206 protein-coding genes and 7 pseudogenes (2 of these 213 running past the window's edge) are annotated in these 230,686 nt (G+C 66.0%); 112 read left to right on the top strand and 101 right to left on the bottom strand.

The window, feature by feature from the left end:
* From hcaB to ACFYO1_RS01885, 5 genes are all read left to right on the top strand, one after another.
* Positions 1-599 carry the 3' portion of a 3-(cis-5,6-dihydroxycyclohexa-1,3-dien-1-yl)propanoate dehydrogenase gene (gene hcaB, locus ACFYO1_RS01905; RefSeq protein WP_387226190.1) on the top strand. Its footprint begins 205 nt before the window's first position, so 599 of the gene's 804 nt are visible here — the last part of the coding sequence; its start codon lies off the left edge, out of view; its stop codon occupies positions 597-599.
* A 1,260-nt stretch (positions 600-1,859) separates the two neighbouring features.
* Positions 1,860-2,585, top strand: coding sequence for a hypothetical protein (locus ACFYO1_RS01900; RefSeq protein ID WP_387226188.1), 726 nt, complete (start codon positions 1,860-1,862; stop codon positions 2,583-2,585).
* 1,458 nt (positions 2,586-4,043) lie between these two features.
* Positions 4,044-5,117, top strand: coding sequence for an ADP-ribosyltransferase (locus ACFYO1_RS01895; RefSeq protein ID WP_387226186.1), 1,074 nt, complete (start codon positions 4,044-4,046; stop codon positions 5,115-5,117).
* A gap of 1,275 nt (positions 5,118-6,392) precedes the next feature.
* On the top strand, positions 6,393-6,881 hold the full coding sequence (locus ACFYO1_RS01890; protein WP_387226184.1) for a PAS and ANTAR domain-containing protein: 489 nt from the start codon (positions 6,393-6,395) through the stop codon (positions 6,879-6,881).
* Positions 6,882-7,802: 921 nt separating this feature from the next.
* Positions 7,803-8,024, top strand: a complete 222-nt coding sequence (locus tag ACFYO1_RS01885; RefSeq protein ID WP_387226182.1) for a hypothetical protein — start codon at positions 7,803-7,805, stop codon at positions 8,022-8,024.
* Positions 8,025-8,538: 514 nt separating this feature from the next.
* Here ACFYO1_RS01885 and ACFYO1_RS01880 read toward each other — a convergent pair.
* The gene (locus ACFYO1_RS01880; protein ID WP_387226180.1) at positions 8,539-8,808 is read right to left on the bottom strand and encodes a hypothetical protein; all 270 of its coding nucleotides are present in this window, start codon (positions 8,806-8,808) and stop codon (positions 8,539-8,541) included.
* A 524-nt stretch (positions 8,809-9,332) separates the two neighbouring features.
* On the opposite strand from ACFYO1_RS01880, the gene ACFYO1_RS01875 reads away from it, so the two are divergent.
* Positions 9,333-14,543, top strand: a complete 5,211-nt coding sequence (locus ACFYO1_RS01875; RefSeq protein WP_387226179.1) for an NACHT domain-containing protein — start codon at positions 9,333-9,335, stop codon at positions 14,541-14,543.
* Between the two features lie 279 nt (positions 14,544-14,822).
* Here the strand turns inward: ACFYO1_RS01875 and ACFYO1_RS01870 are convergent, their stop codons facing one another.
* The 4 genes and pseudogenes from ACFYO1_RS01870 to ACFYO1_RS01855 all read right to left on the bottom strand — a co-directional run bounded on the left by ACFYO1_RS01870 (position 14,823) and on the right by ACFYO1_RS01855 (position 17,516).
* On the bottom strand, positions 14,823-15,014 hold the full coding sequence (locus ACFYO1_RS01870; protein ID WP_387226177.1) for a hypothetical protein: 192 nt from the start codon (positions 15,012-15,014) through the stop codon (positions 14,823-14,825).
* Between the two features lie 331 nt (positions 15,015-15,345).
* Positions 15,346-15,852: a hypothetical protein gene (locus ACFYO1_RS01865; protein WP_387226175.1), complete on the bottom strand. Its 507-nt coding sequence runs from the start codon at positions 15,850-15,852 to the stop codon at positions 15,346-15,348.
* 58 nt (positions 15,853-15,910) lie between these two features.
* Positions 15,911-16,534 carry an ATP-binding protein gene (locus ACFYO1_RS01860; RefSeq protein ID WP_387226174.1) on the bottom strand — a complete coding sequence of 208 codons (624 nt, stop codon included), beginning with the start codon at positions 16,532-16,534 and terminating at the stop codon, positions 15,911-15,913.
* Positions 16,531-17,516, bottom strand: a pseudogene (locus tag ACFYO1_RS01855) (hypothetical protein). Before ACFYO1_RS01855 ends, ACFYO1_RS01860 begins: the two are co-directional and overlap by 4 nt.
* Positions 17,517-17,648: 132 nt before the next feature.
* Between ACFYO1_RS01855 and ACFYO1_RS01850 the strand changes: the two are divergent.
* A complete protein-coding gene (locus tag ACFYO1_RS01850) occupies positions 17,649-18,008 on the top strand; it encodes a hypothetical protein (protein WP_387226172.1) in 360 nt (119 codons plus the stop codon).
* A gap of 1,541 nt (positions 18,009-19,549) precedes the next feature.
* Here ACFYO1_RS01850 and ACFYO1_RS01845 read toward each other — a convergent pair.
* The 4 genes from ACFYO1_RS01845 to ACFYO1_RS01830 all read right to left on the bottom strand — a co-directional run bounded on the left by ACFYO1_RS01845 (position 19,550) and on the right by ACFYO1_RS01830 (position 24,173).
* Positions 19,550-20,953 (bottom strand): hypothetical protein, encoded by a 1,404-nt coding sequence (locus tag ACFYO1_RS01845; RefSeq protein WP_387226170.1) that lies wholly within the window; start codon positions 20,951-20,953, stop codon positions 19,550-19,552.
* 134 nt (positions 20,954-21,087) lie between these two features.
* Positions 21,088-21,426 carry a helix-turn-helix domain-containing protein gene (locus ACFYO1_RS01840; protein ID WP_387226168.1) on the bottom strand — a complete coding sequence of 113 codons (339 nt, stop codon included), beginning with the start codon at positions 21,424-21,426 and terminating at the stop codon, positions 21,088-21,090.
* Positions 21,423-22,550 carry a tyrosine-type recombinase/integrase gene (locus tag ACFYO1_RS01835; protein ID WP_387226167.1) on the bottom strand — a complete coding sequence of 376 codons (1,128 nt, stop codon included), beginning with the start codon at positions 22,548-22,550 and terminating at the stop codon, positions 21,423-21,425. Before ACFYO1_RS01835 ends, ACFYO1_RS01840 begins: the two co-directional genes overlap by 4 nt.
* Positions 22,551-23,732: 1,182 nt before the next feature.
* Positions 23,733-24,173, bottom strand: coding sequence for a hypothetical protein (locus ACFYO1_RS01830; protein WP_387231642.1), 441 nt, complete (start codon positions 24,171-24,173; stop codon positions 23,733-23,735).
* On the opposite strand from ACFYO1_RS01830, the gene ACFYO1_RS01825 reads away from it, so the two are divergent.
* Positions 24,163-24,378, top strand: a complete 216-nt coding sequence (locus ACFYO1_RS01825; RefSeq protein ID WP_387231923.1) for a hypothetical protein — start codon at positions 24,163-24,165, stop codon at positions 24,376-24,378. The two genes, ACFYO1_RS01830 and ACFYO1_RS01825, sit on opposite strands and share 11 nt — an antisense overlap.
* On the opposite strand, the pseudogene ACFYO1_RS01820 reads toward ACFYO1_RS01825, so the two are convergent.
* Positions 24,297-24,551 (bottom strand): annotated as a pseudogene (locus ACFYO1_RS01820) (FAD-binding oxidoreductase); the annotation flags it as partial. The gene ACFYO1_RS01825 and the pseudogene ACFYO1_RS01820 sit on opposite strands and share 82 nt — an antisense overlap.
* Positions 24,552-24,901: 350 nt before the next feature.
* Between ACFYO1_RS01820 and ACFYO1_RS01815 the strand changes: the two are divergent.
* Positions 24,902-25,366, top strand: coding sequence for a hypothetical protein (locus tag ACFYO1_RS01815; protein ID WP_387226165.1), 465 nt, complete (start codon positions 24,902-24,904; stop codon positions 25,364-25,366).
* A 228-nt stretch (positions 25,367-25,594) separates the two neighbouring features.
* On the opposite strand, the gene ACFYO1_RS01810 is transcribed toward ACFYO1_RS01815, so the two are convergent.
* From ACFYO1_RS01810 to ACFYO1_RS01790, 5 genes are all read right to left on the bottom strand, one after another.
* Positions 25,595-25,834, bottom strand: a complete 240-nt coding sequence (locus ACFYO1_RS01810; protein ID WP_387226163.1) for a hypothetical protein — start codon at positions 25,832-25,834, stop codon at positions 25,595-25,597.
* A 60-nt stretch (positions 25,835-25,894) separates the two neighbouring features.
* Complete coding sequence (locus tag ACFYO1_RS01805; protein WP_387226161.1) at positions 25,895-26,377, bottom strand: hypothetical protein; 483 nt, start codon at positions 26,375-26,377, stop codon at positions 25,895-25,897.
* A complete protein-coding gene (locus ACFYO1_RS01800; protein ID WP_387226159.1) occupies positions 26,374-28,149 on the bottom strand; it encodes an SHOCT domain-containing protein in 1,776 nt (591 codons plus the stop codon). Before ACFYO1_RS01800 ends, ACFYO1_RS01805 begins: the two co-directional genes overlap by 4 nt.
* A 464-nt stretch (positions 28,150-28,613) precedes the next feature.
* A complete protein-coding gene (locus ACFYO1_RS01795) occupies positions 28,614-28,898 on the bottom strand; it encodes a hypothetical protein (RefSeq protein ID WP_387226158.1) in 285 nt (94 codons plus the stop codon).
* A 157-nt stretch (positions 28,899-29,055) separates the two neighbouring features.
* On the bottom strand, positions 29,056-29,619 hold the full coding sequence (locus tag ACFYO1_RS01790; RefSeq protein ID WP_387226156.1) for an MspA family porin: 564 nt from the start codon (positions 29,617-29,619) through the stop codon (positions 29,056-29,058).
* Between the two features lie 2,154 nt (positions 29,620-31,773).
* Between ACFYO1_RS01790 and ACFYO1_RS01785 the strand changes: the two genes are divergently transcribed.
* The 3 genes and pseudogenes from ACFYO1_RS01785 to ACFYO1_RS01775 all read left to right on the top strand — a co-directional run bounded on the left by ACFYO1_RS01785 (position 31,774) and on the right by ACFYO1_RS01775 (position 32,360).
* Positions 31,774-32,094 carry a hypothetical protein gene (locus tag ACFYO1_RS01785; protein WP_387226154.1) on the top strand — a complete coding sequence of 107 codons (321 nt, stop codon included), beginning with the start codon at positions 31,774-31,776 and terminating at the stop codon, positions 32,092-32,094.
* A 23-nt stretch (positions 32,095-32,117) separates the two neighbouring features.
* Positions 32,118-32,177: pseudogene (locus tag ACFYO1_RS01780) on the top strand (hypothetical protein); the annotation flags it as partial.
* A 45-nt stretch (positions 32,178-32,222) separates the two neighbouring features.
* The gene (locus ACFYO1_RS01775) at positions 32,223-32,360 is read left to right on the top strand and encodes a hypothetical protein (RefSeq protein WP_387231921.1); all 138 of its coding nucleotides are present in this window, start codon (positions 32,223-32,225) and stop codon (positions 32,358-32,360) included.
* Between the two features lie 13 nt (positions 32,361-32,373).
* Here ACFYO1_RS01775 and ACFYO1_RS01770 read toward each other — a convergent pair whose 3' ends face one another.
* Positions 32,374-33,597, bottom strand: a complete 1,224-nt coding sequence (locus ACFYO1_RS01770; RefSeq protein WP_387226152.1) for a globin domain-containing protein — start codon at positions 33,595-33,597, stop codon at positions 32,374-32,376.
* A 1,267-nt stretch (positions 33,598-34,864) separates the two neighbouring features.
* On the opposite strand from ACFYO1_RS01770, the gene ACFYO1_RS01765 reads away from it, so the two are divergent.
* Together ACFYO1_RS01765 and ACFYO1_RS01760 are read left to right on the top strand one after the other, a co-directional pair.
* Positions 34,865-35,287, top strand: a complete 423-nt coding sequence (locus ACFYO1_RS01765; RefSeq protein WP_387226150.1) for a hypothetical protein — start codon at positions 34,865-34,867, stop codon at positions 35,285-35,287.
* Entirely contained in the window at positions 35,284-35,556 is a 273-nt protein-coding gene (locus tag ACFYO1_RS01760) for a WhiB family transcriptional regulator (RefSeq protein WP_387226149.1), read from the top strand. The genes ACFYO1_RS01765 and ACFYO1_RS01760 overlap by 4 nt, the downstream gene beginning before the upstream one ends.
* 34 nt (positions 35,557-35,590) lie before the next feature.
* On the opposite strand, the pseudogene ACFYO1_RS01755 reads toward ACFYO1_RS01760, so the two are convergent.
* The 3 genes and pseudogenes from ACFYO1_RS01755 to ACFYO1_RS01745 all read right to left on the bottom strand — a co-directional run.
* Positions 35,591-35,999: pseudogene (locus tag ACFYO1_RS01755) on the bottom strand (VIT1/CCC1 transporter family protein); the annotation flags it as partial.
* 93 nt (positions 36,000-36,092) lie between these two features.
* Complete coding sequence (locus ACFYO1_RS01750) at positions 36,093-36,737, bottom strand: S1 family peptidase (protein WP_387226147.1); 645 nt, start codon at positions 36,735-36,737, stop codon at positions 36,093-36,095.
* Between the two features lie 1,688 nt (positions 36,738-38,425).
* Positions 38,426-39,466 (bottom strand): alpha/beta hydrolase, encoded by a 1,041-nt coding sequence (locus ACFYO1_RS01745; RefSeq protein WP_387226145.1) that lies wholly within the window; start codon positions 39,464-39,466, stop codon positions 38,426-38,428.
* Between the two features lie 465 nt (positions 39,467-39,931).
* On the opposite strand from ACFYO1_RS01745, the gene ACFYO1_RS01740 reads away from it, so the two are divergent.
* Positions 39,932-40,927: a hypothetical protein gene (locus ACFYO1_RS01740; RefSeq protein ID WP_387226144.1), complete on the top strand. Its 996-nt coding sequence runs from the start codon at positions 39,932-39,934 to the stop codon at positions 40,925-40,927.
* 10 nt (positions 40,928-40,937) lie between these two features.
* Positions 40,938-41,297: a nuclear transport factor 2 family protein gene (locus ACFYO1_RS01735; protein WP_387226143.1), complete on the top strand. Its 360-nt coding sequence runs from the start codon at positions 40,938-40,940 to the stop codon at positions 41,295-41,297.
* 63 nt (positions 41,298-41,360) lie between these two features.
* Here the strand turns inward: ACFYO1_RS01735 and ACFYO1_RS01730 are convergent, their stop codons facing one another.
* Positions 41,361-41,723: a hypothetical protein gene (locus tag ACFYO1_RS01730; RefSeq protein WP_387226141.1), complete on the bottom strand. Its 363-nt coding sequence runs from the start codon at positions 41,721-41,723 to the stop codon at positions 41,361-41,363.
* A gap of 301 nt (positions 41,724-42,024) precedes the next feature.
* Here ACFYO1_RS01730 and ACFYO1_RS01725 point away from each other — a divergent pair, with 301 nt between their 5' ends.
* Entirely contained in the window at positions 42,025-42,738 is a 714-nt protein-coding gene (locus ACFYO1_RS01725; RefSeq protein ID WP_387226139.1) for an ADP-ribosyltransferase, read from the top strand.
* A 51-nt stretch (positions 42,739-42,789) separates the two neighbouring features.
* Here the strand turns inward: ACFYO1_RS01725 and ACFYO1_RS01720 are convergent, their stop codons facing one another.
* Entirely contained in the window at positions 42,790-43,509 is a 720-nt protein-coding gene (locus tag ACFYO1_RS01720) for a response regulator transcription factor (RefSeq protein ID WP_387226137.1), read from the bottom strand.
* Positions 43,510-43,518: 9 nt separating this feature from the next.
* Positions 43,519-43,656, bottom strand: a complete 138-nt coding sequence (locus ACFYO1_RS01715) for a hypothetical protein (protein WP_387226134.1) — start codon at positions 43,654-43,656, stop codon at positions 43,519-43,521.
* A gap of 270 nt (positions 43,657-43,926) precedes the next feature.
* Between ACFYO1_RS01715 and ACFYO1_RS01710 the strand changes: the two genes are divergently transcribed.
* The 15 genes from ACFYO1_RS01710 to ACFYO1_RS01640 are packed head-to-tail and all read left to right on the top strand — an operon-like array spanning position 43,927 to position 55,182.
* A complete protein-coding gene (locus ACFYO1_RS01710; protein WP_387226132.1) occupies positions 43,927-44,667 on the top strand; it encodes an SAF domain-containing protein in 741 nt (246 codons plus the stop codon).
* Positions 44,668-44,671: 4 nt separating this feature from the next.
* The gene (locus tag ACFYO1_RS01705) at positions 44,672-45,442 is read left to right on the top strand and encodes a hypothetical protein (RefSeq protein ID WP_387226130.1); all 771 of its coding nucleotides are present in this window, start codon (positions 44,672-44,674) and stop codon (positions 45,440-45,442) included.
* The gene (locus ACFYO1_RS01700) at positions 45,439-47,034 is read left to right on the top strand and encodes a CpaF family protein (protein WP_387226128.1); all 1,596 of its coding nucleotides are present in this window, start codon (positions 45,439-45,441) and stop codon (positions 47,032-47,034) included. Before ACFYO1_RS01705 ends, ACFYO1_RS01700 begins: the two co-directional genes overlap by 4 nt.
* Positions 47,031-47,891 carry a type II secretion system F family protein gene (locus ACFYO1_RS01695; protein WP_387226126.1) on the top strand — a complete coding sequence of 287 codons (861 nt, stop codon included), beginning with the start codon at positions 47,031-47,033 and terminating at the stop codon, positions 47,889-47,891. Before ACFYO1_RS01700 ends, ACFYO1_RS01695 begins: the two co-directional genes overlap by 4 nt.
* The gene (locus ACFYO1_RS01690; RefSeq protein WP_387226124.1) at positions 47,888-48,787 is read left to right on the top strand and encodes a type II secretion system F family protein; all 900 of its coding nucleotides are present in this window, start codon (positions 47,888-47,890) and stop codon (positions 48,785-48,787) included. Before ACFYO1_RS01695 ends, ACFYO1_RS01690 begins: the two co-directional genes overlap by 4 nt.
* Positions 48,788-48,832: 45 nt before the next feature.
* Complete coding sequence (locus ACFYO1_RS01685) at positions 48,833-49,075, top strand: hypothetical protein (protein WP_387226122.1); 243 nt, start codon at positions 48,833-48,835, stop codon at positions 49,073-49,075.
* A 41-nt stretch (positions 49,076-49,116) separates the two neighbouring features.
* On the top strand, positions 49,117-49,476 hold the full coding sequence (locus ACFYO1_RS01680; protein WP_387226121.1) for a TadE family protein: 360 nt from the start codon (positions 49,117-49,119) through the stop codon (positions 49,474-49,476).
* Complete coding sequence (locus tag ACFYO1_RS01675; protein ID WP_387226120.1) at positions 49,473-49,919, top strand: TadE/TadG family type IV pilus assembly protein; 447 nt, start codon at positions 49,473-49,475, stop codon at positions 49,917-49,919. Before ACFYO1_RS01680 ends, ACFYO1_RS01675 begins: the two co-directional genes overlap by 4 nt.
* The gene (locus ACFYO1_RS01670) at positions 49,916-50,344 is read left to right on the top strand and encodes a Tad domain-containing protein (RefSeq protein ID WP_387226118.1); all 429 of its coding nucleotides are present in this window, start codon (positions 49,916-49,918) and stop codon (positions 50,342-50,344) included. Before ACFYO1_RS01675 ends, ACFYO1_RS01670 begins: the two co-directional genes overlap by 4 nt.
* Positions 50,345-50,350: 6 nt before the next feature.
* The gene (locus ACFYO1_RS01665; RefSeq protein WP_387226116.1) at positions 50,351-50,923 is read left to right on the top strand and encodes a hypothetical protein; all 573 of its coding nucleotides are present in this window, start codon (positions 50,351-50,353) and stop codon (positions 50,921-50,923) included.
* Entirely contained in the window at positions 50,907-51,503 is a 597-nt protein-coding gene (locus ACFYO1_RS01660; RefSeq protein WP_387226115.1) for a hypothetical protein, read from the top strand. Before ACFYO1_RS01665 ends, ACFYO1_RS01660 begins: the two co-directional genes overlap by 17 nt.
* On the top strand, positions 51,500-52,477 hold the full coding sequence (locus tag ACFYO1_RS01655) for a hypothetical protein (protein ID WP_387226113.1): 978 nt from the start codon (positions 51,500-51,502) through the stop codon (positions 52,475-52,477). The genes ACFYO1_RS01660 and ACFYO1_RS01655 overlap by 4 nt, the downstream gene beginning before the upstream one ends.
* Positions 52,474-53,280 (top strand): hypothetical protein, encoded by an 807-nt coding sequence (locus tag ACFYO1_RS01650; protein ID WP_387226111.1) that lies wholly within the window; start codon positions 52,474-52,476, stop codon positions 53,278-53,280. The genes ACFYO1_RS01655 and ACFYO1_RS01650 overlap by 4 nt, the downstream gene beginning before the upstream one ends.
* Positions 53,277-54,197: a prepilin peptidase gene (locus tag ACFYO1_RS01645; RefSeq protein ID WP_387226109.1), complete on the top strand. Its 921-nt coding sequence runs from the start codon at positions 53,277-53,279 to the stop codon at positions 54,195-54,197. Before ACFYO1_RS01650 ends, ACFYO1_RS01645 begins: the two co-directional genes overlap by 4 nt.
* A gap of 25 nt (positions 54,198-54,222) precedes the next feature.
* A complete protein-coding gene (locus ACFYO1_RS01640; RefSeq protein ID WP_387226108.1) occupies positions 54,223-55,182 on the top strand; it encodes an esterase/lipase family protein in 960 nt (319 codons plus the stop codon).
* 45 nt (positions 55,183-55,227) lie between these two features.
* Here the strand turns inward: ACFYO1_RS01640 and ACFYO1_RS01635 are convergent, their stop codons facing one another.
* From ACFYO1_RS01635 to ACFYO1_RS01620, 4 genes are all read right to left on the bottom strand, one after another.
* Positions 55,228-55,971, bottom strand: coding sequence for a hypothetical protein (locus tag ACFYO1_RS01635; RefSeq protein WP_387226106.1), 744 nt, complete (start codon positions 55,969-55,971; stop codon positions 55,228-55,230).
* Positions 55,968-56,378 (bottom strand): hypothetical protein, encoded by a 411-nt coding sequence (locus ACFYO1_RS01630; RefSeq protein ID WP_387226105.1) that lies wholly within the window; start codon positions 56,376-56,378, stop codon positions 55,968-55,970. Before ACFYO1_RS01630 ends, ACFYO1_RS01635 begins: the two co-directional genes overlap by 4 nt.
* An 89-nt stretch (positions 56,379-56,467) precedes the next feature.
* A complete protein-coding gene (locus tag ACFYO1_RS01625; protein ID WP_387226103.1) occupies positions 56,468-57,673 on the bottom strand; it encodes a lipase family protein in 1,206 nt (401 codons plus the stop codon).
* Positions 57,674-57,872: 199 nt separating this feature from the next.
* The gene (locus tag ACFYO1_RS01620) at positions 57,873-58,553 is read right to left on the bottom strand and encodes a hypothetical protein (protein ID WP_387226102.1); all 681 of its coding nucleotides are present in this window, start codon (positions 58,551-58,553) and stop codon (positions 57,873-57,875) included.
* Between the two features lie 545 nt (positions 58,554-59,098).
* On the opposite strand from ACFYO1_RS01620, the gene ACFYO1_RS01615 reads away from it, so the two are divergent.
* The 9 genes from ACFYO1_RS01615 to ACFYO1_RS01575 all read left to right on the top strand — a co-directional run bounded on the left by ACFYO1_RS01615 (position 59,099) and on the right by ACFYO1_RS01575 (position 70,411).
* A complete protein-coding gene (locus tag ACFYO1_RS01615; protein WP_387226101.1) occupies positions 59,099-60,628 on the top strand; it encodes an LCP family protein in 1,530 nt (509 codons plus the stop codon).
* A 495-nt stretch (positions 60,629-61,123) separates the two neighbouring features.
* Complete coding sequence (locus ACFYO1_RS01610; protein ID WP_387226099.1) at positions 61,124-61,744, top strand: PAS and ANTAR domain-containing protein; 621 nt, start codon at positions 61,124-61,126, stop codon at positions 61,742-61,744.
* Positions 61,745-62,114: 370 nt separating this feature from the next.
* Complete coding sequence (locus ACFYO1_RS01605) at positions 62,115-63,164, top strand: 3-oxoacyl-ACP synthase III family protein (RefSeq protein WP_387226097.1); 1,050 nt, start codon at positions 62,115-62,117, stop codon at positions 63,162-63,164.
* A 10-nt stretch (positions 63,165-63,174) separates the two neighbouring features.
* Positions 63,175-64,083, top strand: a complete 909-nt coding sequence (locus ACFYO1_RS01600) for a hypothetical protein (protein ID WP_387226096.1) — start codon at positions 63,175-63,177, stop codon at positions 64,081-64,083.
* A complete protein-coding gene (locus ACFYO1_RS01595) occupies positions 64,080-65,759 on the top strand; it encodes a fatty acid CoA ligase family protein (RefSeq protein WP_387226094.1) in 1,680 nt (559 codons plus the stop codon). The genes ACFYO1_RS01600 and ACFYO1_RS01595 overlap by 4 nt, the downstream gene beginning before the upstream one ends.
* Entirely contained in the window at positions 65,756-66,025 is a 270-nt protein-coding gene (locus tag ACFYO1_RS01590; protein WP_387226092.1) for a hypothetical protein, read from the top strand. Before ACFYO1_RS01595 ends, ACFYO1_RS01590 begins: the two co-directional genes overlap by 4 nt.
* The gene (locus tag ACFYO1_RS01585) at positions 66,022-67,089 is read left to right on the top strand and encodes an NAD-dependent epimerase/dehydratase family protein (protein WP_387226090.1); all 1,068 of its coding nucleotides are present in this window, start codon (positions 66,022-66,024) and stop codon (positions 67,087-67,089) included. The genes ACFYO1_RS01590 and ACFYO1_RS01585 overlap by 4 nt, the downstream gene beginning before the upstream one ends.
* On the top strand, positions 67,086-68,279 hold the full coding sequence (locus ACFYO1_RS01580) for a peptide synthetase (RefSeq protein WP_387226088.1): 1,194 nt from the start codon (positions 67,086-67,088) through the stop codon (positions 68,277-68,279). The genes ACFYO1_RS01585 and ACFYO1_RS01580 overlap by 4 nt, the downstream gene beginning before the upstream one ends.
* Positions 68,276-70,411, top strand: coding sequence for an MMPL family transporter (locus ACFYO1_RS01575; RefSeq protein ID WP_387226086.1), 2,136 nt, complete (start codon positions 68,276-68,278; stop codon positions 70,409-70,411). Before ACFYO1_RS01580 ends, ACFYO1_RS01575 begins: the two co-directional genes overlap by 4 nt.
* Here the strand turns inward: ACFYO1_RS01575 and ACFYO1_RS01570 are convergent, their stop codons facing one another.
* On the bottom strand, positions 70,412-70,858 hold the full coding sequence (locus ACFYO1_RS01570) for a hypothetical protein (protein ID WP_387226084.1): 447 nt from the start codon (positions 70,856-70,858) through the stop codon (positions 70,412-70,414). It abuts the gene before it with no gap.
* Positions 70,859-71,235: 377 nt separating this feature from the next.
* Here ACFYO1_RS01570 and ACFYO1_RS01565 point away from each other — a divergent pair, with 377 nt between their 5' ends.
* A complete protein-coding gene (locus ACFYO1_RS01565) occupies positions 71,236-71,700 on the top strand; it encodes a DoxX family protein (protein ID WP_387231641.1) in 465 nt (154 codons plus the stop codon).
* Entirely contained in the window at positions 71,700-71,972 is a 273-nt protein-coding gene (locus ACFYO1_RS01560; RefSeq protein ID WP_387226081.1) for a WhiB family transcriptional regulator, read from the top strand. Before ACFYO1_RS01565 ends, ACFYO1_RS01560 begins: the two co-directional genes overlap by 1 nt.
* An 868-nt stretch (positions 71,973-72,840) precedes the next feature.
* On the opposite strand, the gene ACFYO1_RS01555 is transcribed toward ACFYO1_RS01560, so the two are convergent.
* Positions 72,841-74,898 carry a CocE/NonD family hydrolase gene (locus ACFYO1_RS01555; protein WP_387226078.1) on the bottom strand — a complete coding sequence of 686 codons (2,058 nt, stop codon included), beginning with the start codon at positions 74,896-74,898 and terminating at the stop codon, positions 72,841-72,843.
* Positions 74,899-75,190: 292 nt separating this feature from the next.
* On the opposite strand from ACFYO1_RS01555, the pseudogene ACFYO1_RS01550 reads away from it, so the two are divergent.
* Positions 75,191-75,750 (top strand): annotated as a pseudogene (locus ACFYO1_RS01550) (AraC family transcriptional regulator ligand-binding domain-containing protein); the annotation flags it as partial.
* Positions 75,751-75,759: 9 nt separating this feature from the next.
* On the top strand, positions 75,760-76,272 hold the full coding sequence (locus ACFYO1_RS01545) for a helix-turn-helix transcriptional regulator (protein ID WP_387231639.1): 513 nt from the start codon (positions 75,760-75,762) through the stop codon (positions 76,270-76,272).
* A 263-nt stretch (positions 76,273-76,535) separates the two neighbouring features.
* Here the strand turns inward: ACFYO1_RS01545 and ACFYO1_RS01540 are convergent, their stop codons facing one another.
* Positions 76,536-76,694, bottom strand: a complete 159-nt coding sequence (locus ACFYO1_RS01540) for a hypothetical protein (protein WP_387226075.1) — start codon at positions 76,692-76,694, stop codon at positions 76,536-76,538.
* Positions 76,695-77,384: 690 nt separating this feature from the next.
* The gene (locus ACFYO1_RS01535) at positions 77,385-77,807 is read right to left on the bottom strand and encodes an Hsp20/alpha crystallin family protein (RefSeq protein WP_387226073.1); all 423 of its coding nucleotides are present in this window, start codon (positions 77,805-77,807) and stop codon (positions 77,385-77,387) included.
* Positions 77,808-78,043: 236 nt separating this feature from the next.
* On the opposite strand from ACFYO1_RS01535, the gene ACFYO1_RS01530 reads away from it, so the two are divergent.
* The gene (locus ACFYO1_RS01530; RefSeq protein ID WP_387226072.1) at positions 78,044-78,706 is read left to right on the top strand and encodes a class I SAM-dependent methyltransferase; all 663 of its coding nucleotides are present in this window, start codon (positions 78,044-78,046) and stop codon (positions 78,704-78,706) included.
* On the opposite strand, the gene ACFYO1_RS01525 is transcribed toward ACFYO1_RS01530, so the two are convergent.
* The 4 genes and pseudogenes from ACFYO1_RS01525 to ACFYO1_RS01510 all read right to left on the bottom strand — a co-directional run bounded on the left by ACFYO1_RS01525 (position 78,697) and on the right by ACFYO1_RS01510 (position 81,742).
* The gene (locus ACFYO1_RS01525) at positions 78,697-79,308 is read right to left on the bottom strand and encodes a flavodoxin family protein (RefSeq protein WP_387226070.1); all 612 of its coding nucleotides are present in this window, start codon (positions 79,306-79,308) and stop codon (positions 78,697-78,699) included. The genes ACFYO1_RS01530 and ACFYO1_RS01525 overlap by 10 nt on opposite strands.
* A 43-nt stretch (positions 79,309-79,351) precedes the next feature.
* Positions 79,352-80,192, bottom strand: a pseudogene (locus ACFYO1_RS01520) (glucose 1-dehydrogenase).
* 174 nt (positions 80,193-80,366) lie between these two features.
* Positions 80,367-81,098 (bottom strand): DJ-1/PfpI family protein, encoded by a 732-nt coding sequence (locus tag ACFYO1_RS01515; RefSeq protein ID WP_387226068.1) that lies wholly within the window; start codon positions 81,096-81,098, stop codon positions 80,367-80,369.
* 188 nt (positions 81,099-81,286) lie between these two features.
* On the bottom strand, positions 81,287-81,742 hold the full coding sequence (locus ACFYO1_RS01510) for a hypothetical protein (RefSeq protein ID WP_387226066.1): 456 nt from the start codon (positions 81,740-81,742) through the stop codon (positions 81,287-81,289).
* A 246-nt stretch (positions 81,743-81,988) separates the two neighbouring features.
* On the opposite strand from ACFYO1_RS01510, the gene ACFYO1_RS01505 reads away from it, so the two are divergent.
* Positions 81,989-82,963 carry a GlxA family transcriptional regulator gene (locus ACFYO1_RS01505; RefSeq protein ID WP_387226064.1) on the top strand — a complete coding sequence of 325 codons (975 nt, stop codon included), beginning with the start codon at positions 81,989-81,991 and terminating at the stop codon, positions 82,961-82,963.
* Positions 82,964-82,968: 5 nt separating this feature from the next.
* Here ACFYO1_RS01505 and ACFYO1_RS01500 read toward each other — a convergent pair whose 3' ends face one another.
* The 4 genes from ACFYO1_RS01500 to pcaB all read right to left on the bottom strand — a co-directional run bounded on the left by ACFYO1_RS01500 (position 82,969) and on the right by pcaB (position 87,175).
* The gene (locus ACFYO1_RS01500; RefSeq protein WP_387226062.1) at positions 82,969-83,697 is read right to left on the bottom strand and encodes a TetR/AcrR family transcriptional regulator; all 729 of its coding nucleotides are present in this window, start codon (positions 83,695-83,697) and stop codon (positions 82,969-82,971) included.
* A gap of 395 nt (positions 83,698-84,092) precedes the next feature.
* Entirely contained in the window at positions 84,093-84,737 is a 645-nt protein-coding gene (locus tag ACFYO1_RS01495) for a DJ-1/PfpI family protein (protein WP_387226060.1), read from the bottom strand.
* Positions 84,734-85,723, bottom strand: coding sequence for a GlxA family transcriptional regulator (locus ACFYO1_RS01490; RefSeq protein ID WP_387226059.1), 990 nt, complete (start codon positions 85,721-85,723; stop codon positions 84,734-84,736). Before ACFYO1_RS01490 ends, ACFYO1_RS01495 begins: the two co-directional genes overlap by 4 nt.
* 105 nt (positions 85,724-85,828) lie before the next feature.
* The gene (pcaB, locus tag ACFYO1_RS01485; RefSeq protein ID WP_387226057.1) at positions 85,829-87,175 is read right to left on the bottom strand and encodes a 3-carboxy-cis,cis-muconate cycloisomerase; all 1,347 of its coding nucleotides are present in this window, start codon (positions 87,173-87,175) and stop codon (positions 85,829-85,831) included.
* A gap of 131 nt (positions 87,176-87,306) precedes the next feature.
* On the opposite strand from pcaB, the gene ACFYO1_RS01480 reads away from it, so the two are divergent.
* Positions 87,307-88,209 (top strand): LysR family transcriptional regulator, encoded by a 903-nt coding sequence (locus ACFYO1_RS01480; RefSeq protein WP_387226055.1) that lies wholly within the window; start codon positions 87,307-87,309, stop codon positions 88,207-88,209.
* 56 nt (positions 88,210-88,265) lie between these two features.
* On the top strand, positions 88,266-88,733 hold the full coding sequence (locus tag ACFYO1_RS01475; protein ID WP_387226053.1) for a winged helix-turn-helix transcriptional regulator: 468 nt from the start codon (positions 88,266-88,268) through the stop codon (positions 88,731-88,733).
* Here ACFYO1_RS01475 and ACFYO1_RS01470 read toward each other — a convergent pair.
* Positions 88,719-99,500 (bottom strand): annotated as a pseudogene (locus ACFYO1_RS01470) (amino acid adenylation domain-containing protein); the annotation flags it as partial. The gene ACFYO1_RS01475 and the pseudogene ACFYO1_RS01470 sit on opposite strands and share 15 nt — an antisense overlap.
* Before the next feature lie 261 nt (positions 99,501-99,761).
* Between ACFYO1_RS01470 and ACFYO1_RS01465 the strand changes: the two are divergent.
* The 3 genes from ACFYO1_RS01465 to ACFYO1_RS01455 all read left to right on the top strand — a co-directional run bounded on the left by ACFYO1_RS01465 (position 99,762) and on the right by ACFYO1_RS01455 (position 102,360).
* On the top strand, positions 99,762-100,430 hold the full coding sequence (locus tag ACFYO1_RS01465) for a lysophospholipid acyltransferase family protein (RefSeq protein WP_387226051.1): 669 nt from the start codon (positions 99,762-99,764) through the stop codon (positions 100,428-100,430).
* Positions 100,431-100,801: 371 nt separating this feature from the next.
* Complete coding sequence (locus ACFYO1_RS01460; RefSeq protein ID WP_387226050.1) at positions 100,802-101,824, top strand: alpha/beta hydrolase; 1,023 nt, start codon at positions 100,802-100,804, stop codon at positions 101,822-101,824.
* Positions 101,825-102,015: 191 nt separating this feature from the next.
* Positions 102,016-102,360, top strand: coding sequence for a hypothetical protein (locus ACFYO1_RS01455; protein ID WP_387226049.1), 345 nt, complete (start codon positions 102,016-102,018; stop codon positions 102,358-102,360).
* A 3-nt stretch (positions 102,361-102,363) separates the two neighbouring features.
* Here the strand turns inward: ACFYO1_RS01455 and ACFYO1_RS01450 are convergent, their stop codons facing one another.
* The 4 genes from ACFYO1_RS01450 to ACFYO1_RS01435 form a co-directional block, all read right to left on the bottom strand.
* Positions 102,364-102,867, bottom strand: a complete 504-nt coding sequence (locus ACFYO1_RS01450; protein ID WP_387226047.1) for a metallophosphoesterase family protein — start codon at positions 102,865-102,867, stop codon at positions 102,364-102,366.
* Between the two features lie 13 nt (positions 102,868-102,880).
* Positions 102,881-105,742 (bottom strand): RND family transporter, encoded by a 2,862-nt coding sequence (locus ACFYO1_RS01445; RefSeq protein WP_387231637.1) that lies wholly within the window; start codon positions 105,740-105,742, stop codon positions 102,881-102,883.
* A 50-nt stretch (positions 105,743-105,792) separates the two neighbouring features.
* Entirely contained in the window at positions 105,793-106,206 is a 414-nt protein-coding gene (locus ACFYO1_RS01440) for an MmpS family transport accessory protein (RefSeq protein WP_387226045.1), read from the bottom strand.
* Positions 106,207-106,347: 141 nt separating this feature from the next.
* Complete coding sequence (locus ACFYO1_RS01435) at positions 106,348-108,261, bottom strand: nitrate- and nitrite sensing domain-containing protein (protein WP_387226042.1); 1,914 nt, start codon at positions 108,259-108,261, stop codon at positions 106,348-106,350.
* 527 nt (positions 108,262-108,788) lie between these two features.
* Between ACFYO1_RS01435 and ACFYO1_RS01430 the strand changes: the two genes are divergently transcribed.
* The gene (locus ACFYO1_RS01430) at positions 108,789-110,819 is read left to right on the top strand and encodes a M3 family metallopeptidase (protein ID WP_387226040.1); all 2,031 of its coding nucleotides are present in this window, start codon (positions 108,789-108,791) and stop codon (positions 110,817-110,819) included.
* 147 nt (positions 110,820-110,966) lie between these two features.
* Positions 110,967-111,623, top strand: a complete 657-nt coding sequence (locus ACFYO1_RS01425) for a serine protease (RefSeq protein ID WP_387226037.1) — start codon at positions 110,967-110,969, stop codon at positions 111,621-111,623.
* Positions 111,624-111,626: 3 nt separating this feature from the next.
* Here the strand turns inward: ACFYO1_RS01425 and ACFYO1_RS01420 are convergent, their stop codons facing one another.
* Both ACFYO1_RS01420 and ACFYO1_RS01415 read right to left on the bottom strand, forming a co-directional pair.
* The gene (locus ACFYO1_RS01420; protein WP_387231635.1) at positions 111,627-112,208 is read right to left on the bottom strand and encodes a TerD family protein; all 582 of its coding nucleotides are present in this window, start codon (positions 112,206-112,208) and stop codon (positions 111,627-111,629) included.
* A gap of 148 nt (positions 112,209-112,356) precedes the next feature.
* Positions 112,357-112,848: a C40 family peptidase gene (locus tag ACFYO1_RS01415; RefSeq protein WP_387226036.1), complete on the bottom strand. Its 492-nt coding sequence runs from the start codon at positions 112,846-112,848 to the stop codon at positions 112,357-112,359.
* A 306-nt stretch (positions 112,849-113,154) separates the two neighbouring features.
* Here ACFYO1_RS01415 and ACFYO1_RS01410 point away from each other — a divergent pair, with 306 nt between their 5' ends.
* Positions 113,155-113,628, top strand: coding sequence for an NUDIX domain-containing protein (locus ACFYO1_RS01410; protein ID WP_387226034.1), 474 nt, complete (start codon positions 113,155-113,157; stop codon positions 113,626-113,628).
* Positions 113,629-113,647: 19 nt separating this feature from the next.
* On the opposite strand, the gene ACFYO1_RS01405 is transcribed toward ACFYO1_RS01410, so the two are convergent.
* Together ACFYO1_RS01405 and ACFYO1_RS01400 are read right to left on the bottom strand one after the other, a co-directional pair.
* Entirely contained in the window at positions 113,648-114,907 is a 1,260-nt protein-coding gene (locus ACFYO1_RS01405) for a calcium-binding protein (protein WP_387226032.1), read from the bottom strand.
* Between the two features lie 271 nt (positions 114,908-115,178).
* Positions 115,179-115,358: an RNA polymerase sigma factor region1.1 domain-containing protein gene (locus ACFYO1_RS01400; protein ID WP_387226030.1), complete on the bottom strand. Its 180-nt coding sequence runs from the start codon at positions 115,356-115,358 to the stop codon at positions 115,179-115,181.
* Positions 115,359-115,714: 356 nt separating this feature from the next.
* On the opposite strand from ACFYO1_RS01400, the gene ACFYO1_RS01395 reads away from it, so the two are divergent.
* Positions 115,715-116,929: an exo-alpha-sialidase gene (locus tag ACFYO1_RS01395; RefSeq protein ID WP_387226027.1), complete on the top strand. Its 1,215-nt coding sequence runs from the start codon at positions 115,715-115,717 to the stop codon at positions 116,927-116,929.
* A gap of 4 nt (positions 116,930-116,933) precedes the next feature.
* On the opposite strand, the gene ACFYO1_RS01390 is transcribed toward ACFYO1_RS01395, so the two are convergent.
* Positions 116,934-117,842, bottom strand: coding sequence for a G1 family glutamic endopeptidase (locus ACFYO1_RS01390; protein ID WP_387226025.1), 909 nt, complete (start codon positions 117,840-117,842; stop codon positions 116,934-116,936).
* 485 nt (positions 117,843-118,327) lie between these two features.
* Between ACFYO1_RS01390 and ACFYO1_RS01385 the strand changes: the two genes are divergently transcribed.
* Positions 118,328-118,786, top strand: a complete 459-nt coding sequence (locus ACFYO1_RS01385; RefSeq protein ID WP_387226023.1) for a lytic transglycosylase domain-containing protein — start codon at positions 118,328-118,330, stop codon at positions 118,784-118,786.
* A gap of 5 nt (positions 118,787-118,791) precedes the next feature.
* Here the strand turns inward: ACFYO1_RS01385 and ACFYO1_RS01380 are convergent, their stop codons facing one another.
* The 3 genes from ACFYO1_RS01380 to ACFYO1_RS01370 all read right to left on the bottom strand — a co-directional run bounded on the left by ACFYO1_RS01380 (position 118,792) and on the right by ACFYO1_RS01370 (position 121,995).
* Positions 118,792-119,601: a SigB/SigF/SigG family RNA polymerase sigma factor gene (locus tag ACFYO1_RS01380; protein ID WP_387226022.1), complete on the bottom strand. Its 810-nt coding sequence runs from the start codon at positions 119,599-119,601 to the stop codon at positions 118,792-118,794.
* A 190-nt stretch (positions 119,602-119,791) separates the two neighbouring features.
* Positions 119,792-120,565, bottom strand: coding sequence for an SDR family NAD(P)-dependent oxidoreductase (locus tag ACFYO1_RS01375; RefSeq protein ID WP_387226021.1), 774 nt, complete (start codon positions 120,563-120,565; stop codon positions 119,792-119,794).
* Positions 120,562-121,995, bottom strand: a complete 1,434-nt coding sequence (locus ACFYO1_RS01370; protein WP_387226019.1) for a cytochrome P450 — start codon at positions 121,993-121,995, stop codon at positions 120,562-120,564. Before ACFYO1_RS01370 ends, ACFYO1_RS01375 begins: the two co-directional genes overlap by 4 nt.
* A gap of 164 nt (positions 121,996-122,159) precedes the next feature.
* Here ACFYO1_RS01370 and ACFYO1_RS01365 point away from each other — a divergent pair, with 164 nt between their 5' ends.
* A complete protein-coding gene (locus ACFYO1_RS01365) occupies positions 122,160-122,627 on the top strand; it encodes a hypothetical protein (RefSeq protein WP_387226018.1) in 468 nt (155 codons plus the stop codon).
* Positions 122,628-122,668: 41 nt separating this feature from the next.
* Here the strand turns inward: ACFYO1_RS01365 and ACFYO1_RS01360 are convergent, their stop codons facing one another.
* Genes ACFYO1_RS01360 through ACFYO1_RS01340 form a run of 5 tightly spaced genes read right to left on the bottom strand, consistent with a single transcriptional unit; the run spans position 122,669 to position 128,690 of the window.
* The gene (locus ACFYO1_RS01360) at positions 122,669-124,264 is read right to left on the bottom strand and encodes a carboxylesterase/lipase family protein (RefSeq protein ID WP_387226016.1); all 1,596 of its coding nucleotides are present in this window, start codon (positions 124,262-124,264) and stop codon (positions 122,669-122,671) included.
* Positions 124,265-124,293: 29 nt separating this feature from the next.
* The gene (locus tag ACFYO1_RS01355) at positions 124,294-125,073 is read right to left on the bottom strand and encodes a GntR family transcriptional regulator (protein ID WP_387226015.1); all 780 of its coding nucleotides are present in this window, start codon (positions 125,071-125,073) and stop codon (positions 124,294-124,296) included.
* On the bottom strand, positions 125,070-126,659 hold the full coding sequence (locus ACFYO1_RS01350) for a flavin-containing monooxygenase (RefSeq protein ID WP_387226012.1): 1,590 nt from the start codon (positions 126,657-126,659) through the stop codon (positions 125,070-125,072). Before ACFYO1_RS01350 ends, ACFYO1_RS01355 begins: the two co-directional genes overlap by 4 nt.
* Complete coding sequence (locus tag ACFYO1_RS01345) at positions 126,656-127,591, bottom strand: SDR family NAD(P)-dependent oxidoreductase (protein ID WP_387226011.1); 936 nt, start codon at positions 127,589-127,591, stop codon at positions 126,656-126,658. Before ACFYO1_RS01345 ends, ACFYO1_RS01350 begins: the two co-directional genes overlap by 4 nt.
* 25 nt (positions 127,592-127,616) lie before the next feature.
* Positions 127,617-128,690: an alpha/beta hydrolase gene (locus tag ACFYO1_RS01340; RefSeq protein WP_387231634.1), complete on the bottom strand. Its 1,074-nt coding sequence runs from the start codon at positions 128,688-128,690 to the stop codon at positions 127,617-127,619.
* Between the two features lie 109 nt (positions 128,691-128,799).
* Between ACFYO1_RS01340 and ACFYO1_RS01335 the strand changes: the two genes are divergently transcribed.
* Positions 128,800-129,702: an SDR family NAD(P)-dependent oxidoreductase gene (locus ACFYO1_RS01335; protein ID WP_387226009.1), complete on the top strand. Its 903-nt coding sequence runs from the start codon at positions 128,800-128,802 to the stop codon at positions 129,700-129,702.
* Here the strand turns inward: ACFYO1_RS01335 and ACFYO1_RS01330 are convergent.
* Entirely contained in the window at positions 129,699-130,133 is a 435-nt protein-coding gene (locus ACFYO1_RS01330) for a hypothetical protein (RefSeq protein WP_387226008.1), read from the bottom strand. The two genes, ACFYO1_RS01335 and ACFYO1_RS01330, sit on opposite strands and share 4 nt — an antisense overlap.
* A 305-nt stretch (positions 130,134-130,438) precedes the next feature.
* Here ACFYO1_RS01330 and ACFYO1_RS01325 point away from each other — a divergent pair, with 305 nt between their 5' ends.
* The 4 genes from ACFYO1_RS01325 (at position 130,439) to ACFYO1_RS01310 (ending at position 133,259) form a co-directional block, all read left to right on the top strand.
* Entirely contained in the window at positions 130,439-131,083 is a 645-nt protein-coding gene (locus tag ACFYO1_RS01325; protein WP_387226006.1) for a TetR/AcrR family transcriptional regulator, read from the top strand.
* 234 nt (positions 131,084-131,317) lie between these two features.
* The gene (locus tag ACFYO1_RS01320) at positions 131,318-131,572 is read left to right on the top strand and encodes an STAS domain-containing protein (RefSeq protein WP_387226004.1); all 255 of its coding nucleotides are present in this window, start codon (positions 131,318-131,320) and stop codon (positions 131,570-131,572) included.
* Entirely contained in the window at positions 131,569-132,516 is a 948-nt protein-coding gene (locus tag ACFYO1_RS01315; RefSeq protein ID WP_387226002.1) for an anti-sigma factor RsbA family regulatory protein, read from the top strand. Before ACFYO1_RS01320 ends, ACFYO1_RS01315 begins: the two co-directional genes overlap by 4 nt.
* A gap of 80 nt (positions 132,517-132,596) precedes the next feature.
* Positions 132,597-133,259 (top strand): cyclase family protein, encoded by a 663-nt coding sequence (locus tag ACFYO1_RS01310; RefSeq protein WP_387231632.1) that lies wholly within the window; start codon positions 132,597-132,599, stop codon positions 133,257-133,259.
* On the opposite strand, the gene ACFYO1_RS01305 is transcribed toward ACFYO1_RS01310, so the two are convergent.
* Positions 133,246-133,908 (bottom strand): TetR/AcrR family transcriptional regulator, encoded by a 663-nt coding sequence (locus tag ACFYO1_RS01305; RefSeq protein WP_387226001.1) that lies wholly within the window; start codon positions 133,906-133,908, stop codon positions 133,246-133,248. The two genes, ACFYO1_RS01310 and ACFYO1_RS01305, sit on opposite strands and share 14 nt — an antisense overlap.
* Entirely contained in the window at positions 133,905-135,650 is a 1,746-nt protein-coding gene (locus ACFYO1_RS01300) for an amidohydrolase family protein (RefSeq protein ID WP_387225999.1), read from the bottom strand. The genes ACFYO1_RS01305 and ACFYO1_RS01300 overlap by 4 nt, the downstream gene beginning before the upstream one ends.
* 183 nt (positions 135,651-135,833) lie before the next feature.
* Here ACFYO1_RS01300 and ACFYO1_RS01295 point away from each other — a divergent pair, with 183 nt between their 5' ends.
* The 4 genes from ACFYO1_RS01295 to ACFYO1_RS01280 all read left to right on the top strand — a co-directional run bounded on the left by ACFYO1_RS01295 (position 135,834) and on the right by ACFYO1_RS01280 (position 146,359).
* Positions 135,834-137,240, top strand: a complete 1,407-nt coding sequence (locus ACFYO1_RS01295; RefSeq protein ID WP_387225997.1) for an AIM24 family protein — start codon at positions 135,834-135,836, stop codon at positions 137,238-137,240.
* A 171-nt stretch (positions 137,241-137,411) separates the two neighbouring features.
* On the top strand, positions 137,412-137,933 hold the full coding sequence (locus ACFYO1_RS01290) for a L,D-transpeptidase (protein WP_387225995.1): 522 nt from the start codon (positions 137,412-137,414) through the stop codon (positions 137,931-137,933).
* A gap of 184 nt (positions 137,934-138,117) precedes the next feature.
* A complete protein-coding gene (locus ACFYO1_RS01285; RefSeq protein ID WP_387225993.1) occupies positions 138,118-145,893 on the top strand; it encodes a SpvB/TcaC N-terminal domain-containing protein in 7,776 nt (2,591 codons plus the stop codon).
* Between the two features lie 97 nt (positions 145,894-145,990).
* Positions 145,991-146,359 carry a DUF1304 domain-containing protein gene (locus tag ACFYO1_RS01280; RefSeq protein WP_387225992.1) on the top strand — a complete coding sequence of 123 codons (369 nt, stop codon included), beginning with the start codon at positions 145,991-145,993 and terminating at the stop codon, positions 146,357-146,359.
* Between the two features lie 5 nt (positions 146,360-146,364).
* On the opposite strand, the gene ACFYO1_RS01275 is transcribed toward ACFYO1_RS01280, so the two are convergent.
* The 3 genes from ACFYO1_RS01275 to ACFYO1_RS01265 form a co-directional block, all read right to left on the bottom strand.
* The gene (locus ACFYO1_RS01275) at positions 146,365-147,819 is read right to left on the bottom strand and encodes a family 1 glycosylhydrolase (RefSeq protein WP_387225990.1); all 1,455 of its coding nucleotides are present in this window, start codon (positions 147,817-147,819) and stop codon (positions 146,365-146,367) included.
* A 94-nt stretch (positions 147,820-147,913) separates the two neighbouring features.
* Positions 147,914-148,414 carry a hypothetical protein gene (locus ACFYO1_RS01270; RefSeq protein WP_387225988.1) on the bottom strand — a complete coding sequence of 167 codons (501 nt, stop codon included), beginning with the start codon at positions 148,412-148,414 and terminating at the stop codon, positions 147,914-147,916.
* Entirely contained in the window at positions 148,408-148,590 is a 183-nt protein-coding gene (locus tag ACFYO1_RS01265) for a hypothetical protein (RefSeq protein WP_387225986.1), read from the bottom strand. The genes ACFYO1_RS01270 and ACFYO1_RS01265 overlap by 7 nt, the downstream gene beginning before the upstream one ends.
* 893 nt (positions 148,591-149,483) lie before the next feature.
* On the opposite strand from ACFYO1_RS01265, the gene ACFYO1_RS01260 reads away from it, so the two are divergent.
* On the top strand, positions 149,484-151,148 hold the full coding sequence (locus ACFYO1_RS01260; RefSeq protein WP_387225985.1) for a cutinase family protein: 1,665 nt from the start codon (positions 149,484-149,486) through the stop codon (positions 151,146-151,148).
* A gap of 77 nt (positions 151,149-151,225) precedes the next feature.
* Here the strand turns inward: ACFYO1_RS01260 and ACFYO1_RS01255 are convergent, their stop codons facing one another.
* Positions 151,226-151,645, bottom strand: coding sequence for a hypothetical protein (locus tag ACFYO1_RS01255; protein WP_387225983.1), 420 nt, complete (start codon positions 151,643-151,645; stop codon positions 151,226-151,228).
* A 518-nt stretch (positions 151,646-152,163) separates the two neighbouring features.
* Here ACFYO1_RS01255 and ACFYO1_RS01250 point away from each other — a divergent pair.
* The gene (locus ACFYO1_RS01250) at positions 152,164-153,162 is read left to right on the top strand and encodes an alpha/beta hydrolase (protein WP_387225982.1); all 999 of its coding nucleotides are present in this window, start codon (positions 152,164-152,166) and stop codon (positions 153,160-153,162) included.
* Between the two features lie 6 nt (positions 153,163-153,168).
* Here the strand turns inward: ACFYO1_RS01250 and ACFYO1_RS01245 are convergent, their stop codons facing one another.
* Positions 153,169-153,627: a hypothetical protein gene (locus ACFYO1_RS01245; RefSeq protein WP_387225980.1), complete on the bottom strand. Its 459-nt coding sequence runs from the start codon at positions 153,625-153,627 to the stop codon at positions 153,169-153,171.
* A gap of 292 nt (positions 153,628-153,919) precedes the next feature.
* Here ACFYO1_RS01245 and ACFYO1_RS01240 point away from each other — a divergent pair, with 292 nt between their 5' ends.
* Complete coding sequence (locus tag ACFYO1_RS01240; protein ID WP_387225978.1) at positions 153,920-154,873, top strand: glycoside hydrolase; 954 nt, start codon at positions 153,920-153,922, stop codon at positions 154,871-154,873.
* Here ACFYO1_RS01240 and ACFYO1_RS01235 read toward each other — a convergent pair.
* Entirely contained in the window at positions 154,866-155,723 is an 858-nt protein-coding gene (locus ACFYO1_RS01235) for an SGNH/GDSL hydrolase family protein (RefSeq protein WP_387225977.1), read from the bottom strand. The genes ACFYO1_RS01240 and ACFYO1_RS01235 overlap by 8 nt on opposite strands.
* Positions 155,724-155,957: 234 nt before the next feature.
* Positions 155,958-156,761, bottom strand: coding sequence for a HEAT repeat domain-containing protein (locus ACFYO1_RS01230; protein WP_387225975.1), 804 nt, complete (start codon positions 156,759-156,761; stop codon positions 155,958-155,960).
* A gap of 161 nt (positions 156,762-156,922) precedes the next feature.
* Between ACFYO1_RS01230 and ACFYO1_RS01225 the strand changes: the two genes are divergently transcribed.
* The 3 genes from ACFYO1_RS01225 (at position 156,923) to ACFYO1_RS01215 (ending at position 160,071) form a co-directional block, all read left to right on the top strand.
* Positions 156,923-157,333 carry a nuclear transport factor 2 family protein gene (locus tag ACFYO1_RS01225; RefSeq protein WP_387225973.1) on the top strand — a complete coding sequence of 137 codons (411 nt, stop codon included), beginning with the start codon at positions 156,923-156,925 and terminating at the stop codon, positions 157,331-157,333.
* A 108-nt stretch (positions 157,334-157,441) separates the two neighbouring features.
* Positions 157,442-158,881 (top strand): carboxylesterase/lipase family protein, encoded by a 1,440-nt coding sequence (locus tag ACFYO1_RS01220; RefSeq protein ID WP_387225971.1) that lies wholly within the window; start codon positions 157,442-157,444, stop codon positions 158,879-158,881.
* Between the two features lie 128 nt (positions 158,882-159,009).
* On the top strand, positions 159,010-160,071 hold the full coding sequence (locus tag ACFYO1_RS01215; RefSeq protein ID WP_387225969.1) for an alpha/beta fold hydrolase: 1,062 nt from the start codon (positions 159,010-159,012) through the stop codon (positions 160,069-160,071).
* Positions 160,072-160,081: 10 nt separating this feature from the next.
* Here ACFYO1_RS01215 and ACFYO1_RS01210 read toward each other — a convergent pair whose 3' ends face one another.
* Entirely contained in the window at positions 160,082-160,891 is an 810-nt protein-coding gene (locus ACFYO1_RS01210; protein WP_387225967.1) for a hypothetical protein, read from the bottom strand.
* Positions 160,892-161,018: 127 nt separating this feature from the next.
* On the opposite strand from ACFYO1_RS01210, the gene ACFYO1_RS01205 reads away from it, so the two are divergent.
* The 4 genes from ACFYO1_RS01205 (at position 161,019) to ACFYO1_RS01190 (ending at position 166,977) form a co-directional block, all read left to right on the top strand.
* Positions 161,019-161,432 carry a nuclear transport factor 2 family protein gene (locus ACFYO1_RS01205; RefSeq protein WP_387225965.1) on the top strand — a complete coding sequence of 138 codons (414 nt, stop codon included), beginning with the start codon at positions 161,019-161,021 and terminating at the stop codon, positions 161,430-161,432.
* A 132-nt stretch (positions 161,433-161,564) separates the two neighbouring features.
* A complete protein-coding gene (gene arfB / locus ACFYO1_RS01200; RefSeq protein WP_387225964.1) occupies positions 161,565-161,993 on the top strand; it encodes an alternative ribosome rescue aminoacyl-tRNA hydrolase ArfB in 429 nt (142 codons plus the stop codon).
* A gap of 187 nt (positions 161,994-162,180) precedes the next feature.
* Complete coding sequence (locus ACFYO1_RS01195; RefSeq protein ID WP_387225962.1) at positions 162,181-166,119, top strand: hypothetical protein; 3,939 nt, start codon at positions 162,181-162,183, stop codon at positions 166,117-166,119.
* A 225-nt stretch (positions 166,120-166,344) separates the two neighbouring features.
* Positions 166,345-166,977: a hypothetical protein gene (locus ACFYO1_RS01190; protein ID WP_387225960.1), complete on the top strand. Its 633-nt coding sequence runs from the start codon at positions 166,345-166,347 to the stop codon at positions 166,975-166,977.
* A 179-nt stretch (positions 166,978-167,156) separates the two neighbouring features.
* Here the strand turns inward: ACFYO1_RS01190 and ACFYO1_RS01185 are convergent, their stop codons facing one another.
* Positions 167,157-168,293: an LLM class flavin-dependent oxidoreductase gene (locus tag ACFYO1_RS01185; RefSeq protein ID WP_387225958.1), complete on the bottom strand. Its 1,137-nt coding sequence runs from the start codon at positions 168,291-168,293 to the stop codon at positions 167,157-167,159.
* Between the two features lie 436 nt (positions 168,294-168,729).
* Here ACFYO1_RS01185 and ACFYO1_RS01180 point away from each other — a divergent pair, with 436 nt between their 5' ends.
* Complete coding sequence (locus tag ACFYO1_RS01180; protein WP_387225956.1) at positions 168,730-170,493, top strand: flavin monoamine oxidase family protein; 1,764 nt, start codon at positions 168,730-168,732, stop codon at positions 170,491-170,493.
* Between the two features lie 91 nt (positions 170,494-170,584).
* On the opposite strand, the gene ACFYO1_RS01175 is transcribed toward ACFYO1_RS01180, so the two are convergent.
* The 6 genes from ACFYO1_RS01175 to ACFYO1_RS01150 form a co-directional block, all read right to left on the bottom strand.
* Positions 170,585-170,980: a hypothetical protein gene (locus tag ACFYO1_RS01175; protein WP_387225954.1), complete on the bottom strand. Its 396-nt coding sequence runs from the start codon at positions 170,978-170,980 to the stop codon at positions 170,585-170,587.
* Between the two features lie 152 nt (positions 170,981-171,132).
* Positions 171,133-171,501 carry a hypothetical protein gene (locus tag ACFYO1_RS01170; protein ID WP_387225952.1) on the bottom strand — a complete coding sequence of 123 codons (369 nt, stop codon included), beginning with the start codon at positions 171,499-171,501 and terminating at the stop codon, positions 171,133-171,135.
* Positions 171,498-173,246 carry an alpha/beta hydrolase gene (locus ACFYO1_RS01165; RefSeq protein ID WP_387225951.1) on the bottom strand — a complete coding sequence of 583 codons (1,749 nt, stop codon included), beginning with the start codon at positions 173,244-173,246 and terminating at the stop codon, positions 171,498-171,500. The genes ACFYO1_RS01170 and ACFYO1_RS01165 overlap by 4 nt, the downstream gene beginning before the upstream one ends.
* Entirely contained in the window at positions 173,243-173,524 is a 282-nt protein-coding gene (locus tag ACFYO1_RS01160; protein ID WP_387225949.1) for a hypothetical protein, read from the bottom strand. The genes ACFYO1_RS01165 and ACFYO1_RS01160 overlap by 4 nt, the downstream gene beginning before the upstream one ends.
* A gap of 231 nt (positions 173,525-173,755) precedes the next feature.
* The gene (locus tag ACFYO1_RS01155) at positions 173,756-174,439 is read right to left on the bottom strand and encodes a cutinase family protein (protein ID WP_387225947.1); all 684 of its coding nucleotides are present in this window, start codon (positions 174,437-174,439) and stop codon (positions 173,756-173,758) included.
* 90 nt (positions 174,440-174,529) lie between these two features.
* Positions 174,530-175,399 (bottom strand): helix-turn-helix domain-containing protein, encoded by an 870-nt coding sequence (locus ACFYO1_RS01150; RefSeq protein WP_387225945.1) that lies wholly within the window; start codon positions 175,397-175,399, stop codon positions 174,530-174,532.
* A 146-nt stretch (positions 175,400-175,545) separates the two neighbouring features.
* Between ACFYO1_RS01150 and ACFYO1_RS01145 the strand changes: the two genes are divergently transcribed.
* From ACFYO1_RS01145 to ACFYO1_RS01115, 7 genes are all read left to right on the top strand, one after another.
* Entirely contained in the window at positions 175,546-175,947 is a 402-nt protein-coding gene (locus ACFYO1_RS01145) for an SRPBCC family protein (RefSeq protein WP_387225944.1), read from the top strand.
* Between the two features lie 206 nt (positions 175,948-176,153).
* Positions 176,154-177,368, top strand: coding sequence for a serine hydrolase domain-containing protein (locus ACFYO1_RS01140; protein ID WP_387225943.1), 1,215 nt, complete (start codon positions 176,154-176,156; stop codon positions 177,366-177,368).
* 166 nt (positions 177,369-177,534) lie between these two features.
* Entirely contained in the window at positions 177,535-177,858 is a 324-nt protein-coding gene (locus tag ACFYO1_RS01135) for a DUF3618 domain-containing protein (RefSeq protein ID WP_387225942.1), read from the top strand.
* Positions 177,859-177,936: 78 nt separating this feature from the next.
* On the top strand, positions 177,937-178,662 hold the full coding sequence (locus ACFYO1_RS01130; RefSeq protein WP_387225940.1) for a hypothetical protein: 726 nt from the start codon (positions 177,937-177,939) through the stop codon (positions 178,660-178,662).
* A 424-nt stretch (positions 178,663-179,086) separates the two neighbouring features.
* Positions 179,087-179,980 (top strand): LysR family transcriptional regulator, encoded by an 894-nt coding sequence (locus tag ACFYO1_RS01125; RefSeq protein WP_387225938.1) that lies wholly within the window; start codon positions 179,087-179,089, stop codon positions 179,978-179,980.
* A gap of 162 nt (positions 179,981-180,142) precedes the next feature.
* Complete coding sequence (locus tag ACFYO1_RS01120; RefSeq protein WP_387231630.1) at positions 180,143-180,718, top strand: dihydrofolate reductase family protein; 576 nt, start codon at positions 180,143-180,145, stop codon at positions 180,716-180,718.
* 326 nt (positions 180,719-181,044) lie between these two features.
* A complete protein-coding gene (locus tag ACFYO1_RS01115; RefSeq protein ID WP_387225935.1) occupies positions 181,045-181,413 on the top strand; it encodes a peptidase inhibitor family I36 protein in 369 nt (122 codons plus the stop codon).
* Positions 181,414-181,592: 179 nt separating this feature from the next.
* Here the strand turns inward: ACFYO1_RS01115 and ACFYO1_RS01110 are convergent, their stop codons facing one another.
* The 5 genes from ACFYO1_RS01110 to ACFYO1_RS01090 all read right to left on the bottom strand — a co-directional run bounded on the left by ACFYO1_RS01110 (position 181,593) and on the right by ACFYO1_RS01090 (position 186,451).
* Positions 181,593-182,081 (bottom strand): MarR family winged helix-turn-helix transcriptional regulator, encoded by a 489-nt coding sequence (locus ACFYO1_RS01110; RefSeq protein ID WP_387225932.1) that lies wholly within the window; start codon positions 182,079-182,081, stop codon positions 181,593-181,595.
* A gap of 443 nt (positions 182,082-182,524) precedes the next feature.
* Positions 182,525-182,953 (bottom strand): DoxX family protein, encoded by a 429-nt coding sequence (locus tag ACFYO1_RS01105; protein WP_387225930.1) that lies wholly within the window; start codon positions 182,951-182,953, stop codon positions 182,525-182,527.
* A 99-nt stretch (positions 182,954-183,052) separates the two neighbouring features.
* Positions 183,053-184,048 (bottom strand): aldo/keto reductase, encoded by a 996-nt coding sequence (locus ACFYO1_RS01100; protein ID WP_387225928.1) that lies wholly within the window; start codon positions 184,046-184,048, stop codon positions 183,053-183,055.
* 583 nt (positions 184,049-184,631) lie between these two features.
* Positions 184,632-185,090: an SRPBCC family protein gene (locus tag ACFYO1_RS01095; RefSeq protein ID WP_387225926.1), complete on the bottom strand. Its 459-nt coding sequence runs from the start codon at positions 185,088-185,090 to the stop codon at positions 184,632-184,634.
* A 194-nt stretch (positions 185,091-185,284) separates the two neighbouring features.
* Positions 185,285-186,451: a serine hydrolase domain-containing protein gene (locus tag ACFYO1_RS01090; protein WP_387225925.1), complete on the bottom strand. Its 1,167-nt coding sequence runs from the start codon at positions 186,449-186,451 to the stop codon at positions 185,285-185,287.
* Between the two features lie 146 nt (positions 186,452-186,597).
* Here ACFYO1_RS01090 and ACFYO1_RS01085 point away from each other — a divergent pair, with 146 nt between their 5' ends.
* Positions 186,598-187,179, top strand: coding sequence for a TetR/AcrR family transcriptional regulator (locus ACFYO1_RS01085; RefSeq protein ID WP_387225923.1), 582 nt, complete (start codon positions 186,598-186,600; stop codon positions 187,177-187,179).
* Between the two features lie 190 nt (positions 187,180-187,369).
* Here ACFYO1_RS01085 and ACFYO1_RS01080 read toward each other — a convergent pair whose 3' ends face one another.
* On the bottom strand, positions 187,370-187,732 hold the full coding sequence (locus tag ACFYO1_RS01080) for a winged helix-turn-helix transcriptional regulator (RefSeq protein ID WP_387225922.1): 363 nt from the start codon (positions 187,730-187,732) through the stop codon (positions 187,370-187,372).
* Positions 187,733-188,008: 276 nt separating this feature from the next.
* Between ACFYO1_RS01080 and ACFYO1_RS01075 the strand changes: the two genes are divergently transcribed.
* Positions 188,009-188,548 (top strand): hypothetical protein, encoded by a 540-nt coding sequence (locus ACFYO1_RS01075; protein WP_387225920.1) that lies wholly within the window; start codon positions 188,009-188,011, stop codon positions 188,546-188,548.
* A 686-nt stretch (positions 188,549-189,234) separates the two neighbouring features.
* Entirely contained in the window at positions 189,235-189,933 is a 699-nt protein-coding gene (locus ACFYO1_RS01070; RefSeq protein ID WP_387225918.1) for a hypothetical protein, read from the top strand.
* Positions 189,934-190,313: 380 nt separating this feature from the next.
* Here ACFYO1_RS01070 and ACFYO1_RS01065 read toward each other — a convergent pair whose 3' ends face one another.
* Positions 190,314-190,664, bottom strand: coding sequence for a hypothetical protein (locus ACFYO1_RS01065; protein ID WP_387225917.1), 351 nt, complete (start codon positions 190,662-190,664; stop codon positions 190,314-190,316).
* Between the two features lie 426 nt (positions 190,665-191,090).
* Between ACFYO1_RS01065 and ACFYO1_RS01060 the strand changes: the two genes are divergently transcribed.
* A complete protein-coding gene (locus tag ACFYO1_RS01060) occupies positions 191,091-191,906 on the top strand; it encodes a MerR family transcriptional regulator (protein WP_387225914.1) in 816 nt (271 codons plus the stop codon).
* 53 nt (positions 191,907-191,959) lie between these two features.
* Here ACFYO1_RS01060 and ACFYO1_RS01055 read toward each other — a convergent pair whose 3' ends face one another.
* Positions 191,960-192,607: a TetR/AcrR family transcriptional regulator gene (locus ACFYO1_RS01055; RefSeq protein WP_387225913.1), complete on the bottom strand. Its 648-nt coding sequence runs from the start codon at positions 192,605-192,607 to the stop codon at positions 191,960-191,962.
* A gap of 223 nt (positions 192,608-192,830) precedes the next feature.
* Between ACFYO1_RS01055 and ACFYO1_RS01050 the strand changes: the two genes are divergently transcribed.
* The gene (locus tag ACFYO1_RS01050) at positions 192,831-193,334 is read left to right on the top strand and encodes a DUF3291 domain-containing protein (protein WP_387225911.1); all 504 of its coding nucleotides are present in this window, start codon (positions 192,831-192,833) and stop codon (positions 193,332-193,334) included.
* 349 nt (positions 193,335-193,683) lie between these two features.
* The gene (locus ACFYO1_RS01045; protein ID WP_387225909.1) at positions 193,684-194,361 is read left to right on the top strand and encodes a VOC family protein; all 678 of its coding nucleotides are present in this window, start codon (positions 193,684-193,686) and stop codon (positions 194,359-194,361) included.
* A gap of 186 nt (positions 194,362-194,547) precedes the next feature.
* Here ACFYO1_RS01045 and ACFYO1_RS01040 read toward each other — a convergent pair whose 3' ends face one another.
* The 6 genes from ACFYO1_RS01040 to ACFYO1_RS01015 form a co-directional block, all read right to left on the bottom strand.
* Positions 194,548-194,826, bottom strand: coding sequence for a hypothetical protein (locus tag ACFYO1_RS01040; RefSeq protein WP_387225907.1), 279 nt, complete (start codon positions 194,824-194,826; stop codon positions 194,548-194,550).
* A gap of 20 nt (positions 194,827-194,846) precedes the next feature.
* Positions 194,847-195,044, bottom strand: a complete 198-nt coding sequence (locus tag ACFYO1_RS01035; protein ID WP_387225904.1) for a hypothetical protein — start codon at positions 195,042-195,044, stop codon at positions 194,847-194,849.
* 278 nt (positions 195,045-195,322) lie between these two features.
* Positions 195,323-195,721 carry a DUF4870 domain-containing protein gene (locus tag ACFYO1_RS01030; RefSeq protein ID WP_387225902.1) on the bottom strand — a complete coding sequence of 133 codons (399 nt, stop codon included), beginning with the start codon at positions 195,719-195,721 and terminating at the stop codon, positions 195,323-195,325.
* A 64-nt stretch (positions 195,722-195,785) separates the two neighbouring features.
* Positions 195,786-196,427 (bottom strand): hypothetical protein, encoded by a 642-nt coding sequence (locus tag ACFYO1_RS01025; protein WP_387225899.1) that lies wholly within the window; start codon positions 196,425-196,427, stop codon positions 195,786-195,788.
* A 54-nt stretch (positions 196,428-196,481) separates the two neighbouring features.
* Entirely contained in the window at positions 196,482-198,452 is a 1,971-nt protein-coding gene (locus tag ACFYO1_RS01020; protein ID WP_387225897.1) for a S9 family peptidase, read from the bottom strand.
* A 28-nt stretch (positions 198,453-198,480) separates the two neighbouring features.
* Complete coding sequence (locus ACFYO1_RS01015) at positions 198,481-199,692, bottom strand: FAD-dependent monooxygenase (protein ID WP_387225895.1); 1,212 nt, start codon at positions 199,690-199,692, stop codon at positions 198,481-198,483.
* A gap of 428 nt (positions 199,693-200,120) precedes the next feature.
* On the opposite strand from ACFYO1_RS01015, the gene ACFYO1_RS01010 reads away from it, so the two are divergent.
* From ACFYO1_RS01010 to ACFYO1_RS00970, 9 genes are all read left to right on the top strand, one after another.
* Complete coding sequence (locus ACFYO1_RS01010) at positions 200,121-201,617, top strand: amidase (RefSeq protein WP_387225894.1); 1,497 nt, start codon at positions 200,121-200,123, stop codon at positions 201,615-201,617.
* Positions 201,614-202,573, top strand: a complete 960-nt coding sequence (locus ACFYO1_RS01005) for a sigma-70 family RNA polymerase sigma factor (RefSeq protein ID WP_387225892.1) — start codon at positions 201,614-201,616, stop codon at positions 202,571-202,573. Before ACFYO1_RS01010 ends, ACFYO1_RS01005 begins: the two co-directional genes overlap by 4 nt.
* Before the next feature lie 108 nt (positions 202,574-202,681).
* Positions 202,682-203,092: an SgcJ/EcaC family oxidoreductase gene (locus ACFYO1_RS01000; RefSeq protein ID WP_387225890.1), complete on the top strand. Its 411-nt coding sequence runs from the start codon at positions 202,682-202,684 to the stop codon at positions 203,090-203,092.
* A 232-nt stretch (positions 203,093-203,324) separates the two neighbouring features.
* Positions 203,325-203,801: a DUF1772 domain-containing protein gene (locus tag ACFYO1_RS00995; RefSeq protein WP_387225888.1), complete on the top strand. Its 477-nt coding sequence runs from the start codon at positions 203,325-203,327 to the stop codon at positions 203,799-203,801.
* 100 nt (positions 203,802-203,901) lie between these two features.
* Positions 203,902-204,300: a PPOX class F420-dependent oxidoreductase gene (locus ACFYO1_RS00990; protein ID WP_387225887.1), complete on the top strand. Its 399-nt coding sequence runs from the start codon at positions 203,902-203,904 to the stop codon at positions 204,298-204,300.
* Positions 204,301-204,559: 259 nt separating this feature from the next.
* A complete protein-coding gene (locus ACFYO1_RS00985; RefSeq protein ID WP_387225886.1) occupies positions 204,560-205,198 on the top strand; it encodes a hypothetical protein in 639 nt (212 codons plus the stop codon).
* A gap of 47 nt (positions 205,199-205,245) precedes the next feature.
* Positions 205,246-206,343 (top strand): serine hydrolase domain-containing protein, encoded by a 1,098-nt coding sequence (locus ACFYO1_RS00980; protein ID WP_387225884.1) that lies wholly within the window; start codon positions 205,246-205,248, stop codon positions 206,341-206,343.
* On the top strand, positions 206,340-207,278 hold the full coding sequence (locus tag ACFYO1_RS00975; protein ID WP_387225882.1) for an ATP-binding cassette domain-containing protein: 939 nt from the start codon (positions 206,340-206,342) through the stop codon (positions 207,276-207,278). Before ACFYO1_RS00980 ends, ACFYO1_RS00975 begins: the two co-directional genes overlap by 4 nt.
* Complete coding sequence (locus ACFYO1_RS00970) at positions 207,275-208,027, top strand: ABC transporter permease (RefSeq protein ID WP_387225881.1); 753 nt, start codon at positions 207,275-207,277, stop codon at positions 208,025-208,027. Before ACFYO1_RS00975 ends, ACFYO1_RS00970 begins: the two co-directional genes overlap by 4 nt.
* Here the strand turns inward: ACFYO1_RS00970 and ACFYO1_RS00965 are convergent.
* Positions 208,011-211,139 carry a BTAD domain-containing putative transcriptional regulator gene (locus ACFYO1_RS00965; protein ID WP_387225880.1) on the bottom strand — a complete coding sequence of 1,043 codons (3,129 nt, stop codon included), beginning with the start codon at positions 211,137-211,139 and terminating at the stop codon, positions 208,011-208,013. The genes ACFYO1_RS00970 and ACFYO1_RS00965 overlap by 17 nt on opposite strands.
* 278 nt (positions 211,140-211,417) lie before the next feature.
* On the opposite strand from ACFYO1_RS00965, the gene ACFYO1_RS00960 reads away from it, so the two are divergent.
* Together ACFYO1_RS00960 and ACFYO1_RS00955 are read left to right on the top strand one after the other, a co-directional pair.
* Positions 211,418-212,314, top strand: coding sequence for an alpha/beta fold hydrolase (locus ACFYO1_RS00960; protein ID WP_387225878.1), 897 nt, complete (start codon positions 211,418-211,420; stop codon positions 212,312-212,314).
* A gap of 35 nt (positions 212,315-212,349) precedes the next feature.
* Complete coding sequence (locus tag ACFYO1_RS00955) at positions 212,350-213,084, top strand: MerR family transcriptional regulator (protein ID WP_387225876.1); 735 nt, start codon at positions 212,350-212,352, stop codon at positions 213,082-213,084.
* Between the two features lie 4 nt (positions 213,085-213,088).
* On the opposite strand, the gene ACFYO1_RS00950 is transcribed toward ACFYO1_RS00955, so the two are convergent.
* Complete coding sequence (locus ACFYO1_RS00950; RefSeq protein ID WP_387225874.1) at positions 213,089-213,694, bottom strand: TetR/AcrR family transcriptional regulator; 606 nt, start codon at positions 213,692-213,694, stop codon at positions 213,089-213,091.
* Between the two features lie 114 nt (positions 213,695-213,808).
* Between ACFYO1_RS00950 and ACFYO1_RS00945 the strand changes: the two genes are divergently transcribed.
* Positions 213,809-214,246 (top strand): hypothetical protein, encoded by a 438-nt coding sequence (locus ACFYO1_RS00945; protein ID WP_387225873.1) that lies wholly within the window; start codon positions 213,809-213,811, stop codon positions 214,244-214,246.
* A gap of 4 nt (positions 214,247-214,250) precedes the next feature.
* Here the strand turns inward: ACFYO1_RS00945 and ACFYO1_RS00940 are convergent, their stop codons facing one another.
* The 3 genes from ACFYO1_RS00940 to ACFYO1_RS00930 form a co-directional block, all read right to left on the bottom strand.
* Positions 214,251-214,763, bottom strand: a complete 513-nt coding sequence (locus ACFYO1_RS00940; RefSeq protein WP_387225870.1) for a DinB family protein — start codon at positions 214,761-214,763, stop codon at positions 214,251-214,253.
* Positions 214,764-214,770: 7 nt separating this feature from the next.
* Positions 214,771-214,923, bottom strand: coding sequence for a hypothetical protein (locus ACFYO1_RS00935; protein ID WP_387225869.1), 153 nt, complete (start codon positions 214,921-214,923; stop codon positions 214,771-214,773).
* 99 nt (positions 214,924-215,022) lie between these two features.
* Positions 215,023-215,340, bottom strand: coding sequence for a hypothetical protein (locus ACFYO1_RS00930; protein WP_387225867.1), 318 nt, complete (start codon positions 215,338-215,340; stop codon positions 215,023-215,025).
* 249 nt (positions 215,341-215,589) lie between these two features.
* On the opposite strand from ACFYO1_RS00930, the gene ACFYO1_RS00925 reads away from it, so the two are divergent.
* A complete protein-coding gene (locus ACFYO1_RS00925) occupies positions 215,590-216,678 on the top strand; it encodes a fatty acid desaturase family protein (protein ID WP_387225866.1) in 1,089 nt (362 codons plus the stop codon).
* A gap of 5 nt (positions 216,679-216,683) precedes the next feature.
* Here ACFYO1_RS00925 and ACFYO1_RS00920 read toward each other — a convergent pair whose 3' ends face one another.
* Positions 216,684-217,262 carry a TetR/AcrR family transcriptional regulator gene (locus tag ACFYO1_RS00920; RefSeq protein WP_387225864.1) on the bottom strand — a complete coding sequence of 193 codons (579 nt, stop codon included), beginning with the start codon at positions 217,260-217,262 and terminating at the stop codon, positions 216,684-216,686.
* A gap of 49 nt (positions 217,263-217,311) precedes the next feature.
* Between ACFYO1_RS00920 and ACFYO1_RS00915 the strand changes: the two genes are divergently transcribed.
* Positions 217,312-218,166, top strand: coding sequence for a phytanoyl-CoA dioxygenase family protein (locus ACFYO1_RS00915; RefSeq protein ID WP_387225862.1), 855 nt, complete (start codon positions 217,312-217,314; stop codon positions 218,164-218,166).
* 13 nt (positions 218,167-218,179) lie between these two features.
* Here the strand turns inward: ACFYO1_RS00915 and ACFYO1_RS00910 are convergent, their stop codons facing one another.
* From ACFYO1_RS00910 to ACFYO1_RS00900, 3 genes are all read right to left on the bottom strand, one after another.
* Complete coding sequence (locus tag ACFYO1_RS00910; protein ID WP_387225860.1) at positions 218,180-219,028, bottom strand: alpha/beta fold hydrolase; 849 nt, start codon at positions 219,026-219,028, stop codon at positions 218,180-218,182.
* A 52-nt stretch (positions 219,029-219,080) separates the two neighbouring features.
* Positions 219,081-219,770, bottom strand: coding sequence for a MerR family transcriptional regulator (locus ACFYO1_RS00905; protein WP_387225858.1), 690 nt, complete (start codon positions 219,768-219,770; stop codon positions 219,081-219,083).
* 118 nt (positions 219,771-219,888) lie between these two features.
* Positions 219,889-220,149 carry a hypothetical protein gene (locus ACFYO1_RS00900; protein WP_387225857.1) on the bottom strand — a complete coding sequence of 87 codons (261 nt, stop codon included), beginning with the start codon at positions 220,147-220,149 and terminating at the stop codon, positions 219,889-219,891.
* A gap of 407 nt (positions 220,150-220,556) precedes the next feature.
* Between ACFYO1_RS00900 and ACFYO1_RS00895 the strand changes: the two genes are divergently transcribed.
* Entirely contained in the window at positions 220,557-221,054 is a 498-nt protein-coding gene (locus ACFYO1_RS00895; RefSeq protein WP_387225855.1) for a DUF4254 domain-containing protein, read from the top strand.
* A 521-nt stretch (positions 221,055-221,575) separates the two neighbouring features.
* Positions 221,576-222,838: a PucR family transcriptional regulator gene (locus ACFYO1_RS00890; protein WP_387225854.1), complete on the top strand. Its 1,263-nt coding sequence runs from the start codon at positions 221,576-221,578 to the stop codon at positions 222,836-222,838.
* Between the two features lie 10 nt (positions 222,839-222,848).
* On the opposite strand, the gene ACFYO1_RS00885 is transcribed toward ACFYO1_RS00890, so the two are convergent.
* Positions 222,849-223,712 (bottom strand): alpha/beta fold hydrolase, encoded by an 864-nt coding sequence (locus ACFYO1_RS00885; protein ID WP_387225853.1) that lies wholly within the window; start codon positions 223,710-223,712, stop codon positions 222,849-222,851.
* Positions 223,713-224,151: 439 nt separating this feature from the next.
* Here ACFYO1_RS00885 and ACFYO1_RS00880 point away from each other — a divergent pair, with 439 nt between their 5' ends.
* Positions 224,152-225,588 carry a lipase family protein gene (locus ACFYO1_RS00880; RefSeq protein ID WP_387225850.1) on the top strand — a complete coding sequence of 479 codons (1,437 nt, stop codon included), beginning with the start codon at positions 224,152-224,154 and terminating at the stop codon, positions 225,586-225,588.
* Between the two features lie 52 nt (positions 225,589-225,640).
* Positions 225,641-226,561, top strand: coding sequence for a DMT family transporter (locus ACFYO1_RS00875; RefSeq protein WP_387225849.1), 921 nt, complete (start codon positions 225,641-225,643; stop codon positions 226,559-226,561).
* Here the strand turns inward: ACFYO1_RS00875 and ACFYO1_RS00870 are convergent.
* On the bottom strand, positions 226,536-227,375 hold the full coding sequence (locus ACFYO1_RS00870; protein ID WP_387225847.1) for a DUF72 domain-containing protein: 840 nt from the start codon (positions 227,373-227,375) through the stop codon (positions 226,536-226,538). The genes ACFYO1_RS00875 and ACFYO1_RS00870 overlap by 26 nt on opposite strands.
* A 107-nt stretch (positions 227,376-227,482) precedes the next feature.
* On the opposite strand from ACFYO1_RS00870, the gene ACFYO1_RS00865 reads away from it, so the two are divergent.
* The 3 genes from ACFYO1_RS00865 to ACFYO1_RS00855 all read left to right on the top strand — a co-directional run bounded on the left by ACFYO1_RS00865 (position 227,483) and on the right by ACFYO1_RS00855 (position 228,474).
* Positions 227,483-227,905: a PPOX class F420-dependent oxidoreductase gene (locus ACFYO1_RS00865; protein ID WP_387225845.1), complete on the top strand. Its 423-nt coding sequence runs from the start codon at positions 227,483-227,485 to the stop codon at positions 227,903-227,905.
* A gap of 156 nt (positions 227,906-228,061) precedes the next feature.
* Positions 228,062-228,232: a hypothetical protein gene (locus ACFYO1_RS00860; RefSeq protein ID WP_387225844.1), complete on the top strand. Its 171-nt coding sequence runs from the start codon at positions 228,062-228,064 to the stop codon at positions 228,230-228,232.
* A complete protein-coding gene (locus tag ACFYO1_RS00855; protein ID WP_387225842.1) occupies positions 228,229-228,474 on the top strand; it encodes a cold shock domain-containing protein in 246 nt (81 codons plus the stop codon). The genes ACFYO1_RS00860 and ACFYO1_RS00855 overlap by 4 nt, the downstream gene beginning before the upstream one ends.
* On the opposite strand, the gene ACFYO1_RS00850 is transcribed toward ACFYO1_RS00855, so the two are convergent.
* Together ACFYO1_RS00850 and ACFYO1_RS00845 are read right to left on the bottom strand one after the other, a co-directional pair.
* Positions 228,454-229,659, bottom strand: a complete 1,206-nt coding sequence (locus tag ACFYO1_RS00850) for a TetR/AcrR family transcriptional regulator (protein WP_387225840.1) — start codon at positions 229,657-229,659, stop codon at positions 228,454-228,456. The two genes, ACFYO1_RS00855 and ACFYO1_RS00850, sit on opposite strands and share 21 nt — an antisense overlap.
* Positions 229,660-229,672: 13 nt before the next feature.
* On the bottom strand, positions 229,673-230,686 hold the 3' portion of the coding sequence (locus tag ACFYO1_RS00845) for a long-chain fatty acid--CoA ligase (RefSeq protein WP_387225838.1). Its footprint extends 534 nt past the window's final position; 1,014 of the gene's 1,548 nt are visible here — the last part of the coding sequence; its start codon lies off the right edge, out of view; its stop codon occupies positions 229,673-229,675.

Raw genomic sequence — 230,686 nt, 5'->3', positions numbered from 1 at the left:
CGGCAGTCGATATGGCCGTGAAGACCTTCGGCGGATTGGACACATTGGTCACTTGTGTCGGGGTTTTCGACTTCTATCGAAGCATCGCGGACATCGACGGCACAATCTTGGACGAAGCCTTCGACGAGATGTTCCATACCAATGTCAAAAGCATCCTGCACTCGGTTCGCGCGGCTTTGCCCGAATTACTGGCTGCCGACAGCGGAGTCATTCTGCTCACCGAGTCCACCTCGTCCTACTACCCTGGACGGGGCGGAGTACTCTATCTCGCCTCGAAGTATGCCGTTCGCGGGCTGGTCACCGCGCTGGCCCATGATCTCGCGCCAGACATCCGGGTGAACGGCGTCGCACCAGGCGGCACACTCGGGACCGATCTCCGTGGTCTGGCAAGTCTGGCGATGGCGCAGCGAAGCCTTGGTGACATACCAGGACGTGCCGAAGAGCTTGCTGCTCGTACACCACTACGAGTCGCACTCGACGGCGCTGATCACGCGTGGAGCTACGTCTTCCTTGCCTCGGACCGTGCCCGCGGCATCACCGGTGACACCGTGCATTCCGATGGCGGAGTAGCCGTCTCGGCTCCGAGGAAACGCTCCTGACAATGACTGAGTATATCCGCGACTTGTTTGAGGCTTGCCCTCTGCCGAGACCGGTACGATTGCACCTAATAATGCCCAGGATGGGATAGCGTATTGCTCGACGATCTGGCTCAGCTTTTGCAGCAGACGACCCCCGGAACATCAGTGAACGGATTCGGCATATTAACGGTTTCATGGCCAGCCGTTTTCAAGTTTGTGGCAGAGAGATCTACGCTGGGGTTGACGAAACTCGCACGGTAGAGTCCTTCAATGCAACGCGATTCAGGATGTCTGAGAAACCTGTCATTACCGACCCAATGCGAATGTCACGTACGAACATTAACTATGACTATTCTTGCAGGTGCGGAAAAGTAGAGATAAATGCAATTGCATTCACGATGAAATCATCAGCACTACCAGGTCTGGCACTTGTCCAGCGTGCGGTCGCCTTGAAAGTGCTTGTCTTGTCAGGCCGTGCAGCACATCCCGAGACGTCGATGTTGACCCATAGCAAGCTGGGTTGAAGACTCAGACACCCGACGGGAGAGCGAAGCTGCAGCAGATGGCGGGTATTAGGCACTACCAGACCTTTCGTCCCGGACCCGCAATGGTGAACCCTGCTTACAACCGAAATAATTTACGCTGGATCAATAGTTGCGCTGTTACAGCCACCGCATTCGAGCTATCAGGCGAGGGGAAGATGTCATTACCGAGCCCACATCACCAGCGGTGAGATCTAGATCCACACCTGATCACTGAGAAGAGTGAGGACGTGATTCACGACGGTGATCCGCAGAGGACGCGTGCAGATCGACAAGTTCGGGATTCCGCCGCGCTGTGTGGTTCACACCCGATTCCCGGTCGACGACGAAGCGACTGCGTAAACGACCACATCGGACGCACAGCACCATCCCCAATTTTGGAAAGCCAAGGCGCATTCGGTGGTGATTACCCTGATCTTCGACCACGTATACAGAAGGAGTGGTCGCATGACTACAGTAATGCTGGCCGCTGTCCCAGGCGGTGTCATCATCTTCGCGCTTGTAGCAGTGCTGATCGCCCGGCGCCGAGACCTCCGTCGCCGCCCTCTTGGTTCGGATCCGTTGACCCGCGCGCCACAGGCGGATGCCAACCCCAGCGCGCACTACATACGACAGCGAGATCGCCGCCGCCCCGAAGAGGACTTCGCGAGCCGCACAATGGGCCGCAGCGGTCCTAGTGACACCAGCTTCGGTGGAATCGACGGCTATTGGCACCAGCTGCCACGCTAGGGTCGGTACGGTGGGTAACCATTTCAGCGCCGATGCTGTGGGCCTGGACATATACATGACCAACGGCAGCACCGATGTGTTCTGCGACGTGATCGCTTTGGCTGGTTCAGCCGCGGCGGGCACCGGGTGGCAGCAAAATCTGGTGCTCCACTTCTGCGATCTAGCGCGAAACGCCCGCGGCTTCGGCGGGTTTGACATGGCAGAGCTGCCATGGACGCGGAACTACAATCACGAGCAGAAATTCTTCATCGACCTTCTCGATCGTGCGAACCGCCGAACTGGATGGGACCAGTTGCACTACAACCCCTCGATCGATCACCATCTCGCGGCTTTCACGCGGATGCTCACCGAGTTCCGCCCCAGCCAGACAATCGATTCCCGTTTCGGCGACTGGACCGTCGCCCCTAACCGATATCACCTCGAACGATGCTCCCGGCACGGGGTCTACCAGGGCGAATTCGAATGCCGCCTGTGCGACCCGGAATTGCAGCCCTCGGACGCTCCCACCGTCTGGCAACTGACCAGTACCCTAACCGAGAATGGAGTGATCGCAGATCGCGAAATACGACAAATTCCCGACGAATTGGTCACCCGCGTCCATGCAATAGTCGGCACGCAAGGACAAGGATCAACAGGGATACTCATCGAACGGCACCATCTCGAACAGATCTCCTCTCTTGTGGAACATCCACTAGATCTGCGAGCACGGCACCGGCTGGGCAAGGCCATCGCCTGACCACTCCGCTAGCACCTCCGATGGCGGCTTAAGGATATTCGAGAATTCGGTAGTTTGTCGGCGTGTGATTCCTAATACGTAGGAATGGGCAGTCCTAAGCTGTAGGCTCCGAGCTCGAATGTGATCTGCTTCATCGGTGTCTCGCGCAGCGGAAGCAGTGCGACCATCCCGGGTGGTGAACCGGTCGACCAGATGAGGTTGTCTGGCCCGCCGACGACCCATCGGGCGTCGGCGGCACGGCCGGCCCTGTCGGCCCACTTGCGTCACACAGATTATGGGCAGCCATCGAACGAATTGCTCAGTGCCGCGAAGGTGATCAGAGGCCCCGGCGCGGCCGGACAGGTTTGGCGCGAACCGGTGACGTCGTGCAAGGGCAGATCAAGATCCACTCGGTCCCCGACCGGGAAACCGTAGTGGAGTTGACCGGACTGTTCGTCGTGCCCGAGTACCGTGAGACAGGAGCGGAGTCTTCTTGTGACGAATGGGTACGCAAGCATGACTTATCAGCGAGCCGAGAGGCGTTAAAGCGAGGACAGTATTCACGCCGAAGGCCTCTACACTAGGCACGGTTTCATCCGTGTCGGTTACGAGCCCAGCCACTACCCGGACGGAAAGGGGGCTGGCTCGTATGACCAAAAACTGCATTGACTCCATGTGTCAAGGTGCCAGGTATCTAGGCCGCGGTCGGCAAAATCCTTTTAACGCTTGCCGTCCGGCTCACTTTCGCAATCGGATCTGAAGCCGTGCCATGGCAAGTACCGTGACGCATTCCGTGACTTGTAAAACCGTATTTTTGGGCTTCGCCATCAGTCCTGCAGACGAAGGCCCAGGATTGAATGGCCGTGATCACGAGCCTCGACGCAGTGAACGGCGCAGAAACGGACTACGCACTCGCCTTGAAGGGTGAGTGAATCGACACCAGGCCCAGGCATGTCTTCCCGTCGGTGAACGGAACCATGCTACTCCGGTGCTCTAGCATTGGTCCGGTGCCTCCGCGCTTCGACATGCACATCCATGTCCAACCCGCCATCCGCCGCATAGCTCTTCGCGGCATTACCGACCGGTGTCTCAATGCTAAAGACCAGCGGGATTATCGATTCGATATCCTTGTCCGAATGTTCATTTCATGAGACTCGGCTTGGGGTGACCTGACAACGGCGAACGCCGCCGAGGCAGAGAGGGACGGCGTTCGGATGCGGAAGGAACTCTCCACCTGGCCGTCCATGATAACCCTGGATACTCGGCGACATATATAGTGCGGCGTTCAAACAATATCGGATCCCTAAATGGTGATCATCTAAAGCTCACATTGCAAACTGCTCGCAGTGGACACGGGTGCCAGGCCGATGCGTAGCCCACCTTCTAGGCGGTTTCGATGATGTTACAAGACCGAAGTCGGCTTTTTTGAATTCAATGGAATGTGAGTAGTGGATGGACGCACCGGGACGGGAGTGGCTCGTGGAGTTCAGAAAGCTCGCACGGAGCATCGAGTACATCATCGATGGCTACATCCGGCGGAGCCGGAATTTCACAACAGGATACGCGCGTCACATCCGCGCGTCGGCAACCAAGGTCGAACAGATCGATAGTTACTCTCCGGTCCAATTCTTGGATCGATCGATGTTCAGCGACTTTGCTTCGTCACCCAGGGGCTCAATCGGCAGAATCCATCGTCGCTTCGATTCGAAACCGGGCTGGAAAAAGAATGGCATCCGCCATTTCGATTCAAACAGGGAAGGCGAGGAATACGGTGATAGGTATTTGAGCGAGACATTCCGTAGACTCCCGCCTGAGTGCAGGCGTGAAGTTCTCCGATATACAGATTTTGCTAATCCATACAATCTCATTCTTCGCCCGCGCGGGTTGATGGACTCAACGGTGATGGAAAACAGTCTGCGAGCGCTATATTTCAATGTAGACAACGGACTGGAGCTATTCCACCTGGTGGACGGGACGACTCCCGGGCTGTCGGACTTATTTAAGGCCCTGAATCGGACTGATATCAACCGGACGCAGCGCGATTTGATCAGGCGCATCGATAGTTCGCCTACCCCCCGTTGGGAACTACAGAAAATACTTCGTCTAAATTCAGGCATGCGCGGTTGTTTCATGGCAGCTTTTGACGGTTGGCCAAGATGGAGCGATGTCGAGCAACGTATCCTCCTTCTCGATAGGGCGCTCGATCATCCCCTACCGGAGGGGTTGCGGATTCACCGCAATCTCGTCGATCCGATATTCATGATGGACGGAAACAGCCCATTCGAACTAGTTGGTACCGAATGGCACGAACCGTCATATATTTCGGGATCATTGGGAAAGACCCCTATACAACAGCCAGGTTTGAAGCACGGAATCTGCTCAACCCAGCTGCATCTAGACGCGCCCGAGGGCACTCCCGGTTTATATATCGGCCGAGAAAGTACTCATTCCGATCAGCGTGAAATACTGCTACAACGCGGATTGAGCTACACGTTTACTAGCGTTCGACGCGAAGGACGTATCTGGCACCTTTATGCCACGATTGAATCGTGAAATCTCATTTCGAATGTCCTTACGGCGATGAGTGCTGGAATCACAGAGGACAACAGGCGAGTCGGCCGAAATTACCTCCACAGCAAACCACTCGACAACCTGATCAACCCCGACCGCAAGATTTGAAACCGGTGCTCTAACCCAGAAACCAAGGATACCCATGCGAAACGCCTTACGCAACATGATAGAGTAAACACGCCATGCTTCAGCATGCCCGCGCTACACGTCTAGCGACGTATAATAACAGTTCTCGAATACACGGCGACGATATCCCTGACGCAGCGACGAGCCCGAGTCCCCTCTCACGCATAAACGTGCGACATATGAGTTGCGTTCAGGGGTTCAAGAGGCCTCCGAGCGCGACACATGTGCCCCATCAGGGCTCTTGCGCCCCGATTTTCGGCATCGGTGCCAGCTACGGTGCTCAAGAGACCCCGAATACGCGCCGCGACTCCATCGACAACCACGCGAGAAGTCTGCCCGAATCGGTCAGGAACCCAGTCACATACCCGACCGGCTGTCCTCTTCTGGATAACTAGGTGATCGCTGACCCATCTCGCACGAGGCATTCACGTATCGGCGTGTCTCCTCGAGCACGTTTTCCCGAACCCGTGCAAGGCCAGCAGCCAAGGTGTAATAGCCCTACGATCACCCTCCACTCAAAAGCCCAGCCAAACTGGCAGTCCCTGCAATCGGACACCGCTATGCAGCAGTTAGCCCTAGTGCGACGCGGGCAGCGAAGGCTCGTCACCAGAGTTAGCTGGTCCGGAGGTGAGTGCTTCAAGTTCAAACCGATCCGCGGACCGGCCCCGACTGCGAGCTCGGCGCCCAAAGGTGCTGCTCTGTACCGTGGGCCAATTCGGTGCGCTCCTCAAACCGGGTCGACCGAATCGGAGGAACAGGAACACCAGGTCATTGCACTACAGGACGTAACACTGGCGAGGAGAGCTGTGGGCTTCCCTATTCGAGGGAATGATTTCGGGCTCGATCGGATGGGATGATCGAGTGCTGCGATCCATCGATGTCGGCACGGTGCTCAGCAATTGTGTGGTGCGAGCGAGTCATCCCAGGAGACTGGTCGACCGGACCTCGGATTCACGGTTGCGTGACTCGTGGGTTAGTTCTGCCTCGCAATCTGTTGTGTACCGCGCTCTGAGCACTGACTACCGGATCCCGGGCGCCGGGCCGACCGGTCCGCGTCCAGGCCCGCCGACGGGCAGCTTCCGATTCTGGTTCGCGACCCAGAGCTGGGAGTGGTCGCCGGAGGTGTACCGGATGCACGGCTACAGACCCGGTGAGATCGAGCCGACGACGGAATTGCTTCTGGCGCACAAACATCCCGCCGACCGGGAACACGTTGCCGCAGCGTTCGCGCGGTCGATCGAGCGCGGTGAGCCGTTCTCGAGCCAGCATCGGTTCATCGACACCTCCGGCGACGAGCACAAGGTGATGGTGGTCGCGGACCGCATCGACGACGACACCGGCGTCGCGGTGGGCACCGCCGGGTTCTACATCGATCTCTCGGGCACCCTGGCCCAGAACCGGCGCGACACCATCGCCGAGGAGCTGCCGGAGATGATCGAGGCCCGCGCAGTGATCGAGCAGGCCAAAGGCGTACTCATGCGCATGTACCGGCTCAACGCCAGCCAGGCCTTCGACGTGCTCGTATGGCAGTCACAGCAGACCAACGTCAAACTCCGCGACCTCGCCGAGCAACTCATCGCCGAGATCCCCGCCCTGCCCCCGCTCCGCCCAGTGTGGTGACCGCGTTCGACCACATGCTGCTGACCTTGCACCAGCGCATCCCACACCGGTGACCGCCGGTCGAAGAAGAGGGGCCAGCCCTCCTCCCTGGCCACCGTCCTGCGTCTGCTGCGCGGACAAGAGGGTCGACGCCGATAGCGTCCCGGGATGGGAATTTTATCGGCGGTCAGGGGTTCCGGATGGGGTCACACCCTTTGCACCGTTACCGATCTCGTGCCGGGCGCGGCCCGCGCCGACACGGATCCGGCCGCTCATCTCCGTCTCCGGAAACCTCAGTACACCGCGTCATCGATGAGCGCTAAGTCGAAGGGGTATGTGCCATCGGAGTGGTATCCGCCATCGGAGTGGTATCCCCCATCCGGGGTGGTATCCGCGCTCGTAGGGGTATGCGCCATCGGAGTGCTGGTCTCCGGGCGCCCGACCGTCTCCGGATGTCACAGCCGGCCGGCTGGACGCCTCCCACGGCTCGGCCTGTGCCACAACCGATCCCGCGGCCAGCATCGCGAGGGCCGCACACACCCCCGCGGCGAATCGAGTTGCTACCTGCATGACATTCCCACCCTCCATTCGTGTGCCCCTCGGCACCCGGATTGCTACGGTGCAATCACCGTATGAGGATCGGCCGGCCTTCACCTGAGTGACCGTCTACTCGAATCCCCGAGTGCGACAAGGGTTCTCCACCTGCAACCTCGACGGCTTGCACGCAACAGCTCGGCGCGCCGCCGGCCAGCCGCGGCAGCCGAAAACAATGACCTACCAGCGGATTACGCCATACGCGTTGTTTTTCGCGCCGTTGCTACCGGAACCCCAGTACCCGATGCTCGGCAAGACCGTCGGCGGCCGAGCTTCAGGCAAGGCCTTGCCTAGAACCAGAGGTTCCAAGTCGCAGGACGTGTCGGAGGTAACGGCTACCGTCAGGCCGTGATCATCACGAATAAGGAGAGCCTCGGCGGGATGGCGCGGCAGTGGGCCGCAGCCGCAGCGAACATGCTCAACGAGGCAGTCGAAGATCCGCGCGCAGCTGGCGAAGGGCAGGCCGCGACGATGGACCGCGTGCGAGTCTTCCAGGCGCAAGCGCAGATCTACGCCACGCTTGAGGTGGCCGAACGTATCCGTGATGTCCAAGCGTCCATGCCGGATTGACTCTTAATCGATTGCGAGGCGACCTCACACGGATTGGCCCTTGCTGGATTCCGCAGACACCCTGCGGCGCACAGGAATCCCGGTGCGCCGCATCATCGGCCCTTTCAGTTCGGTGTCCGCTTCCTATCGCGGTACTCCTGCTGTTTGCAAGCGGGAGAACAGTATCGAGGCCGGCGTCCTCTGCGCCGACGCACTAGCCGCATTCGGCATACGCGGCAGTGACGCCCCGTCGGGGAAGGAGGTGCCTGGTCGCCGTAATACACCGCAAGCCCAGCGAGGTACTCGGAGTTGGACTGCAATTTCGACAGCCGGTCGCCTAGGTAGACGGCGATGGTTAAGTCAGGGTTCTGGTCTTTTCCTTTTATCGTGGAGAGGTTGAGGCTGAGCATGTGGCGAAGGACGAAGGCGTCTTCGCGTGACATTGTTCCGTCGATTGCGCGGTCAAGTTCCTCGCCGAGGAACCCAGCGGCGACTCGGTCAGCCAGAGCGTCCAGCTTGCGGGACGACCGACGGCTCATTCGCTTTCCTTCCGGTTTCCTCGGGTCCGGCGCCAGGCAGAGATGCTTCGCTTCCGCGAGATCCCCGGGCGACGTCCGAATGCTGCGGCGAAGGCTTCGAACACCCGCGGGACATCCTCGGGGCGAGCACGCCACAACGCGGTGGTCGCAACGATGATGACCGTCACCGCAAGGATCAGTAACGGCAACTGCACCCAGAACACTGCCCACCCACTATTCAGCACCGCAGCATTCAGCACCGCAGCCGTGACGGCATGGACTGACATGACTCCCTCTCTGAAAACGACAAAGGCCCCCGGCGAACGCCGAGGGCCTGACTGACGAAACAAAAAAAGCCCCAACCTTCCGGCTGGAGCTCAAGACGGACACAGGGGTGCCCGATGAACGAGAAGGCTAGCTTCGCAACAGGATTCCGTCAATCCCCTGATAGGGGATCCGGATCAGTAAGAGCACGCCGTGGCGCCACTCGAATTTCGTAACGTTTTACATCCGGGCGCGGCCGCGAACAACGCAGGCCAGTGAGACACGCTGTCTCGTAGAGAGGTAAGGCCGAAGACGGCGCGGATATCGCCGGGGTGAGATGTCGGATACACACTCCGTAGACTAGGTCCGGCTTGAGGCCGCTCGCGAGTCGTCGACTTTGTGGCCTTGCGAGTCGCTCCTTCTTCGGCAGCGGGCGGCCGAGAACACCTCGATGGCAGGTCACTCTGACATGGTGCGAAACCCGCAACTCCCAGCGGTCGCAATGACTATGGTCATCTGGCGGAGACGAGGCGGGAGGCAGCGGAGGATGACGACGATCGCGTTCGCGGACGAAGCAGGAGCCCGAGACCGAACTGAAGCGCTCCTGTGGTCTGCCCCTGCGGAGGCTCTCCCGAAGCCACCGATCGACACCAGGGCTCAGGTCCTGCCTATAGGTGAACTGGAATGGCCCGACGCTGAGCGACTGTTTCTGAGGCTGCTGCACACCGTCCGACCTGTCCAGTTCGCCAAACTCTTCGGTGTTCCAGGCCAAGCCCAAGCTGGGATCGACGCCTATGCTCGACTCCCGCTGGACCTGGAGTACGGCGAGTCCGGCGGTAGGGACTATGTCACCCTGCAGTCTCGGCGGGTCAAAAAGCTGACCGCAGCAAGGATCACAGAGGCTGTCGACGACCTGCTGAAGGGTGAATGGGCGGACAAGACGTCGGCGTTCCACTTCGCTACCTCGTTCGACCTGCAGGACACCAAACTGGACGATGCGATCCGCAAGCAGACCGAGCGTCTGGCCAAACTCAAGATCACCTTCGTTCCGTGGGGCGTTCAGGAGGTCTCCACCCTGCTGAAGGATCAGCCCCGCATCGTCGATGACTTCTTTGGCCGCCCCTGGGTAGAACGCTTCTGTGGCTCAGACGCAGCCAACGCCCTAGCGAATAACCTGTCGCACCAGGAAAGCAGAGACCTCCGAGCAGGGCTCCGCGTCCTCTACCAGGCCGTCTTCTCTGCCCAGGGTGGAGTCCACCTGACTGAAGAACCAGAATCCGCTGGCGAGTTCGTCATCCTGGATGTCGACCCCAACCGCCAACAGTCCGACGTTATCGACGCCGAACGGTCAGAGCCGCCCGTCGAAAACACGCACACGGCGGAAAGCTCGGGCGATGGGCACACTTTCATCGCCTCGCGACTTGGCGCCCGTCGGCAGTCCTTCAGATCTGCCCGCCGCCTAATGAAACGCAGAAGCCAGGCAGCAACAGCGACGGCAGGCGCCGTTGCGGCTGACGAGTGGCTGGCTGGCGGGAAGTACCAACTGCTGATCGGTCGTCCAGGAGCTGGGAAGTCCAGCCTGCTACGGTTCGTGGCAACGGACCTGCTGTCGTGCCAACCACAGTCCATCGCCCTGCAACGGGAACATGCGACTGACCTGCCGATCTGGCTGCCGTTCGGGTTCTTGTGCCGCCACCTTGAAGCCTCCACCGAAAACTCGCTCGTTTCGGCTGCGGAGGCTTGGCTGAAGTCGCAGAGCGCTACCCATCTTTGGCCGCTGGTCCAGCGAGCCTTGCGGGACGACCGCTTGCTTCTAATCGTGGACGGCGTCGATGAATGGACTGACGTCGGCGCAGCCGAACGCGCCCTCGGGATTCTTGAAGCGTTTCTAGGTCGCACCAGCGCGTCAGCAATTCTTTCCACACGCCCTTATGCGGTTGACCGTCTCAACTGGAGGCGTCCTTGGGCCCACGCTGAGATTACGCCGCTAACCGACTGGCAGCGCGAAACGATCGTGGCCCGAATCCTTCAGCCTGTCGCGCAATCGGAAGCCTCTCTGGCCAGCCCGTTGATGTGGACGGTCGGCGTCGAACCGTTCCTTGACCAACTGGACGGCATCCCGGAACTGGCTGAGCTTTCCAGGTCACCGCTTTTTTTGACCTTGCTGGCCGCGACGTGGCAAGGCGAACCCCTACCCCGTCAACGGTTCAAGATCTACGCTCGTCTTGTCGAGTTGCTCGTCGAAAAGCATCCCCAGATGCGGCAGCGTGCCTCGCACGCCAGCGGGACGTTGCTACCGCCCACCGAGGTGACCGAGTTGTTCGGCGCCGTGGCCTACCGTCTTCGTGTCAAGGATCCATCCGGCACCGTCACCAAGCCTGAGATGCGCACGCTCATCGTCGAGTCGATGACCGACGACACCGTCCTCGGCTATCAGCACGCCGAGGCCCGCAGGATTGCCGACGCTGTGCTCGCTATGGCGGAAGATGAGTTCGGGTTGATCGTGTCGCACGGCGCGGGTTCCGTCGGCTTCCTGCATCGAGTGGTGCTCGACCACCTGGCTGGCCAGTATCTGGCTACGCTCGCTACCGAAGCGCAGGTTGAGGCCGTGCAGAGGTTGGTGCACGATCCGGCCTGGCGAGATGTACTCCTCGCGCTGCTGACTGCGCAGGTCAGCTCTCACGCCACTGAGTCGCTGCTTCTCGCGGCCCTTGACACGGGCAGCCAACGATGGGCGGACATTGACGGATGCGAGTTGCTCGCCGAGGCGCTCGCCGCCGGTGTCAAGCTCACCCCGAAATCTCAGACTGGTTATGTCGACCGGCTCGTAGGACGGGTGGAGACCCATCCATCACTGCGTCATCGGGCGAAACTCATCGCAGCGCTTGCCGGCACGCTGGTGAGCCACACCACACGAACTCACCTGCTGCCGATCATGAAGGGCTGGCTGACCGCGCTCCGTCCGGACCCCTCACCGACTGTGTGGGCCCTGCGCGATCTCGCCATCGCCGACGACGTTGCTGCCGAGTACCTGCTCTGGGGTATTCGGCATCCAGAAGACAATGTGAAGGTCAACGCGGCGTTGGCCATCGCACGTCGATTCGGTGGCCAGCAGCCCCTGCTGGAGCGGCTGGTGGCGTTCACAGAGACCGGACCTACCTCAGCGACCCAGGCAGCTGCCATCCTTGCTGTCGGTTCTGGCTGGGCTGACGCACCCGAGACGCTGCGGCTGATTGATTGGGCACGTATTCAGCCATCTATGTCACTCCGCCTGGTTGGCCTGCACCTGCTGCAACGCGGCAGCGCGCATGGCGATGCCGCGCTGTTCCGGCCAGAAGAACGCGACTGGCTGCTGTCATTGCTTCGTCAGGAGGGCCAATTCTCCGCACCGTGGCCCGGGACGGACCTCGTCAACATCGCCGCCACCGGGGATGCGAATGCCGCAGACTTCGCGTTGGAAACCTTGACGACGAACGGCCAAAATGGCGGAGACCGTGGCCTGGCATGGCATCTGGCCTGCAACGCCTTCAGCGACGATCGCCGCTTCAAGGACTGGGTGGCCGCCGAGCTCGCAGATCCGGAGGAACATGGCCTGATCTTGTACAACGTCGGCATGATCCCCGAGCAGTGGAGCCACGATCCGGGATTCGCGCGGGTTGTCCGTTCCTACGTGGACGGCAAAGAACAAGATTTTACGGCAGATGGCGTCACTGGTCTCGCCACCATATTGCCACCCGCCGACGCGCGGACGGTGCTGTTGCAAGGCCTGGACGGCTGGAGGCCATACGCCGCGGCGCGGACGCTAGTCGCGCAGTACGCCAACGACGAGCACGTCCAGACTGTCCTCGCCGACCGGCTCCGCGGCGACTTTGCTCAGGCCGCGCCTATGGCCTACGTAGCCGTCGACGTGCTCGGTCCGACGGAGGGCTTCGCCGTCCTGGTGTCCCTGCTGCGCCAGCCCAACACACACGATTCGAGCGAGAATCGCGTCGTCGTTGCCGAAGCCGTAGCCGATGCCTGGAAGAGGTTCGAGAACACCGCTCGCGAGCCGGACGCAGAAGCTGACGCCATGCGAGAAGTGCTTGCCAGCTACGACCCAGCCGAACTGGCAGCGCTTTGCACGGACATTAGCGCTCACATCTTAATGTGGCACGTCCCCGCGGTCATCGCTGCCTGGCCTGGGCAGCCATCTGTCCAGGAGTTCGCCGACAGGCTTATCCATGACCCTAGGCCCATCATTTCGGGGATTCCGGACACCATTCCGGCAGCAATCCTCAGGGCGTACTGCGGCAGAACCGACGAACCCTCCCTACGGATCCTCGACAAATCGCTCGACCTGCTCAAGCACATCGAGCCAGAGCTGCGTGAGGTCCTGGCGTTCGAACTCGCACGCAGTCCGCTCGCCGCGGCCGACCTCGTCGACGTCATGGCGGAATGGAAAGACGAGCCGGACGCCGAGGTACGTCGGAACGCTTTCATCGGGCTCATTCAAGCAATCACCCGCGACCAACAGGCCCGCAGCGCTCTGGCGGGGTCCGACACGCGCACGGCAGAGATGGAATGGTTGCGCGAGGAGATCAAGCGGGATCTGTGCGCCTATGGCCCTGAGCTCGAAGAGCGCCGGCAACTGGCGTGGATAGGCATGCTCACGCTCCGTGACCTCACGTTGATTGACGGCATCGAGGAAACGCTTGGTTCCTCAAGTGCGCCCGGCGTCAAGCTCAGTACCCTATCCGATGACGTGGATCGGATCCTCGTAGACCTCGTTGCCGAGAACTGGGAACAGTTGTGTGATCACTTCGGCGATGACATCTTCGAGCGGCTGAACGGGAAGTCCGACAGTCGGCACCGGGCCGCCAGTGAGCAACGGCGCCGCGTCATGTCTTCGCTTGCGACAGTCGCTTCCCGGTATCCATCCATTGCCGAGATGCTCCGTCACGAGGCTGACAGTGATGCAGTGCTCCGCGAAGATCGCAACTTCCTCTTGTGGGCCAAAGAAGAGAACAGGGGTGACGAAGGAGTCCTTCGTGCACTTGTGCCAAAACTCGGCCACACCGCGCGCCTCCGACTCCAGGACCAGGTCTTGGAGTCGGTGCTGGACCGAGAAAGCTGGAATGTGCCCGACGCGGTGTTCAAGGCCATCCTTGCCGAGGACGCCCTTGGCACCCAGTCTGGCCACATCTACCAGAGTGCAAAGCTAGCTGCCTACACCCAGCTGTTTCCGACGGATAGCTTGGCTACCGCGGCGCTCCGGGACCTCGAAACGTGGTTCGACACTGACCCCTCAACTCGTGGGTACCGAAGCTGGAACGACACACTGGGAATCGCCTTCAGTGCAGCCGAACCGCAAGATCTGCCAGCTATAGCGATCCGCGCTCATACCCGGATTCGGGTGAGCATGCCGGACTGGTACCTGCCCATGTTCACCAAGCCGCTGATGCGGCGACTGCGAGTGGACACAGGCGCCGTCGAAGCGTTCCAAGCCGCCTTACGAGAACCAATGGGGATTCGTGAGAACAGTCCCATAATGGCGGCTCCTTGGGATCCGATTGCCCACGCTCACCTGGAACTGCAACCGTCGCAGCGTATGTACCTCTTCGCCGTGGTACTACGCCAAGCGGGTGCCTTGGCGGAGCTGGACGCTGCAGCGGCTATCCGCGTCCTCGAATCCGCGTCCCTGGAGACCGTCGTGCACAACCCCTTCACCAACCACGAGGGTCCACTCTGCCTCGCTGTACTCGACCTCGCCGCGCACTGACTGCGATCCGTCCTCAATGTTCGAGAGCCGCGTCCACAGACATCGGTAAACTTCAAGCTGCCGTGATCGCCTCACGGTGGGTGCTGAAGCACCGCCCGATGATGGCGGGTTGAGCACGCCGCAGCTCGCGGTGCGGGCGGTTTCGAAGGCGTCCCGCGAGTTGTTCGCAGTTCCGACCGAAGGGAGTGTGGAGGCGGCCCAACTCGTTAGAGTCACCGTCGACTACTACGTGCGCTCTGGGCCTCTACCGAGTCGGCGCCGGAGCCGTGGTCGGTTCGGTCATGCTGGATGGAGTGCCCGTGGGGCCGACATGGATAGTGATTTCCGTGCGGGCGCGTCGGGCGGGAACGGGGTCTGGAGGGTGTCCACTACGGGGGCTACCGCCTCGTAGACGGCGGCAGCCATGGTCGGATCGATGGCACCGCTGCCGTTGTGCGCGTTGTAGTCCAGGATCTGCTCGATGTCCGTCATGCACGGCACCGGCTCCTGCTCGACGCTCGCGGCCATGGGTGTGTGCAACCGGTCGCGCCGCTGCCGTCTCGCCGCGGCAATCCGGAATCGGAGATTCGCTCCAGGCCTCGGGTCTCGAGACCCGAGGCCTGCTCAGCGTCCGGTTTGCTGCGGCACGGTCTCGACCGTGGCAGCGGCCTAAGGATTCGAACCGTGGGTGGCTTCGGTCGCGAAATCGGGAGTCAGTTGATCGCGAATTTGGGCATCGGTTTGGGCGCGGATGGCGGGTTTCTGGTCGCCAATTTTGACACCGCTTGACCGGCGTGTCGGCTGTGCAGTCTGAGCTGCGCTGTCAGCGCAGGCTTCCTCGTTCGTCGATGTAGCGCGTTGGGGTGCCCAGGAAGATGTCGGGCTCGGGCAAACCGTAGGCGAGGTTCAGTGTGTGAAGGTGATATGACCAGTCGCCCATGCCAGTGAGGCTGCTGAATCGATAGTTGAGTTGCCAGCGGAGCCATTGTCCGGGCTCGAGCCGGGCCGCGGGTGGACGTCGGTGTAGCGGTGGAAGACTCCAATGTGGCGGGATGACGGGAAGGACGTGCAATACGCCGCTGACCTGGGTCAGAGACACGCCCTCCATCGTCATCCGTGGCTGAATGGGCGGAAGATCGCGCATCGTCGAAGATGCGTGGAAGTGGCTGGATTCCTTCATGGTGACTTCGTGAACGATCGCCCGTCCAACGTCCGGCAGCTCGAACGCGACGGGAGCGGCGTTTCTGACTGTTGCCGCAGGGGCGCCGCGCGAGTTCTTGGTCCATGAGGTTCGGACCCACTGCATCACGATCGCCATGGTGTCGATCATGGCATCGCCCCTGGTCAAATGCCGTCTGAGTGTTCACCAGCGGTGGGGAACGAGGTGCTCATCCTTTGTTTGCTCGTGTGTGGGCGAGGCGGTAGGAGTCGGTGCCGGTTTCGATGATGTGGCCGCCGAAGGTGAGTCGGTCGACGATGGCGGCGCAGAGGCGTGGGTCGGTGAAGGTTTTGGTCCAGCCGGAGTAGCTGTCGTTGGAGGCGATTGTGACGGAGTTCTTCTCTTCGCGTTCGGTGAGGACTTGGAAGAGGAGTTCGGTGCCGCGGCGGTCGAGTTCCATGTAGCCGAGTTCGTCGATGCAGAGCAGGTCGGCGCGGCCGTAGCGGGCGATGGTTTTGGCCAGGACGTTGTCGTCGGCGGCTTCGACGAGTTCGTTGACCAACTTGGGGTTGGCGTCGAAGTCGAAGGCGCGCAGTGATTTGTCGCGGGGGAATCCGGCGGCGCGGATGCGGCGTTCGGAGCGGCGGCGGGCTCGGTCGTCGCATTCGGTCATCAGTAGCTCGGCGAGGAAGGCTTGGTAGGACATTTGTTCGCGGGTGGCGGTATCGGCGATCGCGCTGAATTGGGTGCGGATGCTGGGCAGGCGCAGCAGGCGGCAGGCTTGATCGACTGCGGCGTCGGCGGCCTGTTCGGTGATTCCGTGTCGTCGTCCAGTCGAGGGGGTAGTGGTCATGAGGTGGTGCCTTCCTGGGGGCGGTTGCGGCGGAGCAGTTGGTCGTATTGCGCGACCGAGGGCAACGGCCGGGTGTCGGGTGGCAGGTGGGTGAGCCGGCGAGCGGTCAACGAAGGAATGGGGTCGACTGGTAGGTCGAGGTCGACCGGTGCCGGTGTGGCGGGTTGGGATTCGCCGATCTTGCGGGCTTCCAACGCGACCGCGTCGGCGGTCAAGGCCCCGGACTGCAGGGCCGCGGCCAGCCCGGCGACGAGCTGATCGTGAGGGAGGTGGCGATGTAGCAGCAGAACCTCGACCAGAGCCCGGGTGCCGTGCTGGTCACCGTGTGTTTTGCGGGCCGCGGCCCACCAGGCGTCGTGGATCGGGGTGAATTTGCCTGCGGCGCGGGCTTGTTCGAGCGCGGTCGCTCCCGGCAGAGCACCAGGTTTGCGCAATAGAACGCTTCCTGACCCGCCGACAAGGAAGCACGGTGGATTGCTTTGCCGGAGAACGACATCCGGAAACAAAACAAATAACAGATCACCAGCTCACCACGCAGCCGGATCGTGACGTCACCGAAGTCGACCTCGGCTTCCTCACCAGGGCGGTGGGTTTGTGGGATGAACACCTTCGACGGTGCGCGCCCGGTCTCGGCCAGGATCTGTGGACGGCGTTGCCGGACATAGCGTCCCACCACCGGATACGACACTTCCGACATGCCGTGCTCATCGACCAGGCGCTGGTAGAGGCGGGTCAGGTGTGGCGTTGCTTGCGCGGTGCGTCCAGATCCGCCAAAAGGATCGCGTCGATGACCGGCTTGAACTGCTCGAGCTTTGACGGGCGCGGGGTATTCCTTGCGTTCGGCCGGCCATGCCGAGGCGATCGCGTCACGGACGGTGCGGTAGCTGACATCGTGCTTGCGCTGGATCTGCCTGCCCGACAACCCATCCCGGGCATCACGACGTATCGCGGCGAACAACTCCGCCCGCGTCGAGGACGCCATCGGGTTCCCTATTCGAAAGTGGTGCCGAAATTCACGATCAAGCAAACCCCGGCAGGCTAATCGAATGCCCGCCAGCAGATGTTTCCACCACCGGCAAGGCGCTGGCTCGCAGACCTGATCAACGATGAGCTGATGAGTTTCGATCTTCTAGTTCTTGCGATGGGTGATTCGGCTGACGAGGATGCCGCACGGACGTTGGCCGAACGATGCAGCTCCCGCCAGGATCACCTGCATGGCCGCCCGGATCAGCGGATAGAGCGGTTCTACGAAGCGTTGCAGAGCCGGTTCCCCGACTTTCCCCCCTATCCCGAGGACTGCCCATGGATGTCGATGCCGCTCGACGTCGGCCTCGACTATGTGAGCATGTGCTTGAGTTGGTCACCACGAAGCAGGCCAGCGATCGAAGCGATACTCGAACTCGCCGCCGAGCACCGGTTGGTCGTCTGGGACCCACAGTCCGAGGAAGCTACCTTGCCAGCTGCCGGGATCTGACACAGCACCGCCGAGGAACTCCGGCCTCTACGACGATCGAGACCGTCCACGCGCTAAGCGACACAGATGATCCCCGTCCTCGCGGACCACCGCAACCCTGTGGTGACGTCAAATTTCGCGACCACGAATACCCACCAACGCCGGGTGGTGTCGAAATTCGCGATCAAACGCTGCCCAGGTTCCTGATCAGAACCACGCGGGCAGAGTCGTTCCAGCCGTGTTCTCACTCCGTTGCCTGACGCCGCGCTCTTCGAGGGCGGTGTCGGCGGCGGGCGGGCCGGCCGGCGTAGCCCGTCTGGTTCGTCGGCGCGGCGGCGGCCCCAAGGTGTCGTGGATGACCTTGCGTGCGTCGGAGCGACGAACCGGATCCTTGTGCGCGACCGCGAAAATGCCCGCCCACAACCGTAGGACCCCGTTGTAGTGCACGTCCGCCGTGTGTCCTGCCCGGTGGGCGGATCGAGCCCGAAACCATGCAGCCGCCCCACCCATTGCGAGCACGCCGGCACCTGCGAACAGTTCCATCATCAGTAGGTCTCCCGTGTTAACGATTGATGCGATGGGACGAACGCTAAGAAGCGGGTTCACCGAATGTTTCAGTCCGCGTTTGCACTGTTCAGCGCGTTTCATCGGCCAGTTCCCGGCACCGGCGGGGTGGCAATGATCGGCGCAGCTGCCGACTTTGGCTACAGTCATTCGGTTCCTGTTTGTTTCTTTGGGTGAGACATTCGGACATTGGCTGGCCGACCTGTTGGCGCAGGTCGGCACAGCAACCTCCAGCTTTCCCTGTAAGGGTGGACGCCGTTGAGCTCACCAAGTGGACCACAAGAGCTCGACATTCTTCATCCTCGACACCGTGGACAAGCTGCACCCGGCACAACGCCCTGTCGATCCTGCGGTTCTCTAACGAACAAATCGATCTGGTACTGCGCCGTACTTTTGTTCCCTACTTGAGACGCCTGAAAGTCCATGCCTGTCAGCGTGTTTCCGTCCTCTCCAGGCAATAGCAACTAACTTGCGGTGGAAATGTCCGATGTGGGCACCGACGAACTAGCAGCACGAAGTCATCCTTGGCGAAGATTTCCTGCCAGTTGGCCGGCAGATACAACATTGCTGAAGAAGTAGACCCTGTCGCGAGACGGCGAGGGCGCACAAACTGTGCGCCTGCCTCTACCTCCGTCCGGGCGGTCTGGCGCTCACCGCGAGCCCTGCCGCCAACCCGCCAGCAGGATGTCCTCGTCGCCGCGACTCTTCTCCTTGACGACCTTTCCCTCTGCGGCCTGCTCGTTACGCGGATCACCCAACGGACGGCGGCCGATGCGGCGCGTCCTGGATTTGTCCCGCTTCGCCCTCCCACTGTGTCAGCGTGCCATTGCCGAGACGACGATTCGAGGTCCACTTCGGATCACTTTCGTCCATACGGAGTCCCGCCGCCGGAGCAGCCTGTGCACCGAGATCTAGTCGGCCACGTCAGCAAAACGCCGAAGTACAACAAGTTCGAGATCGCGGCCAGCTGGGGGTTTCGGACTGGTGAGGTCGCGTAATCAACTGTCGCGGGATCTGTGTGGTTTCCAACCCTTCGGTGAACGAGGGCTGGGGCCGGTGGCGTAGCGGGTCCAGACGCCTCCAGTCTGGGCGGCGAGCCTGGTTGTGGTGGAGTAGTGGTAGTTGAGGGCGTCGGCGACGACCGGGGCGGGCATCTCGAGGACGAGCTGACGCAGCGCGGCCATGCGGGCGGCGACGTTGGGGATGCCGAGGTGGCGGACCGTGGCGGACAAGGTTTCTGGGTGCAGCGGTTGGGCGGCGCGGCGGCCGGGGAACAGCCAGCGGGACTCGCGGTTGGGCGCAGTGTTCATGTTCGTGCGGCAGGCGACCCATTCCAGTAGCAGCTCGGCGACTGGTTCGGGGACCGGCGAGGGTGGATCGCCCAGCCGCAGTAGCACCTGGTCGCCCTCGGTGATCACGTCATCGATCGTGAGCCGGACGATGCGGGTGAACGGTTGGGCGTAGAGCAGCACAATCGCCGCCGCGGTGCGGGCGCGTAAGGGTTTGTCCTGCTCGACCAGCAGGCGCCCGAGTAGGTCGATGCGCTGTTGCTGCGGTAGTGGAGTTCCGTCGTGTTTCACCGCGATCGGGGGCCGGAGTCGCTTGGTGAGCTTGCGGGCCAAGCACCAGGAGATGAAGGGGCGCACGCAGTTTCGGGCGTGGATACTGTGCTCGATGAACCAGATATCGAGGTCGGCCTGTCCGCAGGTCGCCAAGGTGAGGTCACGATCGGCGAGCCAGTTCAGGAAGGCGGTGGCCTGTTTGATCTGGTCGCCTCCGTGACGGCGGATCCCAGGGGCCAGCGGTTTGGTCTCAGCGCGCCGCCGCAGGCGCGGGAGCACTCCCCAGGTGGCGAACTGGCGCACGAGCTGGGCGTGCTCGGGATCGTCGATGCCGGCGAGGTGCTCGGCGAGCCATCGTTCGAGCGAGCACAGCTGTTTATCGGTGCGGGGCAGGACACCGCAGGCCATCAGAAGTTCTTCCACGTGAGCAGCGGCCCGCCAGGGTCGGAGGACGTGAAATGCCTCGTGGGTCAGCTCGATCTCGCCGCGCCCGAGCTCCCGTAGCAGATCCACGGCCATTCTGGCGCGGCCGGTCCGTGGATAGAGCCAGGTCAGTCCGGTCAGGGGGTTGTTCATCGCGAGCAAATGCTCGGCGAGCGGCGCGAGTTCAGGCCGGATTCGTCCGGTGCCGTCGTCGAGCAGTTCGGCGAGCTTGTCGGAGAAGGTGCAGCGGGTGCAGAGGTGGCCAGCGTGCAGCTTGCCCTCATTCCCGCAGCGTGAGCACCGATAGTCGGAGGTGATGTTGGCGCAGTCGGTGCAGATCGGTTCGTGCGAGTCCGGCGCCAGGCCGGGCAGTATTCGATCTTCGCCGCAACCGGGACACCGGCCACGAGTTCGCAAGCCCCGATCGCAGCATGTTCGGCGTATCGTGCCGTCGGGCCACCACGCGGCGACGTGGGCCGGGCGGCCGCAGCGCGCGCAATCACGGCTCTGCCAGCGTTTGAGCTGTTCGCGGGTAGGCCGAGTTCTCGTCGTCATGCCTCGGGCAGGATGCGAGCTGCCCGAGGCCGCAGCTTCGCGACGTTCGCCGGAGCGGGGCCGGGCAGGTCGTCGGTGGCGGTGCGGCTGATACCGGCGTTCTCGGCGGTAGTGTCGACCAGGTCGGCCGGGGTGCAGCCGAGAATATCGCAGAGCGCTGAAAGCACTTGCAGGGAAAGCCTTTCCGGCGTTCCGGAGACCAGGCGGTGGACTTGGGAGGCGGACAGGTTGATGTCGCGTTCACGCAGTAGCGGGACCAGTTCGGTGGCGGTGAACTTGCCGCGGGTGGCCATGAGTTCGCGCAGGCGCCAGGTGTAGCCGACAGTGCGTTTCACGCGTTGATCTCCTTCCGAGAGTCCAGAGCGGCGGCAACGGTCGCGTCGAGCTGCCGGCGCAGGGTTCGGGTGCGGAAATCCGAGGACACGCAGGTGTAAATCGAAGTCGTGGAGGCATGCTCATGCCCGACCTGTTCCTGCACGAACCGAGGATCCCAGCCGTCCTCGATCAAATGCGTCACATACGAGCGCCGCAACCCATGCAAATCGAGCCCTGCATCCAGGCCCAGTGCGTCGCGATAGGCGACGAAACGGGAGTTCAGGCGCTGGCAGCCGATCCGCAGCCCGCGCTCCGAAGGCCAGGCCGCCGGGTTGCCGTCGACGCCGAACAACGGCCGGATCTCGGTGAACCACTCCTCGAGCACCTCGGGAGTCCAGTCCCAAACTGTCAGTACCCCGCGCCGCTTCGGAGGCGAACCCTTCTTCGCCTTCCCGTAGCGAACCTGGCAGCGACCGAACTGCCCGAACTCGCGCGCATGCGGGTTCACGCCGAAGTCGGCGGCATCCAGCATCCGAGTTTCATTGCGCCGCAAGCCAAATGAGTATGCAGTCTTGAAAATGGTCGCGTCCCGGAACGCGGGCAACCAGTCTTTGCGGCCGAACGCACGAATCCGCGCGACTTGACTGTCGGCATGCTCGAAGAACGCGTGCAGCTCAGCCTTGGTGAACGCCCGCTTCCTCGGGTCGGACTCGTTGTCTTGCACGTGGACCGCGGTGTTCCACTCGTGCACCACCTGGATCGGGTGGGTGCCGAACCGGTCCTCACACGTGCCCGGCCACTCGTAGAGCGGATCGGTGACGAAGTGGCAGAACGACCGGATCGCCTCGGAGTACGAACGAATCGTGGACCGCTTCAAATCCCGCAGCGAACGCAGGTCACCGAGCCATTCATCGACCATCGCCGCCGTCCACTGCCACGGGAAGGCGTTGACATAGGCGACGAACGCTTTCACCGCGTTTTCCCGGCCCTCCACCGTCGTGCGGGCCAGGTTCCGTGCGAGCTGCTGGTTCGCGAAGCCGGCCAACATCGCCTCGAACACTTGCTCCTCCGGGCGCAGCAGCGACACCCCGTCGACCAGATGCATCCGCGCTGCCCCGGGCGCTCCGCCACCGGTCAAGCCCATCAAACGCCACCCTCCGCTAGTCGCACCAGGTGGGAGATAGTCGCATCGTATGCGAGTTGTGGACGGAATCGCAGGTCAGCGCGCCACATCGGCATGTCGCGAACCTCCGCCGCGGCGGCTCCGGCTACGATCATGGTCGTCTGACAAGTCGAATTGCCTTGACCCGCAGCATCATTGCCGAGATTCGGCACCAAAGTCGCAAACTGTAGCGAATTCGCATTTGATGCAATTGGCGGCGCTTGTAGTAATCGCGCAAAAAACAACACATAGGGCTGGACCAGCGGCGATGGTGCGGTGATCGGTTATGGCTGCGGGGAGATGGACGTCAGATCCGAGGGTCTCTACACCCCGATCCCCCATCGCAGCAAACCTTTCGACAACACACCCCACACCCGACCAACTCACACCGAGTTCCACAAACCGGCCCAAACTGCCCAGCAACAGACTCGGGCATCACGAAAAGTGTTACACCACAACAAGGTATAGCAGACAACTCATGCGTCACGACGCTCGTGCTACGCTCTAGCGACGTATAACAACAGCTCTCGAATACGCGGCGACGTCATCCATGACGCAGCGACGAGCTCGAGTCCCCTCTCGCGCACCGCCCTCACGCGGCATTTGTGTCACAAATGTCGCGTTCGGGAGTCTCCACTCCCAGTCCTGACGCAGATGCGCCATACCCCCACCTCCCAGCACACTTCCAGCGCTCGACACGTGCGCATGTGGGCATAAGCGCCTCGCCGGCCGCACCCGCGACCCAGTTGAGACACGCGAGAGATTTGCTGAAACCAACCAGAACCACTCCCCATACCCGACCGAGTGGCCTCTTCTGAATAACGGGACGATCGCTGGTCCATCTCGGACGAAGGATCGACGCGTCGGCGTGTCTCATCGAGCACGTTTCCCGGAACTCATGCGAAGCCAGCAACCAAGGTGTAATGGCCCCACAAACGCCCCTACCCCGGGGCACAGTCGACCACACCTTCTCCGGCTCGGACACCGCTACGAAGTAGTTAGCCCCGGCGGGGGAAGCGAAAGCTCGTCAAGAGAAAGTCGGAGTCGGGCCGACCCCACGGGACGCTCACGACAATTCGCTGCCGACGATGGGGAGGCGTGGACAGAACGACAGGGCATGCTTGAGCGCCTATGGCTGCGGCACGTCGACGAGGCTCTCGCCAGTTATCGTTCGCCCGCCATCCACGTGCGCATGCCCGCCGTGATCGGTGGGTTCGCCGTCATTACCTGACGACCGGCCGCAGGACCGGCGGCCTTTCGATCTGTCGCCGATGGCGTGGGCCCGACCTCTGCATACGACGAGTTCGGGCGACTGCATCGCTGCGGGTCGAAGGCGATGAATATTTCGTCGGTTTCCGGCAGGGACTGGCAGGCAAGGGTCAGGCCCTGCGCGATGTCTTCGTCGGGGAGAATCGTGGGCAAGGTGGATGCGTCGGGCACTCCCCGATCGGTTACGAACCAGTGATGGATCCGCAGGCGCTCAGGATGCTCACGGGTGAGCTGTTCGAGCTGACCGGCGAAGATCGTGGATCCTGGGTCTCGGTTGGCGTAGAGCCGAGCGATGTCGCCCGTGCCGCTCGCCAGCACTGTCTTGATGATCGACATGATCGGTGTGATCCCGCTGCCGACGGCCAGCAAGCAGGTCCTCGTTCGCCCCGTCGCGTCCGAACTTCCCGAAGGCTCATGCATGGTGCGGATCGATCCAGGAACGACGTTGTCACACAGCCAATTCGACGCATATCCGCCTGCGACCCGTTTGACGGTCACGGTCAGCGCCTCGTCACGATCCGGGTTACCGGACAACGAGTAGCACCGCGCCACCGACCCGGTTTGCGCACTCGGAACACGAACGGTGAGGAACTGCCCACACGTGTATACGAATCGTTCCCGCAGCTCCGGCGTGAGTCCCAGCACGATCGATACCGCCTCGGGGGTCTCCTGGACAACGTCGAAAACGCGGACCTCGTGTGCGTGCCGGTTCATCCCAAGCTCAACTGTCCCGACCGAACCGAAAGTCGCCATCCCAGATCGAAATCCGTCATCCATGACTCGCTGCCGAGATGTGTTGAACGACAGTGACTTCGAGGACATTCTGCGCGCCCTCGGGCTCACCCACCCGGTGTGCCGGTGCCGGCGCCGGGACAACAGCCGGGCAAACCGCAGCCGGACAAGCCTCAGGCTCCCGGGCAAGGCAAGCCCGTTCCGAACAAACCGGGCCTGGGTGGACACGGTCCCGGATCCGGCGGCGGCTGAACACCTGCCCGCTGGTAGGACCTACGCTCGGAGTCACCGGAACGTGCGACCTGAACTGAAGTTTCTCGAAAAGGAGTCCCGTGCCGTTCTATCGCATCAATCCCGAAGTACCCGCGGATTTCGGTGATGTCGAGCTCGATGAAAGCTTCGACCCGCCCCGGGTCGTCACAGCGAATTTCGAGTTCTCTGCCCCGATCCGCGAGGGCAGCGAAATGATCAAGTCCTACGGCGGGGCATACGCGGTCACCGAGTCCTTGGCCGAAGCGCTACAGAGCGCAGATCTGACAGGGTATCGGTTCGGGCCGATCACGACCTCTGTCAGTGCGACTCCTTATGTCGAGGACACCACCACTATCCAGATCCCCCCATTGCGTGGTTTTGTCGTGACCGGAGAAGCGTTCGTCGACGACTTCGGCATAGCGAGCAAGGGCGGATTGATCGGGTCAGAGAAGGCCGCCCGGTTTCTCTTCGCTCGCGACCCGGAACTGGAGAAGGTCTCGTTCGAACTCGATGAACGCGGAAAGGTCATCTTCCGACTGTCGTAATCCGCCAGCCGCGCCAGGCCCACCCGGGTACTCCCGCTGGAATCCGCACCTGGCCTATGGCCACGAAATACACCACCCTCACCTGGGCCGAACGCACCTACGGCTACGCCACCGCCCGCGCCTACGCCGGCCACCACACCCGACCCCACGGCACCACCTACGTCAAAGCTGACCTCCACGAAATCACCACCGCTCTAGCAACACTCACCAATGAACCCCACCCACTACTCACCGACCAAACCCACAGCATCGCCGTGACGAGTTCGACGTCAAGGTCTCGATGACCGCCGCCTCCTCCGCCCAGGTCTGAAGCGTGTCGTCGGCGCGGATCTTCTTGCGCCCCACCGCCAGGATGACTTGCCTTTCCGGCGAATCGATCTGATCTTCTGGCCGCCGCCGTCCGACCGGCATTTCGGTGTGTTCTCGAGCGTATGGAGTGATGTCATTGTCGCCGCTCGGCGCGGTCATCAGGCGTGCGGTCACTGGAGCCGGGCGGGTTTGCCGTCACCCGAACCACATACCGATCGGCTAATCGACAAATTTCGGTTTGATCCAGACCGACTTCAGATTGTTGCCGCTCAGGGCGATCGCCGTATCTGTTCCGATCAGGAATAGATTCTCCTGAGTGCCTGATCCCGCACGGATCGCGCGAAACCATCCGCTACGCTCGTCGAACTCGACAGGCCAGTCATCCAAACCCCCGGCATCGATAGACACTCCCGGCACAAGATCTGGCGAAATCACTGTGACGACTGCGGTTTCGGCGCCAGGATATCCCAGCTCGGCGGGCTTCCACCGCTGCCGCGGGCACAACCCCCACAAGTGCAGTATGCGGCGGGTGGCGATGTCAACCTCCAACTGCAAAGTCCCCAGAGCGATAGAGGTGAATCCTAGCCTGCCGAAACCACTTTGAACCGCGGTCGGCGTGACATTGAAGGAATATTCGGACTCTAGATACAGCGGCGTTGCCTGTATCGAATCGCCTGGTTCGGCGGTCAGGGTGAAACTCATCCTTTGTTGCTCCTGAACATGTAGTGGAGAATCCTCCCGTTGGGAACATCGATAACCAGCTCGTACGTGCCAGGCGAGCCACGCAGGGTCCCCGGCACGTCCCATCTCATCCCGCCAGGTACTCCTCCAGGGTCTGGCACTGGCGGCACCGAATCTATAATCATTTGCGTAAAATTCGGTGAGCGGAGATATGGCCGGGAGGGGTACATGTCACTGCCGTATTCAAACATGTGGTCGCCAGCGGTGTTCGACCAGCCGAGCTCCTCGGCATTCAACCCCAGATTGTTGGCCTCGGCGTTTGGTACACCTCCGGTGGTTCCGGGAGTGCGGACGGACGCACCGGCCGATGCGTCGCCACCGAGAGACCCCGCTCCTTTTCCCGCGCCTGCGAGCGTGCTGGTGCCGGATGTGGCGAGTTGACTTGTGATGAGGTCGATTTCGGCGCGGGAGAGGCCTTGTGCGGCTAGTTCTCGGACGATCAGTTCGGTGCCGAGGATCCGGCCCGCTGTGTAGGCCTCGCCGATACCGGTAGCGGCCATGGCCGCATCGAAAATGATCTGAGAGTCATCGATGACATTGCCGGCGTCGAGTTTGGTGGTCCCGGTTGGGCGGGTACGGCCGTCGACAGTTTCGAACTGGGTGACCGTCACGCCGGTGTAGTCCGAAGACTGCAGAGAGGTCAGATTGCCATCGCGATCGAAGTACGCCGTCGCGGAGCGTTGATTTCCGTCGCCGTCGCGATAGAACCACTCCTGCGCGGACGTCCCGTCGGGGCTGATCGTGATGGGTCCCCTGTGCTCGACAGGGTCGGTACGCCAGGTGCCTGTTTCCGGGTCGTATTGATTCCAGTAGTTGGGTCCGTCGATGACGTCGCCGTAGCGGTCGACCGGGACCATGGTGCCGTCGGATTGGATCACTACCCGGCTGCCGTCGGGATTGGTGACGATCGTGCCGGGCTTGCCGCCCGATCGTCCTGCGCTGGTGAGGCTTTGGGAGTGGCTCCCGTCAGGGTTGGTGGTCTGAGTGGAGATCACCCCGTCATCGCCGAGTTGGGAGTGGGCGGTGCTGGTGGATCCGTCCGCGTTGCGGATCGTGGTGTCAACCGTCTTGGAGTCGGGGCTGACGTGCGCGACGGACGCGGCCGGGGCATCCGGGTCGCTCCCTGCGGGCACCGTGTATACGGTGCCGTCGGGATAACGCACCGAGTTCGAACCGTCGGGATTGGCGGTCCAGGTGGTGACTCCACCCTGCCCATCAGGTGCCGACCGCATCTGGGTCGTCGTACCGTCGGCGTTGCGGATGGTGGTGTCGATGGTGCCGCCGCTATCAGGGACGGGTACTGATTCCGAGTTCACGATGTTGCCGCGGCCGTCGTTGTACGTAGTCGACACGCTGCCGTCGGGATGGGGGGTCGAGGTGGTGTTGGGCGCCTTGCCTCCGCCGCTACCGCCGTCGGTAGCAGAAGCGCTGGGCTTGCTGTTCACTTGGCGGACCAGGCTTCCCAGAGCCTCTCGCCCCGAGCGTCCACGCGGTGCGGCGGCCACGAAACCGGCTATGCCGCTGAGTAGCAACAGCGCGATCTGCCAATCGGGCGTAGCGCGGCCGGTCTGGGATTCGTTGGATGGTTCACCGGTAGGAGCCGGCGGCACTCGCTCGCGCTGGGGCACAGGGATTGAATCGCCGTGCAGGATGCGTTGTTTGAGGTCGGCGAATTCGGCGTCGTTCAAGATGCCCTGCTCATGGAGCCGAGCGGCTCGCTCGAGCTGCGACACAATATCCTCCCCCGGAGGGGCCACCGGGGCGTCCGGAGTGGGCTCGAGAGCCGGTCCCGGCGCTGGTTGCGGAACACTGGGTAAACGGTTGCCCGGCAGCGCCGGTGGGGTATAGCCCGGCACCGGCACGATCGGAGTGCCGTTGCCTGGTCCGGGGTTGGGTGGGATGACACCGCCGATGTTCGGCCCGTATCCACCGCCTTGAGGCTGGTTGGGTTGCCCGGGCAGTACCGGTGGCGCGGTGGTCGGTTGTTGACCGGGCTCCGGCATACCCGGTGGCGGTGGCGGCGGTGGTTTGGGGACCGGAATGCATGGCCATCCCGGATGGAGCTGCTGCCATTGCTCGCAGGGAATATCTGGTTGTGCGGCAACCGGATTCGACCACAGCGCGCCGCTGGCGCCAGCGAGGGCCAGCAGTGCGGCCGCGGTCGCTGCCCGACGGATCAGCCGATCACGGTACAAGCTCATCGACCGGTGCCGCGCGGGGCGCGTAACCGGTCGATGAGTTGATCGAACCCCCACCAGAACAGTCGACCGGCGATCGACATGTACACGAAGAACCCGAGATAGACCCAAATCGCGCCGTAGCTGTCGGCCCAACCAGGCATCCGGTTCAAGCACGCGAACGCGGCGACGAGCATTACCACCCCGATCACCACCGCTGCCACGCTGCGCAGCGGCACGCTCGCACTGTCGCCGAGGTGTTCGTCGCTTGTCGGATGGTTTCGCGCGGGAGAAGTGGTGGTCATCGTCGAGTCCCCTTCGTCGAACCGGTACCGGAGCTGATCAAAGAAAAAGCAGAACTGGCACAGCGACGAACTGTTATATGCGGAAGCTATCACATGGAACCAGTTGACCTGCGGCGATACCCCGAGATGCCCCGCCGACCGGTCCCTGAGAGCAGGCTTACACGTAGACGGGGTCACCGTAGACCGAGAACGAATCAGTGCTCGTCGGTGTCGCCAGCGACACCGTCACCACAGACCGGATCGACACCGGTCCACCGCAGGCGTCGACCTTCATCTCGGCCTCGCGTGTGGCGATCGATCCGTACGCGCCGCTGAGTGGTTTCGCGCCCAGCACCATCTGGGTGATGCCGCCGGGCTTGAGGGTCCCGGACACGCTGGGGCTGAGGCCGGCGTTGCCACCGACCAGACCGGAGGGATACTGCGAAACCGTCACCACGCCGTTGACGCCGACGTTGAGTCCGAGCCCGGCAGTGAGCCCGGTGCTTACGTCGATCTGGCAGCCGAGTTGCAGCCCGATCTGCACGGCCGCCGCGTTCACCGGTGCGCGGCCTTCGCCCTCGATGGATACCGCGCCTTTGAGGCTGTAGAAGCCTTCGCGCGTGTAGGCCGTGGCGGCCAAATTGGGCCAACGGTCCAACTTTTCATCGGTTTTGAACACATTGACGACCCACCCGTCATCGGTGGTGAACGAACCGAACTTGTCCGGCGTCGGATCGGCCACGGCAATCCCGGTGCCCGACAACATAACTAGCGCGACGGAAACGATGGAAACGCATGTGAACAACACTGAACCACGGCCGAACAATGATCCGCCTCCTCGGCAACCGGGTGACATCAGCGAACACGCAAACCCGAACGACCATAGGCGCAAACAAACACAGACAGTAACCGACACGCTCAATCACGCTGAACCGCGTGCTGCGATCAACTCGGCGGCACCATCGCCAAGTACCGCAATGCCAGGAGCAGATTCACCATAGCCTCGGTCACCGAATATCAAAGCAGTTGGCGCGCCCAGACATACGGGCTGGACGGTCGGTTACAGCAGTCTGGAGCACCTGTGTCTTGATGAGGGAATTCATGTTTCGCAAACTGGTGTGGGTTCTGATCGACCGAATAAGAGGGCGGCGGACGCTACGTTATGGTTCCGGTTCCGAATCGGTTCGTGAAGGGCTGGAACATCGCCTGCCACCGCGGCGGTACCCACAATATGGCTAGGCATTCGGGCCAACCAATCAGCACGATGCCGGTCGCCCACCACGGCAACCGGCACCAACCTCCGCAAGTCCAAAACCGCCACCCAGCAACATATCCGGCAACACCTAGCTCCACGACAAGCCCCCCACAAGAACTACCGCCCGAATAGCGCCCGTCACCGATATCGGAAACACCCATCGCGCAACACAATAGAGAACATCCACCTCCTCAAATGCGGGCATAAGCATCCCGCTGGCCGCACCCGCGACCCAGTTGAGACACGCGAGAGATTTACTGAACCAACCAGAACCATTCCTCATACCCGACCGAATGGCCTGTTCTGAATAACGGGACGATCGCTGGTTCATCTCGGACGAAGGATCCACATATCGGCGTGTCTCATCGAGCACGTTTCCCCGAACACATGCGAAGCCAGCAACCAAGGTGTAATGGCCTCCAAACGCTCTGACCCCGAGGCACAGTCAGCCGCACAGTCTCCGACTCGGACACCGCTTCGAAGTAGTTAGCCCTGGAGCGGTGAGAGAAGCGAACGTTCGTCAAGAGAGTCCGAATCCGGGCCCCACGGGAAGCACCCGGCTTCCGCGCCGCCTCGACGAGTCGGCCGAATCCGATTTCGAGAGGCCCGCGACGTCCAGGTCGGCGCGCAGGCCAATCGCGCCTCGCGCGGGGGCACCAGCACGGTCGAGCCCCCATCAGGGCAGCCGCATCGACCGCTATACCGAGGGGACAAGGGCCGGATCCGCCGCGCCGACAGCCCCGCCCGGAACTTCCCGCCACCGCCGGTCTGCGCAGTGGTGCGGTCGATCGGCTGGGGTCTACGTCGTCATCCGACGAGTCGATCATTGGTCCATAAACTCCCCAACTGTGGCGATTTTCGAACACCTTGGCGCTGGCCATAGCGTCGAGTAGGCCGCCGTAAACCGCTGGGATACACTGGTTTATCTGAACTTTGATAGATCAGTGGACAGTAGTTGCCGAGAGGCGAGCAGGCAGAGCACCGCTCCAGGCGAGACACTCTGGCCGAATTTGTTGCACATTCGCAACAGGCCGTGATAGGTTGTCAACACACCGAGCGTCTAGAACACATGATCGTTCGGTGCCGAACTCACGGACGGCATCTGAGAAAACAGCACCTTGCCTGACGCCCCGCACCGAAACGTCAGTAGCGAAGCCGGTAAACCCTGCATGCCGGTGTGCTATCAGGTTCCGTCCGTGTACCGCCGACTCGGGGCGTGACCTCATCTAGCGCCCCGAGTCGGCTAAATAGCCGGGGCCGAGCAATCCTGACCTGCTGAACCGCGCGGGTCTATGTCGAAAATACATTTCCGGTAAATGAGCGATGATCAGTGCGGTTCAGATCGACCGCCGATCACCGACGAGTGGCGCGCCGAGGTCGCGTTGCCGACCGAAATCTGCTGCCACACCGTGACGCCTGACCAGGTCAGGCGTTGCCATTCTATAAGGTTACGACAATGGCAAAACCGCAGACGAGTAGCTGGGCTGTGCGTGCCTGGTTTCTCCAGCTCGGGGCTTTCACACTCACCTTCGGCCTGCCAACCGTAGCGGCGCTCATAGTGTTCGTGACGAGGCGACCACCGTCGTGGGGTGCACGATGGAGACAATATATTGGTGGTCGGGATATACAGCATTCGGTTTCATGGCACTGGCATTGTGGGTGGCCAATCGTCGGCTCGGACTCAATGCGGCGGAACTGGGCCTGCGTAACAGGCTGCCGACCGGAGCACAATTTCTCGGTGCGATAGGTATCAGCTACCTTGCATTGTGGCTGGGCCTGACCGTCATGGGCTCCTTTCCGCAATGGATTACCGACGACCAGGTGCCAGGACACAGCTCCCCCAGCGCCGCCGTACTATATTCCGTGCGCGCCGGCGTGGTCGAGGAAGCCGTGATCCTAGCACTCCCCATGGCGATAATGGCTCGCCTCCGCTTTCCCTGTGGGCGCAGCTGCTGGTACTGACAGCTCTGCGGCTGCCGTTCCATTTGTACTACGGCCCGGCGGCGCTGCTGCTCGTTTTGGTCTGGTGCGCACTGGTGCGGTTCGCGTACAGCAGAACCCGGCTGGTCTGGCCGTTCATGGTTGGACATATGTTTTACGACCTGAATGTGCTCGTCGTTCCGTCCGGCCCGATGCGCGCGCTGATCACACTCACCATGCTCGTATTCGGCGTGTTCGCCTGCCGGTCACTGTGGAATCAGCGAATCGCGGTAGACCGCCCGGTGTAGGCCGGCTGCGGCATTATGCGGGAGCCGCCGCCCAGCTGTCCGGACCGAAGACCTCGTAGTGGATGTTGTCTGCCGCGACGCCCTTGTCGAGTAATCCTTGGCGAATGCCGAGCATGAACGGCAGCGGGCCGCACAGATATGCGCGGGTACCGGCGGCGACGGTGATCTCGTTCAGGCTCGCACGGCCTTCGTAGACCGAGGATTCGGGACCGCGGGCGGCGAGGTCCTCATACCAACGGTGCATCACCGCCGAGGGGAGGCGATCGACGAGTTCGGCAAGTTCCGCACGGTGGGCATGGCTGCTGGGGGAACGGTCGGCGTGCAGCACCGAGATCGGGCGGGCATCGGCGGTGGCGGCGAGGTGGCTCAGCATCCCCACCATCGGGGTGCAGCCGATGCCCGCCGAGGCCAGCAGCAGCGGCGCGTCGTCATCGTGCAGCACCAGGTCCCCGAACGGAGTGGTCACCTCTAAGGCGTCACCTTCGAAAACGTTGTGGTAGAGGAAGTTTGATACCTCACCCGCCGGAGCGGTCGAGCCACCCGGCGAGGTTTGGGGCGCGACTCGTTTGACGGTGATACGCCAATCATCACTCGACGGGGCACTGGACAGGCTGTACTGGCGGATCTGGCGTGCACCGTCCCCGAGACGCACACCGACCGAGAGATACTGCCCCGGCGAAAACGACGGCAGGGCTTTGTTATCGACGGAAGTCAGCACGAACGACACCGTGTCCGCGGACTCGTAGCGCCGTGCGAGTACTCGTACCCGCCGCCATACGTCGCCTACCGCGACACCTGCGTCTCGGTAGAGGCGCGACTCCATCGCTATCAGCATCTCGGCCATCAGCCAGTAGACCTCGTTCCACGCCGCGGCGACCTCGGCGGTAACGACATCGCCGAGCACCTCGACGATGGCCTCGAACAAGTACTTGTGCACGATCCGATACTGATCGGGCCGAATCCCCAAGGAGGCGTGCTTATTCGCGATTCGCGACAGGATGAGATCGACGCGCGTCTGATCGGGTTCGAGTTGCAGTGCCGCGAAAGCCGCTATGGCGCCGGCGAGTGCCTTCTGCTGATCGCCCTGGCTCTGGTTACCACGATTGAACAGGTCCCGTTCGAGTTCGGGATGAGCGGCGAACATCGTGCGATAGAACAGCGTCGTGATGTCGTCGATCGCGGCGCCTACCGTCGGCAGAGTGGCGCGGATGGTTTCCGTCGTGGCCGCCGAAAGCATGTCATTCTCCGATCGTTGCAGGAATCTGGGAATTGGTGCCAAGTGCACGAGGCGTTCAGGACGACAGCATCCGGAACAGCTGTTCCACCGGCGGACGAACTACGTTCTGCACGGGTTCCGGCAAAAGACCCAAGAACTGCTCCACCAGTTCAGGCAACGGCCGCGTTGCCCGTTCGGGCGCACGGTGCCAAGGCCGTTCGGGTGCGTCTCGCCAGGGCCGTTCGGGTGCGTTTTGCCGTGGCGGCTGCGGCGGAACGGGGCGGAACCGCGCCCGCTCGTTCTGCCACCGGGTATTGCCGTAGCGATCGACGCCGAACCGGTAACCGTCCCTGTCGTAACCTGAGCGATCGAAGCCTTGACGATCGAAGCCACTCCTGTCATATCCGAATTGGTCGTAGCCATCCGGCCCGTACTGACCGTGGTTTCTGTTGCCGCGAGGCCACGGGACGGAGTCGTAATCCGGCGTCGGACCGTCGCCCGTCGCTGGACCAGTCTCAGTCGCCGGACCGCCTGTCGCCGGGTCACTCTTTGTCGCCGGGCCACCCGTCGCCGGGTCACTCTTTGTCGCCGGGCCACCCGTCGCCGGGTCACTCTTTGTCGCCGGGCCACCCGTCGCCGGATCACTCTTTGTCGCCGGATCAATCCCTTGCGCCGGGCTGCCTCCTGTTGCGGGCGAATCCTTCCTCGGAGGGGCACTACCGGGAGATGCCTGACTGCTCGTCGTGGAGTCCGGGTCGGCGTACGCGGGTGCCGCCGCTACCGACATAGCGGCGGGTCCGACAACAAGGGTCGCTCCGAGCGCGGCCGCGATGAGTTTTCTACGGACGGTGTGATCTTGCTTTCGCATCGAAATGGCCTTTCATTCGCATTGCCCGCACACCGATGGCGCCGGACTAGTGGACGGACACGGTCTGTCGATGCCCGCACCCCTTGGGGGCTGGTCTCGAGCTCGCGAGCTCCCCGTCCGCCGACATCCAGAGACGAACCTGCTGACATAGTAGCGGGACATTCTGTGACAATTCTGAGACGCAGACGTTGGCGCACCTGACTGCATACGCGTCGTTCTACCCGGCGATTCACACCACCAACAGCAGCGAGGACGTCCGCAATAGTCCGAACGATTGGTAGCCAACTGCTTGCCAGAGTGTTGCGTATGTGAAACACTCTCTACCTGCAACAGCTCAAGACTGACGCGGTCACGCACTCGTCGGCAACACCGATCGTCGCCGGCATCGGAAGACCCGACCGAGGAAGGACATATGCCGACATGTCACCGAAGCCACTCGAAGCAGATCTTCGCGTGCTGGTCTATCTACGCGGTACGCGCATGGACTTCGCCGCCTGCGCGTCGGCTGCCGGCACATTCATCCGCGAGGCGCGAGTCTCCGACAGTTACGACTCCGTGCGGGTTCTGAAAGCAGATACCAGCGGACTACCTCGACTACCGTGCGAAAAGTTATATCTCGGCCCGGCCGCGCGCCCGATTCACCGTCCCGACGGGCGCCCACGCCACCTCCGCAAAAAACGCAAAGCGGCACCGAAAACCTCCGAGGCCAGTGATTCTCCCCACCAGAGGCATAACGTGAAAAACGTCGGAAAAAAAGAAGTCGCATTGACCCTGTTCGTAGCTTTCATGGCAATCGCGGCAATCGTCGTAGCTGTACTCTTCGGTTTGTTCGCACAAAGATGAGCGCACAACGTCTCTGTGGCAGTGTCGATCCCGACACCTTTTTCCCGGATGGAAGAGGCGACCGAGCCGCACGGGTCGCCTACGCACAGGCGATCTGCCTCAGTTGCCCCGCGCTTCGCCAATGTGCGGCCGAAGCGCTTCGGCTCGGCATCACGCAGGGCATTGTCGCTTCCGTCGATTTAGGGCATTTATCCGAACAAATGAGTCCAGCGGCGAAAAAGAATTTGCAGGCGGTCGCCGCAGGCTACGTCCTACGCCCAGCCCGATAACGCACTGGGCATCAGCTGGCGTCGGATCGATGCCTCAGCCGATCACACCCGTCACACCGGCCAGTTGGCCTACACCATAAGTTATTGCCATCCCCAGCGCGCCGCCGAATACGATCCGCGGGACGGCCCGCCGGCACGCGCTTCCACCCAGCTCGGCACCGAGCGCCTTCGGGTCCAGGCCGAGCTCGATCCTCGGCGTGAGCGGTGAACGCGTCGTGCGCGGTCAATTCCTCGGCTACCGTGCGCGCTGTCGCAGCGGACAGCCCCTTGCTCCGCATTATGCTCGCCAGTTCGGCGAGTTCGAGCTCCGGCTCTTCCCGTAACTCGCGCGCCTCTTCGGCGAGCAGCGCGCGCTCTGAATCCCGCTGGGTACTCACCGATACGTACTCGCTGACCGCCACCGAGATCGCGCCCGCCGCCAGGCCGGCGATACCCGCAGCCAACTAGTGCCACCGCTGTCACGGGACCTTTCACGCTTCATCGTGGACCAACGTACCGTAATTGATTCAATGTAGTTCAAGGTTGAAACATTCGTTTCAGGTGCTACCGATCGTGATCCGCAGCCCCGGATTCGCCGCGAGCACGGCGGTCAGCGGCTGGGCATACATGCGAACCGAGAGTCCGGCCGGATCGATTCCGCCGCCACTGACGAGACCGACTGCGTATGGGCCGCTCATCACCGGCCCGCCGCTATCGCCCTTGAAGGTGGGGACATCGGTCATGAACATGCCGGTCCGTCGCGCGCCGTCGACCGGTTTCGTGACGACCTCGACCGCAGTGATGGTCCCGCAGGTGAAGCCGGTCAATGCACCGGACTTACACACGGGTGCGCCCACTACCGGCTCAGTGACACCGGTGACCGCGACGTCCGCCGCGCCCCGGGACGAGACGAGATTGTTCGAGAACGTCGGCGCCCACGACTCGTCGAAGGCGATGATCGAGTAGTCCATCTCGCCGTTCACCCGCTTGGCGAACCGGCCGACTTCGGCGAGTTCCGGGCCGGCTGCCGACGGAACCACCATGCGTATCGCGGCCGGGCCGGCCGGGGGAACCACGGTGGGCGCGCAATGCCCGGCCGAGAGTGCCACCGCGCCGCCCGCCGCATCGACAGCGTGGAAACCCGTAGTGCACAACTCGAATTCCCCGCCCTGTTCGCGCACGTAGGCCGACCCGGCCGGCACCGCTCCAACGGACCCAGTCGCCGCACTCACCGATCGAGCCGGCGGCTCGTCAGCGGCATCGGCGCTCCGCGGTTCTGGCGAGCTCGATTCCGCCGGTGTGCGCACCGCATTACGCCGCAGGTCAAGACCCGCGCTGGCGACATCCGGTAGCCGGCTCGCGACACTGCCCAATGCCTGTGCGCGCTCGTGGCGTAAAGCGGCTACGGACTTGTCCACCAGCCGAGTCTCGAAACCGGACCTTTCCGCCAGAGCGCGTATCGGCCCCGCCCGCTCACCTCGGACGACACCGACGACCGGGCGTCCCGCTTCATCGATCCACACCCCGCCATAGGCATCCGGGTGGTGTGCCGCCATACGTGCCCCGATCTCCCCCAGGCGCCGTGCGGAAGTCGCTTGACGGAGATACTCGGTGGTTGTCATCCCGAGGTCACGGCGCAGGGCGTCGGCCAGTTCGAGCACGACGGGCTCTTCTACCGCCGTCGCATGCGCAGACGACCAGCCCGCGCCCGACAATGCCGCAGCCATGGCGATCGGCACCATCGCAAGACGGCACGCCGAGCTCCTGAGGGCACGTGCGGAAGTTGACCCCATCTTCGCCTCCTCAACGCAAGGATCTTTGCTACACATTAGCAACATAATGAGTCATATGCGAAACACTCGCGAGCTAACGTGGGACCGTCCACGAGTGTCGACGGATGTCGGCAGCCTTAGCGGCAGCGCCCGCCACCCAGATCGGCCGTCTCCGCCCGAACCGGCTCGCACCCCGGAGGCACCCACCCGTCGCTCCAGAACCGCAGCGTTGCAGTAGCAGAGCACGAGGGGCACGAAGAGTGTCAATATCCCAGGGTTATCTCGTAATTTCCCAGTTCACATCTCAAAGGACGTCATCGTTCACACGACAGATGTTGCATATTTGCAACATCTGTTGTAGCGTGAACATCGGCGGAAGCGCAATGCGGCATCGCATCGCCGCTCCGCCGTAGCGTCACAGCGCTGGCTCGGCCAGGGTGAATTGCGACCGCCCCTCCCTCATCGGGACGGTCGTAGACGAGCAGGTCTGGACAACCCGCCTTTTTCACCCCGGCGATCCGGCTCGTTTGTGACTATCGGCTCGGGGCCTGCAACAGTGGCCCCGAGCCGAGCTGCTTTCGACCATTATTTCATTCGTCGATCCAGACCATGCGGTACCCGCGTCGCCACACGACTTCGTCCCCACCCAGAATGCATCCGGATGGGGACGAAGCGCCGGTCAAGGCGACTGCCGCTCTACGCTCAGTTCGCCAGAATCGCGAGCGGGAGGGTGGAAAGCGTCGTAGAACCCAAACTGCCCAGTACCGGCAGCGCCATCAAGGATCCGAGACTACCCATTACTACTCTCCTTTGTTCGAGCCCGATCCACCGCGGAAAGCCCGCGCCGGATCGGATCTAGATGTGAATTGCAGCGCCGGTCAGTCCGTTAGGCGCCCAGCAGCGCCGAGCCCACCGCCGGCAGGCTGGAAAGCGCGCCGGCTCCGATAGATCCCAGGGCACTGCCCACGATCGGGAGGGATACAAGAGACCCGAGACTGCCTAGCATTTCGTACTCCTTCACTCGTGCTCGATATCGCCACTGCGAAACAGTGTCGACCGAGCGCTTTATTCAAATTGGCAACATAGTTGCGATTATCGAAAAACTTGCAGCAGCCAGGTCAGCTGATCACGCCGAGACCTCTGGCAAGCACCGGCCAGGACTCCTTGAACATGTCTTCCCAGTAGCCCCAGGAGTGCGAACCACTTTTATCGACGTCATAGGTCGCCGAAATGCCCAATTCATTCAGGCGCTGCCGGAATCTGACCGTGGTCTGATGGACCTGCGTTTCCAGGAGTCCGCCCACAACAATTTGATTGCCGAGAGCGATGGGACCCGGCGCGATCAGGTGGGGATCACCGAGTTTATCATGAATGCCGGGAGATCCGGTTCCGGACGAAATGAAGATTTGCTTTCCACGCAATTTTTCCGCTTGCACGTAGGGGTCATTCTTCGCCCATTCCGGACTGTCGGCGGGCCCATACATGTTGGTGACGTCACCGCCGCCCGCACTGACCACCGTCTCGACCAGAGAATGCCCTAGCTGGTCGCTGATCCCGAGAATGCCGCTATAGGCCGCGACCGAACGATAGAGGTCAGGACGGGCGATCGCCAGCTGAAGTGCCGACGTTGCCGCCATGGACAGACCCGCGATCGCGTTGACCCCGTTGCCGTGGAACTGGGCGTCGACCAGCGGCGGCAACTCTTCGGTCAGGAAGGTGCGCCATTTGTTCACGCCGAGGGCCCGATCGGGCCGGTCCCAGTCCGTGTAGAACGAAAATTTTCCGCCGACCGGCTGGACGACATTCACGTTCCGCTGCGCGAGGAAATTCAGCACATCTGTCTGCCGTTGCCAGGTGGCGGCATCCTCGCCGCCGCCACCGCCGTTGAGCAAATACAGAGTGGGAGCATTGCCCTGAGCTTGCGAACGTTGCACCTCTACGGAGATGTTGCGTTTCATCGCTGCGGAATACACGCTCAGCCGGAAATTTCGGCCGTTGACGGAAACCATATCGACGATACGCGAGCCGTCGCCGGACCGCAGTTCCGCGCTGCCGGCTTGTCCCTCGCCGGCCGCCGGGTTCTCCGCGGCAACCGCGTATCCGCCGCCGGCCAGGGGCAGGAGTACTCCCGCCGTAATGAGTGCCAGTACTTTGCCCACCCTGTGTCTCGACCGCACGCAGCGGGGCATCTTGTTCTTCACAACTACTTCACATTCCTTGATTTCGAGGGCAGATCGCCACAGAAGAGATCACCGAAGCCAGGCGCAGCGCGGCACGACCCAGGCAGGCGAACATCTACACCTAAACTACAACACCATGTTCCATATTCGCAACACTCTGCCAAGGTGGCGATGGTCGGTCAACTACCACGAGCGCCGCGGAACATCTGATGATCATGAGCTTGAGCAGCAGCTATGTCCGCGTTCTCATTTATAGAGCCTGGCAGCGATAACGCGATATACGCCACACTTCGCAACTTGCGCAACAAGCACCGAGTCTTAGACCGGACCGCCAGACGACGCGTCCGGTACATGATGTTGCATTATCGGGATGCCGTTCTGCATACTGGGACGGCCAGATCCCACATCCGACCAGCACCACCCCGCGATGTTGGTCATCCGACCATGACTATCGACTTACGAGCCGAAGGGCACGCGCACCAGTTCGATGACTCAGCTATCACCAACCGCCCCGCCGTGCAGTTCGACCTCGTCATCACGCTGCCCGTGCGGTCGCACCACACGAGCGGAAGACACCGTCGACCGGAATGGCGCCGCTGTGCCGGAAGGGCTGCCAACGTGAGCACGAGTTTCATGTTCTATTTCGTCAGTTGTGCCGTCGCGGTCGCGACGATCGTGCTGCGCGTGACCCGCTGGCGATCCCTTCCCCAATCCCGGCCTTTCACCATCGCGTTGAGCCTGCTCCTGGGCGGTGTGGTCCTGCGACACCCCGCCCTGCTGGGCACCGGGTGGGTGCAGTCCGCGTACGACACCAACGTCCACCTCGCGAACTTCACCTGCCTGCTCGGAGACCTCCTACTCGCCGCGGCGGCCGGATATATCGGCAGCGTGGTCCTGCAGGCCTGGGGCTTGAGCCGGGTGCGCCGTTGGCTGGCGTACGGCATCGCGGCGACCGCGCTGGCCATGACAATTTTGTGGGCCATCTCGGACGCACCGCTCACCCCGATCAGATACGTCGGCGACCTCGGTGGGCCGGCACTGATCTATACGTATATCGCCGCCACCACCATTCTGATTGCCAACGCGGCCGTCCTCATTTCCATCCTCGTTGTCCGCGCTGCCCGAAAGATACGGCTCGCACTGATGCCACTCGCGCTGGCCGCGGTTTTCGGCGTGATCGGCAATGTGCTGAGGATCGGCACCCATGGCGTCGGTGGCGTTTTCGTCACGTTGCGGGATCGGCTGGAAGGGCCCTTATCCGCGGCAATGATCCTGCTGTATTCGATATCCGGGCTGATCGGCTATGCCATGACGGCTCACCTGACCGCTTCGGAAACATCTCCACCTGTCGTCGGCTGCGACCCGGCACGCGGGCGGCACGCACCCCGCCGAAGCAATGCATGCGCTGACGATCTATTCAACCGCGTACGAAATGAATAAGGAGCACGCGATGTCACCGCAGATAGTGTTCGCCGCCTACCGCACCGCCCTCGTCACCAACGACCTGTCCCCACTTGCCGATACCCTGGCCGCAGATGTCATCGGCTACGAGCTGAACGGCAACCTGCTCGCGGGCAAGCACTGCGGACGGCACGAGGTGCTCGCGATGATCCGCCGCAGACATGCCAAGGCCGGTGGCCGATACTTCGAGATCGACTCGGTGATCAGCGGAAGCCTGCTCGCGGCTTTGACGGCCACCGTCCCAGCGGCACGTGCACAGAGCAACCTTCCCGAACGCCATGTCGATATCTTTCGCGTCCAAGACGGCGCGATCGTCGAGGCGTGGATGGACTGGGATCGGAGCCGGTAGTCACCTTGAATATGTCTGTGCCCCGGCCCGCTGGACCGGGGCACAGACATTTCCAAGGTGCGGTCAGGGTCTCCGTGAAGCATCCGGCGCCAGCATCGCCTTCAGGAACTGTCCGCTCGCCCCGAGCAGCACCGGCGCCTGCGCCGCCACACCGCCGATCGCCGCACCGATCGCCGCGCCGCCGAGACAGCCGACCGCATCCTCCTCGGGCATCACGAACTCGGTCGATGTCACAACAGAGACGACGCTGCCGGCCGGCAAGCCCACCAGGCACCCGATCCCCGCTCCCACCGCGGTACCGAGCATCCCGGTGATGGGACTCCCCGCACCGATCTCCAGGTTCAGCGTGTTGAGCGCCCTGTCCAGCTTTTCATCGAAGCCTGGAGCGCCTGGCAGCAGCGGGCCGCCGGTGTTGTGCCGCGGCACAACCGATGACACAGGCGCGGCGTGCGCGACTGTAGCGCTCCCTACGCTCGCTACCGCGGCGGCCGCCACTGCCGCGACTACGGACCTTATCTTCATTGGTCATCTCCGGTTTCGTACTAGACCTTCGGTTTCCTTGCCGTCCCGGCCCATAGCGTCCAGGCCGAGGGTCAGGCTAGACGGTGGAGATTAGTGAAATATTAAGTGCCGCAACGGATTTTAACGGCGCGCTAATGACCCGCTGTTAGCCTGCGCCTGATCCGCCGCACGCCCGCGCCGGATCCGGAGCGAAAGCGAAACCGCCATGCAGACACAGAAGTTCATTTCCGGCGCCGCACTCGCCGTTGCGGCGACCGCGCTGACCGCCGGTGTCGCCACCGCGGGGCCACCCGCCGGTGTCGCGACACATACCACCCCGGCCGTGCACGAAGTCGTGCCACATCCCGAACATCCGCTGGTCCCCGAACCCCACGAGCAACGACGAGAGTCCGGGCCGGAAGCACATCGCGGCGCGACCGCGCACCTCACCGACCCGGAAAAGCGGTCGATCAAGGCGTACACCACGAACGGGGGCTACACCGAGCTGAACAATGCTCTCCGAGAGGGCAATCCGAACCCGGAGCAGCAGGCGGAGATCGCTCGGATCGAGGCCGGCCTCACAAAACTCCCGGCATTCCACGGGACCGTCTATCGCGGCATCATGCTCCCTCCGGATTCGACCGCGCTCGCCGATTACGCGCCGGGCCGGATCGTGACGGAACGCGCCTTCACCTCTACCTCGACGGTGAAGGCTAATGCGGAGTCCTTCTCCGACATACCGCCCGCCGGCGCCACCGGCGCCGGTCCCCGGGTGGTCTTCGAGATCACCTCGCGCAACGGCCGGGAGTTGCCGCCCGAGCTGTCCGCCTACCGGAACGAGAAAGAGGTGTTGTTCGCGCCCGGGACCAAGTTCCGGGTCGAGGACAAGGTCCCTGGAACCGGTGGGACCGATTGGATCGTCCGCATGGTCGAGCTGTAGCCACCGTCGTGCGCCGGGCCGGCCGCTACCGGCCCGGCACGGCAGCCGGGATCAACCGCCGAGCCGGTACTGGTAGCCGACGAGCGGGATGGTGTGAATGAATCCGTGGCACCCGGCGTCCGCGAGCTTCCGGCGGATGTAGCACAGGTAGACGGCTACGACGTTGCTCTTGCGCGCGGCCGCACCCCACACGAGCTCCGCGATGGCCTCTCGGCTGAGCACGATTCCCGCATTGACCGCGAGCACTTCGATGATGGCGAACTCCGTGTTGGTGAACTTCGCGACAACGTTCGAACCCCGCCGAGCTTCCCTGGATCGACGGACCAGTTGGAGACCGCCGAACTCGAACCAGCCGTCCTGATCGTCCACCATGCCCGACATGCGGTCTACCCGCCGGACCAGCGCTCGCGCCCTGGCCTGGAACTCAGCGACGTCGAAAGGTCTACCGAGGCAATCGTCGGCGCCGGCCTCCAGTGCGAGCACCCGCTCCGAGGTCCGGCCCGGGGCGGTGAGCAGCAGAAGCCCGGTGCGGTCACCGCCGGTGCGCACCGACCGGCACAGTGTCACCGCGTCTACCGCGGGCGGCCCGGTCTCGGCGACGATCAGGTCGAATCGTCGGTGGGCAAGCAAAGCCACCGCGGCCGAACAACTCTCGACCTGATCGACGACATGACCGTCCACCGCTCGGAGCATCTCGGCGTACCGGAGTCGCGTCGCCGGATCCCCGCTCACCACCAAGATCGACGCGGGCTCTCCCCACTGTTCGCTCACCAGCACACCTCAATACAGATACGCCGCGGCAGTTCGCGGGACATCCAGAGTCGGGCTCATCGCGTCCGTCACCGGATCGACCTCGTCCTGACTCATGCCGGTCTGGGCATGAACTAAATGTTCCATTATTGGCACCACTTGCTTCATGTTTGCCACAATACTATAGTCTGTTTTGGAGCCAAGAACGAGGTAAAGCCCCGGTTGAACAGGAAAAACCGAGCAGCAATCAGCCGAAGAGGCCAAACCAGGTTCCACCGTTCGGCCATCGATAGCGAAACGGATATGTGCAGTATTGAATCTTCATCAACGACACCGAACACCACATTCGCGCTCATGACCGCACTCCACGCGATTGACGAATAGACCTCCCCCGGTGCCGGCCGCACCGGTCACCATCGAAGACCCGAAAGAACGCGCATGTTCAGACTGATCAGCCGCCGGCCGGCGAAGCCGAAAGCCGAGGACGCCGTCTCCCGGCCTGCACCGGCCGACGACGACCGCACCGCGGCGGACCCCCTGATCGATGGCGATACCGCCGTGTTCCGGCCGCTCCCCGCGGTCCGTAGCCGGCCGCGCTGGGGGCTGCGCGTCGTCGGCGCCGTCCTGATCCTCGGCGCGGTGGGCGGCTCGCTGGTCGTCGTGCACAACATGCGCGCCACCACCGATGTACTGGTGCTCGCCAAGGATGTAGCGCAGGGCCACAAGCTCACCGCCGACGACCTGAAGGTCACCACGGTCAACACCGACGCCGGTTTGCAAGTCGTCCCCCGAACGATGGAATATTCAGTGCTCGGCCTCGCCGCGGCCAGACCACTCGGCGCGGGTGATCTGCTGAACGCCAAGATGCTGGCCAACGCCGTGGTCCCCGGTGCCGATCAGACGCTGGTCGGCATCACCGTCGCCGCCGGCAAACTGCCCGCCACACCCCTGCTGCCCGGCGATCTGGTCCAGCTCGTGGACACCCCGCGCGACGGGGACAACGCGCCGGTGCAGGCTCCGATCACCTCGAATGCCCAGGTGGTGTCCGTCCGCCTCAATTCCTCGAATACCCAGACCACGACGGTCGACGTCATCGTCCCGCCGGCCGAGGCCAACTGGGTGGCGGCGCGTGCCGCGACCGGCAGGGTGGCGATCGTCCTCGATTCCAGAGTCAGGTGAACCTGTGTTTCTTGCACTGACCTCAGCGGTCGCCGCCCCGGGAACGTCGACTACCGCGCTCGGCCTCGCCCTGTGCGCGCCTACCGAGCACGCGCTCTATGTCGAAGCCGACCCGTGCGGCGGCAGCTTCCTGCACAGCCGGTATTTCCGTGCCGCGATCTCGCGCCGCAAGTCGATCGTGCGCCTCGCCGAGGCGGCGGATACCGGCAAGCTGGCGGAGAAGGTCCGCGAGCAGACCGAACCCGTGCCGCACACCGGCGTGCACGCGCTGACCGGTCTGTGGACTACTCGCCAGGCGATGGTGATGCGCACGGTGTGGGGACCGCTCGGCGGCTACCTCGCCGAAGTCGCCGAGGCCGGCGTGCCGGTCGTCGCCGATCTGGGCCGCTACGGACATCGTTACAGCGCAACGGATCTCATGGTCCAAGCGGACGTCGTCGCGGTGGTGACCCGGGCGACCCTGCCCGAGTTGACCATTCTCGCGGGCGTCCTGCCCGAGTTGCGCCGGGATCTCGAGAGCTGTGGTTCCGCCGCCGAACTGGGCGTCATCCTGGTCGGCTCGGCCTACCCGCCCGCCGAAGTGCGCCACGCCCTCCAGGTCGACGTGCTCGCCACCCTGCCCGACGACCCGAGGCACGCCGCGGTGTTCTCCGAGGGCGTGACCCTCAGCCGCCGCAAACAGGCCAGGTCGAGCTATCTTCGTGCGCTCCGGGACGCATGGAAAGCATTGGCAGACAACCATTTCGACAGCACCACGATCGGAACGGCATCGTGAGGCACCGGGCGAAGCCAGGCCCGGCGAGCGCTCCGATCACCTCGCTGTGGGCGCACCTGCAGGAGCTCGAGCCACGGGACACCGTCGCGCCCCGCGAAGTACCGGAGGAGTGCACAGCCGCACCAGGATCGACCAGTTGGCCCACCGACGAGACATCCGAACCCGGCTGGGAAGACGTAGCGGACAGCGCAGCACCGGAACCGGTACCCGGTGCCGGTCAGGCCCACAGCGACCTTCGGCGGCGCCTCATCGACGACGCCTCCGAACAGCTCTCCGCGCTGATCCGGGAGCGCCGCGACAACACCGGGGTCGCCGACCGGGTCGGAGCGGACGCCGACGACACGATCCGCACACTCGGCCGCACCATCATCGAACAACTCGTCGCCGACGAGGTCCGCGGCACTATCCAACGCGGCGAACCGACCCTGTCCGAGACCCAGCAGCGGGCGCTGATCAAAGCGGTCGAGGACCACATGTTCGGCCTCGGCCCGATCCAGCATCTCATCGACGAACCCGGCGTCACCGACATCATGATCAACGGTCCGCATGTGCGAGTCCTGTACCCGGACGGGCGATTCGAGACCCGGCCGCCCATCGCCGAGTCGGACGAGGAAGTCATCGACTGGCTGGTCACCCTGGCCCAGCGGGCCCGCGGCGGCGGGCGCCCGTTCTCCCCGGTGCATCCGCATCTGCGGCTGGATCTGCCGGGTCATATCCGCCTCACCGCGATGGCGTGGACGGTGCCGCGGCCGAACATCGCCATCCGCGTTCACCGGCTCACCACCGTGACCCTCGACGACCTGGTCGCCCGCGACATGCTGCCGTCCACGCTCGCTCGCATTCTCGCCGCCGCGACGAACGGCGGTGCGTCGCAGATGGTTTCGGGCCCGATGGGTGCCGGGAAAACGACCCTGCTGCGGGCGCTCGCGAACGCGCTGCCGCTCGAAACGCGCATCGGCACCGCGGAAACCGAACGGGAGCTCTATCTCCACGAGATGCCCGGGCGTGAGCCATATGTGGTGAGCGGCGAGGTGATCACCGGCGGCGGTGAACGCGACGACGCGACCGGGCGCCTGCGGGGCACGATCGACCTCTCCGATCTGCTCTACGTTTTCGTCCGCATGCAGCTCGAGGTGGTGATCGTCGGCGAGGTCGCGGGCCAAGAGATCATCAGCATGTTCAAGGCGATGCAATTCACCCCGTCATCCATGGCCAGCGTGCACGCCACCGACGCCAGAGCCGCGATCCACCGACTGGCCACCATCGCCCAGGAGATGCCCGGCATCACCGTCGAGTACGCCACCTCTCAGGTCGCCCATCACGTGGACCTGATCGTGCAGCTGGCCCGGATCACGGTGCGCGACCGGCACGGACAGATCACCGGAATGCGCCGTTTCGTCAGCGAGGTGGTCTATGTCGAACCAGGCGAATCCGACCTCGTCCCTGCGGTCACCTCCGTCTATCGCGGCAACCCGGACGGCACCGGCAGTTTCGGCTCGTTCCCGACCGCGCTGCGCAGCGCGCTGTTCGACGGCGGCCTCAGCGAGGCCGAAATACCGGTGTCCACCCTCGAATTCGCCGAGGCGCGATGATTCCCTACTACGCCGCCGCGATCGGATTGGAAATCGCACTGTTCGCGGGCTGCTACTGCCTGCATCGCAGTCGCCGCCCCGCGGTCACGCGACCGCGCGCTCAGCGTTCGGGCCTGCTCGAACGGACAACCCGGCTGCAGACACTCCAACTGGTGGCCGGACTGGGCGTCGGGGCGCTCGGCTGGCTGCTCACCGGCTGGTTCACCTGTCTGTTCGCCGGCCCCCTCGCCTTTGTGGTGCTGCCGCAGTTGTTCACGACGACGGCTGCGGCCGGGCAGATCGCCAGGCTGAACGCGCTCGAGGAATGGGTGCGCAACCTCGCGAGCACCGCGGCCGCGGGCAACGGCCTGGAGCAGGCGATCATGGCAACCGCGCGTTCGATCCCCGCGCCGCTGAGCACGGAACTGACCGCGTTGATCGCCCGGCTGCGGGCGAACGCACCGGTCAGTCCCGCACTGCGGCAATTCGCCGAGGACGTGAACGACGCGTCGGCCGACGGTGTGGTCGCCGCGTTGCTCCAGGCCGCGGCACTGCGCGGCAGTGGGTTGACGAAAGTGCTGGAGGGGCTGTCGATCTCCATCGCGGAGGACGTGCGGAACCGGAATCAGATCGAGGCGGAGCGCAAACAGACGACGACCAGCGCCCGGCTGTGCACGCTCATCATCATCGGCATGCTCGTGTACCTGTTCGTCGCCACGGACTACATGAGCGCCTATCGCACGTCGGGACTGCAGCCGTTGCTCATCGTGTTCTTGGCGATGTTCGCCGGGTTGATCCTGTGGATGCGGGCCATAGCCCGTCCTCGGCAACGGACCCGCTTCATCGCCATCCATGGCGAGCAGGGAGCCATCCGATGAAGGACATGTTGTGGATCGCCGCGTTTGCCGGCGCCGCCACGTTCGGCATCGTGATACTCGCCGCAACCATGCTGCGTTCCCGTCCGGCCTTACCCGACGCCGTCGATCGCATGACCACCCCGCCACCGGTAACGCCGGAGTCGGAACTGTTGCGGCCGAAGGACTTCAAGTCCAAGGTCGGTGTGCTGGTCGATCCATACCTGGCCCGCTATCCCTGGGCCCGCAGCCGTCCCGCCGACCTCCGAATCCTTCGCACCGATACCGCCCGCTATCTCGGTGACAAAACACTGTCGGCCCTCGCCGGTGTCGTCATGCCACCGATCGGCGCGCTGGCCGCGGCACAGTTCGGTGTTTCCGTCGCATGGGAACTCGTCGTGTTCGGCGCCGTGAGTCTCGGCGCGTTGTTGTTCGTGGCGCCGGACATCGAGATCCGCCGGAAGGCGGCGACCGCCCGCCGGGAGTTCGCCGAGCATCTCCAGGTCTACCTCGACCTGGTCACGCTCAACCGGATCAGCGGCGTCGGCGCGATGCAGAGCCTCGAACGCGCCGCCCTGGTCGGCGACAGCTGGGTTTTTCGTCGGCTGACCGAGTTGCTGCAGCGCGCACAGCTCGCCGGGCAGACGCCGTGGAACGCGATGACCGAACTGGCCGAACAACTCTCGATACCGCAGCTCGCCGATCTCGGGGACATCATGACCGTGTCCGGGGAAAGCGGCGCGAGTGTTGCCGACAATCTCCGCGCACGGAGCAGGGCTCAACGCCACGAAATGATCTCTGCCGAGTTGAGCGACGCCGAGATCGCCTCGGAGAAGTTGCGCATTCCCAATGCGGGAATGGCCATCGTGCTGGTCGCGATCGTTCTTGTCCCCGCGATCACCAACGTGATGACAACCTGAAGCGCCCCTTTGAATTTCCGCAGAAAAATCGAGAAAGGGAAACAAATGACTCTCCGTACCGCACAGAAAACCATTGCCGGACTGAAGTTTTCGACTTGCCTCGTCGTTCTCCTATGCGCTGGCTACGCCGCTCGATTGACCGACCGCGCATACGCGAGCCGGGACCAGCGTGACCGCGGCGAAGTGGTGGAAAAAGTGATCCTGGTCGCTCTCCTGTCAATTTCCGCACTAGCATTGGCGACCTTTATCGCCGCCAAAGTATTGGCACGCCAGAGCCAGATTCAATGAGTAACGCCTCGCCGGCGCGATGGACCGATGATCGAGCCTCCGTGCTCGAAACGGTCATCATCACCCCGGTCGTCTTGCTGCTGTTCTTCACCGCGGTTCAAGCTGCGTTCTATTTCCATGCCAGGAACGTCGCGACCACGGCAGCATCGATCGGGGCCGACGGGGCCGGATCGGAATACGGCCTGAACGCGCTCGGCGAGGCACTCGCGTACTCCTACATCGCCAGAACCGCCCCCACCACCCTCCGGTCGCCCATCGTGGCGATCGATCGAACTCCGCGCGCAGTGTCGGCGCACGTTGTGGGCCAACCCATTCGGCTGATTCCGTTCCTGAATCTCACCGTCACGGTCGATGAGACACGGCCGATCGATCGGACCACCGCGCCAGGGGACCTGGAATGACCGGGCAATCGGCCAGGCCCCGCGACGCTGACCGCGGCGCCGTCTTGGAGCAGGCCATCATCACCCCAGCGATACTGCTGCTGATCGCGGTGATCATCGTCGGAGGCCGCGTCACGTACGCCCATGGCAAGGTCGAACTCGCTGCCGCGGCCGCGGTGCGTACCGCCTCGCTGGCGCGCACCGGACCCGAATCGGTCGCCGACGCGGAGCGGGTCGCCCGGCAAGACCTGATCGCCCGTGGTCTCGACTGCGTCGGCGGACCCACTGTCATTACCGACGCGTCCGGATTCGCTACTCCGCCTGGCACTCTGGCGGCAGTCACCACGACGGTCACCTGCGTCGTCTCGCTCGACGCACTGCTGCTGCCCGGAATCAGCGGCACCCGGGTCATCACCGCGACCGACACCGCGCCGATCGACACCTTCCGGGAGCGTGCCCGATGAGCCCCCGTCACAGTGACGAAGCGTCCTTCTTGCTGTGGTGGGCGATCGTCATGGTCGCGGGCATCGCCGTCCTCGGCTTGGTCGTAGACGGCGGCGGCAAGATCAAAACGGGTCAGCGGGCCCAGGCGGTCGCCGAGGAAGCAGCCCGCGCCGGCGCGCAGGGCATCGTCATTCCCCTGGCCAAAGAGGGGAAAGGCGTTGTGCTGAACCCGATTACCGCTGTCTCGTACGCCGAGCAGTACCTGCAAAGGGTAGGCGTCGCCGGCACCGCGGTCCCCACCGGTCCGACCACGATCGAGGTCGACACCACGATGAACTACCAGCCCAAAATCCTCGGCATGTTCGGCATCGGTCCGCAGACGATGACCGGTCACGCCAGTGCCCGGATCAATCAGACCAATACCGGACTACCCGGAGAGAGGTGAGCAACGATGCTCGGATCGATGCCCTTCGCGCGCGTCGCGGGCGGACTGACCGTGGCCGGGCTCCTGGCCGGCTGCAACCATGTCGCCGCGGGCGACCTGCCCGCTCACAGTAGCGGTCTATCGGGACCGCGGTCGGTCGGGCAGTCCCCCGAACAGCAGGCCAACGACCAGGCGCACGCCGCGCTCACGAACTACTACACCCTCGTGAATCGGCTGGCGAGCACCCCGGACGCCGATCCGGCCCAGCTGAGTTCGGTGGCGACAGCGGACCAGATCGGGCCGGCCGAGCAGATGATCGACGAGCAACGACGCGGCGGATCGCCGCTGACACTCCTCGCCAGCCGCCCCACCGATTACCACATACCCAAGGACCCGACCACGGGCGGCCCGACCCCGGGAAAGGCGTCCCTCGACCTCGACACCTGCGTCCGCGGCGTGCCCGACAAGGCCGTGTCCGGCGACACCGCGCAGGAGGTACGCACCACGATGGAGAACCCGCAATGGCCGGACCCGGCCGGCTGGCGAGTCGCGCAGACCATGCACGTGCCCGGAGCAGGTTGCGATGATTCGCCGTTCTGAGCGCGCCCGCCGCCGTGCCCTGCTCGCCACGATGCTGATCGGGACCGTGGCGATCGGCACCGGTTGCGCCGGTTCCGGTCACCGCGGGCACCTCGATCTGCCCGGCGGTGGTCGCCTTTTCGGCGGCAACGACGACCCGGCGCGGTCGGTCGAACGTGCGAAATCGGACGCCGTCGCCAAGGCCAAGGAGTTCTACGCGACCTGGAGCCGACTCGAGGACAACCCAGCGGTCCCGGTCGATGCTTTGCGTTCGGCGGCGGCGGACCCGGTACTGACGGCGTGGACCAACGACATCATCGTGCGCCGGGCGAATGGGGTCCGCGGCGAGGGCGCGATCCGGGTGCTGCACGCGAACGCCACCGACGCGAGTATCGATCCGAAGGCATGGGTCCATGTCACCGCGTGCCTGGACCTTTCCGGCCTGACGTGGACGAAACGCGACGGCTCCCCGGACTACGACGAACACCGCCCCGCACAGGTTCGCGCCGACCTGACCGTCCGCAACGCGAGCTTCCCTGACCCCAACGGGTGGCGGGTGACGAGCGACTCCGCGCCGCGCTACGCACCGTGTCAACCATGACCCGCACGAAGGGAACGGCTATGCGCCCGCTGACCCACCGCAGCCTATTCGTGTCGATGTGCCTCGGGCTGTCATTCGCACTGGGTCCGAACCCGATTCCCGCCACCGCCGATCCCGATCCACGGGACGGCGGAGTAGACGTCGCTCCGCGCACCGACCGAGCCGGTGCGGCCACGGTCCACCCGCCCGTGGAGTCGGCCGGCGCCATGCCCGCGGAGGCGGCAGCGTTCAAACGCAGGCTGGATGACGCGGTTGCCGCGCTGAAAGGCAAGCTCACCGACGCCGAGAACATCCTGAACACGCTGCAAGCCGCCGAAAAAGCCAAAGAGAAGTTCGATAAGGCGTTGCAAGAGTTCGGCCTCGGCGGGCACTGGGTCTGGGACGTACCGGGCGATATCGCCGGCTGGCTGAACGGGCTCGAGCCGCCGAAGCTCGCTTTCGCGCCGGGGACCGCGGACACCGGCCACGCCGGGGTGGTCGGATTGCAAGCGTGGGCATGGTTCGATCAAGCGCACATTCGCGAGACGACGGTCGGCCCGAGGCACGATGTGATCGCCAAGAGCCTGCTCTTCGGTGCCTGGAAAACGCAAGGGACAGCACATCTTCGAGCGGTCGCGGTCAATTGGGGCGACGGATCGCTGCCCTCGGTGTGCGCCAATCCGACGCCGTGGCGCACCGCCCAGCCGTTCTTGCCGTACGAGGGCGGATACGACCTGTGGCGGCAACCGGGGCAGGGCGATACCGCATCACCGAGTTGTGGCCATTTCATCGGCAAGAGCAGCACTGCCGAACCGGGCGGAACTTTCGAGGTGACCGCGGTGAGTATCTGGACCGTCTCGATCTCGCACTATTGGTTCTTCGGTGTGGACACCCCGAAAGTCTACGAAATCCCTTGGGCGACCCTCTCCAAATACCGGATGCGGATCGGCGAGGCACAGGCGTTGGACACGGTCGATCCAGGTGGCCGGCGGTGAGCGGCGCCCGGATCCTGCGCTGGCTCATCACATCGACCTGTGTGCTGTTGGCGATCGCCCTGTGCCCTGCGGCAAACGCCGAGCCCGGCCAACCCGACGGTGGTCCGGATGTGGCGAGCGGCACCAGTGGGGCCGGGGCGAATACCGTGCTGCGACAAGATCCACAAGCACTGGCGGCCGTGCTGAAAAAGGACCCGAAGCTGGGCATCATCTGGATCTGGCAAGTGAAGAAAGTGATCGAGGAATGGCTGGATCTGGAAGCTCCGCCGATGTGCTTTGCACCGGGCACGGCCGACAACGGTCAAACCGGCGTCGTAGGTCTCCATTCGTGGGCATGGATTTGCCCGGATCAGATCCGCAAATCGACGGTGGGCCCGAAGTACCTGTCACTGAGTAACATCCTCGGGCTCTACGGCATCAATCTGCAGGCCTACAACCCTCTGGTCGGCATCGACTGGGGTGACGGTTCGCCGCCATCGGTGTGTCCCAACCTGGATCCCTTGGTGGTCGAGCAACCGTTCGCGCCGTATAACGGCAGCTTGGACGCACTGTCACAGCCGGGTGCCGGCGACGTTCCGTCCCCCTCCTGCGGCCACTTCATCGGTAAAAGCAGTGCCACTGCACCGAACGGGACCTTTACCGTAACTGCCACAAGTGCCTGGGTGGTCTACGCGCAAGTGTGGGTCGACATCTTCGGCTACATCCTGCAATTGCCGTTCGTCGTGCCGTGGCCGAAGATGTCCACCTACCAGCAGCGGATCGGAGAGGCGCAGGCCCTCGACACGATCCCCGTACCGCGATGAGCGGATACCGCGGTAGCCCGGACCGGCTCCTGGCCGCCCGGGTGCTCGCGGTGCTCACGCTGGCCGTCGCCGTGCCGTCGGCCCAGTGGTGGTGGCACCCATCGAGGCCGGTAGTACTCGTCGTGGCGGCGGTGGCCGGCCTGGTATCGGCCCCGTTGGTCACACCCGTGGTGGATCGCTGGTGCGCCCGGGTAGCGATCGTCGTCAACGCTCCGCGCTGGTGGATCGCGCCGACGAATGCCGCGCTCTGGGCCGGCGGGGCAGTGGTGGCCGGACCGCAGCCGTACGTCGCGGCATGGCTCACGCTGAGCACTTTCGCCGTGTGGGCGAGCTGGATTGATCTGCACACGCATCGAATTCCCAACGCCTCGAGCCGAACCAGCGCGTTGCTGGTCTCGATCTTGCTGTCCGGGGCGGCGTACATCACCGGTGAACCCGGTGCGCTGGTGCGAGCGCTCACCGCGGCGTTGGTCACCTTCGGTGGATTGTTCACCTTGGCGACCATCACCCGCGGGCAGGTCGGCATGGGTGACGCGTGGTTCTGCGTCCCGCTCACGCTCGTCTGCGGCTATGTGGCGTGGGAACGCGTCGGTGCCGCGCTGTTCGCCGCGCTGCTCTTGATGTTTCCGGTGGCCTGGCTACGGGTCACGATCGGCAGGGCCGGCGGATATCTGGCGGCCGGCCCGTACCTGCTGGCGGGAACTGTTGTCGCGCTGGCGGATTCACCGACTCTATCGACAGCGGTCGTGGCCGTGACAGTGCTCTCGATGCTCGCCGGGGTCACGGTCCTGATCACCCGGCTCGGCGTCGGCGCCGCGGCCCGCGTCACGCGACGACGCCTCCCGCGGGCAGTTGCGCCGCCATCCCCTCGACACCGCCCCGGCGGACCCGATTCACCTTGGCCATCAAGGCGATAGAACCCATCAGAAAGGAGCCGTCGTCATGGCGCGCTGCCACACATCCACCAGGCTGCGACACGCAGGGAAGGCCCTGGGCCTCGCCGTCGCGTTCGTTGTTCTGGCCGCGGCGACCGCACCCGGAGCATCGGCCGCACCGCTACCGGAGCGGTACCGGTTCCTCACCGGGGTAGCTGACGAGCTCAGGAATCCAGGCGGTAGTCAGCCGGGCACCAACGACTTCGGCTGCGTCCCACCGGCGGCACATCCCAACCCGGTGGTGCTGGTGCACGGCACCGGCGGATCACGCCAGACCAACTGGTCCACCTATGCCCCCATGCTGAAGAATCAGGGGTACTGCGTGTTCGCGCTGACCTACGGGACACTGCCGGGCCCGTGGCCGCTCACCTCGCTGGGCGGGATGGCCCGGATGGAGGACAGCGCAGCCCAATTGGGCGCGTTCGTGGACCGTGTACTCGCGGCTACCGGCGCCGCCAAGGTCGATATAGTCGGTCACTCCCAGGGCACCCTGATGCCCGACTACTACGCCAAATACCTCGGCGGGGCATCCAAGATCGGGAAATACGTTGCGCTCGGGCCGGTTTGGCACGGCGCGGGTCTGCTCGGCTACGACGTGCTCACGCCATTCGCCCGCGGTCTCGGCATTCCCGACGGAAAGCTGCCGGTCTGCGCCGCCTGCGGACAACTCGCGCCGGACTCGGCATTCATCGCCGCGATCAACGCGAACGGCGGACCGTACGTACCGGGTATCGAATACGTGAATATCATTACCCGGCTGGATGATCCGTTTGTCGGCGAGATGCCGAGCGGACCGAACGTCCGCAACATCGTCGTCCAGGAGGGGTGTCCCATCGATGTGGTCGACCATGCCAATCTCGCCGGATCCCGGCGTGCGGCGGTCATGGTGTCGAATGTGCTCGACCCGGCGCATCAGCGAGCGGTGCCCTGTCAGCAAGCCGTGCCACTCTTGGGGACGATTCCCTGACCAGACGGCCGATCCGGGCAATAGCCATCGGGTCGGCGGCTTGATTCAGGACGTCGCCGACGCGGACCGATTACGTCCGTCGCGACGCGCGCGCTTGGGCGCGGTCATGCAATACCCGATGAGGCCGGACAGTGAATACAACACGATGACGGCGAGCGAGATCGGCCAGTCCAGCCGCTGCCGCATAGCGGCCACGTCACCATGCGCGAGATGGCTCGCGATGCGCAGCGCGTTGTTGACCACGCCCAGGAGCGCGGCCGAACCGAGCGCGAGCAGCGCCAGCCGAATCTTGGCGGGCACGCGCACGACCACGATCGTCAGCACGATCGCGAGATGAGCGAGCAGCCCGGTGGTGGCGGCCACGTACGAATAGGCCGTCGCGGGCCCGCCGAGGTCGCCGACGTAGCGCACCGGAGTGGTCGGCGCGTTCGAGATCGACCAGAGAATGACCATCACCAGCGCGGCCGCGACCACCCCCCGCGCGATCCAGGGAACAACGAAATCCAGACCCCAGGCACGCGCGACCAGGACTCCGATGTAGCAGGCGGCCGTGGCGACCAGGAGATCACCGAGTAGATCGGTGAAGTTGGCCAGGTGGATGTCCGCAGCGGATTGCGAATCCAGCCAGCTACTATCCAGCATGGCCGGATGCCGAAGGGCGATACCGAGTACGAGCAGGGTCAACGCGACGGTGAACGGGCGCGATTGCGGCACCCCGCGCCACCTGGTGAGCCGCAGCCCCACCATGATCGCCGCGAAAACGAAGCATCCGATCTCGATTACGCTCAAGTAAGCAACCCTTCCGCGATACTCGTGTCCCGCCGCCAACGCCGACGCTGCGCCCCCGATTCGGTGGTGTTCTGGTTCTCGGCATCCGACCGCAAACGCTCCTTCTCGCGGCGGACCAGTTCCTCCAGCAGTTGCAGATGCGTGGCGGAACGCAGCGGCGCGCTGGCCGCGGCGCGCAGCGCCTCACCCTCCTCGATGAGCCCCGCCGCCACCAGGCCGTCCACCGGGTTGACGCCGTAGGCCCTGGCGAAATCGATCACCGTTTCGGCCACCGGCGGGTCACTGTCGCGCAGGTGCCTGCCTACCCGGTTATTGCCGATCCCCATACGCGCCGCAATAGCCCGTTCACTATCACCGCCCGCTACACTGTTACGCCATTCGAGAAATCGTTCCATGCGCTCGCTCACGGGTCATAGTGTTCCAGACTCGGGACGCACGTGAGTTGCGGGCGGGTGCCGACACACCGCCGGGATCCCATTCTTCCCGTCCGGCAGCATCACCCGACGAGCGCCCGACCCGGAGCAGCGCACGTATTCGCCGCGGGCACGCCGGCGAACCGGTCATCCAACCATCGCATCGCGGGATCAAGGCCGACGAGCTCGGCCGCGACATGCTCGACCACCGGATATTTCACATATGTCACATCCAGCCCTTTTCCGCAGTACGTGGAAACCAGGTCGTCGATGCCCTGGATCGGCGCGATCTCGTCATCGATCGCCATGAACAGATACACCGGCGTAGCCGGCGTGCCGTAATTGCCCGCCCGCAGCGACTCGAGCACGGGGGCGACCGCCGGTTCGGCGAGCGGCCAGGCCCGATTCACCGAGTAGTCCTGCACCGAGGTAAATCCATAGCTCGCAAGGACTTCGGCGGCACAAAGCCCGCCCAGCCGCGCACCGAGGCCCGGATCCGAATAAAGCGCGGGAATATTCAGTTCCGGGTAGGCGCGCGCGATTCCGAACGACGACGACAGGTTGATGCCCGCGAACGGCCCGCCGTTCATCAGGGTGGCCGCGCTGGCCATATCCGCAGGCAGGCCGCCCGCCACGGTGCCCACCAGATTCAGCTCGGGTGCGTAGTCCGGAGCCAGTTCCGCCGCGAATTCCGCACCGCGGGCACCACCCGAGTAGCCGAAGACCCCGACCGCGGTGCCGGCGCCCGGCAGCTCGGCCGGCCCGAAATTCTCGGCGGCCCGAATGCCGTCGAGGACGCTACGGCCTTCCACATAACCCGCGGCGAACTGGTTGAACGGACCGAGGTTGTCGGGCACCACCACCGTCAGGCCGCGATCGACGAGATCGGCAACATTCCGGAGCTCGGTGATCATCCCGGTCGTGCTCTGATACGGCAGGCCCGCACGCAGCTGATAGGACGGATTGCACCGGGAGTCGAGCGCATCGATCCACGGAATGTAGGCGAACAGCCTGCCCGGAATCGAGTTCCGCGGCTTGATGACAGTTGCCATGGCCGTCCACGGATTGCCTTGGGTGTCTTGGCTTACGTACTTCAACTGCCAGGCGGTGTATTGCTGCTTGGCGAGGAAGCCGTCCAGGGTCACCATCCGGCTGTCGACGACCGCACCCATCTCGGCATCCGCCAATGATTGCGGCTGCGCGTAGAACGGGTCATCCACCGGGTACGGCGGCAATCCGGGCTGCGCACTGCTGTGCGGCACGCCGACCAGGCCGGAACATATCGCCAAAGCAGCAACAAACGGTGCGACAATGCGATAGCACGTCATCTTGCTTTTACAACGTAGGGTCACGATATCCTTCTACGACACGCTGCGGTTACGCGCGGACATCGTCAACTCGATGCGCACGCTCACCCCAGGTTGTTGATATCAGGTACAGCCGATCCGGGCCGCCTGCTGTCCGATTACAGTCGAGTTGCCGTGCGCTTCACCCTTTTCCGTCTGTTCGCCGCCGGACCGGAGCGGAAAAATACGTAGCGCTCAGGCCAGGATTACTGTCGAGATGAGCAATTCGCCAATGCTCGTTGCGGGTGAGCAGCAGGCGGCGAGCGAGATATTCGCGCACATACCGTCGGCGGACCCGGATACCGATATCCTGGGCGGTGATCGTGATAGCTCGTTCCGAAGCCGCCGCACTCGGCAGTCTCCGGTTCCGCATCACACTGTTGGGCGTCAGCATTATCCGGGTCAGCAGCACTGCGGAGTCATAGGCGTTTTCCGCACACCGGAGGTCGCCTTCGCGTATTGCGCGTAAGAGCAAACTATGCGTGGTAACCAGCAACTGCCCGGAGACATCCCGGGTGGCGGAGGGGGCGGCCCCCACCTCGCCGGCGATCACGACCGGCCCCTGTTCGGCGGTGCCGAACAACACGGCCGACCAGATGTCGATGAGCGCGGTCGCCGCCGGTCCGCGCAGGCGTTGCCGGCATTCGATCACCGCCGCCACTTCGTCGGCGCTGGCGACAGCGGCGAAGTCGAACAGCTCGGCCATGCCGCTGAAGTGAAAGTAGAAGACCTCACGGGAGATCTGGGATCGCACCAAGAAGTCGTCGACCGCGATCTGCTTGGAGCGCAGCTGCAAGGCCAGGCCGACGCCGCGCGCGGCCAACTCGTCACGCGTGATGGACATCCGATTCCGCATCCACTCGCCCCTTAACCATCCAGCCTCGGGCGTGCGCGGTCCAGCCGCAGCCCGATCCGACCGAACACTCGTGTCAATATTGCAACGTATAGTTGCAAATGCTTATCAATGTGTCAAATATGCGCCGGCGTGCGGCGTGCCATCAGACGCGAAAAGCCGCTCAAGGCAAGGTAAATTCGCAGAACAGCACATGTTTTCCGGGCCTACCCTCGCCACGGAAGGCCACATCCACCGAATCGATTACGAGCAGGAATGTTGCATATAAGCAACATAGCGTGCTAAGTTGAAGCAGAGCAAAGCCCCCATATCTTCACGGGCGGAGCAAGGGTTCAGGCGACCTGCTACTCGGATGCCCGTCGGGATGGCGCCGAGAGCCGAGAGCTCGGATAACTCCGGGTACGCCGAATCGCCGTCCGTGATCAGCCGGCTCGGAGCGCTGAATCCCCCACAGCGCTCCGAGCCGGCACATGCCACGAGCACCTGCGCGCACGGCAAAGGAGCCTCTGAACACGATGCGGCCAGATCACACCTTCCCGGCCGTGGACCCCCGCTCGCGGATCGGATCTCGTGCCCAGGTGCGTCGCGCGCGTATCGCACGCCGGCGAGCGGAGCGGGCACGCAAGGTACGCCGTACGGTCAAGGCCTTCGCCCTCACCCTGTCGGCGGCCATCCTGGTGACAACCGGAATGAGCTGGAAGGTCGCCGATCAGTTCGACAAGGGCTTCATCAGATCGGACGCCCTGTCCGCGGACGCTGCGCGCTCGCTCGACGGCGATATGAACATCCTCCTGATCGGCCTGGATACCCGGAAGGGCCCGGACGGGGCCGAGTTGTCCCCGGAAGTCCTGGCCCAGTTGCACGCGGGCAGTGGCGACAACGGCGGCTACAACGCCAACACGTTGATCTTGGTTCACCTGGCCGCGGACCTCGGGAAGGTCACCGCCTTCTCCATTCCGCGCGACGATTTCGTCCCGGTTCACGACATCCCCGGCTACCGGAAGGCGAAGATCAAAGAGTCCTACGGACTGAAGAAGGCCGCCGTCCAAGACCAGATGATCGCCGCCGGCGAACACGACGCACGCGCGCTGGAACGCGCGGGCCGCGAGGCCGGACGAGCGTCGATGGTGCGAACCGTCCGCGATCTGACCGGGGTGCCGATCGACCGCTTCGCGGAGGTGACCCTCGCTGGATTCTATGATCTCGCAAAGGCTTTGGGCGGGGTCGAGGTCTGCTTGCGACATCCGGTGCACGACCTCGCGTACTCCGGCGCCGATTTCCCCGCGGGCAGGCAGCGGCTCGACGCCGCCCAATCGCTGGCCTTCGTCCGGCAGCGACACGGCCTCGAGCACGGAGATCTGGACCGCACCCATCGCCAGCAGGCGTTTCTCACATCCGTCGCAATGGAGTTGCGCAAGGCGGGAACCTTCGCCGACCTGAAGAAGCTCTCCGCACTCATGCGGGTGGCCCACGACAATATCGTGCTGTCCGACGGATGGGACGTGACCGAGTTCCTGACCACGCTCAACGACAAGGACTTGGACGTCGAGTTCCGTACGTTGCCGATCCTTCGATATGACGTCGTCGACGGTCAGGACGTCAATATCGTGGACCCGGCCGAGATTCGACGCACTGTGCGCTCCGCCTTCGGTGCGGCCGAAACCTCCGAGCCGATACCCGCGAGCACCGTCGATGTCGTCAACGCCGGACACGTAATCGGTGCGGCGGCGTCCCTGTCAGCGGCGCTCTCGGCGCACGGCTACGGCATCGGCACGACCGGTAATGGCGTCGGCAGCACCTCACTGGTCCGTTATCCGCCCGGCGCTTCGTCCGACGCTCGCCACCTGGCCGACCTGCTCGGTCTACCCATGACGGAGACGAGCAGCGTGCCCGAAGGCCATGTGGAAGTCGTTCTCGCCGACGACTTCGAGCCGCCCGCCGGCCTCACCTCCCGAGCGGACAGCGCGATCGTCCCACCCGCGCCCGCCACGGGCGAATCCCTCGGTGCCCGGATAGCCGACACAGCGATTCCCTGCGTGAACTGAACAGAGTTCGGATCAGCCGAATGCATCCAGTTTCGGGACATAAGAAATCACAATGGCAACGCTGGATACGACGTCTACGCCGAGAAGTACCGAGAAACAGCAACTTAGATGCGCCTCAATCCACCGCACAGCTTGACATGCTGAATCTAATCTGCAACATTAATCATGCATAATGAAACACCATGATGACGCGGGACTCGTCCCGCACCCTTTGCCACCAATACCCACAGCTTGCGCGGTCCCGCCGGACGATAGTCCCGCCGCTCGGCGGGCCGACGCAGCGACCGTCGTCGCGCAGTAGGTGAACGGACCCGATCTGACTATCGGTTCCGGCCCGCCAGGTACCTTCCTCTTCCCTGGCTCCCGCCCCTGCCGCAGCTCGACGGTCGACGATGTGCGGGAGTGCACCCCTCCCCCTCCCCCAGAACGGTGCACTCCCGCACATTCGACCAGCAGGCCGGTCGCCGGATGCCGCGACGACGCAGAGGTGTTGCCATGTGGAATCGTCCGATCACACCCGCGGGTAGATTCCGATTCCGGTGCGGCGAGCAGCGCTGGGAATGGTCCCGCGAACTCGCCACGCTCTACGGATACCCCGCCGACACCGTGGCGCCCAGTGCCGAACTGCTGCTGACTCATGAACATCCCGGCGACCGCACGGCGATCGCCGACACCCTCACCAGGATCCTCGAGACCGGACAGGCGCTGAGCAGCGAGCACCGCATCATCGATACCGACGGCGCCCTACACGACGTGCTCGTTGTCGGCGATCGCTGGAATGACAGCCAAGGCCGCGCCATCGGCGCGCGCGGTTACTACATCGACGTGACGAACAGCATCGCCGAGGTCCGCAAAGCGGCCATCGACGACATCCTGCCGGGCCTGGTCGCCGGCCGGCAGGTGATCGAACAGGCCAAGGGGGCACTGATGCTCGTCTACGGAATTTCCGCCGAACGCGCCTTCCAGGTACTGACCTGGCGCTCCCAGGAGACCAACGTCAAACTGCGCGCCCTGGCGGCCGAACTCGTCGCGTCCCTGACCCGCTTCGGCGGCGCCACGACCGCTACCCGCACCCGGTTCGACCATCTGCTGCTCACAGCGCACGAATTCGGCTGACCTCAGCAGCTGACGAGGTTCACCGCACCTCCAATAGTGTTACATATTCGCATCAAACAATCCAAACATGGAGACAGGCACAGGCGCAGCTAAAGGGATGACGCCGCCCCGCTAGAAGCAAGCTCCAGCGAGGCAGCCAGGCTCATAACCAGCATAAACATCAATTCAACACCCCGGGATGCGATGAACATGTCCGACTTGACTGATCCATCGTTGCATCAGTACGTTGCAGAAAAGTATCATGATGACACCTCTGCGGAGGAGCCGACTCGACACGCACGGCAATGACCGCCACGCGTCAGGGGCGGTCCGCCCTAGCCGGTTGCGCCGGCCAGGGCCGGTCATCACTCTCGAACTCCAAGGAGCCGTCGTGCCACATTCCCGATTCGAATCGCTCGGTGCCTATCTACCCGAAAAGATCGTCACCACAACAGAACTGGTTTCCCGGCTGAATACCGCCCCCGCCTTCGATCTGGAGAAGGTCACCGGTATCGGGGAGCGCCGGGTGCATGACACGAACCCGGACTCGTACGAGGATTCCTACACGCTCGCGGTCAAAGCGGCAGACGACTGTCTGTCCAGGTCCCAGTACCGTCCCGGCGATCTGGACGTGGTGATCTCGACCTCGATCACGCGCAGCAAGCACGGGACACGGATGTACATGCAGCCCTCCCTGTCCTCGGCGATCGCCAAGGCGATCGGTGCGATCGATGCCATCACCTTCGACCTGTCCAACGCCTGCGCGGGCATGATGACCGGCACCTACATCCTGGATCGGATGATCCGCACCGGCATCGTGCGCAACGGAATGGTCGTCAGCGGCGAGGCCATCACGCCGATCGCCGAGACCGCGGTCGAGGAGATCTCCGAGCAATACGATCTTCAGTTCGCCTCCCTGACCGTCGGTGATTCCGGCGCCGCGGTCGTCCTGGATCGTGCGGTCGACGACCGAGACCGGATCGAATACATCGAGTTGGTCACCGCCGCGCAGTTCTCCGAGCTCTGCCTGGGCATGCCCAGCGAGAAATCGCAGGGGGTGGCGCTGTATACCGACAACCGGCAGATGCACAACGAGGCGCGGTTCCTGCTGTGGACCGATACGCAACGCGCGTACTACGCCGACCGCGGTACCAGCTTCGCCGACGAGAACTTCGACTTCCTCATCCATCACCAGTTCGGCGCGGCCGCCATTCCGTTCATGAACGCGATCGCCGAGCGGGAATTCGGCTCCCCGATGCCGCGGGATCTCAACGTCATCTCGAAGTACGGAAACACCTCCACCACATCGCATTTCATCGTGCTGCACGACTACCTGAGCAGAGGGGAGATCCCGGCCGGGTCGAAGTTGTTGATGGTGCCCGCCGCGTCCGGCGTCGTCGGAGGCTTCCTGTCCACCACCATCTCTTCGCTGAAAGTCTGAGGTAGTAGCCATGGGAATTCGTATCAAGTCGACTGGAACCAGCAGTGCCGGCGACACTTTCAGCAGCATCGATCACAGCGGCCGGGCGGCACGCGAATGTATGGAACGCGCGGAACTGCGACCCAGCCAGATCGGCGTACTCATCAACGTGGGTGTGTTCCGGGACTCCAATACCGTAGAGCCCGCCATGTCGGCGTTGATTCAAAAGGCGGCGGGCATCGGTCTCGACTATGCCTACGGCGACCCGAGGACCTTTTCCTTCGATCTGATGAACGGTGCGGTCGGTGTCCTCAACGCCGTGCAGGTGGCCCAGTCCATCCTCGAGACCGGCAGTGCCGGGCACGTACTGATCGTCTCCGGCGACACCCATCCATCCCTGTCCAGATCGGCCGCTGATGACGAGTTCCCTTATGCCACTTCGGGAGCGGCGCTGCTGCTGGAGCCGTCCGGCGGAACCGAGACGTTCGGCCGGGTACATACCCGAACCGGCGAAGGGGATCCCCTGATCGAGTCCTATGTCGACGTCAGCACGATGGGCCGGGCCGGGCGCACGATGATGACGGTGGAGCGTACGCCCGGCTTCGAGGACCGTCTGCTGACCGTGGCCGAGCAGGCCGCACAGGCCGCACTGGCGGAGGGATCGGCGATCGACCCGGCGACGACGGTCCTGATCGCGTCGACGCCGACCGCCGGATTCCCACGGCGGCTGGCGGATCGCTTGGGGATCACGGAAGTCCGTACTCCGGATCTGTCCGACGGCGATCCGCACACCTCGGCGCTGCCGCTGGCCTACGACCGCGCGATCCGGGACGAATCGCTGGACGGTTTCAGCGAAGTCCTGTTCGTCGCGGCCGGAGCCGGACCTACCGCGGCGGCGGTGCGGTACCGGCTACCGGCACCGGTCGGAGCGATTGCGTGACCACGGACACCTACTGGGCCGGCGTCGACCGGTTCCGTGCCGTGGCATCGGCCTCGCCACGGCGCGCGGCGCTGCTCTTCGCGGCCGGCTCCGCGGCAGAGTCACTGCCGCACTACCGGACCCTGACCTACGGGCAGCTCGACGACTGGTCCGAGGTCATCGCCGAACGGCTCACCGCCGCAGGGGTTTTCAGCGGTTGTCGGGTGATCGTGCTCATCCTGCCCGGTCCCGAGCTCTACGCTGTCATGCTCGGTTTATTCAAGATCGGCGCGGTACCCGTCGTCATCGATCCGGGGATGGGGCTGCGCAAGATGCTGCGCTGCCTGCGGTCTGCCGATGCCACTGCGTTCATCGGCATTCCGCAAGCCCATCTGGCTCGGGTGATCCTCCGCCGCTATTTCCGTGATGTGCGGGTTCTGGTCACGGTGGGACGGCGCTGGCTGTGGTTCGGCGACACCTTGGCTCGGTGGGGCAGAACGCCGGCGGGACGCAGGCCGGCCGCCCGAGTACCGGCGCCCGACGGCGATCCACTGCTGGTGGCCTTCACCACCGGCAGCACCGGACCGGCGAAGGCCGTCGAACTCACCCACGGCAACCTGACGGCGATGGTCGATCAGGTCCACGATGCCCGCGACCGAGTGCCGCCGGACACTTCGCTGATCACCCTGCCGCTGGTCGGACTGCTGGATCTGTTGCTCGGCTCCCGATGCGTACTGCCGCCGTTGACGCCGGGCCGGGTCGGGTCCACCGATCCGGCGCATGTAGTGGACGCGATCACCCGGTTCGGTGTCCGCACCATGTTCGCCTCCCCCGCGGTGCTGGTCCCGCTCCTGGAGCATCTACAGCGCCATCGAGTACGGCTGCCGTCGTTGTGGAGTGTCTTTTCGGGCGGCGCGCCGGTTTCGGATCGGTGCATCGCCGGATTGCGCACCGTACTCGAGCCGCACGCGCAGGTGTTCGCGGGCTACGGCTCGACGGAGGCGCTGCCGATGGCGACCATCGAGTCTCGAGAGTTGCTGGACGGGCTCGCGGACCGCGCGCACAGTGGTGACGGCACCTGCCTCGGCAAGCCAGTCAACGGCGTGCGGGCGCGGATCGTGGCGTTGACCGACGAGCCGATCGCCACGTGGGCGCAGGCGCGGGCGCGGGCGGGTGAGCTGGCCGCGACCCGCGGTGTCGGCGAGCTCGTGGTCGCCGGGCCGAACGTCAGCACTCGCTACTACTGGCCACCGGCCGCGAACGCGACCGGAAAGATCGCCGACGGGGATGTCATCTGGCACCGGACCGGCGATCTGGCGTGGATCGACGACGACGGCCGGATCTGGTTCTGCGGCCGCAAGAGCCAGCGCGTGGAGACTCCGCGAGGACCGATGTTCACGGTGCAGATCGAACAGGTCTTCAACGTCGTGCCCGGCGTGGCGCGCACCGCGCTGGTGGGGACCGGGCCGATCGGCTCGCAACGGCCCGTGCTGTGCGTCGAGCTCGAACCCGGCGCCGACCGGTCCACCGTGGAGCCGCGACTACGTGCCCGGGGCGCGGAATTCGACCTCACCGCGCCGATCTCCGAGTTTCGCTTTCACCCGGCCTTTCCCGTCGATATCCGGCACAACGCCAAGATCGGCCGCGAACAGCTCGCACACTGGGTCACCCAGCAGAGAACGGCAGGCGCGACATGAAATCGCCTGCCCTGCTGACTATTCCGCTGCTCGGCTGGGCGCTGCTCCTCGCAGGCGCCATCGCCTGGGCGGCCGGACACCCACCCCGCAGCCGAGTGCTGCGCATGCTGTGGGCGATCGACGCGTTTCTCAGCATCGTGGTGCACGCCGCACAGATCCCGGCGGCGTTGCGAGCCGCCGCGACGAGCGATCGCTCCCGGCTCGAAACCGCGCTCATGACTCAGGTCTTCGGGATGACCTGGCGCCCGCTGCGGAGGACGCGATGAAAGTACTGGTGACCGGCGCCTCCGGGTTCCTCGGTGGGGCACTGGTAAACAGGCTGGTCCGCGAGGGCGAGCACGAGGTAGCGGTACTCGCGCGCCCGACCAGCGATCTACGAGACATCTGCGATCTCGATCGGATCCGCATCGTGCCCGGCGACCTCGGCGATGCCTCGTCCCTCACCCGGGCGACCGTGGGCGTCGATATCGTCTTCCACGCCGCCGCCCGAGTGGACGAGCGCGGCACGCGTACTCATTTCTGGAACGAGAACGTCTGCGGCACCGAGCGATTGCTGTCGGCGGCACGCCGGGCCGGCACCCACCAGTTCATCTTCATCTCCAGCCCGAGCGCGCTGATGGACCGGGATGGCGGCGATCAAATCGACATCGATGAGTCGGTACCCTATCCCGAGCGATACTTGAATCTGTACTCGGAAACCAAGGCTGCCGCCGAGCGGGCCGTGCTGGCCGCGGACGCGTCCGGCTTCCGCACCTGCGCGCTGCGACCGCGCGCGATCTGGGGTGCCGGCGATCGGTCGGGCCCGATCATCCGGCTGCTCGAGCGCACGGCACAGGGCAAGCTGCCCGATCTCTCGTTCGGCCGCGACGTATACGCCTCGCTGTGCCATATCGACAATATCGTCGACGCCTGCGTCAAGGCGTCGACCTCCGAAAGGGTCGGCGGGAAAGCGTATTTCATCGCCGACGGCGAACAGACCGACGTCTGGAAGTTCCTCGCCGAGGTAGCCGGACGTCTCGGATACCCCGCACCCAGCCGGACGCCGGACCCGCGACTGGTGCGGGCCGCCGTCGCTGTCATCGAAGCGGCGCGGCGCATCCCCGCGGTCGCCGGTCGCTGGGCACCCCCGCTCTCGCGGTACACGGTCGCCCTGCTCACTCGCACCGCGACCTACGACACCAGTGCCGCCGCAACGGATTTCGGCTATCACCCGATCGTCGATCGCGAACGTGGGCTCGCGGAGTTCCTCCGCTGGCTCGACGGCGTCGGCGGGGTTGCCGAGCTCTGGCCACCGACCGCGGTAACCGAACCCACACAGGAGCGAACATGACAACGACCTTCCGTCGCCGCATCTCACCCATCGAACGCATGTACTTTCCCATGAAGGACATGGCGCCGCCCTTTCTGATGCAGCTGGAGATCCGCGGCGACGGCGCCATCGACGTGGGTCGATTGCGCAGCGCTGTCCGGATCGCCGCCGATGCCTGTCCCGGCGCGCGGCTGACGCGCGACGGCGACTACTGGGTGGACAGCGGCGTGCCACCCGCTGTCCGCGAGATCTCCGGTCATACGCTCAATGACGCACGGCTGGAGGAGGATCCGGTTCTCACCAGTCCGATCGAACGAGCTCCGGAGGCCACCTGCGAGGTCATCCTGCTGACCGCCGCACCGGCCACCATCATCTTCCGCGCGTTTCACGGTGTGATGGACGGCGTGGGCTTGGTGCTGTGGGCCAACAATGTGTTCCGGGCACTGCGCGGGCAGAACCCGCACATCCTGGCCGATCCGATCAGCGACGACGAACTGGTGCGCGAGCTGGGCCCGGTCGGCAAGCCGGCGGTGCTGATTCCGCGCTTCCGGTCCGCGATCGGGTACGGTCGCCAATCGCGCCATCAAGCGAGACATCTTCTGCGCCACCGCTCGATCAACGCGGCCGGAACGGGCGCGCTGGCGCGCGTCGCCAGTGTCCTTGCCGCCGAGGCAGGTTCGACGCAGCGCTTCATGGTACCGGTCGACCTGCGCAGGCACGCACTGGAACTGAGTTCGACCGCGAATCTCGCTCTACCGCTTTTCCTCGACGTCGCGCCCGGCCAGAGCTGGGTGCAGATCAACGCAGACAAGCGCGCCGGGTTGGCCGAACGCCGGGAGCTCGACCAGATCGGCCACGGCTCGATCGCGAGCGCGCCGGACTCGCTCGCTCGGACCATCTTGCGCGCCACCAATTGGCTGGGCGCGCGATATGGTCGAAACCTTGTTTCCGCGACCATCTCCCATCTCGGACGATTCGATCTGGAGAAATTGCGCGCGCCGGGGTTCACCCCGACATCCGTGCGGGCACTGCCACAGCACAGTGTGGCCATGCCGCTGTTGTTCGCGATGACCGAAGTAGACGGCCGAACCGAATTGACCGTGTCCGCCCGTAACGGTCTGGGCATCGAGAGCCGGCTGGAGGCATTGCTCGATCGGATCACCGCGACGCTGGAAGCTCCTGTCCCGCAACGCGACTCCTCCTCGGTATGAGACTTCTGTCCCGCCTGGTGGCGGCGAGCCCGAAACTCGTGCTCGCCGCCGCGGTCTGTTGCACGGTGCTGTTCGGTCTGTTCGGCCTGAACCTGCAGAACCGAGTGAGCATCGGCGGTTTCGACGACCCGGGCAGCGAATCGGCTCAGGTGGACAAGGTCGTTCGAGACCAGCTCGGTCCGCAGAACCCAGACGTGATCGCTGTCTACACAGTTCCGCCGGGGCAGACGCTGGCCGACCTGGGACCCCGGGTCACGCAAGCGGTCGATCGCATCGCGCCCGACCGTCTGGCCCGGAAAGTCGAAACCTATTGGAACAACTCCCCGCCGCGGCAAGGCCTGCTGCGCTCCACGGACGGCCGGCAGGCGCTCGCGGTCGTATTCCTGGCAGGCGACGAGACGCAACGCATCGCCGCCTACCCCGATATCGCCGCAGCACTGCGGATCCCGGGCGTCGACACCCGATTCGCCGGTTACAGCGCGCTCGCGAACGAGATCAGCGATCAATCCCGCCACGATCTGATTCGCGCGGAATCCCTTTCGCTGCCGGTAACACTCGCCATTCTGGTCTTGGTCTTCGGCGGAGTGGTCGCGGCCGCGCTGCCGGTGATGGTGGGGATACTCACCGTGGTCGGCGCGCTGGGCGCGATCGGGCTCATCGCACGCTACGCCGAGGTGAGCGTCTTCGCGGTCAACGTGGTCTCCCTCCTCGGTCTCGGCCTGGCCATCGATTACGGGCTCTTCCTGGTCAGCAGATACCGGGAGGAGCTCGACGCGGGACGCTCCGTGCCCCAGGCGGTGAGCCGATCGATGGCGACCGCCGGTCGGACCATCACGTTCTCGGCGTTGCTCCTGGCCTGCGCGTTCGCGGGCACCTTCGTGTTCCCCCAGGCCGCGTTGCGTTCGCTCGGCTTCGGTGCCATCGCCGCGGTCATCCTGGCCGCGCTGCTGTCGCTGATCGTCCTGCCCGCGGCATTGCTGGTGCTCGGCCCCCGCATCACCCGCTGGACCTGGCGCGCGGACGCGTTCGAACGCGGGGAACGTCGCGCCGCGCGCTTCTGGGGCCGCGTGGTGAGCGCCGTACTCCGGCGGCCCGGCGCCGTCGTTGTCGCGGTTACCGCGCTGCTGCTGGTAATGGCCGCGCCATTAGCGAGCGTCCGCCTCGGCGAGATCGACCACACCGCGCTGCCCGCCGGGAACCCCACCCGCGCCACCGTCGAGGAGCTGACCGCACAATTCCCCGCCGCCAACAGCGGCGCGACCGTGCTGATTCGCGGCGACACCACCACGGCGGCCGCGATAGTCCAGCGGGTCGGCGGCGTGCCCGGCGTGCGTCAAGTACTGCGGCTGAGCAGTGACCATGACACCGTGATCCTGCATGCCACCTTGGATGCCCCGGACCGTAGTCCGGCCGCCAACGAAACCGTCACTCGGATAAGACAACTCGACGTTCCAGCGGGTACCGAAGTACAGGTGGGCGGTGAATCCGCGACCGTCGTCGACGGCGTAGACGCCATCACCGACCGGCTACCGCTCATGATCGCCATCATGATCGCCGCGACCATGGTCCTGTTGCTGTGCGCGTTCCGCTCGGTGATGCTGCCGATCAAGGCCGTATTGATGGCCGCGCTCAGCCTGACCGCCACCTTCGGCGTATTGAGCTGGATCTTCTATCAGGGCCACCTGGCCGGTCTGCTCGGCGTCAGCACCGGCCCGCTGTCCGGCGGCATGGTGGTGTTGATCATCGCCGTCGTCTTCGGTCTGTCGACCGACTACGAGGTCTTTCTGCTCTCCCGGATGAGCGAAGCCCACCGGGCTGGCGCTGATACCGCGGGTGCGGTCCGGACCGGCATCGTGCGCACCGCCCGAGTGATCACCGCCGCGGCAGCACTGCTCATTCTCATCACGGGCGCCTTCACCCTCTCCCCCCTCACCCCGATGCGGACCTTGGGCATCGGAATGATCGTCGCCCTGTTTATCGACGCGACCCTGGTCCGGATGCTGTTGGTTCCCGCCCTGGTCCAATTGATGGGCCCGATCAACTGGTGGCCGTCGGGCCGGCGACGCGACCGCGAGCCGACTGCGACGGACCACGCCACCGCAGAACTGGTCAGCAGCGCCGACATCAGATGATCAGGCTCGGTTGTGCGGATAAAGCTCGATGTCGACGCCCGTGCGCAACTCCGGTTCGGTGAACAACTCGGACGCGGCGATCACCGGGAGCGAGACCTTGTACACCCCGGCGCCGACGGGGACTTGCCGGATCGTCAACGCGTAGGTGCACAGGTTCTGCGCGGGTGCGTGCTCGCCCTTGCCGAGCTGGGCAAGGGCGAGCACGCGGTCGCCGGAACCGGTCGTCACCCACACCATGTCCTCAGCGTGCGAGCACGCGGTCCGCGCCCGGGTCTCCGATTCGGTACCCGCGTCCTCGTGTACCCGGAGAGTGCCGGAGATGGTGAACGTGGCACGCGGCGAATCCCGAGTAGGTTCGTCGGATCCGCAACCGCCGACGAGACCGAGCATCGCGACCAGCAACGGACCACTCACCCGCAGTGACGCCCGCTTGCTTTCCGTTTTCATGCGGTGAACCTCCTGACTCGGCCGCCATGCGGCCCGTGTGTCGTTTGCTCAGCTCCAGGCGGAGCGCGCGAAAATGTTGCATATATGCAATGGACATCTCGACCTATTCAGCTCCGAAAACCTGCATTAGGTCAGTCAAGCACGCATGAAGTGCCAGATGGCGACACATACCGCCAGGACTCCGTGTTGCAACATACCGCACTTCCGTCCTATTATTGCAACAACATATGGCCGGAAGCGATCGGCCCACCGTCAGAGCCCCGACCGTCGAGTCGGCAGAGCACGCTGACGGGTCACATCGCATACAGCCGACGCGAATCAGGAGAAACATCTTGTCCCACAGTCACCGGACCGTGACTGCGCCACGCCTGCCCGCCATGGCCGTCGCCACTGCACGCGTCGGACTAGGCGTGGTCTTTCTGTTCGAAGCCACCCAGAAGCTCTTCGGTTGGTGGTCCGGCTCGCCGACCGGCTCTGGACATCCCGAACCCTTGATGAGCTGGCCCTACTGGTGGGCGGGCGTGGCCGAACTCGCCTTGGGCCTCACGCTCACGGCCGGCTGGCACACGCGCGCGTCCGCGCTCCTCGGAGCGGGCACGATGGCATACGCGTACCTGTTCGAGCACATGCACATCGTGTCGCCGGACATGTTCGACTGGCGCCCGATGGAGAACGGCGGTGCGTTCGCCGCGGTCTACGGATTCGCCTTCCTCCTGCTCTTCGCCGCGCCGACGGACACCTTCTCCCTCGATTACCTGATCGCCAGAGCTACCGATCGCCGGCAACCATCTCCCGAAGCCGGCGATCCGCTTCCCGGCGCCTCGGCAAAGGGGCAGCGATAGTGCGACCGACTGCATCTCCGAAACGCCTCTGCCAAAACATCGATCCCGAAGTCTTCTTCCCAGAAGGAACCAACCGACCTGCCCAGGTAGCGTTCGCGCAGACCATCTGCAGAGGCTGCCCCGTGCTGAGATCCTGCGCGGCCGAGGCCCTGCGCCTGGGCATCACCCACGGCGTCGTGGCCTCCGTCGACTTGAGCGATCCGTTGATTCGACCACTGGAGGAGGCAAAACGCCGCCTGCAACGGGTCGCGGACGGCCGCCGAGTTTGTTGACGGTTACCGATGGCCTTCTATCGGGCAGCGCAAATGGCATGGCCCCATTCGAAACCAATCGATGGGGCCATGCCATTTAACGGAAGGTTACAGCGCCGCATTCCGCACGATCGAAATGTGATGACGCCGGATTATGGGCGACTGCCGGATGTCGATCAGAGTGTGATCATCGGGACTGTAGAAAGTGCCGACGAGCCGGCGCTTCCCAGCGAAGAACCAGCACTACCCAACAGCGGTAGCCCGATGGTAGATCCAAGCATTATTTCTTCTCCTTCATTCGAGCCCGACAGGTCACATCATGGATTCATATCGCGCACGTCTACCGCCACACCTCGCTCAGGGAGCGGCGGAGGCAAGCAGATTCGCCGAACCCAATGCCGGAAGGCTTGACAGCGCGCCCGCCCCGAGCGAGCCCATGGCACTGGCTACAAATGGCAGGGACAGCGCTGCACCGAGACTACCCAACATTCGAATTTCCTTCTTTCTTTCGTCGTCGCCGCAGAGCCACGGAGACAGACCGGGAATTTAATTCACATCTGCAACTTAGTTGCGATTACAGGTAGATATCTCACTGGCGGTTCCGCCCCGGGGAACGGCGCATAGTAGCCGCAATACACCCGCATAGACGTCCACCAATGCTCGTTCTGTGTCATATCTGAATCAAAGTGTTCCGTGATGGCAACACCTAGTCAAGAGCTGCAGCGAGTGACCTGGCTCACTGAAATCAGGTCCACTACGTCTCACTACCGCCCCCAGTAGATGCATTGCCACAGTCGCGATCTCCAGCAAGGCACTGTTCATCCAGCGCTCAGTTGCCCTATCGTTTCATTTTCGCAACAATCCGCCTCCGCCCCATCGCTGCTCGCTCCTATTCCGGGATGTCCCCGGTGAGGGCGATGTTCACCCAGCTCGGGGCGTCCGGGTCGAGTCGCACGTGCTCGGGGCGGAGGCCGGAATCGGCCAGGATGAGCGTCGGCGGGACGCCCTTCGGGAAATTGCTGGCGTACACGTCGATGCGCAACCGGTGTCCGGGTTGCAGCACTGCGTCGGTCGGTGTCGCGGCGATGTCGAGGGTGACCGGTTCGCCGGGCACGGTGGGCTGTCGCCGGTCCAGTGAGAGGTAATAGTGCGGTTCGGTGTAGTCGCCGGTGGCGGAGGTCTTGCTGGCCGCCTCGTCGATCTGGCGCAGCGAGGAGGCCAGCTGCCCGCCGGCGATCTGGCGAGAGGTGCCGTCGGGGGCCACATCGTTGACCGTGGCCACCCAGTACCCGTCGGTGGCGTCGTGCACGACGTTGAGGTGCACGTTGATCGGACCGGAGATGGTGGTCGCGGCGGCCACCGGGCTGCTGGTGAAGCTCAGTCCGTCGCGCTCCCACACCCGGGAGTCGTTGCCGCACACATCGAGGAATGCGGTGACGCCCGCGGTGATACGAGCGACATCGCGACCACACAGGCTCAGCAAGCCAGGCGCGACCGTGAGGTCACGGACCGTTGCCTGCCGCGGAGTTTGCGCGAGTCCCCCGTCGTACACCGAACCCGCCGCGGTACCCGACGGCAGATCGTTGAGATACACCCGGCGATAGGTCGCCTCGGTGCGCGGGAACTCCGTGAGGTCGGTCCAGCCGCCGCCCTGTTGTTTCACGACCAGAGGCGCGTATTCCTCTATGCCGTTGTCGATTCCGCGCAGCCAGTGGTCGAACCAGGCCCGCTGCAACACATTCAGCCGGGGCGGCATGCCGGGATGCCCGAAACCGGCCAGCCCCGTGCCGGTGTGGTACCCGTCGCCCATGATGAGCTTCTTCTGCTGGTTCGGCAGGGGTATGGCGTTGAAGGTGTCGGTAGGTGTAGTGCCGAAGATGTCGAACCAGGCGCCGACCATGAAGGTCGGCACCCGAATGTTGCCGACCTTGGCCTTCAATCCTTGGCGGAACGGCGAATTCGGATCGACCACGCCTCGGGTCTGCGGTGTCAGCTGATCAGGTGTCAAGGCGGTGTAGGCATTGATGACCGTGTCGACCATGGTGAGCGGATTGGCGATGCGGTCCTTCAACCATTGCAATTGCTGTGCGGGATCGAACTTTCCGACCACGAGGGCGGTGATGTCCGGAATCATCTTGGACGCGTTGACGCCGAGCAGCCAGGGAATCAGGAACCCGGCCCCGACGCCGCCGCCGGGGCCGACGATATCGCCGAAGACATCGGCGCTGCCCTCATAGGCGAAGACCGCCTTCAGCCCCGGTGGCATCCGATCGGTGGCCTCCAGGGCGCTGATCGCGGTGAACGAGACGCCCATGGTGCCGACATTGCCGTCACTCCAGGACTGGCGGGTGATCCAGTCGATCACCTCCGCGGCATCCTGCTTCTCGCGGTCGCCGAAGACCTGCCAGGCGCCCTCGGAGGTGCCGGTACCGCGCATGTCGACCTGCACCAGGGTGTACCCGGCCTCGGCCAACGCCCAATCCTGCGCGGCGGCCTCCAGGACGCCGGCGTCGAGCTGTCGGGTGACATCGAACAGTCCGTCGACCCCGACTCCCGGCAGGTTGAGCGAGGAGATCCACTCCGCGAGAGGTTGTTTGATGCCGAGTCCGTCGGCGGAGGCGAGCAGCGCCTGCCCGATCAGAATCGGGAGTTTTCCGTAGCCCTGCATCTGCAGGACCACCGGACGCCTGCCATCGGCCAGGCGGCCGTCGCGGGCCGGATGGATGACGTCGGCTTTGAGCACCTTGCCGTCGCTCATCGTGATCGGCACCGCGAGATCTGGACTGATCCCGTTATACGGCTGCGGGCCATCCAGTGCCGAATTCCATTGCGCCGCATGCGATCCACCCTCGATTCCGGTGAACACCCCACCCGGCTCACCGACTGCGGTCGGGGCCAGGAACGACGCCCCCGCCAATGCCACCGACGCCAAAACCATGCCCTGCATCGCGAACCGCCTCGTTCGCTTCCGCGCCCTCATCGAAGGTGTCCTACCTCTCACTCGACCCATGGCCAGATTGTTGCTACCGGCCGGTAGGACGGCCTCGTTCCTATGCGACATCCTTTTACCCGAGGGCGACACCGCCTAGGTGTTCCGACTAGGCGAACCGGCATCAAGCCCGGTAACGGGCCAGTTCGTGGCCCAGACAATCGGCGAATCCCTTGTTCCCCGGCACAACACTGGATACGCTGCGGCACCGGGAAGACGTGTCGCCCCGGCGCGGCGGAGGGAGTTGCTGATGGCGGTGATGGGGAGAGCCGCACTGCTCCGCGGGTATCGCGAACTGGCCGAGGAGCTAGGCGGCGACGGCGCGGCGTTGTTGCGCCGATTCGGGATCGCGCCCGAGGCACTGGACTCCGACGACGCGGTCGTGACTGCCGATTCCATGGGGTGGGCGCTGGAGGTCGCGGCCACCGAATTGGCTTGTCCCGACTTCGGCCTGCGCTTGGCCGCTCGCCAATCCCCGGAGGTCCTCGGCCCACTCGCGGTTGCCGCGCACAATGCCGCGACGGTCGGCGAAGCGGTGCTCTGCGTCCAAGGTATCTGCCGATTCACCATGGCGGACTGTCGATTCAGCTCCGTCCCGACCCCGAGCAGCAGCCGGGCGTGATCGCGCTGCACTATCGCGACCTGGCCGAGGCGACGCCGTTCAGCCAGGGCATCGACCACGGCGTCGGACTGTTGCACCTATTCGTGCGGCGTGGTGTCGGCGGCGATTACGGGCTGCGCTCGATCCACGTACCACATCCACCGCGCGCACCGAGCCGTCGCTATACCGAATTCTTCGGTGCCGATGTGCGATTCGACATGCCGACGACCATCTTCCGCTTCCCGGCCGAGTTGCTCGCGCAGCCGATGATCGAGAGCAACCCGCTGGTGCACAAGCTCGCGCTGGACTTCCTCGAGCGCAACTTCACCCACCTCGACCGGACCATGACCGCTCGCGTTCGCCTCGCCGTCGACCGCGCCCTGGTCGAATCCAGCGCCGACATCGGCACCGTGGCGCGCATGCTCACCGTCGGCGAACGCAGCCTGCAGCGGGCCCTGGCCGCGGAAGGAACCACGTTCACCGCCATCCTCGACACCGCCCGCCGCGACATCGCGTACCGCCTGCTGTGCGAGACCGATATCTCGGTCGGCCGGATCACCACCCTGGTCGGCCTGCGTGAGCAATCCGCACTCACCCGGGTCGTGCGCCGCTGGTACGGTGCCACGCCGCAGCAGATCCGCACCGAGGCCCGTCGGCGTCTCAGTGACCGAGCCGGTACCGAAAGCCCTTGGCCACTGAGCAATTCATCGGCAGACGCCCGGTCCGGCTGATCAGCGCGGGAGTACCCCGAGATTCAGCAGGGCCTCGGCGAATCACGCTGTGGCTCAACCACCGAGCACTGACCGGTGCGCGGGTAAGACGGCCTCATGACGCTGTTCCACCAGGGCTCCAGGCGGCTCGGTTCAGGCCAGCGCACCACCGCGTCTTCCGGATCGGTAGTAATTGCGTTGCGCCGGTGGACCATCCGAGTGGGCGCATCGCGATTCGGACGGTTGGCGAGGTCAGGCGTGGTCACGAAATCTCCGATCTTCAACTATGCGCGAGCGTCGAGCCGGTACAGGGCGGCCAGGATCGCTATGGCCGCGAGCGCCGGCAAAGCCACCAGCACTGACGGGGGCGCCCCGGCCGCGGCGAGAACGACCAAACTGCTGAGCAAGACCAGAACGTAGTGATGTGTGTGCAACAGGGCCATCGGTTTCCTTGGTCTCGGCGCGACGTCGGGGGTCGGTGGCGGGACGATCCGGTGGACGCGACGTGGCAACGGCGCGCAGGTACGGGTGAACACGGTCGGCTTCGGGTCCGCGACCGCGGTCGACGGCGGTGAACACCACCGGCCGGCCGGGTTCGAGGGCTTTGAACCAGGCCACCACGCCGTGGCGCCAGCGCGTGTGCTCGGCGAACGGGGCGGCGGGATCAACAGGCGAAGGGATAGTGGTCATCGGGTATCGGAATGATCAGGGATTGTTCGATTCGGTCGACGGGGATCGGCGCCATGGTCGACCTCCCGGGTCGGGGCGGGGTGGGCTCGGCTACCGAGCCCACCCCGCACACTGGAAGAGTGACGTGACAATCGATAGATTCCGCGTCGGCGGCGATATAGCCCGGCTGTGCCACAGGAGTGGCGGTTACGGGTTGCTCGACCGCACGATGGTGCCGGGCGTATCGGCATCACCGCCGGCGCGTTTCATTCCACTGAATCGGATACGGGCATCACCTCGCTTCTACCTGGGATGGATTCAACTGTCCGGTTGCCGCGGCAGCGCGCCGGAGGTCCGCGCTGAGTAGCCCGCCGGGTACCGGGTCGCCCGCCGCGTAACCGCTGGTAGTAGATTTTCGCAGTCATGACGCCGCCTCCTGAACAGAAGCGCCACTCCGGGCGGGGTCAGGCGTTGATCGCCTGCCGATTGCCGTTGCGGTGTCCGATTTCGATCTTGCGTGGCTTGGCCTTCTCGGCGACCGGAATCGCCAGGCGCAACACACCGTCGGTGTAGTCGGCGCGAATGTGGTCGGTATCGAGCCCCTCGCCCAGGAACAGCTGGCGGCTGAACACTCCGCGCGGACGTTCCGCGGCGATCATCGATCGACCCGAATCCAGTTCCGGGCGAGTGGCTTTCACGGTCACCACATTGCGTTCGATGTCCAGATCCAGCGATGCCGGATCGATACCGGGCAGGTCGAGTTCCACCAGGAACTGATCGCCGTCACGCCAGGCATCCATAGGCATCGTCGCGGGCCGCGCCGCAGTGCCGAACACCTGCTGCGTCAGACGGTCCAGATCACGGAACGGATCGGTACGCATCAGCATGGTCGTCACCTCCAACACACTCCATTCTCTCGTTGTCGAACCAGATAATCTGCGCCATCCGGTATAGATATTTTTTAGCACTCTTCACTCGCGGGTGCAAGCATCCGAATCGGCGATTTTCCGCCGCGTGCCCGGCGAGGTCCGCCCGCGCGGTTCCAGCCGATCAGTCGCCCTCACCCCCGACGACCGGCCCTGGCACAGTAGGCCACTACGACCCGAACGAGGAGGATCCGACGATGAGTGGACGTACCCCCAGTAAGTGGGAGCAGCTCACCGCCGCCGACCCCGCGCATTCGACGTTCTACGTTGAGCGTTTCCGAGCGCTGGCAGCCGACGGCACGGACATTTTCGGGGAGGCACGGCTGGTCGACGCGATGCTCGAGCGCGGAAGCCGGGTCCTCGACGCGGGGTGCGGTCCGGGCCGTGTGGGTGGCTACCTGCACCGGGTCGGCCATGTCGTGGTCGGGGTCGACGTCGATCCGGTGTTGATCGCCGCAGCCGAGCAGGACTACCCGGGTCCGACCTGGATCGTCGGTGATCTCGCCGAGCTGGACCTGCCGAGCCGCGGTATCACCGCCGGCTTCGAGGTGATCGTATGCGCGGGCAACGTCATGACCTTCGTGGCGCCCACCACCCGGCAGGCGGTGCTCGCCGGGTTCACCCGCCACCTCGCCCCGGCCGGTCGCGTGGTGATCGGGTTCGGCGCCGACCGTGGTTACGAATTCCCGCAGTTCCTGAGCGACGCCGCGGCGGCCGGACTCACGGTGGATTCCCGGCATTCGACGTGGGACCTGCGCCCGTTCACCGACGAGTCCGACTTCCTGGTGGCCGTGTTCTCCCGCGGCGAAGGCGGGCCGGCGACTCGGGACCCGGCATCGTCGGACGACCGCTATTCGTAGGCGGGGTAACCCTGCGCGCTCAGCAGTCGCGCGAGATGAGCGGCGTTGCGCGCCATGGCCTTTGTCGCCGATACGATCCGGTCCGGCACCGGATCGAGGTCTCGGTAATCGGTGCCGCCCATCGCTTCCCCATTCCAGTAGGTACACCCTTGGGCGGGAACGGAAAAGCCGATGTCGTTGAGGGCCTGGAACAAGTCGCCGACGATCTTGTGTGCCCCGTCCTCGTTACCGACCACCGCGGCGATACCGACCTTGCCGACCATGGAGGGGCGTCCCGCGTCATCGGTCTCGGACAATTCCGCGTCCAGGCGTTCGAGCACCCGCTGGGCCACCGACGACATGTGCCCGACCCACGTCGGGGTCGAGACGAGCAGAATATCGGCGGAGAGAATGCGTTCCCGGATGGCGGGCCACTGGTCGCCCGAACCTTCATCCGTGCTGACACCAGCGTGCACGTCGTAATCCACCACGCGCACGACCTCCCCCTTGATATCGCTCTCGGCCAGCGCGTCCAGCGCATGCCGGGCGATGAGGTCGCTACTGGATTCCGCGGGCGACTTCTGCAACGTGCATACCAGCGCGAGTGCGGTCGGATTACTCATGGGATTCGGCCTCCTGAATGTAATGGTGAGTGACGTGCGCTGATCAGAGAATCGGGCGACCGCCGGTGACAGCGATCCGCGCGCCGGAGATGTAGCTGCCGTCGTCGGCGGCCAGCAGAACGTAGGCGGGGGCGAGTTCCGCGGGCTGGCCCGCTCGCCCGAGCGGTGTGTCATCGCCGAACTGGCGCACCTTCTCCCCCGGCATCGTCGAGGGAATCAGCGGCGTCCAGATCGGTCCGGGCGCGACACTGTTGACCCGAATTCCCTTCTCGCCCAACAGCTGAGCCAGACTTGCCGAGAAGTTGGCGATCGCCGCCTTGGTGGCCGCGTACGGCGCCAAGGTCGGCGAGGGCATATCCGAATTCACCGACGAGCTACCGATGATCGACGCACCGGGTCCCATATGCGGCAGCGCCGCCTTGACCAGGTAGAAATAGGCCCCGACATTGACCTTGAACGTGTAATCGAATTCTTCGTCGGAGATTTCCTCGATCGTGTCATGCGTCATCTGGTAAGCCGCGTTGCTGACCAAGACATCGATGCGGCCGAATTCCGCCGCGGCGCGGGCGACCACCGCCCGGCAGTGGCTGGGATCGGAGATATCGCCGGCCACCAGTACGGCCTTGCGCCCGGCTTGTTCCACGAGCTCGGCGACCTGCTCGGCGTCCTCGTCCTCGTTGAGGTAGGAGATCAGCACGTCGGCGCCTTCCCGCGCGAACGCGATGGCGACCGCACGTCCGATGCCGCTGTCGGCGCCGGTGATCACCGCCGCCTTACCGGTCAATTTTCCGCTGCCCCCGGTAGCTGGTCTCGCCGCAATCCGGTTGCGGCGACATCCGCGCCTGCACGCCCGGAACCTCTTGCTGCTGTTCGGGAAATCCCATGATCAACACCTCCTGCGAGCCGACAACTCCTGGCCCTCGGCGCCTACCCGGTGATCGTCGTCCCAACCAGGTGGCGTCCGGGCGGCCTGAGTGTCGCCGTGCTCGGCGTCGGTACCGGGATGCCGTGACCACGGCTAATTCGGTCGCTCGCCGTCCCGGCGAAACCCGAACGCGTCAGGCGCGGACTGTGGAGCGGGCCCGGATCCGGTTGAGGGTGAGCCGCCACAGGGCGGTGGCGATCTCGATCGGGATCTTCGGGTTGGCGGCGCGCTGGAGCATTTCGCGCCGCGCCATTTTCAGCACAGCGGCCGAGGCTTTGTCGGGGTGTCCGCTGTCGAAGGGTGGCCTGGGGTCGTATTCCAAGGCGAGCTGGACCACTTCGGCGTACTCGGTGCCGGCCAGTTCGGCGACCAGCCACAGACCCAGATCAATTCCGGCCGACACTCCCGCGGCGGTGACGATTTTGCCGCTGCGCACGATGCGCTCGTGCGGCCGGGATTCGGCGCCGAAGGTCGCCAGCGCGGGTTGGGCTATCCAGTGGGTGGTCGCCGGGTGCCCGCGCAGGATGTCGGCAGCGCCCAGGACCAGCGCGCCGCTGCACACCGAGGCGGTCCAGCGAGTTCCGGGGTGGACCGTGCGCAACCAGTCGATGAGTTCCTTGTCGGCCATCGCGGCGGTGGTCGAGGCTTCGGAGCCCGGGACCAGCACCAGATCGGGTGCGGGTGTCTCGGTGAAGGTGTGGGTCGCACCGAGGGCCAGCACGCCGCTGTCGGATACCACCGGGCCGACGGTGTTGGAAACGAATCGCAGTTCGCTGTCGGGCAGTGCGCGTAACGGTTCGTATGGGCCCACCGCGTCGAGCACGGTCATACCGGGATAGAGGACTATGGCGATCTGGAACAGCATGGGTGACCTTACTTTTCGTGTATGGGTTTCGGACGTTGACCGGTGACCAGGCCGGGTCGAGCACGCCGTCGACTGCCACACCCCAGCGAACCAGCAAGGCGTACAAGGAGTCCGGGGTGAAGGCTGCCCGGCGGATGTTGGTGTGGCCGCGAATCATCCGGCCTGCCGGGTGCCGACCGGTGCACCGGTCAGCCCACCGTTTGCGGAGTGCGATGCCCGGCGTCCTGCGGTGTGGACCACAGCGCGCTCGGTTCGTTGTCCACCTGCCGGCGCCGGGCACGGGAGGCGGTCAGCGCCCCCACCGCAGCGGCGGTCAGGGCGACCGCGCTGACGGTGAGCTTCGTCGACCCGCTGGTGCCGGGGGTCGACCAAGCCGCCAGCGAATCCCACGCATCCGCGGTGGCACCAGCCGCCAGGATCGCCGGAAGGATCGGGGAGTTCGCGCGCGCTGCCGCGATGACGGTCGCACCCATGTACACCTCGCGCGAACCGAGCATCTTATTCGCGATACGCAATGGCGCGTTGTCGGCCGACGAGCCGAACGACAAGGTGTTCAACAACTTCGGCGCGAACATGTAACCGATACCCAGCACTGCACGTGTCGCTCCCAGCGCCGTGGCGACAGTGGTGATACTTGGTTTCACGGATTTCCACCTTTACTCGAAGGTACGACCGAAACACCTTCCCGCGAAACCGAATTCGGGTGTTCCCGGAGGTGCGGCGAATCGCATCGGTTTGCGGATCCGCGTCGGCATCGCACATCCCATCTTGCGCAATCCGGACGGTTGGCGTCCAGGAGCAAACAATGGCAATTCGAGCCTGAAAGTTCGGCCGGAAACGCAATACCTGCCTCGTTGACGCCAGGTCGCGGTTTCCGCATGATGACATTCATGGCCGAATCTCGACGCGTCCAGCTGGTGATTTTCGAAGGCTTCCAGCTACTCGACCTCGCCGGACCGGCCGACGTCTTCAACGCCGCCACGATCCTGAGCGGGCAGCCGCTCTACACCGTCGAGACGCTCGCTCCGCGCGCCGGCCCGGTTCGCGCACTGAGCGGAGTCGAGGTGATCGCCACCGGACGGGTCGGCGATTCATCCGATCCGGCGGACACGTTGCTGGTCACCGGCGGGCTCGCGTTCGGGCCCGCCCTGCGCCGGCCGGACCTGATCGAGGGAATCAAGCAGGCCGCCTGGGGCGCTCGCCGGGTCGGCGCGGTCTGCGCCGGAGCGTTCCTGCTCGCCGAGGCGGGCTTGCTGCGTGAGCGCACGGTCACCACGCACTGGGCCGGCAGCACCGGCCTGACCGAGCGATACCCGGACCTGAACGTCGAGCCCGACCGCATCTACGTCCGAGACGGCAGATTCTGGACCTCGGCGGGAGTCACCGCAGGCATCGATCTCGCCCTCGCGCTCGTGACCGCCGACCACGGACCCGACCTCGCGCGGGAGATCTCCAGGTGGTTGGTGGTGTATCTGCAACGCCCAGGCGGGCAGAGCCAGTTCAGTGCACCCCCGGCCACCGCCGAACCGCGACTGGAACCCTTGCGCGACCTGCAACGCTGGATCGAACAGAACCTCACCGCGGACCTGTCACTGGAGGTTCTGGCCAAGCGCGCCGGAATGAGCACCCGGAACTTCTCCCGGGTGTTCGCTGCCGAATTCGGCACCACCCCCGCCCGCTACGTCGAACAAGCCAGACTCACGACGGCCCGGCGACTTCTGGAGACCACCGACCTACCCTTGGACCGAGTCGCGGCGGCCACCGGACTACGGCGACCCGAAACCCTCTACCGCACATTCCAGCGAATCCTGGGCGTAGCACCCGGGGAGTACCGGGAACGATTCGCACACCCGCGCACGCGGTAAGGCGTTCAGCCCGCGGCAGGAGCGGGTGCGAGGTTGTCGATGAGCAGTCCGAGGGCGAAGTCGAAACGCTGGTGGCCGGTGCCCGAGGTCAACTCGGTCACGTGCTTCCTGGTGTTCGGGAACGTGGCCTCGGGCAGAGCGCTGAACCGGGTCGCCAGTTCCTCGGGACTCGACACCCAGGTCTCGTCCTCGGCCTTTTGCCGCTGCCGGACCAGCGAGGTTTCCAGGGCGTAGCCGGCGACGTAGAGGGAGAGCGTGTCCATGCCCCAGGCCGCGGCCTGCGGTTCGATGCCCGCGGCGAGCAGGATCGAGAAGATTCCCTCCGCTACCCGCAGAGCCTCCAGATTCGTCGGCACCATCGCCAGCGCGGCCCGGGAGATACCCGGATACTTCAGATACTGATCGCGCAGTTGGCCGTACACGTCGCGGATCTGCTCGCGCCACCGCGCCGGATCGGGTGCCGGCAGCACGATCTGAGCACACAACCGGCCGACCAGCAGATCATCGATATCGGCCTTGTTGACGATGTGGGCATAAAGCGAAGACGGCCCCGTGCCCAGCACATTCGTCACGCTCCGAATAGTCAGCGCGTCATACCCCTGCTCGGCCACCACCTGCAACGCGGCATCGGTAATCCGCTCCACCGTTATAGGCGCCTTCCGCACCGCCACCGCCACCCCAGCATCGGCCTGGGCATGCCGCGCCGCCCGACGCCGCCTGGGATCACTCGCCATACCTCGCACTATAACGAGGCACGATCTAAGTTCGCACTCCAGAACTTAGATCGTGCCCTCGACTCATACGCCCGCCGTATCTACTGGTCGCGCAATGCCCAGCCACGGTGTCGACAAGCCGAGCACGCAAATCTGCCGGTGCGAAGCGGGTGCCACCGTCGGCTTCCGCCAGCGCCGCACGCAGGCAGGGTGCATGTCATGGTTCTAGAACATTGCCTACTACGAACAAGATTCGGCGATCTGGATGAAAAGCGGCCCACGACTGTCGCTCATCAGCAGATATCGAGTACCTGACACCGCCTGACCCGCGCGTGATGTCACAGATCCATTCCATCGCCTACATGTTATGGATCTGTCACATGGACAACCAGCCAGTCGGCCGATGCGACTTTCACTCAGGATGGCTGGGGTTCGCGGTGGCGGCTGGATTCGCGGAAGCGGGTGACCAGGTGGGCGGGGGCGGTGGCTGGGGAGCCGGCGTTGTAGGGCGGTTGGGGGTCGTATTCGGCCAGGAGTTGAATGGATTGGGCTACGTCTTCTCCGGCGATTTCGCCGGCGAGGGTGAGGGCCATGTCGATGCCGGCGGAGACGCCGGCGCCGGTGACGTATTTGCCGTCGTGGACTACGCGTTCGCTGACGGCGGTGGCGCCCAAGGAGGTCAGGGTGTCCAGGGCCAGCCAATGGGAGGTGGCGCGGCGGCCGGTGAGCAGTCCCGCGGCGGCGAGGATCAGCGAACCGGTGCATACCGACGTTGTCCACGTGCTGGTTTCGTCGACCGAGCGCAGCCACCGGTGCACCGGTCCGTCGGACATGTGCGCGGTCTGTCCGGGGCCGCCGGGCACGAGCACGATGTCGGGGTCGACCACCTCGGACAACTCGGCGTCGACGACCAACCGGAGGCTGCCCGCATCGTTGCGAACCGGCCCGGCGGACTCCCCGACGAAGACGACTTCGGCGCCGGGCAGGCGACTGAGCACGTCATAGGGCCCGACGGCATCCAGCGCGGTGAAACGATCGAACAGCAGGATCGCGATCTTCATGATTCTCCTAGTGACGGTACGAAACTCGGTTGGAAACGTCGCCGGTATTCGGCGGGCGCGACGCCGACCATTCGCAGGAATGCGCGCCGCATCGCCTCCGTCGTGCCGTACCCGCAGTCGTCGGCGATTTCCTCGATGCTGTGCTTGGTGTCCTCGAGCTGACGGCGCGCGGCCTCCACGCGAATTCGGTCGACGTAGCGCCCCGGCGGCATACCGACCTCGGCCGAGAACGCCCGGGTGAACTGCCGCGGTGACAAACTCGCCCGCTGCGCGAGCGCCTCGACGGACAGGTCGGAATTCGGATGCTCGGCGACCCACTGCTGCACCTCGCGCACGGGTTCGCGCTGCGCCATCTGCGTGGCGAGCTGAACGCTGAATTGGGCCTGGCCACCGGGCCGCCGCAGGAACACCACCAGGTGCCGCGCCACGGCCAGCGCGGTATCCCTGCCGAGATGGTCTTCCACGATGGCCAACGCGAGGTCGATCCCCGCGGTGACACCGGCGGAGGTCGAAATGGCACCGTCCTGAACGAAAATCGGCTCGGTCAGCACCTCGACCTCGGGGAAGCGCTCGGCCAGCGCGGCGCAATGCGCCCAGTGTGTGGTCACCCGGCGTCCCGCGAGCAGGCCCGCCTCGGCGAGCAGGAACGCACCCGTGCAGACCGAGACGGTCTGCCGCGCCCGTCCGGCGTTGTCCCGCACCCAGGCCACCAGCCGCGGGTCGTGCCGCCCACCGCCCAGTCCGCCGGGCACGAGCAGCACATCCGGATCCTCGACGCTGTCCAGATCGGTCTCTGGAACGATCTGCAAACCACTCGACGTGCGTACGGGTTGCCCGCCGAGGCTCGCCGTGGTGATCGTGTAGGCCGGTTCGAGTCCGAGCGAGCCCCGGGCAGTATTCGCCCCTGCGAACACCTCGAGCGCCCCCGTCACGTCGAGGCTTTGCACGCCTTCGAAGCAGACGATGAGCACCTTCCGAATGGCCATATCTCATCGTCGCCGCACCCCGATATGACCGCAAGGTCGAATACCCCACCTTTTAGGACATAGGCGAGAGCAACGGCACGACCAAAGACCGGTTCAGAAGATCGATCAGCGTGACTGCCAGTCGCGCAGTGCGCGCCGGACGAGTTCCGCCGCGGAACCCAGATAGCTCGCCGGATCGAGCAGATCCTCGATCCGATTGCGGTTCAAGTACTTTCCGATCGTCGGATCCGCGGCCAGCAGGTCAGCGAGATCGCCCGACGAGTCCCGCAGGCAGCACGCCGCGACCAGGTCGGTTGCCTCCTGCCTACCCACCGCTCCCCCTGCGACCGACGCCAGCTCGATGGCGACGTTCTCGGCGACGAGCAGCCCGCCCGTGCTTTCGAGATTGCCGCGCATACGAACCGGATCGACCTGAAGACGTTCCAGACTCACGCGCAACCAGTGCACCGCCGAACCGGTGGTGCGCAGCAGCTCGGTGAGCGGCTGCCACTCGGCATGCCACGCGCCGGCCGCGCGCTGGTGTTCGTGCGCGCCGGCGGCCAGCAGGGTGGCGACCAGACCGGGCGCCTGAGCGGCCGAACCGGCGGCCAGGACGGCGGCAACGGGGTTCTGCTTGTGCGGCATCGTCGAGGACCCGCCGCTGCCCGGCGGTCCCTGCTCGCGGACCTCCGCGATCTCCGTCTGCGCGAGCAGCGTGATATCGCGAGCGATCTTCGCGACCGCCGCACACGTCTGCCCGAGCACCCCGGCGAGCTCCGCGATCCGACTGCGCTCGGTATGCCAGGCCAGCGCGGGCTCGGCCAGGTCGAGCCGGCGGGCGAGCTCGCTCAGCACGGCAATTCCGTTGCCCCGCAACGCCGCCAGCGTCCCTACCGCACCACCGAACTGCACCGCCAGCCGTTCCCGGCGGATCAGATCGATGCGGTCCAGTGCCGCGGTCACCCCGCCGAGCCATCCGGCCGCGGTGAGCCCGAAGGTCACCGGCAGCGCCTGCTGGAGCAGGCTGCGCCCGGCCATCACCGTCCCCGCGTGTTCCTCGGCCAGCTGCGCCAGCCGCGTTGCGCAGACGTGCAGGTCGGTGCGCAACGCGGCCAGCGCCCGCGCGCTCAACAGCATCGCGGCGGTATCGATGACGTCCTGACTGGTCGCGCCCAGGTGCACATAGCCGGCGGCCTCGGGCGCGACCCGCGCGGTCAGCGCACGCACCAGCGGCCCGGCCGGATTGCCGATCCGCACCGCGTCGGCGCCCAGCGCGGCGATATCGTAAAGCTCTGCCCGGCAACACTTTTCGATTTCAACCGCAGCGTCTTCCGGAACTACACCCACCGCCGCCGAGGCAGCCGCGAGTGCCGACTCGAAATCGAGCATCGCCTGCACCCAGGCCCGATCGCCGACCGACTCGGCGACCGAACCCGCCGCGAACACCCCGTCGAACAGCCCGCCCGCAGCCATCAGCGAACCCCCCGATCACGCGTCGAAACGGCGACCGACCAGGACAGCGGCAGGCTCATGTGGCATCACGCTACGATCACCCACACCAGAAATCCAATAGATCTTTTGCGATCTGCGTATAGAGGAGATCTATGGGCGCCGAATTCGATCTGAACCTCATCCGTACCTTCGTCCTGCTCTACGAGACGCGGAGCGTGACGGCGGCGGCCGATGTCCTCGGCGTCACCCAGCCCACGGTCAGCTACGGCCTCGGCAAGCTGCGCCGGCGACTCGGCGACGAACTCTTCGTCCGCGGCCCCGGCGGGCTGGTGCCGAGCTCGGAGGCCGAGCGGCTCTACCCCCCGCTGCGCACGGCCATCGAGCAGCTCGACGTAACCATCGGCGCCGCAACCCAATTCGACGCCACCGGACCGGTCAGCTTCTCCATCGGCCTGTCCGACCTGGGCGAAGTCAATTCACTGCCGCTGATCCTCGCCGAGCTCGCCGTCCGCGCGCCCGCCGCGACCCTGCAGGTGCACGCGTTCGACATCGACACCGCGACCGACGAACTCACCCGCGGCCGGGTCGACGCGATCGTGGCCAGCCCGATCCTGGATTCGGTGCGACTCAACCGGATACCGCTGTTCACCGAGGGCTACGCGGGCATGGCCGCCGCCAACCACCCGCGGCTCAGCCCCGGCACACCCACCGAGGCCGAACTGCGGGCCGAACGCCTGATCGTCGTCGACGGAACCACCGGCCATCCCGCACCCCGGCGAGCCCTGCGCACCCACGGCCTGGAGGGCAACATCGCGGTCCGGGTCACCCGTTTCGCCACGCTGCCGTACGTGGTGCAGGACAGCGAACTCGTCGCCATCGTCCCGCTGCGCATCGCCCGCGCGCTGGCCCGCACACATCCCGTCCGCACCTTCGACTTGCCCTGGCCCATCGAACCGGCCGAGGTCGCCGCCTACACCCGCCGCACGCCGGGTCGCAGCGCCGCGCAGGCCTGGTTCCTCGACGTCATTCTCGCCGCGCTGCAGGACCTGCCCTGACGGCACGCATCACGATCAAAGTTCCCTAAGGGAACTCAAGTGGCTAGACTGGTCTCATGCAACGGACGAACTTCGGTGAGATGGCATGCTCGATCGCGCGCACCCTCGATGTCATCGGCGAGCCGTGGTCGCCGTTGATCCTGCGGGACGTGTGGGTCGGGTTCACCCGGTTCGAGCAGATCCAGGCCGATCTCGGCATCTCCCGCAAGGTGCTCACCGAGCGGCTGAACCATCTGGTCGAGCACGGCGTGCTGGAGCGGAAGGCCTATGACCAGCGGCCGCGATACGAATACGTGCTGACCGAGAAGGGCACCGAGCTGATCGACGTGCTCATGGTGATGGTCGGCTGGAGCGACAAGTGGCTCGCGGGCGCGGCGGGGCCGCCGGTGCTCTACCGCCATCACGCGTGCGGCGAGATCAGCCGGGTGGACCTGCGTTGCGTCCACTGTGGCGAGCCGATGCACGCGGGCGATATCGATGTGCTGCCCGGACCCGGCGCGGCGGTCCGATCAAGCTCCCTCTGACCGGCACAGCTGGTCCAACCGCCGGCACAGGTTGCGGACCGTTCGTTCGGTGAACACATCTCTCAGTTCGACTGTCACGCCGATGGATTCCGCTATGCGGCGCGCGAGACGGACCACGAGCAGCGAGTGTCCGCCAAGATCGAAGAACGAGTCGTCGATACCGACCCGCTCGACCCCGAGCACGTCGGCGAACACGCCACACAACCGCTCCTCCCGAGGAGTCCGCGGCGCGCGATAGGCACCGCCGGTAAAGACCGGAGCAGGCAGGGCTTTCCGGTCGATCTTGCCGGTCGGACCCAACGGCAACGCGTCGAGGACCATCAGCGCGGCGGGCACCATGTACTCCGGCAGACGGCCGGATACGTATTCGCGCACCGTCGAAACATCCACTCCCGCATCGCGATCGGCCGGGACCACGTAACCCGCCAGCTGCTTACCGGTATGGCTGTCCCGAGCCACCACGACCGCCTTCGCCACCGAGGGATGCGCGGTCAGCGCCGACTCGACCTCACCCGGCTCGATGCGGAATCCGCGCACCTTCACCTGGTCGTCGGCGCGGCCGGCGAAGTTCAACTGCCCGTCGGCATTCCAGCGCACCAGGTCTCCGGTGCGGTACAACCGCCCACCCGGTTCCGCCGCGAAGGGATCGGCGACGAATCGCGCGGCGGTGAGCCCGCCGCGACCGAGGTACCCGCGCGCCAAACCGGCACCGGCCACGTACAACTCGCCCACCACGCCCGTCGGCACCGCGCGCAGAGCCCGGTCGAGCACGAACACTCTCGTATTGTCGACCGGCTCGCCGATGGGCACCGTGACCGCATCGACGCCGCCGGCCGCTGCCCAGGTGCTGTCCGCGCTCACTTCGGACGATCCGTAGAAGTTCAGTAAACGGCTGTCGGGCAACAGCTTCGAGAACAACTCGGCGACCGGCCTCGGCAACGGCTCGCCGCTGCTGACCCACACCGCACAGCCGGCCGCACGGCCGATTCGGTCATCCGCCAGCATCGCCGACAGCAGGCTCGGTACCAGCACGATCCGCCGGACCTCGTGCCGCTCGATCAGGGTGATCAATTCGGCGACGTTGCGGACCTGCTCACCATCGGCGACGACCACGGTCCCGCCGTTGGTCAGGGGGCCGGCGATCTCGAACAAGGAGTCCAGAAAACTCGATGATGTTTTGGCGCAGACGGTCTCGCCCGGCGTCCACGGAAACATCCGGCGGTACCAGGCCAGACGATTCGCCAGGCCGGCGTGCGTACCGACAACGCCCTTCGGCGCACCGGTCGAACCCGACGTATAGACGATGTACGCCGCGTTACCCGGATCGGCAACGGGTACCGGCGCCTGCCCGGCATGGCGCCGCGCTGCCGACATAGCGGACGTGTCGAGCACGGTCACCGGCCGCGAATCCGTCATCATGTACTGGATCCGGGATTCGGGGTACTCCAGATCCACCGGTAGGTAAGCGGCTCCGGCCCCGAGCACACCCAGCACGGCGATCACCATCTCCGCCGAGCGCGGCAGGCACACTGCCACAACATCTTCGACACCGACGCCCTGCGCGATCAACCAGTACGCCAGCTGATCGACCCGGGCGGCGAGTTGGGCGTAGGTCAGCTCGACGGCGCCGCAGATGATCGCCGTCGCGTTCGGCGTCGCGGCAGCCTGCGCGGCGAACATCTCCGGCAGGGTCGCGGCCGGCACGGCGATCGTGGTGTCGTTCCATTCGTGCAGCAGTCGCCGCCGCTCGCCGGGTAGCAGTATCTCCAAGTCCGACAGCGGCATTGCCGGCTCCCTGACGACCGTGCCGAGCAGGCGCAGGAATCGATCGGTCAGCAACTCCACCGTGTGCCGATCGAACAGATCGGTCGAGTACTCCGCCGTGCCCGCGTAGCCCTTGTCCGGGCGCAACTCTGTCAACGCGAAGAACAGGTCGAACTTGGCGGTTCCCGTGCCGGCCCGCATCGGCGCGGCATCGACGCCCGGGAAGTCGAACTCGTGGGACACAGTGTTCTGCAACGAGAACATGACTTGGAACAACGGGTGATACGCGGTCGACCGCACCGGATTCAACAGCTCGATCAACCGCTCGAACGGCAGGTCCTGATTCTCGTAGGCGCGCAACGCCTTTCCGCGCACCTGATCGAGGACATCTTCGAATCGGAGGCCCGCGGCCAGCTCGACCCGCAGCACCCAGGTGTTCACGAAGAACCCCACCAGATCGACCAATGCCTCGTCGGTCCGTCCGGCGATCGGGCTGCCGATCGGGATGTCCGCTCCCGCACCGAGTTTGTGCAACAGGACGGCGAACGCCGATTGCAGGACCATCGACGCGGTCGCGCCCCTGCTCCGCGCCAGCCGCTCCACCGCCGAGCGCACCTCGGCGCCGACGGCGAATTCGAGCACCGCGCCGCGCGCACCGGCGACCTTCGGCCGAGGCCGGTCGAATGGCAACGTCAACTGCTCGGGAAGACCGGACAACTCCTTCGCCCAGTACTCGAACTGGAGCGACGACAGGCTCCCCGGATCCGCCGGGTCCCCCAGCAACTCCCGCTGCCACAACGCGTAATCCGCGTACTGGACCGGCAGTAACGGCCAATCAGGCTCCCGTCCAGCGCATCTGGCGGCGTATGCCGCAGAAAAGTCTCGTGCCAACGGCGCCAACGATCCGCCGTCCGATGCGATGTGGTGGAGCACGAGCACCAAGACGTATACATTCGAAGCTGCCCGGAACACGCTGGCCCGCAACGGAATCTCCGCCGACAGATCGAAGGGACGGCGCACTGCTCGCTCGACCGCGTCGTCGGCATCCACGATGTCCGTCACGGCCACCGGAATCTCGACCGCGTCCAGCACCCGCTGCACCGGCACGCCGTCCACCTCGGCGAAAACCGTCCGCAGGGCCTCGTGCCTGCGCACCACGTCACCCACCGCCGACACCAACGCCTCGACCTCGATCCGTCCGGTCAACCGCACCGCCAACGGCACGTTGTACGTCGCCGACGCACCCTCGAACCGGTCCAGGAACCACATCCGCTGCTGCGCGAACGACAACGGCACCGGCCCCGAACGAGAACGCCCGCCCAACACAGGCCGCAATGGCACCCCGGTGTCGAGGCGAACAGCCAACGAGGCCGGGGTCGGCGCATCGAATACCGTCAGGATCGGCACCTCGATCCCCATGACGGCACGGATTCGGCTGACCAGGCGCGTAACCACCAGCGAATGCCCACCCAGCTCGAAGAAGTCGTCATCGACGCCGACCCGGATCGCGCCAAGGACCTCCGCGAACAGCTCAGCCAGGATCTTCTCCTGTGCCGTCCCGGGCGCACGGCGGCCCGACCGGGGTTTGGGCTGTTCTGTTGTGGCGGTGGTCAATTGCTCCAGGGAAGGTACTGCGCCGATCACCATCGCCGGATCGGTCACCGCCTGTTCCAGTACCCGCACGAACCGCTCGGCGAACGAACGCACGGTGGATCGATCGAACAGGTCGGTCGAGTACTCGACCACACCCGCATAGCCACCCGCACCGGAATCCCGCTGCTCGAGCGCGAACAGCAGGTCGAACCGTGAGGTCCCGGTATCGACCGGCATCGCGTCAGCCCGGACGCCGGGCAGATCGAATTGGTGAAACGTGTTGTTCTGCACCGTGAACATGACCTGGAACAGGGGATGGTAAGCCGTCGATCGCACCGGGTTCAGCAACTCGATCAACCGCTCGAACGGCAGATCCTGGTTCGCGTAGGCGCGCAATGCCTTTCCACGTACCTGATCCAGCGCATCCTGGAACCGGACCTGACCCGACAGGTCCACCCGCAGCACCCAGGTGTTCACGAACAACCCCACCAGGTCCGCCGATGCCGCATCGGTCCGTCCGGCGATCGGTGTCCCGATCGCGAGGTCGTCGCCCGCGCCGAGTTCGTGCAACAAAACGGCGAAGACCGTCTGCAATACCATCGACGCGGTCGCGCCCCGGCTCCGCGCCAATCCATCTACCGCCGAACGCATTCCGGCATCGAGCGCGAACTCGACAACGTCACCGCGGAAGCTCGGCGTCTTCGGTCGCGGCCGATCGAACGGCAACACCAACGGTTCGGGAAGTCCTGCCAACTCGCGATGCCAGTACTCGAACTGCGCCGACGAAACACTGTTCGCGTCCGACGGGTCGCCGAGTAGATCCCGCTGCCATACGGCGTAGTCCGCGTACTGCACCGGCAAGGGCGGCAGATCGGGTTGCCGCCCGGCCCGCCTGGCCGCGTAAGCATTCGAGAGGTCCCGGATCAACGGGCCCAACGATCCCCCGTCCGCGGCGATATGGTGCACCACCAGTACGAAGACACAGTCGTCGGCACAGCGAAAAAGGCTGGCCCGCAACGGTATCTCCGCCGAGAGGTCGAACGGGTAACGGGCCGCGCGCCGAACCGCGTCATCCACGTCCGCCGCATCGACCTCGGACACAGTGACCGGCACATCCACAACATCCAGAAGCCGAGCCACCGGCACACCCTCCACCTCGGCGAAAACCGTCCGAAGCGGCTCGTGCCGATCCACCACATCCCCGACCGCCGACACCAGCGCCGCGACGTCCACCGGCCCGGTCAGCCGCACCGCCAGCGGCACGTTGTACGTCGCGGACCGCCGGTGTGCCCGATCCAGGAACCACATCCGCCGCTGCGCGAACGACAACGGGACACGCGCCGGATCGGTGCGCCGGGTCAGTGGCGGACGGGTCGGCAGGTTCGCGTCGAGCCGCTTCGCCAGCCGCGCCGGCGTCGGCGCGTCGAACACCGTCAGGATCGGCACCTCGATTCCCAGCACCACGCGAATCCGGCTGACCAGGCGGGTAACCGCCAGCGAGTGCCCGCCCAGCTCGAAGAAGTCGTCATCGGCGCCGACCCGCGCGACACCCAGGATTTCGGCGAACAGCTCGGTGAGCACCAACTCCGGTAGCGACACCGGCGCCCGATACCCGGCCCGAGCAGCGAACCGCGGCGCGGGCAGTGCACGCATATCCGACTTGCCGTTGGCCGTCAACGGAATCGCGTCGAGCACCACCGCCGCCGCGGGCACCATATACGACGGCAACACCTCGAGCAGATCGACGCGCAGGACGTCGGTATCGATCGCAAAATCCAGCGCCGCAACCAGATAGGCGACCAGCTGCTCACCCAGATGCTCGTCGGTATGAACCACCACGATCGCCTGCGCGACATAGTCCAGCGCGGCCAGCGCGGCTTCGATCTCGGCGGGCTCGATCCGCATGCCCCGCAGCTTCATCTGGAAGTCCGTGCGGCCCAGATAGTCCAGTTCGCCGGCCGCGGTCCATTTGACCCGGTCACCGGTCCGGTACATCCGTTCCCCCGGCGCGAACGGATCCGCCACGAACCGATCCGCGGTCAGCTCCGCGCGTCCCACATAGCCGCGCGCCAACTGCGCACCCGCCAAATACAACTCGCCCGGCACGCCCACCGGCGCCAACCCCAGCCCGGCATCCAGCACATAGGTCCGCGTGTTGAACACCGGCCGGCCGATCGGCACCGTCACCACATCGGCCGCGGTCACCTCGTGGTAGGTGACATCCACCGCCGCCTCTGTCGGGCCATACAGATTGTGCAACCGAGCCCCGGTCAGCTCCCGCAGTCGCTGGGCCGTACCGCCCGGCAGCGCCTCACCCGATGCGAAAACCGCGCGCAAGCAGCGACATTCGGCGGCCATGGGCTCGGCGACGAACACGGCGAGCATCGACGGTACGAAATGCACGGTAGTGACTCGTTCTTCGCCGATGATCTGCGCGAGATACCGCGGATCGCGGTGCCCGCCAGGCTTCGCGAGCACCAGGCGTGCGCCGATCTGCAACGGCCAGAACAACTCCCACACCGACACATCGAAGGTGATCGGAGTCTTCTGCAGAACGACGTCGTCGTGGCGCAGTCCGTACTCCGACTGCATCCAGACGAGGCGGTTCACGATCGCGCCATGAGAGATCGCGACGCCTTTGGGTCGTCCGGTGGAGCCGGAGGTGAACAGGACATACGCGGTATGTCCTGCCCGCAGTCGCCGGGTCCGGTCGGCGTCGGTGAGCGGGGCAGCGTCGAACGCCGCGAGGTCGAGTTCGTCGACGCGCACTTGCCGCGCAAACCCGGCCGGTGAGCCGGCGCCCGAGGTCAGCACGACAACCGGCCGCGCGGTGTCGAGGATGTAGTCGATGCGCCCTCGCGGTTGATCAGGATCGACCGGCACCCACCCGCCACCGGCCACCACCACCGCGTACACGCCGACCAGCAGATCGACGGAACGCGGTATCCCCACGCCTACCAGCGAATCCGGACCCACACCCAGCGAAATCAGATAGCGCGCCAGCCGATTCACCCGACCGGCGAACTCGGCGTAGGTCAGCGTGGTTCCCTCGAACGTCACAGCGGGCGCCCGCGGAGTCCGTGCCGCCTGCGCATCGAACAGCGATGCCAACGTCGCATTGCCATCCATCGCACGGACGGACTTGTCCCACGCCGCGACGAGCAACGCTCGCTCACCGGGATCGAGCAGCTCGACTTCGTCGACTGTCGTTGCCGGATCACGCACGACGGTTTCGAGTACGCGGATGAACCGCTCGATCAGCAACTCGACGGTGTGCTGGTCGAACAGATCTGTCGAGTACTCGACACGACCCGCGTAACCGTCCTCGCCGGAGTTCAGTTCCTCCAGCGCGAAGAACAGGTCGAACCTCGAAGTCCCCGTATCGACCTGCCTCGGGGCCGCATTCAGGAAGTCGAACTCGTGAAACATGTTGTTCTGCAACGCGAACATCACCTGGAACAACGGATGATGCGCGGTCGAGCGCACCGGATTCAGCAGCTCGATCAACCGCTCGAACGGCAGGTCCTGATTCTCGTAGGCGCGCAACGCTTTTCCCCGCACCTGGTCGAGCACATCGGTGAACCGGAGGCGCCGAGCCACATCCACCCGCAGCACCCAGGTATTCGCGAAGAAGCCCACCAGATCGGCTGTTGCCGCATCGGTCCGACCGGCGATCGGACTCCCGATCGAGATGTCTACTCCCGCACCGACCTTGTGCAGCAGAATGGCGAACGCGGACTGTAAGACCATCGAGGCCGTCGCAGTTCGACTCCGGGCCAGTCGCTGCACCGCCAACCTGAGCGCACCCCGGACGACGAACTCGACAACTGCGCCCCGTGAACTCGCGACCTTCGAGGGCGGCCGGTCGAACGGCAACATCAACCGCTCGGGCGCTCCTGCCAGCTCCGTCCGCCAGTATTCGAACTGCCGCGCCGACAGACTCCCGGCATCCGCCGCGTCTCCCAGCAGTTCTCGCTGCCAGACCGCATAGTCGGCGTACTGCACCGGCAACGCCGGCCAATCCGGTTCCCGCCCCGAACATCTGGCCGCATACGCCACCGACAGGTCCCGCGCGAACACGGGCAACGAGCCACCATCGGTCGCGATGTGATGCATCACCACCGCCAGCACGCGTTCATCGCCACCGCTGAACACGCTGACCCGCAACGGAATGTCGACCGACAGATCGAACCGGTATCGCGCGGCGGACCGCACCGCGGCATCGACATCCGCGACCTCGGCCGCCGCGACCGGCACCTCGACGTCCGCGATAGCGAGTACCCGCTGCACCGCGGCACCCTCGACCTCGGCGAACACTGTCCGAAGACTCTCGTGTCTACCCACCACATCCCGGAACGCCGCCTCGAGCGCATCGAGGTCGACGTCCGCGGACAACCGCACGGCCAACGGCACGTTGTAGGTCGCCGACGGCCCATGGAGCCGATACAGGAACCACATCCGCTCCTGAGCGAAGGACAGTGCAACCCGCTCCGGGCGGGTACGCGCGGTCAGCGCCGCACGCACGGGAGTCCCCGCATCGAGGCGAGTCGCCAGCAAAGCCGGTGTCGGCGTATCGAACACCGCCAGGATCGGCACCTCCACACCCATGACCACCCGGATGCGGCCGACCAGGCGCGTGGCCAGCAGAGAATGCCCGCCCAGCTCGAAGAAGTCATCATCGGCCCCGACCCGGCTGACGCCGAGGACTTCAGCGAACAGTTCGGCGAGCGCTCGCTCCGCCGGCGTCACCGGAGCCCGATATCCATTGGCGGAGAGGAGCTCCGGGGCAGGCAGCGCGCGGATGTCCAACTTGCCGTTGAGAGTCAGCGGGAACTCATCGATCACTACCACCGTCGGCACCATGTACTCGGGCAATCGATCCAGCAGATAGCGGCGCAGCGCTGCGGCCGACGACCGAGCACCCGGATTGCTCGCATACCTGGACGGAGCACGTAAAGGTTCGGCGGGCAGATAGACGTCGGTAAGCGGTCGTTCGGTGCCCCCGCGCACGAAAACAGCGTCCATACAGCCTTTTCGAGCCGACCACGTGACTGCCGTCGCGTAGCCGTGCTCGCGGCCGAGGAGGTACAACTCTTCGGGCAGCATCCCCGGCGAATTCATCGGCCGCCCACCGGTTACGCGGGCCGTGGATCGCAGGTCCCGACGAATTCCCTCGTGTGGAATTTCCGTGATGCGCAGCGGATGAACACCATTCGAGGCGATAAGTGAGCGCAGCGCGACCCGATCGGTAAACCCTGCACCCGGCACGTCACCCACCGACACCGCGTCCGTCGGCTCCTTGCGCAGCACGACGTCGTACCGATAGCAGGTCAGCTCATTGACTACGGTCCCGCGTTTCAATTGAATATCGGCAGAACCGATTTCGTCGATGCCTCGCACCAGAGCTGCGAAGTACTCGGGTGCCAGCAGCAGCTCTTCCTCGGCTTGCACGGCCGCCCGAGCCCGGGACCGGATGGACTCCGGATCGGCACCGCCATGCCTGGCCGCCTGCACCGCCGTCGAGAACTCCTCGAGCAGCGCCAGGTTACGAATATCGCCGAGAAAGATCGCCCCACCCGGCGCGAGCAACTCCAGCGCCTGGCCGATCACCCGGCGCAGATAGTTCTCGCTCGGAAAGTACTGGACCACCGAGTTCAGGATGATCGTGTCGAACCGGCTACGCGGTAGTCCCCGCGGATCGTCCGCCGCCCGGGTCTCCAGCATGATTCGTCCGGCAGCACTCCACCGCTGCCGGAGGTTCCGGATGGCCGCCGCGGAAAGGTCTGTGCCCCAGTATTCTTCGCAGTCCGGAGCGAGTTCCGATAGCAGCAGACCGGACCCGACGCCGATCTCCAGGACGCGTCGAGGACTCAGCTCCCGGATACGGGCAACGGTCACGTCCCGCCACTGCCGCATATCCTCGATCGGGATCGGCGCCCCGGTGTAGCTGTCATTCCACCCCGCGAAATCCGCATCCGGTTCGGCCGGGTCGCCCGAATACACTTCGTCGTAGAGCCGATGCCAGTGATCGACCATCTCGGCCTCACTGCCGCCGGAATCGACGGCCCGATCAACGGTGACATATCCGAGCAGCCGAGGACCACCCTCGATACCCTGCCGAGCGGTGACGACTGCGCGAGTCACCGCCGGATGCGCGGACAGCACCGCCTCCACTTCGCCCGGCTCCACCCGAATACCGCGAATCTTTACCTGAAAGTCCGTGCGGCCCAGGTACTCCAACTCGCCACCGGCGGTCCACCGCACCCGATCCCCGGTGCGATACATCCGCTCACCCCCCGCGAACGGATCCGCCACGAACCGTTCCGCCGTGAGATCCACCCGCCCGACATATCCCCGCGCCAACTGCACGCCGGCCAAGTACAGCTCGCCTACCTCGACCGGGTGCAACCGGTCATTCAATACATGAACCCGGGTATTGGATACCGGGACACCGATCGGCACCGACGTCGAATCCGCGGCGCCCACTTCGTGATAGGTGACGTCCACCGCCGCCTCGGTCGGACCGTACAGGTTGTGCAATCGTGCGCCCGTCGCGGAGATCAAGGACTGCGCAACCGCTCCCGGCAACGCCTCGCCTGACGCGAAAACATCACGGAGAGTCCGGCATTCACTCGCCTTGGGCTCCCCGACGAACACGGCAAACATCGACGGGACAAAGTGCGCGACCGTAACCCCCTCCCGCACAATCAGATCAGCCAAATATCTCGCGTCCCGATGCCCACCCGGCTCAGCCACCACGAGCCGAGCACCAACCTGCAACGGCCAGAACAACTCCCACACCGAGACATCGAATGTCACCGGAGTCTTCTGCAGCACCACATCCCCGACCCCCAACCGGTACTCCGCCTGCATCCACGACAACCGATTCACGATCGCCGCGTGCGGCACCGCCACCCCCTTCGGGCGACCGGTCGATCCGGACGTGAACATCACGTAGGCGATATTCGAATCCCGTACCACCCCCAACCGCTCCGCCGCGGACACCGGTTCCCCCGAGAAGCCCGACACATCGACCCGATCGATCTCGATGACTTCGACGCCCGACTCGAATCCCTCGCGGGATGTCGTCAACACACACGTCAGATCCGTCATCTCGACCACGTATCGCGTACGCCCACTTGGATGCTCAGGATCCAACGGCACAAACCCGCCCCCGGCCACCACCACCGCATACATGCCGACCAGCAGATCGACGGACCGCCCCATCCCCACGCCCACCAGCGAATCCGGTCCCACCCCCAGCGAAATCAAATAGCGAGCCAACCGATTCACCTGCCCGGCGAACTCGCCGTACGACAACGACGTCTCCGCGAACGTCACCGCCACCGCCTCCGGAGCCCGCGCCGCCATCGCCTCGAACAACACCCCCAGCGCCGCCCCGCCGTCGACATTCCGCGGTCCCCCGGTCAAAGCCCGCTCAGCAGGATCCGACATGCCGATTCCTTTCCTCCGCTGTCAGCTCGGAAGATCAGCGGGACCCTGATTGCACACCTCGTTCTGCAACCATTCACCCCTACCGGCGGTCGCGGGTGAAGCCCCGAATATCACCGCCCCCGCACGGCAATATCGCGACAGGGATCGGCGGCCCGGCGCATCGGTAACCTGAGTCGAGGGTCGAGGAACACGAGCCGGCCGGACAGTGGGGAAACGATGAACGAGGAATCGGCACGGCGGCCGAAGGGGCTGGGTAAACGTGCGTGGCTGACCACCAAGCTGGTGCGTCGCGTATTGCGCGCGCTCGCCTGGTCGAATTTCGTGCGGGTGACGGTGATCGGCCGCGAGGCGGTGCCGAAGACCGGTCCGGTGATCGTGGCCGGCAACCACATCTCGATGCTGGACGCGGTCTTCCTATGGGGCGCCCTGCGCCGGCGGGCCGTCGCCATCGCCATGGCCGAACTCTGGTCCTGGCCGGTGGTCGGCTGGCTGGTCCGCCGCCTCGGCCAGATTCCGGTGCTGCGCCGCGACAGCGAGTCCGGTCGCTCCGCGCTCACCCAGGCCGAACAGATCCTCCGGCACAACGGCGTCCTGCTCATCTACCCCGAAGGTCGCCTCGTCGCGCCCGGCGAACACGAACCCTACAAACCCGGCGTCGCCAAACTAGCCATGACCACCGGAGTTCCGATCATCCCCGTCGGCACCACCGGCACCGACCGAGTCCTGCCCATGCGCCGCACCCGCGGCACCGGCCCGGCCTTCGACCGCCACCAGCAAGTCACCATCCACTTCGGCGCCCCCATCGACCCCGTCGACTTCGACGATCCCGAAAAACTCCTCGACCACCTCCGCCGCCAGATAGAGAACCTGCGCGTCGTGGATTGATCCGCCGGTCCGACGGTACTCATCGGCACTCCCGATGGTTCGATTACGCCTGGTCATTCCGCCCATCGGCAAGCTCTCCCGACGCCGGGAGCGGGTCGCACCCCGGTAATGTGACATCGGCTACTCTCGGAGCCGCCGTCCGCTCGACCGACTTCGCTTGCGCCCGTTAAGATTCAGGCGTCCTGGTCGGCCTCCGCAGGTCGGCAGGCAGGCACCGCCGAGGCCGGATCCCGAGGTAGAGTCCAGCGCTGATCGGCGCCGGCATGTAACGGTTTCGCCTCGGCGGAAGACGCACTGTGTGGGGATTGGGGCAGCCCGCGCGCCGGTTCGACGCACAGCCGATAAGGGAGTACTAGATAGATGCAGGTCCGATGAAGATTTCCGCACTACGCACCACCGCCGCGGTGCGGACCACCGTGATCGCACTCGCCGCCACGTTGTCCGTGAGCCTGCTCGGCGCCGCCGCCGCTTCGGCCGAGCCGTCGAAGCCGTCGGCCGTCACCTCCATCGACAAGGCTGGGCGGACCTGGCACCTCAAGGTGTACTCGGCCGCGATGAACAGCGAAATCCAGGTCGACGTGCAGCGCCCGGCCGACGAGTCCAAGCCGGCGCCGAACCTCTACATGCTCAACGGCCTCGACGGCGGCATCGGCACCGCCAGCTGGCAGGCCCAGACCAACGCGCTGGAATGGCTGTCCGACAAGTCGGTCAACGTCATCCAGCCGATCGGTGGCCGCGGCAGTTACTACACCGACTGGCTCAAGCCCGACCCGACGCTGGGCACGAACAAGTGGCGGACGTTCTTCACCGAGGAGCTGCCCCCGCTGCTCGACCAGACGCTGCAATCCACCGGGCTCAACGCGCTGACCGGCCTGTCCACCTCCGGCACCTCGGTGCTGCAGCTGGCCGAGGCCAAGCCCGGCCTGTTCAAGACCGTCGCCGCCTACAGCGGATGCGCGCAGATCGCCGACCCGGCGGGTAAGCAGTTCGTGAAGCTCGCCACCGAGACCTGGGCCGGCGGCGACACCAAGAACATGTACGGTCCGGACAACAGCCCGCTGTGGGCCGAGAACGACCCGGTGATCAACGCGGAGAAGCTGCGCGGCACCCTGCTCTACGTCTCCAGCGGCAGCGGCATCCCCGTGCTGGACGACGTCAACTACTACCTCGGCAGCTCGCCCGGCCCGTCCGGCGCGGTCAACCTCGGCCTCGGTGTGATCATCGAGGCGGCGGTCAACGGCTGCACGAACAACCTGAAGAACCGCCTCGACTCGCTGAACATCCCGGCGACCTACCAATTCAACCCCGTCGGCACCCACTACTGGCCGTACTGGGAACAAGCGCTGCACGATTCCTGGCCCCTGCTCGCCCAGGGCATGAACCTGCCGCACTGACAACCCGCTAACGCACACGGGAGGAGTCCAACGGACTCCTCCCGTTTTCGTCTCCCGCCCTCAGCTCGAGTTCACCGCCGCCCACCACGCGACGTCTCTCCCACAACAACCGCACTCACAACTCGTCCGAATCGTCGCGATGTGGTCATAGCTGTTGACGCGCAAGAAGTGTTGCAGGACAACAGGCTCTTGTGTGCTCCGACTTCTTCGCCGCGGCGGCGAGCACCGCCGGGTTCGATCCGGACAACCCGGGCCGAACTTACGACGCGATCCTGCTCGACATCGATCACTCCCCGCGCCACGTCCTGCACCAACCGCACACCGCGTTCTACACGCGAGAAGGCATGCGGGCGCTATCCGCACACCTCGCCCCGCGCGGCACGTTCGCCCTGTGGTCGGACGACGCCCCGGACGATCAATTCCTGGCGATTCTCGAATCCGTTTTCAGCGATGTCGAGGCCGAGGTGGTCCCGTTCGACAACCCGCTGACCCGTGGCCGATCGACCAATACGATCTACCTCGCCAGCCGGTCCTGAACATCAGGAACGGCGCGGAAGAGCATGCAGCACAACCTCACTCAGCTGACCCGCAGCTATGCGCGCCGTCAGGTACGTATGCTCGGGCTGCCGCCGCCGGTCCGTCGGCGAACCCGGATTGAGCAGTCGTAATCCACTGTCCGCGACCGTATCCCACGGAATATGACTATGCCCGAACACCAGCACATCGGTGTCCGGGAAGTCCCGCGCGCACCGCTGCTCGCGTCCCTTGGCCGCCCCGGTCTCGTGCACCACCGCCAACCGCACCCCCGCCAATTCGACCCGGGCAACCTCGGGCAGCCGAGCACGCAGCGCCGGCCCGTCATTGTTGCCGTACACGCCGATCAGGCGTGCACTGCGCGCCTCGAGCCGATCGAGCAGGTCCACCTCGACCCAGTCCCCCGCGTGCACGACCACATCGGCAGCGTCCACCTCACTCCACAACTGCCCCGGCATATCCCGCGCACGCACGGGCACGTGAGTATCGGACATGATCAGCAGCCGCATACCGTCCGGTGTATCACGCGGATTCGACTACGACGGGTCGACGCAGCGGGAGGATATTGATCGGCCACCAGAACCAGCGCCCCGCCAGCGCCGCAATCGTCGGCACGACGAACGACCGAACTATGAGCGTGTCGAGAAAGAGCCCGATACCGACGGTGGTGCCGATCTGCGCGATATTGTGGGCGTAACTCACCAGCATGGCGAACATCGTCACGCCGAACACGAGCCCCGCGGTCGTGACCACCCCACCGGTATTGACCATCGACCGGATGATCCCGGTATTGATGCCCGCCGAGAGCTCTTCTTTGAATCTGCTCACCAGCAGCATGTTGTAATCCGCACCCACGGCAACCAGGAAGATGAACGAGACCGGTGCCACCGACCAGTGCAGCGGATTGCCGATAATGTGTTGCCAGATAAGGACAGTCAGCCCCAGCGCGGACAGATACGACAGCGCCACAGTACTGATGACCGCAACCGCCGCGACGAGACTGCGCAGCAGAATCAGCACCACACAGAACACGAAGGCGAACGCCGCGACCACACTGGTGATGAAGTCTTCGCGGGCGAAGGCTTCGATATTGAGCAGAGTGCCGCCGGGACCGCCGACGCTGACCGTGCTTCCGGCCAGCGACGTACCCTTCATCGCCTGCAACGACACCGGAATGATCTTGGCGCTGAGATCCATCGCCTCCCGGCTGAACCCCTCCATCTGCGGCGTGACCACCATCCGCGTCACCTTGCCATCCGGCGAAAAGAAGAACGGCAGAGCGCTCTTCAACAGCGGACTGTCGAACGCCTGACTCGGCATGAAGAAGAATCCATTGGGATCACCGGTGGTGAAGCCCTGGCTGACCTCGTCCAGGAACTGGGTGATCTCGGAAATCTGTGGGAGCAGGATGGACAGCGTGCCCTGCAACGGCGCGAGCACACTGTTGACCTGCGTGATGAAACTCTGCAGGCCGGCGATCTGCGCCCCGAGTTGCGGAAGCGCTTGCGAGGCGGCACGAACGCCACTCACGAGCCCGTCGACGGTACTGTCCAGTTGATTCACATCATCGAACAACGAGAACCCGGTGACCGCCGCCTGACACGGACGGACATCTTGGCAATTCGGGATCGAATTCACGAATTGTCTGGCCGGCCCGGCAGTATCGCGCAGCGAGTTCAGTTTCTCGACCACCCCGCCGACCGCCGACTGCAACGCGACGGCACTGCCGTTGACCTGATCGAACCCCTGCTCCCCGGTGTCGAGCGCCCGCTGCACCCCCTTGATCGTGAGATTCAACTGGTCGATCCGCCCCGCGAGCGCGGTCAGATCGTCGAGCCGCGGCGTGAGCATGCTCTTCAACTGGGTGAAGCGGTTACCGATGTAGCCCGCCTGGTTGGTCAGCGTGCCCTCCTCCAGCGGAGTGGTCAACGGACGCGTAATCCCCTGCACCGCACTGACTCCTGGCACCTGCAACACAGCGTTGGTCAGCTTCGCGAGCGCGATCAGATCCGCGGGATTGCGCAGATCGTGATCGGATTCGACCAGAAACATGCTGGGCGACATGATGTTCGGCGGCAGATGCCGGTCGGCCGCGGCGATGCCCAGGTTCGCCGGCGAATCGCTCGGCTGGGCGATACGTTCGTTGAAACTGGGCCGGAAGGTCGGCAGCACAAGGATGGCCAGGACCAGCACGGTGAGGCTGGCGGCGAGCACCGGTCCGGGCCAGCGGACCACGGCGGTCGCGATCCGCCGCCACCGCCGCTGCGAGGACTGCGGTCGCGGCTCCAGAAACCCGAGCCGACTGCCGAGCGCCAGCAGCGCCGGTCCCAACGTCAATGCCGCTGCGAGCGTGACGATCACGGCGATCGTGCAGGGCAATCCGGAGGTGCTGAAGATCGCGAGCCGGGTGAGGGACATACAGGCGGTCGCGCCGGCTACGGTCAGCCCCGAGGCCACGATGATGTGCAGAACTCCGTGCAGCGCTGTGTAATACGCCGTTTCCGGATCCTCGCCCGCCCGCCGGGCCTCTTGATATCGACCGAGCAGGAAGATGCCGTAATTCGTGCCCGCACCGAGCACGATCACCGCCAGCAGAGCGGACGCGAAGATCGACACGCCGATTACCTGGTGGTCGCCGAGGTAAGCCACGACGGGCCGCGCCACCGCCAAACCCATTCCGACGGTGAGCAACGGCATCGCCACGGTGATCGGCGAGCGATAGACGCAGAGCAGAACCACACCGACCAGCCCGGCGCAGACGACGATGAGCAGCAACATCGAATCGTTGATCGCGACCAGTTCGTCGTTGACCACCGCGGACGGGCCCGTCAGATGCACAGTGATGCCCGGCGGCGGCGTGGTGTCGGCGATGATGTCCCGCGCCGCCTGCGTCGACTCCATGGCCAGCGCCGTGCCCATGTTCCCGGCCAGGTTGAGCAGCACGTACGACGCCTTGCCGTCGGAACTCTCACTGGCCGGCGAGAAGTTCGGATTGGACCACAGGTCCATCGCCGAGTTGACGTGCTTCTTGTCCTGCGTCAGCCGGTCGAGCAGCGTCGTGTAGTAGCGGTGTGCGTCGTCGCCGAGCGGCGCGTCCCCCTCGAGCAGCACATAGACGAAGTTGTTCGTGCCCGCCCCGCCGAAGGAGTTGCCCATCTTGACGATGGCCTGCACCGACGAGGCTTCGTCCGGCAGGAAGGATTTGGCGTGCCCGTTGACCACGGTCTCCAGTTGGGGGACAAAGAGATTCAGCCCACCGGCGAGCAGCAGCCACACCGTGATGATCGGCAGCGAGAACAGGTAGAGCAGTCGCGCCATCAGCGGACGCCCCGGCGCACGCCGGGCGCGCGTCCGGTCGAACGGCACCGAGAGTTCGCCGCGCATCCGGGCGAGCACCTCACGGGTACGGATCGAGGCCCGCGCCATCCGCTCGTTCACGACACCGGCACCGAGCAGTTGACCGCCGCGAACCGGCCGTTCGACATCTGCGCGGCGCGCGGCTTGCCGTCGATGAGAATCCGGCACGAGACCTGGTCGGCGTCCGACTGCGCGACGACGCCGGTCGACAGGGTCAGCCGGTGGGTGCGCAGCGAGGTCCGCCATGGCAGGTCGGCCGAGACGTCCTTCACGTTGCCCTGCTCGTCCAGGTACGACAGTCGCACCGGTGTCCCGCTCGGCCCGTCGATCTCGTAGTCGACGACCTTCTCGGCCGGCCGCCCGAGCACCGGGGGTGCGCTCGAATGCCCGATCGCCAGGTCCGGGATCTCGCTCAATCGCAACCGGGCGATGAATATCGCGGTCGCACCCAGAACCAGGAATACGACGCCGTATATCCAGGCACTCTTCATGACTTCTCCGCTATCTGTTTCGTCGCCAGCGGTAAATTGCCGTGACGCACGGTAACAGACACAATTGCGATTAAGCAATATGGCATAAGCCATATCGCAGACAAGCCTCTGAACAGGCTATTTGCCGCCGAGCTCGGCCGGTCAGCGCTGCAAACTCAACCCACCGGGCACGCGCCCGCCGGCACCGTCATCCGCGCCCGAGGGCAGGGCGTCCACCGCCTGCCCGCTCGCGGACGTCTCCCGATCCCCCTCCCCCGCAATGATTTCCGCGGGCAGATGCAACCGCGCGACGATCCCGCTGACCGGCGACGCGTTCAACTCGACCTGGATGCCGAGCCGGCGCGCCAGCCGCCCGACCACGTAGTGCCCGAGATACCGGGTCGGCGCGACGACGAAGTCCTGCTCGCCGCGCAGCCGGGCGTTGGCCTGAGCCAGCTTGTCCGCAGGCATGCCGATGCCGTGATCGACCACCGCGAGCAGATATCCGGTCGGCAGCATCCGGCCGTAGATCTCCACCTCGAGCTCCGGCGGGGAGAAGGCGAGTCCGTTCTCGATCAGCTCGGCGAGCATGTGCGCGAGCGCGGTGACCACACCGCCGACGATCGCGACCTCGTCTATTCGGTGCACGACCACCAGGTGATAGTCGTCCACCTCGGACAGGCCCGCCCGGATCACGTCGGAGAGTGCGATCGGCTCGGCCCAGCGGCGCGGACTGGACTCGCCGACGAGCACCAGCAGGTTCTCCGCGTTGCGGCGCATGCGGGTGGCGAGATGGTCGAGTTCGAACAGGTTGGCCAGGCCCTTCGGGTCGAGCTCCGCGCGCTCGAACTCGCTGATCAAGCCGAGCTGGCGGCGAACCAGGTTCTGGTTGCGGCGCGCGAGATTGCCCAGCGACTCGACGGTGTTGCGCCGGACCTGCGCCTGCTCCGAGGCCAAGCTGAACGCGGTGCCCTGCACGCCGTCCAATGCCGCTGCCAGAGCGGCGATCTCGGCGCTGGCGCCGGCCGCGGCCCGGACCGGCTCGGGTGGGGGCGGCTGCGATTCGTCGGAGGCGTGCCAGGCCGCGATGATGCCGGGCAGCCGGCGATCCGCGACGTCGTCGGCGTCACCGGCCAGCAGGACGAGCGGGCGGACGATCGCCCGTACGCTGACGAAAACCATTACTACCTCTGTGATTACGGCGATCAGCGCCGCGAGCAGGACGCTGCCGAGGATGAACGCGGCATGCTTGCGCAACACCTCCGCGCGCTGGCGCACGTCGTCGCCGATCACCTGCTGCACCCGGCGCTGCTCATCGATGACCGCGGTCATCTGGGCCCACCAGGTCACCGGATCCACCGGACGCACCAGCGGCCCGGCGTAGGAGGCGATCGCGATCTGTTCCGATTCCGTTGCCTTGGTGGCGTTTTCGCTGCGCAGCGCGGCGTCGAGCAGGCGCTGCTGGCGGGCCGTGGCATCGCGTGCGAACGCCGCGAGACCGGCCGTCTTGGCGGCGCGGATCTCCTGGAATTGCCCGTACTCGTCGGCCCGGAATTCGTCGGCGGCGAAGACGCCGTTGAGGAAGCCGCGCTCCTTGGCGGTCTGCTCCTTCGTGTCCCCCAGCGCGTACAGTGCCCGCAGCCCGTGCCGGACCTGCGCGTCCCGCGCCGAATCGAGCCCGAGCGTAAGCCGATTCAGCACGGTGATGCCGTCGGTATAGAACTGGAAGGCCACCTGCCTGCTGATCTGGCGGCCGTCGATCTGCCAGCGCGTGGTCGCCAGTGTCGCGAATCTGTCCAGCGCCGTGCGTAATTCGGCCGCGCCCGGCGTATCGCCGATATCCGCCCCGAGCGCGTTCAACGCGCGATCCGTGTGCACCCGCTGATCGGCCACCGGCCGCTCCAGCCGAGCATCGCCACCGAGCAGCCCGTTGCTCAGCCCACGTTCGCGCTGCACCTCCTGCACCAGGTCCTGCACCGCCAGCGCCAGCGAAACCCCGTCCACGGTCTCACCACTCTGCCGATACGACCCGACTTCCCGGACCACGATCACTCCGAGCAGCACGGATACCAACACCAGGGAAAGGATCAGAATCCGGCTCAGCTGTCCCCGAATAGTGCGCGGCCGTACCATCCTGCTGCCCGCACTCGTGGGTCCATCGCCGAGTCCGGTGACGACTTCCGCCCTACCACCGAGAATTTCCGAACGTTGAGGCAAACGCACAACCTGCTCCTCTGATCGACACCGCGATCGCCCCACACCGAGCACACGGAAAGTCAGCAGCAGCCTCCGCCCACCCCCACCCCCTGTCAACGCAAAAACAGGACAAACAGGGCACTCGTTACATTTCTAAACACGCTGGTAATCAACCATTTCCGAGACGTCGCCCACCGCACAGCAAGCAACCCCCGGCTGTGAGCCGAATAAGCGCAGCGTTGGTGTGAGGATGTAGTCGAAAGTGTCCCCCATGCCCACTCCTCTCGTCCGGGCGTGATGAGGCGGTAGGCGCGAAACGTGTTGGAACCATATGAATCCCAGCGCCCCCTGTGCCGCGCGGCGCAATCCCCACATCGGCGTGTGCCGATCCGGCATAGGGTGCAGAGATGACGAGCAACCCGTTCTTCGAGCGCAGCCCGCTGCCCTACCAGTTGCCCCCGTTCGCCGAGATCGACGAACAGCACTATGTGCCCGCGTTCGAACGCGGCATGGCCGAGCAACTGGCCGAGGTCGCCGCCATCACCGCCGTCGACGGCGAGCCGACGTTCGCCGACACCATCGTCGCGCTCGAACGCTCGGGCGCGTTGCTCACCCGGGTGTCGAACGTCTTCTTCAACATCGCGTCCTCGGATTTCAGCCCGGGTACCGACGCGATCGAGGCGCAGATGTCGCCGAAGCTGGCCGCGCACCGCGACGCGATCCACCTCGATCCCGCGCTGTTCGCCAGGATCGAGTCGCTGTATCGACGCCGCGCCGAGCTGAATCTGGATGCCGAGGAACTACGGCTGATCGAGCAGTACCACCTCCGGTTCGTCCGGGCGGGCGCCGGGCTGGACGCCGAGGGCCAGGCCCGGTTGCGCGAACTCAATGCGGAAATCGCGGCGGCGACAACCGAGTTCGGACAGCACAATGTGGCGGCCAGGAACGCCGCGACGGTGGTGCTGGACAGCGCGGACGAGCTGGCCGGACTCAGCGCCGCGTCGGTGACCGCCGCCGCCGAGAACGCCCGGTCGATGGGACGCGAAGGCGCGTGGGCGTTGAGTTTGCAGAACGTCTCCAACCAGCCGGTTCTGGCGGAACTCGCGAACCGCGACGTCCGCCGCCGCGTGATGGAGGCCTCGTTGGCACGCGGGTTCACCGAGGACATCGACAACGGCCGCCTCGCCGTCCGGATCGCCGCCCTGCGCGCCGAACGCGCCGCGCTGCTCGGCTATTCGGACCACGCGGCCTACGCGGTGGCCGACCAGACCGCGCAGACCCCCGAGACAGTGGAGGAGATGCTCGGCCGCCTGGTCCCGCCCGCGGTGGCCAACGCGGAACGTGAGGCAACCGAGTTGGCCGCGGCGATGCAGGGCGAACTCCGCTCCTGGGACTGGCAATTCTGGTCGCAACGGGTGCGCGCCGAACGCTTCTCGATCGACGCCGACGCACTGCGTCCTTACTTCGAACTCGAGCGGGTACTGCGCGACGGCGTGTTCTACGCCGCGGAACTGGTCTACGGCATCACCCTCCGCGAGCGTGACGACCTGGTCGGCTACCACCCTGAGGTCCGGATCTTCGAGGTGTTCGACGCGGACGGCAGCGCGCTCGGCCTGTTCCTCGGCGACTTCTTCGCCCGACCGTCCAAGCACGGCGGCGCCTGGATGAACGAACTGGTCCTGCAGTCCGAGCTGCTGGAAACGCTTCCGGTGGTGGTGAACAACCTCAATATCGTGAAGCCGCCCGCCGGCGAACCGGCCCTGCTGACCTGGGACAACGTCCGGACCCTCTTCCACGAGTTCGGCCACGCGCTGCACGGACTGTTCTCCGGCGTGCGCTACCCGTTCTTTTCCGGCACCGAGGTGCCCCGCGACTTCGTCGAGTTCCCCTCGCAGGTCAACGAGATGTGGATGTCGCACCCGCAGGTGCTGGCCAACTATGCCCGCCACATCGGCACCGGCGAGCAGATGCCGGCCGAGCTGATCGAGCGGATGACCGACGCCGAACGGTTCGGCGAGGGCTTCCGCACCGTCGAATACCTCGGTGCGGCACTGCTGGACTGGGCCTGGCACCGGGTGCCCGGAGCCGAGGCGCTGGCCGGCGCGGACGCCGCGACGTTCGAGGAGGAGGCGCTGCGCAAGGCGGGTCTCGCGATCGAGGCGATCCCGCCGCGCTACCGGACGGGCTACTTCGCGCACATCTTCGCGGGCGGATACGCCGCCGGTTACTACTCCTACATCTGGAGCGAGGTACTGGACGCGGACACCGTCGACTGGTTCGACGACGGCGCCGCGTCGATCCGCGAGAAGGGCACGATCTTCCGCCGCGAACTGCTCTCCCGCGGCGGCTCGGTGGACCCGATGGTCGCCTTCGAATCCTTCCGCGGCCGCGCACCCGAGATCGAGCCGCTGCTGACCAGACGCGGACTTATCGGCTGACGCTGGTCCAGGAGTGGCACGACGGTGGCGACCTCCATCAAACGCCAGGCGAATTCTACTGCGGCGTAGCCTGTTTGGAAACGCCCGCCTCGGGAATCTCGCGGAAGACCCGGCCGGCCGGTTCGGGGAGTTCGATCCAGAGGAGTCATGCTCGTGTCACGAACCGCACTCGTCTTCGCCGCCGCATCCGCCGCCGCGCTACTCGGAACGCCCTCCGCCACAGCCGATGCGGCGCCGACGGTCGGCGGTGGTTCCGGGATCCTGGTCGACTCCCGGGTCGGGTGCACTCTGACCACCATCGGCCGGGACAACGCGCAGCGGCTGGTCGGATTGACCGCGGGCCACTGCGGAGCGCCCGGCTCGACCGTGGTGATGGAAGGCGATCCGGCCGGTGCGGCGGTGGGCCGGTTCGCCTACACCGACCACACCCTGGACTACGCGGTCATCGAATTCGACGAGCGGCGAGTGACTCCGGTGAATCACGTCGGCGGCACCACCATCACCGAGCTGGGCGGGCCCGCGCAGTTCCCGGCGATCGTGTGCAAGCGCGGCAGCACCAGCGGGACCAGCTGCGGCGTGGTTTGGGGCGATGTGCGCGCGACCGCCACCGAGACCTGGACCCAGATGTGCGTGATGAAGGGCGATTCCGGCGCGCCGGTGGTGATCGGCAGCACGCTGGTGGGCATGGTCAACGCCTATCTCGGTGTCGGCTGCTTCGGTCCGGAGGTCGGCACCAACATCAGCACCATCATGAACGACCTGAACGCCCGCGGCGAGATCGGTGCCGGGTACCGCCCCCTGTGATGTCTACGCGAGGAATCGCGCCATCTGCGGGACCGCCTCCACGACATGATGAGCGTAGATTCCCTCGCCGATCCCGACGAAGTACCAACACTGCGGCGTGCGAACGAGTTTGCCCATCGCCAGCCCGGTGTGCGGGCCGCCGCTCAGCAGGTAGCGGGTGATCTCGGCGCCGGACGTGGTGTCGAGCAGGCGATAGTACGCATTGTCGATCTGCGCGAAACTCTGTCCCGAGTACGAGGTCACGAGGAACATCACCGTCGTCACCTCCGGCGCCAAGCGCGCCAGATCGACGGTGATCACCTCGTTGTCGCCGGCGCCGTCCCCCGTTGGACTGTCACCGCTGTGCGCGACCGATCCGTCGCGGGAGACCAGCTGTTCGTGGTAGACCGCGTCGAACAGCACGTCGCCGGCGAAAAGCAAAGCCGCCGAGTTCAAGTCGACCCGGCTGCCAGGGACGACGGTGCCGTCGACGTCGACCCACAGGCTCTGGTCGGACGGATCCCAGCCCAGCGAGACCGCGACGTGCTCGGGCAGGGTGCCGTCGGGATTCTGCAGCGGAAAGGACAACCGTGTCCCCTTTCTCAGGGGCGACCACGGTATCCAGCTACCGCAACGCCTATCGAACTCGAAACATGCTCGGGCTCAGCCTAGGTCGTGCCGACCAGTCCGATCCAGCCCGTTACCGGCCGCGTACCCGTGCCCGGCGGATTCAATCGTCCGCTTCGCCTCGGATTCAGAATCGTCGTGCACCCGCGAACGGCATGGACGACAGCGGCGCCAGTTCGACTCCGGTGCTTTCGGTTCCGGCGTGGATGACGGCGCCGTTGCCCGCGTAGAGGCCGGAGTGGCCGCCGCCGTAGAACGAGACGAGGTCGCCGACGCGCAGTTCGCTCTGCGCCACCGGCAGGCCTGCGGCGAGTTGTTCGCCGCTGGTGCGCGGCACGTCACGGCCCGCCCGGCGGTAGGCCCACTGCACCAATCCGGAGCAGTCGAAGGCATCGGGCCCGGCCGCGCCGGAGCCGTACGGGGCGCCGAGTTTGGCGCGTGCGGCGTCGAACGCGCGCTCACCGACCGAATTCTGTATATCGGAATTGTCCGGAACAGTAACCTCGCCGGGAATTTCCACACTTCCGCTGTCCGGCAGCCCGGGCGGGCGGGCCGGGGCCGGCGCGGCGGACAGCAGAAGGGAGCTCGTCGCCGCGGTCGCCACGACCAGAATCGTCATCAAGCGGTACGTTATGCCCTGCTCAGAGCCATGGTGCCGAACTTCATCGATGGATGCCATGCTGCGTTCCTCCGACCTCCGTCGGTCCGGTGCGAAACAGCTCACCGAACCTTGAATGGATTTCGAGAACACCAGGTGTTTGTGATTCCATCGGATCCGCAAGCCATGCTCCGGCACATTCCGCCGAACAGCAAGCGCGACACGCGACCTATAACGAAATAATCACCGAACGAATTTCTATGCAATCACACGCAAATCTCTAAGCGATCTCCGCCGTCCGTCCTGGTAGACGGAATACTGTCGGCCATGGCAACCCCCGATTTCATCCGAACCATCCGGGCCGACGCGGGCAGGCAGCTGCTCTGGCTGCCGGGCGTGAGCGCCGTTGTCTTCGACGACGAGGGCAGGCTGCTGCTCGGGCGGCGCGCGGACAGCGGCAAGTGGGCGATCACCGCCGGGATGCCCGAGCCTGGGGAGCAGCCCGCGGCGTGCGCGGTGCGAGAGGTGTTCGAGGAGACCGCGGTTCGCTGTGTCGCCGAGCGCATCGTGCTGGTCCGGGCCATGCCGGCGCACACCTACCCGAACGGCGACATCTGCCAGTTCATGGACATCACCCTCCGCTGCCGGGCGGTGGGCGGTTCGGCCAGAGTGAACGACGACGAATCGCTGGAGGTGGCGTGGTTCGAGTTGTCCGCGCTGCCGGACCTGCCCGCGCACGACCTGCTGCGGCTCGACTGCGCGCTGTCCGATGAGCCGGCTTGGTTCGAGCCCGCGCCCTGAACACTTGTGGGACGGGAAGTTACGGCTGTTCGCAGGCCGTGACGGATCCGCGCGATCCCTGTCCCTTGATGGTGCAGGTGTTCTTCCCCGCGCTGCCGTCGACCAGATTGTTGTTGACGTCGATGGTGATCAGGTCGTCGTCGTTGCCGCCGAAGATGCTGCCGTTGTTGGCGATCGCGGTGATGGTGTCCTTGCCGGAGCCGGCATTGGGGTCGGCGCCGCTGGCGAAGTCGCTGCCGTCGCCGAGCACCACGGAGTCGGCCGTGCCGACGGTGCCCACGTCGATCCGGTCGTCGCCGTTACCGCCGATCACGGTGGCGGCGCGGGAGTTTCCGTCCTTGTTGAGCGAGGCCGCCGACAGCACGTCGTTGCCGTCACCGCCGAAAACGCTGGCACCGAGGTACATATCGCCGGCCTTGATGGTGTCGTTGCCGTCGTCGCCCCACAGCGCGGCGCCCGAGCCGCCGAGCTTGCCGCCGGTAATGGTGTCGTCGCCGGGTCCGCCGTGCACCCAGCCGCCGGTCATCTCGTCCACCGTGATGGTGTCGGCGCCCGCGTCGGGGATCGGCGCGAAGGCGTCGCCGTAGATGTCGGCCGCGCCGACGGTCCGGTGGATCGCGATCGTGTCCCGGCCGCCACCGCCGAACACGGCGTCCGGCGCGTCCGGCGCGGTGGCGCTCGGCGGGCGTTCGCCCTGGCTGACCGTGTCGATGGTGATGCTGTCGTCGCCCTCGTCGCCGGACACCCGGCCGCCGTGCGCGCCGGCGGTGGTTTCCGGCTTGGCCGGGTCGGACTGGAAGAGGTAGCCGAGGCTGCCGACCTTGATCACGTCGTTGCCCGGACCGCCGACGACCGCGCCGTGCCTGCCGACATTGCCGCCGGGGCCTTTCGGGATGGCCGCGTCACAGGCGGCCGGGCGGTCCTGCCCGCCGACCGTGATCTCGTCGTCGCCCGGCCCGCCGTCGAGGACGCCGCCGTTGACGTCGTTGGCGCCGATGCCCGCCGCCGGACAGATGAACCGGCCGACGTTGCGCGCCGTGATCTTGTCCCGGCCCGCACCACCCAGCACCACCGCGCCCTCGAGCACGTCGCCTTCGATCACAATCGTGTCGTCGCCGTCCCCCGCGTCGATGACCGATTTGTCGCCGAGATTGTCGGTGCAGGTGATGGTGTCGTTGCCCGGCGTCACCGCGCCCGTGCAACCCGCGGGCAACCCGTCCGCCCTGGCCGGCCCGGCCACCAGCACCATTCCTGCCAGCAACGCCGAAACCCCCAGCATCGAACGTGCACCGCGCGCTCGAACCACCACAGTTCATCCCTCCGTCTCACCGACATTGCCCGGCCACCATCACCGCCATTCCGTATTCGGACCCGCGCGGCCTCCGGATCGGCCGTGCGTGCAATTCGGGTCACGCGAAAGGAGGAGAGGTCGGGCAATTCCGCGGCGGGTCCTGGAATGGCTGCGACAGGACCACGCGGGTGACAACTGAGCGATCGATGCGTTGTCGTTCAGCGAGAGGAGTATTCGGCGATATCGAACAGGCCGGGCGTCACTCCACCGGATCGGTCTCGTAGACGGGGATGCCCCTGGCGTCCAGCATCTGGATGAGGCCGACGAACTGATCGCGATCTCCGACGACCTCCGGAACGTATTCGTTGATCTCGGCGTGGGTGATGTACTTCTGCTCGTGGCCTAGGGCGATCAGTTCCTTGATTCCAGCGTGGGGCATACGGTGATCTCCAGGTCTCAGGTAGCCGTACTGCGGTCGGCCCAGGGACGCCAACGCTATCAGCGCCGCACAGGTGATCGCTGAAATATCGACGGAATCATAGGCTTTCGGCCATTGCGTGCCATCGCGCGCGATCGATTCGCAAGTGCTCCGGCAACCCGCCGGTTCACGCGCGGTGTCCGCCGCGGCAGACACGGCATGCGATGTCCATTCAGCTCGGCGGCTGCCGGTCCGCGATTCGGTACGATTTCCCTTCATCTCCGCTCGTCCAGCACCGAGAACATCGAGTTTCCAGGGTGAATTTCCGAGAACCAGAGTTGTTCGACCCGAGGGAGAATCAAGTGCGACGAGTTGGCGTGTTGCTCATCGTTATCGGAATCGGGGCGAGCTGGCCGGCGGCCGGTGCGGAACCGCCGATACCGGCCCCGGCTCGTCAACTGCTGTATCCCGAGAGCAGTTTCTATCCTCGGCTGATCCGGCTCGAACACAATGGCGCGGCCAACGGGACCATCGTGGCGAGCGTCAATACCCTGGACCAAACCGGCGCGATCATGGCAAGCGTCGACGGCGGCAAGACCTTTCAGCAGCGCGGCACGATTATCGATTCGCTGTCGAAGCGGAGCAATCAGCTGTGTTGTTCGGCGCTGTTCGAACTGCCGTCGGCGGTCGGCACCATGCCCGCGGGCACGCTGCTCTGGGCCGACACGGTGTTCTCCGATGTGCTCGATGTCGTACTGCGGCACGTCGAACAACGACTATGGGCCAGCCGGGATCAAGGCGCGCACTGGGAATTCGTGTCCAGCATCGCGACATCGAACAGCCTGTTCAGCTTCACCGACTGGGGGCCGCGCCTGCCCAGCGCGTGGGAACCGAGCCTGTCGATGTCGGCGGACGGGCAACTCGTCGCCTTCTATTCCGACGAGACCGACAGCCGTGACCACAGCCAGAAATTGGTGCAGGTCCGCTCCCCCGACGGCGTGCACTGGGTGAACGCGACCGACACCGTGGTCAGCGACGTGCAATACGTCCGGCCGGGCATGGCCAATGCCATCCGATTGCCGGACGGTTCCTACTTCCTGAGTTACGAGATCTGCAACACCGACAAGGTGCACCAGTGTCTGGCCTATTTCCGCAGATCGACGGACGGCTGGAACTACGGCGATCCGCGCTTCCTCGGCACGATGGTGCGCACCGGCGCCGACGGCGGCTACACCCAGCACGCGCCCTATCCGGCCTGGAGTCCCGGGCCCGGGCCGAACGGCACCATTCTGCTGTCCGGTCAGATGGTGTCGAGCGTGGACGGCACGGTGACGCCGGGCACCGGGCGGACCATTGTGGCCAATGACGCTCTCGGCGAGGGTAATTGGTATGAAATGGCCGCGCCGATCGTCATCGACGGCGTCACCGACGCGCCCTGCAAGAACTACAGTTCCGCGCTGCTGCCCGCGCCGGACGGCAAGTCGGTCATCGAGGCCGCGACCGATCTCGACCGCAATGGGGTGTGCCGCGCCTATTACGCGTCCGGGCAGTTGACCGGCCCACCCCCGCCGCCCGCACCCGCGGCGAAGTAGCGATCTATTTGGCGATAGTGAAGCTGGTGCCGTCCTGCGCGATCGGCCCCGGGTGCAGCTCGCCGTTCGTCGCGCCGATCGAATAGCTCACCGGTTTGAACGCGGACAACGGCTTTCCGTCGACCTTCACATTGGTGAATACGACCGGGCTGAATCCCGGCAGGGCGCTGTTGAGCTGACCCTCGACGATGACCTCCGCGGTCTGCGCCGGCGCGTCGGATTGCGCGACAGTGGTCCGCGTCCAATTCTGCGTCACATTCGCCACCGTCATGGTGTAGGCGTGCCCGTCGAAGGTGACCGAGGCCTGCATCTTGTCGCCGGGCGCCGAGGTCACGTCCGGATAGATCACCGGATTCGCCGGGTATGCCTCCCACAGCGCCATCCGATACGTCTGCTGCGCACACATCGCCGCGCCGGGCGCCGAACCGGTGCCGACGGCCGCGCACGCACCGGAGGCGGCGTGACCCATATCCTTGTTCACGCCCTCGGCGGCCCGGATCGCATTGCGGAACCACGCGGGATTGTTGGCCACCGTCGCGCTGGCCAGATTCACGATCGCCAGGCCGGGCAGCGAGGCCAGCGCGCCCGCCGCGCTCACGCAGATCGCCTCGGAACCGGTCTGCATCAACGGCAACGCCTGCTTGCCATTGACCAGCGTCCCGTTCAAGCCGACCCACGGCACGACCCGCTGAATTACGCCGGTATCGGAGCAGGCGACCTCGGGCTCGACCCATTCCGCGGAAATACTCTTGAAATTGCCGGTGACGACATAGCCCGCCCAGTTCGTGCCGCGAATGCGCGGCGGCGTCGCCTCCGATTTCTCGCCCTGCGCCTCCGTTTTCGCGTTCGACGGCGCCTTCGGCACCGGAGTTACGTCGGCGGTTGCCGAAGACGGTGAAACCAGCACTGCCACGATCGCCCCCACCACCGACGCGGCGAGACGGCTTCGAATTCGCGTCCGACCCGGGGTAGTCATCATGAACAGGGACAATAGCTGAAAAGCAGCACTGCCGCGCTGTGCCGCGCGGCAGTGTTTCCGCAGGTGATGGCTTGTTTCACGCGCGGCCGGGCGCGGCTGACCTGCACCACTTGAAGATCATCCAACCCGGCGTGTCGCCGTGTCTCCATCCGCCTGCCGTGCCGCGACACGCCGGATGTACGCGTTTTCGTGACCGCACTGGATCGGCGGCCCGCCAACTCCACCGCACCCATGACAATTGCGCACGGGCCGCTGTTCGGACCCGAGCCACGCCACGGGTCGTACCCGTATGCGGCAATTGTATTCATTTGCCGGACACTCCGGAGCGGCTGCGCGCCAATAGTCGTTACTAGTGATTTGCTGAATTGGCACTACCGGCTTGGAGATTCACCCGTGGATACGAAAGGACCGAATCGACGATGCGGTACTTCATTCCTACCCTCGCGGCAGCCGCCTGTGCCCTGTTCTGTTTCGCCGCTCCGGCGCACGCCGTCGCCACCGACTGCGCTGCTCCCGACGCGCCGCCGATCTGCGCGACGCCGTCCAGCAGCTGGAAAACCCAGCCCGCCGGTTCCGTGCTATCGATGCCGCGCGCCGCGGTCAAGGCGCTGGCGATGACGCTGGTACCGCCGCATCATTTCTGGGCGTTCGACAACATCATCACCCGCGAAAGCGGTTGGAATGTCTTCGCCGTCAATCCGGAAAGCGGCGCCTATGGTCTCGGCCAAGCCCTGCCGCCGGAAAAGATGGGCACGCACGGCGCCGACTGGCCGTTCAATCCGGTCACGCAGATCCGCTGGACCTACGACTATATGAACAAGCGCTACGGCAGCCCGATCGGCGCCTGGGACTTCTGGCAGGCGCACCACTGGTACTGACCAGGTCAATCGTGTAATACCCGCTCGCGCAACGAGTTCAGGGTCTTGGACAGAATCCGCGAGACCTGCATCTGGGAGATGCCGAGGTGCTCGGCGATCTGGGTTTGCCGCTTGTCCTCGAAGAACCGCATGAACACCACCGCGCGCTCGCGTTCGGGTAATTCGGCGAGCAATTGCTTTACCGCGAGGGCGTTCTCGATCGCCTGATAGTCCGGTACTTCGACGTTGAGCGCGTCCAGCAGCGCGGCGCCGGCGCTCGGGCCTTCGGACGCCGCGTCGATCGATGAGGTCCGATAACCGTTGTGCGCGATCATCGCCTCGGTGACGTCGGCGAGGTCGACACCGAGCTCGGCGGCGATCTCGCTCGGTCGCGGCATCCGGCCGAGCCGTTGGAAAAGCACGTCGACCGCATCCACCACGCTGAGCTGAATATCCTTGAGCCGCCGAGGTACTCGTACCGCCCAGGCGTGGTCGCGGAAATGGCGGCGAACCTCGCCCATGATGGTCGGCACCGCGAAGGCGACGAAAGACGCGCCATAGGCGGGGTCATAACGGCCGACCGCGGCCACCAGGCCGACCCTGGCGGTCTGCAACAGGTCTTCGAAGTTCTCGCCGCGGCCCGCGTACCTGCGCGCGATGTGCTCGGCCAGCGGCAGGGACCGGGTGATCAGATCCAGACGCAAGGCCGTCCGGCGCGGGTCGTTCTCGGCCATCGCGGCGAGCTCTGCGAACAGCGGTTCCAGAGTCGTGTAGTCCTCGGTGCCGCGATAGGTGCGGGGCACGCGAGCGCGGGTGAGGGTCGACGTTTCGGTCACGGTGCTGCCTCGAATCCAGCTGAAGTCGACGACAGTCGCCGGATCCACACATCCATGGGCTCGAACCGGCTGCGTCATCGCGGCCGGAACCAGCGTTCGAATCGGCCGTTCTTCGAGTACACGCCCTCGGTCGCGCCATGTCAACACTGTAGGCCTACGTCATCTATCTACGTTGATATCAACTTGACCGTCATACGCGCGCGACCAGATCCACAACGGGTCCGGGCAGGGCCCGCATCATCTGGTAGGCGAGTCGCACCTCGAAGCCCGAGGACACCAGGCCGCGGTTGTGCGCGACGGCGGCGACCACCGACTTGGCAACGACGTCGGGATCGTGGCTGTAGCCGAAGGCCTTGCCGATCCAGTCCTGTTCGGCGATCGCGCTGCCGCGCAACCGACTTCGGGTATGGATACCGGTGTTGATCACACCGGGACAGATCACGCTCACACCGACCCGGTGCGCCGCCCAATCAGCGCGCAGGCAGCGCGACAGCATGATCACCGCGGACTTGGAGGCGCAGTACGTCGCCATCCGCCGGTTCGGCAGATAGCCTGCACCGGAAGCGATATTGACCACGTGCCCGTGTCTGCGCGCCACCATGCCCGCGCCGAAAATGTGGCAGCAGTTGACGACTCCGTCGAGGTTGATCGAACGTAGCCAGGCCCAGTCGTCGAGGGTGGTCTCGAGGAACGGGCCGCCCACGCCGACTCCGGCGTTGTTGACCAGGATGTCCACCGGTCCGATGTGGTCGGCGAGTTCGGCGACCGCCGCCGGGTCGGCCACATCGCAGTGGAAGGCCGAGCCGCGGCAGGCGGTCGCGGTGTCCTTCGCGGCGGACTCGTCTATGTCGACAGCGACGACGCTGGCACCGAGCGAGGCGTATCGGAGCGCGGTCGCCGCACCGATTCCCCGGCCCGCGCCGGTGATCACGACGACCGCGCCACGCGGGTCGATCCGCGTCATGACCGCGTCTCCGCCGGCGGTATCTCCCTGCGCCTGGCGATCATTCGCAGTCCGTCGCGCGGCCGCAGCGTCAATGTCGCCTCCGGAGCCACCGGATGCCCCGGCACCAGGTCGAAGACGAACTTCTGACTCATGATCGCGGTGATCAGCACCGACTCCATCACCGCGAAACTCGAGCCGATGCAGATCCGCTTACCGCCGCCGAACGGCAGGTACGCCGAGCGCGCCCGGTCACGCCCCGCACCGGGCAGGAAGCGCGCGGGATCGAATTCCTCGGGATTGGGCCACCAGCGCTCGTCGTGGTGGATGTGATGGGTCGGGATGATGACGGTGGTCCCTTTGCGAATGTGGTGGCCGTCGATCACGTCGTCCTCGATCGCCACCCGCGGAATCGCCCACGCCGGTGAGAAATAGCGCATCGCCTCCTGGAAACATGCTGCGGTCCAAGGCAATCGAGGCAGATCCGCCGCCGTCGGCCGCCTACCTTCCAGGACGGTGTCGACTTCGGCGAGCAAACGCGTTCTGGCGTCCGGGTTCAAGGCGAGCAGGTACCACATCCACGACAGCGCGTTGGCCGTTGTTTCGTGTCCGGCGAGCATGAAGGTGATCGCCTCGTTGCGCACCCGGCGCACCGGCAGGCCCCCCTCGTCGTCGGCGGCGTTCAGCAGGTGGTTGAGCAGATCCGGGCTATCCGTCGGATGCGCCCGCCGCTCGTTGACCACGTCCCACACCTCCTTGTCCAGGATCTGCGCGACGCGCTGAATCCGCCGGAACGGGGGCGGCAACGGAACGGGCGTCAGCGCCACCGCGGCGACCGCCCGCCAGACCCGCTTCGGCGGCGCGGCCACGATGAACAGGCGTTCCAGCCGCTCGGCGAAGCGCAACCCGTCGGTGACCAAATGCGACATGCCCACCGCGATACGCCCGAACTGCTGCCCGAACAGGGCGTTGCCGACGACGTTCAGCGTGAGTTCGACCATCGCACCGACCATGTCGAACTCCACCCGGCCGGGCTGCGCGTCGATCCCGGCGACGGTGGCCTCGATCGGCGCGATCATCAGATCGATCAGTCCGTGCAGGTGCCGCTTGGCGAACATCGGGGTGAGCATCGTGCGATGGCGCTGCCACGATTCGTCCTCGTCGGTGAACAGGCTGACCCCGAGCAGCGCGCGCAGCAGCTCGTATTCGAACGACTTGTGGTACTTGAGCCGGCCGGCGTGCAGCACGTGATCCACATAGCCGGGATTGGTGAACGCGACGAAACGCCTTGTCCCGGCGCGGAATCGAAGGATGTCGTGCCCCTTCGTCCGGCCGACCATCCCGCCCTCGTAGTCCAGGCCGATGGTCAGCGCTTCGATGGTCGCGACCAGAGTGCTGGTGCGCCCGGTGGGTTTCGGCCGCGGGCCGCGATCGTAGGTGATGGTTGCCATCGAGTCTCCTGTTCGAAGCAGACGACGAGCGAACCGAGGCTGCACCCCATTTTGGTGTCGCATGACACCATTGTCCGCGCGTGCCACCAGTTTGTGGGCGGCGGCCGCCGTTGTCAACAAGGAAACGTGGTACGAGCGGGAAGGGCTCGCTCTACGCTGAATCCGTGCGCCGGCTACTCCCGCTCTTGCTGTTATCCCTTGCCGCGTGCGGCGCCGAACCGGCCGCGGCCCCGCCGCCACCCACGACGACCACCGCCGCCTACGTCCGTACGCCGCTGGACTGCGCCAAGCTGACGGTGACCCCACTGACCGTGGAACCCGGCATCGGCTACATCTTCGGTACACACGCGGAGTGGCTGCCCAAGGGGCAGTACATCCGTATCCGAGTGGCAATCACCAACACCGACACCACTTTTCACACCACCCGGCCCGCCGACTATCAGCTGGACGACGCCGCCGATCACCCGCATCAGACCAGCGTCGACGCGATGGAGATCAAGCGCCAGCCGAACGAACTGGAAATCGGTGCCGGGAACCGGGTGGAAGTGGACCTCTGGTACGACATTCCGGTCGACACCGCGCCGAAACTGCTGCGCGACACCACCTGTACCACCACCATCCCGCTCCCCTAGCCACCGAGCGGAACGGGATCGCGCCTCGCGTCCCGTGCGCGTCAGGGAGTGGTGATGCCGGACCAGAGATCGCAGTGGTGGGTTCGGGTCAGGTCGGTGGTGGTGGTCTTCTCCGGTTGGAGGACCAGCGCTTGGTCCCCGGTGTGGCGGGGCCAGTCGGGCAGGCCACGCGAGTTCGGGTCGCCGGTGCGGACGAAAGCGGCCCAGTAGCGGATCATCCGGTCGGACAGTTCTTTTTGCGCCGGGGACGCGGGCCGCGGGGTCTGATCGAGGTCGAACAGGTAAGGCAGTTCGAAAGCGTGCGCGGCACCGAGCGGGAACGGGAGCGGGTTCGGCAAGCCGAGGATGTCCAGCGGTGCGGCGTTCTCGTCGGCGAATTCGTAGGAGTAGACCGGGGCGGTGCGGACCAGCGATTTCGCCATGCCCGCGGCGGGGCAGACGAAGATGTGGTCGGTCATCACCGCCGCCAAGGCCAGCGATGGCTGCGGGTAGTCCGCCAGCGGGTATTGCGCCGCCACGGCATCGGCGTGCGGCCCGAACATCTTCAGCTGCTCGGGATATTGCTCGGCGGTAATCGGCTGCCTGACCACGAAATTGGTGAACTCGTCGCGGTTCGCGCCGATCAGCACCGGCACCTTCGCGGCCTTGCCGCCGCGGAAGGCGGCAATCGGATTCTCCGGCAGCAAGGGCTGCCCGAAGATCGGTCCGGGCAGACCGACGCCGGCCTCGCCGGTGTACTGCAACATCTTCTCGGTCAGCTTCGCGGCGGGCAGCGCGCGCAGGCACTGCGCGGCCGCGGCGTCGGTGCCCGGACAACCGAGCGCCGCCGCGTACTCCTCGCTCCGTGCGACCGCGTTCTGCCGATCGACCTGCAATTCACACGGCCCGCTCTCCAGAATCGCGCCCTGGAACAACCTTTCGGACCCGGGCGAGACCAGGTGATCGCACACCGACATCGCGCCCGCGGACTCACCGGCGATGGTCACCTTGGCCGGATCGCCGCCGAACGCGGCGATGTTGTCGTGCACCCAGCGCAGCGCCGCCTGCTGATCCATCAGCCCGAAATTGCCCACCTGCCCGTCCGCGTGCGCGACCGCCGGATGCCCGAGGAACCCCAGCGCGCCGAGCCGATAGTTGATCGTCACCACCAGCATGTCGCCGGCCTGCACCAATTGCGAAGGGTTGTACGTGTTCCCGGCCCCCGCGGCGAACGCGCCACCATGGATCCACACCATCACCGGGCGCCGCTGCGGGGCGGTGCCCTTCGGGGTCCACACGTTCAAGAACAGGCAGTCCTCGCTACCGGCCAGCCCACCGGGAGCCCCGGATTGCAGGCACTGCTCCCCCGGTTTGGTCGCGTCCCGCTCCTGCGACCAGGGCGCGGGCGCCACCGGCGGCTTCCACCGCAACTCCCCCGTCGGCGCGGCCGCGTACGGAATCCCGGAGAACGAGCGGGTATTTCCGGTCAACTTCCCCCGCACCGGTCCCGACTGCGTCCGCACCACCACCGGGTCGTTCGACGGCGTCCCGCTGTCGTCGCCGCACGCTGTCACCGCGCCGAACGCCGCCACCGCCGCGACGACCAGCACCCCGGCCCGCGATGCGCGTGCACGCCACCAGGACTTGTCGGACTTCATCGCGGAGCCTCTCTGTCTGGTGCAGGCGGTCAGCGCTCGTCCGGCGCCCCCTGGTCGGCGGGCTTCGCGCCGATGAGCTCGCTGAACGTCTGCACGACTTGATCGTGGTATTCGCGGATCAGGGTCTCGATCATGTCGGATTCGGGGAGTTCGATCTCGGTTTTCGACTCCCATAGTTCCAGGAGCCGACGGCAGAGGACCACATGACCGGCGGGTTCCACCGGATCGTAAAAGGCTTGGCCTGCTTCGGGAATGGAAATCAGCATCTCGCCGACCGTATTGAACAGGCTCAGGTACCCCGGCTTGCCGAGCGCGGCGAAGACGCAGCGCAGCAGATGCAGCTCGGCGGCCATGATGTCGGCCAGCTCGGATTTCTCGGCGCCGATCAGCGATTCGAGGCGGCCGAGCGCGTGCACGGCGCGCGACATGTCGTAGCGGTGGGGTTCGGCGGCGATCGCGTGCAGGGCCCGCATGACCAGCATGTGATCGACGTCGATGATGTCGGCGAAGATCTCGGCGGCGCGGTCCGGCACCCGATGGGCGAAGCGGAACAGGAAACGCCAGGTGTCGATGCCGCCGTAGAGCTGGATGTCGCGCACCAGATAGCCGAGTCCGCGCCGCGCCTCGACGAAGCCCAGCGCGGCGAGCCGGCCGAGGGCGCTGTTGGCGGTCGGCGTGCTGACGCCGAACTCGGCGGACACCTGGCGCACCGACGGCAGCAGCTCACCGGGCTGATAGAGGCCCGCCGCGACGCGATAGGCGAGCTGCTCGGTGATGTCGTCGACGACCGTCGGTCTTGTCGTGGTCACCGTCGGATCGCTCGAGCCCCCGGTCGACGGTCGGCGCAGACCTGCGCCTGCTCGTAGCGGTAGTCGTCGAGCGGGAACCTGCGGTTGCCGCGCCTGGCCTCGAAGAAGCCGGACGGCCGCAGATAGGTGCTGTCGCCCTGGGAGTTCCGATAGTAGGTCGGCACGTGCGCGTTGAGCTCGTTGAAGTAGAACCGCACCGCCTCGGCCCGCTGGAGAGTGCGCGCGTGGTAGGCGTCGTGCGCGTCCTGACGCACCTCTACGACGACCGCGTTGCGGCGCAGGCCCTCCTTGATCGCCCGCACGGCGTGGTCGGCGGTCATCTCGATGAACGCGTGCCAGCCGCTGCCGGTCCACGAGTACGGGCCGACCAGGGTCCACCGGTTCGGCAGGCCCGGCACCGAAACGCTCTGGTAGGCCTGCATTCCGTGCTCGGTGTAGAACTTACCGAGGTCGAATCCGTTGCGCCCCACGATGGTTCCCGGCCGATAGGTCTCCGGGTCGGAGAACACCTCGTAACCCGTTGCGAGCACGATCATGTCGAACCTGTGCTCGACACCGTCACGGGTCTTGATGCCGCGCGCGGTGATCTTCTCGATCGGTTCGGTGGTCAGGGTGACGTTGTCCCGGTTGAATGCCCTCAGGTATCCGTTGGACATGGTCGGGCGCTTGGCGACGACGCCGAAGTCCGGCGCGAGTTGCTCCCGGGTGGCCGGGTCGTCGACGATCCGGTTCAGGTAGCGGCGATAGGCGGCGATGGTCCACCGGTCGAAGGCGGTCACGGCCGGGCGCACCACGCCCATCGGCGCGGCGACCGCGGCCCGCAACACCAGGTCGGCGACCACCAGCACACCGCCGTGCACCACCGCCTGCAATCCGGGTACGCCCAGTAGTCGCTTGCCCACCGGAGGCATGGCGAAGTCGGGCTTGGGCAGCGACCACACCGGGGTGCGCTGGAAGACACCTAGCTCGGCGACCTCGGGCGCGATGGACGGAATGATCTGCACCGCACTGGCGCCCGTGCCGATGATGCCGACCTTCTTGCCGGTGTGGTCGTAGTCGTGGTCCCAGTCGGACGGGCGCTGGATCTTGCCCTTGAACGACTTCCAGCCCGCGATGCCCGGATCCTCCCTGGGCCGGACGAACGCGCCGACCGCGCTGATCAGGAACCGCGTGGTGATGATCGTGCCGTCGGCGGTGTGCAGCTTCCAGTAGTTGCTGGTGTCGTCCCACTCCTCGCGCAGCACGTTCGTGTGGAACCGCAGGTGCGGGTAGAGGCCGAACTTGCGGGCCACGTCCATGTGGTACCGCTTCACCTCCGCGCCATAGGGGAAAACCCGGCTCCACTCGGAGTTGCGGGCGAACGAGTACTGGTAGGCGATGGCCGGAATGTCCACGCCCAGACCGGGATAGGTGTTCTCCTGCCAGCTGCCGCCGACCTCGTCGGCCCGCTCGATGATGACGAAGTCGCGGACGCCGGCCTGCTTCAGTTTCACGCCGGCCGCGAGTCCGCCCGGCCCGGCGCCGATCACGGCGACCTGATGATCGGGGGTGCTGACCTCGTCCGGCGACGGGGCGGAAAGGTTCACGGGCGTAGTCTTTCTCGTAGCTGGGTGGGTTCGGTGCGGAACGGGATCCGATCGGCGAGGCGATCGAGGCGATCGAGAAGTCCGTATTCGTCTATGGCGGTGCGGATATCGGGTTTCGCCGCGGCGGCCATCACCGCACGCACCGTGCCGGGGAACCAGCGTGCGAGCGGGTAGGAGATCCGGGACTCGAGCCGGATCGGCTCGACCGCGACGTTGCGGCGAATGGCGCGCACGATGAGCCGGCCCGCCTTGTCCGGGTGCATGCCCAGCCGCGCTTGACCTTTCAGCATCGTCTGGCGCGCGGCCGAGGACTGCTGCTCGTCCAGCACGGCCGACAGCCGCGCGGTGGCCGAGAGATTGGTGGCGATCAGGCCGGGACAGATCGCGGTGACCCCGATCCGGTGCGTCGCCAGTTCGGCCCGCAGACACTCGCTGAAGTGCTTCACCGCGTACTTGCCGATGCTGTAGGGCGCCGTGTACGGCGCGGCGGCGAACGCCGCCATGGACGCGACGTTGACCAGATGCCCGCCGCGGCCGCGCTCCACCATCTGCGCGCCGAAGATGCGGCAGCCGTGGATCATTGCCATCAGGTTGATGTCGATGATGCGGCGCAGATCCGCCGGCGGCACGTCGAGGAACGGGCCACCGACCAGGATGCCCGCGTTGTTGACCACCACGTCGGGCACGCCGTAATCGCCGCGGACCTGCCTGCCGAACTCCTCCAGCGCGGCGGTGTCGGCGACGTCGAGTCGATGCGCCGCGGCCAGACCGCCGAGCCCGCGGATCTCCGCGACCGCGTCCTGCGCGGCGTCGAGATCGATATCGGCGACAATGACTTCCGCGCCGACCGCCGCGAGCGCTGTGGCGGTGCCGCGCCCGATGCCACTGCCCGCGCCGGTGACCACCGCGATGCCGGGATGGAAGGGTTTCATGTTCGTCCTCGATTCGACGGAAGGCTCAGGCGGCGCGAGCGCGGCGGGCGAACCGGCGGCGGGCCGGAACACGGTGTACCGCACCGTTGACGGTTCGCTGGTTGAACGCGCCGATCTCGTCGATCGCCTGCCTGGCGTCCGGCAGCAGGTCGGCGGCGGCCTGGAAGACGTGAATCGCCTTGTCCCAGATCTGCATCGTGCAGGGCACGCCGGCTTCGGCGCAGCGTTGGGCGAGCGCCTCGGCGTCCGGGAGCAGCACCTCGGTGGAACCGACCTGGATGAAAACCGGTGGCAGGCCGGTGAAATCGTGATTCACCGGGCTCAGTTGCGGGTCGAGCGCGCCGTCCACCCACATGCCCAGCCGGGCCGGCAAGGCCAGTGCGGCCGAGCTGAGCATCGGATCGAGCCGATCGTTGGGATGTGCGTCGCGGCGGGATCGGTCGTAATCGGCCCACGGCGCGATCGCCACGATCGCGGCGGGCATCGGCAGGCCACGCTCGCGGACCGTCAGCGCCAGGCCGAAAGTCAGTCCGCCACCGGCGGAATCGCCGGCGAAGATGACGCGTTCGGCCGGAAAGCCCTGCGCGAGCAGCCATTCGTAGGATTCGACGCAGTCCTGGATGGTGTCGGCCAGCCGCGCCTTCGGCAGTTGCCGATAGTCGACGTTGAACACCGGCATGCCGCTGGCCCGGCCGATCCGCGCGACCAGGCGACGATGCGAGTTCAGGCCGCACGCCACCAGCCCGCCGCCGTGGAAGTAGAGGATGGCGCTGTCGTTGACCTCCGTCGGATTCGGCGCATCCCGATGCCACACCCACTCGGCCCGGAAGTGCTCGAAAAGCATTGACCGCGTGCGGGTTCCGCGCGGCGGGAGCAACGGCGCGGCCAGCGGATCGAGCAGATTGCTGACGTGGAAATTGCGCGCGTCGCGGAACGGGAGCCCCCGACTCGCCAGGGCCACGATGACGTTCATCCCCATCCGCAAGGTCGCGTAGGACAGGGGGTGCGCGATGCGGAGCGCGAGGCTCGCACGGCGCGGCAGCTCGATCGTCACCGTCGAAGCAGGGGGCCGGGCCAGTGCCGGTGGCGTCGTCGGCATATGCGTCTCCTTCTTCCCGGCGGCATTGCCGTTGTCGGCGCTGTGTAACACAGTGTAGATTGTCTGAGACAGTAGCACGAGCCAGCGCTCAGCGGAACCGAGGTAAGAGATGGCCGAGTTCAACGACAAACTGGTGATCGTGACCGGCGCGGGTAGCGGCATCGGCCGCGCGACCGCCGTTCGATTCGCGAAAGCCGGTGCGCGCGTGGTCGTCAGCGATGTCAACAAGGACACCGCCCACGCCACCGCCGAGGCGATCGGCAAGCACGCCTACGCCTACACGGTCGACGTCTCAGACGATGCCGCGATGGCATCCTTCGCCGCCGAGGTGCACGAGGCGCACGGGCACCCGTCGGTGCTGGTCAACAACGCCGGCTACACCACGGCCGGACCGTTCCTCGGGCACAGCGTCGCGGACTGGGACCGGATCATGGGCGTGAACTTCTGGGGCGTGGTGCACGGCTGCCGCCTCTTCGGACGGCAGATGCTGGACGCGGGTCACGGCGGACGGATCCTCAACGTGACCTCCCCGGCGGCGGTGCTGCCGATTCCGCTCAGCACCGCGTACTGCACGAGCAAGGCCGCCGCGCAGATGCTCACCGAATGCCTGCGCCTGGAATTCGCCGGCACCGGCATCGGTGTCACGGCGGTGCTGCCCGCGTTCATCAACACCGGGTTCTACCCGAACGCGCGGCTCGTCGGGCTCGACGAAGCGCAGGGTATTCGCGGCCGGAACATCTCGGTGCTCGCCGCCGGGCTGGTGGCGCGCAGCCCGGAAACGGTAGCGCGCAACATCGTTCGCATCGCCGGGCGCAACCCCGCGATCGCGCCGACCCCGTTCGAGGCGCGGGTCGCCTGCGCGGCGAGCCGCGTCTCCCCGGCCGGCGCGCGCCTCGCCGCCCGGTTCATGGACATCGAGGGACTGCTCGACACGGCCGAGCGATTCGTCCCCGACGCGCTTCTGCGCCGCCTCGACGCCGCCGCCGCCCGCGCGGTAGCGGCCCGCGACTAGCGCGAAGCGCTGCCGGTGGACGGGCGGTGCCGCCACGCGTCGCAGACCGCCGGGTCGGCGCCGGGACGGTCCGCGCCGTTGCGGGCACAGCCCCTGGCGTTGTAGCCGTCCCGGTCGAACCCGGACCGGTCATAGCCCCATCGGTCGTAGCCGAAGCGGTTGTACCCGGACCGGTCGTAGCCGGAGACGTCGAAGCCGTCCGCCCCGTAAGGATCACCGTCGAGGCCACCGCCGGAGCGATGGAGGGAACCGCCGTCCGGCCCGGTGTCGAGGGTGCCGTCTGGATTGACACAGCCGACGTCGGCCGGGAGCCCGCACGGGACGGCAGAGGCCGCCGGGATGATCACCGCCGCCGGAGCCAGCGCCACCGTCGCGGCGACCGCGGTCCGCACCAAGGCCCGCCGGGTCCGACCGGAAAGCACACTGTTCATCCATCGACCTCTTGTCCGCCGGGAACGCACACGTCGCGTTCGAATTCGCGAAAACCCTTCCCGCCGGAAGCGTTTCCGGTCGCGACTGGGTTTCTAATGCATTGGCTCGCAGTAGTTTTCGGTCTGCGGGCCGTACGTGTCGAAAATATCCGAAACGAATCTGTTTCCGCCTCAGGGGAATCCCCCATTTCGCCATCCGCCACTGGACGTACTCTTCCCGGTGAATCGCACGGCCAGCACATCGTTCTACCCTCCGTCCGCCATTGCGACCGATCGGTCGGACTTATTGCGATAGGATGATCCACATGACGAACAGGCACCCTGCCGACGGGCGCCGAGCGCGCGGTGACCGATCCAGAACGGCGGTGCTCGACGCGGTGGTCTCGATGGCCTCCGTCGCCGGACTCGGCGCGCTGAGCATGGGTCAGGTCGCCGCCGAGGCGGGCGTGAGCAAGTCCGGCCTGTTCTCGCTCTGGCGGGACAAGGAAGAGCTGCAGCTGGCGGCCATCGAACGCGCTCGCGCGCAGTGGGCCGAACGGGTGGTCGCGCCCGCGCTCAAAGCCCCGGCCGGCGTGCCCCAGCTGTGGGCGCTGCACGAATCACGCCTGGCGTTCTACACCGACCTGGTGCTGCCCGGCGGTTGTTTCTTCGTCGCCATCCAGCACGAGTTCGACGACCAGCCCGGCGCGGTGCACGACCGGCTCGTCGTCTTGGCCACCGAGTGGGACGCGTTCGTCCACTCCATCATTCGCACCGCGCTCGACACCGGGCAGCTGCGGCCGGACACCGATCCCGGCGTCCTCGCCTTCGAACTCGACGCACTCGGCTACGCCGCGATCAGCCGCGCCCGGCTGCTCGCGCACGACGCCACGTTCGCCCAGGCACGGGCCGCCATGCTCGGCCGGCTGCGGGCCTACAGCACCGATCCGTCGATCCTGCCCGAATCCTGACACCGGAACTCCGGCCGCCAGGCGTTCCCGCGGACACTCGGATAGCCGCCCGATCGACACGCCAGGGCCAGGGCGTATGTTCGAGGGACAGTTTCCCTGCCGCGAACCGGCAGAAGGGGTGGTGCGAGGGTGCAGGCCGAGCCAGCGAGACCCGCCGATCGGGGTCCCGCCATAGCGCCGGATTCGACCAGGCTGCATACGTTTTCGACCGGTACACCGCCGGGTCTGCGCTGCGTGGGTCAGGTCGATCTCGGCACGCACGATGCCTGGGAAACCGCACTCGCCGAACTACCCGCGGCTCCGGACATCCATTTGGAGTTGTCCGAGCTCACCTTCATCGACACGCACGGCACCCTGATACTGCTGGAAGCCACGAATCAGGCGGCGAAGGGACGCAGGCTCGTGCTGCACAACCCGCCCGTGACGCTGGTCCGCATCCTGGAGCTGTTCTGGCCGTCGCTCCCGACAATCGAGGTAGACCGCGCATGACCGTCACCACCGCCGGATCGCACCCCGCCGATCCCTTCGCGCACCCGGCGCTGTTCTACAGCAACACCGAGGAGTACCTGGCGGGCACCGTCGGGTTCATTCGAAAAGGCCTGGCCAACGACGAACCGGTCGCGGTCGCGGTCCCCGGACCCAACCTGGAACTGATTCGCGACGAACTCGGCGCCGACGCCGGCGCGGTCCGGCTGATGGACATGACCGTCGAAGGCCGCAATCCCGGTCGCATCATTCCGGGCGTACTGCGCGCGTTCGCCGACGCCTACCCGACCGGCCGCGTGCGGATCATCGGCGAACCGATCTGGGCCGGCCGGTCCGCGGCGGAGTACCCGGCGTGCGTCCAGCACGAGGCGCTGATCAATGCGGCGTTCACCGGTCGCGCGGTCACCATCCTGTGCCCGTACGACACCGAACGCCTCGACCCGACCGTGCTGGTCGACGCGCACGCCACGCATCCGACCCTGATCGACAGCAACGGCGAACGACCGAGCGACGCCTACGATCCCGATCGCATAGTCGCCTCGTACAACAAGCCGCTCGCGCCCCCGCCGGCGATCGCGCAGGTGATCGCCTTCGATGCCGCCTCGCTCACCGAGACCAGGCACCGGGCCGGTGAATTCGCCACGCGGGCGGGCATGCTCGACGACCGCGTCATCGATCTGGAATTGGTCATCGCCGAAACCATCACCAATTCGGTGGTGCACGGCGGCGGCAGCGGAACGCTGGCGCTCTGGATCGAGGGCAGGCAGCTACGCGCGCAGGTCCGCGACGCCGGAAACATCACCGATCCGCTCGCGGGGCGCCTGCCCCCGAAACCGTTCCAATTCGGCGGCCGCGGACTGCTTTTGGTGAACCACCTCTGCGACCTGGTGCGCATCCACACCGGCGTGCACGGCACCACCATCCAGATGGATCTGCGCCTGGCCTGAGCGGCCGAAGCCGGGCGCGGCGCCCGCCGGGCCTGCGCCCGGAGATCGAATACCTGGACCACAAAGACACCGTGGCCGACATGCTCGCCATGTTCCCCGGCGCCGGCCCCGAGGTGCTGCCCGACGGCGAAGGCTGGGCACTGGAATGGATCCGGCTGACCACCCACTGCGGCACCCATATGGACGCGCCCTACCACTACGCCTCCACCATGGACAACGGACGGCGCGCGATCACCATCGACGAGGTGCCGCTGGAATGGTGTTTCCAGCCCGGCGTGAAACTGGACTTCCGCGACCTGCCCGACGGCTACGTGGTGACGCCCGACGACGTGGACGCCGAACTCGCGCGGATCGGGCACACGCTCAGTCCGCTGGAGATCGTCATCATCAACACCAGCGCGGGCGTCCGGTACGGCGAGGACGACTACCTCACCCGCGGCTGCGGCATGGGCCGGGACGCGACATTGCACCTACTCCGGCAAGGCATTCGGGTCACCGGCACCGACGCGTGGAGCTGGGACGCGCCGTTCGGCTACACCGCGCGCCGGTTCGCCGAGACCGGGGACGGCTCGATCATCTGGGAGGGCCACAAGGCGGGACGCGAGATCGGCTACTGCCACCTGGAGAAGCTGCACAACCTGGAAGCATTGCCCGCCAACGGTTTCCGGATCTCCTGCTTCCCGCACAAGATCCACGCCGCGTCCGCGGGCTGGACCAGGGCGGTGGCGATCATCGAGGACTGACCTCGGGAAAAGCGTTCTGGGCTCGGCTCTCCGCCATCAACCGCTCCAGCAGGCCCGCGGCGTACTCGATCCGCGCGTCTTCCAGTTCCGGCCTCGGATAGGTGGAACGGAAGATCGCCTCGCCGTCGAACATGTGCACCACCGAGGTCGCCAGCAGGCGGGCCACGTCGGCAGGCAGGGCGGGGGCGAGCGCCGCGACCGCGACCCGCTCGACATCGTCGAGCAGCGCGGTGGCGACCGGGGCGAGCCTGGTCCGCAGCTCCGGCTCGGTGCGCGCGGCGACCAGCAGTTCGAACCAGACGGTGTTGGTCTCCTGCCGGATCTGGTTGCGGGCCCGATGCAGGATATGGGTCATATTCAGTGGCTCACCGGTGTTTTCGCGGGCACGGATGTTCTCGAACGCGAGCATGTGCCTGCGGCCGACCTCCTCGGCGGCGGCCACCACCAGATCGGTCCGCGAGTCGAAGTGCCGGAAGATGCCGCCCTTGGATACGCCGGCCCGGCGGCTGATCTCGCCGAGCGAGGCATTGTGATAGCCGACCTCGGCGATCGCCTCGATGGTGGCCTCGACGAGCTTGCCGATGGTGGCGGCGCGGCGCTCAGCTTGGGTTCGGCGCGGTGCTCGATTTCGGCGCGGTGGCGCGCTCACCGCGCCTGGGACCGGAGAAAACGTCCGGTGCGGCCGGTGCCGAGGATCGGCGCGGGCGCGCCGTCGCCGAAGACGTACCGGCCGCCGATGAAGACGGCCGAGACCGCCCCGTCATTGCGATTCACCATGCGAGACAGGTTGTCATACTGGGCGACGGGGCTCTCGGCGTAGGCGTCCAGCGAGTCATCCAGGTGCGCCGGATCGATGATCACCAGGTCCGCGCGATCGCCCTCGCGCAGGTGCCCGGCGTCGATGCCGTACCAGTCGGCCAGCTCGCCGGTGAGCCGATGCACCGCGCGCTCCAGCGAGATGAACGGCTGCCCGGACCGCTCGGCATCGTGCACCCGGCGCAGGAAGCGCAGCCCGAAGTTGTAGAAAGCCATGTTCCGCAGGTGCGCGCCCGCGTCCGAAAAGCCCAGCTGCACTCCGGGATCCGCGCCGAGCCTGGTCAGGAACTTCGGCCGATGATTGGAAATCGTGGTGCGCCAGCGCAGTTTGGTGCCGTGCGCGACCACCAGATCGAGGAACGCGTCCACCGGATGCACGCCGCCACGATCCAGGCCGACCTGTCCGAACGTCTTGCCGATCACCGAATCGTCCGGGCAGGCCACGATTTCGGCGTCGAAGAAGTCGCGGTGCCAGACCCGCAGCCCGAACTTGGTGTCGTAGTCCTTGCGGAACTGCCGCCGATAAGTCTCGTCCTGCATCAGGGCGTCGCGCTCGACCCGGTCGGCGAGGTGCAACGCCGCGGCGCCGGAACCGAACTCCTCGAAGATCACCAGGTCGATGCCGTCGGCGTACACCTCGAACGGCACCGGCAGGTGCTGCCAGCGGAAGTCGCCGCCGAGCGCGTTCAGCACCCGCGCGATCGGGCCCATGATGTAGACCAGCGCCGGGTTGGCCTTGATGTCGGCGGCCGAGAGCAGCGTGGTCTTCAGGCGCTTGCGGAAGATGCCCAGGCTGCTCAGCGTCATCGCGGCTATGCTGCGCACCGAGGCGATGTCCGGACCCGCCTGCAACACCCGGCGCCGCCGGCGCAGAATGGCGTTGAGCCGCCGCCGTTCCCTGGCCTTGGCATAGGTCGACGGCAGGGTGCGTGAGCGGCAGGTGTCGCCGTCGAGTTTGTCGAAAAGCAGTTGCTGCTGCGACATTCCGACGAAGCCCGCGTCCAGCGCCTCGGTCAGCGCCGTTTCCATCGCCGCCTGCTCGGCCGCGGTGGGCCGGACCTCCTTGCGGGTGGCCCGATCGAGCCCCATCTGCGCCGTGCGGATATCCGAATGACCGAGCATGGCAGCGATATTCGGGCCGAGCGGCAGCTCCTCCAGCGCCGCGATGTACTCCCGCGCCGAGCGCCAGGTCTTGGTCTCCTCGATGGTCTCGATGACGTGCCTGCGCGGGATCGCCTCGACCCGGCCGAACAGATCGCCCGCGTCGGTCGGCCCGACATGCACGGTCGAGAGCGAGCACGAGCCGAGCAGCACCGTGGTGATGCCATGGCGCACCGACTCGGCGAGCGCGGGCGTCTTCAGCACCTCGATGTCGTAGTGCGTGTGGATATCGACCATGCCGGGGACCACCCATTTACCCGCGGCGTCGATGACGTTCGGGCAGCCGGTCTCGTCGAGCGGCTGTGCCGATACCGCGACGACCCGATCGCCGCGCAGTCCGAGGTGGCGGGTCGCGGAGGCGGAACCGGTGCCGTCGAACCAGCGGCCGGCCCTGATGATCGTGTCGTAGCTCACTCATACATTGCAACCGATCGGTTGCTAACCGTCAAGGACGAGTTCGCCCGACCGCCTCCCTCAGCTAACGATTCGGCGTGCCGTGCGGCCGACTCGGTGGCGCACGGACCCGTCACGGGACACACTTGACGGCGTGAATCGCATGCCATACGGCCCGATCGCCGACAACCGGGCGGGGCGACGGTGACCGCCCTCGCTCGCGGCGAGAACCGGCCCGCGCCCGCCGACCGGATGACGGTCACCGTCACCTGCTCGGCCGGAGTCGATGTCTCCGCGCTGCTGCTCGGCGCGGACGGCCGCGTCCGGACCGACGCCGACTTCGTGTTCTTCAACCAGCCGGTCGGTCCCGGCGTCACCTACCGGCACGGCAGCGGCCGCGGCGACATGGTCGACGTGCAGACCAGCGCGCTGCCCGCGGATGTGGACAAGGTCGTGGTCACCGCCAGCCTCGACGGCAGCGGACCACCGACCTTCGCCGCCGCGGGCACGCTGCTCGCGACGATCGGATCCGATTCGGGGGCACTGACTTTCCCGATGGCCGGGCTCACCACCGAAACCGCCGTGGTGTGCGTGGAGATCTACCGCCGCGGCGGCGCCTGGAAGGTCCGCGCGGTCGGGCAGGGTTACGACAACGGGCTGGCCGGTATCGCCACGGCATTCGGCGTGAACATCGACGACGAGCCCGCCGCGCCGGCACCACCCCCGAATCCGCCTGTTGCCCCGCCGGTTCCGGCGCCGAACTACCCGCCGCCCACGCCGAACTACCCGCCCGCGCCGAACTACCCGCCCCCGTCGGCGTATCAACCAGCCCCCGCTTACTCAGCGCCCGCACCTCAGCAAGGAGCACTGCCGATGCAGAGCGATCTGTTCAACCCCAGCCACGCCGAAGTCAACGGCGTCGGCATCCAGAAGCAGGGCGGCAAGATGGTCAAGGTCGCCGTCAACGGCGAGGTCATGGCCAGGGCCGGTTCGATGGTCGCCTACCAGGGCGACATGCAGTTCAAGGCGCTCGGTTCCGGCGGCATCGGCCGCGCGATCACCCAGCGGCTCACCGGCGAGGGCGTGCCGCTGATGAACGTCTCCGGCCGCGGCGACCTGTTCCTCGCCGACAGCGCCGCCGACGTGCACCTCATCGACCTCGACGGCAGCGACGGCCTCACCATCAACGGTTCCAACGTGCTCGCGTTCGATACCAGCCTGTCCTACCGGGTCGCCCGGGTGCAGGGCGCGGCCGGGGTCGCCAGCAATGCCGGATTGTTCAACTGCGTGTTCACCGGGCGCGGCCGGATCGCCATTACCACGCACGGCTCGCCGGTGGTGTTGCAGGTCGATCAGCCGACCTACGCCGACCCGCAGGCCGCGGTGGCCTGGTCGTCGAGCCTGCAAACCGGGATCAAGCGCAACGACTCCTTCGGCCTCGGCCGGCTCATCGGCCGCAGCACCGGCGAGGGTCTCACGCTGGCCTTTTCCGGGCGCGGCTTCGTCATCGTGCAGCCCTCGGAGTTGCCGCCCGGCGGACTCATCGGCGGCACCGGCGGCGGCCAGCAGGCCGGGCAGAGCGGCGGCGCGCTGGGCGGCCTTTTCGGTTGAGGCAACTGTTCGGATTGTGAAACATCTGCGCGCCGCGATTGACCCGGCGCGCAAGGTCCGCGATGATCGCTACCACCTCGGATCCTCCAGTTTCTTGCGACGAGGTACTCCTATCACTCTGGCATTTCGGCACGCAGCGTGGCGGCAAGGCGAAGAGAGGCCTGAAATTTGATGAGCAGCAAGCGTTTTAGAAATTGGTCGGCAAGGTTCGCGGTACTCGCCGGAGTCGCGACCGCCGGATTCGCAATGACGGCAACCGCACAGGCCGAACCGCTATGGCCCGGCGGACCGGACATTCCCGGCGTGCCCGCGATCATTCAGCCGCCGCCGCCCGCGCCGGTGTACGCACCGTGCACCGCGCCGAAGACGCGCGCCTGCATGCGGCTGTCGACCAAGGAAATGTGGCTGATGGAGGACGGCAAGACCGTCTACGGCCCGAAGCCGATCGAGATCGGCAGGCCGGGATACGAATCGCATGTCGGTGTCTTCGACGTCGACTTCAAGCGTGAACATTTCTGGAGCACAATGCACAATGCGCCGATGGAATGGGCCGTCTTCTTCGACGGCGATATCGCCACGCACATCGGCCCGCTGGATTCGAACTCGCACGGCTGCATTCGGATGAACCCCGATGCCGCCGAGGCCACGTATCGCCATCTCGAGCCGGGCGACATCGTGGAAGTCGTGGAATGAACGCCTGACTCCGCATTTATCGCATAAACGGGATGCCCACTCGGGCATCCCGTTTTTGTTTGCCCGCGTCCCGCGGGCCACACCGATCCGGTCAGCGAACCGGAAGGTTCCGGCGAGGGCGACCGGCTCCGCAGAATTGCCGCCAGGGCTGCTGAGGTAGCCGTGGGCGACGGAGGGTAGCGGGATGCCAGACGACTTCGGGCAGGGCAAGCAGGGTGCGGAACGGACCGATGCGGGCCAACCGGGTGGCGGCGGACCGACGGCGCCGGCGATCGCCCTGCCGAAGGGGGGCGGGGCGATCAAGGGGATCGGGGAGAAGTTCGCCGCGAATCCGGTGACCGGGACCGGGTCGTTGACCGTGCCGATCAGTGTCAGTCCCGGCCGGGGCGGGTTCGGGCCGCAGTTGGCGTTGGCGTACGACTCGGGGGCGGGCAATGGGCCGTTCGGGTTGGGGTGGAGTCTGGGGCTACCGGCGATCACCCGCAAGACCGACAAGGGGTTGCCGAAGTATGACGACGCCGGTGAGTCGGATGTGTTCATCCTGTCCGGAGCGGAAGATCTGGCGCCGGTTCTGGTTGAACAGCAGGGGAATTGGGTTCGCGAAGCACTTCCCGTTCGCACTGTCGGCGGCGTCGGCTATCGCGTTCAGCGGTACCGGCCGCGTGTCGAGGGGCTGTTCGCGCGGATCGAGCGGTGGACGAACCTCACTGACGCACAGGACATCAGCTGGCGGTCCATCTCCCGGGACAACGTCACGACCTGGTACGGGCGCGACGCCCGGTCCCGCATCGCCGATCCCGCGAACCCGGAGCACATCTTCAGCTGGTTGATCTGCCTCAGTTACGACGACAAAGGCAACGTCGTCAGCTACGAGTACAAGGCGGAGAACGCGGAGCTGGTCGACGGCCAGGCCAACGAACTCCAGCGCGAACGCCGGGCCAACCGTTACCCGAAGCGAATTCGCTACGGAAACCACACGCCCTACTTCCCTACCCTCGATCCGGTAGCCGCGTGGCCCGCGGCACCCGCCGACGATCAGTGGTATTTCGAGGTCGTCTTCGATTACGGCGAACACGATCTCGCGCGTCCGCTGCCCGCGGATGGTCCGGGCTGGGGTAATCGACCGGACCCGTTCTCGTCCTACCGTTCCGGCTTCGAGGTGCGTACGCATCGACTGTGCCGGCGCGCCTTGATGTTTCACCACTTTCCGGCGGAGGCCGGGGTCGGCGCGGACTGCCTCGTCCGTTCCACCGACTTCGGCTACGCCCACGACCTCGACCCGGCGAACGAGCGCAATCCGATCCACGCCGAACTCACCTCGGTCACCCAGCGCGGATACCGGCGGACAGACGGCGGATACCGAAGCAGGCCGTTGCCACCCGTCGAATTCGGCTACAGCCAGGCGCAGATCCAGGGCGAGGTCCGCGAGCTCGACCGAGATAGCCTGGCCGGCTTGCCGATCGGTGTGGACGGAACCGGATATCAGTGGGTGGACCTCGACGGTGATGGTGTCGCCGGCATCCTCACCGAGCAGGACGGCGCCTGGTTCTACAAGCGCAATCTCAGTCCTGCCAACGTAGTTGGTCACGGCTCCGTCCGCCTCGGCGCACCCGAGCAGGTTGCGCTGGCACCCGCCGCCTCGTTGGCGGCCGGCGCTCGATTCGTCGATCTGGCGGGCGACGGGCAACCCGACGTGGTCCGCTTCGACGGACCTGATCCAGGGTTCTACGAACGTGACGACTCCAGCTGGTCGCCGTTCGAACCCTTCGGCCAACTGCCGAATCATGATTGGCGCGACCCGAACCTGCGCTTCATCGATCTGGACGGTGACGGCCTCATCGATGTGCTGATCTCCGAACAGGATGCCTTCCTCTGGTATCCGTCGCTCGGCGAGCAGGGCTTCGGCCCACAACAGCAGGTCGCCACCGGGACCGACGAAAACCGCGGCCCGGCAATCATTTTCGCCGACAGCGAGCAGACCGTTCAGCTGGCCGACCTGAGCGGCGACGGCCTCACCGACCTGGTCCGGATCCGCAACGGCGAGGTCTGCTACTGGCCGAACCTCGGCTACGGGCACTTCGGCCGGAAGATCACCATGGACCACGCGCCGTGGTTCGACCACCCCGATCAGTTCGACAGCCGGCGTGTCCTGATCGCCGACATCGATGGTTCCGGCACCACCGACATCATCTATCTGCACGCCGACGGAGTCCGCGTCTACCTCAACCACTCCGGCAACAGTTGGGGAAATCCGGTGGCCCTGCCGGTCTTTCCGCCGGTGGCCGAACCGATTCGAGTACAGGCGCTCGACCTGCTCGGCAACGGCACCGCCTGCCTGGTGTGGTCCTCACCCCTCGCCGGCGACGCCCACTCGCCGCTGCGCTACCTAGACCTGATGGGCGGCCAGAAGCCGCACCTGCTCGTCACGGTCAGGAACAACCTCGGCGCCGAAACCGAGATCGGTTACACCCCCTCGACCACGTTCTACCTCGCCGACAAACTGGCCGGAAAACCCTGGGCGACAAAGCTTCCCTTCCCGGTCCACGTCGTCGACCACGTCACCGTCCGAGACCGCTGGCGCAACACCACCTTCACCAGCACCTACAGCTACCACCACGGCTATTTCGACGGCCCCGAACGGGAGTTCCGCGGTTTCGGCCGCGTCGAGCAGATCGATACCGAGGACTACGGGACGTTCGGCGACGCGAACACCCACAGCCCGTACATCACTCAGGATCATCGGCTGCACCAGCCGCCGGTCAAGACGGTCACCTGGTTTCACACCGGTGCTCCCGCGGCCGCGCACCGGTTCGATCGTGAATACTTCCCCCGCTGGTTCGAAGATCTCCAGCCCGGCACCCAGGTGCTCGGCAACTTCCACGAGCGTGCGTTCCCGGAGGTGGATCTCGACGCGCTCGACCTCACCGCCGATGAACGGCGAGAGGCGCTGCGCGCGTGCCGGGGAACGCAACTACGCCAGGAGATTTATGAGCTGGACGCGGCGTCCCTGGCGACCGGTGACCAGCGACCGATCCGGCTCTTCTCCGCAACCGCACACGGCTGGCGCGTCCGATTGGTACAGCCACGAAAGGATAACCGGCATGCGGTCTTTCATACGACCGAGACCGAGAAGATCAGTTACCACTACGAACTGGATCTGCACCCGGCGACGCTGACGCCCGATCCGCGGATCAGCCACACACTGAACTTGCGGATCGACGAGTACGGCAATGTGCGGCAAAGCGTCACGGTCGGCTATCCACGCTGGCAGGCCGAGCCCTTGAACGACCCGCTACTGCCGGCCGGGCTCGAGACCCTCGTTGCCGCGGTGCAGGGCGAACTTCACCTCGCGTATGCCGAGACCCGGTACACCAATGACGCCGTCCTCGAACCGGATCACCATCGGCTCCGCATGGTTTGTGCGACAGAAACATACGAACTCACGGGAATCGCTCCCAGCGGGCGGTATTTCGACCTCGACCGGCTGCTTGGGTTCGAGATCAGTGACAACATCCCCGGCGTCGGGATACCGGTCGAGACAATTCCGTATCAGCAGCTGCCGGATCGCATCCATCCGCAGCGCCGTCTGATCGAGCACACCCGAACTCTGTTCTGCACCGAAGCTTTGAACACTCCGCTTCCCTTCGGGACGCTGAATTCCAGAGCCCTGCCTTATGAGACCTACACACTCGCGACCGCGGACGCGCTGCTGGCAACGGTCTTCGGCGACCGGCTGACACCCGATGTGCTTGCCGCGCTGCGCAACCCGTCGACCAGCGGCTATCTGAGCGGCTCCGAGGTAGTCCAGCGCCTGGGCCCGGACACCGCAGGCCAATACTGGCGGCGCGCCGGCATCGCGGGTTACCACCCGGACGCGGCGCAGCACTTCTTTCTGGCGCAGCGCTACACCGATCCCTTCGGCAATGTCACGCTACTCGAATACGACCCGCGCGATCTGTTCCGTCTGTCCAGTACCGATGCGCTCGGCAACCGGACCGAGACACTCGAATTCGACTTCCGCGTGCTGGCGCCGACACACGTCCGCGACATCAACGGCAACCACTCGCGACTGGCGTTCGATGTGCTCGGTATGCCCACGGCGTCGGCGCTCAGCGGGAAGCACGGCGAAGGGGACACGCTCGACGGATTCGACGCCGCGACAACGGATGTCGGCGCATCCACGCTGATCGACTTCTTCGTGACCGATGATTACCACGCCGCAGCGGCGCAGTCGCTGCTCCGCGAGGCGACCGCGCGCCACCTCTACTACTTCGGCGAAACCGTGCGCAACGGGACGGTCGTCTGGGGCACTCATCCCCCGTGCGCAGCCGAGATCGTGCGGGAGCAGCACTACGCCGAGACCCCGAACAGCCCGGTGCAGACGTCGTTCGAGTACTCGGACGGCGCGGGGACCGTGCTCGTCAAGAAGATTCAGGGCGAGCCCGCGGTGCCCGGCGGTCCACTGCGCTGGATCGCCAACGGCAAAACGATCCTGAACAACAAGGGCAAGCCGGTCAAGCAGTACGAGCCGTACTTCAGCCCGCCCGAGGTCGGGCACCGTTACGCGGAGCCGCTCGAAATCGGCGTGACGCCGGTACTTTTCTACGACGCGGTCGGTCGGCAGATCCGCACCGAGGCACCTGACGGCAGTCTCACCAGGGTGGAGTACACCCCGTGGCAGTTCGCCGCCTTCGACGCGAACGACACGGTGCTGGAGCCGGGCAATGCCTGGTACGCACGGATGAGCACGTCCCCGGCGGCTGCGGAGCGGCGCGCCGCCCTACTCGCCGCCGCCCACGCGGATACACCCGCGCGGACTCTGATGGACAGTCTCGCGCGCACGGTGCTCACGATCGTCCACAATCGCACCGACGGCGTCGACGAAAAGCAGGTCACCTTCACCAAACTCGACGCGGAGGGCAAGCCGCTGTGGATTCAAGACGCGCGCGGAAACCGGGTGATGCAGCATGTGGTACCGCCGCTGCCCGATGGTGTGCACCCGTTCGATGACGCCCAGAACATCGCCCCGCAGGGTTTCACGCCCGGCTATGACATCGGCGGAACCGAGCTGTTCCGGCACGCCATGGACGCGGGAAATCGCTGGACGCTCGGCGACGCCGCGGCGAAGCCGGCCTTCGCCTGGAACAGCCGCGGCTTCCGTACTCGGATGACCTATGACGAATTGCACCGTCCGGTCGCCACCTTCGTTACGGCCGTGGGCGATTCAACGCTCAGCGGCGCACCCCGCGACCCGGCCGTGCGCGCCGCCGAGGTGCTCGTAGAGCGGCGGATCTACGGCGAGACGCATCCGAGCGGCGAGAACAACTTGCGCGGCAAGCCTTTTCGCGTCTATGACAGTGCCGGTGCCGCCACCAGTGCGCAGTACGATTTCAAGGGCAACCTACTCACCAGCGACCGCCGCTTCACTCGCGACTACACCACCGTCGCGGACTGGTCGGTCCTCGCCGGCCTGACCGACATCGATCAAATCGCCACGGCCGCAGCACCACTGCTCGCCGCAGAACCGGCGCTCACCAGCCGCACCGAATACGACGCACTCAACCGCCCCAGAGCGGTCACCGCGCCCGACGCGAGCGTCTACCACGCGATGTTCAACGAGGCAGGCCTGATCGAACGCGTCGAGGTCACGCTGCCCGGTAGCGCGGCAGCTACCTCCTTCGTGACGAACATCGACTACAACGCCAAGGGGCAGCGGACCGGGATCGACTACGGCAATGGTGCGGCCACCCGTTACGGCTACGACCCGTTCACCTTCCGGCTCACCACATTGCGTACGACCCGGCCTGCCGATCCGGACACCACCGCATCCAGGCTGTTCGCCAACGCGACCGTGGTTCAGGATCTGCGCTACACCTATGATCCGTCCGGCAATATCACCCGTATCGAGGACGCCGCACTCGCGACGACCGTACAGGCCGGAGCCACTTGCGATTACCTGTACGACGCCCGGTATCAGCTGATCGCGGCCAGCGGCCGGGAACACAGCGGCCAGACCGATTTCCTGCTGAGCCCGAACGACAACGGCCGCCGCGACTACCCCTTCGCCGGCGCCCGCGTGCACGCCAACGATCTGCAAGGGTTGCGCGATTACGTCGAACGCTACCGCTACGACGCGGTCGGCAACATCCTGCGGCTGGCCCACCATGCCGGCAGCAATGTCGATCAGCCCGGCACGACGCTGTGGCAGCGCAACTATCAGTACGCGCTCGATAGCAACCGGCTGCTGGCGACCAGCCTTCCCGGCGACCCGGACGACCTACCGAATTATGTTGCGACAGGCGGCTACTCCGCCAAGTACGGGTACGACGTGCGCGGGAACATCGCAAGCCTGTCGCACCTGCCGCTGATGCGCTGGGACTACCGCGATCAACTCGGCGCCACCGCACAGCAGGTCGTCAACGGCGGTACTGCCGAAACCACCTACCACCTCTACGATTCCAACGGCGAGCGGATCCGCAAGGTCACCGAGAACCGCAACGGCACGCCCAAGAGCGAACGTATCTACCTGGGCGGCTTCGAGATCTACCGCGAGCACACGGGTGGCACCGTTTCGCTCGAACGGCGTTGCTTGCATGTCATGGACGACCATCAGCGGATTGCTCTGATCGAAACCGATTCCGGCGCATCAACTTCCGCACGGATCCGCTACCAGCTGGGCAATAACCTCGGTTCGGCGAGCGTCGAGCTCGACCAGAACGGCGCGCTGATCGCCTACGAGGACTATCACCCCTATGGCACCACGGCGTTCCAAGCCGGACGCAGTGCCGCCGAGGTAGGCCTGAAACGGTATCGCTACACCGGTAAAGAGCGTGACGACGAGACCGGGTTCGGCTACCACAGCGCCCGCTATCTGCTGCCGTGGCTCGGGCGCTGGCTGAGCACGGATCCGGCGGGATTGGCGGACGGGACGAATGTCTATGCGTACGGCCGGAACTGCCCGACCGCGAACGTGGACAGCCAGGGCACGCAATCGACTCCCACCGGCATCGAGGGTGTGCGTCAGGAGATCAAGGACATCCTGTCGTCATACAGCCGCCAGCGACCGACCAGCGGAACCGAAACCGGCGACTACGCGATCGATGTGAAACAGACTGTCGTCACCGGCGACACTCCGGAGGGGCCACCGCGGACCTCCGCGCCCGCGTCGGGGCCACCGGCCGTACCGGATTTCGATGGTGGTCCGCGCGCCTATACCGATCAGCGAGAAAAACTTCAGCACGGCAACGCCAAAGACCGAGTGCACGCCACCTTGCTCACCCCGCTGGCGGTCGGCGAGGCGGCATTGCGGAATACCCTGAACGCACTGCCGACCGCGGGCCGCTATGCCGAACGATGGATCTGGTACGACATGCACGGCCAAGCCGGAAAGGGGCTCGGCGAGCTGGCGAAAGGTGTCGGCATAACGGTGCTGTTGATACTCGACGTGCGAGCACTCGCCGGCCTCGCGGAATCGGCGGTCAAGGGCGCGGCGCGGAACACGTTGACCGACGTCGCCAAGGACGAGGTCGGGGCACTGAAGGTCGGATACGACAAGAAGGAAATACGGCGCGCCGCCGAAATCATCGACGAGGTCAACAAGACCGAGGGTGTCTACAAGGCCGCCGCGACCCAGGAAGAAGTCCGGTCTTTCCTCGAATTCAAGGAGGCCTACAACAATGCGCGACGCGAGCTCAAAAAGTTCGGAGCTCCGTTCGAAGGCTTCGAGAAGCAGGCGATCAAGGACGTGAACATAGGCATGCTGCGCGGCACCCGCGCCAAGGACTTCGCGGCAGCGAACAAGGCCGCGGGCATCGCGGAAACCCCCAAGGGCTGGACCTGGCACCATCACCCGGACTACGGGCGAATGGTTCTGGTTCCCACCTGGATCCATGATCTGTATCCGCATTGGGGCGGTGTCTCCATCTACAACGCGGTGTCCAAGGTGCCGTATCCGCGATGACGAGCCGCGCGCCTGCATCGGAAACAACCGGTTGCCGGTCATCCTGTGACCAGTAATCCGGGTACGCCCCGGCCATACGCGAGGAAGCGAGTCGATCGTGCGAGTGGTAGCCGAGGTTCTGGTCGGGTTGGTGGCGGCGGTGCACGTCTACATCGTGGTGATGGAGATGTTCCTGTGGACGACGCCGCGGGTGCGGGCGGCGTTCGGCAGCACGGCCGAATTCGCCGAGCAGACCAAGGTGCTGGCGGCGAATCAGGGGCTGTACAACGGGTTTCTGGCGGCCGGGCTGATCTGGGGGATCATTGCGTCGGATCCGGTCGGGTTCGCCGCGATGGTCTTCTTCACGGCCTGCGTCGTGGTCGCGGGGCTCTACGGGGCGGCCACGGCCAGCCGCCGCATCCTCTTCGTGCAGGCGTTGCCGGGTGCGGTAGCGCTGATCGCGGTACTGGTGGCCGGCCACCAGTAGCCGGGTTACGGGACGCTCAGGTCCGTGCAACCAGGCGTCGGGTCGACGACCAGACATCCGGCCGGGGGGCGGGTGGGCCGGTAGTCGGCCGCGACTCCGCCGGCCGCGATGGTCTCGGTGTAGGTGGCTACCGCCTTGGTGGCGTGGCGTTCCAGGCTGGGATCGTCGCGCACGTTGACCGTGTAGAGGCCGAATCGTGGGCTGTAGCTGCCCCATTCGTAGTTGTCGGTGATGCTCCAGTAGTTGTAGCCGATGATGTTCATGCCGTCGGCCTTGGCGCGCTGCAACCAGTAGACGGTGTCGCGCAGGTGGTCACTGCGGTTGTAGTTCCCGGTTCCCGGCACATTGTCGTCGTCGGACCCGGCATTCTCGGTGGGCATGCCGTTCTCCACGACGAAGAGCGGCTTCCCCGGCGCCATGCGCGAATAGCGTTGCAGCGCATAGTAGATGCCCTCGGTCCGGATCGGCAGATTCCACATGCCCGGTGCGCCGACGGCCGCGATGGACCGGACGGTGGCGGGCGGCATCGACATCGGCGGTTCGAAGGCGAAGTAGTAGTCGACGCCGATGTAGTCGAGCCGGTCCCGGATCTTGCCGAACAGCGGGCCGTTCACCTGATCATCGATGCCGGCGACGTAGCCGATATTGCTGGTCACCTGGGCATCCGGCCGCTTCTGGTGGATGTAGTCGTAGATCCGGTTGTGCGCGTCGGCGATCTTGTCTTCCATCCGCGCCTGATCGGTCGCGTTGTTGCGCACCTCGTGCATGATGTAGGCGACCGGCTCGTTGATGGTGACCCACAACGGATTCCGCGCGGCGTACCGGTCGACCACCTTGCGCATGTTGGTCAGCCAGGCCTCCACCATCTCCGGGTTGTCCCACCCGGTATCCGGTGTGTCCGAATGCTTCCCATGGAACGCGCCGTCGTAGGCCCAGCCCGGGTACACCCAGTGGTCGAGGGTGAGCATCGGCCGCATGCCCGCGCTGATGATCTTGGCGATCACCTTGTCGTAGAAGCGGAATCCGTCCGCGTCCCACTCCAGCCGGCTCGCGGGCTGCAGCCGCGCCCATTCGATACCGATCCGGAACACCTTGACCCCCAGCGACTTCGCCAGGTCGATGTCGCTGGCATACCGGTCGTAGAAGTCGATCGAGCCCTGGTACTTGTCGAACTCCGGATGGTGCTCGATATAGCGCACCCAATTGCTGTCCGGCGCATCGTTGTCCGGTGAGACCCGGTTGCGGGAACCCGAGTTGATCGAGCCAAGGTCGGGCGTGGCATCGACCGGCGCGTGCCCCTCCGACTGAAAACCGGACGCCGCCACACCCCACAGGAATCCCGGCCCCAGCGTGCCGCCCGCCGCCGGCGGCGGTGGAGCGGCAACACTCACACCGGGCACCAGCAGCGCGGCCATCGAAACCGCGAGGGCTCCCGCGGCACGCCGACTCCATGTGCGCATAAACCGAGAACTTAACCGACTAATTGCCGAACCCTCGGTAACCTCGGTCCTCCCGGCGAGTGCGCGGCCTGGCGCGGGCACATTCCCTCCCTGGTCAGTTGACGGACAGGCGGTGGGCGATGCGGGCGATCGGGGCGACCGGCGGGGCACCGTAGGCGCCGTTGCTGGCGCTGCCCGCGGCCTCCTCGGCGGCTGCGGCCGCGTCGGCGATCGCGATGTCGTCGGGCGCGAAGGCGGCGGCCTTGGCGGCGACGAGCGCGGTTGCCGCCGCGTCCTGGACGGTGATCGCCGTGTCCGCGGTGGCCACGGTGTAGAAGGTGGCCTTGATGGCGTGGTTGGCGGCGACATAAGCGTGCCACGCGGCGTCGCGGGTGGTGTTCGCGGCGGCGACCGCACGCGCGGCGCCGTGGGCGCGCGCGACGTGGTCGACCGCCTTCTCCCGGTTCACCGCGCGCCTGGCGGCGGCGCTGGCCCGGCTCGCCGCGCTGCTCGCCCTGGCGCGCGCCTGGGCGAGCAGTTCCGTGGATGCGTCGAGTTCCAGCAGCGCGGTGTTGCGAGCACCGCCCGGTAGCAGCGGAATAACCTTGCCTACCAACGGAATCCACCCATTCGTTCGAGCCGCTCCCCGTCGTCGTCGGCATCGAGCCAGTCCGCCCCGGCGGTCCCGGGTCCACCGTCGGTCTTCCAGAACGCGAGGGAATCCGTTCCGGCGCAATAGATCACTACCGCCAGCACGGCCAGAGCGGCCAGTTCCTTCGACAGACGCGACACAGCGAACCTCCTCGATCATCGATCGTGTACCGGAGAAATCCGGCGGATGCGGTTACACAGGATGCGGGGGCGCGCACCTCCGTTCGCCCGAATGCGATTCGGAACCAACGGAAATGCGCGCGTGCCGCCTAGCCCAAGATGCCGAAGGTAAGAATCCCGACGAGGTTCTCCGTTACCGCGAGCACACTGTTCACTAGACCGAAGAGACCACTCAACATGACTTGCTCCTGTGATACGCCATTGACGGATCGGTGCCATTTGTCGAACGTGAGCACGAGCTGGATCGCCGAGGAAGGCTAGCGCACCTGTCCCCAAAAGGACAAAACACCTGCGCCAGGCCATTGTTCGGCCCGCCGGCCGCGCCGACTCGGACATTGTCCCAGCTCACAGCCCCATTAAAACTAGTTCGAAATTTCTTCCATCCGAACGTACCCGGGTTACGAAGACACTATCGACGCCTGCCCCTGACGGTTCCCGGCATGGTCAGCGTTGGACACCCACCCGGGTGTTCCAGCCGTCCGGAGTTTTCGCCGCGCAGCACCACCGACATTTCAGACTCGGCGTCGGATCAACCGCACGAAGACTGACCAGACGGCTCGAAACCAGATGAAAACGAAAGGGAGAACATGATTGCACCGCTCCTGACCGCCGTTGTCACCGCCCTCACCTCGGGACTCACCAGCGTCGTTACCGCGCTGCTCGGCGGCTGATTCGACACGGTCCGGGGTGGCGGCGAAGCCCACCCCGGACCGGCGTACGCCGGAGACTTTCCCGACCAGAACCAGCCTCAGGCCATGCGAATCAATGTGAAGGTGGGCACGTTGCGTCGAATGCTGTTCTCCAGAACAGGTATTCGGAAACTAGGAACACTCGTCGCAGGTACGGCCTTCGCCATGAACGCGGGTGTCGGCATGGGCGCGGCAGCACCCGCCACCGGTCAATCAGCGCGCTGCCCGGCGCTTTACGCCATCGGTGTCCCCGGAACCGGTGAATCCGCCCCCGACGCCGACCCGTCCGTCGACCACGGCATGCTGTCGGCGATCTTCGGGCCCATGCTGGCCGCCGAACCGAGCCGGACCGACCGCGCCTACGTCCCGTACGAGGCGGGCTTCGGCGGTGCCGTGCCCGGTGGCGCGGTGCCGTATTCGACCTCGGTGACCGGTGGCTTGCAGCAGTTGCGCGCGATGGCCCAGTCCGTCCTGGACCGCTGCGAGAACACGCGTTTGGCGTTCGTCGGATACTCCCAGGGCGCACACATCGCCTCGCTGTTCGCCCAGGAGATCGGGCGTGGCGAGTCCAGCGTTCCCGCCGACCGGGTGGCCGGGGTCGCCCTGCTCGCCGACCCCACCCGATACCCCGGCGCGTCGCTGTTCCCCGGCGCCGCAGGCAAACTCGTTCCCGACCCGCCGCCGGGCACCACCGCCGAAGGGCTCGCCGGACTACAGGCCCAGCCCGCGTCCGCGCCCGGCGGTGGCATCGGTCCCCTGCGCGATCTCGCCCCCGACTTCGGCACGCTCACCGGTCGCGTCGCGTCGTTCTGCATCGACGGCGACCTAGCCTGCGATTCCCCGACGAACGCACCGATCCTGCACATGATCACCAACATCGCCGGCCAGGCCCTGCTCCCGCTCGACGACCCGCTGACCGCGCTGTCCTCGATCACCGACGCGCTGGCCGCCACCGTCAACAAGACCACCACCGATGTCATCGACAAGGACCTGCACGGCCTCTCCCCCGGCAGCCTCGTCCTGTCCAGAGAAAAGTCACTCAGCCAGCGCCTGGCCGAAGCCTCCGATCCCCGAACGCTGATCGACGACCCGACCGCGCAGTCGGCGATGCTGCGCCTGGCCACCATCACGCTCAACACCCTGACCAGCATTGTCGGCGTAGTCCTGAGCCCGGAGGAGGTCTGCCAGATCGGGACCCTCGGCGCGCAGGATCCGCTCGCCGGCCTGGCCACCCTGGCCGCCAAGATGTTCGCCTCGATGCCGCGCCGCTCCGCCGCGCCACGGTTCACCCAGGTCCTTACCCAGGCGTTCGATGCGATCGGGGATCTGGTCAGCGACAACGTCGAACTCGTCGACAGCGGGGTCTGGGCCAAGTATCAGGACGCGGTGACCCGGCACGGGGCCTACGCGGTCACCACGGTCGCGGCCGGACGGCCCTCGGTGCAGTTCATCGCGGAATGGTTCACCGCACTCTCGCGGGCGCTCCCCGCCCCCGCCGAGGCGAAACCGGTTGTCGCCCAGGCGCCGGACAGCGTGCTGGCGTCCATGCCTGGACATGAAGCCCAGGCACCTGCCGCCAGTGGGGGCGCCAAAGCGCCTCCGGCACAGCGCACTTCGCCGAAGACCAAGGACTTCACGACCGAGGCCGATGCCCGGGTGGACCCGGCCCGTGGTCGGATCCGGCCGGAATCCGCTGCGGCGAAGGCCGAGCGACTCGAAGCCGCTCGTCAGATCATCTGGGCGTTGCTGCTGTCGGAAACTGCCGGGTTGCTCTATATCGAGCGTCGACGGATTCTCCGAACAGATTCGGACAGAGACTTTCTCGGCTGATTCGGCCGCAGGCAGGTCCCGTCGCTGAGCGGTGCGCGGACCTGCCTGCTACCGTTCGAATCAATACAGCGAGCAGATCACTGGATCGGCTTGGCCTTGGGTGTGCTTTCCGCGCCGGGACGCGGTCCGAGGAAAAGATCGAGCCACTCGTCCGAGGTCTTGCCGAGCGGCCCCATTTCCGCGCCACCGTGCGGCGGACGAAGGAAATCGCGCAATGCGGAATTGAGCGCGGCGGCGGCTTCCTTGTCGGCGGCGGTCGGCTCCTTGGGAGCCGCGTCCGCGCTCTTCTCCTTCTTGCCCTTCTTGTCGCCCTTCGGCGTGACGATGCCGAACAGGTCGGCGTCCTGCGCGTCCACCCCGGCGGCATCCGCCTGCTGCGACGGCGCCGTTTCGCTGGGCGAGGACGGTGCGGCGCCTGCGGTGCCCGCGGCAACGGCGAGTGTCGCCGCGACGGCGAGCAGACCGGTCACCGCGACGGTCGCGGTTTTGTGAAACATAAGTAACCCCTTGTCGTATCGAAGGCGGTACATGCGGCCGACGACCTGACAGAGACGTGTCGGCACTACGGCATATTCGGATCCGCGGCGGGTCTGGATCGGAGAATTCGGCGCGAATTTTCGCTACGACCGATGAATTGCCTGACTACGCGGGGCGACGGGCGAATATATCCCCCGGCGAATACACGAACGATGAGGCCCGGGGATCTCCCGGACCTCATCGGACTGTGTACAGCGATAGTGAGCCGCAGGGGCGACCACGACTCACTCTGCGGAGCTGCCCCGAATCTCTCGGGACTCCACCAGATTACCTATCCGACGGCTATCCCGTGGCGATTCCGGATGGAATGATCTGCCGACTTCAGAGACCCGCATAAACGCAATCTTGCATTCCGCAAAAAGTGACACGCCGGTGTGCAGAATTCGCGGCGCACGTCGGTAACAACACGCCCGCCGATCCCGAATCACGGTTACCTCGCCGCGTTTCCGCGAGGCGGCACGAATGAGGACGGTCGGCGATGACAGGTAGTTCTGGTTCGAAAAAGGCACGGCGCGCCACCTGGGCGGTGGCGATAGCGCTGGCGGTGATCGCACCGCTGGTCTCGACCCCGCCCCGGGCGAGCGCAGAGGCGGTGGTCGATCACATCACCAAGCGCACCGACCGGTGGGAGGAGGTGTACGTGCGGTCACCGGCGATGGGCCGCGTCGTCCAGCTCGACGTCCTGCTTCCCGCGAATCAGGCCGCCCCACATCCCACCCTCTACCTACTCGACGGCAACGGGTCGACCGAAACCCAGACGCTGAGCACCTGGACCATGCGCACCGACATCGTGAACTTCTTCTCCGACAAGGAAACCAACGTCGTGATGCCGGTCGGTGGCGGCGGAACCTTCTACACCGACTGGCTCGCGGACGACCGCAAGCTCGGACACAACAGGTGGGAAACCTTTCTGACCCAGGAACTTCCACCGTTGATCGATAACCTCCTGCACGGCAACGGAACCAACGCCATGGCCGGGGTCTCGATGGGCGCGCAGGCCGCGACCACCCTGACCTTCCGCCACCCCACCCTGTATCGCGCCCTCGCGGCCTACAGCGGTTGCCTCTACTCCAGCAACCTCGGCCAGGCCACGGTCCGCACCACGGTGGCGGACAAGGGCGGCAACGCCGACAACATGTGGGGCGGCCTCGCCAACCCCGAATGGCCCGCCCACGACCCGACCCGGCACACCGAAGCACTGCGCGGCAAACCCATCTATCTCTCCACCGGCAGCGGCGTCCTCGGTCCCTACGACCTCGCCTTCGACCCCAGCTACTCCTACCCCGCCGACCTCACCCAGGCGATCGCCATCGAGCAAGTGGTGCACGACTGCACCCTCGTCTTCGACACCGACCTGCGCCTGCACAACATCCCGGCCACCATCCGCTACAACCCGCTCGGCACCCACTCTTGGCCGTATTGGCAAGACGCCCTGCATGATTCGTGGCCGACCCTGCGTGCCGGACTGGGGATCTGAGCGGCGCTAATCCTGGTTCGGGGCGTGGCCGGCGAGGGCGTTGTAGGCGGCGCAGGCGGCGATCAGGGTCTCGCGGGTACCGGCCTGGCGGGCGGGGTCGCTCGCGGTGACGCTGCGCCAGTCGACCCAGGCGGCGGCGAGCCGGTCCACCGCCTTGCCGAGGCCGTCGTGGTCCGGGGCCGCGTCGGCGATGCCGTCCATCAGGTATCGGCGCAGGGTTCGGGCCGCGCGTTCGATACCGGGAGCGTTGACCCGGCGCACGCCGGGCGCGGCCGGTTCGATGGCGGCACGGTGGCGGTGGATCCATTCGTCCACGGCGGCGAGCAGGCAGGCGGCGCGGAGAATCGAGGCGGCCGGATGTCGTTCCGGGACAACGTCATGCATCGCGTCCAGCAGTTCGCGGGCGGTCGGGAGGGCGGCCAGGGCACGCGCTCCGAGGGACGGTTGACCGGCGGGCTCGGGCATTGTTCCGACTCCAATATTCGGCGTTCGGCAAACGAGCTGGTAGAGAAAGGGTCGCAGGCACGGCGGTGGGTTGTCTTGGGCTGACCACCAAGCTCGGCCCCGTAACTTGTTCCGCTGCACAGCCATTCGCCCGGACCGGACCGTGAGTGGCGCGGCGCGGGTCCGGACGACCGGTCACGGAGTGATATCGCAGGCAACCCGCGGCGACTCGACGTCGACCCGGGCCCTGCGGCGTGTCGGCATGTACGGATAGCAATCCGCTCTGGATAATCCGAATGTGGCATCGGTACCGATGAGTCGTAGGTCCGCGCTGGCGCTGGCGGCAGGTTTGCCCCTCGGCCTGCTGGCGGCCCGGCATGCCGCGGCCGCCGGGCTGGCGATGCGGTACACCATGACGGCATTCACGAACGACAGTGAATCCGCCCTGTACGTCTACGAATCCGACGACGCGATCAACTTCCGGCCGCTGGTCGGCCCGGGCCCGCACGGCAGTCCGGCCTATCGGCCGCCCGGCGGACTGCTCCGCGACCCCAGCGTCTTCCGCCACGTCGACGGCGTCTACTACCTCACCTACACCACCGCGTGGGAGGGCCAGACGATCGGCTTCGCGAGCAGCGTCGACCGGATCAACTGGAATCACCTGTACGACTTCCCGATCCAGGTGGACGGCCTGAACGTGACGTCGAGCTGGGCGCCGGAGTGGCTGGTCGACGCGCAGGGCCGGGTCCATGTCATCGTGTCGCTGTCCGACGGCTGCCGGTTCACGCCGCACCTGATGACCACGGCCGACCCGGCGCTCCCGTCGTCGTGGAGCAGGCTCACCCCGCTGACCGGGCTCGGCCCGCCACTCGGCTACCAGGCTCCCGTCGATCGCCCGACCTGCGACCGGTTCGGCTACGGCTACATCGACACCACCATCGTCCCGGTCAACGGCACCTACTACGCGTTCATCAAGAACGAAACCAGCAAATTCATCGAACTCGCCATCGCGCGCGATCCGCTCGGCCCGTATCTGTTCGTCCCGCTCGCGGATCCGAACAACTGGGGCGCCCCACGGGAAGGCCAATGCGTCATCCCCCTGCCCGGCGGCGGTTGGCGAATCTTCTTCGACGACTACGACGAAAACAATCCCAGGTACTTCTACAGCGACAGCCACGACAACTTCCGAAGCTGGACAACCCCGGCGGATTTACCCGAGCTGTCCGGCTTCGTCCGTCATTTCACCGTGCTGCCGGAAATCATTTAGCGTCGGCGGAATTCACCGGCGATAACTCCTCGGTCAACTGGTTCGATCGCCCGGTCGCCGCGTTCAACGTGGGCAGGTAACCGCGGGCGTACCCGTCCTTGTCGGGGTGATACGACTCGACCGGATCGCCGAGGTCGAGCTGGTTGATCCACGGGTCCCGCCCGCAGATTCCGTGCCCGGCGAAGCGGGAGCGCGGGTCGGCGTAGGTGAATCCGGCGGCTTGGGCGCGGGCGGCGATGACCCGGTCGAGCTCGTCGGCACCATGGTTGAGCGAGTCGCGTTTGTGCAGGCTGAAGCTCAGCGGGCAGGTGTCGCGCTCGAAGAGCCGGGGGTAGCCGAGGACGACGACCTTGGCCTTGGGCGCCTTGGCCGTGATGTCCCGGTAGAGACCGTCGAGACGGCCGGGCAGCGTGCGGTTGACGTAGTCGATGCCCTTGTTCACCGCGGCGTCGCAACTGGCGTCACTGGCCGGGAACACGCACGAGCGCAGGATGTCGGAGAAACCGGCGTCGTTGCCGCCGGCGGTGAGGCTGACCAGACCGGTCTTGCCGTTCAGCGCCGCCAGTTGGCCGGTGCGCACGTCCTGCGTCGTCGCGCCACTGCACGCCTTGAAGACAAAGGAACCGACCGTGTGGGATCCCGCCCAGAGGGCGGGATAGGCGGCATCGCTGCGGCGGCAGGAACCGCTGTCGGGCCGGTATTCACCGGTGCCGACGCCCGAGGAATATGAGTCGCCTAGAGCGACATAGTCGATGGGTGCGGGAGCGGGTGCGGCAACGGCGACTGCGGCGGGCAGCAAGCCGGTCACGAATGCGGCAAAGGTCGCCTGCAAAGCACGGGCGCGAATCATGATTTGCTCCAAGGGGAGGTACAGCAGCGGCGCGAAAGTCGGTGAAACACTGCCGTCGAGCAGTATCGGTTACGTGCAGTGCCAGCAACAATGCAACGATACGAACTCTTTCCGCTCGAGCCCGAAACCCGTTGCTCCCCAACGCCTGACATGCGGCAATGGGCAACTGGGGAAGGCACTGCCCAGCACCGCGATCAACCGCCGACGGCGACTCCGGTCCGGCCGGTGGAGCTTTCAGGATTCGCGGGCCGCGATCGCGGCCTGGATTCGGCGGAGGGTGCGCAGGCCCTTCTTCGCGGCGACGCTCACCATGCCGTCGAAAACCGTTGAGCCACGGTCTTCTGCCATCAGTCGTTCCAACGTCGAGACGGCGCGATCGTCGCCGGTGGAACCGAGCGCGACGGCCGCCCAGTAGCGCTGATCGGGATCATCGCTGCCGGCCGCGACGATCAGCCTCGGGAGGATGTCCGGCGCGAATCTGGCCAGGGCGCTGGCGATGTAACCGATGCGGTAGTACCGGCGGTGCTCGAATTCATGCCACAGCGCCGCCAGTGCCGCATCGCCGCCGATCCTGCCGAGCGCCTCGGCGGTCCGTTCGCGCATTCCGCTGATCGAATCCCCCAGCAGCGGAGCGAGTTCCGGGACGACCGATTCGTCGCCGAGCGCGCCCAGCGCGATCACCGCTTCCGCGCGAGCCATCTCCTGCGGGTGGTCCAGCAGGGCGACCAAGCCGGGCACCGCCTCGCGGAAACCGAGTGCCGCGCAGCCCATGGCGGCCCAGGCCTGGCAGTTGTACCGGGTGTCGGCGAGCGACGCGAGCAGCGGTTCCTTCAGCGTGTCATCGCCGAAGATCGCCGCCCGGTTCAACGCCCGGCTGTAGAGCGACCGGTGGTAGCGGGGGTAGTCGCGGACCAGCGCGCACAGCACGTCCTTGGCGGATGCGTCGCCGTCGGCCGCCCGCACGAACAGGAGCCGCAGATTCTCCTCGCGGGTATCGAGATCACCGTCTTTGAGCAGGCGCGCATCAGCTGGGTTCACCGCCCAACGGTACCTGGCGACGACCTGCTCCCCCGACCATGTTTCGGGTGGTCAGCGCAGGTGAACCCGGCGCCTTTACTTGCGAGGTAATCGACACGCCGCCCGGCGCCCTGCGAAGGTCATGCGGCAAGCAACACGGCTACGCCCGCAGGAGGAACCCAGTGACCGCCGCAGACGAGACCCGCAACACCGTCGAGGCCTTTCTCGCCGCCCGCGCCGACGGCGACACCGAGGCCCTGACCGCCTTGTTCGCCGACGAGGTCGACTGGTTGCTCGCCGAGAACCCGGTGGTGCCGTGGATCAGGCCGCGCCGGACCGCGGCCGAATGTGCCGCACAGTTCGACGAACTCATGGCCCACGTCGTTCCGGAGGACGCCCGCGCCAGTATCGATAATTTCCTGGTCGACGGCGCGGATGCCGTGCTCTTCGGCCACCTGTCCGGCACCGTGCGCGCGACCGGCAAGTCGTTCGAGGGACCGTTCGCCCTGCGCCTCACCGTCGAAAACGGTCGCGTCATCCGGCATCACCTCTACGAGAACAGTCTCTCCATCGCCGAGGCGTGCACCAGCTGACCGCGCCCGGCAACACGACCTGCGGTCGAGCCGAAACCCTATGGCAGGCTTGGACGACGTGCCGAGGACACGCCTCGGCCGGACTGCGCAGGTACGAGAGGGGCGCCGGTGACTACCGTGAACACGGCGGCGGGGCGGCTCCGCGGTGACCACGTGGACGGGGTCACCCGCTTCCTCGGAATCCCCTACGCCGCGGCTCCGGCCGGCGCACTCAGATTCGCACCCCCGGCCCCTGCCGAACGCTGGGCGGGGACCAGGGACGCCACCGGTTACGGCCCGACAGCACCCCAGCCGGCCTTGCACCCCGCGAACGCGAACCTGGCGCCGCTGACCGGACCCGGATGGGTCATCGGCGATGGCGACTACCTCAATCTCAACGTCTGGACACCCGACCCCGGCACGAGCGGTCTCCCGGTGCTGGTCTACCTGCACGGCGGCGGCTTCATGATCGGCTCGGGCGCCGCCCCGGCCTTCGACGGCACCGCGTTCGCCCGCGACGGCGTCGTCCTGGTCACCGTCAACTACCGGCTCGGGGCGGAGGGCTTCCTCGCACTGTCCGATGGGGCCACGAACCTCGGATTGCGCGATCAGCTCGCGGCGCTGCGGTGGGTGCGGGACAACATCTCCGGGTTCGGCGGAAACCCGGACAACGTGACCGTCTTCGGCGAGTCGGCCGGCGGCACCTCGGTCGCGATGCTGTTGCACTCCCCGCTCGCCGCCGGGCTGTTCCGGCGAGCGATCGTCGCGAGCGGACACGACGAGATGGCCCGCGGGCTCGAACTCACCGAAGAACTCACCCGGGCGCTCGCCGCCCGGCTCGGAACCGCCCCGGTGGCAGACGCATTCCGCGCGTTCACCGCCGCCGACCTGCTGCGCGCGCAGGCGGCGCTGTTCCGGAACGAACCGCGCCCGGACCTGCGCGACGACAACGGTGTCGACCCCGGCCACCGGCGGGCACTGTTCCTCCCGACCACCGGTGACGACGTCCTACCCGATCCGGTCGGTGTCCCGAGCAGGCATGGCGTCGGCCTATTGATCGGTACGACACTCGACGAAGCCAACCTCGGCGTGGGTGCCGAGCAGTTCGCCGCGTTCGACGCACAGGACGCCGTCGCCGAGCTGGCCGCCACCCACCCCGATGCCGAAGCGCTGCTGAAACGGCATGGTCTCCACGACCCCGCCGTCACCCCTGCGCGCGCACTCACAGCCGCCTATACCGAATTGATGTTCCGGGCACCGAGCCGCCGCACGGCGCGTCGCCACCCAGGCCCCACCTATGTCTACGAATTCGCCTGGCAGTCACCACGATACGGTGCCGCGCACGCCCTCGACGTCCCCTTCGTCTTCGACACCACCCGGTCCTGCCGCGCCCTTCTCGGTGACGCCGCTCCCACCACCCTCACCCAGGCGATGCATCGAACCTGGCTCGCCTTCGCCACCCACGGAGACCCCGGCTGGCCCGCCTACGACGAAAAGAAGGTCATGCGGTTCGATGCCGACTCCCGCGTCCGTGCGGACACCGCTCCCGACGACCGCCGATACTCCTGAACCCGGAATTCAGCTGGACGAGGCGTCGAATGCGGGGGTAAACCTCCGGGTCTTCCCGGATTCGCAGGCCCAGGCCCGCGCCTACAGTCCGTGCATGAACCGAGACGGCTGAAGAACGGTGGGGAGACATGGGTTTCAGCGCTGGTCGTGGTGGACTCGCCGTCGCGGCGGTGCTGCTGTCGGCTGTTATGGCGGGATGTACCTCGACGACGAATTCAGCAGACCTGGCTTATCACTCGACCGAGGTGACCATGCGAAATGGTGACGTCACCATCGGCGGCACACTGACTGTTCCCGACCATGGCGGTCCGTTTCCCGCGGTGGTGTTGGTGCCAGGCGGTGGAAAGCAGAATCGTGACGAACAGTTCGCCGGGCACAAGCCATTTCTCGTGCTGGCCGACACGTTGACCAAAGCCGGCTACGCGGTCTTGCGGACAGACGACCGCGGCGTCGGCGCGACGACCGGGGACAAGGACGACGCCACCTATGCGGATCTGGTGTCGGATATTCTCTCGCAGATCTCCTACCTGCGTGAACGACCGGATATCGATGACACGCGCATCGGACTTCTCGGGCACAGCCAGGGCGGATCCTTGGCTCCGCTGGTAGCCGAAACGGCACCGGACAGAGTGGCTTTCACCGTGCTCATCGCGGGGCCGGCGCAGACCGGGTGCGAGGTCAACAAGCATCAGATGCGAGTGCAATTACAGGCGGCCGGAACGACGTCCGCCGATCGCCTGGCGGCGAGCGATGATGCTGTCCAAACCGAATGCGACCTGCTCCGGGCCGGAGATTTCGACGCGGCACGAAGAAATGCGCGAGCCGCGAACCGACAGCTTCCGACAGCCGAGCAGGCGCGCGACGAAGATATCGATAGCGCGATCAACCGGCAATATGCGGCCCTGTCGACCTACGATCCCGCGTCGGCGTTGAGGTCGCTCGAGGTCCCCACCCTCGCACTCTTCGGCAGCAAGGACGTACAGGTAGACGCCGCAGCCAATGAGCCACTCATGCGTAAACTATTGGCGGACAACCCGAAGGCGACAGTGCACACCTTCGAGGGCGCGAATCATCTTATGCAACAGGCGGTTACCGGCATGCCGGATGAATACGCGATCATCGAGACGACTATTGATCCGGCGGTACTCGACTATCTGAAAACCTGGTTGAACCGGGCGACGCAGAGATGACTCGCATCGGTTACGACTTCCAGTCGACGAAACGGCGCGGTAGACAGTCGGATTCGACGTCCGCCGGCAGTTTCAGGTCGTGTGCCAGCGCGGCGAGGGCCAGCAACGGCCAGGCGATGCGCACCGGCGCGGGGCCGAGCGCGCCGGCGAGCAACGGGGTGACGTCCTTCTTCGCCGAAAGCTGCTCGACAATCCGGATACGCGGGGTCCACCGCGGGTCCTCGGGCGCCTCGGCCAGTCGGTGCAGCGCGGGCGGGAGAAGTTCGGCGACAGCGGTTTTCACGGCTTTGTTGCGCGGCCAGCGAGCGCGCTGGAGCAGTGCCGACAGCACCGTGGCGTAGGCGCGGGGCACGCGCGACGCCACGGGATCGTCGGGCGTCCACAACTTCGGGTGGTACATCGTGGCGAACTGACTGCGCAGGTAGAAGTCGCCCGGGCCGTTGCGGCAGATCAACGCCAGTTCGAAGGCCTCGATCCACTCGTGCACCGACGGCGGCCCGAGGTCCTCGTCGCGCCCGGTCGTCACCGACATGCGCAGCAGCGGAAGGTCGCAGCGCGCCGTGTCCGAGGTGTGCCGCAGCCGTGCCCCGAAATACGAGCCGGTGGCGTTCGACAGCGTCAGCACGGCAGGACGCGCGTGCGGATGCGTCATCGCCGGATCCTCGGCGGCCAGCCGCTCGAGATAGTTCCACAGCGCGTCGATCAACGGCGGCAGCCCCGCGGCGCCGACCCGATTCGCCGCTTGCGCAGCACGATCCACGTTCGCGAACAGCGCGGCCAGGGCGACGCTGTCGGTGGCAGATGGGGATGCGGCACTCACCCGGCCCACATTAGGTCAACGGCCCACGTCGGCCACACCCCGGAATGTGCGGCCTTGACTGTGCCGCAGCGGCTGGGTGTCTTCTACCACTTGCCCGATCCCGAAGACACGACAGCAGGAGGACACCATGACCACCGCAACCCACCCGGCGCGCACCGCCAGCCAGGCCCTGCACGCGGCGGTCCGGGCGCACGACAAGGACGCCTGGCTGGCCATGTTCGCCGCGGACGCCATTGTCGAAGACCCGGTCGGCCCTTCGGATTTCGATCCGGAAGGCAAGGGTCACCGAGGCCGCGACGCCATCTCGGCGTTCTGGGACAACGCCATCGCACCCAACGAGTCGATCGAGTTCCTGTTCGAGGACTCCTTCGCCTGCGGCAACGAGGTCGCCTACACCGGGAAGGTGCGCAGCCAGAACAGCGGCCAGGTGCTCGATGCCGAGGGCGTGTTCGTCTACCGGGTCGACGAGGAGGGAAAGATCCTCGCCGTGCGCGCCTTCTGGGAGTTCGAGCGCACCATGCGGACCATGCGACCCGCCTGACCCAGTCCGCCGACTCGCTCGTCACCGGCGGTGACGGAGACGCCGCCGGCCAGGTGATCGCTATGGTGAACTACGAGATCACCATTCAGTCGAACCGGACTGGTCGACTCCAGGAAGGAGCGGCGGCGGATCATGGCGGAGGACCTGACCGTGTCCCGGGGGCTGGTGATACCCGCGTCCGAGTTGCGCGAGCGGTTCTCCCGGTCGTCCGGTCCGGGCGGGCAGCACGTCAACACCACCGATAGCCGGGTCGAGCTGTCGTTCGATCTCGCCAACTCGCCCTCGGTGCCGGAGTCCCTGCACACCCGGATGCTCGACCGCCTGGCCACCCGCCTGGTCAACGGGGTGCTCACGATCGTCGCCTCGGAGCAACGCGCCCAGCTGCAGAACCGCACGGCCGCCCGCGAACGCCTGGCCGCAGTGCTGCGCGACGCCGCTGCCGCCCCACCACCCGTTCGCCGCGCCACCAAGCCCTCCCGCGGCGCGAAGGAACGGCGCATCGCCGCGAAGAAGCGGCGCGGCATCACCAAACGCAACCGCCGCGCCTCCCCCGACGACTGAGCGGACAGCGGGCGCGGAGTCGACCGCGACAGGGCGATCCGCCTGCCGGTAGTGTCCGGTCCGGAACTGCATTCGATCCTCCTACCTGCGGGTTCGCTGGATACTGTGGCGGCGGCTTCGGTCAGCGCTCCTAATCTCGGGGCAGTTCAGGAGCGTCGCTCCGGTCCGAGGAAATACAGGAGTGCAGATGGATTCGAGCCCACCAGACCCGCGCCGGCGGCCGTCGCCGAGAACCGTTTTCGTGCAACAGTTCGCCGCGCTGTTCGCCGCGGCGGGCAATCCTTCGCTGCGCCGGGTCGCGGCGGCGGCCGAGGCACGGATGCGCGGGGCGCGGCCGGCGGGACAGAAGGGCGCCGCGTCGGTGCAGCGGATCAGCGATTGGAAGTCGGGGCGCAATGTGCCCGCGCGGTTCGAGTCGTTGTTGCCGGTGCTGCTCACGCTCATCGACGAGGTGCGCAAGTCGAGCGACCCGGCGCCGGCCGCTTGGCTGGATGTGCAGGAGTGGCAGCGATTGTGGTCGGAGTCGAACGCGTGGAACCCGGAGTCGGAGTTCTCGGAGTGCCCGTACCTGGGACTGACCTCGTATCGGCGGGAGGATTCCGAGCTGTTCTTCGGGCGGGCCAGGCCGACCGCCGAGCTGGCCGAACTGGTCCGGGACACGGTCGGTCCCGCCGGGCACGGCGGGATCATTGTGCTGGTCGGCGCTTCAGGTGCGGGCAAATCATCACTGTTGCACGCGGGTTTGATTCCGGCGCTCGCGGATCCGGCCGACCAATGGGCGACCGTGACGATCACACCCGGCACCAATCCGGCGCTCGCGCTGCTGGCCGCGATCGATATCGACGGTTCGCGAAGTCTCGACGGAGCGGACTTCCTCGGTGCGGTGCTGGGTGCGTGGGCCCCCGATCGCCGGCGCCTGCTGATCGTGGATCAATTCGAGGAACTGTTCACCCTCTGTCGCGACGACAAGCAACGCACCGACTTCCTGGCGGCGTTGGAGCACATCGCGATTCGGGGCGAGCGGGCACCGGCGGCCGTCGTCATCTCCGTACGCGCCGACTTCTACGCGCGCTGCCTGGACATTCCGCTGCTCGAGGACGCGCTCAAACATCGCAGCTACCTACTCGGCCCGATGCGATTGGACGAACTGGCCGAAGCGATCACTCGGCCGGCCGAATCGGCCGGATACAAGCTGGAATCCGGCTTGGAAGAGCTGATCATCAGCGAGCTGTGCGGTCTCGGCGGTGGCGGGGTCCATCGAGGCTACGATCCGGGCGCGTTGCCATTGGTGTCGCACGTGATGGAGGCGGTCTGGCAGCGCCGCGAGGGCGCGCGATTCACCATCGACGGTTATCGAGCGGCGGACGGTGTGCTGGGGTCGGTCGCGGCGACGGCCGAGCGCGCGTGGAACGAGCTGTCGGAATTTCAGCAGGCCGTCGGCAAGCATGTGCTGCTCGGATTGGTCACCGTCGGCGACGACTCCCGCGATACTCGTCGCAAGGTCGCGCGCGCCGAATTGGTCGGGCAGACAGTGGAAGCCGCCGAAACCGCACTCGAGGTGCTGGCCCGGACCCGCCTCATCACCCTGGACGCCGAATCGGCCTATCTCACCCACGAGATCGTCCTGAATGCCTGGCCGCGCTTGCGGCTCTGGATCGATGAGGACCGGGTCGGCTACCTGGAACGACAGCGGTTGCACGTTGACGCGACCGATTGGGTTGCGCACGAGCGAGATTCGTCTCTGCTGTATCGCGGCGCCCGGCTCGTCACGATGCAGGAACACGCGGCCGGCGGCGCCATCGGCCCGGCGGCGCAGGAGTTCCTGGCGGCGGGTCAGGCCGCCCGGCGCAGGGCACAACGGCGAACGTCGGCGATCCGGGCCGCGCTGGTCGTTCTGACGGTCGCGGCGCTGGCGCTCGCCGGGGTGGCATTCGTCCAGAACGACAGGGCGAAACAGCAGCGGGACAGGGCGATTCTGAGCAGCGTGCTCGCCGAGGCCGACCGAGTTCGCGACAGCGATCCGTCGTTGTCGGCGCAGCTGGCATTGGTAGCCAACCGGCTCCGGCCCGGAGATGCCGGGGTCCGCGCCCGCCTGTTCGATTCCCAGAGTCTGGCGTTGGCCACGCCGCTGATCGACAATGCCGGAACCGGTCCGGACGTGGCACTTCGACCGGATGGCCGGGTGCTCGCGGTATCGGGTACCGACAACGGTATTCGACTCTTGGACATCGCCGATGGGGCGAGCCCGAAACAGTTGGCGCAGATCGCGACCAATCTCCCGGTCGGCGAGTACACGTCTCAGTCCCTGGGGTTCAGTCCGGATGGGACGATGCTCGCGTGCATGTGTAACCGCACATTGCGGTTGTGGGATACGAGCGATCCGGGCAACCCGGCTCCGATCAGTGTGACCGGTCTCGCCGGAAACTATGGTTCGCCGGAATTCAGCACGGACGGACGTGTTTTGACGGGGTCGAACGGTATGGAGCGCGCATTCTGGGACATCCGCAGTCCGGCCGAGCCGAAGAAAATAGATGTGCGGTTACCGATAGGCCGCGTGAGCGAAGAGTACGTTCCCGGGCCGGTCAGTCCGAATTGGCGGTTGATGTCCAGTACCAAGGACAACGAGGGCATCCAACTGTTCGATACGTCGGATCTGCGCAATATCCGTGCGCTCGGACGACTGCCGGGGCGAGCGAACGATAGCTGGTTCAGCCCCGACGGCCGGACGCTCGTTGTCGCTTTCCCCGACAAGGAGGTCAAAGACAAAGCCAAGCTGGAACTCTGGGATATAGCCGATCCGAATACACCTCGCCGAATCGGAACACCGATCACGGTCGGGGCGTCGCCGGGAGTGGCGTTCAGCCCGGACGGCAAGCGGATGGCGGTCGGACGGGCTCAGGGGCAAGCCCAGATGTGGGCGTTGGATGAGCGGGAGCATCCGCTGCTGTCCGCCACCTTGACCGCCGGAGACAAGGACTTGATCTCGACCATGGCGTTCCGCCCCGGTGGACGCCTGGTGACCGGCGGCGCGAACGGCGCGATTCGGATGTGGTCACTGCCGGAACAGGATTCGAGCCAGCTCGGCTATACCGGCATGCCCACCCAACTGAGGCTCGATGCCGGCGGGCGGGTCGCGATGCTTGCCCTGCGCCCGGAGTTCATCGAGACTATCCGGATCGATGATCCGCTGTCGACGCGCCGGGCCGGACGGTTGCGGGCGAGCACTGAGACCGCCGAGATCAGCCCTGACGGGCGAACGTTGTTCGCAACTGTGCTGGCGGATGGTAAGCAGACGAGTACGCAGGCGCTGTTCGATATTTCCGACCCGGCGTCCATTCACCGGCTGGCCGACCTTCCGGACCAAGAAAATTTCGCTCGCGGTGTCTTCAGCTCCGATTCGCGGTTCCTGGTGACCATGCGTGCGGAATCTCCGACCATGCTCAGCATCTGGGATCTAGCCGACCGCGGCAAGCCGGTATTGGCCGGACCGCCGATTTCCGCGCCGAATGTGTTCGCCGGGGCCTTCAGCCCGGACGGTCGTTTGCTGGCGACGTGGGGACGGAAGGCACCGGTCACGTTGTGGGACATGACCGTTCCCGCCGCGCCCAGAGCCCTGTCGAGTATCCCGGCGGGTCGAGACGGAGCACGGGAACCGGTCGCGTTCGCGCCGGATTCACGCACCCTGATCGCCGGCACCGGCGATGATCGGTCGATCGGGGTGTGGGATATCACCGATCCCCGGCACCCGGCTACGATCGGCGATCCCTTGACCGGGCACACCGGGACGGTGCAATCGCTCGCGTTCAGCCCGGATGGGCGAACGCTCGCCTCGTCTAGCCCCGGCTCGGAAGTTCTGCTGTGGGACTTCAGCGATCGCCTGCATCCCACGCCGGTGAAGTATCCGCTGCTCACCGCCGCGCCGGTGGACGGCTGGGACCTGTTGTTCCATCCCTCGGGCAAATACCTGATGACGGGCAGCGCACTCGGCGCTCTGCGCTGGTGGGATCTCGACCCGCAGCATGCCGTCGACCGCATCTGCGCGGCCACCGGCTCGGTGTTGACCGAGCAGGTGTGGGCGGCACATCTACCGGACCTCCCCTTCCGGCCGCCCTGTGCGCAGCACTGATCGAAACCGCCGGTCGCGAATCGCGCGGTTGCTCGGCCCGGCGCCGATATCGCCGGGCCGCGCTGGATCGACATGGCTGCTGTCGCAGCCGGGCACTGTGGACGAGACCCGTCCAAACCGTGCACGGTCTCGAATCCTGTTCAACTGTTCAGACAGTTCGAAGGCCGTTCGCGAACGTCCGCGAATCGGCCGGGCCCCGTCGATGGATGTCGAGGAGACGACTGAATGCGCAAGGCAACGATCACCCGCGGGGCCGCACTCGCGGTGGTGGGGTTAGGCAGCACGCTTACCATTCTCCTTGCCGGCGCTCCGGCCGGGGCGGATCCCTTCGGCGCTGCGGCACCGGCGGATTCCGCCGAGGCGATCAGCGACCAACCGGATTGGGTGATCGATCCCAAGGTAAAGACGTTGGACGACTTCAATAAAAGCAAGTGGGGAAAGCTGAGCGGGAAAATCGTGGTCGCCGCGTGCGATAACGCTAAAAGCTTCACCGACTCGGGAATAGGGCGGTGGTGGGATACCTACGATCTTTCGCCGCTCACTTTCCGGCAGTCGCCTACCAGAGCTGCCATCGATCGAGTTTTCAACCCCGACAGCAAATTCGCACCACCGGCCGGCTCCACCGGCGCGGACCTCCAGCGGCACGCACTGGACAAGTTCTGCAACTCGGACGAGGTGCGACGAGAATTTCTCAACGCGTTGAGGACATTCTCCGAGCAATACGGCGGGAAGCTCAAGCCGGGCAAGGAAACCGACTTCGCCCTTATCCAGTTCGATATCAAGAAAACGCAGTTGCAGGAAGCTCTGCTCATCGACGAGGGCTTCCTGGAGACGAAGAAGGAGGACGACGGGCTGTAAACGAGGCCATCGGCGCTCGATGGGCCGAGTTCGCCGCAGGTGGAGCGACCGATTCGGTGGTGCCCGCAGCGACCTCGGCACCAGCGGCCAGTAGTCCACTGAAGTGCTCGCGGCGCGCCGATCTCGTTTCGCCGCCAGGCAGTTCCGGTTAGCCCACATGCGCAAATGTCCGGAACTCGCTAAGGAACTACGAGCGGACCTGGTCGGCGGCCTTTCAGCTTGCCGATCAGCCTACGTTGTTCCCGGAGTCCGGCTGCGGCCAGCGCCGGTTTGACCGCGGTGGCGAAGGCGTAGAAGAGGATGTGGTTCAGGCCCGCGTCGAGATAGGGCTCCAGCCAGCGCTCGACGTCCGCGGCGGTGCCGGAGGGCATCAGGGCGCGCACCAACTCGGGTGTGACGTGCTTGCTGTATTCGGCGAAGCGCTCACCCTCGAAGACCTGGGGATCCACCTGCGAATAGCCAGGGTTGTCCGCGCCCAGCGGATGCGTCGCCCCGGCCGCGGTCCAGCTCGCGCCCGGCATGACCAACGCCATGGCCCGGATGAACGGCGTTCGGCACAGTTCGTCGAGCACCCGCTGATCCGGCGCGAGCAGCGGGGCCAGCAACACGCTGCGGTGCAGGCTTTCCGGGTCGCGCCCGGCGTCTCGGGCGCCGCGCGCGAAGTGGGCCGCGGCGGTATGCCAGGACGTGGTGGTGTCGTTGAGGATGAACATCCAGCCGTCGCCGTGCTGCCCGGCGATCCGGCACGCGCGTGGCCCTTGCGCCGCCACCCACACCGGCGGAGTCGTGCCGTTGAGCGGCGGCAACCCGAATCGGGCGTCGCGCCAGTCGTGAAACGGGCCTGTGTGAGTCAGCAATTCGTCCGGCGCGGCCCAGGCGGCGCGCAACGCGGTCAAGGCGTCGTCCAGACGCCGGGCACGCGGCTCGAGCGTCAGTCCGTACGGGACGGTGTTCTCGTACTCGCCCGACCCGATCCCCAGCACGACCCTGCCGCGCGACAGATGGTGCAGCGACATCCACGCCCGCGCCAGATCGGCCGGACTGCGCCGGACCACATCGGTGACCGCGACCCCCATCACCGGCCCGCGCGGACGCGCCCATCGGGCCAGCGCGACTGTCGGATCCAGGTACGCGTCCAGCGAGGAGACGAAGCGCGCCATCGGCGAGAACCGAACGTTCCACGCGGCAGCGGGAAACGCCGACTTGGTGTGGTCGGAAAACCACACATCGTCGACTCCCAGCAGGCGCGCGGTCCGCAGGTTCAGCTTGATCGCCCAGACGGGTGCGACCGGCTCGATCAAGGACCCGATCCGCACCCGATCACCTCGCGCCCGCACCTTGTACGGACTTTCACGCCGGTCCATCGCCACCCCCCGAGAGGAATCCTGCTCGATTTATAGCAACAAGCTAGGAGTCCGGACCTGAAAACGGGCAAACGCGGGGCTCGCGAACTCCACCGGCGTGCCGCTCGCCTGCGCGCTCGTCGGCTGAACATCCGCGCAGTGCCCGCCGACGGACCCATGAAGGCGCGGTTGCGAGTTGAGAAGCGCTGCCAGACAGACGCTTTGGCTAACGAAAACCTCGCTCTGCGGGCAGGTATCCGCGCGGGTGCAGGCCCGGCGAGGAACATATCGATCGCTGTCGGCGTGCCCGGCGGTCATTCCCGCTGACCAACCGGACAGTCCGGTAGCATCCGGCTCGCGTCGCAATTGAGTAGCCGGGTCGAGGTCCACGGAGAGGATCGGTCGGGGCATGGCAGAGATTGTGATCGGACGGCGTGCGCTGTTCGGCTCGGCGGTTGCCGCGGGAGCCTTGGCCGCGGGAGCATCGACCGTGGCCTGCGGAGCGCCCGCGGCAAGAACCGATTCCGCGCGGTCGATGGACCGGAGCGTGGAACTTGCCAGAGAGATGCTGCAGGTCGACGCGAACGGCAACGACCTGAAGCTGGCCTATCTGCGGACGCTCATCGACACCGGCCTGCCGAAAACCGCTGCGCCCAAACGGGTTCTGGTGATCGGCGCCGGTCCGGCGGGGCTGACCGCCGCCACGCTGCTCGCCGAGGCCGGGCATCAGGTGACGGTGCTCGAGGCCAACGGCAGCCGAACCGGCGGCCGGGTCAAGACCTTCCGCGGGGTGTTCACCGATCCGGCCCTCTACGCCGAGGCCGGTGCGATGCGCCTGCCGAGCGCGCACCCGATGGTGCTCGCCCTGGCCGACAAGTTCGGCCTGCGGCGACGGCAGTTCCACAACGCCGATGTGGCACCGGAAGCCCGCTCCGCGCCGGTCACTCCGGTCGCCTATCGATCGTTCACCGGGGAGCGGTGGACCAACGGTCCCGCCGCCGAGTTCCGGCCGCCGCCCGCGGCGGGGCGCAGCTTGATCGACACGAACGGCACGCTCATCAGCCGCGCCGCTTACGCGAACGACCCCATGGCGGTGCACCGCGGCTTCGGCATCGACCTCGCCACCCCGGCCCGCAGCGCGCTGGACCGGGCGCTGCACAAGGTCGGCGTCCCCGACGACTGGCCGATCGAACGCCGGATCGAAGGCTGGGCAAAGGTTTTCAACACCTACGAGGATTACTCCACGCATCGTTTCCTGATGGAGCACGGCTGGAGCCTGTCGCATCTGGCCGCCGTGGGCACCCTGGAGAACCTTACCTCCCGGCTGCATTACGGCGTCATTTCCGCCATGGTCGACCACGCCCTCATCCGGCCCGATGCCAGCTACTGGGAACTCGAAGGCGGCACCGCGACGCTGACCGACGCGCTGACCCGCAATCTCGGTCCCGCGGTGCATCAGGGCAAACGCATGACCCATATCGAACAGACCGACCATGGCGTCAAGGTTTGGACGACGGCCGAAACCGGAAACGAGCACACCGACGGCGCACCGGTCGACCCGATCGAAACGTTCGAGGGTGACTACGTCATCCTCGCGATCCCGTTGACCGCCACCCGATTCTGTACCTTCGATCCCCCACTCTCGTACCCGACCCGCCGGGCGATCACCGAGCTGCACCACGACGCGGCCACCAAGGTGCTGCTCGAGTTCAAGACCAGGTTCTGGGAGCAGGGTCCGGCGGGCTTTCGCGGCGGCGGTTGTGTGTCGGACTGCCCCAACCGCTTCACCTACTTCCCCTCACATGTGCCCGAGGCCGAGGGTGGCGTCGTGCTGGCCAGCTACACCTGGTCCGACGACGCCATGCGCTGGGATTCGCTCACCGACAGCGAGCGCGTGCACTTCGCGCTCGCCGGGATGCGCCGCATGTTCGGTCCCCGCGTCGACGCCGAGTTCACCGGCGTCGGCCTTTCCCAGTCCTGGCAACGCGCCCGCTATGCCCTCGGCGAGGCCGTCATCCCGACCCCCGGCCAACTCCACGAACACCACGCCGCCACCCAAACCATCGAGGGCAGAATACATTTGGCCGGCGACCACACCAGCCTGAAACCGGCCTGGATCGAGGGCGCGCTGGAAAGTGGCGTGCGCAGCGCCCTGGAAGTGCATCGCCGCTGAACTGCCAGGGCACACTCTCCATCGGCTGCGGCCGGCGAGGATTAGGGGCCGTGCCCGGCTTGGCGGGTCGGGTCGTGGGTTTCCGATGAGGTCAGTAGTTACACCGGGGGTGGAGGGTCTTTCGCTGCGACAGCGCCTGCTCCATCACGCAGTTATTGCAGTCGTTCTCGAAGGAGACCGTGCCGTCCCGCTGGACACGGTACATCGCGTTATCGATGAGGCCATTGCCGCTGGAGTCGAGGACCGCAGCATCTGAATGATGTTGGCGGATATATGAACCGCAGTAGTAGCCCGGTGCCAACGCCACCTTCCGCACCGTCGGCGCCACGTCTGCGTCGTTGTCGTCGTCTTCGACTTGATCGGGCTGGGGAATGAACTGCCCGTGAGCCGGCACCACGCTGTCAGCACCGGCCTGGGCAGGCACGACAACCCCGCCCACCGCACCCGCAGCCACAAACACTGCCAGCAACATCATCTTCACCCGCACACCACGCACCATAAAGACCTCCCAGGACAAGGACTTATAGCAGAACGCGATGAGGCTACACCCGCCCCATCCGCCCTCCGGCACCCCATCTCACGTGGGCTCGATGTGTCGCTCCAGCTGCTGATCGCGCAGCGTAAGTGCGGGCAACGGGATCACCAGGCCGTTTCCACACCTGCCGGATTGGTGCGACCAGGGTCGTGGCCGTCGAAGGAGCGGGCGCGTTCTTCTTCCAGCCTGGCCGCATTCGCCTGGACGAAGGTCGATATCGCGTCGAACCGGGAGTCGGCGTGGACCTCGCGCATGGCCTCGTCGAGCTGGGACTGTAGATCTTGCAACGCCGCGTGGTAAGCGGCCAAGAGGGCTTGCTCACCAGGAATCGATGCCCGCACGAGGCGGTTATTGGCGTCGACGATCACTTGGACGCCGTCGACATCACCTACTCCGCGCACCTGTTCCAGCGCGGCTTGGGCGCGTCGCACCTTCCGGCCGAGTGAGTCGAAGTCGTTGTGCTGCATACTCATCGGTTACCCGGGGGTGGCGGCGTCGGTACCGGTTGGGTCTGTGCCACCGGTGGCGGTGCGGGCGGGATCTGCGTCGCCTTGTCGCCCTTGCCCGCGATGATGTGGCCCATGCCCTCCAGCGATCTGTTCCCCGGCTCCCAGTACTGATTGTGCGCGGCACCGTTCAATCCGAGCTCTGAGGTCGGTCCCGGATCGGAGGGGAAGGTGCGCCCGCGGAAGTCGGGATCGGTGGGATCCATGCCGTAATCATCCAGTCCCCCAGCGGCTTTCGGCGGCGGGGCAGTCGGATTGTACGGATCGTAGATGTCGGGCCCGGAGCTGACGCCGCCGATGACATCGTCGAGCTTGCCCACGCGGTGGGCCGCGTACAGGGGCGTCGGATCGTGGACGGCGGCCGTCGCGTACACCCGGCTGCCCACCTCCTCGGGGCGGACGCCGGTCAGGCTGAGGTCGCTCGCATGCTCGACGGTTGTCCCCGGGCTGGCCACGAACACCACCGCATCGGCATTGAGGGTCCGGCCATGGCTGGCCGCGTCACCGACCAAGGTGGTGCCGTAGCTGTGTCCCACGACGGTGTTGTAGGACGGCGCGCCGACATGCGAAGCACGCAGGCCGTTCTGGAAACGGTTCAGCGCATCCGCCCCGGCGTCGGCGTATCGCCGGTGCGTGGCATCGAGAAGTTCGGGTGGTGCGTCGTAGCCGAGCCACGAGATCACCGCGGGATTCTTCGCACCGGCGACTCCGGCCTGGTCGCGCATCCGGTCCACCCAGTCCATGTACATGCTCTTCGACGGCCGGGAACCGGTGCCGGGCACGAAGGTGGCGACATGGTCGGCGAGGTCGGGGTTACCGGAGGCGATCGCGGCGTGCGTGGTAGCGCCGGATTTGGTGTCGAGCAGCATGAGATAGCGATCGGGGTGCTGCAGCTCTTTGCTGATCTTTTCCAGATCGTCGCGCTTGCCTTGCAGCGCAGGGTCACCGGCGCGGGCGCGGGCGAGTTCGTCCTGCAAGGTCATCCGGTTGTAGTGGTCGCGGTCGACGACCGGGATGCCGTCCCGGTTTCCGATATACGGGTCGTGCTTCCACAACGCGTCCTTCTCCGCCGGGGTCAACGTCGCCCAGAAGTCGTGCAGCTGTTGCGGATCGTCGGGCAACCGCGCCTTGCCGGCGAGGATGTCTTTGACCTTCGAACCAACGTCGGGGCTGGGGTGTTTCTCGTAGGTGTCCAGCAGTTGCAACGAGTCGGTGATGGCCTTGGCCGCCCGCGCTTCGGCGTCACCGAACTGGGCCAGCAAGTGCTGGATCTTGGACTGGTAGCCGGCGGCCTGCGTGTCGAGATAGTGCTGGACGAGCCCCGGTACGCTCGGATGTTCGTTGCCGGGAGGCACTTTCGGCGCGGTGACATTGCCGGCGTCGTCGACCGACATGCCGTCGTCCTCGGTCGCGTGCACGACGGTGGTCAACAGCACGTCGCGGTACCCCGACAGTTCGGTGCCGAACGCGTTGTAATGATCGGCGAGCCCGACCACGGTCTCGGCCAGATGATTGGCGTCGAGCTGATGCGCGAGCGTGCGCGCCGAGGCCGCCGCGGCGCCAGCGCCCTTCCAGTCGCCCAGCTCGTGGTCGACGTCGCGAGCCATCTGCCCGACCCGATCGGTGAACGTATTGGTCTGCGTCGCCAGGACTTCGGCGAGCGACACCATCGTTTCCGGCACGCATGCCCGCACGTGGCCGATGGTCGTCATGCTCCGGCGTAACGTCGCAGCTGATCCGTATTGGCCTGCTCGAGCTCCGCATATGTGGCGGCGCCCGCCGTCATCCGGACGGCCATCTGGTCGATATTGCCGCCGATCAGCCCGAACGCGTGCCGCACGGCGTCGGGAACCCGGTCGGACGCCGCGCGCACCGGTGAGTCCGCGGCCATGACCACCTTCGCCCCGATCCTGATCTGGCCGATCTCGGCGGCGTGCGCGCCCAGCTTGCCGCCGAGCCGACGTAAAGCGTCCGCATCGACCTGCAGCACAGTGTCGCCGCGTGTTTCCTCTGGCGCTATATTCCCCATCGCACCCCCACATTGTCGGTTCGGACAATTTCGCCGACGGTAGCATCCCGGGTTCGGCGGACGCGACCCCCCAAAACCTCCACCCCGCACACTGACGGCTACCCGGATCGATTGTCCTTCAACATATCTCACGCATGGGGTCGACCGGCGGACCGTTGCCGGGCGACTCCGGCGACGCTCGCCCGGTCGAGATCAAAGGCGAGATTCGACGAATTTCGCTGCGGCAGCGGCATGTCGGGCGTAGCGCAGGTGCACGTTCCAATCCGACCCGTTCGGGTCGCACACCGGGTCGTTGTCGTTGCAGACGTCGTAGGTGCGTTCGGCGTAGACCCCGGTGACCGACCTGCCCAGTCCGCGGATGGGGTTTCCGAACAACAGCACCGCCGCGACCCGCGGTGTCAGCTGAGCGGGCAGGGTCGCCACGATCGGGCCACCGACCTTCGCGCCCGCACTGCTGATCCCGATCGAATTGTCGACCACATTCGCGCCTTGCGAGTAGCCGAGGAGCACGAAACGCTGCCCCGGACAAGCGGCAGCCTGAGCCACCACGTGCGCGACCAGGTCCCGGTTTCCGGCCTGCACCGAGGCGGGCTGGTTCAGGTCGGCCGGATATGCGACCCGGTACGCGTCGGTCCGGGCCTCCAGCGCGCCGGCGATCGCCGAGTACACCGGATTTCCGACGACGGTACCCAGTTTCTCCTGGCTCCCGGCACCCCCGGGTTCATTGGTGCCGCGAGCCGAAACCACCTGGATGTCAGCGCATCCCGCCGCCATCGCAGTGCCCGCCCCGATTGTGCACACCCCCGTCGTCACGGCGAAGACGGCCAGCGCCGTGACGGCCGCCGCCGATGTCGTCGACCGATGTGATCTAGCCATTGCCATGGATCTGCCTCTCGTTCGAACCTGCAGCGAACGGTAGGACGGATGTAGGCGGATCGACCTGCGCCGGTCAGGTTTCTGGACGCCTCACTGGCGCGGCCGGTCAGAATGCTCACCCGGCACAAATCGGTGCGCGGACGGTGATTGTTCGAACGCGAGGTGGGTCGCCGCGAGTCCTGAGTTTCCGGCGAGGGCTGTGGGAGTTGTACCGGTGAACGCCGAGACGTCACGGTGGAGATGAGATTGGTCGGTGTAGCCGCATTCCGCCGCGACCAGGGCGGTGCTGCGGCCTGCGGTCAGATGGTGGGCGGCGTGGTGGAAGCGCATCAGCTTCGCGGCACGCTTAGGCGCCACGCCCACCTGCGATCGGAACCTGGTCCATAGGCGTTTGCGACTCCAGCCGAGCTCGACGGCCAGATCGTCGACCCGGACCCGGCCACGGCTGGCGGCGATCCTTTCCCACGCCCAGATCACCTCGGGAGCCATCGGCGGACCCGCCGCGATTCGACGGGTGAGAAACGTATCCGCCACCGTGAATCGATCGCTCCACGAGGTGGCCTCGTTCAATTGTTGCCGGATTCTCGATGTTTCCCGGCCCCAGACGGCGTCGAGGTCGACCATGGATTCGGGATCGGTCAGGCACGCTCCTAGCACAGTGTGGGCGACCACCGGGGATATGCGCAGTTCCAGGCAGGCGATGTTCCGGCCGCGCATTCCGGCTGGGTGATGTGCGAGACCGGCTGCGAGACTGCCGTTTTGCTGTCTGCCGGTGGCGTCCTCGACGAGAAGTGAGCTGTCACCGAATTCGAGTATCACGGTGATCGAGGGGTGGGGAATCACCCGTTGCGCGATCGGATCCGCACTCAGACTGCGGAACCCGGCGATCCGCACGCCGCGGACCGGAGCCGGCCGCGGCGACCGCACGACATCCCAGGCTGCGGCATCCGATCCGACCACACCCTCACCCCTGCATCCGGTAGATCACACCACCCGATGCTACTGAAGGTCGGTCGACAGGCCGGGGAACAAACGTACAAGACGGTGTAATGCCCGGCGCGGGACAGTGATACGCGACCGGAATGCGAGTTCGGAGGGAAGGCGCCGTGGCGACCGTACGGATGGACATCGAGATCGATGCCGATGCCGAGGTGGTGTGGAAGGCGGTGGGCGACTTCGCCACCGCACCCGAACGGATAACCCCGGGTTGGGTGAGTGCGTGCGTGGCCGACGCCGATGTGCGAGTGGTGACATTGCGGGACGGGATTGTCGTGCGCGAGCGGCTCGTCGCTGTGGACGAGGAACGTCGCCGCATCGTGTACTCGATCATCGGCGACACGGTGCAGCCTGCGCACAACAACGCGTCCATGCAGGTATTCGCGATCTGCCCGGGACGCTGCAGACTGGTATGGATCCACGATGTGTTACCGGACGAACTGGCCGAACTGCTGTACACGAACATGAGCGCCGCCGCCGACGTCATCCGGGAAACCCTGGCCGCCGAATGAACGGCCGGCCATCCGCACGGTGGGTCAACTGCCGTATCTGCGCCGGCGTCAGCATGCGGGTCGTTCGTGCACAGGGTAGTGCTGGCACCACCCGGGAGCGGGCGGTGGTGGTAGTGGCGATCCGGATGCCTGCGGGATGGAGGGCGGCGGGGCGGAATTTTACGGTGGTGATGCTGTAGCCGTCCGATTGCCCGAAGGGAATTTTGTTGAGATCGAAGATGTTCGGCGCCGCTGTGCCGGTGTTGGTCCTCGCGGCTCTCGCCACGACCGCGTGCCAACCCGACCAGCCCGCCATCGCCGCACCGAGCAGGACAGCGACATCGGCCACCGCTGCCGACGGAACCGCGCTCCAGCGTGATGCCGACGCGATCCGTGATGTCGGTATCACGGGTGTGCAGGCCAGGCTGGTCGCCGCTGACGGTGGCAATACGGTGGTGACCAGTGGTGTCGCCGATACCGTGAGTCGGAGCCCGGTCTCGGGGGATGGGTATTTCCGGACTGCCAGCGCCACCAAGACTTTCACCGCGACCGTACTGCTGCAACTGGTCGGTGAGGGCAAACTCACCCTGGATGACACGGTCGAGCAGTGGTTGCCGGGCGTCGTGAGTGGAAACGGCAACGAGGGCACGAAGATCACGGTGCGCCAATTGCTCAACCACACCAGCGGACTGGGGTATCCGAATCCGTATCAGCTGGCTTCCCCGGAGGACTACCACCGCTATGCCCTCAACGTCCCGCCCCCGCCCGAGCAGGTGGTGGCCACAGCTGTCCAGAGCCCGCCGACCTTCGCCCCGGGAACCGGCTGGCGCTACAGCAACACCGGCTACCTGCTGGCGGGCATGATCATCGAAAAGATCACCGGCAGACCGTGGTACGAGGAAGTCGGCAGCAGGATCATCGTCCCGCTCGGCCTCGAACACACCAGCTACCCGCGCAGCTCGGTCACGATTCCGCTCCCGCACGCCACCGGATACACGCAATGGCCGACGGGCGGTTTGGTCGATACCACCGACAACCGGATCGGTGTATTCGCCGCCGCCGCAGGCGCATTGATCACCACCACCGCCGACCTGAACACCTTCTTCCGGGCATTGCTCGGTGGCAAACTCTTGCAGCCCGGACAACTCGCAGAAATGAAGAAGACCGTCGATACCGACGCCGAGGTCAAATCGGTCTTCCCCGGTGCACGCTACGGTCTGGGCTTGTTCTCGATCGAATTGTCCTGCGGTGGACGGTATTGGATGCACGGCGGCGACATTCCCGGCTACAAAACCAGAGACGGCGTCACCGACGACGGCACTCGCAGCGTCGTGGTGTCCATGTCCACCCTCCTGCAAGACACCGAGGAACATCAGATCGCCCAGGAGAACACGGCCATGAGTCTCGTAGACCATGCCCTGTGTCGTACCGGAAACAAGTAGCCGCGCCGCTGTACCCCGGTCCGCTGGAGGCGGGTTCTTCAGCGATATGCGCCTGGGCGTATCGGGCCCATTTCGGAGCGGTAGTTTTCCACCCTGTGCAGCGGGTACCGCCTGGAAAAGCACGCCGCGGAGTTGGGCGACATCCGACTGAGAACGGAACATTGCGATGAGCGATAAGCGCCATACCTCGACCGAACCGGCAGAGGTGGAATTGCTGCGGGCAGACCGCGACCTCACGCGGGAAGAGCTCGGTCAGACCCTGGCCGAACTGACCGGCAAGCTCGACGTCAAGGGCAGAGCGGAGGCCCAGCTGCATCGAACCGCCGACCTCGCCCGCGAGAAGGTCGGCAGCCTGGGAGCCGTGGGGCAGGACAACGCGATGCGGGTCGCCCAGGTCGCTCGCCTGCGGCCGGTGCCGGTCGCGGTAGCGCTGGCATCGGTCGCCGCCCTGACAACGTGGCTGATTGTGCGTAACCGCACCCGTCGATAAACGCTCGCGTGAATTGATCCCCATCCACGCCTCAGGTGGCAACGAAGATTTTTTCGGAGGAAACCATCGAGGAGCGGAGTGACTTTGGATGCCAGGCGGTGCGGTGGATTGGTGATTGCGGCGTTTGCCGCGGTGCTTTGTATCGGTTCGATCGAGGTCGGGTCCTGTCCGGCGGCCGTCGCGGGCGAACCCAGCAGCGAGATGTCCGCCGATGGTGTTTTGGAGGACGCGAAACGGGAGTTGCGTGCGGAGATCGAGCGCGTCACCGACGAGGAGCTGAAAGCCGCGAACCTGTGCACTTCGGCGGAGGAGAAAGAGGACGGGGCGGCCGCGAAATGTGATGAGAAGCGCGAGGCCAGCGCCGAAAAGCGGCTCGACGCCATCGATCTCGACAGCGATCATCGGCCCAGCACCCATCCCGCGCCCTACGAGATGAGGAATGACGTCGGCGTCGCGCCACAAACGCGCGGGTCCGCCGAAGCCGCGGCTCGAGATGTGTGCGTTTACATGGTTCAGCACGGCGGGGCGTACTGCGGATCGTGCGACAAGGCGAGCAAATACCTGGATTGGTGCAAGGTGGTAACCGGGCGCTCGTTCGAGTCAGGTACGAGTAAGCACGACGACCACAATCTGGGTGCCTTGGAGCTCGACGTGAAGGCAGCCGCCTACCTCGCCTTCGAGGAGGACAAAAAGGGCGACGCAAGCGTTCGCACAAAAGCCGACAAGGCCGAGGCATACGCGGTCCACATGTGGGAGCAGATCGGCTGGCCCAAAGAGGGCCACGTGGGACGCTCGGAGGAATAGAAGCTCCATCGCACGACCCGTCGTGCACCCGAGTTCTGCACAACAGCCATGCCCCTCATCCGCACACGCGGGTGAGGGGCTTTCGCATTACCTTCAGCCGCACGATCTATCCGGGCGGCGATTCGGCGTGACGAGCAGCACAGCTGGCGAACATCGCACACGAAAGCTGGATGCAGGACTGGCCCGTCGAGGTAGCCCATCCGGCACGCCGCGATGAGTTCGTTGGTGTCCGGCGCGTCGTGGTGCTCACTGAACCGGGCTCGGCAACCGAGGTCGCAGCGAACGGCATGGCCTCTGCGGTCCTCGCCGCACTCGGCTCGGGTGGCCCCGTCTCCCTCGCGGAATCCGAACGCCCGCATCGGTGTTGTCAAGTCCGGATTCGAGCATGCTAAGTTGAGCGCCGCTTCACGAACTGAGGACATCGATGCTGGAACGTCTCGAACTGGAGGCATTTCTGACCCTTGCGGAGGAATTGCACTTCGGCCGGACGGCCGAGCGACTGCATGTGACGACCAGCCGAATCAGCCAGACGATCGCCAAGCTGGAGCGGCGGATCGGGGCGCCGCTGTTCGAGCGCAACAGCCGCATAGTGCGGCTCACACCGCTGGGAAAACAGTTGCGTGACGAATTGCGCCCCGCCTACGACCAGATCTCGGCCAGCGTCCGCGCGGCGAGCCAGGGCGGTTCGATCACCCAGACCATCACTGTGGGATTCTCCGCGCCCTGGAGCGGCAACCTGCTGGTGCGCGCCGCAGCGGTCGCCCAAGAGCGGTACCCGGACACCGCGGTCGACATCGAAGAGATCCAGCTCATCGATCCGCTCGGCCGAATGCGTTCGGGCGCGGTGGATTTGCAGCTCACCGAATTCCCCATCAACGAGCCCGATATCACCACCGGGCCGATCGTCTTTGCCGAACCACGAGCGCTGATGGTGCCCGGCAGTCATCCTTTCGCCACCCGGGAATCGGTATCGATGGAAGACATGGCCGACGCGACACTGGTCACCATCGCCGATGAACACGTGCCGCGCTACTGGATGGACGAGTATTTCCCGCGGCGCACCCCTGCCGGGCGGCCGATACCGCAGGGCCCGGCCACGAATTTCTGGCCCGAGGTACTGGTGCACGTCAGCCAGGGCGTCGGTGTCAGCACCGTCTCGCTGCGCGCCCGTGACTTCCACTCCCGCCCCGACCTGGTCTTCGTTCCGATTCACGACGCGCGGCCGATCGTTTACGGCCTGATGTGGCCGACCGCGCGCAAGAAGCCGTTCGTGGACGTCTTCCTCGAAGTCATCGCGGAGGTGGCCGAATCGCAGTAACCGCCGCCTCCGGTGAACACAGCGTTGAGTACGGCTAAGCGTTAACCCGCGCTTAGCGGAGCGTTGCTGAAACGCTGCTTGTTGCATAGATTTCGACTGACGATGCTGGAATCCACCGCAGTGGAGATCAGCGGATTCGATCATCGGATTTCAGGAGGAATTGTGCCGCGCGAATTGGTGTACACGGGGTTCATGTCGCTGGACGGCGTCGTGGACTCGCCAGGTGGCAAGGAGGAGGGGCATCGCAGCGGCGGCTGGGTGATGGCCACCGAGTTCGTCCCGGAGGCCTACTCGCTCAAGAACGACGAACTCGCCGATCACACCGCCCTGCTGTTCGGCCGCCGCAGCTACGAGGCTTTCGCCCCGTACTGGCGCGAATCCGATGATCACATCGCGTACAAGGAGCTGCCCAAGTACGTCCTGTCCACTGCCCTCGCCGAATCCGATCTGCTGGACGGCTGGGGCCCGACCACCATCCTGCGCAGCACCGAGGACGTGGCGCAGCTCAAGGAAACCGAAGGCGGCGCCATCTTCATCCACGGCAGCGCTGAACTGGCCCGGCGCCTCGCCGACGCCGACCTCATCGACCGCTACAACCTGCTCGTCTTCCCGATCCTGCTGGGTGCGGGCAAGAGTCTGTTCAGCCGTGCCGACCGCGACAAACAGCAACTGCGCCTGCGTGATTCGGCCACCTACGCCAACGGCGTGGCCAAACTCGTCTACGACGTCGTGCGCTGACCCGCGCGGTCTCTGCTCACCGGGCGTCCTGACCAGGCGCCCGGTTCAAGTTGATCAGCTCGACACTCGGGACGCGTTGGGCACGTCGAGAGGATCGGAAGAGCGTAGTCGCCGCCACGGGAGGTGGTCCAGCGGCGCACCTGCCGCGCCCAGCTCAGTTGCCGGAGAGCGGCGGCTACGGCCTCGGTCGCAGGCGGGCATTATCGGCGACGAGTTGTTGTCAGCGTGTATGCAATTTTCGATACGCCGGCGATATCCGCCAACTTATACCTTCGACTCACTAAATCTCCTGTCTCACAGGGGATCTGGAGACGAAGGAGAAGACGATGAGACTACGCGAACTCGGCGTGGCGGCGCTGCTGGTGCTCGGCATATCCGGTCTGGCCTCCCCCGCCCACGCGGACTCCGACCAAGACGCCACCGGATACGCCCGCTGCCCGAATGGGAACTTCTGCCTCTTCAGCGCTGCCAACGGGGGCGGGCGAATCGCGTATTTCCGCCTCGGCTCGACCGATCTGCGCTTGCAGAACATCGATGGCCAGGTGTATTCGATATGGGACCGCACCGGCCGATACTGGAACGGGTTCACCGAGTACAACTATCGCGGCGGCGTCATCTTCCGCAGCGGGCCTGGTCAACAGACAAATATACCGGCCGATGTCGCCACTCAGGTGCATTCGGTGAAGGCGGCCTGACCCGAAATCGGCTATGCGCGAACGCGTTCGGCATCAGCTGAGTTGACGGGAGCGCGGCCCACGTAGACGACAGCCCCGCTCAGCGAAAGTCGCTGAGCGGGGCACGTTTCCGTTGCTCGAGCCGGTGGCGGAGCGCTCTAGGATCGCCAGCTGCGGGGAGCAGACCGGCACCAAGTAGTTCACTGCGACTCCCGGCGGGCACGGCGCCGCCGTTGCAGTCCGGGGTGTATGCCGGCGGGGAGGTCGGCGTGGGCGGCGATGCGACGGAGTAGCGGGCGCAACAGGTTTCGTTCGGTCTCGTCGAGTGGGGCGAGGATCTCCGATTCCAGTGCGTCGGCTTCCGCTTGGACGGTGCCGAGCACTTCGCGCGCGTGATCGGTGAGATGGACCGCGTGTGCGCGACGATCGGCCGGATGCTGGCGCCGCGCCACCAGTGCGCGCTCCTCCAGCTCGTCGACCAGCCCGACCATCGCGTTGCGGTGCACCCGCAGCAGATCCGCGAGTTCCTGCTGGCTGCGCCCATCCGAGATCGCCAGCTGGCCGAGGACGGCGAAGTGCGCCGGATCGAGATCCCACCGCGCCAGTTGCTCGGTGAACCGGTGCGCCACGTGATGACCGATCTGCGACAACAAGAAGACTGCGCGCGAGTCCAGCGGCGGGTTCACCATTCCCCCAAATTAGCAACTCGACATGGTTTCGAAGTCACTCCGTCACCAGCCATCGCACTGCGATACTCGATGCGGGGGAACGGATCTCCAGCGAAAGCGACTCCGATGAGCACTGATCCAACGGCCGACGAGAACGAATCTGTCACCAGCGCCGAACCACAGACGGACGCGCAGCAGTCCGAACAGCGACCTCCGCCACGGGTGGGTGCCGTTCCAGACTCTGTCGTGTTCATCCAGCCCCCTCCGGTCGAGTAGATCTGGCCGGCACGCGTCGGCCAGCCGACCGAATCTGTTGGACCAGGGCGTGCAGGTGGCTGCATCGCACGCTTCGGCGCAGAGCCGGTGACCGGGACAGTCCGACCAACCCGACCGGACTGTCCCGGTAACGCACAACGCGGCTACCGGCGGCTGGGTGCCGCCGGTAGCCGGGCGTTATGCGCGGGTCATCGCTTGATCAGCGCGAGCAGGGCGGTGATCGAGGCCCGGCGTTCGTAGGCGATCCAGGCGAAGATCGCGGTGAGCGCCAGCGGGAAGGGGGCCAGTTCGGGGGTGCCGGCGAGGAAGGCGTTGAAGCCGGCGGCGAGGAAGGTGACGATGGCCAGGCCGATCGCGGCGGCCGCGGTCAGGCGGGGCACCATGAGTCCGATGCCGCCGGCGACCTCGGCGAGACCGATGAAGACCAGCAGCCCCAACGGGATCGAGAAGGCGGTGGCGTTGTTGTCCATCAGGGTGTGCGGGATGAGGAGCTTCGGGCCGCCGGAGGCGATGATGAAGAACAGGCCGAGCACGATCTGCAGGGTCCACAGGACGCGGTTGCGAATCTTGCCGGGGCGGACGGGGGCGGTGGTCTGGGTGGCGGCGATGGCGGTCATCTCGTGTTCCTTCTGGATCGGTCGCGCCGGGTTGGTGGCGCGTTCATCAGTAAGGACGGGGGCGGTCCGGAAAACTCATCGCCGCGGTCGAAGAAATTTTTACCGCGCCGCAGGCACCTCGGCGGTGTGCGCGGGGATATAGCGCTCGCCCCTCACCTGCCCGCTCAGCGGGTCCAGCGCGGCCAGTGCCTCCGCGTCCAGGGTGAGCTCCAGCGCGGCCGCGTTCTGCTCCAGCCGGGCCGGGCTGCGGGTGCCCGGAATCGTCACCACCGCCACCCCGAGCCGCTCGGCCTGCGCGTACACCCAGGCCAGCGCCACCTGAGCCGGGGTGGCACCCAGCCGGTCGGCCACCTCGCGCACGGTCTGCGCGATCTTCTCGTTGGCCTCGCCCGCCGCGCCGGCGAAGCGGGGGTTGGTGCGCCGGAAGTCCTTCTCGCCCAACGTGGATCGGTCCAGGGCGCCGGTCAGGAACCCCCGCCCCAGCGGCGAGTACGGCACCAGCCCGACCCCCAGCTCGGCCATCACCGGGGTGAGGGCCTCGACGTCGCGGGTCCACAGCGAGTACTCGCTCTGCACCGCCGTGATCGGGTGCACCGCGTGCGCGCGGCGCAGCAGCTCGCCGTCGACCTCGGACAGACCCAGATGGCGGACCTTGCCCGCCTCGACCAGCTCGGCCATCGCCCCGACGGTCTCCTCGATCTCCACGTCCTGAGGCGGGCGATGGGCGTAATACAGGTCGATCACCTCCACGCCCAGCCGCAGCAGCGAGGCGTCACAGGAGCGCAGCACGAAGTCCCGGGCACCGCGGATACGACGCGCCCGGTCACCGCCGCTGCGGTCGATACCGAACTTGGTGGCCACCTGCACCCGGTCCCGGCGACCATGAATGGCCTGGCCCACCAGCACCTCGTTGTGCCCGGCACCGTAGGCATCGGCGGTGTCCAGGAACGTGATGCCCAGCTCCAGCGCCCGGTCGATGGTGGCCAGGCCGCCGTCCCAGTCGGCGGCACCGTAACTCTCGCTCATCCCCATGCACCCCAGGCCCATCGCGCTGACGGTGAGACCGGGCGAGCCGAGCGTGGTTCGAGTGATCATGCGCGGATACTCCTTTTACCCGGCCAGCCGGGCGGTACCTGAGGGCTGACGAACGCCTCCGACACTAGGACTTGGAGTGCACTCCAAGTCAAGCTGGAGAACCAGCCCCCGTCGGCGGGTCAGGCGCGGCGGGTGAGGACGAAACGAGTCTCCGATGCCGAATCAAGCACATTCGACCGGTCATGATCGTCGCGCGATTCGCAAACCTGGCAAAGCCTGGTCCTGAACCTCGACACCATCGGTTGGTAGCCGATGATTGTGTCGAGACCGGATCCAAGTCCTCCAGACCTCAGCCCCGCCGCGCACCTGAACCAGATCCTGGCCAGGATCCGATCCCGCCATCAAGTGGCCCACTAGCCGCGATGCAAGCGTTCAGCTCGGTTGCTGGTCGATTGATCACGAGGAACTGGTGTAGGCATCCGTCGAGAGGTCACTTACATCAGTTCCTCGTGATCAGTCGTCCAGCAGCGCATTTCGAGACGCGCCGTGCTGAACGTACGCCACTGCCGATGAGCGGATGGTGACGTCGACCAACCCGACCGGCATCGGGAACAGACTCCGAACCGCGAGAACCGGATTCGAGTCAGTTCTCCAGGGCGGCCGCGAGGCGCTCGAGGGTGCCGCTGATGGTCTCCCGGTTACGTGCTGTCCGGTCCTGCACACCGGAGATCTTCTTACTGAACTCCAAGCCCTCCGGTGGCCGCAGATCCTCGGTCCACTCGGTCACCCGGCAACCCGTCGGCGTGTGTTCGATGCGGTAACCCCAAGTCGCGTAGTGGAAATCGCGCATTGAGCATTCGAAGGTGAAGGCTCGGCCGGGGTCGGCCTCGACGACTTTGCCCTGAGTGGTCCACTCGCGTTCACCGTTGCGGTTGTGACCTTCGAAAGTCGCGCCGACGACCGGACCCTCGAAGCCCTCATGCCACTCGCAGGCGTAGCACTCCTGTGACCACTCACCCATGCGGGTCACATCCGCGACGGCCGCATATACCGCGTCGGGCGAAGCAGCGATGTCACGCGAGATTTCCAGTTTTTCGACCACGAGATCCGAGCTTAGCCGGGAGCTGTCCGCATGCCCTTTCCTCAGTGCGCGACAACATGTTTCGCACCTCCCGGTCTACGCGTTTCTCGCCCGGCCGAGATCCCGACGAGCCGACAAGCAGAACTTGCTCGCCCCGGCGGGATCGTGCTCAGCGCGTCGATCTGCGGGGAGGTGGCGGCGGTCCCCGCGAGTGATCAGGCCCGCCGCGCAGCAGTGACCAGCGCACCCAGCAGTCGCAGATGGTCGGCGTCGGCCTGGTTGGGCAACAGGAAGCGGCGGCGCAGGAAGGCGTAGGACAGCTCGTGGCGTGGGTCGACCAACGCCTGTTGTCCACCGGCTCCGCTGTGGCCGAACGCGCCGGCGCCGAGAACCGGGTAGATCTCTGACGACGCGTGGAATCCGACCGCCCAGGCCTTGGGCTGCCGCAGGACCAAGTCGAAGCCGTTGGACTGGATCTGGCCGAACGCCGACGCGGTGGCGGGTTCGAGCAGCGGGTCGACGCCGTCGACCGGCGACACGAGCGCCGAATACAGCTTGGCCAGGCTGCGGGCGGTGCCGATGCCTCCGAAGGAGGCCGGCCCGCGGGAGCGGACGACCGGAAGATTGGGCAGTTCCCACACCTCCCGGTTGCGCGGATGGTGACGGTTGAAGGCGATGCCGCTGAGACTGTCCGGGTCGGTCGCGGTCGCGGCGAGCTCGCGCAGGCGTTCCGGAGTCGCCGTCATCGGTTGCGCACTGAGGAATTGGCTGTCCAGGCCCACGGGCAGGCCCAAGTGCAGGTCGAGCTTCAGCGGAGCCTGGAGTCGTTCGGCGAAGTGTTCCTGGACGGTGCGGCCGGTGGCGCGGCACACGAGTTCTCCGCTCAGCGCGGCCATCACCAACGCGTGGTACCCGGTTGCCCGGCCCGGTCGCCAGAACGGGCGCTGCGTGCCGAGTCGTTCGGCCACGAGTCGGTCGTCGGCGAGTTCCTCCATCGTGAACCCGTGCGTGGCGCCCACCAGACCGGCCTGGTGGGCGAGCAGTTCGCGTACCAGGAGGTCTTGCTTGCCCTCGACCGCGAACTGCGGCCAATAGCGGCTCACCTTCTGATCCAGGTCCACCACGCCGTCCTGGACCAGCAGCGCCACCACCAGGTGGGTGACCCCCTTGCTCGCCGAGTAGATCCCCATGATCGAGTCCGCGTTCGTATCCGGCCCCGCCCATAGGTCGACCACCTTCTCGCCGCGGTGGTAGGCGGCCAATTGGGCGTCCAGTTCGCTACCCTCCGCGGCCAGCAGTGCGGCGAACTGCTCGCGCACAGCCTCGAATCCCGGCGCGACCGTGCCTTGGATGCCAGCCGCCTCCTCGAGTGCTTCCCTCATCGTGTCTCCCGCTGTTGCGTGACGGCCGATCCGTCGACACGACTCACACTACCCCATTAGTGACCATTGGTAACTAATGGGGTGACAGATGTCGACGTCACCTACGGCGACGAGCTCGGCGGCGGGCCCTGTCTATCGTCTGATTCATGAGTGACCAAGTGGCCGAGCGACGAGGTCCGGGCCGTCCCGCCCAGATCAGCCGGGACAAGATCGTCGACGCGGTGTCGCAGGCCGACAACGTCGACACGCTGACCATGCGCGAGCTCGCGGCGAGCCTCGGCGTCAGCCACAGCGCGCTCTACCGGTGGATCAAGAACCGCGACGAGCTCTTCGATCTCCTCAGCGAGGTCGTCGTCGAGCGAATCCTGCTGCGAGCCGATGCCGGAGATCCGGAATGGCGAGCCTGGCTCACCCGACTCGCGTGGGCGATGCGCGACGAATTCCTTGCCCTGCCCGGCTATGCCACGCACCTGTCTCGTCCGCACGAGCACAACGCGCACTCGATCGACCGCGTCCGGGGCGCGGTCAGCGCCGTTCTCCGCCGGTCCGGGGTGACCGCCGAGATGGCCGAGCACAGCTGGCAGATCTTCATGACCTGCGTCGTCGGCTGGCTGGCGGCAACCGAGAATCCCCTCCACCTCGGCACCGACGCACCGAGATTCGACCTGTTCCTCGACACGCTGCTGCGTGGCCTACCTGCCCGTGAGTCGTCAAGCGACGTACGGTAGGTGATCCGGTAGCCGGATCTTTTGAGTCGACGGCACCGTCGCGTTCGAGGTCGGGCCCGCGGGTTGCGCCAGCGGGTATACGCGCGCCGATCACATCGCCTTGTTCGCTGCGACTGTGGTGGTCGGTGTCAAACCGCGCTGACCACAGTCAGCTCGAGTGAGCGGTAATCAAGCCACGGCATGAGGTACGTCACGACTGGTCGGCGAGTCGGTCGTCGTAGGCCGCGCGTGATTCCAGGACGCGGGTCGCGTTGGCCAGGGACCAGTCGGCGATCGCGGTGGTAAGGGCGCCGGCCGCGACACCGAGGTCGGTGAGGGCGTACTCGACACGCGGCGGGATAGTCGGGTAAACGGTACGGCTGATCAGCCCGTCGCGTTCGAGGTTGCGCAGCGCCTGGGTCAGGGATTTCTGTGTCACGCCCTCGATATGGCGACGCAGCTCGGTGAAACGCAGCGGCCGGTCGTAGCGGCGTAGTGGCGGGGTGCGGTCGAAGGTTCGGTTGGCATCGGGGGTCCCCAGCGGTCGTCTTTGCCGGCAAGTAGCGGTCCGCACATGAAGCGCCTCTCGTAAAGATCACAAATAAGTATCGATGCAGATAGGCGTGTTGCTTAAACATTCAATCATGATGATGCTGGTAGCGAGCGCAGCGGCACATGATCACCGCGAAAGCACAATCAGCGCTCACCGTGTCACGGAAGGCAGGTCTCTGCTTTCGCCGTATCCGTCGGCGGAGCGCGGCACAGTCAACGAGCACTCCGTGCTTACGTTGCAATTCCTATTCAATCGGTGCGATCGTCGACGTTCCGCACCGTCTTCGAGAGTTCCATCATGTTCAAAACCACACTCACCGGTCCTGCTGCCTCGCCGAAGACGCAAACAAAAAGCTCCAGGAATCGAGGTCGCGCCGGTTTCATGGCAGCAGTTGTCAGCAACATCATCGCTAGCACGCTGGTCTCAGTGGGACCTGGGGCGGGTATCGCATTGGCAGATCCGCTCTGCTCGAACCAAGTCGCGACACAAAACGATGTCAACCCTGACGGCACCGCGCTGAACTACTCAGGCACCCTTGCGGACGGCTCCCCGATGGCAGGCACGTTCCAAATCACAACCAATGGGATCAACCTGATCACCCTCGTGATGCCGCTGTACCTGACTGGCACTTTCCAAGGCGGCGCTACGGCTACAGCGTTTGTCAACGTAATCACCAATAAGCCGACAATCAGGGTATTAACCTTCGATGGGCTGAGCTGCGGCCTGCCGGCATCGGTTCTGAATCAAAATGTCGAAAATCTTCGGCTGGCACTGAATCAGAGCCTGACTCAGTCCGGGTACACACTTTCAGAATGGGTTGACAGCTCCAACCCCTAATGAATCCCAGGGAGGCGGGAACCTCACACCAAAAGACGTTTTCGGGTGCTGCCATTGCGGCAGCACCCGAAAGCACGCTTCGCTGATAGGTATGCGCCATCTCCGCATGAGTGGCTCCTACCGGTTAGTATCGCCGCTCGAAACCCTGGACCGTCCCGATGCCGCTCAGCGGCTGGCGACGGCTTGCGTATCGATCGTCTCGGCGTGACCGGGATCCAGGTCCTGCTGGGAGTTTGTCACCGAGCACCTGATGCGGCCGGATGGTGTAGTACGGGATGCGGAAGCGGTAGACCTTCGTGTCCCGTGCGTCGCCGTCTGGGATGACGGCCGCGGTAGAGATGTTCGTTTTCAGCGTGTCCCACATCCGCGTGTCACGCCCTTGACGCCGCTGGCCACGACATACGGTGATGCCGTGTGGCGCGTTGAGCGGCCATTCGGATTGGATGGCCGACACGGTCTTTCAACATGCTCATGCTGATGTGTGATGTCGATAGTTCGGTCCGGGTCTCCGATGGCGGAGGGCCATGGTCGGGTAGGGCTGGCCGCCGATCCGGTTTCCGTACCGACGCGCTGCGAGCGATGGACGTCGGGACATCCACGCGGTCAGCGGCACCGAATACGTGGCAGTGGGTACGTCGAATCGACCGCCACGTACCACCCACGACCAAGCACTCAGGAGGAAGATTGTGAAGATCCGTTCGTCCGTGCTGATCACAACAGGTCTCTCCGTGCTATTCCTTTCGAGCATAGCGTCGCCATGCACAGCCCATGCGGGCAACGACGATGCTGAGAAGAAACAGTACGAAGAAGCGACCGATATATGGGCGGCGCTCACGTCGGCTTTCTGTGACGGTGCCATCAACCCATCGAAGAGTGAGGCCGATCGACAGGCTGCGGAGAAACAATTCAACGATGCGGCTATAAAGGAGTATGACGCGGCGTATCGTATCACTCCACTGCAATATTCAGGTGGCGATCCGGTCGACGCTGCTCGCGACGCTACGATGCGAGTTATCACTATACGTAGGACGGTGGGCGACCGCGAACATCGAAGTACAAAAGAATATCAGGCCGATTTCTCGGTGCCCTCCGGATTCTCGGAGAGCGATAAACTGCGGTATTGGCGGTATCTGAGCTGTGGTGTTGCCGATTACAAAACCGAGTACCGCAACGCGCTCAAGACGTATACCGAGAAGTATGGAACCAGGCTCAAGCCGGGATATGACAACGACCCTGCGATTATAGTCTTGTACGACACAAAGATGGTAGGCATGCTGAATGCCGTGCATGACGCCGGCCTGCTCGGTGACGATGATTTCGAAAAATACAAGCAGCAGAGTGACGAGCTTGCCAAGGAGCACAAGGAAGAGGCGAACAGCGGATAACAACTCTCCCGACCATTGCACCGTCACCTATAGCTGTGAACCGGCGAGGCTCACCATTTCCGCGGTCGGCCCTCGGAAGGCTCCCTCGGACCGTCAGCGGCCCTCCTACGAATCCAACCCGCATTTGCCCGCGACACGGCGGACAGCACAAACGGGTAGCTCCTGCTCTCGGGTAAGTGCACGGAAAGCTAGCCGCGCTGACCGCCGGTAGGTCGATCCAACCGGCGGTCAGCCGACCCGTCCGCTACTGCCGCTGCGCGCGTGTTCTGATCGTCAGATGCGCGTATCCGCGTCAGATGCGCGCTCAAATCGACAGAAGTTCTCGATGCCGGGGACTCGCGCGGTACGTCTCGCGTATTCGAACCCCATGAGTGCGAGCGTCAGTCGTATCCACCCTCGTCAGTTTTGTAGCACTCCTTCCCCGTAACCTTCCCTGAAGACATTGCCTCTCCGGAAGAGCATTCGATCAACACTGTGTGGTCGACGCTCGCAATGACAAAATCTTTATTGATCTTTCCCGAGTCGGGAGCACCGTTGGCAGCGGTGCATTTCTGACCTTCTGCCTTGCCGCCGACAGGGTTGTCCAACTTGAAGGCCTGGCAGTTGTAACGTGGCCACTTCTCCGACCCGGGCGAAGGGGCCGGGACTGCATTGGCTTGAGCAACAGACATAGCCATAGCCGTCGCGACAAGAGCGATCGTGGTCAGACGAGAGGCACTACTAGAAAACATGGAAACTCCTGTTCTGTAGGCAGAATATCCACGCCCTATTCGTCACGACGAGCAGTACGGATGGGTCGTCGTACGGGCATCAACCCGAACGGCGGCGCGCCACCGTCAACGGCTCCCTGCCCGCCAGCACACCATTCGTCACCCGCCTGTTCTCCTGAACCCGAACTCCCACAACCGAACCCGGCCGGCCACCCTGTGGCGGCCCGGCCTCCTTCACCAACCAGGAATATCCGAAAATGCCGCTGGGCGCGCGGTAAGCAGCCGTCGCGGGTCAGTGGAAGATCAACGGGCAGAGAGGGTCTCGGCGTCGGCGAACGCATGATATTGCCGAATTATGTGGTGCCGGGGAGCGTCGCTTGACCTTCCCCTTGGGGCCGGCCGCACTCTCGATGCCAGGGAAGTTCCCCTGGGAATGAGGAGGCAAGGGTGGAGTTGCTGACCATCGGCGCGTTCGCGCGGCTGGCCCGGCTTTCGCCGAAAGCGCTACGACTGTACGCGGACGCGGGGATCCTGCCGCCCGCGCGGGTCGATCCCGCAACCGGCTACCGGTGGTATTCGCCGACACAGTTACCGCGGGCACGCCACATCGCGCGACTGCGGCAGCTGGACATGCCGCTGGCCAGGATCGGTGCAGTCTTCGCCTGTCCGGCCAACCAGCGCGCGCAGGCCCTGACCGAGTATTGGAACGAGCAGGAGCGTGCGTTCACCGCCAAACGGCAACTGGCCGATTTCCTCATCGCCCAACTGACAGGAGAGAAGGTCGCCATGTATCCCGTCTCGGTCCGCGCCATTCCTGAGCGCGCCCTGCTGAGCTGCACCGAAAACCTCACTGCCGACCGCATCGGCGAGTTCGCGACACCGCTGTTCGCGTTGTTCGGTGGCCCGTCGGTGCCGCGACCGGACGGCGTCGCAGGCCTGCCCTTCCTGCGGTACCACGGCGAACTCGGTCCCGATGACGACGCTCCGGTCGAGTTCTGCTGCCCGGTCCGAGCATCCGATCTCGACACGGTCGCGCAGCGTTTTCCGGACATGCTCGTCCGGAACGAACCCGCAGCACGCGAGGCATACGTCGAAGTCCCCAAATCCGCGATGACCACAGCGCTCGGATTCGAGTCGCTGCACCAGTGGCTACTGGAACACAACGAGCAATCCGACTGGCGACCGCGACAGATCTTCCTTCGCGATCCCACCCGAGCCGGCGAATCCGACACCGTCTACGAGCTGGCAGTGCGCCTGATCTGACACTCCATCGAAGCGGCCGGCACCTACTCGGCGGCCTGTGGTGAGGCCGGCCGTCAGGGTGAGTCCGGATCCGGGGGTTGGTCGATGGTCAGGTAGGCCACCGCCATGTGGACAGTCCGGTGGCACCATCGTTTCCAGGTCATGCCGTCCGGAGCCGTCTCCACGCTGAGGGCGCGATGCATCGCCGAGGCGGTGATGGTGCGACCGACGAACGCCAGTGCCGCGTCCGCGTCGTGGAGGCGGATCTCCCCTCGGTGCGGTGCGGCGGCCTCGACCAGCAGGCGCCGTAGGGCGGCGAGACCCTCGGCGCGATCGTCCGGGACGGGCTTCGACCGGACTCCGAAGATCTCGGGCAGGAGGCGTCCGCTCTGCGTCATCCAGTCCACGATTTCGGTGGTGTATGCCTCGATCACCGCACCCAGGCCGGGCGTCGGAGCCTGGAGCCGGGCGGTCAACCGGTCTCCGAGTCGCGCCAGCATGCGGTCCTTGACCGCACGCAGGAGCAGGTCCTTGTTCTCGAATCGGCGATACACCGACCCGACGGAGACCTCGGCGCGGGTGGCGACCGCGCTCATGGTGACCGCGTCCGCGCCGGTCTCGGTGAGCAGTTCCTCCGTGGCGGCAAGCAGCTTGGCCAGCGTCTCACGGCTGCGCGCCTGCTGCGGAACCCGCACTCCGACCGGCCTGCCATCGTCCGCCACGAGCCACAGGATACCGCCGCATCGTTCCAGGCTCGGGCGGCAGCGACCGCCCCGCTTGACCGCGTCCGCGCTGGCATTATTATGTGAATGTAAACACTCATTCACATTTGAGCCGGGTCTCGGCATCGGGTCGCCTTGCCCCAGCCGCCGGGGTCGCACGGCCCGACAGCGATTCGTTCGGTTGGGTCGAAATGCCCCTGCGCAGAGTAGGAAACACAGTGTCATGAGCAACATCGCGCTCTATACGTTCGGCGTTCTCGACCCCGCCATGGAGCCGGCCGCGCTATCCGACTTGTCCCAACGGGGTGACGAGATCTTCAGCGCCGTCGACGACGCTCCGGGGTTCGCCGGTCGGGCCGGAGGAGACTATGGGCAGAATGCGGAGCATGTCCCCGGCGCGGATTTCGGCCGCTGGGGGATCTATGCACTCCCCCTGGGCCTTCCGGACTTCGCGGGTCACGACCCGCTCGCGCACATCGCGACATTGAGTCTGTGGCAAGACATCCCGAGTGCACGCCTGTTCGTCTACAGCAGCCTGCACCGCGAGGCGCTGAAGCTCAGATACGACTGGTTTCTGAAGGGGCCCTGGCCGGGTCACGTCCTCTGGAGCATCGAGGACGGCTCAGTCCCCCAATGGTCCGACGGCGTAGCAAGACTCGAAGCTCTCGCCCGAGACGGAGAGTCCGCACAGCACTTCGCCTTCGGCTCGCGTTCGGCCCGCGCATGACGGCGCAACGAGGCCATCCCACGCGAGGCCTGTCCACCGCCGGCCGAGCCGACAGCGCAGGATCAGCGAAACGGAGACGGCGCCCGCGCTTGACCGTCGACCGAGATGAGTTGCTCGGCAAGGCTTTCCAACGCACACCACACCGATGGGCGGGCGGCTCGGTCGGTCGGATGTCAGAGGCACGCGCGTGTTCCGGCATGAACGAGGAGCGCTCATCGTGGACCGAGCTTGGATGGCCAGGCACGTTCGCCACATCACTATGCCGCTGGGCACCGGCTCCGATCAGGCGAAACCTGTTGCTGGGTAACGTGATGAAGCGACGACATGCTCACTCGGGTTGGAGGTAGCCGTGTTTCATCTGGATCACTTCGCGCTCGGGGTAAGCGATCTCGACGACGGCGTCCGCAGGCTGGCCGAGCAGACCGGATTCGGCAACTACGAAGGCGGGGTGTTCCCCGGCGGTAGCGTACGCAACTGGATATTCCCGTTGGGCGCGGACATCTACCTGGAGGTGGAGAGCGCTGTCGAGGCGGCCACCGACCCCGCGTCGTCGTGGTTCAGGCGGGCTACCAGCGACGGCGCGGACCATTGGATGTTCTGGTGTCTGCGCGCAGACTCCCTCGACGACTTGGAGCAGGTCGCTCGGCGGCTGGGCAGCGAGGTGCAGGTGGTCCCCGGGCGGACGGAACCGGACGGCACACAGCGGGTGGTCACCAGTACGCCTGCCGGGCAGGGAGTTTGGCGGGCTCGCCAGCAGGGCCTGCCGAACTGGTACTACCGGGACGATCCAGACAAGAACCCCGCCCGCCGTGCCGTTGCCGGTGACCGAATCACCGCCGGGGTGGCCTGGTTGGAAGTGGCAGGCGACCCCGACCAATTTCGCAGCCACATCGGCACGGAGACTTTCGACCACTTGCCACTGCGGTTCGTGCCCGGTGAACCGGGGCTGCACGCGGTCGCCGTGCGTACCGGCGATGGCGAGGAGATCGTGATCCGACGCACCCCAGTCGGGCAGGATATGTTCTGACGCGGCAAGATCCGTTCGATCCGGCGTGAGTGGATCCAGGCAACCGCGCCGGCACGCCAGCTATGGGAAGTGCCCCAGGCGGGAATCGAACCCGCTACCGGCCGCTTTAGAGGCGGCTGCTCGGCCGTCGAGCTTCTGGGGCCGGGTGGGTGGCCGGTGCACTGCCGGCCACCCCGTGATGACCGATCAGGCTGCGTCCGGATCGTGGATCCGTTCCCGCAGTTCGGCGTTCGCGATCGCGGCCCTGGCGGCCCGGTGCTCGTCCGAGGTCAGGGATCGCCCGAGCTGGTCGAGCGTCCGCAGCACGAACCGCTGCGTGACGACGCGGCGGTTCAGCACGTCGAGCGCGGCGGCCTGCCGCCACACCTTGCGCTGCAGCCAGCGTGTGGCCGTAGGCAGGTCCCCGGCGAGTTGGGCGCGCAGCGCGTCCCGCTCGGCGGCGAGTTCGACGAGCTGGGCGCGCAAGTCGCTCAGCTAAGTGTCAGTCATGTTTTCACCTCCCCTCGTTCGGTGCAGGCGAGAGGGAGGTGGGCGACCAGCCGGCGGGCGGCCGGTTCGAACGCGGCGGCGGTCAACGCGCCGCCGAGATCGGGCTCATGCACCCGGACCAGCCGGTGACCGGCCGCGGCGACGTCGGCGCACAGCCAACCGAGCGACAGTTCGTCGGTTGTGTTGAGTACCACCAACACATTCGAGGTGGCGTGCCAGTCTGCGACCAGGTCTGAATGCGCTGAGGCAAAGTCGAACGCGGCGTGTGTTATCTGCGCGACCTGTATCCCCGGTGGTAGATCGGCACGGGTGACCAGGTAAAGGCGGAGAGGAACCTAAAGCTTTTGCACGAGATCAATAATAATCCAGCGAGGCCCACAGCGCGAGACCATAGTTTCACCGGCGAACTCGATCAACGACCCGAGATGGCCTCGGGCCGTTGATCTTCGGATGGGCCATTTCGAATGTTCGGCTACTTGACCGAGTCGGCCAGCCGGTCGGCGTAGGGGGCGGTGAACTTTCCGACGAGGGGAAGCTCCACGCGGGCACCGCCGGTGCTGTTCACCCGGACCATGGCCATGATCCACACCACGAGGGTGAAGATCGATAGCGCGAGTCCGGCGAGGCTGAAGATGATCCCGAGGGCGCCGAGGAGTGAGCCGGCGATGCTCAGGACAATGTTGATCACCCAGACCGCGCCGAAGAAGACGATCGACTGTGCGGCATGGAATTTCACGTCCGGGTCGTGTTTTCCCACGAACAGGAAGATGACTCCGGTGAGCCACCCCAGCACGTAGGACAGGATCGCGCTGGTCTTCTTGTTCAGGCCGGCGGGTTGCGGTTGGTTCGTGTGCGGTTGAGAAGATGTCATGGCGTAAGTAGATGCCGGACACGCCACCTACCGATCCCAGGTTTTCGGTACGAACCTGTTCGGCTCAGCTGTCCGCAAGAACCGCGGCGTCCACATACCGTGGGTCGCGGGCGATCGCGGCGAAGCTCGACTTCCCTTCGGCGCCAACCGATTCCTCCACCTCCGCCAACCGGACCAGCAGCTCGAAATAGCTCGACTCGGCAGTCCGCAACTCGGCGATCGGTGCCGCGAGATCGAGATCGGCGGCGAACCGCGCCCCGTCGACGCCCACGGACAGGGTCGCCAGCCAGGCGTCCGAATCGGCCGCGAACATCGACCCGCTGGTCTCGGCCCAGAACAACACCACGCTCGGCGCCGCCACGGAACTCGATCGCCCCGCCGCGGCGAGCATCACCAGCGCGGTATAGATATTCGACTCGCAGAAACCGAAGTGCATCAGGTACGCCTCGAGCGCTCCCTCCCGGTACCGCAGGACATATGTCAGCCCGCCGGTGTCCTCCCCGAAGCAGTCGGCGAAATACTCCCGTGGCGTCGGCCCCTCCTCGGCCAGCCGCCAATCCGGCGCCTTCCCGTCCCAGAACCACCCGTCGTACATCGCGCCGGGATTCTCGATGACCTCCGTTCCCGGCGCCGGCGTCTCCAGCCACTGCTCGAATGCCTCCCGCCCCATCGGAATTCGAGTAGCGACGACAAACGTATCCGACACAAGTGGCTCCTCATCGATCTCGTCGGCGCCCACCATCCCGCGCCCCGCGCAAGCCTAGGCGAGGTTCTCCACGACGACCGGCTCGATGCCTTCGGCCGCCGGCAGCGTGAACCCGAAAACCTGTCCGTAGAAACTCAATTCGGCGTCCAATGCGCGGCGGATGTGCTCCGCGCGGCGGAACCCGTGCTGCTCCCCCTCGAATACCAAGAACGCCACCGGGATTCGCCGCGCGCGCAACGCCTCGACGATCATCTCCGACTGATTGAGCGGCACCACCGGGTCGTCGCTGCCCTGCAACACGATCAGCGGCTTGCGCAACCGATCGACGTGATGGATCGGCGACCGCTCGCGATAGATGTCGCGCCTGGCCGGATATTCGCCGATCAAACCGTCGAGGTAGCGGCTTTCGAACTTGTGCGTGTCGGCGGCGAGCGCCTCGAGGTCGGCGACGCCGAAATGGTCTGCGCCGGCGGCGAATGGGGTATCCGCGCGAGCGAGCGCGGCGAGTGTTGTATAGCCGCCGGCCGAACCGCCGCGGATGGCCAGCCGTTGCGCGTCGACCCGGTTCTGCTCGCCGAGCCAGGCGGCCGCGGCGATGCAGTCCGCTACGTCAACCACTCCCCAGGCGCCTTTGAGCAGTTCGCGGTAAGCGCGGCCGAATCCGGTCGAACCGCCGTAATTCACGTCGACGACCGCGAACCCCCGGCTGGTCCAGTACTGGGTCTGCAACGACAGCATGGGCAGCGCGGAACTGGTCGGGCCGCCGTGAATCATCACCAGCAGCGGCGGCAGTTCCCCGGCCGGCCCACGGTATTCACTGCTCGCGGGCGGGTAGAACAGCGCGTGCGCGGTCCGCGCCGCACCGGCGCCGTCCACCGAGGGAAACGAGATCGGCTCGGGAACCGAGAGCGCGGCTGGGTCGAGACCGAGGTCGCGCGGCGCGCGGAGGCTCTCGAATTTCGGCGTGCCGGAGGCGAATTCGATCCGGTACACGCCGAGTTCGGTCGCCGGGGTGGCCGCCACGACGACGACCGCGTCCGCGCCGACCCGCTCGATCGCGGTGATCGCCGAGAACGGCAGGTCCAGATCGGCTACCGAGCCGTCCGGCAAGCGCAGGCCGAGGCCGTCGTAACCGTCGCGCCAACGCGCGAACACGACGCTGCCGTCGTCCAGCACAGTGTAGCGCGAGGAACCCAATTGCCAAGCGGGCATACCGATCTCGGCGTCCAGCTCGATCAACGGGGTGACCGTTCCGTCGGGCGTCCAGCGGTAGAGATTCCACCATCCACTGCGGTCGGAGAGGAACAGCAGCGAACCGTCCGGCTGCCAGCGCGGTTCCATCACCGACTCCCCCGGCCCGCCCGCGACGACGGTGTCGGCTCCGGTGGCGAGGTCGCGCACCCGCAGGACGGTGTCGTCCCACGGCATCGACGGGTGATCCCAGGACACCAGGGCGAGCGAGCCGCCATCCGGACTCAGCCGGGGCGCGGCGACGAAATCCGTTCCGCTCACCAGGATTTCCGGCTGCGACGCCTGGTCCGCGGACAGCCGCACGATCTCGTTGCGGACATCGACCGCGCCGCGCCCGTCGGCCGGATGGCGCTCGCGGACCGCCACGACGACAGTGCCGTCCGGGGACAGCGCGCCATCGGCATATCGGTCGCCGCGGGCCGCCACAGGAGCGGGGGTCAGCGGCACCGGCGAACCACCGGACTCCAACCGGTACAACCGCTGGTCAGCCCAGTTGGTGAACCACAGCACCCCGTCGCGCACCCACCATGCCGCCCCGCCGTATTCGTGCACCGCGGTGCGCGCGTCCATGCCTTCGGGCAGCAGATCGGTGATCGTGCCGTCGGCGGCGCGCCGCACGATCTGGGTCCGGCCGCCCTCGCTGGGCCGCCCCTCCGACCAGTAGACGTCGGTGCCGTCCACCCGCACCTCCCACAGCCGCACCGCGGCCGTGACGACGAATTCGGAGGTGATCGAGGTCGGCCAGGATCCGAAGGGCAACTCTGTAACTGTCACCGGCCCAGGCTAACCGGCCGGCTCGCGACTACGAGGTGACCGGCGCTCCGATCGACGGCCCGGAATCCGGCACCCCGGCATAGTCGGGCAGCTCGACGCCGTTGATCGCCCGATCGATCAGCTCGAAGTCCCATTCGACCTCGGGCTCGGTGCCCGGCTCCGGCTTCGGCGCGGGGTTGGTGAGGGTGTGCGCGTGCAACCGGCCGATCTCCTGATTGGCCTCGACGAACGGGCGCATCCGCGCCTCGTAGGCGGCGAACCCGGCCTCGACGTCCCATCCGGCGGCGGCCAGCTCGCCCGCCAGCAGATAGGCGCCGACCAGGGCCAGTCCGGTGCCCTGCCCGGACATCGGCGACGAACTGAACGCCGCGTCGCCGAACAGCCCGACCCGTCCGTTCGACCAGCGGTCCATCACGACCTGGGCGACCTGGTCGAGATAGAAATCCGGGGTGTCGTCCAGGTGCGCGAGGATATCCGAGGTCAGCCAGCCGAAGTCGGACATGCGCTCGCGCAGCAGTCGCTTCTGCGCCTCGATGTCGCGGTAGTCGACCTCGAAATCGGCCGAGGGGAAGGAGAACATGGCCATCGCCCTGGTGGCGTCCTGGATGGGGCGCAGCATGGCCGAGCGCCCGGAATCCTGGTAGTCGAGCAACCAGCGGTCCAGCCCGAACTCGTTGGGCACGCTGTAGAAGGCCAGCACCAGTCCGAGATGGCGGACGTACTGCTCACGCGGTCCGAAGACCATCGCGCGCAGTGCGGAATGCAATCCGTCCGCCCCGATCACCAGGTCGAAGCGTCTGCGGCCGCCGCTTTCGAAGGTCACGTCGACGCCGTCCGCGTCCTGGGTGAGTTCGGTGATCCGGTCGCCGAAGAGGTACTCGACGCTGTCGCGGGTGTCGTCGTAGAGCACCTGGGCCAGGTCGCCGCGCAGGATCTCGATATCGGCGATGTACCCGTCGCCGCCGTCGTCCTCCACGCGGAAGGTCTCCAGCACCTTCCCGTCGGTGTCCACGTTGTGCGCGCCGGCCGTGTCCGTGCAGGCCGCGCGGATCGCCGCGTCCAGCCCCATCCGCCGGATGACCTCCTTGGTCACCCCGCGCGCGTCCACCGCCTGTCCGCCGGGGCGCAGCTCGGCGGCGCGCTCCACCACGGTCACCTCGGCGCCGCGCCGGTGCAGCCAGTGGGCCAGCGCGGGACCCGCGATGCTTGCCCCCGCCACCAGCACCTTGATCCCGCTCATCGCGCCACCCGCTCGCTCGCTGTGCCGTCGAGTGCGACGAAAGTTTCTGGAATCGAGTTCCGCATGTCAGTGCCTCCATGTGCTGTCGGTGTATCCAGCTGTATCGACGGCGGACCCACCCGAATTTCATCGGTGCGGGCCGAGATCGGGCGAACGCCCTGGACTCGACCCGATAACGCGCACCTATCCGGTGGGACCACTGGCCTGCCGAACAGTCTCGGCTATGCCGGACAGCGCCGCGGCGAGTTGACGACGCTGCGTGGCGGTCGACGGGTCGAAGACGAGGGCGGGGCCCGTCGATCGGCCGGGCAACCGCCCGCGAACATGACGCGACCGCAAACCCGGGTGCATGATGGCGGTGCTCGACACCACGAAATCGTCCGCGACCTCGCGGCCGACGGTGGCGATCCCGGCCGAGAGGAAAGTCCATGCGGTACAGCGAATACCGGGCCTACGACGCGGTCGGCCTGGCCGAGTTGGTGGCCAAAGGGGAAGTGCGCCCGGCCGAACTGCTCGAGGTCGCGTCGGCCCGTCTCGACCAGGTCGATCCGGAGATCAACGCGATCAGTCTGCGCATGGACGAGGCCGGGCGCACGGCGGCCGGACGCCCGCTCGAGGGTCCGTTCGCCGGAGTGCCGTTCCTGCTCAAGGATCTCGGCCAGGACTTCGCGGGCTATCCGACCGCGTCCGGCACCGGTCCATTGCGAAAACTGAAGGCCGACAACAACAGCACGGTGGTGCAGCGGTGGATCGACGCGGGCCTGGTGATCTTCGGCAAGACGACCACCCCTGAGTTCGGCGCCGTCGCGGTCACCGAAACCGGTACCTACGGCGCGACGCGCAATCCGTGGAATCTCGACCGCACCCCGGGCGGTTCGTCCGGCGGCTCGGCGGCCGCGGTGGCGGCGGGGATCCTGCCGATGGCCGGCGCCAGCGACGGCGGCGGCTCGATCCGCATCCCGGCGGCCTGCACCGGGCTGTTCGGGCTCAAGGCCGGACGCGGGCTGGTCCCGGCAGGTCCCGATTTCGCCGAGCACATCTTCGGCGCCGCCACCGCCGGTGTGCTGTCGCGCAGCGTCCGCGATTCGGCGGTGATGTTCGACCTGCTCAGCGAGCCCGATCCCGGCGGCCCCTATCTGCCGAGCCGCTCCGCCCAGCCCTACGCCACCGCGGTGGACGCGCCACCGCGCCGGCTGCGCATCGGATTCACCCACGAATCCCCGTTGGGCACACCGGTGCACGCCGAGGCGGTGCGCGCGGTCGAGGCGACCGCCGCGCTGCTGGAACAGCTGGGCCATCAGGTCGAGCAGGCCGCGCCGCGCATGGACAGCAGGCAGATGGCGCACGACTTCATGACGGTATGGACCGCCAATCTCGCCGCCCGCCTGGCCCAGGCCCGGAAGCTCAGCGGCGCAAGCGATTCCGACTTCGACCTGACGACCCGCGTGGTCGCCGCCGGCGGTCGCGCCCATTCCGCCCCGACGTTGATCGAGGCGCACGGCCGGTGGAACACCTACACCCGCGCGCTCAGCGCATTCCATGACAGCTACGACCTGCTGCTCACCCCCACCCTCGCCGAGCCGCCGCTGCGCATCGGCCAGACGAAACCGCCTGCGGCCGTGGAGAAGATCATGGGCGTGCTGCTGGAACTCCGTGCGGGCACGGCGATCACGCGTACCCCGATCTATCGCGACCTGGTGCTCACCAATCTCGCGCCGGTTCCGTTCACCCAGCTCGCCAACGTCACCGGCCGCCCCGCCATGAGCGTGCCCCTGCACCGCACCGCCGACGGTCTCCCGCTGGGCACCCAATTCGTCGGACCCCTCGGCTCGGAGTTCCTGCTCCTGCAACTCGCTGCCGAACTCGAGCAAGCCCAGCCCTGGGGCCACCTCGAACCCCCGCTCTTTCCCACGGCGCAGGAATGACCGAAGCAGGCTTCGAGCGCCGAATCGAACCGTTCCGGACGGAGCTGCTCGCGTACTGCTACCGAATGCTCGGCTCGGCGCACGACGCGGAGGACCTGGTCCAGGACACGTACCTGCGGGCATGGCGGGCGCGCGAGCAGTACGACGAAACACGCGGCTCCGTGCGCACCTGGCTCTACCGGATCGCGACCAACGTCTGTCTCACCGCGCTGCACGGCCGCGGCGGCCGTCCCCTGCCGTCGGGACTGGTGGCCGCGGCGGATCCGCTCGCGCCGTTCGCCCGGGCGGAGCACGCCACCTGGCTGCAGCCGGTGCCGGATTCGTTGCTGCACAACGCGGATCCGGCCGGCACCGTGATCGATCGCAGCAGCCTGCGCCTGGCCTTCGCCTCCGCCCTCCAGCACCTGTCGGCACGGCAGCGCGGCGCGCTGATCCTGCGTGAGGTGCTCGGCTTCTCCGCGGCGGAGACGGCGGAAATCCTAGGCGCCACAGTCACATCCGTGAACAGCGCGCTACAGCGGGCGCGTACCCGGCTGAAGGAGATCGGGGCCGAGCCGGAACGGATCACCGAACCGTCCATGGCCGAGCAGCGTGCCTGGGTCGAGCGCTACATGACGGCGTTCGCGCGCGCCGATGTCGAGGCGCTCAAACTACTGCTCACCGAGGACGTCGTCATGGAGATGCCGCCCATGCTCAATTGGTTCAGCGGGCGCGGCAACTATGGCCTGTTTATGGAATGGGTCTTCGAAGCGGCCGGAAAGGACTGGGTGCTGGAGCCGGTCACCGCCAACGGCGGCCAACCCGGATTCGCCGCCTATCAGCGCGTCGACGGCCACTACGCGCTGCACACGCTGCAGATCTTCACCGTCACCGACGAAGGCATCAGCCGGAATTCGGTGTTCCAGGATCCCGAGATCTTCGCGACGTTCGGCCTGCCGGTCCGGCACGGAGGTTAGGCCCGGGAATTCTTTTTCGTGGGCGCGATGAGTTCGGCTGCCGCCACCGGTATGTATTCCCGAGTTCGCCGGACACTCCCGGCGAGCCGATCAACAAGGGAGACTCCGATGTCGAACCACCGTGCCGCCGACGAAGCCGCGATCCAGGCCGTGCTGGCCGATTCCTATAAGGCGTGGGCGGCCGGCGACGCCGACGCCATGGTCGCCGACTACACCGCGGACGCGACCGCCATCATGCCCGGCTCACTGCGCGACAGCCGCGACGTGATCCGTCAGAGCATGGCACTGGCCTTCGCCGGGCCGCTCGCGTGCAGCACGACCGTCAACAAACAACTCGGCCTCCGCTTCGTCGGCACGGACGCCGCGATCGTCATCAGCGAATCCGCCATCCTGTTCCCCGGCGAGACCGAAGCGCCCGACGAACGAAAGGTCAACGCCACCTGGGTCTTCGAGAAACGCGACGGCCACTGGCAGATCGCCGCCTATCACAACAGCCCGGCCCTGGCGCCCGCCCAGTGAGCAGCGCGAGCTGACCGAACGGCCCCATCCGCCGACGCGGATGCGGGCCACGCGGTCATCGACGCGCTCGACGATCGACGGTGGCGGACGGAGGAGCATGCGCGCCTTACCGATTCGAGCGCGGAGAGTGCGGCAACAACCGGAAATCTAGCAACGCTAGACAACGTAGCGAGCGGATGTTATCGTTGCTCCAACATCTAGCGCTGCTAGATTTCAGGAAGGGAAGCCGAAAATGCTTATCGTCACCGGCCAGATCATTGCCGTCGTCGCCGTTCTCGCCAATGCCGTCATCTATGGCACCGATGTTTGCGCGGCGGTGATTATGCGGGCGGTGTACCGCAAGCTCGACGACGCGACCGTGACCGTGAGCGCGGGATGGGGTCACTACTACGGCGACCGGCGCATGCCGGTCTTCGGCGCGGGGGGTGTGGTCACCGCGGTGCTCACGCTGCTGATCGCGCTGTTCGCCGGGCAGATCGGCGCCGCGGTGGCGGCGGGGGTCGCGGTGGCGGCACTGCTCATCTGGCTCGCCCTCTACGTCCGCGTCGCCAAGCCGATCAACACCCAGCAGACCGCCGCCGCGCAGAGCGGCGTCATTCCCGCCAATGCCCGCGCGCTGCAAGACAAGTGGGACAGCATCCTGAAGTACCGGGTCAGCTTGCAGTTCATCGCCGTCACCGGACTGTCCGCCGCGCTGATCCTGTTTTGATCTCAAAACTTCTGCTAGGCAACGGCTTTCACGCATCACCGACGACTTCCGGCCGATCGCCGGGCACCGTCGGCACCGAATTCATCGAGGAGAGAACGACATGACCTTCACCGCCAACGAACAGCAGTTCCTCGCCGAGGCCGGAATCGGCCGGCTGGCCACGGTGTCGCCCGACGGCGTGGTGCAGAACAATCCGACCAGCTACCGGGTGAACACCGACGGCACGATCGATATCGGCGGCATGCGAATGCGCGCCAGCCGGAAGTTCCGCAACGTCGAGGCGGGCAGCCGGGTGTCGTTCGTCATCGATCAGCAGGTCTCCTTGGAGCCCTATGTGATTCGCGGCATCGAGGTACGCGGCACGGCCGAGGCGCTCGTCGACGAAGAGCCGCCGTTCCCGCACCAGGAACGCGTGATCATCCGCATCCACCCCGACCGGATCGTCTCCTGGGGCCTCGACGGCGGCTCCTTCGACTTCACCAGCCGCACCGCCGAGTAGTCCGGCCGCGGCGACAATCCGCCGGTGGCGCACTCCGCGCCACCGGCGGATACGTCGTTGCGCGGCCTCGATACGACCGGTGCGAACCCACGACCGGGACCGTATCGGTTCGCCGCGGAGCCTGTGACCTGGTCGAACACCGTGTCAGCGGTCGTGTCAGGTCGGCGTCAGGCCGGTATCAGCCGGGTTGGCGAAGGTAGTTCCAGTGACCGGCTGGACCAACCCACCGACACACCGACCGACGCACAGGAGTTCAGTCATGACCACCTTCCAGACCCCGGAACCGATCGCCGTCACCATCGACGTGCTCAGCGGCGACGTCACCGTGATCGCCACCGAGCGAACCGACACCGTCGTCACGATCCAGCCGGCCGACCCGGCCAAGAAGGGTGACGTACGCGCCGCCGAACACACGCAGGTCACCTTCGCCGCAGGCGCCCTCACCGTGCAGACGCCGAAGGACTGGCGGACCTACACCCCGTTCGGCGGCAACCCGTCGGTCGCGGTGACCGTCGAGGTACCCCTCGGCTCCCAGCTGAAGGCCAACGCCGGGGTCGGCCGACTGGCCGGCATCGGCGAACTCGGCCGGTCCGACCTGGAAATCGCGGCCGGCGACATCGTGGTCGAGCGCCCAAGCGACTCGGTTACCGCGAAGGTCGCCAAGGGCGACATCCGAATTCGCGAGGCGGCCCGCGGCGTGCTCCGGCTGGAGACCTCCATGGGTGAGCTGGAGGTCGGTATCCGCGAGGGCAGCGGCGTGCGGCTGGAAACCAACGCCGCGCACGGGGCGGTGCAGAACGTACTCGGACCGGTCGCCACAACGGCGGGGAACGCCGAAACCGTGCAGGTATTCGCCCGAAACTCCTACGGCAACATCATCATTCGGCACGCGGCCTGACCGCTGCAGCCCTCCCCGAAGACAACCCGAGAAAGAGAAACGAAGCCATGAACACCCAGCACACCACCCAGGATCGTCCGGAACTCCAGCAGCTCATCGACCAGGTCGTCGAGTCCGGTTTCACCGGACTGACCCTGCGGGTCAACGACGAGCAGGGCGAGTGGGCCGGCAGCGCCGGGGTGAGCGAGCTCGGCGCGACCGCCAAGCCGCCGATCGACGGACACGTCCGAATCGGCAGCAACACAAAGACATTCACCGCGACCGCGGTGTTGAAGTTGGTGGCCGAGGGCAAGATCGCACTGGACACCGCCGTGGTCGACTACCTGCCCGAGTTCGAGTTCGATCCGCGGATCACCGTGCGCATGCTGTTGCAGCACACCAGCGGCATCTTCAATTTCACCGGCGAGTACTACCCGGACGGAAGTTTCGCGCCGGGCATCCCCGCCACCACCGCGGGCAAGGAGTGGGTGGACAACCGATTCAAGACCTACCTTCCGGAAGAGCTTGTGCGCCTTGCCTTGTCGAAGCCGAGCCGATTCGAACCCGGTACCGACTGGAGCTACGCCAACACCAACTACGTGGTGCTGCGGCTGCTGATCGAGAAGGTCTCGGGCCGTTCCTACGCCGAGGAGATGCAGCGGCTGATCCTCGGACCGCTCGGCCTGACCGGCACCATCACACCGACCACCCAGATCGAGATCCCCGAACCGCACGCCCATGCCTACTACCGCTATGACGACAACGGCGTGGAAAAGACGATCGACGTCAGCGAGCACAACCCGTCCTGGATCTCCAGCGGCGGCGACATGATCTCGACGACCGAGGACCTGCACACCTTCATCTCCGCGCTGACCGGCGGGCAGCTCCTGCCGGACGCACTGCGGACCGAAATGTTCACGCCGGAAACCAAAGTCGGCTACGGCCTCGGTGTCTTCGTGCAGCCCGTGGGGACGAACGGTGACGTCCTCATCACCCACAACGGCGGCGCCGCCGGCTACGGGGCGCTGATGTTCAGCACGCCGGACGGCAAGAAGACCATGACCGCCGCGTTCAACTATGTGGACGACGCCGCCCTGTCCCTGTCGGCGGCCTTCCAGGCGGCGTTGAAGCTGATCGTCGACACGGTGTTCGGCGGTGCGCGGTGAACACCTCGGCCATCGCGGCCACCGGGCTGCGAAAGGGATTCGGGGGCAAGACCGTCCTCGACGGCATCGACCTGGATATCGCTGTCGGAACGATCTTTTCGCTGCTCGGTCCGAACGGGGCGGGCAAGACGACGACGGTGAATGTGCTCACCACGCTGTTGACCGCGGACGGCGGCACGGCGCGGGTCGCGGGTCACGATATCGCCACCGAGACAAAGGCGGTGCGCGCATCGATCGGAGTCACCGGCCAGTTCGCCGCGGTGGATGATCTGCTGACCGGGGAGGAAAACCTCCAGCTGATGGCGGATATCCACCGGCTGCGCGGCGCCGAGCGCACGCGAGTGATCGCCGAACTGCTGGAACGGTTCGACCTGGTGGAGTCGGCGCGCAAGCGAGCCGCGACCTACTCCGGCGGCATGCGCCGGAAGCTGGATCTGGCGATGACCCTGGTGACCAAGCCGGACATCGTGTTCCTGGACGAGCCGACCACGGGTCTCGATCCGCGCAGCCGGCGCACCATGTGGGACATCGTGCGGGGCTTGACCGCCGAGGGCGTGACGATCTTCCTCACCACCCAGTACCTGGAGGAAGCCGACCAGCTGGCCGACCGCATCGCGGTGCTCGACCAGGGCCGCATCGTCGCCGAGGGCACCGCCGACGAGCTCAAGCGCAGGGTGCCGGGCAGTCACGTCCGGCTCCACTTCACCGATGTCGCGGAACTCGATGCGGCGCAACGGATCCTGCCCGACGCGACCCGCGACGACGAGGCGCTGGCCTTGCGGGTGCCGGGCGACGGCGGCTCGAAATCGCTGCACCACCTGCTCGATCGGCTCGCCGCCCATTCGGTCGAGGCCGAGCAGGTTTCCGTGCACACCCCCGACCTCGACGACGTCTTCCTTTCCCTGACCGGTCACGCAACGGAGGCAGTCCGATGAGCACCGCACTGGCCGACTCGTCGATCATGTTGCGCCGCAACTTCAAACACATCGCCCGCACCCCGGTCACGGTGTTCAATGCGGCACTGATGCCGGTGGTGATGATGCTGATCTTCGTCTACGTGTTCGGCAGCGCCTTCGACGTCGGCGGAAACTACATCGACTACGCGACGCCCGGAATGATCCTGCTGGCCATCAGTTACGGGTTGTCGGGCACCGCGGTGGCGGTGAGTTCCGATATGTCGAAGGGCATCATCAACCGGTTCAAGGTCATGGATGTCACCCGCGGCGCCGTCCTGACCGGGCACGTCGCGGCGACCATCCTGACCAACGCGGTGGCCGTCGCCGCCGTGCTCGGCGTGGCGCTGGCGCTCGGGTTCCGTTCGCCCGCAACCGCACTCGACTGGCTCGGCGCGATCGGCATCATGGCCGCGACCTCGTTCGCGGCGTCATGGCTCACCGTCGCGCTGGGGATCGCCGCGAAAACCCCGGAGGCCGCGGGGCTTACCGTGGTGCCGCTGATCATGCTGCCCTTCCTGAGCAGCGCGATCGTGCCGGCCGACAAGATGGGACAGGGTGTCCGGCAGTTCGCGCAGTACCAGCCGTTCACGCCGATCATCGAGTCGCTGCGCGGGTTCCTCGCCGGCCACCCGTCCGGCGGCTACACCGCCGCCGCGCTCGGCTGGTGCGCCGCCTTCGCCCTGGCCGGGTACCTGTGGTCGCGGCACACGTTCACGAAGCGAGCGTAGCGGCGACCAGCTCGCGCCAGTCCGCCTGCGCCCCTTCGTTCATCGCCTCGGTGAAGCTCGCTTCGCCGAGGCGATCTCGTGCGCTCTGCTCGATCCTGGCCACGTCCGGATGGGACCGATCCGGCAGTCCGCGCACGCCGGCGCTCGCCGCGAGCAGGCGCACGGCCTGCTCGGTACGGTCCAGCCGCAGGGCCAAGTCCGCGATGCCGACCAGGACCTGGGCGACGAGGGGCGCGTGGCCCGCCACGGATGCGGACTCGTAGGCCGCGGCATGCTCGGCGCGAGCCTCGCCGAGATCGCCGGCGAGATAGCCGAGCAGCCCATGGATCACCGCGCTGACCGTCGGCTGTTCCGCGTCCTTGCCCAGCAGCGTTGTCGCGGCCTCGAGGTGGCGGCGCGCCTGCCCGAGGTCGCCGCTCCAGCGAGCCAGCTCTGCCTTCGTCAGGGCCAGCTCGGCCAGCGCGTTCGGCCACGCGGCCCGGTCCGCGTACTGCTGCGCCTCGGCCATCGCGGCCGTGCTCGCGGCCGGATCTCCCGCGAGCCAATACAATTGAGCCTGCCGCGACCGCATCTCGACGATGTTCTCGATCGCGCCGACCTCGGTGACCACCGCGATCGCCTGCGCGTAAAGCTCGACGGCACTGGCGAATTCGCCGCGGATGGCGAGGCGATCGGCCAGCTCGGTCAGCGCGAACGACATCCCCCAGCGTTCGCCGATGGCCCGGAACTCGGCCAGCGCCGCCTCGAGATACGCGTCCGCCTCCGGGCCGTCCTGCCCGAGCACGATCCGCATCTTGCCCATTTGCAGCCGGGCCAGCGCGCGCACCCACGGATCGTCGGCGGTGAGCAGCGGTTCGAACGCGGTCAGCAGCGCCTCCGGACCCTGCAACATGCGTTCGAGCGCGTCGATGAACGCCAGCAGCGGGTGCGGGGTCTGGCTGAGCTGGTTGGACCGGTGGGCCCGGCGGATCCACTCCGCGACGTCGTACTCGTCGTTGCGGCCGGTGCTGGCGAAATGCGCGACCAGCCCATAGACCATGGCCTGGGTCGAATCGTCCACCTCGCCAGACGACTCGGCAGCCGCGGTGAGCAGCTCCATGCCCTCGGCCTTGTGCCCGCCGAGCCACCAGTACCAGCCCGCCTGCACCGCGAGCCGGATCGCGCCGGCCGCGTCGCCTGCCGCGAACGCGCCACGCATGGCGACCGCGATGTTGTCGTGCTCGGCCTCGAGCACGGCCAGCCACTCCAGCTGCTCGGCCCGGCGCAGGTGCGGCTCGGCGGTCGCGGCCAGCCCGGTGAAGTAGGCGAGGTGCGCCCGCCGCGCGGAATCCTGCTCCCCCGCCTCCGCCAGCCGGTCCGTGGCGTACTGCTTGATCGTGTCGAGCATCCGATAGCGCGGCTCGCTGTCCCCAGTGCTACGCAGCAGGGATTTCTCGGTCAGCGCGGTCAGCAGCTCGAGCACCTCCCACTGCTCCACCTCGGCGCCGACGCAAACCCGTTCGGCCGCTTCGAGACTCGCGCCGCCGGCGAATACCGCGAGCCGGCGCAGCACCGCCCGTTCGGCGTCGGTGAGCAGCTCCCAGCTCCAGTCGACCACCGCGCGCAGCGTCCGGTGCTGCGGCAGCGCGGTCCGGCTGCCGCCGGTCAGCAGGCGGAACCGATCGTCGAGGCGGTCGGCGAGCTGATCGAGGGACATGGTGCGCAGCCGGGCCGCGGCCAGTTCGATCGCCAGCGGGATGCCGTCGAGGGCCCGGCAGACCCGAGCCATGGTCGCGAGTGCGTGCGCGTCCGTCGCGAGGTCTTTGCGCACCGCGCCCGCCCGATCGCGCAGCAATTGCACGGCCGGGGAGGATGCGATCTCGTCCGGGTTCGCGTCGGGGGCGGGCAGCGCCAGCGGTTCGACCTGCCACAGCGCTTCGCCGGTGATGCCGAGCGGTTCCCGGCTCGTGGCCAGGATCCGCAGCCGCTGGCATTCGCCGAGCAGCCGGTGCGCGAAGGCCGCGGCGGCGTCGATCACGTGCTCGCAGTTGTCCAGGATCACCAGGGTTTCGCGATCGCGGATGGCCGCGACCAGCCGGTCCATCGGTTCCGCGCTCGTCGCGTTGCCGAGCAGGGCATCGCGCAAGCCGAGCGCGGCGAGCGTGGACTGGGCCAGGTCGGCCCCCGGGCCGAGGGCGGCCAGTTCCACCAGCCAGGCGCCGTCGGGCAGGTCGTCGAGCATGGTTCGCGCGGTTTCCACGGCCAGCCGGCTCTTCCCGGAGCCGCCGGGTCCGGTGAGCGTGGTGAGGCGGTGGTCGGCGATGAGTTCGCGGACGGCGGCGACGTCGGTGAATTTGCCGATGAATTCGGTCAGTTCGGCGCGCAGGTTCGTCTTGCGGTCGGCTTCCTTCGCGCCCACTTCGCCGCGCAACAGCGCGACATGCAATGCGGACAGCTCGGGCGAGGGGTCGACACCCAGCGTGTCGGCGAGTTCCTCCCTGGCGCGCTGGTACACGGTCAACGCCTCGGCGCCCCGGCCTGTCGCGCCGAGCGCACGCATCAGCGCGGCGACGAGCCGTTCCCGGGCCGGGTGCCGGGCCACCAGCTCGGTCAGCTCGGTGACCAGGTCGGCGTCGCGGCCGAGCCGGATCTCCGCCTCGTAGAGGTCTTCCAATGCGGCGAGGTGCAGTCCCTCGAACCGCGCGACCACCGTCTCGACGGCGGTGTTGTCGAGGTCCTGCATCGGTGCGCCGCGCCACAGTTCGACGGCCTCGCGCAGCAGTTCGGCGCGCTGCGCGTCGCCGCCGCCGCGGGCCTGGTCGAGCAGCCGCTCGAAGCGCACGGCGTCGACGGCCTCGGGCGACACCGTCAGGCGATATCCGCCGGGCTGCACATCCAGCGATCCCTCGGGCAGCGCACGGCGCAACCGGGAGACCAGGGCCTGCAACGAATTCGCCACGTCCGAGGGCGGCTGCTCCCCCCAAATCCAATCGACCAGGGTTGTTTTCGGGACCGCGCGGCCGGGTTCGAGCGCGAGGGCGATCAACAGCGCCCGCAACCGCGCACCTGGCACCTCTATCGATCCGCCGTCCGCTAGCCGGATCTCGAGCGGTCCAAGTATTCCGATCTGCACCGGCCCATTCTGCCGTGCCTGGTCGGCGGTGCCGGGTCCACCCTGGATAACCACTCTGGACCCGCCACACACCGTGTCAGGTCGCTGTCAGCTGCATGAACTTTCCCGACGGTCACGGGGGTTGGCTGGTCACCGGGTACGCCGAGGTCCGGCAGCTGATGGCCGGCGCCCGGTTCGGTTCGCGGCATCGTGCACGTGCCGTACGCGGTGATGATCGCGAGCCGGGTCCCCGGCTTGGGTTTGACCTTGACCCTGCGTCAGGGTTGGAGCATCGTCGGATGACGAACAACAGCACTTCCTCGACTCGGCTCGCGCCGCCGATCGGTGGGTTTCACGAAATCGACGGCCGACGCCTCTTCGTGCACAGGTCGGGCAGCGGCGGACCGGCGGTCGTGTTTCTGCCCGGCGCGAGCGCGGTGGGGCTGGACTATTTCGGTGTCCAGCAACAGGTTTCGCGGTTCACCACCGCCGTTCTGTATGACCGCGGCGGCACCGGATACAGCGATCCGCTCCCCCTGCCGCGCTCCACCACCGCGGTAGCCACCGAACTACACGCGCTGTTGCAGGCCCAAAAAATAACTGGCCCTTGGGTTCTCGCCGCACACTCGCTCGGCGCGCTCTACGCCTTCCGGCTCGCGCAGCTGTACCCGCAGGACGTGGCCGGCGTGGTCTGGCTGGACGGTCTTCATCGCGACTGGGACGACTTCATGCCGCCCGCCGCGAGTCTGGCCACGTTCGAGCGGATGGGACCCGATCTGGAACAGCTCGAACGGATGCGACCGGCGCTGCGCGAGATGCACGCCGAGCTGTACGCGGACTATCCCGAGCACGTGCGGCAACCGCTGATCGATGCGCGGGTGAGCACCGAATGGCTGCGCGCCGGCCTCGCCGAACGCCGCACGCTGGCCGACCTTGCCGCCGAATTACGTTCCGGGCCTGGGCTTCCCGATGTTCCGGCGATCGCGCTCTCGGTGGTGGGCATCGATCCGGACCAGCCGGCGGCGCACCAGCTGAACGACGCCAAGACGCGGATGGACGCCGCGCTGGTGCGCACGGTCACGCGCGGCGAACAACGCCTCATCCCCGACACCCTGCACCACCGGCTCTGCTTCGACCGGCCCGATGCCGTGGTCCAGGCGATCCGCGACGTCGTGGACTGGGCGGCCCGGCCCTAGACTCGGCGATGTTCGATGCGGACCCGAGGAGGACGGTGCTCACGATCAGCCAACTCGCGGCGACCGCCGGGGTGACCGTGCGCACCGTTCGGCACTACCACCACGTCGGGCTCTTGCCCGAGCCCGAGCGTGACGCCTCTGGTTATCGCCGCTACAGCGCGCAAATGGCGGTGGATCTCATCCGGATCAGGACCCTCGCCGATGCCGGTGTGCCGCTGGCCCGGATCGACGCGCTGCTGCACGCCCGGCCGGACGAGTTCGCGGCGGCGATCGTCGATATCGATGCCGAATTGCAGAACAAGATCGACCAGTTGACCGAGTACCGGCGCCGGATCGGCGAGTTGGACAGCGGCGAGCGGCTGGTGCTGCCCGCCGACGTGGTCGCCGTTCTGGACCGGATGCGCGGGCTCGGAATCAGCGAACAGCGGGTACTGCTCGAACGGGATTCCTGGATCCTGATGCAGGCCTTGGATCCGCGGGCGATGCCGCAGCGGATTCGGGAGAAGAACGCGGCCCTGGACGATCCCGAGACGACGCGTCTGTTTATCGCCTGCGACCAAGCGGTCGACTGGGACCCGAACGATCCGCGCTTGGATCAGCTCATCGATGACCTGGACGCCTGGGAGATCGCCCACGAACGCGGGGGCGGGCAGGCCGGGCTGCTGAAGTTGGTCGTGTCCCGGATCTCCGACGCGTCACCGGCGTGGCAGCGGATCGTCGATGCGCTGACCCATCGCGCGAAGCAGCGGCGCAACGCCGGCCAGGGATAGCGCTCTACCGCCGGCAGCCGTCGAGCAGCAGGCGGATGGTGACGCGCGCGTCGTAGTTCGGATCGGCCATCTCCGCGCCCGCGCAGATGTCGCCGATTCCGCGCATCAACTGATAGGCGGCGATGTCGGCGGTGACCTCGCCCGCGTTCCTGGCGGCGGTGAGCAGATCGTCGAACACCGGGACCAGGCGATCGAGGAACAACGCGTGCAGGCCGGCGAAGCCGTCGGGATCGCTGCGGATCGCCGCGGCCAGCCCGTGTTTGGTGGCCAGGAAGTCCACGAACAGGTCGACCCATTGACGCAGGGCGGCGAACGGCGACGGTGCTGTCGCGAGCAAGGTGGGGCCCGCCTCGGCGCACGCGTCGATCTGATGCCGGTAGACCGCCGCGATGAGGTCCACGCGCGTGGGAAAGTGCCGGTAGATCGTGCCCATGCCGACACCCGCCGCGGCCGCGACCCGGCGCACCGGGGCGTTCACGCCGTCGGTGACGAACACCGAGGCAGCGGCGTCGAGCAGCGCCTTCTCGTTCCGCCGCGCGTCCGCGCGCTTGCCCGGACTCACCGGCTCGGCATCCGCACTCACGCGACGCTCCTCTCTTGTGGCCTGCATATTCGGAGCGCCGCTCCATTTCACCAGCATATCCGCTCGCCCGCCCGGGCAGAATCCGAACGGCTGCTATCTTGCGACGATGCGGGGATATCCACCAGCGGTAGCAGAGCCGGCGTGACCGCCGCGCGAAATGCCGCGGTCGCCGCGCTGATCGAGTTGGCTCGCGGCACCGATGTCCGAGATCGGGCCGCCGCCGGCCACGGACTCGCCATATTCGCCGAAATGCCCTCTGCGCGAGCGGAATTGGCTTCTCTCGCACTCGATACGGAGGACACGTTCGTCACTGCCGTGACCGCCGAGGCTCTGCTCCGCCGAAAGGATGCGGCGGGGCTTTCGATCGTCGCTCTCGCGCTCGCGGAAGCGGATGCGAGTCAGTCCGAATGGATCGGCTCGGCCGTGCGGGACGTGTACGGGGTGTTCGCCGATGAACGCGACGCCGCGATCCGCGTCTGCACGACGCTGACTCGCGACCCGGACCCGCGAATCCGTTCCGGCGCAGCCGATCTCATCACCGAGCTGAACCGGATCGAGCCGATTCTGCACCCGGCGTAGATCACTATTCGCCGGTCTGACCGTCGATGATCTCCCGGAGCAGGTCCGCGTGTCCGTTGTGACGGGCATATTCCTCGACCATGTGGGTGAGGATCCAGCGGAGGGTGTAGGACTCGCCGGTCGGGTGCCGGACGCCGACCTTGTCCAGCTCGCGGCAGCCGGCCACGATCTCCCGGGAGCGGTCACATTCGTTGCGCCACAACCGGATCGACTCGTCGACGTCGGCGTGCTCGACGACGAAGTCGGTGTCGTCGACGGAATTCGCACCCCAGTACAGCGGGGGCGCCTCGTCGCCCTGGAAGACGCGAGCGAACCAGGTGCGTTCGACATCGGTCAGATGGCGGATCAGCCCGAGCAGCGACAGCGCCGACGGTGGCACGGCCTGCCGCCGAAGCTGCTCGGCATTGAGCCCGGAGCACTTCCAGTCCAACGTATCTCGCTGGAACTCGAGAAAGCCGACGAGTGTCTCGTACTCCCCTGCCACCTGCGGTGGTTCACTGCGCTGACCGGACTCCATCGGATCATCATGCCCGGTCGCGCACGCCGCGGCACGCCGACGCCGTCCGCCCGGACACGCCGGGTCGGCCGAGACCGGGCGTCGTCCACAGCCGGCGCATCGACGGCGACGAACCCGCGGTCTTTGCCGGAATCATGGTCGGCGCCGACCACGGCGGCATCCCGAAACGCTAGCCGCACTCGCTGCCGTGCAGGGTGGGGCCTCGATCGAGGCGGGTGGAAACCGGGTTCCACCCGCCGGGGCGAACATCCGGTGCGGATCAGATAGGTCGCCCGAAGCGCACCGATTGGAAGTTCGAGTTCTCTTCGCGCGTTCCGGGCGGGAAGAGCTCGCCGAACGGTTCGGTGCAGGTGGAGTTACGGAACGTTTCCGCGGCGCGGTCCGTGGCGTTCTCGGTGTAGGCCACGCCCAGGATGCGGAAACACTTACCATTTTCCGGGTCGTGCAGCGTGTGCCGCTGACCATCGGGGCCGGTGTAGATGAAGTCGCCGGTCGCGGCCTGCGCGGTACCCGTCGTGCCGAGGACCGAGACGAGAACCAGTCCGGCCGTCGCCAATGCGGCGCCGAGGTGTTTCATGACAATACCTTTCGTCGATCGCTGCCCGCATATCAATCATGTTGTCCATCAACGGGATTGATCAAGGCCCCAATTGTCTGGCCTTCAGTGATCCGGATTCGTCCTGGATCATCCGACGCTCGGGCGGGCTCCCTGAAATCACTCCGGGGTCCTATTCCAGGTCATACCAAGGGATTACCCGCGACGAGAAATCAGCCGATAGCTTCGATCCGGTCAGTGCCCGGCGTGCGGACTGACGGAAGGACAGCTATGACGACATCGGCTTTGGCCCCGGAGTCAGCCCCGCGCCCGGCGCGGCGCGACGGCGATTATGCCCGCCTGTTGCGCCGAATCTCCGCCGCCGGGCTGATGGATCGGCGGCCGATCTACTACGCCGTCCGGCTCAGCCTCGTCGGACTCGCGTTCGCGAGCGGCTGGGCCGCGTTCGTCCTGGTCGGCGACTCGTGGTGGACGCTGCTGGTCGCGGCGTTCCTGGCGGTGACATTCGCTCAGGTCGCGCTGGTCATGCACGACGTCGCGCACCGCCAGGTCTTCCGGTCGCGCGGGACGACCGAGATCGTGGGCCGGATCGTCGGCAACGCCGGCATCGGCCTGGCCTATGGCTGGTGGCAGGACAAGCACACCCGGCATCACGCCAATCCGAACCACGAGGAACTCGACCCCGATGTCGCGCCGGACGTTCTGGTCTGGTCGCAACGGCAGGCGCGGGCCAGCCGTGGCCTGCCCCGGCTCCTCGGCCGCGCACAGGCGTTCCTGTTCTTTCCGCTCCTGCTGCTCGAGGGTGTGAACCTGCATGTAGCCGGCGTGCGTGCGCTCAGAAATCGATCGGTCAAGCGCCGGGTCCTGGAGGGCGTGCTGCTGTTCGCCCACTTCGCCGGCTATCTGGCGGTGCCGTTCGCGGTCCTGTCCGCCGACAAGGCCGTCGCGTTCCTCGCCGTGCACCAGGCGTTGTTCGGGCTGTACATGGGCTGCATCTTCGCCCCGAACCACAAGGGCATGCCGACCCTGACCGGCGACGATCGCCCCGATTACCTGCGCAGACAGGTGCTGACCTCGCGCAATGTCCGTGGCGGTGCTTTGACCGACCTCGCGCTCGGCGGGCTGAACTATCAGATCGAACATCACCTGTTCCCGAGCATGCCGACACCGAACCTGCGGCACGCCCAGGTGATCGTCCGCGACTACTGCGCCGAGATCGGTGTGCCCTATCACGAGACCGGTCTGGTCGCCTCCTACGCCGAGGCGCTGAAGCACCTGCATCACGTCGGCGCGCCCCTGCGCACCGGCGAACCTTCGTCATCGAGCGAATCTTCGCCTCTCGCAAAGGCTCCCGAGTAGAGCGGTCAAGCGAGTCCGAGCGCGGCGGCGGTGGGACGCCAGAGGCGGTCGGCGGCTCGGTCCGGAGTCGGGAGCGGGGTGATGCGGAGTTGCTGGGCGATGCCGTAGCGGAGACCGCCGATGACGAAAGCGCCTGCGCTGTCGGGGTCTACGTCGGCAGGGAGTTCGCCGTGCGCTTGGCCGCGGCGGATGTTGCCGGCGGCGTTGTCGCTCATGGTCCGGATGTAAACGGCTTCCAGCTCGGTGAGCTGCGGGTCGAGGGCGGTGCGGTCGAGCAGGACGGAAGCCAGGGGGTCGGCGAAGTGATAGGCGACGAAGCGGCGGGTGCGTTCGTGTTCGCGGGTGGCCCAGTCGGCGTCTGCGGGCAGGTGGGCGTCGGCGATGGCGTGCCGGAGCCCTTCGTAGAAGCCGTCGTAAATCGCCGCCAGCAGACCGCTTTTGGAGCCGAAGTGGTGATAGAGCGCGCCGGTGCTCAGACCGGCGCGCCGAGTGAGCGCTACGAGCTCCAGCACGCCGTTGCCGCGGACCAGTTCGTCGCGGGCGGCGTCGAGAAGTTGTTGACGTCCGATCGGTGCGCGTGCCACAGTCGTAGCATAACCGAACTCAGTTATGTTCCGATCTCGAGGAGCCGCCATGAGCACCGAAGTGTCATCGTTGATGGACCTGGGTGGCGATCTGGCCGGCACCTACCGCCGGACCGCGAGCAGCGGCGCGACCATCGACCCGACGGTCAGCGCGGCCGATCTGGCCGCGGTCCAGCGCGACGGATACGTGATCCTGCCCGACCTGCTCACCCCGCGAGAACTCGACGAGATTCGCGAAGCCGTTGCGCCGCTACTGGATCGGCGCGGCCGCAACGATTTCGAGGGACACACCACGCAGCGCGTCTACAGCGTGCTGAACAAGACCCGCGCCTGCGACCGGATCGCCGACCATTCACGCGTGCTGGCCTTGCTGGATCGGCTGTTCCTGCCGAACTACCTGCTGTCGATGTTGCAGATAATCAACATCCTGCCCGGCGAACAGGCCCAGATGCTGCACACCGACGACGGCTTCTATCCGCTACCCCGGCCGCGGGCCGCCCTCGGCGCCGCGACGATCTGGGCGATCGATGACTTCACCGCCGAGAACGGCGCGACCGACATCATTCCGGGCAGCCACCTGTGGGGTCATCGCCGGCCCGAGGCGGCCGAGCGGGAACCCGTGGTGATGAAAGCCGGCTCGTGCGTCTTCTTCCTCGGCACGCTCTGGCACGGCGGCGGCGCCAACCGCTCGACGAATCCGCGCCTGGCCGCCACCGCCCAATACTGCGAGCCGTGGCTGCGCCCGCAGGAGGCGTTCACCCTGTCGATCACCCGGGACACCGTCCGCACGGTGTCGGAGGACATCCGCCGCATGCTCGGCTACAGCATCCATCCGCCGTTCATCGGCCAGGTCGACGGCATGCACCCCAAGCGACTGCTGGAACCCGGCGCTCAACCCTGGTGAGGATCGGCTCGGCCTATTCGCGCACCGGCTCGTGCCGATGTGCCCACTCGATGATGGTGTCGGCGACGAGGTCCGGGTTGTCCCACATCGGCACGTGACCGACGCCGGGCAGCAGGCGGAATTCGGCACCCGGAATTTCCCGGCGGTACCGGGTCGCGCAGGTCGCCGCCGGGACGAAGCGATCGTGTTCGGCCCAGGCCAGGAGCACCGGGATCTCGATCCGATCGAGGTCGGCGGGCAGACAGTCCGCGTCGGTCCGGATCACCGGCAGCAGAACGTCCAGCATGGTGAATTCGGCTGCTCCCCTGGTGAATTCGAGAGCTTCACGGACCGACATCCGGTCCCCGTGCAGCATCGCCTCCCGGAAGGCGATGCGTCGGGCGGCAGCGCTGCGCAGCACGAAAGATGCTGCCCGGTAAGACCTTCGGGCCCGCGGGACCAGCACCGCGAACTTGTGCCCTGTCCGCGCCCCCTCGGCCGAGCCGGGTTCCCAGCCGAAGGCCGGGGAGAGCGCGACGACGCTGTGCACCCGGCCGCGTTTGGCCAATTCGAGGGCGAGCGCTCCGCCGTAGGAGTTGCCGGCCGCGTGCGCCGTGTCCACGCCGAGATCGTCGAGTTGACGTTCGAGGGCGTCGGCCGCGGTGGCGATCGTGGCGCGCACGTCGACCGGAAAGGCCGGGCCGCCGACGTGACCGGCGAGGGTGGGGGCGATCACCTCGAACGCGGTGGTCAGCTTCGGCAGCACCGGCCGCCAGTGGTGCCAGGTCCCGGTGCCACCGTGCAGCAGCAACAACGGTTGCCCGGTTCCGCCGCGAAAGAGGGCCGCGGTCTCGTGCACGTCTGCATTCGCCATTGATTGCATACAGGCAATGTTACATCTGATTGATGCAATGGATAGTCTGCGCGTCTAATCGCTAGTCGAGGTTCAGCTGGTAGGCCTCCGCGATGACCTGCTGCGCGGCGATCCGGAAGATCGCCAGCACCGACTGCCCGGCCAGCGCGGAGACCCGCTCGATCGATTCCTCCCGGTCGGCCGACAGCTCTCCGGCCTCGAGATGCTGCTGGAACATGCGCAGAAAGTCGGCCGCGATCGAGGTGCAATGCGCGTAGATGGACTCGGTCAGCTCGACCACCTCGGCCAGTGGAACACCGAGGTTGGCCAGCTCGGTCGCGGCCTGATAGAGCCGTGGCGAGCGCACCTCCCAGCGTCCGTCGGGGAGGATCCGGACGTGACCGAAGTCCGCGATCCGTTGCAGCAGCTCCGGGGTGACCTGGTCGCCCCACAGCTCGTTTATCTCCGCCGCTTCGGCGATGATCGGCGCTTCCGGACCGAACGGGTTGGCGGTCGCACCGGCCAGGGCCAGCAGGTGCTCGGCGCGCCCGGTCGGCATCCGCCCGAGGAGTTCGCCGATCTCGTCCAGCGAGAGCCCGGAATCCTGAAGCGACCGGATGGTGCCGAGACGCTGTTCGTGCTCACTGCCGTAATAGGCGGTGCGGCCACGCATCTCGGGAGCGGGCAGCAGGCCGCGGGTCTGATGTGCCCGGACGTTGCGAACAGTCATGCCGACCCGCCGGGCCAGCTCATCGATGGTCAATTCCGGCACCGACGAATCATCCCATAGCGGCTATGTAACACCGGCCCGGCGCAACGGTCCGACGCTCCGACGGCGTCAGCTCCGGTTTTCCACGTCCATCAGCAATCCGAAATGCCCTGCCGAATGGTCACAGGAGGGCGGTCGACTTGCCCTTACCCTTTCCCTTGCCGCCCTTCCCGTTTGCCCCTTTACCCTTGCCCTTCCCAGCACCGCCCTTCCCGTCGCCCGCTTTGCCTTGATCTGCCCCGGCGTCGGATTCCGTTGCGGCAGAGGGTTCCCCGGAAGACGCCTGATTCGAAGCGAACTGCGGCACCGGCTGGTGCGCCGGGCCGGCCGCAGCCGGGCCTGCGGCCAGTACGAGCGAGGTGGTCGCGGCGAGCAGAGTCATCGCGAAGCCGGCCGTGGTCCTTCCCCGGCGGCGACCTCGGACGTCACGTCATGGATTGCGGAGGCATAACCAAAGAGGCCAAACCGCGCACGGAATGACCCGAATTCGGCTTCCGGAGGACCGCTCGATGACCGAAACTTGAAGGTGCATCCGGCTCCGGGCGCTTCGCTCCCTTATCTCGGGTACGCGCAGAACGACCGGTCTACCCAGAGGAATATGGCTGGTCGCCGGGGCCGGATGCACCTCGACCGTCGCCAGGGAAGGCCCACCTTGCCCACGCAGCTGGACAAACGAGAGCTGGGGGACGCGCGATCGTGCGCGCGAACCAGAACACCGAGCCTCCTCAGTGAGGCACGAGCCGGTCGCATTTGCCAGAAGCACGCGCCGGGTCGCGCCGATCACCTCTCGTGACCGTGCAGACCGCGGACGGACCCAGGGCCCGGGCCATATCGATCGACGGCGGCGCCCGGCGCCCGCTCCTGCCGGACTGGCATGAGCTATCGGCCGCACTCCGCTTGCACACCGGCGACCGTCCGGGCGACCACCTGGTCATCCAGCTGGCCAGGGCGCTCGCGCAGTTGCACCACACGCGCCGCGCGCAACCGGATCGACTGGCCGAAATCGACTGCCGCCGTGCCGAAGTCGTCGCCGTGATCGACGACTGGGTGGCCAAGCAGGTGCCGCCCCGGCGCACCGCGGACCACCCGCCCGAGTCGCTCGGCGGCACCGTCGACCGCATGGCCGCCGCCCAGATTCTGGCCGATCATTTGCTGATGACCGCCGAGAATGTGCCGGAACAGCGGGTGCACGCGGCCTGGTCCCGGCTCGCCGCGCTCGCCATCACCTGGACCGATCTCGCGCACGACATCGAGTCCCGCCGACCGCGTTCGATCGACCGCCGCTGAATCCGCCGCCCTCAGGTGATCGTCGGAATGGTCCAGAGGTAAGCCGATATCGGGGGCAGTTCCGTCGTATCGACAAGGGGGTCGACACGGAGTAGGCCGAGGAATTCTTCCAACGACGTATACCGCGCCAAAATGTCCTCCAACAAGCGGCGCGCGGCGTCCTCCGGTTTCATGACCGGGTTATGCCCACGGGTCCGATAAACAAACCGGTCCATAGTTTTCGCGATCCGTTCATTACGGCCCTCCAGGAGTTGGGTCAGTGCCGATCGGACTCATTGAATTGCCGTTCCACCGGTCGGCGGAACGTGTTCAGATTACCTATCCGGCATGCGTCCAGCCGCATTCCAGCGGTGTGCGTCGCGAACTTTTCAGACCGGGAATTTCACCCATGGACCCCACCGGTCGGCGATCGCCACCGGCGCCTCGGCCGAAGCCGAACCGGGCGGCGGTACTTGACATCTCGTCGCGCCGAAAGGACGAATGCGCCGCGCCCGGAGAGCTCGGGCAGCACAATGTGGGCTATGACGGCCTTGGATCAGGAGGCCCTCGACTGGCTGGTCCAGTTCGGGGCGCAGGCGCGCAGCGACGAGCAGACCGAGCAACTGGTCGACCTGGTCGACGGCAAGATCAACGAGGTCAACGCACAACTGCCCGGCGACGCCGAACTCGCCGAGATGCTGCACGCCGCGACCCGCTCGCACTGGCGCAGCTTCCTGGCCATGGTGAGCCGGGAGGTGTTCGAGGTGCATCCGCCCGCGGAGGTGCTCGCGCTCTCGCGCACGGTCGCCCGGCGCGGCTTCGGCATCGACGTGGTGATGCGGACCTATCGGGTCGGGCAGGCCATGCTCTGGCAGTTCATCACCGATTTCCTGAACAAGGCGATCGAGGACGACCAGCTGCGCAGCGCGGTGCTGCTGCTGTTCTGGGATCGGGTGCTCGAATGGACCGACACCTGCGTGGAGGCCTCGGTCGCGGTCTACACCGACGAGCGTGAGCAGTGGCAGCGCGGCGCGCTGGCCCGGCGGTTCGGGCTGGCCGGCTCGCTGCTGCGCGGCGACGCGATCGACATCGACCACGCCGAGACCCAGCTCGGTCACTCGCTGCGGCGCTACCAGACCGCGATCGTGCTGTGGGCCGACGACTCCTCGGCCACCTCGGACCCGGTGCGCACGCTGGAGAAGTTCGGCAACGACATCGCCGCGCTGCTCGACGCGCCGCGCCCGCTCATGCTCTCCTCCGGTGTGCGCGGCATGTGGGCCTGGATCGCCACGTCGCACGTGCCGGATCTGGCGGCGCTGCCCGCCGTCGGTCAACCGGGGCTGCACGCCGCCATCGGTTCGTCGGCGCCGGATATCGCCGGGTTCCGGCAGAGTCATCGCGAGGCCATCGCCGCGCAACGCGTCGCCATCGAAACCGACCACGCCGCGACGGTGATCCGTTATGCGGACGTCGAATTGGTCTGCCTCACCACCGGGGACGGCAGCGTCGAAGCGATGCGGGTCATGGCGGCAAGGGAATTGGGCGCATTGACGAGCGCCGACGAAACCACCGCCCGTTTGCGCGAAACTCTGCTCGCCTATCTGGCCGGCGGGCGCAATGTCCCCGCCACCGCGCAGCAATTGAACGTGCACCCCAACACGGTTCGCTATCGCATCAACCAATCCGAGGAATTGCTCGGGCATTCCATCGAGGAACGCGCGACCTATATCGAATTGGCGTTGCGCTGCGCGCACACCTACGGCGACAAAATCCTTACTCCGCAGCCGGATCGGGCGATCGCCTGAGGGTCGCGCATCAGCCGATTTCCGCCAGGAAGCTCTGCACCAGCGCGGTGACGACGCCCGGTTGCTCCAGAACGCAACAGTGGCCCGCATTCTCGATCACCTCGAAACGCGCCCCGGGAATCAGCTCGGTGAGCCGCCACGCGTCCGCGATCGGGGTGACCCGGTCGTCGATGCCGACCGCGACCAGGGTCGGTGCGGTGATCGCGGCGATCTCCGGATCGGCCGGTGCACGGCCGATCGCGCCGCGGATCGCCTTGCGGCTGCCCGCGCTGTCGATCCGATCGAGCCGCTCGGCCCATTCAGCGATGGTGTCCGCGGCGGCGGGGTCGGTCAGGAACGCGGGCCCGAACAGCAGCCTCGCCACCTGGCCGCGCACCAGGTCGACGCCGAAAAGGCGTACCGCCCAGGTCAAGCCGAAAAGGCGTACCGCCCAGGTCAATCGGGTGTATCTGCCGATCGCGCTCCGGTCCTGCGGGCCGGCGCTGGTGGACAGCAGGGTCAGCGACCGGACCAGTTCGCCGTGCCGGGCGGCGACCCGTTGCCCGATGAAGCCGCCCATGCCGATGCCGACCCAGTGCACCGGCGCGAGGCGCAGCGCGCGGATCAGCCCGACCGCGTCGGTGGTCAGCGTGTCCATGTCGTAGCCGTCCCTGGTCGGCTGGGTGCCGCCCTGGCCGCGCCAGTCGATGCCGACGCAGCGGTAGTGCTCGCGCAGCACCTCGATCTGCGCGCGGAACATCCAACTGCCGAACAGCAGGCTGTGCGCGAAAACGATGACGGGACTGCCGGATCGGCCGTTCGGGTCGCCCGTGTCGGTGTAGCCGATCGGTACGCCGTTCACGACGATCGTCCGGATGATCGTGGAGAGCATCATCGAGCGGGCGGGACGCAGGTGCGGGCACTGGCGAGCGTGGGCAAAGAGGCTCCTCGGGAGGGACATCCACCGAAATCCGGGACAACGCTGCTGTCAGCCTGGCAGCCGCAGGGGTGGCGGCGCTTGGCTCAGCCACCAACGCTGCGACCGCGAGTTGGTACCGAGCACAAGCTGGAGCCGCTACGACATTCCCGATATACCGCCCGAACCGTCGAGATGTTTGTGCAATATGCACAGTCGAGATCCGGAGAAATTAGTATTTTGCCTCTGGCTTCGCATCTGGTTCTAGCATTTGCTGTTACTTAGCCTTACAGACATTCTGGTGGGTTAAGCACGGCGTGCCGCACGCGAGCACGCGGTCGTGGACGGAATACTTTCTGCGCCCGACAGATCCGTTTCCCGGATCTCATCAGCACCGCTCACCAGCGAAAGAAGTTCAATGGACACCGTCTCCCCCGGAAATCTCGGGCGATTCCGCACTGCGGTATTCATCGCCCTGATCGCTGCTGCCATTCAGGTAGCTGTCGGAATACCGGCAATTGCGTCACCGTCCGAAACACCGGCTGCGGAGCAAGTTCCAGTACAACCGCCGCTGCCGTTTCCCATTCCACCGGCGCCGCCGGAACTCGATCCGGGATTCTATGCACCGCCCGCGGACTTGGTCGCCTCGAAGCAGCCGGGCGAAATCATCGCGGCCCGCGCCGTGCATCTGGCGTTCTACTCGGTCATCCCGTTCAACATCGACGCCTGGCAGCTGTCGTTCCGCTCCACCAACACCAGGGGCGAGCCGATCGCCGCGGTCACCACGCTGATGAAGCCGCGCGGCGACAACGCGGGCGCGCCCCGCCCGCTGCTGTCATACCAGTTCCCACAGGACTCGAACGCGCAGTACTGCGCGGCATCCTATGTGCTGCAACAGGCTTCGGTGCCGGGCAATATCACCGGCCAGTTCGACATCCCGTTCGAGTTCGTGCTGCCGCTGACCGCGCTCGGCGCGGGCTGGGCGGTGGCGATGCCGGACCACGAGGGGCCGGACTCGGCCTTCGCCGCGGGTCCGCTCGGCGCGCGGATCACGCTCGACGGCATCCGGGCGGCGGAGAACTTCGAGCCGATGGGGCTCACCCCGCAGACCAAGGTGGGCCTGGCCGGATACTCCGGCGGCGCGATCACCACCGGGCACACCGCGGAACTGGCCGGGTCCTACGCGCCGGAGTTGAATATCGTCGGCGCGTCCGAGGGCGGCGTCCCCGCCGACATCAAGGCCATGTATCAGCTGGCAAGCGGCAATCTCGGTTCCGGCCTGATCTTTTCGGGTCTGCTCGGCGTCGCGCGGGAGTACCCGGAGCTGGCCGCGTACAACGAGCAGCACATGAAACCGATCGGCAAGGCGTTGACCCCGATCAAGAACTCGCTGTGCCTCTATTCGGCCGCGCTGCTGCCGTTCATGAACCTGACCGACGGCATGTACGACTCCCCCGACCCGCTCAACGACCCGGTGCCGAGCAAGGTGTTCGACGCGCTGCGGATGGGGCATTCGGTGCCGAAGATGCCGATGTTCATCTTCAATTCCAACCCCGACTGGATCGCTCCGGTCGGCCCGGTGAACACCCTGGTCGACGAGTACTGCCGCGACCCGAACGCCCAGGTGCATTACACCCGTGACCATTTCAGCGAACACATCACGCTGGAGATCGACAGCATCGCCCGCGTGCTGCTCTGGATGAAGGAACGATTCGACGGCGTCCCCGCCGAACCGGGCTGCTCCATCCACGACGAGGGATCGATGGCACTGGACCCCGCGAGCTGGCCACTCTGGCTGCAAGGAGCTGGCACCCTCCTGGCAGGACTGCTGCAACAGCCCATCGGCAGCCGATAGGCCGCTCGATAGTCCGTCGCGCTCCCGGGTCGGACCGTGCCACAGTCATGGGATGACCGAGCAGCGGACGGCGGCACCCGTCGTCGCGCCGGATGCACCCGCCGGCGCGACGATCGCCATTGCCGTTGGCGCGCTGATGGTTTCGACGTCGGGCGTGTTCATAGCGTTGGCCGGCGCACCGACCGAGGTGTCGACGTTCTATCGCTGCGCGCTGGTGTTGCCGGTGCTCGCGGTGTTCGCCTGGCTGGAGAGCCGCCGCAATGGGCTCATGGACGCGCGGGAATGGGGGTTCGCGCTGCTGTGCGGTGCGTTCTTCGCCGCCGACATGTTCTGGTGGGGCGCGGCGGTTCTCGAAGCGGGCGCGGGACTCACCACGGTGCTGGTGAACGTTCAGGTGGTGGTCGTTCCGCTGATCGCCTTTCTGATCGATCGCGAACGACCAAGTAGGCGTGTGTTTTTCGCGCTGCCGATCATGATCTGCGGATTGACCGCGGCCAGCGGAGTCCTCCAGCAGGGCAGCACCGGCCCGGAACCCAGGACGGGCGCGGCGCACGCCATCATGGCCGGCATCTGCTATTCCGGGTTCCTGTTCCTGTTGCGGCGCAGCGGAAAACAGGGCCGCAACCTGCAAACCTACGCCGTCTCGATCGCCGTCCCCGCCGTGTCCGCACTCGCCTGGGCGCTGATCCAAGGGTTCCCGTCGACGCTGCGCATCGACGGCCCGGCCCTCGGCTGGATCGCGCTCACCGCGCTCACCAATGGGGCGATCGGCTGGCTGCTCGTCGCCCGGTATTCGCCACTGGTGCCCAGCGCGGTCGGCGCCGGACTGCTCCTGCTGACGCCGGTCGGTTCGCTGCTACTGGGCGCGCTGGTCCTCGGCGAGCGTCCCGCGCCGCTCCAAATCATCGGCTGCGCGGTGATTCTCGCGGTCGCCTACGGGGCCTCGGTCAGAAAAGGGTCATCGGTTCGATAGGTGCGGGCTCGGGCAGCGGTGTCAGTTCGGGCACCTCGGCGGCCACCTCCGCGTGGAAGCGGCGCGCGAGGGTGACGGCCTGGGCGTTGTCCGGGGTGTGGATGAAGACGGTGGGTGAGCGGCCTTCGCGCAGCCAGTCGGCGACCGTGCCGATCCACGGCTGCCAGCCCTCGACGGTGCGCTCGGTGGAGTCGCGGCCGTGGTACCGGACGATCGGGTACTCGGTCAGCGCGCGTGTGCGGCGCGGCACGCGCGGCTTCTTCGAATATGCCTCCTGCTCGGCGGTGGTGACCGGCAGTCCGTCGAAAAGCACTGTGGTGTCGAAGGGTATCCATTCGGCGCCGGCGCGGCCGAGCACGCTCTCCAATTGTCTTGCGGCCCGTTCGTTCTCGAAGAAGGCGGGATGGCGGACCTCGACGGCCGAGCGGTAGTAGGGCGGGAGCCGCCGCAGAAAGAGGGCGAGCGCGCCGAGATCGTTCGGCCCGAACGAACCGGGCAACTGCACCCACAACGCGTGCGTGCGCGGGCCGAGCGGCTCGATCGCCGACAGGAACGCCCGCATCTCGTCGTCGACACCGGTCAGCCTGCGTTCGTGGGTGATCGACTTGTGCAGCTTCACCACGAACCGGAAGTCCGCCGCGGTCTGCCCGGCCCACGACTCGGCCGTGCGCCGCGCCGGTATCGCGTAGAAGGTGGTGTTGCCCTCGACGGCATTGCACCGCTCGGCATAGGCCGCCAGCCGATCCCCCGACGCCGGTTGCCATTCCTGCCATGCCGCGTGCGTCCACATCGCACAGCCCACGTGAAGCCGCATACCGCGACGTTAGTACAGCGGGCCGACACGCTTCGCGGGTCGGGCCGACACGCTTCGCGGGTGTGGGAGCCGGGAATGAACGGCCGGGCCCGGTGGTAGAACAAGGCATGAAACTCGACGACGATGCTCGCGCGCTCATCGGCGCAGGTGCGGACGCCACGCTGGTCACGATCAACCCGGACGGCAGCCCGCAGGTGAGCGTGGTGTGGGTGGCGTTGCAATCGGGTCCGGACGGAGACGAGCTCGTCACCGCTCACCTGGGTGAATACAAGAAGGTGCGCAATGTCCGCCGGGACAGCCGGGTCGCGGTGACGATCCTGTCCGACGAGCGCGGCGGGGTCATGCGCCCGTACCTTTCGGTCACCGGAACCGCCCGGATCGTCGAGGGCGGCGCCCCTGAACTTCTCGCCCAACTGGCCAAGACGATGGTCGGCCCCGACTCCACCTTCCCGCCGGCCGACGCGCCACCCGGTCTGCTGACTCGCATCCGGATCGATAAGGTCGGCGGCATCGGGCCCTGGGCGTCCTGAAAACAGGGCGCGACGAAGTGTGACGTTGTACCGGTCGGACCGGGAAGTCAGGACGAATACTCCTTCGGCTGCTTACAGTTTCGATAACGCTGTCGCGGGCATCCGGGTTGCGCGGGGTGCCCGCACTAGGTTTCGACCCTGAGGAGATCGTCCGTCGTGGTCCGTCCAGACAAGATCAGACCGTCCCAGCAAGCAGCAACCGACACCACCGCCCGCTCCGGGTCCGCCGTCGTATGGCCCGATCCCAGCCCGCTGGCCGCCTGGTGGCAGCAGGTGATGGAACCCGGAACCGGCGAGTTCCCGGCGGCGCTCGAGGCGATGTCATGAGCGAGAGCGACACCTGGACGCAGGGCACCGTTCGCTGGTTCGACACCGCGAAGGGCTTCGGGTTCCTGGAATCCGCGGACTACCCCGACGGGGTTTTCGTGGAGTACTCCTGCATCGACTCCCCCGGTTTCAAAACGCTGACCCCGGGTCAGCCGGTCACGTTCATCGGCGAACAGCGCCCGCGCGGCGTCGAGGCCGTCGCGGTGCGGCCGATGGCGCTGTTATCCACGGCCGCCGCGTAACCCGGACAGGCCGAGCACCTCGGCACCGATGGCCGCCGACGCGGACACGATGCCGGAGAACGCGCGCAGGTGCGAGGTCAGCGCGAGATGGCTCAGCATCGATTGGGCGGCCTGGACTCGCATGCGAGCCGGGATCGGGTCCCAGTCGGGATGCAGCTTGCGGAGCAGATGCACCCATTCGGCGATGTAGGCGCGTTGCGCGGCCTTCGCCCGTTGATGGTCCGCGTCGGGGAGGTGCCGCGCCTCCGAGACGAGTGTCTGCATGAGGTGCGGATTCTCGAACACGAAGGCGCCGTAGCCCGCGAGCAGCCGTTCGAGTCCGTCCCGCGGGTCGGTGGCCTGCGCCAGCGCGCGGTTCAGGTCGATGCGCAGCCATTCGTCGCCGCGGACGATGGCTGCCATGAGGATGTCCACCTTGCCGGGGAAGTGGTTGTAGACGCTCGGCCCGGCAATGCCTACGGCGGTACCGATGTCGTCCATGCTGACGCTGACGAAGCCGCGTTCGGCGAAGAGCGTGGTCGCCTCGGTGAGGATCGCCTCGCGCCGGCCCCGCGCGGCGAGCGGCGCCCGGGTGGCCCTGCGGTCTCGCCGCTCCCCGAGCACCGGCCTCGGCGCGGCGAGCACCGCGGCGATGAATTCACCCAGCAGCGTCGTGAATTCGGGTTCGGGCAGTGAAAGACTATGGAAAGACACACTATTCGCGACCGCTAAGGCAGCCCAGGACAGCAGGTCGGCCGCCGCGGGATCGAGTTCGGGACGCCGAGCCGCGATGATCTCGGCCAGACGAGCCCCGATCCGCCTGGCCTGGACGCGAAACGCGGCCCGATCCTGATCGGACAGATGCCGGGCTTCGCGCCGCCAGAGCACCCCGACATCGCGGCCGGCCAGCACGGTCGCGGCGAGCGTGTGCGCGAGGTCGTCGGGTTCGTCCGCCGCGGATTCGACCGCGGCGGCGAACGCGGTCAGCGCCTCCTCCACGACCGTCGCCAGCAGACTCTGCTTGCCGCGAAAATGGCGGTACAGCGCGGACGGGCCGATGGCCACCGCCTCGGCCACCTCGCCCATGCCCACGTTCCCGTACCCGTTGCGGCAGAACAACTCCGTGGCCGCCGCGACGATCAGTGCACGCCGGTTCGCCGGCCTGGTGCCACGGGCCGGACGGACCAGGTCCGGCCCGTTCACCATTCGATGTCGCCCCTCAGGAAACTTGACTGTCGCTGGGATCCCAATATTTCTTGCGCAGTTCGCGCTTGAGGATCTTACCGGCGCCGGAGATCGGCAACGCGTCGGTGAACTCCACCGTGCGCGGCGCCTTGTAGCCGGCGATCAGCTCTTTGCAGTGCGCGCGCAGCTCCGCCTCGGTAACCTGTGTGCCGGGCAGCAACACGACAACGGCGTGTACCCGCTCGCCCCATTCGTCGTCGGGCACTCCGATCACCGCGCACGAGGCCACCGCCGGATGCGCCGCCAAGGCGTTCTCCACCTCTGCGGAGTACACGTTCTCGCCGCCGGTGATGATCATGTCCTTGATCCGGTCGACGATGAAGACGTAGCCGTTCTCGTCCATCCGGCCGCCGTCGCCGGTGTGCATCCAGCCGCCGCGCGTGGCAACCGCGGTGTCCTCCGGTCGATTCCAGTAGCCGAGCATGACGTTGTCACCGCGGACGACGACCTCGCCGACCTCGCCGCGCGGCACCTCGTTGTCGTCCGGGTCGACGATGCGGACCTCGACGTGCGGCGTGGCGCGACCCGCCGAGCGGCGCAGCACCGGGTTGTCGTGATCGGACGGCGAGAGCAGCGTGGCCACCGGCGCCAGCTCGGTCATCCCGTACGCCTGGGTGAATCCCGCTGTGGGAAAGGCTTTTCGGGCCCGGCCGAGAACCGCCTCGGCGATCGGCGAGGCGCCGTAGGTCACGGTCTCGACGGTGCCGAGATCGAAGTCCACCACCGCCGGATCGTCGACCAGCAGCTGGATCATGGTGGGCACCAACAGGACATTGGTGACACCGTGCTCGGTGATCGCGCGCAGCACACCCGCCGGGGTGAACATCGGCACGATGACATGGGTGCAGTTGACCAGGTTGCCCGCCGTCAGCATGGCGATGTCCGCGAGGTGGAACATCGGCGCCGCGTGCAGCACGGTGCCGCCCAGACTCACGAATTCGCCGCCGGCCGTGCTGCCGAGCGCGGAGATGATCATGTTGTCGTGGCT

Source organism: Nocardia sp. NPDC006044 (genome assembly GCF_042871115.1).
Taxonomy (GTDB): Bacteria; Actinomycetota; Actinomycetes; order Mycobacteriales; family Mycobacteriaceae; genus Nocardia.
Note: the sequence above shows the minus strand (reverse complement) of the source record. Positions and strands in the feature narration are given on the sequence as shown.

Coding starts and splice junctions, on each gene's coding strand:
- ACFYO1_RS01245 (WP_387225980.1), bottom strand. CDS start 153,627: ATGCCCGAGCCCGCCGGTCAACCGTCCCTCGGAGCGCGTGCCCTGGCC.
- ACFYO1_RS01690 (WP_387226124.1), top strand. CDS start 47,888: ATGAAGGACATGTTGTGGATCGCCGCGTTTGCCGGCGCCGCCACGTTC.
- ACFYO1_RS00995 (WP_387225888.1), top strand. CDS start 203,325: ATGCTTATCGTCACCGGCCAGATCATTGCCGTCGTCGCCGTTCTCGCC.
- ACFYO1_RS00970 (WP_387225881.1), top strand. CDS start 207,275: ATGAGCACCGCACTGGCCGACTCGTCGATCATGTTGCGCCGCAACTTC.
- ACFYO1_RS01775 (WP_387231921.1), top strand. CDS start 32,223: ATGTTTTACGACCTGAATGTGCTCGTCGTTCCGTCCGGCCCGATGCGC.
- arfB (WP_387225964.1), top strand. CDS start 161,565: ATGGCGGAGGACCTGACCGTGTCCCGGGGGCTGGTGATACCCGCGTCC.
- ACFYO1_RS01215 (WP_387225969.1), top strand. CDS start 159,010: ATGGGTTTCAGCGCTGGTCGTGGTGGACTCGCCGTCGCGGCGGTGCTG.
- ACFYO1_RS00960 (WP_387225878.1), top strand. CDS start 211,418: ATGACGAACAACAGCACTTCCTCGACTCGGCTCGCGCCGCCGATCGGT.
- ACFYO1_RS01530 (WP_387226072.1), top strand. CDS start 78,044: ATGAGTGGACGTACCCCCAGTAAGTGGGAGCAGCTCACCGCCGCCGAC.
- ACFYO1_RS01180 (WP_387225956.1), top strand. CDS start 168,730: ATGGCAGAGATTGTGATCGGACGGCGTGCGCTGTTCGGCTCGGCGGTT.
- pcaB (WP_387226057.1), bottom strand. CDS start 87,175: ATGGCTGCGGGCGGGCTGTTCGACGGGGTGTTCGCGGCGGGTTCGGTC.
- ACFYO1_RS01890 (WP_387226184.1), top strand. CDS start 6,393: ATGCACGGCTACAGACCCGGTGAGATCGAGCCGACGACGGAATTGCTT.
- ACFYO1_RS01475 (WP_387226053.1), top strand. CDS start 88,266: ATGCAACGGACGAACTTCGGTGAGATGGCATGCTCGATCGCGCGCACC.
- ACFYO1_RS01165 (WP_387225951.1), bottom strand. CDS start 173,246: ATGACGACCATCGGCCACGTGCGGGCATGCGTGCCGGAAACGATGGTG.
- ACFYO1_RS01825 (WP_387231923.1), top strand. CDS start 24,163: ATGATCGACATGATCGGTGTGATCCCGCTGCCGACGGCCAGCAAGCAG.
- ACFYO1_RS01110 (WP_387225932.1), bottom strand. CDS start 182,081: ATGGTGAACCCGCCGCTGGACTCGCGCGCAGTCTTCTTGTTGTCGCAG.
- ACFYO1_RS01335 (WP_387226009.1), top strand. CDS start 128,800: ATGGCCGAGTTCAACGACAAACTGGTGATCGTGACCGGCGCGGGTAGC.
- ACFYO1_RS00935 (WP_387225869.1), bottom strand. CDS start 214,923: ATGCCGCCGTGGTCGGCGCCGACCATGATTCCGGCAAAGACCGCGGGT.
- ACFYO1_RS01870 (WP_387226177.1), bottom strand. CDS start 15,014: ATGACGGACATCGAGCAGATCCTGGACTACAACGCGCACAACGGCAGC.
- ACFYO1_RS01555 (WP_387226078.1), bottom strand. CDS start 74,898: ATGCAGGGCATGGTTTTGGCGTCGGTGGCATTGGCGGGGGCGTCGTTC.
- ACFYO1_RS00950 (WP_387225874.1), bottom strand. CDS start 213,694: ATGCAGGCCACAAGAGAGGAGCGTCGCGTGAGTGCGGATGCCGAGCCG.
- ACFYO1_RS01835 (WP_387226167.1), bottom strand. CDS start 22,550: ATGGGCTTGACCGGTGGCGGAGCGCCCGGGGCAGCGCGGATGCATCTG.
- ACFYO1_RS01105 (WP_387225930.1), bottom strand. CDS start 182,953: ATGACCGCCATCGCCGCCACCCAGACCACCGCCCCCGTCCGCCCCGGC.
- ACFYO1_RS01540 (WP_387226075.1), bottom strand. CDS start 76,694: ATGGCCCTGTTGCACACACATCACTACGTTCTGGTCTTGCTCAGCAGT.
- ACFYO1_RS01860 (WP_387226174.1), bottom strand. CDS start 16,534: ATGACCACTACCCCCTCGACTGGACGACGACACGGAATCACCGAACAG.
- ACFYO1_RS01565 (WP_387231641.1), top strand. CDS start 71,236: ATGGCCGTCGCCACTGCACGCGTCGGACTAGGCGTGGTCTTTCTGTTC.
- ACFYO1_RS01370 (WP_387226019.1), bottom strand. CDS start 121,995: ATGGCAACCATCACCTACGATCGCGGCCCGCGGCCGAAACCCACCGGG.
- ACFYO1_RS01205 (WP_387225965.1), top strand. CDS start 161,019: ATGACCACCGCAACCCACCCGGCGCGCACCGCCAGCCAGGCCCTGCAC.
- ACFYO1_RS01735 (WP_387226143.1), top strand. CDS start 40,938: ATGTCACCGCAGATAGTGTTCGCCGCCTACCGCACCGCCCTCGTCACC.
- ACFYO1_RS01310 (WP_387231632.1), top strand. CDS start 132,597: ATGCTCGCCATGTTCCCCGGCGCCGGCCCCGAGGTGCTGCCCGACGGC.
- ACFYO1_RS01480 (WP_387226055.1), top strand. CDS start 87,307: ATGGGCGCCGAATTCGATCTGAACCTCATCCGTACCTTCGTCCTGCTC.
- ACFYO1_RS01770 (WP_387226152.1), bottom strand. CDS start 33,597: ATGCTTTCGGCGGCCACGACGGAAACCATCCGCGCCACTCTGCCGACG.
- ACFYO1_RS01715 (WP_387226134.1), bottom strand. CDS start 43,656: ATGAAGCAAGTGGTGCCAATAATGGAACATTTAGTTCATGCCCAGACC.
- ACFYO1_RS01075 (WP_387225920.1), top strand. CDS start 188,009: ATGTTCAAAACCACACTCACCGGTCCTGCTGCCTCGCCGAAGACGCAA.
- ACFYO1_RS01415 (WP_387226036.1), bottom strand. CDS start 112,848: ATGACGATTCTGGTCGTGGCGACCGCGGCGACGAGCTCCCTTCTGCTG.
- ACFYO1_RS01585 (WP_387226090.1), top strand. CDS start 66,022: ATGAAAGTACTGGTGACCGGCGCCTCCGGGTTCCTCGGTGGGGCACTG.
- ACFYO1_RS00870 (WP_387225847.1), bottom strand. CDS start 227,375: ATGCGGCTTCACGTGGGCTGTGCGATGTGGACGCACGCGGCATGGCAG.
- ACFYO1_RS01830 (WP_387231642.1), bottom strand. CDS start 24,173: ATGTCGATCATCAAGACAGTGCTGGCGAGCGGCACGGGCGACATCGCT.
- ACFYO1_RS01665 (WP_387226116.1), top strand. CDS start 50,351: ATGCTCGGATCGATGCCCTTCGCGCGCGTCGCGGGCGGACTGACCGTG.
- ACFYO1_RS01465 (WP_387226051.1), top strand. CDS start 99,762: ATGAACGAGGAATCGGCACGGCGGCCGAAGGGGCTGGGTAAACGTGCG.
- ACFYO1_RS01275 (WP_387225990.1), bottom strand. CDS start 147,819: ATGCGCACATGGAGTCGGCGTGCCGCGGGAGCCCTCGCGGTTTCGATG.
- ACFYO1_RS01525 (WP_387226070.1), bottom strand. CDS start 79,308: ATGAGTAATCCGACCGCACTCGCGCTGGTATGCACGTTGCAGAAGTCG.
- ACFYO1_RS01760 (WP_387226149.1), top strand. CDS start 35,284: ATGAGCGCACAACGTCTCTGTGGCAGTGTCGATCCCGACACCTTTTTC.
- ACFYO1_RS01030 (WP_387225902.1), bottom strand. CDS start 195,721: ATGACATCTTCTCAACCGCACACGAACCAACCGCAACCCGCCGGCCTG.
- ACFYO1_RS01490 (WP_387226059.1), bottom strand. CDS start 85,723: ATGGCCATTCGGAAGGTGCTCATCGTCTGCTTCGAAGGCGTGCAAAGC.
- ACFYO1_RS01385 (WP_387226023.1), top strand. CDS start 118,328: ATGCGGTACTTCATTCCTACCCTCGCGGCAGCCGCCTGTGCCCTGTTC.
- ACFYO1_RS01880 (WP_387226180.1), bottom strand. CDS start 8,808: ATGTCAGTCCATGCCGTCACGGCTGCGGTGCTGAATGCTGCGGTGCTG.
- ACFYO1_RS01195 (WP_387225962.1), top strand. CDS start 162,181: ATGGATTCGAGCCCACCAGACCCGCGCCGGCGGCCGTCGCCGAGAACC.
- ACFYO1_RS01670 (WP_387226118.1), top strand. CDS start 49,916: ATGAGCCCCCGTCACAGTGACGAAGCGTCCTTCTTGCTGTGGTGGGCG.
- ACFYO1_RS01500 (WP_387226062.1), bottom strand. CDS start 83,697: ATGGCGAGTGATCCCAGGCGGCGTCGGGCGGCGCGGCATGCCCAGGCC.
- ACFYO1_RS00875 (WP_387225849.1), top strand. CDS start 225,641: ATGACCGAGCAGCGGACGGCGGCACCCGTCGTCGCGCCGGATGCACCC.
- ACFYO1_RS01325 (WP_387226006.1), top strand. CDS start 130,439: ATGACGAACAGGCACCCTGCCGACGGGCGCCGAGCGCGCGGTGACCGA.
- ACFYO1_RS01725 (WP_387226139.1), top strand. CDS start 42,025: ATGCAGACACAGAAGTTCATTTCCGGCGCCGCACTCGCCGTTGCGGCG.
- ACFYO1_RS01005 (WP_387225892.1), top strand. CDS start 201,614: ATGACCGAAGCAGGCTTCGAGCGCCGAATCGAACCGTTCCGGACGGAG.
- ACFYO1_RS00915 (WP_387225862.1), top strand. CDS start 217,312: ATGAGCACCGAAGTGTCATCGTTGATGGACCTGGGTGGCGATCTGGCC.
- ACFYO1_RS01410 (WP_387226034.1), top strand. CDS start 113,155: ATGGCAACCCCCGATTTCATCCGAACCATCCGGGCCGACGCGGGCAGG.
- ACFYO1_RS01010 (WP_387225894.1), top strand. CDS start 200,121: ATGCGGTACAGCGAATACCGGGCCTACGACGCGGTCGGCCTGGCCGAG.
- ACFYO1_RS00940 (WP_387225870.1), bottom strand. CDS start 214,763: ATGGAGTCCGGTCAGCGCAGTGAACCACCGCAGGTGGCAGGGGAGTAC.
- ACFYO1_RS00985 (WP_387225886.1), top strand. CDS start 204,560: ATGACCACCTTCCAGACCCCGGAACCGATCGCCGTCACCATCGACGTG.
- ACFYO1_RS01000 (WP_387225890.1), top strand. CDS start 202,682: ATGTCGAACCACCGTGCCGCCGACGAAGCCGCGATCCAGGCCGTGCTG.
- ACFYO1_RS01065 (WP_387225917.1), bottom strand. CDS start 190,664: ATGTTTTCTAGTAGTGCCTCTCGTCTGACCACGATCGCTCTTGTCGCG.
- ACFYO1_RS00890 (WP_387225854.1), top strand. CDS start 221,576: ATGACGGCCTTGGATCAGGAGGCCCTCGACTGGCTGGTCCAGTTCGGG.
- ACFYO1_RS00850 (WP_387225840.1), bottom strand. CDS start 229,659: ATGGTGAACGGGCCGGACCTGGTCCGTCCGGCCCGTGGCACCAGGCCG.
- ACFYO1_RS01400 (WP_387226030.1), bottom strand. CDS start 115,358: ATGCCCCACGCTGGAATCAAGGAACTGATCGCCCTAGGCCACGAGCAG.
- ACFYO1_RS01805 (WP_387226161.1), bottom strand. CDS start 26,377: ATGAGTTTCACCCTGACCGCCGAACCAGGCGATTCGATACAGGCAACG.
- ACFYO1_RS01260 (WP_387225985.1), top strand. CDS start 149,484: ATGAACGCGGGTGTCGGCATGGGCGCGGCAGCACCCGCCACCGGTCAA.
- ACFYO1_RS01170 (WP_387225952.1), bottom strand. CDS start 171,501: ATGAGTATGCAGCACAACGACTTCGACTCACTCGGCCGGAAGGTGCGA.
- ACFYO1_RS00930 (WP_387225867.1), bottom strand. CDS start 215,340: ATGAAACACCTCGGCGCCGCATTGGCGACGGCCGGACTGGTTCTCGTC.
- ACFYO1_RS01405 (WP_387226032.1), bottom strand. CDS start 114,907: ATGCTGGGGGTTTCGGCGTTGCTGGCAGGAATGGTGCTGGTGGCCGGG.
- ACFYO1_RS01100 (WP_387225928.1), bottom strand. CDS start 184,048: ATGATCACTCGAACCACGCTCGGCTCGCCCGGTCTCACCGTCAGCGCG.
- ACFYO1_RS01345 (WP_387226011.1), bottom strand. CDS start 127,591: ATGAAACCCTTCCATCCCGGCATCGCGGTGGTCACCGGCGCGGGCAGT.
- ACFYO1_RS01440 (WP_387226045.1), bottom strand. CDS start 106,206: ATGAAGAGTGCCTGGATATACGGCGTCGTATTCCTGGTTCTGGGTGCG.
- ACFYO1_RS01340 (WP_387231634.1), bottom strand. CDS start 128,690: ATGCCGACGACGCCACCGGCACTGGCCCGGCCCCCTGCTTCGACGGTG.
- ACFYO1_RS01740 (WP_387226144.1), top strand. CDS start 39,932: ATGACTATCGACTTACGAGCCGAAGGGCACGCGCACCAGTTCGATGAC.
- ACFYO1_RS01255 (WP_387225983.1), bottom strand. CDS start 151,645: ATGTTTCACAAAACCGCGACCGTCGCGGTGACCGGTCTGCTCGCCGTC.
- ACFYO1_RS01675 (WP_387226120.1), top strand. CDS start 49,473: ATGACCGGGCAATCGGCCAGGCCCCGCGACGCTGACCGCGGCGCCGTC.
- ACFYO1_RS00900 (WP_387225857.1), bottom strand. CDS start 220,149: ATGACTCTGCTCGCCGCGACCACCTCGCTCGTACTGGCCGCAGGCCCG.
- ACFYO1_RS01235 (WP_387225977.1), bottom strand. CDS start 155,723: ATGATTCGCGCCCGTGCTTTGCAGGCGACCTTTGCCGCATTCGTGACC.
- ACFYO1_RS01545 (WP_387231639.1), top strand. CDS start 75,760: ATGCCGACGACCATCTTCCGCTTCCCGGCCGAGTTGCTCGCGCAGCCG.
- ACFYO1_RS00980 (WP_387225884.1), top strand. CDS start 205,246: ATGAACACCCAGCACACCACCCAGGATCGTCCGGAACTCCAGCAGCTC.
- ACFYO1_RS01610 (WP_387226099.1), top strand. CDS start 61,124: ATGTGGAATCGTCCGATCACACCCGCGGGTAGATTCCGATTCCGGTGC.
- ACFYO1_RS01875 (WP_387226179.1), top strand. CDS start 9,333: ATGACGACGATCGCGTTCGCGGACGAAGCAGGAGCCCGAGACCGAACT.
- ACFYO1_RS01810 (WP_387226163.1), bottom strand. CDS start 25,834: ATGACCGCGCCGAGCGGCGACAATGACATCACTCCATACGCTCGAGAA.
- ACFYO1_RS01505 (WP_387226064.1), top strand. CDS start 81,989: ATGGCCGAATCTCGACGCGTCCAGCTGGTGATTTTCGAAGGCTTCCAG.
- ACFYO1_RS01250 (WP_387225982.1), top strand. CDS start 152,164: ATGACAGGTAGTTCTGGTTCGAAAAAGGCACGGCGCGCCACCTGGGCG.
- ACFYO1_RS00925 (WP_387225866.1), top strand. CDS start 215,590: ATGACGACATCGGCTTTGGCCCCGGAGTCAGCCCCGCGCCCGGCGCGG.
- ACFYO1_RS01450 (WP_387226047.1), bottom strand. CDS start 102,867: ATGCGGCTGCTGATCATGTCCGATACTCACGTGCCCGTGCGTGCGCGG.
- ACFYO1_RS00910 (WP_387225860.1), bottom strand. CDS start 219,028: ATGCAATCAATGGCGAATGCAGACGTGCACGAGACCGCGGCCCTCTTT.
- ACFYO1_RS01795 (WP_387226158.1), bottom strand. CDS start 28,898: ATGACCACCACTTCTCCCGCGCGAAACCATCCGACAAGCGACGAACAC.
- ACFYO1_RS01090 (WP_387225925.1), bottom strand. CDS start 186,451: ATGAGGGAAGCACTCGAGGAGGCGGCTGGCATCCAAGGCACGGTCGCG.
- ACFYO1_RS00990 (WP_387225887.1), top strand. CDS start 203,902: ATGACCTTCACCGCCAACGAACAGCAGTTCCTCGCCGAGGCCGGAATC.
- ACFYO1_RS01460 (WP_387226050.1), top strand. CDS start 100,802: ATGAAGATTTCCGCACTACGCACCACCGCCGCGGTGCGGACCACCGTG.
- ACFYO1_RS01865 (WP_387226175.1), bottom strand. CDS start 15,852: ATGATCGACACCATGGCGATCGTGATGCAGTGGGTCCGAACCTCATGG.
- ACFYO1_RS01570 (WP_387226084.1), bottom strand. CDS start 70,858: ATGAAAACGGAAAGCAAGCGGGCGTCACTGCGGGTGAGTGGTCCGTTG.
- ACFYO1_RS01580 (WP_387226088.1), top strand. CDS start 67,086: ATGACAACGACCTTCCGTCGCCGCATCTCACCCATCGAACGCATGTAC.
- ACFYO1_RS01425 (WP_387226037.1), top strand. CDS start 110,967: ATGCTCGTGTCACGAACCGCACTCGTCTTCGCCGCCGCATCCGCCGCC.
- ACFYO1_RS01330 (WP_387226008.1), bottom strand. CDS start 130,133: ATGAACAGTGTGCTTTCCGGTCGGACCCGGCGGGCCTTGGTGCGGACC.
- ACFYO1_RS00885 (WP_387225853.1), bottom strand. CDS start 223,712: ATGATGCTCTCCACGATCATCCGGACGATCGTCGTGAACGGCGTACCG.
- ACFYO1_RS01125 (WP_387225938.1), top strand. CDS start 179,087: ATGCTGGAACGTCTCGAACTGGAGGCATTTCTGACCCTTGCGGAGGAA.
- ACFYO1_RS01535 (WP_387226073.1), bottom strand. CDS start 77,807: ATGCTGATGCGTACCGATCCGTTCCGTGATCTGGACCGTCTGACGCAG.
- ACFYO1_RS01615 (WP_387226101.1), top strand. CDS start 59,099: ATGCGGCCAGATCACACCTTCCCGGCCGTGGACCCCCGCTCGCGGATC.
- ACFYO1_RS01590 (WP_387226092.1), top strand. CDS start 65,756: ATGAAATCGCCTGCCCTGCTGACTATTCCGCTGCTCGGCTGGGCGCTG.
- ACFYO1_RS01710 (WP_387226132.1), top strand. CDS start 43,927: ATGTTCAGACTGATCAGCCGCCGGCCGGCGAAGCCGAAAGCCGAGGAC.
- ACFYO1_RS01655 (WP_387226113.1), top strand. CDS start 51,500: ATGACCCGCACGAAGGGAACGGCTATGCGCCCGCTGACCCACCGCAGC.
- ACFYO1_RS01765 (WP_387226150.1), top strand. CDS start 34,865: ATGTCACCGAAGCCACTCGAAGCAGATCTTCGCGTGCTGGTCTATCTA.
- ACFYO1_RS01375 (WP_387226021.1), bottom strand. CDS start 120,565: ATGACGCGGATCGACCCGCGTGGCGCGGTCGTCGTGATCACCGGCGCG.
- ACFYO1_RS01190 (WP_387225960.1), top strand. CDS start 166,345: ATGCGCAAGGCAACGATCACCCGCGGGGCCGCACTCGCGGTGGTGGGG.
- ACFYO1_RS01315 (WP_387226002.1), top strand. CDS start 131,569: ATGACCGTCACCACCGCCGGATCGCACCCCGCCGATCCCTTCGCGCAC.
- ACFYO1_RS01850 (WP_387226172.1), top strand. CDS start 17,649: ATGAGTTTCGATCTTCTAGTTCTTGCGATGGGTGATTCGGCTGACGAG.
- ACFYO1_RS01640 (WP_387226108.1), top strand. CDS start 54,223: ATGGCGCGCTGCCACACATCCACCAGGCTGCGACACGCAGGGAAGGCC.
- ACFYO1_RS01135 (WP_387225942.1), top strand. CDS start 177,535: ATGAGCGATAAGCGCCATACCTCGACCGAACCGGCAGAGGTGGAATTG.
- ACFYO1_RS01115 (WP_387225935.1), top strand. CDS start 181,045: ATGAGACTACGCGAACTCGGCGTGGCGGCGCTGCTGGTGCTCGGCATA.
- ACFYO1_RS01015 (WP_387225895.1), bottom strand. CDS start 199,692: ATGAGCGGGATCAAGGTGCTGGTGGCGGGGGCAAGCATCGCGGGTCCC.
- ACFYO1_RS01495 (WP_387226060.1), bottom strand. CDS start 84,737: ATGAAGATCGCGATCCTGCTGTTCGATCGTTTCACCGCGCTGGATGCC.
- ACFYO1_RS01430 (WP_387226040.1), top strand. CDS start 108,789: ATGACGAGCAACCCGTTCTTCGAGCGCAGCCCGCTGCCCTACCAGTTG.
- ACFYO1_RS00880 (WP_387225850.1), top strand. CDS start 224,152: ATGGACACCGTCTCCCCCGGAAATCTCGGGCGATTCCGCACTGCGGTA.
- ACFYO1_RS01445 (WP_387231637.1), bottom strand. CDS start 105,742: ATGCGCGGCGAACTCTCGGTGCCGTTCGACCGGACGCGCGCCCGGCGT.
- ACFYO1_RS01685 (WP_387226122.1), top strand. CDS start 48,833: ATGACTCTCCGTACCGCACAGAAAACCATTGCCGGACTGAAGTTTTCG.
- ACFYO1_RS01050 (WP_387225911.1), top strand. CDS start 192,831: ATGAGCAACATCGCGCTCTATACGTTCGGCGTTCTCGACCCCGCCATG.
- ACFYO1_RS01695 (WP_387226126.1), top strand. CDS start 47,031: ATGATTCCCTACTACGCCGCCGCGATCGGATTGGAAATCGCACTGTTC.
- ACFYO1_RS01360 (WP_387226016.1), bottom strand. CDS start 124,264: ATGAAGTCCGACAAGTCCTGGTGGCGTGCACGCGCATCGCGGGCCGGG.
- ACFYO1_RS00855 (WP_387225842.1), top strand. CDS start 228,229: ATGAGCGAGAGCGACACCTGGACGCAGGGCACCGTTCGCTGGTTCGAC.
- ACFYO1_RS01085 (WP_387225923.1), top strand. CDS start 186,598: ATGAGTGACCAAGTGGCCGAGCGACGAGGTCCGGGCCGTCCCGCCCAG.
- ACFYO1_RS01285 (WP_387225993.1), top strand. CDS start 138,118: ATGCCAGACGACTTCGGGCAGGGCAAGCAGGGTGCGGAACGGACCGAT.
- ACFYO1_RS01785 (WP_387226154.1), top strand. CDS start 31,774: ATGGCACTGGCATTGTGGGTGGCCAATCGTCGGCTCGGACTCAATGCG.
- ACFYO1_RS01155 (WP_387225947.1), bottom strand. CDS start 174,439: ATGGCTAGATCACATCGGTCGACGACATCGGCGGCGGCCGTCACGGCG.
- ACFYO1_RS00865 (WP_387225845.1), top strand. CDS start 227,483: ATGAAACTCGACGACGATGCTCGCGCGCTCATCGGCGCAGGTGCGGAC.
- ACFYO1_RS01660 (WP_387226115.1), top strand. CDS start 50,907: ATGATTCGCCGTTCTGAGCGCGCCCGCCGCCGTGCCCTGCTCGCCACG.
- ACFYO1_RS01600 (WP_387226096.1), top strand. CDS start 63,175: ATGGGAATTCGTATCAAGTCGACTGGAACCAGCAGTGCCGGCGACACT.
- ACFYO1_RS01575 (WP_387226086.1), top strand. CDS start 68,276: ATGAGACTTCTGTCCCGCCTGGTGGCGGCGAGCCCGAAACTCGTGCTC.
- ACFYO1_RS01645 (WP_387226109.1), top strand. CDS start 53,277: ATGAGCGGATACCGCGGTAGCCCGGACCGGCTCCTGGCCGCCCGGGTG.
- ACFYO1_RS01290 (WP_387225995.1), top strand. CDS start 137,412: ATGAGCAGCAAGCGTTTTAGAAATTGGTCGGCAAGGTTCGCGGTACTC.
- ACFYO1_RS01515 (WP_387226068.1), bottom strand. CDS start 81,098: ATGCTGTTCCAGATCGCCATAGTCCTCTATCCCGGTATGACCGTGCTC.
- ACFYO1_RS01240 (WP_387225978.1), top strand. CDS start 153,920: ATGAGTCGTAGGTCCGCGCTGGCGCTGGCGGCAGGTTTGCCCCTCGGC.